The sequence below is a fragment of the Streptomyces sp. CA-142005 genome (genome assembly GCF_050942335.1).
In the GTDB taxonomy this organism is placed as follows: domain Bacteria; phylum Actinomycetota; class Actinomycetes; order Streptomycetales; family Streptomycetaceae; genus Streptomyces.
In genome coordinates, this window is the sequence record NZ_CP192078.1 from 8,891,299 (window position 1) to 9,116,030 (window position 224,732).

Consider the following 224,732-nt stretch of genomic DNA (forward strand, 5'->3'; position numbering starts at 1 on the left):
CCTGGAGCACGCCGCGGCCGACGGCAGCCGCCTGCTGCGCTGGGCGAGCGCCGGGCATCTGCCGCCCCTCCTGATCACTCCCGATCACCAGGCCCGCTACCTGCACATGGAGTCGGCCGGCCACCCTCTGGGCGTCGACCCCACGCTCCCTCGCCCCGACCACGAGCGGATGCTCCCGGCCGGGGCCACCCTGCTCCTGCCCACCGACGGACTCGCCGAGCACCGCGACCAACCGCTCGACGAGGGCATGGCAGGCCATCGCCCTCGCGGCGAGCCGCGCCGCAGGGCCTCTTCCGGAACTGTGCGACGCCCTCCTGGCCCAGAACGAAGGCGCCTTCCTGGACGACGTCGCCATCCGGACGGCCGGCGTCACCCCGTGAGCCGGGCGGCCGCGTCGTCGTGGCCCCCGTTCAGAGCCGTGCGACGACCAGGGCGACGTCGTCGCGGCCGCCGCTGGCGACGCCGAGGCGCGCCAGGACGGTGTCGGCGAGCTGTTCGGTGTCGAGGGGCACGCACTCGTTGAGCACGTCGGTCAGCCGGCCCAGACCGGCGTCGATGTCCTCACCGCGGCGTTCGATGAGCCCGTCGGTGTACAGCACCAGGGTGTCCCCGGACTTGTAGGTCGCGCTCGCCTGTGGGCGGGGGACGTGCTGGGGGCGGGTGCCGAGCGGCGGGTCGGTGGCCTGGTCCAGCAGTTCGCAGCGGCCGTCGCGGTGGAGGAGCACTGGCGGTGGATGTCCCGCACTGCTGTAGGTGATCAGGCGGCTGCGGGTGTCGACGATCGCTTTGACGGCGGTGGTGCCCAGCGCCCCGTCGATGGACCGGGCGTACAGACCGAGCACTTCCAGCGCCTGGGCCGGCCGTTCCAGGGCGCGGATGGCGGCGGACAGGGCGCTGCGGAGCATGCCCATCACGGCTGCGGCTTCGAGGCCGTGGCCGATGACGTCGCCGACGGCGAGGGCGAGCCGGTCGGGCGGGATGTCGACGACGTCGTACCAGTCGCCGCACACGTTGAGGGAGCCGGTGGCGGGCAGGTAGCGCACGGCCACATCGCGGTGGCGGGCCAGGTCGGGGGCATGCAGCATGGCCTGCTGCAGGGCGACGGCGACCTCGCGTTCGCGGGTGTGGGCCTGCCGTAGTTCCTCGTTCAGCCGTTGCAGCTCCCGCGCACGTGCGTACAGCTCGGCCTCCAGAGCCTGGGTTTCGTCCAGGCGCTCGCCCACCCGGATGCCGGCGGCGGGGTGGGCGGCCCGGTGCGCCTTGACGAACGAGGTGACGTCCTCCACCCGGTGGATGATGTAGGCCACCTGCCCGTCCGGTCCCACGACCGGGGTGTTCACCGGGGACCACCAGCGCTCCTCGAACACCCCTGGCCGGCCCATGACGGGGATGTCGTACTTCTGCAGGGCCATCGTGTCGGGCCGGCGAGTGGCCAGCACCCGGTGCAGGGAAGCACCGAGATTGCGGACCCCGTCGGCCTCCGGGTCGGCGGGGTTGTCGGGGAACGCGGCGAAGATGTGCCGGCCGAGCAGGTCCTCCCGGGTGCGCCCGGTGGCCGCCAGGTAGGCCCGGTTCACGTCCACGATGACGAGGTCCGGACCGAGCACGAGGTAAGGGCTCGGCGTGGCGGCGAACAGCGCCGTGTGGTCGACCCGCGATGCCACCGGCAGCACTCCCTTCCCGCCTCCATGACTTCTCCTTCAATCTAGGCGCCGTTTTCCGGCCACGCCCGCCGTCCGGCCCACGTCGGCGGCATGCGCCCGGCCGGGAGTCCGCGGCCGGTGCGCCCCCGGTGCGCAGCGTGTCCCTCGAGGAGCCGTTCCCCGTCGACCACCCTCGTCAGCGGTCCGCCCGGCCCCCCGCAGGCGCTTTCGGCCCAGGTGATCGACGGCTCGTCCGCCCGCCGGGGAGCCGTCATCCCTGCCTTGGCGGAGCCGAGGCGCCGCCCGCTGCCGGGCGCGATCCGGTGGGCCACGCGACGCGTTGTCCGGCTGGCTCTCGCCCCAACCGGCCCGCCGGACAGGGACGTTCAGCCCATCCGGTGGAGACCTTCGGCATCCGGCGCCACGCCGTGCACCGGACGAGAGTGGGGGATGAGGGGCCCGGCGGCCCCTGCCCGCGTAACCCCTGAGCACGACGTCGGAATCGGGTTCCCCGATTCAGGAGGTGGAGATCATGCCCCGCACCATCACCGTGGGTCTCGACGGCTCGCCCGAGAGCCGCGCCGCCGCGGAATGGGCCGCCCGCGAGGCGAAGCTGCGCGGAGTGGCCGTCAGGCTCGTACAGGTCTGGGAGCCCGCACCGGCTCCGACGGCCCACGCCCCGTTCCTCGGCGCCGAGACCTACCAGCACTGGACCGAGCGGATCCCCCGGGAGGCCGCCGAAGGCCTGCGGCTGCGCCACCCCGGTGTCGAGGTGAGCACGGAGCAGCTCAGCGGTTCGCCCGCCGAGGCGCTGGCGGGCGCGGCGAAGGACGCCGAGCTGCTGGTCGTCGGCTCGCGCGGGCTGGGCGGGATCGCCGGCTTCCTGGTCGGCTCCGTCGGACTCGGGGTCGTGGCGCACGCCGAGCGGCCCGTCGTCCTGGTCCGGGCGGGTGAGCAGGCTGCGGAAGAGCACGAGACGGACGCGGCCGGTGCCCCGTCCGCCGCCACCTCCTTCAGGCCGGTCGTCCTCGGACTCGACCTCGGCAGCCCCGACGAAACGGTGATCCGGTTCGCCCTCGACGCCGCCGCCCGCCGCGAGGCGCCGCTGCGCGTCGTGCACGGCTGGAACCCGACGCCGTACTACGCCTACGGCATGGCCCCCGACCCCGGAATCCAGCAGTTGCTCGCGGACACCGACGCCGGCGCCGTGGCCGAGGTGCTGGCCCCCTGGCGGCGGAAGTTCCCGGACGTCCAGGTCGTCGCGGAGTCCAGCTTCGGCAGCCCGTCCAACCTCCTGATCGACGCCTCCCGCGACGCCTCCCTGGTGGTGGTCGGCCGGCGCGTCCGCCAGTCCGCCGCCGGCGCCCACATCGGTCCCGTCACCCATGCCGTCCTGCACCACGCCACTGCGCCCGTCGCCGTCGTCCCGCACGACTGACCGACCCTGAGGAGCCGACACATGAAGGCAGCAGTCGTACGAGCCTTCGGCGAACCCCTCGTCATCGAGGAACGCCCCGATCCCGAGCCCGGCCCCGGCCAGGTCCGCATCCGCGTCGAGGCCTGCGGGCTGTGCCACACCGACATCCACGCCGCGCACGGCGACTGGCCGGTCAAGCCGAACCCGCCGTTCGTGCCCGGTCACGAGGGCGTCGGCGTGGTCGAGGCGCTCGGTGACGGCGTCACCCACCTGACCGTCGGCCGGCGGGTCGCCGTGCCGTGGCTGGGCAAGGCCTGCGGGCGCTGCGAGCACTGCCTGTCCGGCTGGGAGACCCTGTGCGAGCAGCAGATCAACACCGGCTACGGCTGCGACGGCGGCTACGCGGAGAAGATGCTCGCCTGGGCCGACTTCGCCCAGCCGGTTCCCGAGGGCATCACGCCGTTCGAGGCCGCCCCGCTGACGTGCGCCGGCGTGACGACGTACAAGGCGTTGAAGGTCGCCGAGGTCCGGCCCACCCAGCTGGTGGCGATCTCCGGCGTCGGAGGCCTCGGTCACCTCGCCGTGCAGTACGCGAAGATCGCCGGTGCCACCGTCGCCGCGATCGACGTCACCGACGACAAGCTCGAACTCGCCGAGGAACTCGGCGCCGATCTCGTCATCGACGCCCGCACACAGGACGTCGGCCAGGTGCTCAGGGAGCACGGTGGGGCCCACGCCGCGATCGCGCTCGCGGTGAACGACGCCGCGTTCGAGGCGGTCAACTCCGGGCTGCGACGCGGCGGGAAGCTGGTCATGGTGGCCCTGCCCGCGCACGGCACCGTCCGCGTCCCGATCTTCGACACCGTGCTGAACGGCACCTCGGTGATCGGCTCCATCGTGGGCACCCGGCAGGATCTCGCCGAGGTCTTCCGGCTCCACGCGGCCGGCCGCACCGAGGTCATCCATGAGACCCGGCCCCTCACCTCCGTCAACGAATCCATCGGCGAGGTCCTGGGCGGCCAGGTCAAGGCCCGCGTCGTCTTCGACCTCGCAGCGGAGGGCTGATGGCGATGGACCTCCCGATCGTCGTGGGCGTGGACGGCTCCGAGCCGAGCCTGCGGGCCGTCGACTGGGCGGCCGACGAGGCCGCCGTGCGCGGGGTGCCGCTCCGCTTGGTGTACGCCTCGCTGTGGGAACGGTACGAGGGCGTCTGTCTCGCCGAAGAGCTCGGCAAGCCCTCCGAGCAGGTGATGGCCGAGGACGTGGTGGCGACGGCCGAGCGGCGGGCCCGGCGCCGGCAGGCCGACATGAAGATCTCCACCGACGTCCTGCCCGAGGAACCGGAGTACGCCCTCGTACGGGAGAGCCGCACCGCCTCGGCGGTCGTCCTGGGCTCCCGCGGCCGAAGCGGAGTGGCCGAGGCGCTCCTCGGCTCCGTCAGCGTGACGGTGGCCGGTCACGCGCACTGCCCGGTCGTCGTGCTGCGCGGCAGCCACGACAACCAGGCGCGGTCCGGGATGCGCGGCCGCATCGCCGTCGGCGTCGGCGACAACGCGGAGAGCGCGGCGGCGGTGCGCTTCGCCGTGGACGAGGCGCGGCTGCGCGGAGTGCCTCTTGACGCCGTACGAGCCTGGCGCTGCCCCGCGCACGAGAGCATCGAGCACGGCCAGTTGACGGGCGAGGCGGCCCGACGGCATGCGGAACGGGCCGCGGAGGTGCTGGAAGCGGCCCTGCGGGACGTCCCGGCCGATGTCGAGGTGCGCCGGCGTACCGTCGAGGGCCCCGCCCGCCCGGTGCTGACGGCCGTCTCGGCCGAGGCGGACCTGCTGGTCGTCGGAGCCCGGCGGCGCGAGGGCCACCACGGCCTCCAACTCGGCCGTGTCGCCCACGCGGTGCTGCACCACGCCGCCTGCCCGGTCGCCGTCGTACCGCAGCGGGCGTGACGCGCTGGCCGGGATCGCCGTCCGGGTGCCGGTGGAGGACGGCTTGCCCGACGCGGCGGTGGCCGGTACGACGGTCTCGGCGGCCTCCTCGGCAGCGGGCGCCTCGACGACCGCCGCCGCCTCCTGAGCCTTCTCGGCCTCGTCGGCGGCGGACGCGGCACCGGCCGGGACCACGGTCTCGGCGGTCTCGGCGCCCACCGGCCTCACGGTGACGCTGAACCGCGAGGCCGGTGAGCTCGACGAGGCCTTCGACGCGGCTGCCGCCGGCACGTCGAACCGCATCCTCAGCGCCCGCCGGGTGGGCCGCCCGCGAGGCGGTGCGTCGTCACCGGCCGCTCCGACCGGTGCGCGCCCCGAACCGGCCTGCCCGCCGGACGGACGGCGAGCCCGTGAACACCGCGCAGGGAGACTTGTAGCGCCGCGCCCTGCGCCGGGCATCAGGCAGTTCCCCAGTCGCCGGCGGCTGGGCAGCCCTCTCCTCTCGGCGCCAAGGAGACGGTGACTTGGTGCGCTCCTGCGCGCGAGCGGACGGGCGAAATCTGCTGTCGCCCAGGTCCTGTGTCATCGGTGGCACGGTCTACGATCAACGCTGCCGGATGAAAACCGCTTACCGCCGGGGGACTTCGGGCTGTGGACGACCGGGATCTGATACTCGCTGACCGCTACCGCCTGGTGCGCCCGCTGGGGCGCGGCGGGATGGGGGAGGTGTGGGAGGCGCAGGACACCAGTCTGCGGCGGCCGGTCGCGGTCAAGGTGATCTCGGTCCTCGCGGGTGGCGGCAGCCGGGCCGACGAGGCGCGCGCCCGGTTTCTGCGGGAGGCGCGGATCACCGCAGCGCTGCAGCATCCCCACATCGTGACCGTCCACGACCTCGGTGAGGCAACCACCGACCAGGGCACGACGCCGTTCCTCGTGATGGAACTGCTCCGGGGCGAGGGCCTGGACGCCGTCGTCCGGCGCGGGCCTGTCGGCGAGGAGGAGGTGGCGCGGTGGGGGGCGCAGGTGTGCGACGCGCTGGGTGAGGCGCACGCCGCCGGCATCCTCCACCGTGACATCAAGCCCGCGAACCTGTTCGTCACGGCCTCGGGCGGCCTGAAGGTGCTCGACTTCGGGATCGCCCGCGCCGCCGACGCCTCGGCCACCGGTGACCGGCTGACCCACACCGGGTTCATGGTGGGCACGGCCGCGTACATGGCACCCGAGCAGGCACGCGGGCGCCCCGAGCAGCGCAGCGACCTGTACTCCCTCGGGTGTGTGCTGTTCGAACTGCTCACCGGGCGGCTGCCGTTCGACGCCCCGGACACCCTCGGGTACGTCACGGCGCACCTTCACGATCCGCCCCCCGCGCCGAGCAGCCTCGTGCCCGGTGTACCCGCTCCGTGGGACCGCCTGGTCGGTCGGCTGCTGGCCAAGGACCCGCGCGAGCGGTACGAATCGGCCGCCGTGCTCGCCGACGAGCTGCGGCGCCTGGGTGGTGTGCGGCAGGCCGTGCCCGCGGTTCGCTACACCCCCACCGTCGCCGACCGGCAGGAGCACGCGAGCCCACCGCCTTCCGCTGCCCCCGTGTCCGACGATCTCGCGGCGGCGTCCACGGTTCAGGCGCCTGCCGGGCCGTTCGGTGGAACGGGCATGAGCCGGCGCAGCCTGCTCCTGGGGGGCGCGGGCGTCGCCGCGGTCGTGGTCGCCGGAGGGGCGGCGGCGATGTACCTGACCGGAGACCCCAAGCGGGACCCGGTCGCCTGGTCGCAGAAGATCGCGGACGTCGACGTGATCAATTCCGACGGTCCGGACGTCGTCCTGGCCGACGGCCGGTGTCATGTGGCCGCCGGTCACTACTTCAAGGAGACCGCCGCGCTCCACACCTTCGACCTCGCCACCGGTAAGCGTCTGTGGAAGGCGTCCCTCGACGCGGCCTGGGCCCGCGAAGCACGCTTCACGGTCGTCGGCGGCACGATCCTCGCCCTGACCCAGGACTCCGATCACAAAGGCGGACAGGTGCACGCCTTCGACGCTGCCACCGGCGAGCGCCGGTGGCAGCAGTCCCTCTCCAACAGCGCCATGGGGCTGGATGTGCACCGGCCCAGCGGCCTGCTGATCAGCGGAGAGGACGGTCGGGTGATCGGAATCGATCCGCGCACCGGGCAGCAGCGATGGGTGACCGACGTATCCTCCCCCTACGACGCCACATGGATCCTGGCCGGCGACCTGATCCTCTGCAGCGGCGGAATCGCAGTACTCGGCAAGACGGGCAAGACGCTGTGGACACGCTCCGGCTTCCAGCCGCAGGGCGACCTGGCGCAGCCCCTGGGTGAGGGCCTGCTCTGCTACGAGGCCGGCAAGACGGTCCCCGTCGACCTCGTCTGCCGCAAGGCGGACACAGGCGAGGTGATGTGGCGGAGCCCGTTCCAGCAGACCAAACCGGACACCCTCGTCACCGGGGCGTTCCAGCCGCTCGACCAGCTGGTGTCGGGCACCACGGTGTTCCTTCCGCTGGCCGCGGGGTCCCGCCGGAAGCCGACCGCACTGAACGGACTCACCGGCGAGCGGACCTGGACCTACGGCCGTACGTACCAAGAGGTTGACCTGAAGGAACGGGCGACGACCAGCGTGGCGGGCGGGTTCGTCCTGTCCACGGGATCGGGAGCGGTGTGCCTGGCCGCCGGCGACGGCACGAAGCGGTGGCACGCCGACACTCGGAGAGTGCAGACCGCCGGCAAGTACGCCCTGCTCTCCGAGACCGGTGAGGCACGGGTGTTCCAGCACTGGACCACCGTGCGGATCGTCGGAGTGGAGCACGGCCGCACGCTCTGGACGGGCCAGTTCGACAGCACGGCCATGAGCGAGCCTGCCGCGAGCGGCGACACGGTCGCGGTCCTCGACGGCGGCGGCACCTTGTGGGCGGTGCGTGTGTGACCTTCCGGGCCTGCCGGGAGAGCGGCACTGCCGCCGGCTGACCTGCCGTGCCTGCCCGGCGTCCCAGGACCAAGGGGCCCGCTTCCCGAGCTCATCGGCCCTCTCCACGTCGGCGACCACGGCCTACGGTGGAGAAGTGATCGTTTGATCCCGGTGCGAGGAGCAGCAGGTGGAGGTCGTTGCGTACGGCGTTCTCGCGGACGAGGAGCCGTTGCTGAGGGAAGCGTTCGACACCGCGTTCGCCGGCCGGCACGAGCTGCGGTGCCTCGGCATGTTCCTGGACCGGAACACCGCCCCGACCGCCGCCGGCGACGAGGTCGTCCTCAGCAGCGTCAACGACACCCTGGACGCGGAGGTCCTGCGCTCGCTGGCCAAGGGCGGCACCAGAATGATCGCCCAGGGTTCCACCGGTTACAACAACGTCGACCTGGACACCGCCGGGGAACTCGGGCTCACGGTGGCCCGGGTCTCTCGTACTACTCGCCGTACTCGGTCGCCGAGTTCGCCTGGGCGCTGGCGCTGGCGGTCAACCGCCGGATCGTCCGGGCCGCGCACCGTACCCGGGAGTTCGACTTCCGGCTCGACGGGCTGATGGGCCGCGATCTGCGGGGCCGTACGGCGGGCGTGGTGGGCACCGGCAAGATCGGTACGGCGTTCGCCCGGATCGCCCACGGGTTCGGGATGCGGCTGCTGGGCTGGGACATCGCGCAGGATCCCGGACATCGCGCAGGATCCCGACTGCCTCGCCCTCGGGATGGCGTACGTCCCGCGCGAGCGGCTGTTCGCCGAGGCGGACCTGGTCAGCCTGCACGTGCCGCTGCTGCCGGCGACCCATCACCTCGTCGACACCGAGGCACTGGCGCTGATGAAGGACGACGCGATCCTGATCAACTCCAGCCGCGGCGGGCTGTGGACACCGACGCCCTGCTGGAGACGCTGCGCGCGGCACGGCTGACCGGTGTCGGCCTCGACGTGTACGAGGAGGAGGCCGGTGTGTTCTTCCTGGACAAGTCGCTGGAGGTGATGACCGACGAACGCCTCGCGAGGCTGACGACCTTCAACAACGTCCGCGTCACCTCGCACCAGGCCTACTTCACCAGGGACGCCGTCGGCCAGATCGCCCGGACCACCGTGGCCAACGTCGAGGACTACCTCGCCGGCCGCTCCGGCGACAACGTGCTGGTCACCCCCGGCACAGCCTGATTTCTCGGCCGCAAACGGGTCTGAACCAGACTCCTGGTGGTGGGTCTGTGGCGCGTGGGCTTCACGGGGCCGCCGACGCCGTTCGGCGGATACTGGGAAGTGGCCGGCCGATGGCGGGACCGTGTGCTGTGAGGGAGGCGCGATGGACACGCGGCAGCTGGACGCGAAGATCGTGACCGCGCTGGTCGGCGAGGCCGTCGCCGCCCCGTCCATGCACAACGCCCAGCCATGGCGCTTCCGGTTCGTGGCCGGTGAGCGGGCCCTCCAGCTGCTCGCCGATCCCGATCGGGCCATGCCTCGCTCCGACCCCGAGAACAGGGCGCTGCACATCGGCTGCGGTGCGGCTCTGTTCAATCTGCGCGTCGCCGCCGTGCACGCCGGGTTCGCCCCCGTGGCCGAGCTGCTGCCGGATCCCGCCGAGCCGCTGCTGCTCGCCACGGTCCGGCTGGGGGAGGCGCCGCCCTCGGCGGACGAGGACGGCCTTGCGCGCCTGCACCCCGCGATCCGCGAGCGGCACACCAGCCGGCACCCCTTCGACGAGAAGGACATCCCGGAGGACGCACGAGCCGCCTTGCGGAACGCTGCCCACCGGGAGGGAGCCGAGCTGCTGTTCCCCGGACCCTGGCACGTGGAAACCGTGCTCGGACTGGTGCACGACGCGGAGAGCCGGGACGCCTCGAATCCCGAGGGCATGGAGGACCTGCACCGCTGGACCCGGCTCGGTCCGGAGGCGGACATCGCCACCGACGGCGTCCCCGAGTACGCCTTCGGGCCCCGGATGAGGGACGGCAAGGCCCCGTTGCGTGATTTCGCCGGCCGCCGTCCCGTGGCCGATCGCGGCACCACCTCCTTCGAGAGGAACCCTCACCTGGCGCTGCTGAGCACACCGGGCGACGCGCCTTCGGACTGGCTCCGCGCGGGTCAGGCCCTGGAACGCGTCCTGCTGGAGGCGACCCTCGCGGGGCTGGCGACCTCCCTGACCTCACACGCCCTGGAGAGCCCGGACCTGCGCCTGCTCGCCCGTGACCCGGTGGCCGGCAGCGGCCACGTCCAGATGGTGCTGCGCGTGGGCTACGGGCCCCACGGTCCCGCCACGCCCCGCCGTCCCGTCCGGGATGTTCTCGACTTCGTCTAGGCCTTCTGCCTCGTCTTTCCGGGATGCGTTTCCGGACGCGTACCGGTGTGCCCGGGCGCGAGGCGCCTGAGCGGTTCAGAAGCGGCGGCCGGACCGACGGGCCCTGTCCTCAGGACGGTTCGGCCCTATGGCGGGCGACGGCCGGGCCGGAATGATCGACGTGCCGGTCGACCCGCACCCGGGATCCCGGCTGTGACGGTGAACGCCGTCCCCCAACCTGCCCGCGTCTCCGGAGGAGTCCCATGCTTTCGCCCGAGTCGGCCGCCGTGGTCCGTGCCACCCTGCCCGCCGTCGGCGGCGCCCTGGACGAGATCACCACACGCTTCTACGGCACCATGTTCGCCGAGCAACCCGAGCTGCTGGACGGCCTGTTCAACCGCGGCAACCAGGCCAGCGGGGAGCAGCGCCGGGCGCTGGCCGGGTCCATCGCGGGCTTCGCCAAGGCGCTGCTGGCCGACCCCGGCACCCGCCCGGACGCCCTGCTGGCCCGGATCGCGCACAAGCACGCCGCGCTCGGCGTCACCGAGGACCAGTACACCATCGTCCACAAGTACCTCTTCCGTGCCATCGGCGACGTCCTGGGCGAGGCCGTCACCGCGGACGTGGCCGCCGCCTGGGACGAGGTGTACTGGCTGATGGCCGGGGCCCTCATCGCCCAGGAGGCCCGCCTCTACCAGGAAGCACAGGTCGACCCGCGCAAGCCCTGGCGGCAGTGGACCGTGGTGGAGCGGCGGGAGGAGACCCCCGACGTGGCGTCCTTCCTGCTGCGCCCGGCCGACGACGGCCCGCTGCCCCGGGCCCGTGCCGGCCAGTACGTCAGCGTCCGCGTGCTCCTGGCCGACGGCATCCACCAGACCCGCCAGTACAGCCTGTCCAATGCTCCCGGCGACCGGCTGCGGCGCATCACGGTCAAGCGGGTGGCGAGCGTCGCCGACGCCCCCGAGGGCGAGGTCTCCACCCAGCTGCACCGCACCGTCCAGGTTGGCGACGAGCTCACCCTGTCGGCGCCGTTCGGAGACGTCGTCCTCGACGACGCCGACACCCCGCTGCTGCTGGTCTCCGCCGGCATCGGCTGCACCCCGATGGTCGGCATGCTCGAACACCTCGCCGCCACCGGCTCGACCCGGCCGGTGTGGGTCCTGCACGCCGACCGCACCCCGGCCGAGCACGCCCTGCGCGCCGACACCCGCCGACTGGTCGAGCAACTGCCCGGCGCACGGGCGGAGTTCTGGTACGAGCAGGACGCGGGCGACGAACCCGGCGCCCACGCCGGCCTGATGGACCTCGACGGCCTGGACCTGCCCGCCGACGCCGACGTGTACCTGTGCGGCTCGCTGCCCTTCATGCGCGCCGTCCGCACCCAGCTCCTCCAGGCCGGCGTCCCCGCGCGCCGCATCCGCTACGAGGTCTTCGGCCCCGACCTGTGGCTGGCCCACGACGAAGGCTGACACGCCCGATCGCCAGGGGCGTCGCCGCGCGGGGCCGGCCGCGTCACAAGGCGCTGCGGCTTCGCGCGGCCGTCTCCGGACGCGGACCGTCGTCCGGTCAGTCGCCGGCGCCCCTGTCCGCACCGGACGGTTCACGGGCGGGCAGCATGGTCAGCAGCATGATCGTGGGTTCCATCACCCGTACGGTGTGCGGCAGCCGGGCGGGCAGGGGGTGGATCCAGCTCCCGGGCGTCGCCTCGGCCTTCTCCCCGCCGAGCACGAGCTCGAGGCGGCCCTTGACTGGCCGGCGGCGAAGGCGAAGCCGACCACGCGCATCCGGCCGTCGCGGTACAGCACGCGGCTGAGGGTGCCGTCCTCGGCCGGTGGCAGATCGGCAGCCAGGTCGCCGATCACGGTCGCTGTCACGGGATGCCTCCTCCGTGAGCGGGCGGGGTGGGTACGGCGATCAGGCTGATGGCGCCCAGGTGCTCCTGGTGGCGGCGGAAGACGCTGCGCATGTGCAGGAGGCGGCGACGGGCCGACGGCTCCCACAGGGCGTGCCCGGCGATCCGCAGGGCGCGGGCCATGCCCTCGTCGGCGACCATCCGACGGGGTTCGAGCAGAGCCATGGGGGTCGTCCTTCGCGCGGTGACGGCGAAGCCCTCGGACGCCAGCAGGTCGCACCAGCCGGCCGCAGTGAGCGGGCGGACCCCGACGCGGAGGGAGTCGCGCAGGTCGGCGGCGATCCGGTCGGCGAGCGCCTGGTCGATGTCGTCGGGCAGCAGGCACAGTTCGTGGATGCCGTACCGGCTTGAGGCGTCGGTGAGCAGTCGGCGCGCTTCCCCGACGATGCGACGCCTGGCCGGTTCCGGCTGCATCGTCAGTATCGCCTCGCCGTACACGACGGTGGCGCAGCCGCGTGGCAGGCCGGTGTCGGCGGCGTCCGCCCGGACCGCTCGCATCGTGGTCCGCCGGTCGGACGCGAGCCTGCCCAGCCGCGTCACCGCGGCCGGATCGCGGTCGACGGCGGTATAGGCGGCCGGGCGGCGGGCGAGGGTCAGCCGTGCGGTCGCCCCCAGCCCGGCGGCCAGCTCCACCACCCGGTCGTCGGGGCCGACGTCCAGCGCGTCCAGCATCCACCGGGTCAGCTCGAGACCTCCCGGGCGCAGGACGCGCTTGCCCATGCGGGCCAGGAGCCAGTGCCCCGGCATCCGCGAGGCGTCGACTCCGTCGCCGGGCATGGGCGTGTCCTCGTGGAGTGGCTGGTCATGGTCCATGGTCACCATGCTCGTGCCTCGCTCTCCGCCCGCACATCCCGCGCCTGCTCAGGCAACCCTAAATTCGCCGGCCGGCCACGGATGGGGCCGAACGTCCCGACCTGAGGACCCACCGGCCACCGGCCCGGCACGGAAAACGGCTTCAGCGAGTGGGCTGTCCGGCCCCCGAGGGAATCCAGGTGTCAGCCCAGGCTGCTCCAGTACGGCCAGAACCGGGTCAGGACGAGCAGGGCGATCACTCCGTACCAGGCGGCCAGCAGCATCCCGTGCGTGTCCCGGACGACTTCCCGCACGGTTCGCGGCACGGGGACGAGTCCCCGCTCCAGGCAGTGCACGGTGACGTACCAGAACAGCGCGATGGTGGCGGCCCAGACCACGGCGCAGTACGGGCAGATCTTGTTCAGCTCGTAGAGCGACTGTCCGATCAGCCAGTGGACGAACACCACCCCCACCAGCGCCCCGGCGTCCAGCGCGAGCCACAGCCGGCGGTGCAGGCGCGCCCCGGACAGCACGGCGACGCCCAGGGCGGTCACGGCGGCGAAGGCACCCAGGCCGAGCAGCATGTTGGGGAAGCCGAACACACGGCCCTGCGCGCTCGACATGACGCTGCCGCAGCTGACGACGGGGCTGATGTTGCACGGCGGCTGGTAGGCGGGATCGCGGAGCAGCCGCCAGTCGTCCACGGTGAGCTGGAAGGAGGCGAGCCAGCCGACGAGCCCGGTCAGCAGCATGACCAGGCCCGTTCGGCGGCTCGCGGCGACGGCCCGTGCGGGCCGGGTGGCGGTGGCGTCGGGCGCGAGCGCGGGCTGGTGGCTCATGCGGCGCGCCGGGAGCCGGAGGCGGGCCGGGGCCGGCGCACGGCCGTCGGGGCCGCGGCCGGTGTGGCCCGCCGCCGGTAGACCAGGTGCGGCCGGGCCAGGTAGCCGATCGGGGCGCTCCACACGTGGACGAGGCGGGTAAACGGCCAGGCCACGAAGAGCAGGCAGGCGCTCAGGGCGTGCAGTTTGCCGAGGACAGCGCGTCCGTCGGCCGAGACCTCACGGCGGGTCAGCAGCCTGCGGGCCACCAGCGGCCAGCCCTCACCTGCGCGCCGCTGCGCGGGACGCGCGATCTTGTCGTTCTCCATGGACAGGAACGCTAGGCGCCGGGTTCCGGCCGGGCCCGAGGCCGAACGGCCCTGCTTGGCGACCGTACGGCCCGCTCCCGACCCTTCTTCCGGGCGCGGGAAGTGGTGGTGGAGGACTATCGGCCGGTGCGGGAGGGCCGTTCGGCCCTAGCCTCGGCAACAGCGGTATGGGGACGCTGACTTCCGATCGGCCGGGAACGGCCGGAAGGCCCTCGCGCCCGGCTGCCCGGCCACGTGTTCTCGTGTCCACGGCCGCGGCAGGCGCGGCGGGCTCCCGGTCCGGTCACCGTCCGGCTCGCCGCCACGGCCCGTGGTCACCCGCCACGGCTCGGTGCCGTCACCGGCCCCGCCAGGCCGCGTCGTGCGTGGGTCACGCAGGGACGTGGCGGACGAGCCGGCACCTCAACCCGCATCTGGCCGGGCCGCCCGGCCGTGAACCACTGGAGGCACCTTCGTGAGTGCTCTCACCCTCGCCTCGGCCCCCGAGGACGCCACAGCCCTCGAAGCGGCGGAGGCGCACCATGCCCGCATGGCCGGGGAGTTGGCGGGCCGTGTGGCGATGCTGCTCACCGCGGCGGGCCGCGACCGGGACGCCGCCGAGCGCATCCGCGCGGGCCTCGTCGCCTTCTGCGACCGTGAAATCCTGCCGCACGCGGCCGCCGAGGAAGCCGTGCTCTACCCGGCCGCGCGCCGTCTGCCGGACAGCCGCCTGCTCGTCGAGAGCCTGATCGCCGAACACAGCTGCCTGACCGCGCTGGTCGACTCCCTGCGCACCCCGTCCGACGCGACCGGCGCGGCGGCGGACGCCCGGTCACTGCCGCTGGCCGACCCCGACGGCCGCGCCCGGCATCTGTCCGTGGGCGCGGCCGTGTTCAACATCAGACTCGCCGCCGTACACCTGGGCCGGCACCCGGCCGTGCGACTGCTGCCCGACCCGGGGGAACCGGAACTGCTGGCCGCCGTAGAGCTCACCCGTCCTCCGCGCCCGGAGGACGGCCGGCTGTCGGAGCCGGACCTGTACGCCGCCATCGCCCGACGCCACACCAGCCGGATGCCGTTCACCGGCCGCCCCGTCCCCGATCCGATCGTGGCCGAACTGACGGTGGCCGCGCACGCCGAGGGCGCACGGCTGCACACGCCCGACGTCGTCGGAATCCGGCGACTGCTGCGCCTGACCGCCCTCGCGGAGGCGCGCAACCACGCCGGCCCGGCACGCACCGCCGAGACCCGCAGCTGGATCACCCCGCCGGGAACGGACACCCCCTACGGCATTCCCCTCACCGCTCTCGGCCCGGCGGATGCGGCCGGGCGGCTGCCGATGCGGGACTTCACGGGGCCGCCGCGCGCACCGCACCCGCCTGCGCCGCGCTTCGAACGGCACGTCCAGGCGGCCCTGTTGTGCACCTCCCACGACCGGCCGGAGGACTGGCTGCGCGCGGGCCAGGCACTTCAGCACGTGCTGCCCACGGCGACCATGCACGGAGTGCGCACCTCTTTGCTGCACCAGGCCATGGAGTGGCCGGACCTGCGAGCGGCCTGCGGCCTCGGTCGCCGGCGGTGTCATCCGCAGGTGCTGATCCGCTACGGCTACGGCCCCGACGGCGGCCGGACCCCGCGCGCCTCCGCGCAGACCCTGGCTCCATTCGCGGAACTGCCCGATCCCACACGCTCGTTGGGTGACAGCGGGCCGGCGGCCTGAGTGTGCTGGGGGCGCCAAGGCCCTGTCCGGCCACGGTGAACTGTTACCGGGGCCGCGCCGCCCCGGTCGGCCCCTGCCGTGCACCGGTGAGTTCCCGGCCGGTGACCATCTCGGACTCGATGCGTACGAAGACCCCGTCGACCGTGACGACCCACGAGCGCGGCCCGGTCCGGGACAGCCGCTCGTGTTCGGCGGGATCCCGCACCACCGTGGCGCGGCCGGTGACGACGACGCTCCAGCCGGACCGGGAGGCGGCGTCGAACTCGTCGGCCTCGAAGGCGACCACGACTCCGTCGATCGCGCGGACGAGGTCCGAGCCCACCGAGGTCCGCAACAGCACGGAGGAGTCCGTGTCCAGGGAGAAGTTGACCGGGAGTACGGCGGGCAAGGCCTGTCGGGTGTACACGACACGGCCGACCGGCACCTTGGCCAGCAGGCGCAGGCACTCCTGCCGGTCCAGTGCGCGGAAGCCGTCGTTGTGGGACATCGGTCCATGCTGCCTCGACCGACCGGTGCGCCGTCAGGGCCGGACGGCCCTCGTTCGCCTCCTGTCCCGTTCCAGCCCAGGTCGTGGCCGACGTCGTACGCGTGGCCGTCGCCCGGCCCGGCCGGGCAGGCAACCGGGGACGGCCGGGCCGGGTGCCGGGGCCGGATGGCCCACCGTCCGGGGGAGCCCGCACGTGGATATTGGCAGCGGGCCACCAGCCCGCGTCGCGCGGCCGGCCCGCGGTCCCGGGCCGATCACCGGGCCGCACTTCCGCGAAGACGAAGGGACGGGCGGCATGCTTCAGCCGTCGAGGAAGCAGGAAGAGGGACCGGCGACGCCGGCGGCCGTTCCCGGTCGGGCGTGGCTGATGCTGGCGTTGGCCACGGTGGGCTTCGCCGTCAACTTCTGGGCCTGGGCGCTGCTCAGCCCGCTCGGGCTCCGGTTCAAGGACAGCCTGGGGCTGACCTCGTTCCAGCAGTCGCTGCTGGTGGCGGTGCCCGTGGTGGTCGGCTCGCTGGGCCGGATCCCGGTGGGCGCGCTGACCGACCGGTTCGGCGGGCGCGTGATGTTCCCGCTGGTGTCGGCGGCCACCATCGTGCCGGTGCTCTACCTGGGCCTCGCCGGGCACTCCTCGCTCGCCGAGCTGCTGGTCGGCGGGTTCTTCCTCGGTGTCGGCGGTACCGCGTTCGCGGTCGGTGTGCCCTTCGTGGGCGCCTGGTTCCCGCCGGAGCGGCGCGGACTGGCCATCGGGATCTTCGGGGCCGGCATGGGCGGCACCGCGATCAGCGCGCTCACCACGGTGAAGCTGGTGAAGGCGCACGGCATGGCCGACCCCTTCCTGATCACCGCCGTCGTGCTCGCGGTCTACGCGGTGCTGGCCGCCCTGCTGCTGCGGGACGCGCCCGGCCGCGCGGTGCCCACCGAACCGGCGGCCCGCCGTCTGGCCGCCACCCTGAGGCTCGGGGTCACCTGGCAGGCGTCGGCCCTGTACGCGGTGGCCTTCGGCGGCTACGTCGCCTTCTCGGTGTACCTGCCGACCTACCTGAAGACCGGCTACGGCCTGGGCCAGGCGGACGCGGCGAACCGCATGGCCGGCTTCGTGCTGCTGGCGGTCGCGATGCGGCCGGTCGGCGGCTGGCTGTCGGACCGCGTGGGCCCGGTGCGGGTGCTGACCGCGGTGCTGACCACGGTCCTCGCCGGAGCCTTCGTACAGGCCTTCACACCGGACCTGGCGCCGGTGGGCACGATCGCTTTCCTGACGCTGGCCGCCGCGCTCGGCGCGGGCAGCGGCGCGGTGTTCGCCCTGGTGGCGCTGCTGGCCCCGGCGAACATGGTCGGCTCGGTCACCGGTGTCGTCGGCGCCGCGGGCGGCCTCGGCGGCTTCGTCCCGCCGCTGGTGATGGGCTCGCTGTACGGCGCCTACGGCTCGTACGCCCTCGGACTGGCCCTCCTCGCGGCGGTGGCCGCCACGGCCCTGGTCTTCACCGGCACGGGAGTGCGCCACGCCCTCACCCGGCGCGTCCCCACCGCCCAGACCCACTGATCAGGAGAGGAGCACGCGATGTGTGAGTACTGCGGCTGCCAGGCACTGGAATCCATCGACCAGTTGACGCTGGAGCACGAGACCGTGGTGCGGCTCATCAGCCGGGTGCGCGACGCCCACCGCGACGGCAAGATCGCCTACATGGCGGAGCTGGCCCGGGAGATCGCCGCCGTGCTGGTCCCGCACACCCAGGTGGAGGAGCACGGGCTGTTCCCGGCGATGGCCGGCGACTTCCCCGAGAAGTTCGCCGCGCTGGAGGACGAGCACCGGCGCATCGAGGCCGTCCTGGCCGAGGCCAGCGGACCCTACCTGGCCGACCCGACCTGGCCGGAACGGCTGATCGAGACCCTCGACCTGCTGCGCGAGCACATCCTCAAGGAGCAGGACGGCGTCTTCCCCGCCGCACTGGCGCTGCTGAGCACCGAGCAGTGGGAGACCGTCGAGGCGGTACGCGCCCGGGTCGGCACCCGCATGCCGGAGCCGTCCGCCTGACCCGACGCCCCCTGCTCGGCCCCCGTCCGCCCGGCGCAGCCTCGGCCGCCGGGCGGAGTGCCGCACGCCCGGGCACGGCGACTCCCCGCAGGGAACAACTCCCTGTCCACCGGCCGCTGTTCGAACGGTCACTCCGCGGGCGAGAGCGGTACGACCCATTCGACGACGACGCCGTTCGGCCGGTTCGGCGACAGGTTGAATGTGCCGCCCAGGTCCTCCGCGCGCTTGCGCAGGTTGGCCAGACCGCTGCGGCGGGCGACGGCCGGGTCCATCCCGCGCCCGTTGTCGGCCACGCGCAGCCGGAGAGCGGCGTCGGTCGCCTCGACGCTGATGTCGACCGTGCGGGCCTGTGCGTGCCGGGCGGTGTTGGACAGGGCCTCGCCGAGGACGGCCAGCAGGTGCTCGGCCTGCTCGGGGGACACGGTCGTGTCGAGCAGTCCGGTCATGCGCAGCGCCGGGGCGAAGCCGAGGGACTCGGCGGCCCGGTCGGTGGCAGCCACCAGCTGAGCACGCAGTCCACTGCCGTGACGGGGCTGGTCGTGCTCACGCAGGCCGTAGATGGTGGAGCGGATGATCTTGATGGTGTCGTCCAGGTCGTTCACGACCCGCTGGATCCGTTCGCCCACCTGCGGCCGGTCGGTGACCCGGCCGAGCGTGGACTGCAACGACAGCGCCCCGGCGAACAGGCGTTGGATGACCAGGTCGTGCAGGTCCCGGGCGATCCTGTCGCGGTCGTCGAGCACGAGCATGCGTTCGGTGTCCCGGCGGTGCTCGGCGACGTCCAGGGCCAGCGCGGCCTGGTTGCCGAACCCCGTGACCATGTCGATGACGGCGTCGGTGAAGGCGGAACCGCCCGGCGCGTTGGCCACCTGCAGCACGCCGCGCACGTGTTCCCGGGTGCCGAGTGGGACGAGGAACGCCGGCCCCAGCTCCACCACCGAGGCGCTGCCGCCCTCGGCGCGCGGGTCGGCGCTGACGGCGTCGCTGGTGATCGTCTCGCCGGATGTGAAGACCTTCGCGGCCAGGGTCGAGGAGGTCAGCACGAGCCCGTGGACCTGCTCGGCGGGTTCTCCCGAAGCGGCCTCGATGACGAGTTCGCCGCTGCCGCCGACCGGCACGGCCAAGGTGACCAGGTCCGCCCCGGCCATCTCGCGCACCGTCTCGGTGAAGGACTCCAGCACCGCGGCGGGTTCCGCGCCCGACAGCAGGCTGCGGGTCAGCTCGTTGCTGGCCGCCAGCCACCGCTGCCGGCGGTGCGCGTCGTCGTACAGCCGGGCGTTGTCGATCGCCACGCCGGCCGCCGCGGCCAGCGTGCGCAGCACCGCTTCGTCGTCGGAGTCGAACTCCGGGGCGCTCTGCTTGTTGGTGAGGTAGAGGTTGCCGAACACCTGGTCGCGCACCCGGACCGGGGCGCCGAGGAAGCTGGTCATCGGCGGGTGTCCGGCCGGGAAGCCGACAGACGCCGGATGCCCGGCCAGGTCGGCCAGGCGGAGTGGCTCCGGGTGCCGGATGAGCAGGCCGAGGATGCCCTCGCCGCGGGGGTAGGGTCCGATGCGGGCGATGGTCTCCTCGTCGATCCCGACCGTGACGAACTGCTTGATCGTGCCTTCGTCCCCCAGCACGCCGAGCGCCCCGTACTGGGCGTCCACCAGGGTGACCGCCGATTCCACGATGCGGCGCAGGACGATTTCGAGATCCAGGTCGGAGCCGACCGCCAGCACCGCGTCCAGCAAGGTGTGCACCCGATCCCGGGCGGCCCGCACCTGCGTCACCTGCTGCTGCAGGTCGTCCAGCAGAGCATCCAGCCGCAACTGCGGAGACGCCCCGGCAGCCTCGGCCCCCCGCGAGCCCTGAGCGCCCTCGTTCACCACAGTTCCTCCCACCTTCCGACCAGACCCTTGTACAGGATGCCCGACGAATCGAACGCTCCTGGACGGAGTCCCGGAATGACGGGCATGGCGTCATGAGTCGGCGAGGGACCGGGACGGGCGGGCACAGCGTCACCGGTGAGCCCCGTTCCGCCTCGTCGCGGTCCGGGTCTGCCGAGCCACTTGGACCCGGATCCACCGGGGTCCACCGGAGAAGACATGGATCGGGCCAGCCGAGCCTGGTGGATCCGGACCCCCGGTTCATGCCCCTGGCTCCCGAGCCGGTGACCCCGGTCGTTCCCGCGCTCGCCTGCCCATCGGCTGAGAGGGGACCCGCCGATGCCCACCGTTCGCGACACCGCGTTCACCGCCATCGCCACCGACCTTGTCGGTCTGGCCGGCGTCCACCGCCGGGCTCCACCCGGGCGGCCTCGCCGGCCTGGACGAGGCCGAGGTCCGCGACCGCTGTCGTACGCGCGCTACACCTCGACGTGCGAGCCCATGATGACCGTGCGATCGCGGGGGAGACCGAAGTACTCGGCGGCGTCGGCCGTGATGTAGGAGGTGGCGATGAACAGCCGCTTGCGCCAGGGTGCCATCGTCGGGGACTTGCCGCGCCGAAGGTCGATCTTCGACAGGAAGTACGACGCCTGGTCGAGCTGCAGCGGCCCTTCGGTCTGGGACGGATCGAGCATCGCGAGCGTGCCGGGCACGTCCGGTGTCTCCATGTAGCCGAACCGGGCGGTCACGTGGATGATCCCGTCGTCGGCGTAACCGAGGTCGTCGACGACGATCCGCTGCTCGGCCGGCACGCGCGGCACGGGCTCGGTCTCGAGCGAGAGGATCACGACCTGGTCGTGCCGGACGTGGTTGTGCTCGACATTGGCCCGCATGGCCAAGGGCGCGGTCTGCTTGCCCCGGTTGAGGAAGACGGCCGTGCCGGGGATCCGCAGCGTCGGGACCCTTTCCGAGCGGAGGTCGTCGACGAACTCGGGCAGCGGACCCTCCAGCCGCGCCCGTTCGGCGGTGACGAGCTCGCGGCCGCGCTGCCAGGTCGTCATGACGGTGAACGCGGTCACGCCGATCAGCAGCGGCAGCCATGCGCCGTGCACGAGCTTGGTCAGGTTGGCCGCCACGAACAGCAGGTCCACGAAGAGCAGCACGCCGGCGCCGATGCCGATCAGCCACTTGGGCGTACCCCACTTCGCGCGGGCGACGTAGAAGAACAGCAGGGTGGTGATGGTGATGGTGCCGGTGACCGCCATGCCGAACGCGAAGGCCAGCGCCGCGGAGCTGCGGAAGGCGAAGACCAGGGTGAGGACCGAGACCATCAGCAGCCAGTTGATCCAGGGGACGTAGATCTGGCCGATGGTGGACTCCGAGGTGTGCGCGATCCGCAGCCGCGGCAGGTAGCCGAGCTGGGCGGCCTGGGAGGTGACCGAGTACGCGCCGGTGATCACCGCCTGGGAGGCGATGACGGTGGCCGCCGTGGCCAGCACGACCATCGGCCACTGCCCCCAGTCGGGCGCGAGCAGGAAGAAGGGGCTGCTGATGTTGCGCGGATCGGCGAGGATGAGCGCGCCCTGGCCGAAGTAGCTGAGGATGCAGGCGGGGAAGACGCAGAACAGCCAGGCGCGGGTGATCGACCGGCGGCCGAAGTGCCCCATGTCGGCGTACAGTGCCTCGGCGCCGGTGACCGCGAGCACGACCGCGGCCAGGGCGAAGAAGGCGGTGCCGAAATGGCCGAACAGAAAGCCCAGGGCGTACGTCGGCGACAGCGCCCTGAGGATCTGCGGGTGGTCGGCGATCCCCGTGACCCCACAGGCGCCGATGGCCACGAACCAGACGATCATGACCGGCCCGAACACCCGGCCCACCGCCGCGGTTCCCCGGCGCTGCACCAGGAACAACACCACGATGATCACCGCGGTGATGGGGACGACCGCGCTGTCCAGCGACGGCTGAACGACCTTGAGTCCCTCGACCGCGGACAGCACCGAGATCGCCGGGGTGATCATGCTGTCGCCGAAGAACAGCGACGCGCCGAAGATGCCCAGCGCGGCCAGGACGGCCGCCGCTCGCCGGCTGCGCTGTGAGCCCCACCGCCGTACCAGGGTGATCAGCGCCATGATGCCGCCCTCACCGTCGTTGTCGGCGCGCATCGCCAGCAGCACATAGGTGACCAGGACGATGACCACCACCGACCAGAACACCAGCGACACCACTCCGTACACGTTCTGCGTGGTGACGGGGACTGGGTGTGGGTCGCTCGGGTTGAACACGGTCTGGAGGGTGTAGATCGGGCTGGTGCCGATGTCACCGAAGACCACACCGAGTGCACCGATCACCAGCGCGAGGCGCACCGTGTCGTGCGCGGACGGATGATGAGGATCCGGCACCTGTGTCGCACCTCCGTCGCCGGGCGCGGTTCCCGGTGTGCGATCGGCCATCGTGATCCTCCTCGTGGGCCGTCGTGCGGCAGACCCGGTGAGGCGGACGATACCGATCGACGGCGCGAATACGGGGAGCCGAGTGCGGCTTGGCCTCGAACGGCGCTGTCGTGCCCCCAATGAGCGTGAGTTGCCCACAAGTGGGGAGGGCGGTGCGGGGCATGAAGCGGCCCTGGTACGCCGCCGAACGGGGCATACCAGGGCCGGTGAAGTCGCCGCCGCTCCTACCGGCGGCCGACGGTGTCACGGTGGTGGCACTCCAGGTGGGCCGGTCGCCAGACGCGGTTCCAGCGGTCGGCGGACGCGCGGTGGTGCCGGTCCCGGTCCCAGTCCCGGTACACCGGGCGCCAGTCCCGCACCCAGTGGCCCGGCACCACCACGCAATGGCGCCACCCCGTAGGAGACGGGTGGTGGTTCTGCGGCGCGGCCGACGCGGTGCCGACCGTCCCGACGACCGCGCCCGCGGTCAGGGCCACCGTCGCCGCCCCCAGGGCCGCAGCCCGCTTCCATGCGTTGATCATGATCATGCCTTTCTGTCGAGAGTCGGGACTGACGCCCCGCCACTCCCCGACCGGCCGGCCGGGGATGCGTCGATATTGCGCCCGTTGGTGCCGCGACATCACGGAAAGACATTGCTTATTAGGAATTGCACATCTATTTCTCATTTACCGAAAATAGTCGTACAAGTCACTCAAATGGTGTGAGCGCCATGCGGCATTGCACGCCCGAAATCCCGCCCAGCGCAGGCGAGTTGCTCGAACTGATAGGAGCGGCACGCACCGACGGCCCGCAAGGGCGTCGAGCCTCGGCCATGCTCCACCGCATGGGGAAGTCCGGTGGCCTTGTCGTCCGCCGGCCTTTCGCCTTCCCAGGCGGCCACGTCGTAGCTCATGCCTGGAGGCCTCTCACGCCGGACACTCCCGCCCAGGCCCGCCTGGTGGCTGGCAGGAGGGGTCCGGTGGGGGCTGGCTGCAATGACTACGCCCTGGGTGTGTTCCTAGCGTGGACGTGTTCGCGGATCCGGTCCGACTGAACCGGGCGAAGCCGTGATCGCCGGTCCGAGCGCATCGAAGCTCACGACCCTGTAGACATCAGCCTCTTCCAGAACGGGAAACACAAGTGAAAGCTGTCTGCACCGTATTCGTCGGAACTCGGCCCATGGTGGTGAATGTGGCCGGTGAATTGGACATCGCCACGGCCGCACATACAGGCGCCATCTTCACCGCCGCGAGCAGCGGCACCCATCCTGAGGTCGTCATAGACCTGAGGCAGGTCACGTTCCTGGACTGTGCGGGAGTGCGTCCCCTGGCAGCCGCCGCGCGCCGAATCCACGAGGCCGGGGGCTCGCTGACCCTGCTGGCCGATCACCCCATGGTTCTCAAAGTGCTGCGGTTCAACAATCTGATTCCCGGCAGAGAGACGTCGGCCGACGGCGCCATCCCGGCCCAGCATCTCCCCGCGTACCCGCTTGCGGTGCACCGCTGCGACCACCGCTGTCGTGCGCTGGCGGAGGAAAGGTGACGCAGCCGAACCTGACACGACTCGAAGCGGTATGCATGTACGTGATCTGCCGCTTACCCGGTTCAAGGGCCGTGGTGACGACCGGTCAGACCCACAGGAGGGCCGTCACCAACGGCCCTCCCACCAAAGCCAGCGCCTGGCGCATGCCGACGCCAAGGGCCGCCATTCGGGGACGAAGACGAGTCCGAGGGCTATGGCTGCGTCAGGGGAAGGCGCGCGTGCAGGGTGGTTCCCTGGCCGTTGGGGCTGTGGACGGTGAGCGTCCCGCCCAGGGCTCCGATGCGGTCGGCGAGGCCGACCAGACCCGAGCCCTGCCCCAATACCGCCCCTCCGACACCGTCGTCGTGAACGGCCAGACACAGCACGTCGCCACAGGCCCGCGCGGAGATGTGGGCGTAGGACGCGAGGGCGTGCTTGGCGGTGTTGGCCAGTGCCTCCGAGACGACGTAGTACGCCGCCACCTCGACCGGCTCGGGCAGCCGCTGGGGGACATCGACGTCGAGTTCGACCGGAACCAGGGATCGACGTGCCAGAGCCCTGAGCGCGGGGGGCAGGCCGCCCTGGGAGAGGACGGCGGGATGAATGCCGCGGGAGAGTTCACGCAGATCGTCGAGTGCCGCCAGCAGCGAATCGGTCACCCGGACAAATATGGTCTTCAACTCCGGTTGATCCGCGGGTACCGCGCTCTGGGCGGCCCGCAGTTCCAGCACCAGAGCCACCAGCCGCTGCTGGGTGCCGTCGTGCAGGTCACGTTCGATACGTCGCCGGGCCTGGTCCGCGGCGGCAAGAATCCTGGACCGTGAGGTGGACAGCTCGGCATGGCTGTCCTGCAGCGAGTCGGCCATCCGGTTGAAGCTGCCCTCCAGTGCGCCGATCTCGCCGACCCCTGTCTCCGGCGTGCGTGCGGTCAGGTCGCCACTGGCGAGCCGGCCCGCCATGGCGGCTGCTCGTCGCACGGGATGCACGACCGCGCGGGTGACGTAGCCGGCGAACCCGATGACGAGCACGACTGATCCGGTCAGACCTCCGACGGTTGCGACAACGGCCTGGTTGGCGATCTCGGCGGCGCGTTCCTCGCGAGCCGCCGCAAGCTTCCGTTCGGTGACCACGATGCGGTGGAAATCGTCTCGGATCGCCTCCATGCGCCGGTTGCTCTCCTCGCCTATGGTCGCGTTCCGTTTTGCCGCGGGGTCGTGCTTCACGACGTTCACCAAGGGCATGGAGTATTCCTTGATGAGGACCGAGATACCCGCTCGTTGGATCCGCTCCGCGCTGATCCGCTGCTCAGGGCTGCTTTTGGCCAGGCACCTCAGCGCGCGGGCTTCTTTGGGGAAGGCCGCCTGAGCAACCTGCCAGCGCCTGACGAACTGCTGTTGCCCGGTCAGTTCATAGTCGCGCAAGTCTCTTTCGAGGTTGAGGACTTGGTGCTCCACCTGGTTGGCCGCTATGAGCAGTTCTTCGGATCGTTGCGCAAGCCGTTGGGTGGCGCGCAGGTCGACGTCCGAGCGGAACAGGACGGCGAAGGCCGAGCTGATGAGGAGCACGAGGAGGCCACAGGCGACGACCACGCGGCGTACGAGGCCGCCGTTCGCGCCGGTTCCCCGGGCATGGGAGGCGAGCGGACGCACGGATTCCTCCCTGTCGGTGAAACAGGGTTTGCGCGGGCCTCCGGCAGGTGCTGACCGGACGAGGCCCGAGGACAATGTAGGCATGACGCCAGGAGGCTCGGCGTCCCGAGCCGGGGACGAGCCGAGCGACAACGGACCGGCCACGACGGACCTGCGGGTCGTCCTCGCCGAGGACGATGTCCTGTTTCGCGAAGGGCTGGCCAGCCTGCTCCAGGGTGCGGGCTGCACGGTGGTGGGGCAAACCGCCGACGCCGTCCAGTTGCTCGACGTGGTCAGGTGGGCGCGGCCGGATCTGGTCGTAACCGATATCCGGATGCCGCCCGGACAGGCCACCGAAGGGCTGGACGCGGCCCGCACCATCCGGCAGGAGTTCCCCGACACGGGAATCCTCGTCTTGTCGGCGTATGCCGAGGTGGAGCGCGCATTGGAACTCCTGGAGAGTGGCCACGGCGTCGGTTACCTGCTCAAGAGCCGCGTAAGCGATGTGCAGGACTTCATGGAGGCGATGCAGCGGATCGCCAGGGGTGGGTCAGTGGTGGATCCCGCACTGGTGCAGGAACTGGTGTCCGCCCGTCGCAGGGAGGACCCGCTGGCAGTACTCAGTGCGCGGGAGCGCGAGGTACTGGAGCTGATGGCCGAGGGCCGCTCCAATGCCGGTATTGCCCGGCGATTGTGGGTCACCGAGGGAACGGTGGAGAAACATGTGCGCAGTATCCTGGCGAAGCTGAACCTGCCGGAGACAGATGACTATCATCGTCGTGTCCGGGCCGTCATCACCTTTCTCGAGGCTCGATGACCGAGCCGCCCTGGTGATCGTCGTCATCCTTGGCGAGCAGAGCTCGAACGGCGTCGCCTGACAGATCCACTTTTCCCAGAAAGCCGACTGCGGGGCTCTCCTCGATCAATTCAGCATAGTCGTCCTCACTGTGGTTGGAAACCAAAATGACCCGGGGCGGAGAGGGACCCGTCTCGCTCAGCAGCCGGCGAGTCAACTCCAGGCCGCTTTCGGCACCCAGATCGATGTCCACCAGCACCACCTCCGGCCTGAGTTGCTCGGCCTGCAGCAACGCCTGCGCGCTGTCGGATGCTACGCCCACGACTGCGACACCCTGCCCCTCGAGCAGACGGCGAGCGGCTTGGAGGAAGTAGGGGCAGTCGTCGATGATCAGGCAGCGCAGCATGTGTCCAGCATCCCGGGCGGACATCCGGCCGGCATTACCGCTAGCTGTATTTCTCGCCATGCACAGCAGCTTGCTCGCGACATACAAGAGCCGCTACCAGCACAACGAGGCCTCGGAAGCAGAGAGGGGAAAGTCGGCAGCATCGTGCAAGTGAGTGACAGGATCGTTCTCCTCGCCGAATGAGACCGCGTGCTGGAATTGTGCCGCGTGGGTGAGCAGATCTCCCTCGCTGCGACAGGATAAAAGCGCTCGCTTACCTGTAAGTCTTCGCGGCGATCATCTTGTGGCAGCTGAGGAACGGCAGTGAACTTGATCATCGATGAACCCATGGCTGATGTACGAGGCATGTACATGACGCTTTGCGCCGCGAGTTCCGGCTGCTTCCGCAACTGATCCGGGACGTCGCCCCGGGCGACGCCGAGCGCGCGGAGATCATAGGCGCGCACGCGGAGCTCGTGTGCCGAATCCTCCACGCGCATCTTGGAAGCGAGGATGCGCTGCTGTGGCCCAAACTCCTCGCACGCGGCGGAGATGAGGCCGTGGCCGTCGTGTCCACGATGGAGGAGCGGCACCAGGCCATCGACCGGGCCTACTTGCGCCCAGCCAGGCTCCTCCCCAGCTGGCGGTCCGCCGGGCAGGGTGGCGAGGAACTCGCCGATGCCTTCGAGTTGCTGCTGGCCGTGGTCATTGCGCACATGGCGACGGAGGAGAAGCTGGTACTGCCTCTGGCGGAGAAACATGTCACCGCCGTGGAGTGGAGAGCGCTGGGCGAGCATGGCATGGCCGGGATCCCCAGGAAGGAACTGGCGCTGACTATCGGTATGGCCATGTACGAGGGTGATCCGGCCGTCGTCAAGGCGGTGCTCGCCCGCACGCCATTGCCCATCCGGCTGCTTGTGCCGGTCATCGGGCGCCGCCGCTACGCCTCGTATGCCAGGCGTGTCCATGGGACGGCCAGGCCGGCGCGCTTGGGCACCCTGACCTGACCTGACGTTCGAATTCTGTAATGAATAAATCGGACTTATGGCCTTGACCTGGACGCCCCCGGCGCCGCACATTTGAGTCCGCACAGCGGAAAAGCTTTCTCGCAATGCGATAAGAAAATGGCAAGGGTGCGGTAAGAGCGATGGGTGCGCCTGAGCGCGCGCAATCTCCCCACAGAGCAGCCGTGAGCATCTGAGCGCCTCAGCTGCGCCGTAGCCGAATCGGACTCTCACGAGATCCCCTCACAGGACCACCCATGAAATTCCTTGCTCGCGGTGTCCCAGTGCCCGGTCTCGACGGTCGCGAAGTCCCTCTCGCGCACAGCCGTGGACGCCACCGGGAAGATCGCTTCCGACACCGCCTCACAGGTCGCGGTCGATCACCGAACGAAAGTACCCGAGCACAGGTGGCACTACCGCTCCTGCTGATCGCGGCGATCACCCTTGCGGCGTCCTTCGCCCCGGTGGCCGTTCACCTCTCACCGCTCCTCGTGGCAGCCCCCACCTGCACCGCGGCGTTCGCGCGAACCCCATTGACGGCCGCCATGGCTCTGGCCGCCAGCGCCGCCGTAGTCCTCGTCGACTGGCACGACGGCCTGCTGCATTCGCCGCTGTTGCCCATCCACATCGGCGCACTGCTGGCGGTCTCCGGCTTCGCCATCCTCGCTCGCGCTCTGCACGATCGCGACCTGAGGGAACTCACGCAGGTGCGGGCGGTGTCCGAGGCGACCCAGCGGGTTGTGCTGCGGCCCATCCCACGCACACTGGGCTCTCTGCGCACCGCATCGCTGTACCGGGCTGCCACCGCGCACGCGCTGGTCGGCGGCGACTTGTACGCCGCCGCCCGCACCGGCCGCATGACCCGCATCCTCATAGGCGACGTCCGCGGCAAGGGCCTACCAGCCGTCGAGGACGCCTCCGCCCTCCTCGGCGCCTTCCGCGAGGCGGCCCATGAACACGAGACGCTGCCGGAGCTGGCGGCTGCCCTGGAACGCAGCGTCCGCAGGCACCTGGCCGAGATGTCGGAGCGGGATCCCGACAGCGCCGAGCGTTTCATCACCGCTCTGTTGGCCGAACTCCCCGACGAAGAGGAGATCGTCCGGATCGTCAGCTGTGGGCATCCCCCGCCGCTGCTGAAGCAACGCGGGCGAGTGAGCCTCTTGCGCGTAAGCCGGCCGGCTCCGCCACTGGGACTGGCCGGAAGCGCGACGGATGCCTTCCCCCTGCACGCCTTCTCGTTCGTTCCCGGCGACACGTTGTTGCTCTACACCGACGGACTCGTCGAAGCCCGTGACAGCAGCGGGAACTTCTATCCCGTCCTTGAACGCGCCGCCACTTGGTCCTGGAGGTGTCCACAACGCCTCCTGCAGCACATCAGCCAAGACCTCAACGGCCATGTGGGTCCGCACTTGGACGACGACCTCGCCATGGTGGCCGTCCACTGCCCCACCCGCTGATGCCGATACCGCAGCCCTCCGACGAATGACCCGACGGCGCCCCGGGACGGACGGACGTGCCGACGTGAACGACACGCACACCGTGCGGCACAACGCGCCAGTCATGAAAGGACAGTGACCGGGATGACCACTGTACGACGCCTGTCCTGGTGGCCGTGCTCGCTGCTGGTCGCCTACCTCGGTGCAACCTCCGCCGTACAACTGGCGGCATCCGCCGGTGGTTTGGTCCGCTGGTCCGATTACTCGGTACTGGCGCCCGTCGTGGCCGCCGGCCTGCTTCCCCTTCGGCGCACCCTCGCGATCGGGGTGGTGACGCTGGTGGCCAGTGTGACCGTCTACGGCTTTGCGATCCGTGGAGTGTCGGAAGGGGGCCGTGCGGTTGTGATCGGCGCGGCCACGCTCTCCCTCGCTCTGAGCCTCGTCATGTGCCGGACGCGCCTGCGCCTGCAACATCGTGCCGGCACCGCCGCAGAGCGGCCCATGCGGAGCGTCGACAGCACACGGATCAGCTCGGATGTGCAGCAGGCCGTCGACGATGTCTCCGGCGACACCTCTGCGTCCTCGACGACCAGCATGCACTCCGGTCTGCTGCCGCAGCCTGCGGCGGTGGAGCTTGCCGGTTGCTGCGCGGTTGCCGACGGCACCGTGCAGGCCGAGGCCCACTGGCTCGACGCGATACCGCTGCCAGGCGCCCGGGTTGCGCTCGTTGCCGGCTCCGTCGCGGAAGACGGGAGTCCCGCGCCCGCTCTCGCCCCTGAACTTCGCGCCGCAGTGCGCACGCTGGCCGACATGGACCTGCAACCGGAGGAGCTCCTCGTCCACCTGGCGCATGTTCTGACCCGACTGCGGCACGACGGCGAGCCGAGTCGGCACAGCGAGGACGCATCCGGTGTCACCGTGGGGTGCCTGTACGCGGTCTACGACCCCGTCTCCGCCCGCTGCACCCTCGCCGGCGCAGGCTACCCAGCACTGACCGTACTCCAGCCCGACGGCGTGGTCACGACTGTCGACGTTCCTGCCGGCCCTCCCCTCGGACAGGCGCCCTCGCCTGTAGAGGCCACTGAGGTCGATCTCCCCGACCACAGTGTGCTCCTGCTGCACGCACACACCCCTTGGACGCCCGACCCGGCAGCCGGGGCCGGCCCGGCCGTGCTGCCCGAGGCGGGCCTCGGATCGCCATCCCGCCTGACGGCTCTCTGTCAGTCCGCTCTCAACGCTCTGCAGTCCGACAGGCGTTACGCCCACGCCAGCGTGCTCGCCGCGCGCACCCGCACGTTCGACAGCAACAATGTCGCCTTCTGGGAACTCTCGGACGACCTTGCCGCCGTCTCCCAGGCCCGTAAGTACGTCTGGGGGAAGCTGACCGCGTGGGGCCTCGAGGACACCGCACCCACCACGGAGCTCATCGTCAGCGAGCTGGTCACCAACGCCATCCGCCATGGCCGCCCTCCGGTCCGGCTGCGCCTGATCCTCCAAGGTGCGGGACTGACCTGCGAAGTCTCCGACGGCAGCAGCACCTCTCCGTACCTGCGGCGCGCCAACACCTTCGACGAGAGCGGACGGGGACTGTTCATCGTCTCCCAGCTCGCCCAGCGTTGGGGCACACGCCATGATTCCCGAGGCAAGACCATCTGGGCGGAAGAGCGACTTCACACATCAGAAGAAGCCCCGACCGACGGCCACCACACGTCGGCGACATTGGCATGAGGTGGCCATCATGTTTCGTCCGACGAGGGCGCCGGCCGGTGGAGCCTGACGATGGAACCTCTGCAGGAGTTGCGTCAGCTCATTCTCGAACACGTTGGGGACGTCGGCCGAAAGGCCACGGTCGGGCTCGGCGTGTCCGTTGCGGTCGTCGACGAGCCGACGGCCCCGGTCGTCGCCGCGATGCCGGGTCCCACCTTGGCGATCGTGGCTCAGGGCACCATGCGCACGCTGGTCAACGGCGAGCCGTACGAGTACGGAGCCGGCAAGTACCTGATTGCCTCGCTCGACCAGCCGTCAACCAGCCAGGTCGTCCAGGCGGCCCCTGACGAACCCCTTGCGGTCTTCATCATGGACCTCCGGCCGCAGGCCATCGCATCGCTCCTGCCCGAGGCGAGCACCGCGGCCAGGCCACCCGCCGACGACGGATTCTTCGTCAGGGACGCCACCCCCAAGCTGCTCGACCCTGTCGTACGCCTGCTCCGGGCTGCCCGCTGTCCGGACGACCTGCGGGTTCTCGGTCCGTCGTACCAGCGGGAGATCCTGTGGCGGCTGATCACCGGGGACCAAGGCGCGCTCGTACGGAGGATCGTCCTGGCCAACAACAGTCTCGCGCACATCGCCCGGGCCATCGGCTGGATCCGCGAGCACTATCACGAGCCGCTCAACGTCACCGATCTCGCCCGGCTGTCCGGCATGAGCTCTTCGTCCTTCCACCGGCACTTTCGAGCAGCGACGGCCGCGACACCGATCCAGTATCAGAAGACCATACGCCTGCAGACCGCCCGGACACTTCTGTGGGCCCGGGCGGGCAGCGTCACAGACATCGCCCACCGCGTGGGCTATGAAAGCCCGTCACAGTTCAATCGGGACTACCGAAGGATGTTCGGGACGTCCCCGGGACGCGACGCCCCCTGACCCCGACACGTCCGTCGGCAACAGCCGAGTGGGCAGCGGCTTTCGCCGGTGAAAGGAGCGTCGCGTCCCCGCCGTGGCCTGCCAAAGCCGCAGCCATGGCGAGCAGTGCCGGCCGTGCAAGGTAGGCCGCCTCGGCCTCAGTCGGCGCAGAGCGTCTCGACGCTGACAAGAACACGTGCGGTCTGGCACCAGCGCGAGGGCAGGAATCGGTCCCGGTAGCGGCCCAGTGCCTCGAGCGTGTTGCCCGGCTGGATATGGTGAGCGAAGGCCAGCGGCAAACCGAGTTCGGCGGCCAGTTCGGCGCCTGCCACGCTGGAGGACAGCAGCCACGGCTGAGGAGCGGTGTCGGCCCCGGTGAGCACACGTGCTTCACTCGCGTGAGCCAGGTACTCCAGCAGTTCCACCAGGCTGGTGCGGTACTCGGCATGGATCGCCTGATCAGCGCCCGCGGCGCAGTGCCCGTACGGTGTTGATGTCGGACGTGCCGGGTCCGCGCCCGACTCCCAGGTCGATGCGGCCGGGATGCACTGCCGCCAGTGTGCTGAACTGCTCGGCGATGACGAGCGGAGCGTGGTTGGTCAGGAGGACTCCGCCGGAACCGATCCGGATGCCGGACGTCTTCGCCGCGAGGTGGGCGGACATCACGGCCGGCGCGACGCCGGCGACTGACCGGTACCTGTGGTGCTCGGCCACCCACACCCGACGGAAACCGAGTCTCCTGGCCTGCTGTGCGCTCGAGACCACAGCCGCCAGGGCTTCGTGGGCGCTGCGGCCCCTTTCGGCCAGGGCCGGCTCGAGGACGGACATGGGTGGCAGAGCACTGGTGGCTGCCGCAGGCCCCGTCATCTGCGACCCCGGCGCGTGTTCACCTCGTCGATGCCGACTGTCTGGCACGAGGCTCCTCTTCGGTGAAAGTACGGCCGTGACCGCTACGTGGCGGCCGCCGCGCTTTTTGCGGCAAGGGCGGGCGCAAGGTGGCTGTTACAGCCGCCGACGGGGCTGATCGTGTGCTCAGGCGGTGGCTGGGGTCGGATTCATGAAATGGTGCCCAGGCGGGCGGGGGTGGGCGTGCCGTGGACGCGTTTGGCGTGGGCGGCATAGCGGCGACGGCCGATGATGGGCACGAACAGGCGGACGGGCAGCGGTGCGTGGGCGAGCACCGCCTTGATGACTGCGGGGTCGCCCTCGTACATGGCCATGCCGAATACCAACGGAAGTTCCCTCTTGGGGGTTTCCGCCATGCCGTGCTCGCCGATCTGTTGCCACTCCGCCGCGGTGACATGCATGTGCGCCAGGGGCAGCACTTGTTCCTCTTCCGTTGCCATGTGCTCCAGGAGGAGGTCCAGCAGCAACTCGAAGGCGTCGGCCAGCTCCTGGCCGCGGTGCCCGGTGGAGCGCCAAGCGGGCAGGAGGCCGGCTGCTTCGGCGTGGGCCTGGTCGATGGCCTGGTGCTGCCTTTCCATGGTGGACACGACGGCCGCCGCTTCCTCGCCGCCGCGCTGGAGGAGCGTGGGCCACAGCAGCAGGTCCTCGCCTTCATGGTGTGTGTGCAGAACGCGGCACACAAGCTCCGCGTGTGCGCCGACGACCTCGGCGCGCGCGGTGTCGCCCCAGGCGACGGCCCGGATCAGTTGCGGCAGCAGACGAAACTCACGACGAAAGGCTGCATGAGCCATATACATGTCGCGCACATCGGCCATGGGTGCGTTCAGGGTCGGATTCACTGCCCTACCTCAGATTGCCGTCATGATTCGGCTCGGGCGCTCAGAACCGCTTCCCGGCCTTTCATTGACCGATTCCATCACGCGGCTTCTGCAGGAGGACAGAACGATACTGCTGCGCGATGGCACGATACTGGCAACTTCGTGGCCATGGCTGTGGCCGGCAGCCCAAGCGCAAAGTCGACGGTAACGGGCAAGTGGGTGGCGGGATCGTTCTCCCCGCCCCTACGACCGTGTGGTGGAATCGGTCAACGACTGCGAACTCAGGCATCAGCGTCAGGCTGGGAACGCCGCGCCGGGCACTCGCGTGTGATCTGCCGGCTCCTGCGGCGCCTTTGTGCCAGGGGAAGAGGTGGTGATGACGCCTGGCATGCCGACCGTCCGGGACTTCGAGGCTCTCGTGGAGCCTCTTCGGTTGCGTCGCGACGTCGAGTTCCTCGCTGCGAAGCCGCGCAGCCGGCGCCGGACTCCGGACGCGATGGAACGTGCGGAGTCGTACGTCGGTGAGGAACTGACCTCCGCCGGGTGGCAGGTCGAGCGGCAACCGTTCGACCTGGGATGGAAGTGGGGCTCGACCGACCGGCACGGCCACCGGGCTCTGGCATTGAAACCACGGCTGCATCGCCGGCTTCGGGGGACGAACCTCATTGCCTCGCCGGCTGGTGCCCACACCTGTTCCACGGTGCTGATCGGGGCTCATCTGGACACTGTCAGCGGCAGTCCGGGGGCCGACGACAACGCCTCCGGAGTCGCGGTGGTCCTGGAGACGGCACGCCTTCTGAGTCGGCTGGAGGTCGTGCCGCCGGTCACCCTCGCCATTTTCGACATGGAGGAACTGGGTTTGATCGGGGCTCGCCATGCCGCGCGTGAACTGAGCCGCAGCAGACGGGTGGCCGGCATGATCTGCCTGGAGTCGGTCGGCTATTACACGGACGCCCGCGGCAGCCAGAAGTTGCCGGCCGGTTTCACGGCTGCCTTCCCCCGCATTTCCGCGGCGGTCAAGACGGATGGCCTGCGGGGCAACTTCGCCCTCGTCGTCCATCGGCGGTCCTCGGCCGCGGCCGCCCGTTCCTGGCAGCGCGCTGCCGCGGCGACGTCGGTGTCCCTACCGAGTCTCCTGCTGCGCGACCCGAGGCCCGACGGGCTGCTGGGCATGCTGATCGGCTTGGCGGTTCCCCCGGCACAGCACTTGGGACGCAGCGATCACGCACCCTTCTGGAACCGGCGGGTACCCGCGCTGATGGTCACCGACACGGCGAACTTCCGTAACCCGCACTATCACCAGCCCACCGACCTACCGGACACACTCGACTTCCAGCGTCTGGCTGCCGTGGCCGCGGCCACGGCAGCCACCGCGATCTCGTGGCCGACCGAGTGCTACCGCCAGTGACTCGTTCGTCTCCGTCGTGACAGGCGGGACGGTCATGGTCGCCGGTGACGGCGAGGAGGGTGTCCGGGTGGGTCGCCTGGTAGGCGCGGGCGACGGCGACGGCCTTCTCCGGCTGCTGCATCGACTGCAGGACACGCGTGCCGTTGTTGCTGTGTGCGAACTCGTCGACGCCCTTCCTCGACCATGAGGAAGAAGCCCTTCTTGTTCTTGTCCAGCGTGTTCAGCGCCTTGGTGCGGTACGACCGCCTTCGGCGACGTGCGTTTCAACTGCACGACAGGTCACCTGGGCAGGTGCCCGCGGACCATCGCCGTGACTCTGCGCAATGTAAGCCGTACCCCGGTGAAGGTGACCTTGGTGAGCGGGAGTCGCGAGGGTGATCGGCGGTTGTCACCGGCTGCTGAACTCATGCCCGGACGCCCCGTGACACTGCGCCGGTGCCATGACGAGAAATATTTCTTCGGCATTCTTGTGCGCTCGATGAAGCCAGGGGTGGGCGTGGTGAAGGTCGTGGCTGTCGATTGACACAGTGGTCCGACTCGCAAAGTTGGCAGCATCGTGCATACGGACAGCAGGATCGTTCTCACCGCCACATGTGACCGTTTGGTGGAATTGGCTATCGGGAGTCGGTTCTGGGCTCTGGAGACCGACGAGGTTTTGTCAATCCGAGGAATGGTAGTGACTCCGACCGTCAACGAGCCCATGGCCGATGTACGAGACATGCGCATGGCGCATGCAGCCTTTCGCCGCGAGTTCCGGCTGCTTCCGCAGCTGATCCGGGATGCCGTCCCGGGCGACGTCCAGCGCGCCGCCGTCGTAGCCGCGCATGCGGAATTCATCTGCCGAGTTCTGGAAACGCATCATGAGGGTGAGGACCTCCTGCTGTGGCCCAAGCTCCTCCGGCGGTGCGGCGAGGACGCCGCCTTCATCGTGCCCATCATGGAGGAGCAGCACCAGGCCATCGACCAGGCCCATGCGGAGGCCAGCAGACTCCTCTCCGGCTGGCGCCGCACCGGGCGGGGCGGCGAGGAGCTCGCCCGCGCTTTCGAGGTGCTGCTGTCTGCGCTCCTGGAGCACATGGCAACCGAGGAGAAGCACGTACTGCCGCTGGCCGAGAAGCATGTCACCGCCGCGGAGTGGAGAGAACTGGGCGAGCATGGCTTGGCGAAGACCCCCAAATGGGACGTGCCTCTGACTTTCGGCATGGCCATGTACGAGGGTGACCCCGCGGTCATCAAGGCGGTACTGGCCCATGCACCGCTGCCCGTCCGCCTGCTGGTACCGGTCATCGGGCGCCGCCGCTACGCCGCCCACGCACGACAGGTCCACGGCACGAGCAGGCCGGCACGTCTCGGCACGCTTGGCTGAACCAGACCTGCGTGCGCCGGTTCGACCACAAGGAGCGTCCGTGGACTCCCAAGTCGCATGGGGCCAGTGCGCGGGCAGTCGTGACGAGCCGGGTGTGAGTGTGAACCCCGCTTCCGGCACCGGGACCCTCGCCGCCCGTGGTGTCGAGACCCGGCCCCGGCATGTTGTCGGGCCACGGGCCGGGGCGGGACGTAACGTGGAGCATGGGGGCTCCCGGCACGGCTGGGAGCCCCGATCATGATGGGCATGCCGGACCGGAAGCGGCGCTGACCGTCTTCCCGGCTACGCTTGCAGCGTCTCCTGCCGGATACCTGTGGTGCGCCGGCTTCAGCGTCGGCGTCCCCCAACCGCCCTACCCCGCAGCTGATCGCTGCCCTTCCCACCACCCCTACCGGCCGCTGTTGGCCGTAGTGTCAGCCCGTCTGCCGTGGGACACCGGGTAACTGACCCGGGTCGCACACCGATGCACTCGCCGCCCAAGGGCCCGAAGGAGTCCACCCCGACGACGTCGTCGAAGGAGACCGCGGCGGCTCGTCAACTCGATGCGGCTGCGTTCCGTCCAGGCGCAACACGAGGGCCCGGACGGAGTGCACGGTCTGCCGTCGGCCCGGACGCCAGAGCCGGGAGGCGGCGGCGTGGCGGCGCGCGAGCAGGTCGCGGTGTCACCGCAGCACCGTGACGGACGCATCAGCGGCCGCAGCCTGCGCAGCACGTCCTTCGGGAGCTGGTGCAGCAGCGCGGCCAGAAGCAACCGGCGATGGTCAGGACACGGCGGAGTGCTGGGGCACGGAGCCCGCGTCGGTCGGCGTGGAGCGGGTGGTGTACTGCGGTACGGGGGCGTCGTCGTGGCCGGTGTCGCGCACGAGTCCGTACCGTTCGCGGTCGGCGGAGTGCGGGGTCGGGGGAGTGGCGATGTCGTCGGCTGTCTCCTGCCAGGAGGAGGGCAGGACGTCGAGGTTGTAGTCGGCCTGGGTTTCGTTGAGGTGGAGTGTGACGCTGCCGTCGAGGTAGTAGTACTCGTTCTGCCACATCTGCTGGGCTCCCGGCGGCAGGGTGATCAGTCCTTGCCGCCTGTTGCCCATCCAGGTGCCGCCGGCGGTCGAGCCCGGTCGGCGGTCGTCCATGCGGTGACCGCCGCCCGAGGCCACGTGGAACAGCCTTCCCCGCAGCCCGGTCCACGAGGGCATGGTCAGCAGCCCGGGGCGCAGGCCGTACATCACGTCCCAGTGGACGGTGAAGTAGCCCTTCCCACGCAGTACCACCGTGTCCCCGCGGTGGACGAGCTGGTAGCCGTCCAGGTGCCTCTTGAGCCCCGTCATCGTCACCGTGGTCTGCGGGCGGTGGGGCAATGCGGCGGGCGGGCGGTCCGGCGGTGGCGCGCTGTCCACGGTGTCGACCACCGACCCGTACCGCGGCCCTGGCAGGGACCGGGGCGAGGGACGTGAGACGGCCGAGCCCGGTGCCGGTGCCGGCCGCGACGGTGATGCGGATGCGGTGGGCGAGGGCGCGGGTGCCGGGCTGGAAGCCGTCGGGGCGGTGGCCGGACGCGCCGACGGGCTGGACCATGGGGCCGCGTACACGAGCGCGCCGCCCACGGCGAGCAGCGCACTCGCCGCCACCACGGCCTTCGCGGTGAGGCCCGTCCCTGCGGTCCCCGCCTTCGCGGAACCCCCGCCGCCTGAAGTGGCCGCGGTACCGGCATGGTCGGCCGCCGCGGCGTGCGTTCCCGCGGACAGCCACGGGCGCCAGGCCAGCAGTGCCGCCGGCACGGGCAGGAGGGCCAGGGGCGCCAGCAGTCCTTCCGGGGCCAGCATGCCTTCCTCGTGGCGCGCGCACCGCGGGCACTGCCGCACATGGCGGCCGAGGCGTTTGCGCCACAGGCCGCTGGGGACCCCGTTCCAGTCCAGGGTCAGCCGGGTCAGTTCCCCGCATGCGGGCCGGGCCGCGAGGGCTCGGACGATGACGCGGGAGATGTGCAGGCGCTCCTTCATGCGTTGCACCCGTACAGCCGCTTGATGGCCGGTCATGTCCAGAGCGGAAGCGAGCTCGGCCCGGGCGAGTCGGCCGGCCGTCTCCAGCCACCACAGTGACAGCAGCTCCCGGTCGTCCTCGTCGAGCCAACGGGTCGCGCGCAAGGTCTCCTCGCGCTGCCCGGACAGCCGCAGGTCGAGGATGACCCCCTCGGCGAAGTCGGCGGCCGGGTCGGGCCGGTGCTCAGCCGCGTCGAACGCCGCTCCCGTCGTCTCCCTCCTGCCGCGCCTGCGGATGTGGTCGCGGACCTCGTTCACGGTGATGGTGATCACCCAGGACCGGAACGCCTCCGGGCGCTCCAGCCCCCCGATGCCGCGCAGGATGCGCATCATCGTCTCCTGGACGATGTCGTCGACGTCGTCGCGGTACGGGTGCGCACGCGCCGCGACGCTGTAGACCAGCGGAAGCGTCCGGGAGCTGAGCTCTTCCAGGGCGCCGCGTTCGCCGGCCCGAGCGGCGGCGATCACGTCGGCCGCGGGCTCGGCATGCCTTGGCATCGGCTCTCCCTTCGACCTGCCGCGGGTACGAGGCCCCGCTCACGCCGACCGAGCCGGGCTGCGGGGTCCTCGGGTGACCGCCGTCGGTATCACCGGCACCGTGGCAGCGAAGCCATCGTAAGAGGTGAGCGCCGGCAGCCATGCGCGGGCCGGTGGAATCCGTGCCGTCCGGGGATCAGCGGGAGTGACGCGGGGCCGTACGCTGACGCGAGCGGCTGCGTACGAAGACGAAGACCGCGGCGACGCCGGCGAGAACGACGCCCGCCAGCCCTGTGACGGTCCACCGAGCACCGAAGTTGCCGCCGGTGTCCGCCATGGTGCCGGTGGAGGAGCCCAGGGGCGTGGCCGCTCGGCCGGTCCGGGCGGGGGAGGGGGCCGGTCCTGCCGCGGCGGAGGACGGGTGTGCGGCCGTGGTGGACGTGAGAGCGGTGAGCACGGTGTGGGTGTCGCCCCGGCTCACGGAGAAGCGTGCCCCGCCGATGGCGAGACGGGTACCGGAGACTGTTGCGGTCGTCGAACCGACGGTCAGCTCGGGGGAGTTCCGGGAAAGAAGGATCTTCGCGCCTTTGACGACCCGTAGCCTGCGCAGGGTCGTGTCGCGTGCCCTGCTGAGGTCCAGGACGGCCGAAGGACCGGTCAGAGCGACCGCGTCGGATGTCCGCAGAGAGGTCCCGGAGACGATCAGGCCGCCTTTGGCCACGGTGGTGGCGCCGGTGTAGGCGGCGCTGGTGACGGTGGTGGCCGCGGCTCCGCTCTGCGTCACCGATCCGGCACCGGTCACCGCCGGGAGGAGGGTGGGTGTCCTGCTGTTGCGGAGCACGAGTGAACCGTTGTCGATCACTTTGTCGAAGGCTCCGCCGGTGTGGAGGCTTCCGTCGCCGCCCGCGGTCCCGGAGCCGAGATGGAGGGTCGCATTCCTTTCGATGGTGGTGGATCCGTCGTAGTACTGCGCTGCTGCGAAGGTCACGTCGTTGCCGCTGGTGCCGGCGATGACGACGTCCCCGGCCCCGGGAGCGCCGAGGGTGTCGTGGTACATGCCGCCGCCGATGGGCGCGCCCAGGGTCACCGGTCCGTTGTAGTCGAAGGTGAGCCGGGAGCGCTGCCGTCTGGCGTGCAGGTTGATGTAGACCGTCTGTGCCGTGCCGGGCATGAAGATCCGGTGTGTGGTCCCGTCGCCCCACTGGACGTCGGCGCCCTCGATGTTGGTGCCGCGCTTGTTGAGTTTGTGGGCCACGGGTCGCCAGTTCAATCCGGGGTCGCTCAGCGAGGGCGCCGCACCGTCGCCGCTGTCACTCCAGCTGTAGACGCCGGTGAGGATCACCTTGCTGCCCGGGCGGGAGTGCACGTTGACGTCGTTGCCGTACTCGTGGCTGTAGAAGTTCTGCCGCTGTACGACAGTGTGGTCGAGCGGGGTGTCGATGATCCATGAACCGCGGTTGACGACGGAGCGGGCGTTGGGCAGCTCGGCGGCACAGGTGGTGCTCGCGAAGTTGACGCCCGTGCCGTTGTCGAAGACGCCGGAGAACGGGTTGGTGCCGCAGATCTGGAGCGTTCCCCACATGTTCCGGGGCTGGGTGACCAGGCCGGAGCCGCTGATGACGCCCAGGTTGAACAGGCGGGTCAGCGACAGGCGCAGTGTGCCGTCCACCCGGATGTTGTCCTGGTTCTGCTGGTAACCCGGCGTGTTGTACGGGAAGGACCCGATCAGGCCGGCCGTACCGCCGGTGCCGTACTGGAGGGTTGCCCCCGCGTCCACGGTGACCGCGGGCTCGTCGGGACGGTCGACCACGACGTACGGATGGTTGTCGCCCGGGATCCGGACCCTCTGGTGCTGCCGGGAGTGCGGCAGGGTGAAGGTGTTGTCCTTGGCGAGGACCAGCGTGCCGGTGCCGGACACGCGAAGGGTTCCTTCACCGCTGATCACGCCTGTGTACGTGTGGGTTCCCTGCGGGACGCGCACGACCGCGTCGCCGGTCAGGACGACATCACGGTTCGCCAGGACGGCCGAGGTGATGTCGCCGTCCGCGGCGCTTGCGCCGCCCACCGCAACCACCGGTGTGACGGCTCCCGCGACGAGAGCCGACGCCAGGACAAGGTGCCAAGATCGCTTCATCGAGTCAGGGTGCTTCCTGAAGTGCTGGTGATCCTTACGGACGTGAAGACCGGTGGCCGGACACCGGGATCTCAAAAACCCGGAGAAGTTCTGCGGTTCCGCCCACGCCGCCCATCCGGACCTGGCCGGCTCGAAGGAGGCACCTGACACACCGAAGGCATCGGGTCCTGGGAAACGCGGGCGAGGGAGCCGGCGAACAGGCGCGGTCGAAACCGGCTCGTTCTGCCGGCGAGTTCCGTCAGGGGGTGGTGGTGTAGCCGGCTCGTGGGCGACCTCGTCGACCACAGCCGGTAATGGATGCGTACGCGTTGGGGTAGGGCACATACGGCTACGAAGGCGTCGCCCGCGTCGTCGCCTCCGGCAGCAGCACTCCGGTGACCGCCGCCGGGCATACCCGCGTGGTCGCCGGGGCCACCAAAGTGCTGCAGCTGACCGAGCTCGGCCGGTACGAGACGTCCGGCGACCGGAAGTCCCCGGTCCCCGGAGCGCGCCCGCCGCAGCCGCTTGTCATGCGGGTGCGAGGGTCACAGCGCCGTGAAGGTCCACAGCAGGTTGGTGCTGCTTCCGTAGGTCCACTGCTTGGTGATCGAGCCCGATGCGACGTTGCCGCCGCCGTCGAGAACCAGGCCGGTGGTGCGGTTGGCGATCGAGTAGCTGTTGCCGCCCCGGGGGGTGATCTTCCACTGCTGGTTCGGGCCGCCGTTCCACGGCGCCTGCCTGGCCGCTGAACCGTCGGCGGTGGCGCCCCAGCCGTCGGCGACCATGCCGTTGGTGCGGTTGACCAGCTTGTAGAAGCCGCCGCCCACCTCGACCGCCTGCCACTGGAGGTTGGGGCTGCTGTCCCAGGTCCACTGCTTGAGGTTGGACCCGGAGGCGACGTTACCGCCGCTGTCCAGGGCGAGGCCGTCGGTGACATTGGTGAGCCGGAAGTACGTCGACGGGTTGAACTGGACCTTCAGCGACGTGATCTGGTCGTTGTTGCCGGTGCCCCTGAGGTCGGGGTTGTCGGCGGTGAAGGTCCATGAGGAGCCGGTGAAGTTGTCTCCAGAGTAACCGATCACCTGGTAGCCGGGGTTCGGACGGAGGGAGGAGATGGTGCGCGCGCCCAGTCCGGCCGCGGTCAGGTCGGCCGCGGTGTAGTCGCCGAGGGTGAACGCGGCTGAGCTGCCGGTGTAGTTGACGTCCGCGAAGGCGACTGCGCCGGCGAGCGGCAGCATGCCCGGGATGGTGCCGGAGAAAGAGAGCTTCAGGACGTAGGCGTTGGCACTGTATGGCGCGGAGGCGGGCAGGGTGACCGTGAGGCCGGAGGAGTTCTGGACCGGTGTGGGCAGGTCGATGTAGGTGCCGGCGGTGGAGCCGAGCAGCTTTACCGAGGTCAGCGAGGAGAGGTTGATCCGGTCCGAGCTGAGGGTCTTGATCGTCAGTGAGCTGCCCGGCCAGCCCAGGACGGTGGCGTACAGGACGTTGTCGGCCTTGTTCCGGGTGAAGCGTATGTCCTGCGCGGTGCCGGCCGTCGGATTGGTGAAGGCGCCGCCGCCCATCTTCGTCGGGCCTTCGCCGTACACCGTCCACGCGCGGGTCGAGTAGATCGACTCGCCGAAGCGCTTCAGGTGGTCGCCGATGCCGAGCAGGATGTCCTTCTGTGCCTGGGGGATGGTGCCGTCGGCCATCGGCGCGATGTTCAGGAGCATGTTGCCGTTCTTGCTGACCCGGTCGATGAACGCGTGCAGCATCTGCTTGATGCTGTAGTAGCCGATGCCCTGCGTGTAGCACCAGCTGGAGCTGGAGATGCTGTCGTCGGTGAGCCAGTACGGCGTGGTCAGGTCGGCCGGGCCGCCGCGCTCGTAGTCGAAGATTTCGCCCTTGTTGTCGAACCCGTCCTTGTAGGTGGCGACGACCTCGCGGCCCCAGGCGTTGGCCTGGTTGTAGTAGTAGGACAGGAAGTTCAGGCGCTGCGTCTCGTCGACCGCGTCCAGTTTGAAGTCCTGCCAGAGGATGTCCGGCTGGGCGAGGTCGATGACCTCCTTGAGCTTGTCGTACCAGAGCTGGTTCTCCTGCGTCCTGCTCAGCTGCCCGTACAGCTTCTGCAGGCTCGGGTCCGACTGCGCGGGGACGTGGTCGTAGAAGCCGTTGTAGTGGTACGCGTGGTGCATGGCGACCAGCAGCTTGAGCCCCTTGGCCCGGATCGCCGTGGTGAACAGCTGCAGCAGGTTGAGCTTCGGGCCCTTGGCGACCGAGTTCCACTCGTTGACCTGGCTGTTCCACATGGAGAAGCCGTCGTGGTGTTCGGCGACCGGTCCGGCGAACCTCGCTCCCGCGTCGACGAACAGCTGCGCCCACTCGTCGGGGTCGAAGTTGCCGCCCGCCGACTTCAGCTTCGGTGCGAACTGCACGGTGTTCCCGGCAAGGTCCTTCGCCCCGTTGATGAAGTTGTGGTACGGCCACACGGACGGGTCGCCGTAGGTCGCGACGTGGTGCTGGTTGGCCGCGCTGCCGGCTATGTACATGTTGCGCGGGTACCACTCGTTGTCGTAGGCGGGAACGCTGAAGACGCCCCAGTGGAAGTAGATCCCGAACTTCGCGTCCTGGAACCACTCCGGGGCCGGCGGGTGCTGGTCGACCGAGGTCCAGTCGGGCGTGTAGGTGCTCGGTGCCGCCTGTGCGACGCCGGCCCCGAGGCCGCCGCCGGCGATGGCTGCCGCCGCTACACATGTGGCGGCCGACAGGAACTGGCGTCTGTTGAGAGAACTCGGCATAAGGACATCCGGGAAGTCGGGGACGAGGGGGACACCCGACGCCCACGGTTCCGGGGCGCCGGAGGTTACGCACGAAGTTCGACCATGTGACGCACTCATGTCAACGGGCGTGCAGGGATGAAAGCATCCCCTTGGCTCGCATTTTTGTCGTATATGGGCGCTATCGCCCTATTATCAGGCGCCAGACATGGAATGTTTGCGGGTCGCTCGAAGGACGCGCCAACACAACGGAAGTCCACTGACAAGCCGTCAGCGCATCACGAGTGCGCATCATTGATGGGATTGATTCAGCCCCGGGTCATCACCTCGAGATCCACACCTACCCCGTTTCCAGCATTTTCTCCCGACACCTGGACAGCACCCTCGGCCGCCGCCTATATATACATCCCATCTCTTCGATGTGGCGGCACACAGCTGTCGCCCTGGAAACCATCTCCCGCTCCGGGACCAGCGCGAGGAAGTATCCGTGAGACTCAGAACTGCTCTCTGCTCCACCGCCTCAGCCCTGTCCGCCCTGGCGCTGCTCAGCGCGTGCAGCAGCGGCTCGGGCACCGCGTCCACGTCGAGCGACGCGCCGCTGGTCGGTGTCGACTACCCGCGTTCCGACACCGACTTCTGGAACTCGTACATCAAGTACACGCCCGAGTTCGCCAAGAAGCTCGGCCTGTCCCTCAAGACCACCAACTCGCAGAACGACGTCGCCAAGCTGACCGCCAACGTGCAGACGTTCATCAGCCAGGGTGTCAAGGGCATAGCGATGGCTCCGCAGGACACCGCCGCCATCGCACCGACGCTGGGGCAGCTGGAGGCGAAGAAGATCCCGGTCGTCACCGTGGACACTCGCCCCGACACCGGCAAGGTGTTCATGGTGGTGCGGGCCGACAACCGCGCCTACGGCGAGAACGCCTGCCAGTTCCTGGGCACCAAGCTGAACGGCAAGGGCAAGGTCGTGATGCTGGAGGGCGGGCTGGACTCCATCAACGGCCGCGACCGCACCGAGGCGTTCAACGACTGCATGAAGAAGAACTACCCCGGCATCAAGGTGTTCGGCGAGGCCACCAACTGGGACGGCGCGGTCGCCGCGCAGAAGCTCCAGACCGACCTGACCGCCAACCCGGACATCAAGGGCGTCTACATGGAGTCCAGCTTCGCACTGTCCGGCACGCTCCAGGTGCTCAAGCAGAAGGGCCTGTTGGTCGACCCGAAGGACAAGAAGCACGTCTTCATCGTGTCCAACGACGGTATCCCCGAGGAACTGAAGGACATAGCCGCCGGGAAGATCGACGCCACGGTCTCGCAGCCGGCCGACCTCTACGCCAAGTACGCCCTGTACTACGTGAAGGCGGCGATCGACGGCAAGACGTTCAAGCCCGGCAAGACCGACCACAACAGCACCATCATCCAGGTCCGTGACGGTCTGCTCGAGGACCAGCTCTCCGCTCCCCTGGTCACCGGCGACGGCGGCACCTACGGCGGCGTGTCCAGCGTCAAGAGCAACGACACCTCCCTGTGGGGCAACAACCTCGGCTGATCTGCCCTGTCGGCAACCCAACGGCTAACGAATACAAGGCGGTTGTGATGAGCGACGGGGAGCGAGCAGTCAGCCCCGCGCCCGCCCCGGCGGACGACGGACGGTCCCAGGCGGGCCCGCCCGTCGTCGAGGCGACGGGCATAGTCAAACGATTCGGTCCGACGGTCGCCCTCGACGGCGCCCGGATCACCATCAGGCCCGGCGAGACCCACGCGCTCGTCGGCCGCAACGGCGCCGGCAAGTCCACCCTCGTGTCCGTCCTCACCGGACTCCAGGCCCCCGACGAGGGAACGGTCACCTTCGGCGGCAGCCCCTCACCACGACTCGCGGACCGCGACGCCTGGCGAGAGCGCGTGGCCTGCGTCTACCAGAAGTCGACGATCATCCCCACCCTGACCGTCGCCGAGAACCTCTTCCTGAACCGGCACCACCACGGCCGCGGCCGGCTCATCAGCTGGCAGAGCGTGCGCCGCCGGGCGCAGGAGCTTCTGTCGACGTGGTCCGTGGACGTCGACCCGCAGACCTCGGCCGGCGATCTGAGCGTGGAGCAGCGGCAGTTCGTGGAGATCGCCCGGGCGCTGTCCTTCGGCGCCCGGTTCATCATCCTCGACGAGCCGACCGCCCAGCTCGACGGGGCGGCCATCAACCGGCTCTTCGACCGGATCCGGCACCTGCAGCGCCAGGGCGTGACCTTTCTGTTCATCAGCCACCATCTCCAGGAGGTCTACGAGATCTGCGACATGGTGACGGTGTTCCGCGACGCCCGGCACATCGTGACCGCGCCGGTCGCGGAGCTCCCCCGCACCGAGCTGGTCGCCGCGATGACCGGCGAGGCGGCGGTCGACCGGCTGCAGGTGCGGTCGAGCACCCTCGACCGCACCGCCACGCCCGCGCTGTCCGTGCAGGCGCTGGGCAGCGACGGTGCTTACGGTGATGTCACCTTCCAGGTGGGCGCCGGGGAGATCGTCGGACTCGCGGGTGCCGCCGGCAGCGGTCGTACCGAGGTCGCCGAGACCGTCGTAGGGCTCCGAGCGGCCCAGGCGGGCGAGGTGGAGATCGCCGGGCGGCGGCCCCGGCCGGGCAGCGTGCCCGCCGCGCTCGCCGCCGGCGCCGGGTTCGTCCCGCAGGACCGGCACCATCAGGGATTCGTGCCCGACATGTCGATCGCGGACAACGCCACGCTGTCCGTTTCTCACCGGCTCGGCAAGAACGGCTTTCTCAGCCGTGCCCGACGGGACCGGCTCGCCGACAACATGATCGAGAAGCTGGCGATCAAGACCCCGGGACCCGAGCTGCCCGTCTCCGCGCTCTCGGGCGGCAACCAGCAGAAGGTCGTCATGGCCCGCGCCCTGGCCGACGATCCCCGGCTGCTGGTCCTGATCAACCCGACCGCGGGCGTGGACGTGCGCTCCAAGGAGTTCCTCCTCGGCAAGGTCGAGGAGACCGCGGAAACCGGCACCGGAGTGCTCATCGCCTCCGACGAACTCGACGACCTGCGCATGTGCGACCGGGTCCTGGTGATGTTCCAGGGCCGGGTGACCTCAGAGATCGCCCGCGGCTGGCACGACCACGAACTCGTGGCCGCGATGGAAGGAGTGGACCTCAATGCCTGAAACCGCCCTCGCGGACGCAGCCGCCAAGGCCATGGAACCCAAGCCAAGGCGCACCGCGCTGCTCGGCGGCCGGATACCCCTGGCCCGCCTGCGCGACCTCGCCCTCGTCCCCGCGATCGTCGTCATCGCCATCGTCGGCCAGATCGTCAACCCGGTGTTCCTGCAGGCCGACAATCTCATCAACGTCCTGCAGACCATGTCCGAGATGGCCCTGCTGGTCCTCGCCCAGACGATGATCCTGATCGTCAAGAAGATGGACCTGTCCCTGGAGTCCACCATGGGCCTCGCGCCCGGAGTCGCGGCCTGGCTGGTCGTCCCGGCCGGCGCCGGACACGGACTCGGCCTGCTCCCCGGCGCCTGGGCCATCCCCGTCACCCTCGCCGTGGGCGCACTCGTCGGCGTGGTCAACGCCCTCCTGATCATCCGCTTCGGCCTCAACGGCTTCATCGTCACCCTCGGCATGCTCATCGTCCTGCGCGGCATCCTCACCGGCATCTCCGGCGGCCAGACCTTCTTCCAGCTGCCGCACTCGATGCTCTACACCGGCACCGCCGAATGGTTCGGGATGCCCGCCTCCATCTGGATCTGCCTGGCCCTGTTCGCGATCGCGATCGTGGTGCTCGGCTGGACCAGCTTCGGCCGCTCCCTGTACGCCATCGGCGGCAACGTCGACGCGGCGAAGGCGGCCGGCATCCGCACCGACCGGGTGCTGTGGATCGTCATCGTCACCGGCAGCGTGCTCGCCGCCCTCGCCGGCCTGATGCTGTCCGGACGCCTGGCCTCGGTCGCCTCCGCACAGGGCAACGGCTACATCTTCACCGTCTTCGCCGCCGCCGTCATCGGCGGGATCAGCCTGAACGGCGGCAAGGGCACCATGTTCGGCGCGTTCTGCGGCATCCTGCTGCTCTTCATGATCCAGAACGTGCTCACGCTGGCGGGCGTCCCCGCCCAGTGGATCGGCGCTCTCAACGGCCTGATCATCCTGGTCGCCCTCGCCATCTCCCGCATCACCGGCGGCAAGGTCCAGGAGTGATCCGGGCGGCCCCACCGGCCGCCCGACCTCCGCCGCGTTCACGTCTCGTCGCAAGGGGAGCGAATCCCCTTGCCCCTCACAGGAGTTGCCGCCATGTCCGCCACCGTGCCCTCATCCGCCCGCATCACCGCCCTGGACGTCCTGGACGTGCGGTTCCCTACCTCCGAACACCTCGACGGCTCGGACGCCATGAACCCCGAGCCCGACTACTCCGCCGCGTACGTGGTCCTGCGCACCGACGCCGGCGACGGACTGGAAGGCCACGCGCTCGCCTTCACCACCGGACGCGGCAACGACGTACAGGCCGCCGCCATCGCGGCCCTCGCCCCGCACGTGGTGGGCCTTTCGGTGGAAGAAGTCTGCGGCGACCTCGGGGCCTTCTCCCGCTCGCTCGTGCACGATCCCCAACTGCGCTGGCTGGGTCCCGAGAAGGGCGCCATCCACATGGCCACCGGAGCCGTCGTCAACGCCGCCTGGGACCTCGCCGCCAAGCGCGCCGGCCGGCCCGTCTGGCGCTTCCTGGCCGAGATGTCGCCCGAGGAGCTGGTCGCGCAGGTCGACTTCCGGTGGCTCAGCGACGCGCTCACGCCCGAGGAGGCGCTGGACATCCTGCGCCGTGCCGAACCGGGCCGCGAGGAGAGGATCGCGCGTCTGCTGGAGCGTGGCTACCCGGCCTACACCACCACGCCCGGCTGGCTCGGCTACTCCGACGAGAAGCTGGCCCGCCTGGCCCGCGAGGCCGTCACCGACGGCTTCACCCAGATCAAACTGAAGGTCGGCGCGTCCCTGGAGGACGACGTACGGCGCATGCGCGTCGCCCGCGAGGCGGTCGGCCCGGACATCCGCATCGCCGTCGACGCCAACCAGAGATGGGATGTCGCCCCCGCGATCGAGTGGATGCGCGCCCTTTCCCCCTACGACCCGTACTGGATCGAGGAGCCCACCTCCCCCGACGACATCCTCGGCCACGCGGCCGTCCGTATGGCCGTCGCGCCCATCAAGGTCGCCACCGGCGAGCACATCGCCAACCGGGTCGTCTTCAAGCAGCTTCTGCAGGCCGGCGCGGTGGACATCGTGCAGATCGACTCCGCGCGGGTCGGCGGCGTCAACGAGAACATCGCGATCCTCCTGCTCGCCGCCAAGTTCGGCGTGCCGGTCTGCCCGCACGCCGGCGGTGTCGGCCTGTGCGAGATGGTCCAGCACCTGTCGATGTTCGACTACGTCGCCGTCTCCGGCACCGTCGAGGACCGGGTCATCGAGTACGTCGACCACCTGCACGAGCACTTCGCCGACCCGGTGCGCATCGTGGACGGTCACTACCTCGCGCCGGCTCTGCCCGGCCTGAGCGCCCAGATGCACCCGGACTCCCTCAAGGACTACGCGTATCCCGACGGCCCGGTCTGGTCCGCCCGTGTCTGACACCCCCGAACTCGTGGATTGCCACCACCACGTCTGGAATCTCGGCCACCGCCCCCAGCCCTGGCTGGACGAGCCCGGTCACGAGCCCATCCGCCGCAGCTTCGGCACCGCCGACCTGCGCACGGCCGCGACCGCGACCGTGGCAGGTCGGCGACTGGAGTGCACGGTGCTCGTCCAGTGCGTGACGTCGGTCGACGAGACGCGCGAGTTCCTCGCCCTCGCCGACAGTGACCCGGTCATCGGCGCGGTCGTCGGCTGGGCGGATCTCACGTCCCCGGCGATCGGCGACGTACTCGACGCACTGCGCGCCGGACCCGGCGGTACCTACCTGCGAGCCGTACGTCACCTCGTCCAGGGGGAGTCCGACGCCGCCTGGCTGCAACAGCCTTCGGTGGAGCGGGGACTGCGGGCGGTGGGCGAACGGGGCCTCGGGTACGACCTGCTCATACGCAGCCACCAGTTCCCCCAGGCGATCCGCCTGGCGGAACGCCTCCCCGGCCTTCCCCTGGTCCTCGACCACGCCGGAAAACCACCCATCGCCCGGCAGGACCTGGACGACTGGGAGCGGGGCGTGCGGCGGCTGGCCGCACATCCCCAGGTGCGGTGCAAGGTGTCGGGCCTGGTCACCGAGGCCGACCACGAGAAGTGGACCGTCGACGACATCCGGCCGGTGTGGGAGGTCCTGCTGGCGGCCTTCGGCCCCGACCGGCTGATGTTCGGCTCGGACTGGCCGGTCTGCGTCCTCGCCGGCGGCTGGAACCGGTGGGCCGCCACCGTCGAGGAACTCCTGGCCGGCTGCTCCCACAGCGAGACCGATGCGGTCCTCGCCAGGACCGCGACCGACTTCTACAGACTCCAGCGCACCGATCCGAAGGAGGGAACATCCCGGTGCTCCTGACCGAACTGCTGCATCCCGGCATCCTCGAATCCCTCGCCGGAGCCGGCCACGGCGCCCGCGTGCTGCTCGCCGACGGCCACTACCCCGCGAGCACCGCCACCGGCGAGCGCGCCAGAACCGTCCATCTCAACCTGGCGCCGGGGCTGCTGGATGTCACCACCGTGCTCGACGTCCTGCTGCGGGCTCTGCCCGTCGAGTCGGCGCACGTGATGGTGCCGCCCGAGGGCGAGCCGGAGCCGCCGGCCATCGCCGAGTACCGCTCGATGCTGGCGCCCGTCCCCGTCGAGACGCTCGGCCGCTTCGAGTTCTACGACGCCGCCCGCTCACCCGACCTGGCCCTCGCCATCGTCACCGCCGACACCCGGACCTACGCCAACCTACTGCTGACCATCGGCGTCCGCGCTGAAGGGACCCTGAGAACACGATGACACTCGCAGTCCGCTACCTCGCCGCCCGCACCCTGGACACCGCGCCCGCCGAGAGCCCGCCCCCCGGCCCCGGCCAGGTGGAGATCGCCCCCGCCTACGTCGGTATCTGCGGCACCGACCTGCACATCTTCCACGGCGACATGGACGCCCGGGTCGCCGTGCCCGCCGTCCTCGGGCACGAGATGTCCGGCCGGATCGTACGGGTCGGTGCAGGAGTGGAGGGCTGGTCGTCCGGGGACGCGGTCACCGTGATGCCGCTGCGCTGGGACGACACCTGCCCCGCCTGCCGCGCCGGACACCAACACATCTGCCAGCACCTCGACTTCATCGGCATCGACTCCCCCGGCGCGATGCAGCAGCGCTGGACCGTGCCCGCTTCGACGCTCATCCGGCTGCCCGGCTCCCTCCCCCTGGACCACGCCGCCCTCGTGGAGCCCACCGCGGTCGCGGTGCACGACGTCGGCCGGGCCCAGGTCCGCGACGGGGAGAAGGCCGTCGTGGTCGGCGGCGGCCCCGTCGGCATCCTGATCGCCCTGGTCGCCCGGACAGCCGGAGCCGACGTCCGGGTGGTCGAGCTGAGCCCTCACCGGCGGCGGCTCGCCGAGGAATTGGGGCTGGTCACCTGGGATCCGGGCGCCGACGACATGCCCGAGCTGGTCCGGCAGTGGACCGGTGACGCCGGTGCGGACGTCGCCTTCGAAGTCTCCGGCGCGCAAGGCGGGGTGGACACCGCCGTCGAGGTTCTCGGCGTGCGCGGTCGGTTGTGCCTGGTCGCCATCCACCCCCGGCCCCGCGAGGTGAACCTCCACCGTTTCTTCTGGCGTGAACTCACCCTCGTCGGCGCCCGGTTGTACGACCGCTCCGACTTCGAGAAGGCGGTCGCCCTGGTCGCCGACGGCACGATCCCGGCTGAGCGGCTGATCAGCAAGGTGGTGCCGCTCACCGAGGCGCCCGCCGCATTCGAGGCCCTGGAGAGCGGCGGTGACGTGATGAAGATCCTCGTGGACTGCACCGACGACGCCCAGGGAGCCATCCGGTGAACGCCTTCGACCTCACCGGGAAGCTCGCGGTCGTCACCGGCGCCCGGCGCGGCATCGGCCGGGCCATGGCCCGCGCCCTCGCCGGGGCCGGCGCGGACGTCATCGGCGTCAGCGCCTCACTGGAGGAGTCCGGCAGCGACGTGGAGAAGGACGTTCTCGCCGCGGGCCGTACCTTCGAGGCGATCCGCACCGACTTCGCCGACCCCGCCGCCGTACGGGCCCTGGGCGCGGACCTCGCCGGGCGCGAGCGGCCGGTGGACGTCCTGGTCAACAACGCGGGTACGATCCGCCGCGCCCCGGCCGCCGAACACACCGACGCGGACTGGGAGTTGGTGCTGCAGGTCAACCTCAACGCGCAGTTCGCCCTGACCCGAGCGGTCGGCGCGGCGATGGTGGCGCGCGGCCACGGGAAGATCATCTTCACGGCGTCGCTGCTCAGCTTCCAGGGCGGCATCACCGTCCCCGGCTACACCGCCGCCAAGCACGGCATCGCCGGTCTGACCAAGGCCCTGGCCAACGAGTGGGCCCCGCACGGCGTCAACGTCAACGCCATCGCGCCCGGCTACATCGCCACCGACAACACCCAGGCTCTGCAGGACGACCCCGTCCGCAGCAAGGCCATCCTGGACCGCATCCCGGCCGCGCGCTGGGGCAGCGCCGACGACCTCGCGGGCGCCACGGTGTTCCTCGCCTCGGACGCCGCCGCCTACGTGCACGGCACCGTCCTGCCCGTCGACGGCGGATGGCTCGGCCGATGAGTGACACCGACCTGGCCTCCGTACTGGCCGGCGCCCGCGTCATGCCGGTGCTGACCGTGCCCTCCGCCGCGACCGCCGGCCCGCTGGCCGACGCGCTCGCGGCGGGCGGCGCCCGGTGCGCCGAGGTCACCTTCCGCACCCCCGACGCCGAGCGGGTACTCAGGACGATGGCCGCCCACGGCGGGCTGACGGTCGGCGCCGGTACGGTCCTCACGCCCGAGCAGGTGGACCTGGCCGTGGCGGCCGGGGCCCGTTTCGTCGTCTCTCCCGGCTTCGACGGGGCAGTGGTCGCCAGGTGCGGCGAGCTGGGGGTACCCGTGGTGCCCGGCATCGCCTCCGCCACCGAGCTGATGCGCGCGCTGCGGGCCGGCCTCGACACCGTCAAGCTCTTCCCCGCCGAGCCGCTCGGCGGCATCCCGATGCTGCGAGCCCTGGCGGCGCCCTTCCCGCAGGCGCGGTTCGTGCCGACGGGCGGCATCGACGCCTACCGCATGCCCGCCTACCTCGCCGACCCGGCGGTCCTCGCCGTCGGCGGCAGCTGGATGGCCACCGCCGCCCATCTGGAACGGGGCGAGTACGAGGAGATCCGCCGGCTGACCGCCGAGGCCGTACACAGGAGCGCGACGTGACCGACGTGGTGGCCCTCGGCGAGGTGATGCTCCGCTTCGATCCGGGCGAGGGCAGGATCCGCACCGCCCGCACCTTCCAGGTCTGGGAAGGCGGCGGCGAGTACAACGTCGTGCGGGGACTGCGCCGCTGCTTCGGCCTGCGCACGGCCGTCGTGACCGCCCTGGTCGACAACGCGGTGGGGAGGCTTGTCGAGGACCTGATGCTCCAGGGCGGAGTCGAGACCTCCCTGATCCGCTGGGTGTCCGACGACGGTATCGGCCGCACCGCCCGCAACGGGCTGAACTTCGTGGAGCGGGGCTTCGGCATCCGGGGCGCACTGGGCGTCAGCGACCGCGCGGGCACAGCCGTCTCGCAGCTACGCAAAGGGGATGTCGACTGGGACGCGGTCTTCTCCTCGGGACCCCGCTGGTTCCACACCGGCGGCATCTTCGCCGGTCTGTCGGACACCACTGTGGACGTCGCGGACGAGGCCATGGCGGCCGCGCGGCGGCACGGCGTGACGGTCTCCTACGACCCCAACTACCGCCCGAGTCTGTGGGCCGGCCGGGGCGGCGCCGACGCCGCCCGCGAGGTCGACCTGCGGCTGGCCCGGCACGCCGATGTCGTCGTGGGTGCCCTGGGCCTGGCCGGACCGTACCCAGGGGCGCTGCGGGTCGAGGAGGACGAGGTGCAGGACGCACTCGCAGAGGTCGCGGGACGCCTGCCCCGGGCTGAGGTGCTGGCGACGACCGTGCGCACGGTGCCCTCGGCCGGGGTGAACGACTGGTCCTCGGCCGCCTGGTCGGCCCGGACCGGCTGCGTGCGTGGCCCCGACATGCCCGGCCTGCAGGTCCTGGACCGCATCGGCTCCGGCGACGCGTTCGCGGCCGGACTGATCTACGGACTGCTGACGGGCGACGGCGAGGAGGGCGGCTCGGCGGCTCGCGCCAGGCCCGCGGCGAACCTCGATGCCGTCGGCCTGCAACGCGCTCTGGCCTACGGCACCGTCCACGGCGCACTGGCCATGACCACGCCCGGCGACGTCTCCATGGCCTCACTCACCGAGGTCGAGGCGCTCATGGCAGGTGGCTCGGCCGCCGTCAGACGATGACCGGCCCTCGGCCGCCGTACCGAACCGCACCAGCAGAGGAGCACAGGTGACACATCGGACCATGCGATACCGGAAGATCACGAACACCCCCGTCGAGCTCACCGAACTCGGCTTCGGGGCCTCCGTGATCGGCAACCTCTACCGCGTCACCCCTCCTCACGACGCGCAGGCCGCGATCGAGGCGGCCTGGGAGGCCGGCATCCGGTACTTCGACACGGCACCGCACTACGGGCTCGGTCTCTCCGAGCGACGCCTGGGAGCCGCCCTGCGGGACCGTCCACGCGATACGTACGCCGTCTCCTCCAAGGTCGGCCGCCTGCTCGTTCCCAACGAGCAGCCGCGCGGCATCGACACCGAGGGCTTCGTCGTGCCGGACGACCTGCGCAGGCAGTGGGACTTCAGCCGTGACGGAGTGCTCCGCTCCATCGAGGCGACCTTGGAACGCACCGGCCTGGACCGCCTGGACGTCGTCTACCTGCACGACCCCGACGACCACTGGAGGCAAGCCGCCGAGGAGGCCATGCCGGCCCTCGCGGACCTCCGCGACCAGGGGGTGATCGGCGCGATCGGCGCCGGCATGAACCAGTCGGCCATGCCGGCCCGCTTCCTGCGCGAGACCGCAGCCGACCTGGTCATGCTTGCCGGGCGCTACACGCTCCTCGACCAGTCGGCCCTGGACGACGTCCTGCCCGCCGCGCAGGCACTCGGCAAGAGCGTCGTGGCCGTGGGCGTGTTCAACTCGGGGCTGCTCTCCAGCGACCGCCCCGCCGAGGGCATGAAGTACGACTACCAGGACGCCCCGCCTGCCCTGGTTGCCCGCGCTCGGGCGATCGCCGACGTCTGCGCGGCGCACGGCACGACCCTGCCCGCCGCCGCGATCGCCTTCCCGCGCACCCATCCCAGTATCATCAACATCACCCTCGGCATGCGGAATGCGGAGCAGGTTGCACGAAACGTGGAACTCCACGATCAGCGGATCCCCGAAGATCTCTGGGATGATCTCCGTGCCCGAGAACTGATCAGGGCGGACGTGCCCACGGCGAACGATCCCGGAAGGAGTTCGCAGTGTCTCTGACGGACAAGGCCATAGCGCAGATCCGCGAGCTGATCCGCACGGGTGCGCTGCCTCCGGGCTCCAAGCTGCCGCCGGAGCCGGACCTGGCAGCCCAGCTGGGTCTGTCCCGCAACCTGGCCCGTGAGGCGGTCAAGGCGCTGGCCGTCGCGAGGGTTCTGGAGGTGCGGCGGGGCGACGGCACGTACGTGACCAGCCTGCAGCCGAGCCTGCTCCTGGAAGGGCTCGGCGGAGCGGTGGAACTGCTGCAGGGCGACTCCGCCGCGCTGCAGGACCTCATGGAGGTGCGGCGTCTCCTCGAACCGGTCGCCACCGCCCTGGCCGCCACCCGGATCTCCGACGAGCAGCTTGCCGAGGTCGAGCGGCACCTGGACGCCATGCGCGAGGCCCGTGACGACGTCGAGCAGCTCAACATCCACGACGCGGCCTTCCACCGCGCCGTCATCACGGCCACGGGCAACGAGACCCTGCTCACCCTCCTTGAGGGCATCTCCGGCCGCACTCTGCGGGCCCGCATCTGGCGCGGCCTGGTCGACACCCAGGCCGCGGGCCGCACCCTGGCCGAGCACGAGGCGATCTTCCATGCCCTGTCCACCCGAGACGCCTACCTCAGTCAGGCCGCAGCACTGCTGCACGTGAACAACACCGAACAGTGGCTCAGAGAACACCTGCGCTCCGGCCAGGCTCCTCCTCTTCGGTAGACCTCTACGGCTTCACCTGCCCAGATGCGGTGCCCTTGCCCAGTTGGACGCAGATATCCGGTGCACGAGGGCGTGTCGTCGGCCGGTCCAGGGCATTGCCGCTCTGCGTCCAGGTCGCCGGGGGACGGCGGCGGTGGTGCTTGGCGGGGCTGAGGGCCGGACCCCCTGGGGCGTCCGCCGAGGCGTGCCCTGCTGAGCGGCGCTCGTCTCCGGGCCGGCCTTGACGCGGTCGATGGCCAGTCGCCGAACCTGCCCACCTCGCCGTAGCACGGGACGGCCGACAAAGCCGCCCGGAGTTGTCCACGAGCCGACGGGTGCGGCGGCAGCAGATGCGGTCGCCGGGCAGATGCTCGACCTTCAGCCGGATCAACGTGCCGTGGATCAGGTGGAGTTCGCCGCAGTGGTCGAGCCAGGGGCCGCGGTTCTGCAGGCAGGATGCATCCGGTCCCAGGCGAGGACGTCGGCCTGGCCGTAGCGGGCGGTGTTGCAGGTGGTGGCCTGGTCGGGGGTGTGCCTGGACTCCGGCTCGAAGGCGTTCCCCGGACCTGATCAGCGGTTGGACGACTGGCGTACCAGAGGGCCAGACGTTCCTGATCAGCCAGGACGGCGAGCACCACGTCCGGTTGAGACGTGGGTGGGCCGGCCCGGAGCATCTGCTCCGGGCCGGCCCACCCACGCGATATCAGCTTGCGGCGGGGACCGGGTCGCGGGTTGGTTCGGGCATCGCCTCGGGTGCGGGCGTCTGGTTCGGATCGGCCTCGGCCGGCACCGCAGCAGGAGCGGGGGCAGGGGCGTAGGGGATCTCTCCGCGCAGGACGGCCTTGGCGCGGTCCGCGTCGAGCTCGCCTTCCCAGCGGGCGACGGCCAGGGTGGCGACGCCGTTGCCGACCAGGCTGGTCAGGGCGCGGGCTTCGGACATGAACCGGTCGACGCCGAAGATCAGTGCCAGGGCGGCGGGCGGGACGTGCGGGACGGCGCTGAGGGTGGCGGCCAGGGCGATGAAGCCGGAGCCGGTGACGCCTGCGGCGCCCTTGGAGGTGAGCAGCATGACGGCGAGCATGGCCAGCTGCTGGGTGAGGCTGAGGTCGATGCCGAGGGCCTGGGCGAGGAAGACCGAGCCCATGGTCAGGTAGATGGCGGTGCCGTCGAGGTTGAAGGAGTACCCGGCGGGCAGCGTGATGCCGACGACCGGTTTCGAGGCGCCCGCGTGCTGGAGCTTGGCCATCATGCGCGGCAGGACGGGCTCGGTGGAGGAGGTGCCCAGGACGATCAGCAGCTCTTCCTTGATGTAGCGCAGGAAGGGCAGCAGCCGCAGTCCGTTCAGGCGCATCACGGTCCCGAGGACGACCAGGACGAAGAAGAGGGCGGTCAGCCAGAACGAGCCGACCAGCAGGCCCAGGTGGCGCAGGGTGCCAAGCCCGTAGTTGCCGATGGTGAAGGCCATCGAGCCGAACGCGCCGATCGGGGCCAGCCGCATGATCCACCGGATGAGCGTGAACAGGACCGTGGAGAACTTCTCGATGCCCCGGGCGATGCCCAGGCCGGCCTCCCCGCTGGCGTGCAGGCCGAAGCCGAACAGCACCGACACCAGCAGCACCGGCAGGATCTCGTTGCCGGTCAGGGCGCTGACCAAGGTGGCCGGGATGATGGCGAGGACGAACTCGGCGAAGCCCTCGTGGGCCGTGGTCGCCTCCGGCGGCAGGCCCTGGGTGGACAGGGCCGAGACATCAACGTGCAGACCGCTGCCCGGCTTGACGACGTTGACGACGACCAGGCCGATCACCATGGCAACGGTGGTCAGCACCTCGAAGTAGACCAGAGCCTTCAGGCTCACGCGGCCCACCGCGCGGGCGTTGCCCATGGAGGCGATGCCGTGGACGACCGTGCAGAAGATGATCGGCGCGATGAACATCTTCACCAGCGCGATGAAGCCGTCGCCGAGCGGCTTGAGGTCAGCGCCGACGGACGGCCACAGCCCGCCCACCGCGGCGCCGAGGAGGACGGCGATCAGGCACTGGATGTACAGGTGGGACAGCATCCGGCGGATGCGGCCCGGTGGTGCGGTGACGGTACCCGGGGCGGCGTCGTTGCGGCTCATGCGGGGCGTCCTTCCAGGACGGGAACGAGGAGTTCGGCTCGGGCGATACGCCGGGCGGCGCGGTGCAGCAGCACCGTGGGGGACGCGCCGTCCGGTGCGGGGACGGCTTGGGTGGCGATAACGCCGGCGGGGGTGCCCAGGCGCAGCGTGCCGTCGGCGGTCTGCCGGGCGACGCGGTGGGCGAGGGTGCCAGGGGTGGCGGCGGCCGCGGCCAGGGCCACGGCGGAGGTCAGGCCGATCGCCGGGTGCGGGGCGTGCATGGAGACCATGCGCACGGCCAGGTCGTACTCGTCCTGGTGGACGAGTATGCCCTGTGTGGTGCGATAGGGGGCGGGCCGGGCGACGATGCCCACCTTCGGCACCGCGTGGCTGACCGGATCGCCCTCGCGGGCCAGGCCCATGGCCAGCGCTGCCTGGTGGCGCAGCAGTGTCAGCGCGGGTACTGCGGTGGCGAACGCGGTGAGGGATTCCGTGCCGTCGAGGCCGAACGCCTTGGCCTCGAACAAAGCGGCCGGCGCGCCGGCGTCCACCAAGGATGCCTCGACGGGGCCGTCCGGGCCGGTCAGCTCGTCCAGTGCCCGGCCGGTCGGCAGAGCGCGGCCGGTCGTCGAGCCCGCCGGGTCCTGAAACCCGAGCAGGACCGGAACGCCCGGCGCCGAGGTACCCGGCACCACGGCCGTGCCCTCCTCCGGGGCCGCGCCCGCGGGGGTGGGGATCGTGCCGGTGAGGCGGGCCCCGGTGTTGACGTTGAGCATGCGGACGGTGGTGGTGTCCGACGCGATCGGCACGAGATCGTGGTGGACGGCGTACAGGGCCACGGCGGTGGCGCAGTTGCCGCAGTTGCTGGCCCACTCCACGCGCTCGTCGCCGATCCCCACCTGCGCGAAGGCGTACTCGACATCCACGCCGGGTTGGGGCGACGCCTGTACGACGGCGGCCTTGGAGGTGGTGGAGGAGGCGCCGCCCACGCCGTCGATCTGGCGGGGGTCGGCGGCGTTGAAGGCGGCGAGCAGGAGGGCATCGACGTCCACGCCCGTGGCGGCCACGTCGCGGTGGTCGAAGATCCAGCACTTGCTGGTTCCTCCGCGGATCATCTCGCCCTGCAGACGCAGCACAACCGACTCCTCACAGCCATGGAAGGGGAAGTCCACCGACGGTCTCGCCGTGCGTGGTGTCCTCCACGGTGGGTTACGGCAGCGTGAAGTACAATCTCGGAAATCTGCATGGCTATTAAGCTCAAGTGAACGCTGAAGGTGGTGGCATGCTCGACGTCCGGCGCATCCTGCTGTTCACGGAGGTCGCCCGGCGCGGCTCGGTGACCGCGACAGCCCGCGCCCTCAACTACACACCGTCAGCGGTATCGCAGCAGATCAGCCGCCTGGAAGCGGAGGCCGGCCAGCCCCTGCTGGAACGCCATGCCCGGGGCGTCAGCCTCACCGACGCCGGACGGGCGCTGGCCGAACGAGGGCAACGGATCGAACGCGAACTGCGGGCTGCGGAGAACGAACTCGCCGACTTCGCCGGCCTGCGCGCGGGCACCCTGCGCATCGGCACCTTCCCCACGGTCGGCGCCTCGCTCCTCCCGCAGGCCGTGATCGCCTTCCGTGACGCCCACCCCGACGTACGGCTGACCGTCCGCAGCGCCCGCATCGCCGGGCTCTGGACGATGCTGGAGAACCGGGAGATCGAGATGTCGCTGATGTGGGACTACGACTGGAGCCGAATCGACCGGGAGGACATCGTCGTCACCCCACTCCTCGATGACCCGCCGGCCCTTCTCGTCAGCGACCACCATCCGCTCGCCGGCCGTGACGCCGCCTCGCTCGCCGACTTCGCACACGACCCCTGGATCACGCGTGCCGACCATCACCCGGTGGCCGAAGCCCTCGTCCGCGGCTGCCGCGCCGTCGGCTTCGAGCCCCACATCGCCTACGAGGCCCACGACTACCAGGAAGCCCAGGCCATGGTCGCCGCAGGCATCGGCGTCGCCCTCGCCCCCACCCTGGCCCTGGAGGGCATCCGACCCGGCGTCAACGTCCTGCCCCTCCAGCCGCCGGCCCCCATCCGCCGCATCCTCCTGGTTCGCATGACCGACCACTCGCTCACCCCCGCCGCCCGGACCTTCGCCGGACTCCTCCGCGACACCGCCGCGACCCGAACAACCCGGCACTGACACCGAACCACGCCGGTCCGCCGCCGGTGCAGAGACGGCTCGCGAGCCTCCAAACCGCGTGCGTCATCGCCGCGCGCAGTTTCCTGGTGTCGTCCACACCGGCGCGGAGGCCGACGGCCCGGGGCGCACGCCGCGGACGGGTGGCGGTGCTGCCGGGCCGTCGGCCGCCGGCGCGGCGGGGATCACCTGCCGTGCGAAGCCCTGCTGCGGCGTTGGCGGAGCACCAGCACGCAGCCGGCAGCGATGGCCAGCAGGCCACCGACGGCGCTGTAGATCACAGCGTTGCTCACCCCGGTGGAAGCCAGGCCGCCGGCCGTGTTGCTCCGGTCCGGCCGGCCGACGGGCGCGCCGGCCGCCGTCGCCTGCGCTCGTGTGCTGATCGCGCCCGAGGCGGAGGCAACCGGCGAAGCGGCCGTCGGAGTGGGGGCAGGTGACGGCATGTCAGTGCGGGTGGTCGCCGAGGAGGGCTTCAGCTGGAGAGTCGGCGCCCAGCTGATCGCGCCGTATCCGGGGCACGAGTACGACGTGTCCATTTTGAAACACGAGTTCTTCTTCGAGGAGTTCGCGGACCTTCGCGACGGCTGACGACCCCCGCGCCGGACGGTGTGCGGCCGGACCTGCGGGGTGCCGGGAGCGCCTCGCCGACTGGTTGCCGTGCCCCTGTGGCGGGCAACCAGTCGAGTTGCTCGGCTACGTGACGACGGTGCGATCAGTGGCGCGAGAACTGGACCCCGGTCGGTTGCACGACGTTCGGGCGCAGCGCGATCCCGGTGATGGTCAGCCGTTCACCGTAGATGTCCGTGATTCTGATCGCGCCGCCGCAACCGCTGCCGTCGGCGGAGAGGAAGTAGTCGTAGTCGGTACGCGGCAGTTGCCGCCAGCCATCCGAAGTGCGGATCTCGAGCGCGGCCACCGGATTGCGGTGGCCGATCGCCTGGATGCCGCACCAGTAGGGGCTGGAGCCGGTCTTGTACCGGATGGAGATGGTGCCGACCTCACCGGGGCTCAGCAGGCTCCAGGTGATCGGGATCCGGCCGACGGCTAGGTCGGCGAGTTTGGCGAACGCCTGATGACTGAGATCGAGTTGACCGGGTGCGCAGGGCGCTGGGCATTCGTTGGTGATCCGGACCGTGACGGAGGCGCCGTTCGCCGCGTGTACGAGGACGTACGCCCCGCACGCCCTGGACGACTCGTAGTCGGTCGTGTTCATCGCCGCGACCATGAGGTCGGGGCTCGGACCGAACAGACAGGCGCCGTTTCCGTCGCCGGCCTCGTAGGCGGTGGCGACACCCCGGTAGGTGGTGCCGGGCCGGATCCGTCCGGCCGCCGATGCCGTGGCGGGCGTCGGGCGCGAGGGTCGCGGGGCGTCTGCGGCCGATGGCTTCGCCGCCGCGGACGCCGCAGCGTGCGCCGCCGGCCTCGCCGTGTCCGTCGCTGTCGGGGTCCCCGTCCCGGCCGGGGCGCCCGGCGCGGTCGGGCTGCTCGCCGTGGGCGAGGCCGTCGTGATCGCCTGGGCGGTGGCCGCGGTCCCGGCGTCGGCCCTGCGGTCGGGAAGCAGCGCCAGAACCAGAGCGGCCAGAACCCCCGCGGCGGTCAGTGCGACGGCGGTGCCCAGCACCAGCCTGCGTCTGCGCCGGCGCTGTCGCGCGGCCTGCCGCGCCGTCATGGTGTCTGTCTTCATGTCAGTCCGTTCGGGGGATCGAGCCGATGGTGCACTACTCAGTGGCCGCAGGAAGCGGAAACGTTGCCGACGAGTTTTCTAAGTCCTGTTGCCAATTCGCGCCGTCGCTCGGCTCGCACCACCTCGCCGCCGAGTCCCCACGTCGGCAGCTCGGCCGCAGCCCGCCCCGTCCCTCCGTTCACCCGCCGCGATCCCGTATGCGGCCGGCACGACCGGTTCAGCGGTTGAACGTCAGGCGCGGTACCGCGTTGCGGGCCAGTGCGTGGGCCTGGTCGGTCCACCAGGCGCCGGCGGGCGGGTCGACGATGCCGTATTCGGGGTCGATCGTGCCGCCGGTGTCGGCGGTGGGGCGTGGGCCGAGACCGCGGCCGGGTGCGTTGCACCAGGTCTCCGGGTCGCCGTTGTACTTGCCCTGCGGTGGGGTCCAGGCGCCCCGGCCGTTGCGGCTGGTGTCGATCACGAAGTGGTGCAGTTCGTCGGCCGGCGGGGTGCCCACGTGCGGGTTGAACCAGGCGTCGGTCCGCCGCCAGGTGGGCAGTGGCTTGCCGACGGACGGCGAGCCGTCGGCCTCACACAGGAGGACTTGGCCGAGAAACTCGGCGTTGACCGCTCTACGGTCGTCCGCTGGGAGACGGGTATAGCTTCCCCGCAGCCATGGATGCGCCCCCGCGACTCGCTGGGGCACTTCTCGTCACAGTCGATGCAATCGTCGATCTCCTGAGCAATGAGAGCGAACGAGAAACCGGCAGTCGGGCGGTTCGTGAGGCTGCGCTGCCCCACCCCACCAACGCGGATCCGGCCAAGGGCGGTCAGCAGCTCAGTCTGATCTCCTACCTGGCTCGCAGCGCTCCGCAGGGGAGAGCCGGCCGAGAACTCCTGACACTCCGGGCAGACGCCCTCATGTTCATGGGCCAACTCGTCTGGGACGCCTCACAGCGCCGGGACCACGCGACCACACGCGACTACTACGACGAGAGCGTTCGGGTTGCTCGCCACCTGCGCGATCACACACTCGAAGGCCGCGCTCTCCGGAGAACCTGCTACGTCGCTGTCCACGGCGCCCATGACCCGCGCACCGGCCTGGACTTGGCCCGTCAGGCTGCGGATACGGCCTGGACGAGCAGCCCGGCTGTCACTGGTCTGGCACTGCTTCACGCTGGTGAGGCACACGCCATGCTCGGCGAGGCGAAGGCCTGTGAGCGAGCTCTGGCCGATGCCCAGCGGCAACTGGAGCAGACGAATCGAATCGACGATGCCGCGGACTTGGTGTCATCGACCCAGTTCGGTCGGCTGGCCGGGTCCTGCCACCTGTCCCTTGGCCAGCACCGATGCGCCCAGGATCTGCTGGAGACCACCGCCGCCGAACTGCAAGATCACCGAAAGTCGCGCGCGATCGTACTCGGGAACCTTACGCTCGCATACATCCGGCAGGGCGAAGTCGACGCGGCTGTGGGTGCGCTGTCCGAGGCCATCGCGGGAACTGCAGGAGACTCGTCGGCGTACTCCTCGAAGTCGGCCACCGGAGCATTTCCGTACGAGTGCTCCTTCGGCCACCCCTTCAGGATCGCGAAGAACGCGGGGTCCCCGACGCTCGCGCGCTATCTCGTACCGGTCCTGGTGACCGCTGACCGAGGGTTGCGCGGCCCTCTACGCGGCGATCACCGGCTCAATCAGCGCCCACTGTCCGTCGGACCGGTCGGGGGGTGGGCACGGTACCGCTCGCGGCGCCGGCATCTCCGGGAGCCAGTCGCCTGTGTTGTGATCGGCGAGGCTCCCTGGGTGTAACGCGCCGGTTCAGCGGACTCTTCCTCGCGGCTTCAACGGCACCGGCGGCAGTTCCGGCGCGGCCAGCGGGGCCCCGTCGTAGCCCTTCACCTCGCCGAAGCGGGTCCCCTTCATCCAGTCCTCGCGGGCCTGTTCGATCTCCGCCTGAGACCGGCCGACGAAGTTCCACCACATGAGCAGCTCCTCCGCGAACGGCTCGCCGCCCAGCAGCATGATTCCGGCGTTCGACTCGGCGCGCAGCGGGAGTTCGGAGCGGCCGCAGCCGAGGTAGAGGAGGGAGCCGGGGAGCACAGGGACGCCGTCCACGTGGACCTCGCCGGACATGGCCAGGACGCCGTACTCGAAGTCAGGCTCCAGGGGCAGCCGTACGTCGGCGCCGCGGGTGAGGGCGAGATCGGCGCCGATGATCGGGGTGTACGTCGTACCCGGCGAGGCGGAGCCGTCCAGGTCGCCGAGGAGCACCGTGGCGGTCAGGCCGGGCGCGGTGACCGTGGGCAGGTCCGGGTGGTACTCGAACTCCGGGTCGGTGTCGCGGTGTTGGTCGGGCAGGGCGACCCAGAGCTGTGCGCCGTGCAGGAAGCGGGCGTGCGGGCGGGGGCTCTCCTCGGAGTGGCTGATCCCGCGGCCCGAGGTCATCAGGCCCAGCTGCCTGGGCCGGATCGTCTGCAGGCTGCCCGTCGAGTCGCGGTGCAGCACCTCGCCCTCGTGCAGCCAGCTGACCGTCTGCAGACCGATGTGCGGATGCGGCGGCACCTGCATGCCGGGCTCGTCGGCGATGTCGTCCGGCCCGTAGTGGTCGACGAAGGCCCACGCGCCGATCATGCGACGGCCGAGGTTCGGCAGCAGCCGGCGCACCTCGGTCGACTCGCCCAGCTTCACCTGACGGGGGCTCAGCAGCTCGCGGACGGGCTCGGCCACGACGAATCCGCGGCCGCCGCAGACGCTGGGCACCGGCGAGCGGTCAAGGTTGCTCATGGCGCCCAACTTAGCGGTGTGGGCGGCGTACCGGTGAGTGCGGAAACCCGCATTTTCCTAGGTTAAGTCAATCGACTGACTTACCTTCGAGGGAGTACGCAGACCGCGTCGTCCCGATGGAGGCCCGACCATGTCCCATGCGCATCCCCGGCCCGACCGGGCGGGGGAGTCCGCCGTACCGCGGACGAACGTCTTCGTCGCGGTGCTGGCCCTCGGCGGGATCGTGGTCTCGCTGCTGCAGTTCATCCCGCGCCGGGCGGCGGCGGGGGTCCGTGCGGCCGCGCTGCGCACGGGCACGGACGCGGACACGCAGCCGGAGGCGGGAGTCGCGGTGGACACGGGGGAGACGGTGGAGGTGGCGACCGGAGTTGGCGGGGAACCGGCCGGCGGTGCGGCGCCGGTCGGGACGACCGTCGGCACCGGCTTCGGCGGGACCCGGGTGCACGGGCAGGTGCGCGGGGCCGACAGTGCCGGAGTCGGCCGGGCCGCCGTCACCCTGGTCTCACTCGGCGGACGGCAACTCGGCCGGGCCGTCGCCCGGGACGACGGCGGCTACGCCGTCGACGCGCCGGGGGAGGGGACGTACGTCCTCGTCGCCTCCGCCCACGGTCGCCGCCCACAGGCCGCCACCGTCGTCGTCGGCGCGCATCCGGTCTCGTACGACCTGCTGCTCGGCGGCACCGCAGGGCTGGCCGGCGTGGTGCGGGCCGCGGACGGCGGAGCACCGGTCGCCGGGGCCGTGGTGGTCGTCACCGATGCGCGCGGGGAGGTGCTGGCGACGGCACGGACCGACGGGCTGGGCGAGTTCACCCTCACCGGTCTCGTACCTGGCACGGTCACCCTCGCCGTCAGCTCTCCCAAGCACCGGCCGCTCGCCCTGCCCGTGGAGATCGACGGCACCGGAGTCACCCGTGTCGAGGCCGAACTGCGGCCGGGCGCCCAGGTGCGCGGCACCGTACGCACGGCGGGCGGGCCGCTCGGCGACGCCCGGGTGACCCTGCTGGACGCCGCGGGCAATGTCGTCGCGACGGTCACCACCGGCGACGACGGGGCGTACGCCTTCTCCGGCCTGGACGGCGGCCCGTACACCGTCATCGCGGCCGGCTACGCGCCCCGGGCCGCCGGGGTGACCGTCGCCGGCGCGGACGTCGACAACCACGACATCGAACTCGCGCACCCCGGGGCGTAGTCGGGGCCTGTCGGTTCACGGGTGCGGCGCGCTCGGCGACGGCTCGGCCGTGGACGGGGTCACCGCACTCGGAACGGGGGACGGCGTGCCGGTCGTCGGATGCGGAGAACGGGCCGGCTCGGTCGGACCGGACTGACCGCCGCGCACCGTGAAGAACACCAGCGCGACCGCGGCGGCCAGTGCCAGCGCGCCCACCACCACCCGGCGCAGCAGCACCCGGCCGGGCCGCACCGCCGCCGTCGGCGGGCGCAGCGGCCGCAGGTCGGAAGGGCCGACGGACTGCGCCCGCGCGGCGAGCGCGGCCCGCAGCCGCTCCTCGACCGGCGGCTGCGCGGTCTTGGTGCCGGAGTCGTTCACCGCAGCACCTCCAGACGTCGGCCGAGGGCGTCCAGGGCCCGGCTGGCCGTGGACTTGACCGCACCGCGCGACAGGCCGAGCGTCGCCGCGATCTCGGCCTCGCTCAGATGCGACCAATAGCGCAGCACCAGCACCTCCCGCTGCCGCCGGGTCAGCGTGCGCAGCGCCGCCAGCACCTCCCGGTGGTCCTCGTGCAGCAGCACGTCCTCCTCCGGGGCGGGCACGTGCTGCTCGGGAGCGGGGGAGTGCGCCCGTACGGTCCTGCGGCGGCGCAGCACCGAGCGGGCCGCGTTGACGACGCTGGTCCTCAGGTACGCCTCCGGGTCGTCGAGCGAGGCGAGCCGGTGACCGTGCCGGCGGAAGAGCGCGGTGAAGGCGTCCTGCACGACGTCCTCGGCGGTGGGCACATCGTCCACCAGCAGCACCGCGAGCCGGACGAGGGCGAGGCGGCGATGGTGATACAACTCCTCGATTCCCGGCGGCTGTTCGGCGCCGGGGAGGGCGATCGCTCGGACGGCGCCGGTGTGAGTGGCGTCCGCGCCGGGAGCCGCGTCGCTGGGCATGTCCGTACGGGCACGGGTGAGGACGCGCGTGCGCCATGCCTGCGTGAACCGCCGCCAGGGCGTGGGGCGTCGAGTGCTGCCGGGCGCCCGGTCCCAGGGCAGGGCCGCCGCCGGTGGTGTGGCTGTCGTCATGGGTCTCCCGGAGCCGGAAGCGGGCGCCGCCGAGCGACGGCCACTTCCGGACCCTGTTCAGGTGGTGTTGCTCAGCGGTGCGGCGGAACCGGCGCCGGTGCGGCGAGTCCGTGGTGCGGACCGTGCCCGGGCCGCGCCGGTGCCGGGACGGGGCTCGGGGTGGCATGGGTGGGGGCCGACGGTACGGGGCTGGGGGTGGCCCGCGTCGGTGCCGGTACCGGAGTCGGAGTGGCCGGTGCGGGCGACGGGGTCGCGGTGCGGACCGGCGACGGCACCGGGGAGGGGGTCGCTGTGCGGACTGGCGAGGGCACCGGGGACGGGGTCGCGTGGTTGCCGTCCTGGGCCGCCTGGGCGGTCATGGTGCCGGCGACGGCCAGGGCCGCGCCTACGGCGGAGACCCCCAGGGCGGCGCGCAGCCTACGGGCAGGGCCGGGTCGGAATGCACGGTGTGCGGACATGGGTTCCTTCGGTGGTTCGGGGTCGGACAGCTGGTCGAAGTGGAGGCCTCCACCCCGACAGACGTCCGACCCCGGCCGAGGTTGCAGGCGACGACCGACCAATTTTCCGCGCGCCGCTGCGGGCACACCGCCAAGGAGGACCGGCCCGCCCGGAGGGGTTCCACTGTCGGGCGTGCGGCCACCACGTGCACGCGGACACGGTGGGCGCCCTGAACGTTCCACGGGGGCCGGGCCGGCCCGTCGCGAAGCCGCACGGGAATGGCGAGAAGCCCCCTCATTTGTGAGGGGGAGGAGTCACCCAATCCGACGCCAGCACCGACCAGATCTCCTCGTCGTGCCGCTCGCCCCGGTACAGGTGACTCTCCCGGAGGACGGCCTCCTTGCTCATGCCGAGCCGCCGGGCGACCGCGATGCTGGGTGCGTTCCCCGCCGACACCCACCACTCCACCCGGTGGATGTCCCGCTCCCGGATCGCCCAGTCGATGAGCAGACGCGCCGCCCGGGTCACCAACCCCCGACCCACCGCCGCCGGTTCCAGCCAGCAGCCCGCCTCCGCCGTTCCCCGCGTGACGTCCATCCGGCGCAGGATCACCGCTCCGACCAGCGTGCCGTCGAGCCGGATCCCCCGGATGAGGCCCGCGTCGGCCGCCTCCTTCCCGGCGTACGCCGTCAGGAACTCCCGGGCGGACGCCGCGTCCGTGACCACGTCCGGCAGACCGTTGAACCGTCCGATGAACTCCCGGCCGCGGTCCACATGGGCGAGGAACTCCTCGGCCTGCCACGGCTGGAGGGGGCACAGCTGGGCGCCGTCGGCACCGAGGGAGGTCGCGTACATGGTCACCTTCGGGTGATCGGCTGGGACGTGTGGTCCGTCAGCCTACGGTCGGCTGCCTCCCCGAGCGAGATGAGTTGCCGATCGCGGAGTGGTGGTACCTGCGCCTTCGCTGGGGCGGCAGCGGCTTCAGGCGCTGCCGGGCCGGACACGGCGCTCGGACGTGCTGGTCGCGGTGACGAGCCCTGATTCGTAGGCGCTGATCACCAGTTGCGCCCGATCGCGTGCCCCCAGCTTGCTCAGAAGCCGGCCGATGTAGGTCTTGACGGTGCCGTGGCTGATGTGGAGGTACTCGGCGATGTCGGTGTTGGACAGGCCGCGGGCCACGAGAAGCAGAACCTCTCGCTCGCGGTCCGTGAGGTCGTCCAGCGAGGAGCGGGGCACCGGGTGCGCGGCGGGAAGACGAGCGAACTCGGCGATCAGGCGCCGGGTCACCGAGGGGGCGAGGAGGGACTCTCCGGCGGCGACGGTGCGGATGCCGGTCAGCAGGGCCTCGGGCGAGGTGTCCTTGAGGAGGAACCCCGCCGCTCCTGCCCGCAGCGCGCCGTACACGTACTCGTCGAGGTCGAAGGTCGTGAGGATGAGGACGCGTGTGTGTTCCGTCTCGGGACATCGGGCTATGTGCCGTGTCGCCTCGATCCCGTCCATGCCGGGCATCCGGATGTCCATGAGCACCACGTCCGGACGCAGGCGCCGCGCGCTCTCGACGGCTTCGGCGCCGGTGGCGGCCTCGCCCACCGTGCCGAGCCCGGGTGCTGTGTCGATGAGCACCCGGAAGCTGCCTCGGAGCAGGGACTGGTCGTCGGCGACGAGTACCCGGATCGGTTCGCTCACGCGGTCGTCTCCCTTCGGCCCGGTGCGGTGCCGTGCGCGGGTTCGGCGGGGAGACGGGCCGACACGGTGAACCCGCCGCCGGGCCGCGGGCCGGCCTCCAGCGTCCCCCCGTACATCATCACGCGTTCCCGCATTCCCACGAGTCCGTGGCCGCCCCCGAGTTCCGCCCGGTCGGGTACGACGGTGGTGCCTGCTCCGTCGTCCACCACCTCGATGTGCACGTCTCCTCGCGGGTCCGCGGTGATGGTGACCTTGCACCGTGTTCCGTCGCCGGCGTGCTTGACCACGTTGGTCAGCGCCTCCTGCACGATCCGGTAGACGGTCAGTGCCGTCCCCTGGGGGAGGCCGGTCGTCAGCCGCGTGTGCAGCCTGGTACGGATGCCCGCCTGCTCGGCGCGCCGGACGAGAGAGGGCAGGTCGTCCAGTCCGGGCGGGGGTGCCATCTCCGCGGAGCCGGCATTTTGGGTGTGCTGTCCGGCCGTGTCGCCGCGCAGCACCCCCAGCGCGCGCCGCATCTCGGTGAGTGCCTCCCGGCCGGTGCGCTCGATCGCCTGGATGGCGTCGCGCGTCTCCTCGGGGCGCTCCTCGGCCACGTGATTGGCGACCGCGGCCTTGACGACGATCACGCTGAGACTGTGCGAGACGATGTCGTGCAACTCCCGGGCGATGCGCAGGCGTTCCTCGACCAGCGCCTCCTCGGCCAGACGCCGGTCCCGCCGTGCCACTCGGGCCCGCCGTTCACGTACGGCACGACCCGCGGCCCACGCGGCGCCGGTCACCAGCCAGACGAACGCCGCGGTTCCGACGGCTTCCGGCCACGGGCCGGACGGGGTCACGACCGCTTCCCCGGTGACGACCGAGGCCGCCGAGACGGCCAGGGTCAGGACCAGAGCCGCCGCGGCCCGGCCGGCCGGTACGAGGAGCGCGACCGTATAGAGGACCAGGGCGGTGGAGACGTAGGGGTCGCGGGTGATGTCGAGCAGCGTCGCCGCTGCCGTGGCGCCCAGGACCACGGTGAGAGCGGGCAGGGGCCACAGGCGGCGGACGGCCGGCGGCACTCCCACACACACGGCCACCAGCCAGCCCACCCACACCGGGCCGGAGAACCGGGGCAGGCCGTCGGACGCGCCCGGCCCGGCCAGCGCCGCGTACGCGGCCGTCACGACGCCCGCCACGCAGGCGTCGAGTACCAGCAGATGCGTCCCCGTCCGCGGGCGCCACCGCACTGAGTGCATCGCACGACGATACCGACGAGTGCTCATCCGGCCTGCCCGAAGAGGAACATCGCGGTGCCCACCACGCCGACCAGCACGAGCCTCACGACGACCGAGGCCGGCCGCGGGGCCGGCCCGCTGCGCCATGCGGCCACGCCCAGCGGGACGAGTGCCACGCACAGCCCCGCGGCAGCCGCGACCGACCATGCGGTCGTCCCCTTCAGCACGCCCAGCGGCATCGCCGACACCAGGGCCAGGGCCGCCGCACGCAGCGGTCCGAGCACCCGCGACCGGTAGGCGCCGACGGCCAGCAGGACCCAGCCGCCCATGATGGCGGCGTTCAGCGTGCTGAAGACATGGAACGCACCATAGGTTTCGCTCACCGTTCGTGTCGCCGACGCCGCGCCCTGGGCGGTCACCAGCTGGAAGCCCGCATGGTCCACGCCCGCATGAAACGCCCGGGCGAACAAGCCCAGAACCGTGAGAACGCCGCCCCACACAGCCAGTTCGCGGAAGCGCGCCCCGATCCGGGCGGCGAGAAACGCGACGCCCGGGCAGAGCAGCACCCACCCCGCGGAAACCAGGCTGTAGGACGCCGTCATGAGGTCCGGATGGTGCTCGTACGCACTCAGTTGCTCGGGAAAGAAGAAGCCCAAGCGCGCACGCAGCAGCACACCGGCGAGGACCAGCGAGGGCCCCACGACGAGGGACGCGCCGCCCACCCAGCGTCCCGGAAAGTCGGACTGCGGTGCGGTGGGTGAGGAAGAGGTGTTGGTCATGGTGCGACGATGCCTCCGCCGCCCATGTCGCGTCGTCGGAGCACGGGCCACACTTCCGCGTCGGACCGTGGTCGTACCGCCTGACTTACCGTCTGCCCTGTGGGGAACCGGGCCGCACGGCGTGCGACCCGGTCGCGTGTCCGGCGCGGTACGGTCCTCTGCCGTCACCCCTCGAAGACCGTCACCCCCTCCTCCGCGAAGGCGACCGCGTCCGCGTGCCCGAACAGGCCGGGCAGGCCGCCGGTGTGGACGAACACCGTCTTCTCGCCCGGCCGGACGTCACCGTCGCGGACGGCCGCCCGCAGCCCGGCGAGGGCCCGGCCGGTGTAGATGGGGTCGAGGACCAGGCCCTCGGTGCGGGCGGCGAGCCGGAGCGCCTCGGTCACCGGCTCGGTCAGCGTCGCGTACCCGGCACCCACCTGGTCCCGGCGCACCCGCAGCCCATCGGACGTGACCTCGTCCGGGGTGAGCGGCGCCGCGAACCGCGCCACCGCCGCGGCCGGGTCGGCCAGCGCGCCCACGTCGACGCCGAGCACCGAGCCGGCGCCCAGGGCCGCGACCAGGCCGGCCATGGTGCCGCCCGAGCCGAGCGCGACCACCACCGTGCGCAGCCGGGGCACCTGCTCGTCCAGCTCCTCGCCGCAGCGCACATAGCCCCGGGCGCCCGGCACCCCGGATCCGCCGAACGGGATGAGCGCGGGCCGTGCACCGCCCGCCCGCAGCCGCGCGCACACCTCGGCCGCCGCCGCGTCGAGTCCGGCTTGGTCCACCTCGCCCGCCCAGGCGATCCGCGCCCCGAACAGGCCGTCCAGCGCGAGGTTTCCGGACCGGGAGGCGCCCGGTGCGCCGCGCAGGACGAGGACGGCGGACAGGCCCAGCCGGGCGGCCGCGGCGGCGGTCAGGCGGGCGTGGTTGCTCTGCGGGGCGCCCGTGGTCACGAGCGTGTCCGCGCCCTCGGCGAGGGCCGCGCCGACCGTCCACTCCAGTTTGCGGATCTTGTTTCCGCCGCCGCCCAGACCGGTCAGGTCGTCCCGCTTGATCCACAGGTCCTCGGGACCGAGCCCGAGCGCCGCGCCGAGCCGGGGCGCCGGTTCGACGGGGGTGGGGAAGGTGCCGAGCGAAACGCGGGAGGGGCCCATGGCGTACGTCCTTCGATGCCGGTCGTGGTCGTTCGGCACCAGTCGATCACACCGGCAGCAGCCGGGCGATCAGCGCGCTGAGCTGTCGGGCCGTACGGCACTCGTGCATCTCGACCAGTTCGGCGTACGCGGGCGCGGCCGAGTCGCCGGTGCCCCACCGGTCCCGCGGCTCGGGGTTCAGCCAGTACACGCGGCGGGTCCGCCCGGCGACCTCGCGTACGGCGGCCAGGTTCGGGTCGCTCATGTTCGTCCGGGCGTCCCCGAGGACGAACATGGTCGTGCGCGGGCCGACCGCGTCGCCGTACCGCGCGGTGAACTCGCCGAGTGCCACGCCGTAGTCGCTGCTGCCGTGCCAGCCGGTGAGCGTGGCCTCGGCGTGGATGCGGGCGCCGAGCCCGTCGGGGTCGGCGCGGCCGTGGTCGAGCAGGCCGGTCACCTCGTCGAGCCGGTTGACGAAGGCGAACACACGGACCTTGCTGAACTGGTCGTGCAGCGCCTGCACCAGCAGCATCGTGAAGTCCGAGAATCCGGACACCGAGCCGGACACATCGCACAGCAGCACCAGTTCGGGGCGCACAGGGCGGCGCCGGCGCAGCACCGGCCGCATCGGCACCCCGCCTGTGGACAGCGAGGAGCGCAGGGTGCGGCGCAGGTCGACGGTGCCGCGCGCGGCCCGGCGCCGGCGCGCGGCGAGCCGGGTGGCCAGCTTGCGCGCGAGCGGCTGAACAGCCCTGCGCAACTCGGCCAGTTGGTTCCGGTTCGCGTACAGGAAGTCCACCCGGTCCGCGGTCGGTACGACGCCGCGCCGGGCGATCTCGTCCCGCCCGCGCCGCTCGGCGACCCTGCGCCGCGCCTCGGCTCCGACCATCCGCCGGAACTGCTCGATGCGGTGCCGGATCTCGTCGTCCAGCAGTCGGTCGGCGAAGCCGGCCCCGCTGCCGTCCCGGCCCCGGACGTCCGCCCGCACCCGCGCCAGCAGGGTCTGCGGACGCAGCCGGTCCAGCGTCTGGTAGGCGGACCAGCCGTCCGAGCCGGGTGAACTGCCGTAGCCGCCGAGGGCGTCGACCGCGTCCACCGCCAACCGGGCCATCAGGGCGCGGTCGTCCGCCGCCAGAGCCTCTGCCAGACGGTCGCGCAGCGCCTCGCGGTCCCTGGATTCTCCGTCCGGGCCGCCGACCCCGCGCGGGAAATACAGGTCGAAGACCGGGTCGAACACGGCGCGTTGACCGGGGCCGTGCAGCAGTGTCGCGGCCAGCCCCTCGCGCAGTCGTTCGCGGTCGGCGAGCCCCAGCGCCTCCGCGGCCCGGGCCGCGTCCACGGTCTCGCCGGTGCCGATCCGCACACCGTGTGCGCGCAGCGCCCCGACCAGCCCGGTGATCCGCTCGGCGACCGCGGTCATCAGGGCACCTTCTTTCCTGCGACACCTGGGAGGGTGATCGTGCAAGTCCGGTGAGAGCTGGGGTGACGGCCTGGCGCGGTCGCTCCGACAGGGCCCCTGTGACCCTGCCGCCCCCGGCTCTCCTGGAGCTGTCGACCGGCAACAAGGGGACGCGCCGCAGAGCGCCAGTTAATGACCACCCGGGGGCCGGCTCCGTCACCGGGTGAACGTTGTTGGACACGAAGGGGAGACACGTGTCGCTGCCGGAGAGCGCCTACTACGTCGGGGTCTACTGGGGATCGGCCGAGCACGCGGTGTGCGGTTGACACGAGGGGTGTCACAGCGCGTCCAGGTCGAGCTTCGCCGCCGCCTTCTGGATGTCGTCCTGATGCTTGAGGATCACTCCGAGGCTGTCCCGTACGACCGTCTCGTCCAGGGTGTCGGCGCCCAGCGCCAGCAGGGTGCGCGCCCAGTCGATGGTCTCCGCGACGGACGGCGCCTTGCGCAGGTCCATCGCGCGCAGCGCCCCGACCACCCGGACCACGGACTCGGCCAGCGCCGCGTCGAGGCCTCGCACCTTCAGGCGTACGATCCGCCGCTCCAGCTCCTCCTCGGGGAAGCCGATGTGCAGGAACAGACAGCGGCGGCGCAGCGCCTCGGACAGCTCCCGGCCGGCGTTGGAGGTGAGGACGACGAACGGGCGCCGGGTCGCGGTGACCGTGCCCAGCTCCGGGACCGTGATCTGGAAGTCGCTGAGCACCTCCAGCAGCAGCCCCTCCATCTCGACGTCGGCCTTGTCGGTCTCGTCGATCAGCAGCACCGTCGGCTCGTCCCCGCGGATGGCGGTCAGCAGCGGGCGGGGGAGCAGGAACTCCTCGCTGAAGATGTCGGTGCGGGTCTCGTCCCAGCTCTCGTCGCGGCCCGCGCTGATCCGCAGCAGCTGCTTGGCGTGGTTCCACTCGTACAGCGCCCGGGACTCGTCCACGCCCTCGTAGCACTGGAGCCGGACCAGCCGGGCTCCGGCGACCTGGGCGACGGCCTTGGCCAGCTCGGTCTTGCCGACCCCGGCGGGGCCCTCCACCAGCAGCGGCTTGCCCAGCCGGTCGGCGAGGAAGACGGTCGTGGCAACGGCGGGCGAGGCGAGGTAGCCGGTCTCGGCGAGGCGGGCGGAGACGTCGTCGACGGACGTGAACAACGGGGCCTCCGGCGGGTCGGGAGTGGTGTCCGGACTCCTATCTAAGCGCTTGTTCAGTGCCTGTGTCACGTGGATTCGGCGGAGACGGCGGCCACGCCGAGCGATATACACCGATCGGTTTCCCTTCGTCCGCGCCTCAGGTTAACCTCGCCGCATGGCCTCCACAGACAAGGTGTCCCCGCCGGACAAGGCGTCCCCGCGTGACCGGCTGCTCGACGCGGCCGCCCGGCTCTCCTACCGCGAGGGCGTCTCCGTCGGCATCGAGGCGCTGTGCCGGGAGGCGGGCGTCTCCAAGCGGTCGATGTACCAGTTCTTCGACAGCAAGGACGCGATGCTGGCGGCGAGCCTGGAACGGCGCATCCCGTGGTACGACGCCCAGCTCGTACACCCCGACGCGGAGACCGCCACCCCGCGCGAGCGGATCCTGTACGTCTTCGAACGGCTGGAGCGGGCCTCCGCGGCCGCCGACTACCACGGCTGCCCCTATCTGGCCGTCCTGGTGGAGCTGAAGAACCCCGAGCACCGGGCGGCCGAGGTCGCCCGGGGCGTCAAGCAGCGGCTGGCCGAGGCCTTCCGCGCCGAGGCGGAGCGCGGCGGCGCCCGCGACCCCGAGTTGCTCGCCCGCCAACTGCTGCTGGTCTTCGACGGCGCGAGCGCCCGCGCGGGCGCGAAGGTCGAGCACCTGGACGACGGTCTCGCCACGGCGACGGTGACGGCGCTGCTGGACGCGGCGGGCATGGACTAGCGCCCCAAAGGGGCGCGGGGAACCGCGCGACCAACCACGACGCTGCAGCAGATGACCGACAACGCTCGCGGCACTTTCAGCGAAACACCCGTACGGGCCAGCCCAACGCGCCGGCCGGCATGCCCACACGCTCGAATAGACTCGTGGCGTCCCCCGACGACTGCCTCGCGCGCAACGAATGGATCTGCGGCGCCTATCTGAGCACCCGCCGCCGGATCCTCCTCGACGCGGTCGCGCAGCACCTCCAGCTGACCGTCCTGTCGGTCCTCATCGGGCTGGCCATCGCGCTGCCGCTCGCGGTGCTGGCCCGCCGCTGGGGCTGGGCGGCCGGGCCGGTGCTCGCCGTGACGACGATCCTCTACACCATCCCGTCGCTCGCCATGTTCTCCCTGCTTCTGCCCCTGTACGGCCTCTCCGCCACCCTCGTCGTCGCCGGACTCGTGCTGTACTCGCTGACCCTGCTCGTCCGGAACATCCTCGCGGGCCTGCGCGCCGTCCCCGAGGAGACCCGGCAGGCCGCGCGCGGTCTCGGCTACGGCCCGGTCCGCCTGCTGCTCACCGTGGAGCTGCCCCTCGCCCTGCCCGCCGCGATGGCCGGCCTGCGCATCGCCACCGTCTCGGCGGTCTCCCTGGCCACGGTCGGCGCGATCATCGGCTTCGGCGGGCTCGGCAACCTCATCTACGCGGGCATGAACACCTACTTCAAGGCCCAGGTGCTCACCGCGTCCGTGCTCTGCGTGCTGATCGCCGTCGCCGCCGACCTGTTCCTGCTGGGCGTGCAGTGGCTGATCACGCCGTGGACCAGGGCGGGCCGGGCACGCGCGCCCGCCGCACGAGGGAGACGGCGCCCAAGGGTCCTCGGGGTGAAGGAGGACCGTGCGTGAGCACGCTCGACGCGGCCTGGCACTGGCTCGCCGATCCCGCGCACTGGTCGGGTGACGACGGCGTCCGGCACCGGCTGCTCCAGCACCTGATGCTCACCGCCGTCTGCCTGCTCCTCAGCTGTCTGATCGCGCTGCCCATCGCCCTGGTCCTCGGCCACCTCGGCAAGGGCGGCGCGCTCGCCGTGAACATCTCCAACATCGGCCGGGCCGTGCCCACGTTCGCCGTCCTGGTCCTGCTGCTCCTCACCCCGGTCGGCAGGTGGGCAGAGGGGCCCACCGTGGTCGCCCTGGTGCTGTTCGCCGTCCCGCCCCTGCTCACCAACGCCTACGTCGGCATGCGCGAGGTCGACCGTGACGTCGTCCAGGCGGCCCGGGGCATGGGGATGACCGGACGGCAGCTGCTGCTGCGGGTGGAGCTGCCCCTCGCGCTGCCGATGGTCGTGAACGGGGTGCGGATCGCCGCCGTCCAGCTCGTCGCCACCGCCACCATCGCCGCGCTCGCGGGCGGCGGCGGGCTCGGCCGGATCATCACCGCCGGATTCAACCTCGCCAGTACGCCCCAGGTGGTCGCGGGCGCCCTGCTCGTCGCGGTGTTCGCGCTCGTCGTCGAGGGCGTCTTCGAGATCGCCGAGCGGCTGGCACCACGGTGGGCGCGGGGTGGCCGATGAGAACAGCCCGCACAGCCGTCACACTGCTCACGATCACCGCCTGCACCACCGGGCCTTCCCTGGAGGACCGCGGCCAGGTCACCGCGTCACCCGGCGACAGCCACCACCTGACCATCGGCTCGGCCGGCTTCACCGAGAGCGATCTGCTCGCCCAGCTGTACGCCCGGCTGCTGAACCAGGCCGGCTACAAGACGTCCCTGCTCACCGTCAACAACCGGGAGCTGTACGAACCGGCCCTGGAATCCGGCCAGATCGACATCGTCCCCGAGTACGCGGCCACCTTCGCCGACTGGCTCAACGCCAAGACCCACGGCGCCGGAGCCGCGCCCGTCGGCTCACCCGACCTCGGCAGGACGATGACCGCCCTGCGCCGACTCGCCACGCCCCGCGGCCTCACCGTCCTCCCGCCAGGACGCGCGGTCGACCAGAACGCCTTCGCGGTGCGCGCGGACCACGCCCGCCAACATGGTCTCAAGACCCTCAGCGACCTAGGCGCGTCGAAGCTGCGGGTGCGCCTCGCGGCCGGCGACGAGTGCGTCCAACGTCCCTACTGCGCACCGGGGTTGAAGAAGGTGTACGGCATCGACATCACCGGCGTCGACCCCAAGGGCGTCGGCACCACCCAGGCCAAGCGGGCCGTGCAGGAGGGCCGGGACCAGATGGTGCTGACCACCACCACGGACGCCACCCTCGACTCCTTCGGCCTGGTCCCGCTCGCCGACGACAGACACCTGCAGAACGCCGACTACGTGGTCCCTGTGGTCAACCGGTCCCGGGCCGGCGGACCGGGCGTGGCCAAGGCGCTGGGCAAGCTCGACGACGTCCTCACCACACGCGACCTGGCCGCCATGAACGAACAGGTCGACAACTGGCGCCGGCTGCCCGCCGACGTGGCCCGCGCCTATCTGAAGGACAAGGGCCTGCTGAAGTGACGCGCGGCCGGTGTCTTACGCGTCCGCCACCGAGTCGAACGGCACCTGTCCCCGCGCCACACCCCGCGCGTCCGCGTCCACCGAGCGGCGCAGCGCCTCGTGCAGCTTCGCCGGGGTGAGCACGCCCAGGAAGCGCGCGCCGTCCAGCACCGCGACCCACCCGGCGTCGTACTGCAGCATCATCCCGAACGCCTGCTTGAGCGGCGCGCCGACCGGCACCCACGCGGTCATCCGGTGGGTGACGTCCGCGACCGTGCCGCCCCGCGCCAGTTCGTCGATGCCGGCCCAGCCGCGCAGATCGCCCTGCGCGTCGAGGACGACGGCCCACCGGGCGCCCTGCGCCCGCAGCCGCTCGACGGCCTGTTCGGCCGGTTCGTCCGGGCGGGCCACGGGCGGCTGCTGAAGGTCGTCCGGCTCGATCGCGGTGACCGACAGCCGCTTCAGCCCCCGGTCGGCGCCCACGAAGGAGGCGACGTACGGGGTCGCGGGCGCCCCGAGCACCGCGCCGGGCGTGTCGAACTGCTCGATCCGGCCCTGCCCGTACACGGCGATCCGGTCCCCGAGCCGTACCGCCTCCTCGATGTCGTGCGTGACCAGCAGCACGGTCTTGCGCACCGCGGCCTGCATCCGCAGGAACTCGTCCTGCAACTGCTCGCGCACCACCGGGTCGACCGCGCCGAACGGCTCGTCCATCAGCAGCACCGGTGGATCCGCCGCGAGCGCCCGCGCCACCCCGACCCGCTGCCGCTGTCCGCCGGACAGCTGCTCCGGATAGCGCGGCCCGTACGTCGTCGGGTCGAGTCCCACGAGGTCCAGCAGCTCGGCGGCCCGCGCCCGCGCCTTCGCCCGCTTCCAGCCGAGCAGCGCGGGCACGGTCGCGGTGTTGTCCAGGACGGTGCGGTGCGGGAAGAGGCCCACCTGCTGGATGACGTACCCGATGCGGCGGCGCAGCCGCACCGGGTCGACCGAGGCGATGTCCTCGCCGTCGACGACGATCCGGCCGGAGGTGGGCTCGATGAGCCGGTTGACCATCATCATGGTCGTCGTCTTGCCGCACCCGGACGGCCCGACGAGCGTGACGAGTTCGCCCTCGGCCACCTCGAAGGAGAGGTCGTCCACCGCCGTCGTACCGTCCGGGTACCGCTTGGTGACCTGCTCGAACCGGATCATGTCCGCACGCTATCGGGGCCGTGCGCGCGGCGCGCGGCGGTGGCCCCCGCCCGGCGGCGCGGACCGCACCCGTTCGGACCACACCGGCGCGCCGCCGGCCGGAGCCGTTGGGTTCCTCGCCGGGTCAGCTCAGCAGGATCACTTCCAGTGTGCGCGGGCCGTGCACGCCCTCCACCCGGTCCAGTTCGATGTCGCTGGTGGCCGACGGGCCGGAGATCCAGGTCAAGGGACGGGCGGGATCGAGGCGTTCGAGGGCCTGCGGGACCGAGGAGACCACCTGGTCCGGGACCCGGACGACACAGATGTGGTGGTCCGGGATGAGCGAGATGCGGCGCCGGCCCTGGTCGGGGGAGCCGTCCAGGACGATCGTGCCGGTCTCGGCGATCGCCACGGCACAGCCCGTCACCACGCTGTCCACCTGGTCCAACCGCTGCGGCGTGCTCACCGCCCGGTCGTGGATGCGCACGGGGTCCGCGGCGGACATCCACTCCGGCGGCAGGCCGGGCGGCACCAGCACCTCCTGGGAGCCGTGCTCGTTCAGCAGCCGCATGACGAGATACGGCAGCTCCTCGGCGTCGCTGCGGTGCACGATCGCCCGGTAGTCCGCCAGGTTCGCGGCCAGCAGCTCCACCGTCTCCTCGGTCGTGCGGGCCCCGTGCTCGCGCAGATAGTCGCGGGGCACGGCCTCCTCGTACGGCCGCTCGTCCGGGGTCACATCGGCGAGGGCGCGCCGTACCCGGCCCAGGATCCGTTCCCTGCTGCTCACTTGGTGCCGTCCTTTCCACCGCGGGTGCGCTGCCACCAGTCCCGGAAGGGTTCCGCCGGTACGGCGGGCAGGTCCCGGGTGCCGCTCCACGCCTTGCCCGGGCCCGGCAGGGTGCGGGGGTGCAGCCGGCGGGTGCGGGAGGCGAGGCGCTGGCCGGTGCGCAGGGCGCCGGGGTGGGTGAACGCCCAGCGTGCCGCGCGCATGGCCGCCCGCTCGGCGGCGTGTCCTCTGGCCGGCTTCAGTACCACCTTGTTGCCCTGCCGCACGGCCGGACCGCCCTCCACGACCCGCTCGCGCAGATGCACCAGCACCTCGGGGATGTCGATGGCGACCGGACACACCTGGTAGCAGGCCCCGCACAGACTCGACGCGTACGGAAGTGAGGCGTCGATCTCGCTTTCCGTGCCCCGGAGTTGAGGGCTGAGGATCGCGCCGATCGGGCCCGGATACACCGAGCCGTAGGCGTGGCCGCCCGCCCGCTCGTACACCGGGCACACGTTCAGGCAGGCCGAGCAGCGGATGCAGCGCAGGGCCTGGCGGCCGACCTGGTCGGCGAGGGTGTCGGTGCGGCCGTTGTCGAGCAGGACGAGGTGGAAGGTCCGGGGGCCGTCGCCGTCCGTGGTGCCGGTCCACATCGACGTGTACGGGTTCATGCGCTCGGCGGTGGAGGAGCGGGGGAGGGTCTGCAGGAAGACCTCCAGGTCCCGCCAGGTCGGCACGATCTTCTCGATGCCGACGACGGAGATCAGCGTCTCCGGCAGGGTCAGGCACATCCGGCCGTTGCCCTCGGACTCCACGACGACGAGGGTGCCGGTCTCGGCGACCATGAAGTTGGCGCCGGAGATGCCGACCTTGGCACGCAGGAACTTCTCCCGCAGGTGCAGCCGGGCGGCCTCGGCGAGTTCGGCGGGGGTGTCGGTCAGGCCCTCGGGAGCGGGACGGCCCCACTCGCCCATCTCCGAGCGGAAGATGTCCCGGATCTCGCCCCGGTTGCGGTGGATGGCGGGCACGAGGATGTGCGAGGGCCGGTCCTTGCCCAACTGCACGATGAGCTCGGCGAGATCGGTCTCGTAGGCGTGGATGCCTTCTTCGAGCAGGGCCTCGTTGAGCCCGATCTCCTGCGTGGCCATCGACTTGACCTTGACGACCTCCGACTCGCCGGTCTCCCTGACGAGTCCGGCGACGATCCGGTTGGCCTCGTCGGCGTCGGCGGCCCAGTGGACCGTACCGCCCGCCGCCGTGACCGACTCCTCCAGCTGCACCAGATAGCGGTCGAGGTGGCGCAGGGTGTGGTCCTTGATCCGGCGGCCCGCCTCGCGCAGCGCCGCCCAGTCGTCCAACTCGGCCACCGCGCGCGCCCGTTTGGCGCGGATGGTGTGCGTGGCGTGCCGCAGGTTGCCCCGCAGGATGGTGTTGCCCAGGGCGTCGTGCGCCGCCTTCGGAAAGGCCGGCATGCCGATGAACGTTCCGCTCATGCCGCCGGTTCCTCCTCCGTGCTCGCCAGGATCTCCGCGATGTGGACCGGCCGCATGTCCGTCCGCAGCCGGCTCATCGTGCCGCCGATGTGCATCAGGCACGAGTTGTCGGCCGCGCACAGCACCTCCGCGCCCGTCGACTCGGCGTTGCGGACCTTGTCCGTGCCCATGGCCGCCGAGACCTCGGCGTTCTTGAGCGCGAACGTGCCCCCGAACCCGCAGCACTCCTCGGCGCCCGGCAGCTCGACCAGTTCCAGGCCCTTGACCGCCTGGAGCAGGCGGCGCGGCCGGTCGCCGAGCCCGAGGCCGCGCAGGCCGTGGCAGGTGGGGTGATAGGTGACCTTGTGCGCGTAATAGGCTCCGACGTCCGTCACGCCCAGCACGTCCACCAGGAACTCGGTCAGCTCGTACGTCTTCGGCACCACCGGCGCCAGCGTCCGGGCGAGCGAGTCCCCCCGCCCCTCGGCACGTGCCCGCTCGCCCATCCGCGGATACAGCTCCCGCACCATCGCCCCGCAGGATCCGGACGGGGTGACGATCGCGTCGTACTCGCGGAAGACATCGGAGAAGTGCCGGGCCAGTGGTTCGGCCTCATGCCGGTAACCGGTGTTGTAGTGGGCCTGCCCGCAGCAACTTTGACCCATCGGGAAGTCGACGTCGACACCCAGTCTGGTCAGCAGCTTCACCACGGCGCGGCCGGTGTCCGGATAGAGCGTGTCGTTGACACAGGTCAGGAACAGGGCGACACGCATCGCGGCTCCTCGGGGTCGGTCATCGGACGAGTGCAGGGTAGTAGGCGAATACCGTCGAGGGGAGAGTGCCGTTCACCGCGTGGCGAGCCGTGCTTCGGCCTCCCGCCAGCGCGCGGCGTCGCCACGGGGCGTGTACCGGGTCAGCGGCTGGGTGCGGGTGAGCAGCCGGCGCATGGCGGCCAGATCGCCGACGAGGCCGTCGGCACGGGCCTGGACCAGGACGTTGCCGAGGGCCGCCGCCTCCGTCGCACCGGCGACCACGGGCAGCCCGCAGGCGTCGGCGGTCAGCTGGCACAGCAGCGCGTTGCGGGTGCCGCCGCCGACGAGGTACACCACCTCCACCGGGTGGTCGGCCAGCCGCTGTGCGTCCTCGACGGCCCGTCGGTGGGCGAGGGCCAGCGAGTCCAGGATGCACCGGGTGACCTCGGCCCGCGTCTCCGGCACCGGCTGCCCGGACGCCCGGCACGCCTCGGCGATCCGCTCCGGCATCCGCCCGGGCGCCAGGAACGTCTTGTCCCCGGCGTCCACCACCGAGCGCAGCGCCGGCACGGCGCCGGCCTCGCGCAGCAGCCGGCCCAGGTCCTGTTCTCCCCAGGTCCGTTGGCACTCCTGGAGCAGCCACAGCCCCATGATGTTGCGCAGATACCGGACCGTGCCGTCGAGCCCCAGCTCGTTGGTGAAGTTCGCGGCGCGGCTCTCCTCGGTGAGCACCGGAGCGGTCAGCTCCAGGCCGGCCAGGGACCAGGTGCCGGTGCAGATGTAGGCGAAGGGCTCGCCGGTGGCCGGGACGGCGGCCACCGCGGAGGCGGTGTCGTGCGAGCCGACGGCCGTCACCGGGACGGGACCGGTCAGGCCGGTCTCCTCCAGCACCTCCGGCCGCAGCAGCCCGGCCGGATCGCCGGGCTGCCGCAGCGGCGCGAACAGGCCGAGGTCGATACCGAGCCGCTCGGCGATGTCGTAGGACCACGTCCGCGTCCGGGGGTCGACGAGCTGGGTGGTGGAGGCGTTGGTCAGCTCGGTGCCCTGCTCGCCGGTCAGCCAGTACGACACCAGGTCCGGGATGAGCAACAGCCGCTCGGCGTAGGAGAGTTGGCGCTTCTCGCGGGCAGCCGTCAGCTGGTACAGGGTGTTGAAGGGCGCGTACTGCAGGCCCGTCGCCCCGTACAGCTCCTCGGCCGGCACGGTCGCCCACACCTTCTCCGCGACGCCCTCGGTGCGGGCGTCGCGGTAGTGCACCGGGTTGCCCAGCAGGGCCCCGTCGGCGTCGAGCAGGCCGTAGTCCACGGCCCAGCTGTCGATGCCCACCGAGTCCACCTGGCCCGCCGCCCGGAGTCCGTCCAGGACACCGCCGTACAGGGCGAGGATGTCCCAGCGCAGGCCCTCGGGTGTGCGCACCGGCCGGTTGGGAAAGCGGTGTGCCTCGCTCAGCTCCAGCGAGTCCGGGCTCACCCGGCCGGCCATCACCCGCCCGCTGGAGGCGCCCAGGTCGACCGCGGCGTACACCTTCAAGAGCCCGCTCACCGCAGGAACGCGGCCGCCACGCCCGCGTCGACCGGGACGTGCAGCCCGGTGGTGTGGGTCAGCTCGCCGCCGGTCAGCGCGAAGACGGCGTTCGCGACGTGCTCGGGCAGCACCTCCCGCTTGAGGATGGTCCGCTGGGCGTAGAACTCGCCCAGCTTCTCCTCCGGCACCCCGTACACCGCGGCCCGCTGCGCACCCCAGCCGCCCGCGAAGATCCCGGAACCGCGCACCACACCGTCCGGGTTGACCCCGTTGACGCGGATGCCGTGCTCGCCCAGCTCGGCGGCCAGGAGCCGCACCTGGTGGGCCTGGTCGGCCTTGGTGGCGGAGTAGGCGATGTTGTTGGGCCCGGCGAAGACCGCGTTCTTGGAGGCGATGTAGACGATGTCACCGCCCAGCGCCTGCGCGATCATCACCCGCGCCGCCTCCCGTGAGACGAGGAAGGAACCGCGGGCCATGATGTTGTGCTGGAGGTCCCAGTCGCGTGCCGAGGTGTCCAGCAGCGGCTTGGAGATGGAGATCCCGGCGTTGTTGACGACCAGGTCGACTCCGCCGAAGGCGAGCGCCGCCGTCTTGAAGGCCTCGGTGATCTGCTCCTCGGAGGTGACGTCGACGGTGACGGCGACCGCCTTGTCCGGGCCGCCCAGCTCCTCGGCCACGGCCTGGGCGCTGTCGTCGTTGAGGTCGGCGACGACGACACAGGCGCCCTCGGCCACCAGCCGGTGCGCGATGGCCCTCCCGATCCCGCTGCCCGCACCGGTCACCAGCGCCACCCGGGTCGCCAGCGGCTTGGGCTCGGGCATCCGCTGGAGCTTGGCCTCCTCCAGCGCCCAGTACTCGATGCGGAACTTCTCCGACTCCTCGATCGGCGCGTACGCCGACACCGCCTCCGCCCCGCGCATCACGTTGATGGCGTTGACGTAGAACTCCCCGGCCACGCGGGCGGTCTGCTTGTCCTTGCCGAAGCTGAACATGCCCACGCCCGGCACGAGCACGATCGCCGGGTCGGCGCCGCGCATCGCGGGCGAGTCGGGCAGGGCGTGCCGCTCGTAGTAGGCGGCGTACTCCTCCCGGTACCGGGCGTGCAGCTCCTTCAGCCGGGCCACGGCCTCCTCCAGCGGCGCGGCCGGCGGCACGTCCAGCACCAGCGGGCGCACCTTGGTCCGCAGGAAGTGGTCCGGGCACGACGTGCCCAGGGCCGCGAGCCGCGGATGCTCGGCGCGGGCGAGGAACTCCAGCACGGCGTCGGAGTCGTCGAAGTGCCCGACCTGCGGCTTGTCCTGCGAGGCGACGGCCCGGACGTACGGCGCCAGCGCCGCCGCCCGCTCCCGCCGCTCGGCCGCCGAAAGGGCCTCGTAGCCCTCGATCACCGGCCCGAACGGCTCCGGCTTCCCGCGCTCGGCGAGGAACGCCTCCGCGGTACGGATGATGTGCAGCGAGTTGCGCTCGCACTCCTCGGACGTCTCACCCCACGCGGTGATCCCGTGCCCGCCCAGAACGCAGCCGATCGCCTGCGGGTTGGCCTCCTTGACCGCCGCGATGTCCAGCCCGAGCTGAAAGCCGGGCCGCCGCCACGGCACCCACACCACCGAGTCCCCGAAGCACTCGGCGGTCAGCTTCTCCCCGTCGGCGGCGCAGGCCAGCGCGATCCCGGAGTCCGGGTGCAGATGATCGACGTGCGCGGCCTCGACGAGCCCGTGCATGGCGGTGTCGATGGAGGGGGCCGCCCCGCCCTTGCCGTGCAGACAGTAGTCGAAGGCGCCGACCATCTCGTCCTCGCGCTCGACCCCGGGGTACACCCCCTTCAGCGCCCGCAGCCGGTCGATCCGCAGGACGGCGAGCCCGGCCTCGGTGAGCGTGCCGAGATCACCTCCGGACCCCTTGACCCACATCAGCTCGACGTCACCGCCGGTCACGGGGTCGGTGGCGGAGCCCTTGGCGGACGCGTTGCCGCCGGCGTAGTTGGTGTTGCGGGGGTCGGAGCCGAGCCGATGGGAGCGCTCGATCAGGGCGGCGGCTTCAGGATGGGTGGTCACGAGACCGGTTTCCTTTCCAGAGGGCGATGCGTACACAAGGGGCGGGGCTGTGTCGAAGTCCGGCTCTGCTGCGCGGGCGCGAGCGGCCACGACGGACCCGCACCCCGCGACGAGGCAGATCAGGGCAGAGGCGCTACGCCCCCCACCCTGCCTGCTCCCCACCGACACGCTCGGCCACGATCTTCTCGGCCCACCCGGAGCGGGCATACGCGGCGATCGGGTCGCGGTCGAGCCCCATCTCCTCACGCACCTCGGCCAGCAGCGGCCGTACATCGGTGTTGTACGCGTCCATGAGCACGGCGTTCGCCCCGAGCACGTCACCCTCGCGCTGAGCGACGGCGAGCGCTTCCCGGTCGACCAGCAGGGCCTTGGCGGTGGCTTCCTGCACGTTCATGACCGACCGGATGATCGCCGGGATCTTCGCCTCGATGTTGTGGCACTGGTCGAGCATGAAGGCGACGCCCGGCCCGAGCCCGCCCCCGCGCACCACCTCGTACATGATCCGGAACAACTGGAACGGATCGGCCGCGCCCACCATCAGGTCGTCGTCGGCGTAGAAGCGGGAGTTGAAGTCGAACCCGCCGAGCTTCCCCTCCCGCAGCAGCGTGGCCACGATGAACTCGATGTTGGTGCCGGGCGCGTGGTGCCCGGTGTCGACGACCACCTGCGCCTGCGGGCCCAGCTTCAGACAGTGGGCGTAGGCGGTGCCCCAGTCCGGCACGTCCGTCGCGTAGAAGGCGGGCTCGAAGAACTTGTACTCCAGCAGCATCCGCTGCCCGTCCCCGAGCCGCCCGTACACCTCGGCCAGCCCCTCCGCGAGGCGGTCCTGCCGGGCCCGGATGTCGTCCTGGCCGGGATAGTTCGTGCCGTCGGCGAACCAGAGCTTCAGGTCCCCGGACCCCGTGGCGTCCATGATGTCGACGCACTCCAGCAGATGATCGAGCGCCTTGCGCCGCACCGCAGGATCCGCGTGGCAGATGCTGCCGAGCTTGTAGTCGTCGTCCTGGAAGGTGTTGGAGTTGATCGCCCCCAGTTTCAGCCCGTGGTCCTCGGCGTGCCTGGCCAGCGCCGCGTAGTCGTCCACCTTGTCCCACGGGATGTGCAGGGCGACGGTGGGGGCCACGCCGGTGAACTCGTGCACCTTCGCCGCGTCCTGCAGCTTCTCCCAGGGATCGCGCGGCACGCCCGGCTGGGCGAACACCTTGAAACGGGTTCCCGAGTTCCCGTACGCCCACGACGGCGTCTCGACGGCCTGGGTCTTGAGCGCGGCCTTCACCGCGGCGAGGTCGGTCACTGCGCGACTCCTGGTGATGTCGGTCGTAACAACGAAGCGATGTGAAACGATTCAGACCCGCAAGCTAAGGGCCCTCCGGAGGGGTGTCAAGCGCTCCGACCAACCCCGTTGTCCGTGATCCTGTCGCGACCTTTGACTATCGAAACTTTTTCGAACCGAACCCATTGACGCGCCCCGGCTGTCATGCCTACGGTCCCGGCAATCCAGTTGAAACCTTTCACGGCGCGGTGGAGGCCTCGGGTCCTCCGGCCGGTGTCGTCGAGGAGCCTCACATGACCCACCCGCCTGACACGGGGCCGGCGCCGGTGCTGGCGCTGAAGGGCGTCTCCAAGTCCTTCGGTGCCGTACGCGCCCTCAGGGACGTCTCCCTGGAGCTGTTGCCCGGCGAGGTGCACGCCCTTGCCGGAGAGAACGGCGCGGGCAAGTCGACGCTGATCAAGACCCTCGCCGGGGTGCACCGGCCGGATGCCGGCCAGGTGCTGCTCGACGGTGAGCCCGTCGTCTTCCACGGCCCCGGCGAAGCCCGCGACGCCGGCATCGCCGTGATCTACCAGGAACCCACACTCTTCCCCGACCTGTCGATCGCCGAGAACATCTTCATGGGCCGCCGGCCCAGGCGGGCCCTCGGCCGGATCGACCACAAGGCCACACATGCCGCGACCCTGGCCCTGATGAAGCGCCTCGGCGTCGAACTCGACCCCGACCGGCCGGCCCGTGGCCTGTCCATCGCCGACCAGCAGATCGTCGAGATCGCCAAGGCCCTCTCCTTCGAGGCCCGGGTCCTGATCATGGACGAGCCGACGGCAGCCCTGACCGGCAGCGAGGTGGCGCGGCTCTTCGGGGTCGTCCGCACCCTGCGCGAGCAGGGCGCGGCGGTGCTGTTCATCTCGCACCGGCTGGAGGAGATCTTCGAGATCTGCCAGACGGTGACCACCCTGCGGGACGGCGCCTGGATCGCCGGCGAATCGCTGGCCGGCATGACCGAGGACGACCTGGTCCGCCGGATGGTCGGCCGCGACCTGGACGAGCTCTACCCCAAGCAGGAGGTCGAGCCCGGCGAGGTGGCCCTGAGCGTCCGCCGCCTGACCCGCGAGGGCGTCTTCACGGACGTGTCCTTCGAGGTGCGGTGCGGCGAGATCGTCGGTCTCGCGGGACTCGTGGGCGCCGGCCGCACCGAGGTGGCCCGCGCGGTCTTCGGCGTCGACCGGTGGGACGCCGGCGAGGTCGAGGTCGCCGGGCGCAGACTCACCAACGGCGCCCCGTCCACGGCGATGGCGGCCGGACTGGCCCTCGTCCCGGAGGACCGGCGCGCCCAGGGCCTGGTGATGGACATGTCCATCGAGCGCAACATCGGCCTCACCGGCCTGCGTACGACCGTCAAGGCCGGGCTGATGGACCGCGGGGCGGAACGCAGCCGCTCCCTCGACTGGGCCGTCAAGCTCCAGGTGAAGTACGCCCGCATCGCCGACGCCGTCTCCACCCTCTCCGGCGGCAACCAGCAGAAGGTCGTCCTCGCCAAGTGGCTCGCCACCGGCCCGAAGGTGCTGATCGTGGACGAGCCGACCCGCGGCATCGACGTCGGTACCAAGGCGGAGGTGCACCGGCTGCTGTCGCAGCTCGCCGCCGACGGGGTGGCGGTGCTGATGATCTCCTCCGACCTGCCCGAGATCCTCGGCATGGCCGACCGCGTGCTCGTCATGCACGAGGGCCGGCTCACCGCCGAGATCCCCCGCGCCGAAGCCTCCGAGGAAACCGTGATGGCCGCAGCCACCGGGAGGGCCGCCGCATGACGGTGACCACCCCGAACCAGACTCCAGCCGTCGAGGTGCCCCGCTCCGGCGGCACCCGACTGGTCGACCGCGTCTTCAAGATGCGCGAACTCGCCATCCTGGTCGTCTTCCTGGTGATGATCGGCATCACCCAGGCGGGCAACAGCGAGTTCCTCTCCGAGCAGGGCATCAAGGACCTGCTGCTCAACGCCACCATCCTGGTGCTGGTGGCCACCGGACAGTCCCTGGTGGTGATCACCAGGAACGTCGATCTGTCGGTCGGCTCGACCCTCGGCATCAGCGCCTTCGCCACCGGCACCTATCTGCACGGCGGCGGCAACGCCGTCGTCGCGATCCTCCTCGCCGTCCTGCTGGGAGTCGGCTTCGGCATGCTCAACGGCCTGCTGGTCAGCCTCGGCCAGGTGCCCGCCCTCGTCGTCACCCTGGGCACGCTCTACATCATCCGCGGCGTCGACTCCATCTGGGTCGGCTCCCGCCAGATCACCGCGGCCGACCTCCCCGGCGGGTTCGTGGACTTCGGCTCCGGGGGCGTCTCGGCGGTGCCGTGGCTGGCACTGATCGCGCTGGCGGTCCTGGTGGCGACGGCGTACTACCTCAAACACTTCGGCAGCGGACGGGAGCTGTACGCCCTCGGTTCCAACCCGGAGGCCGCGCGGCTGGCCGGCATCCCGGTCCGCAAGCGGATCCTGGCCGCCTACACCTTCTGCGGCGGCCTCGCCGGACTCGCGGGAGCGATGTATCTCGCCCGCTTCGGAAACGTCGACTCGGGCACCGGAAACGGCTACGAACTCACCGTCGTCAGCGCCGTCGTGGTCGGCGGCGTCGTCTTCACCGGCGGCTCGGGAAGCGTCTACGGAGCCGCTCTGGGCGCCCTGCTGCTCACCTCGATCAACAGCGTCCTGCCCGCTCTCGGCGTCAGCTCGGTGTGGGTGCTCGCCATCAACGGCGTCCTGCTGCTGCTCGCCATCGCCGTCGACCGGATCGTCGCACTGCGCGTGGCCGCCGCCCTGAAGAAGAAGTCCGACCGGAGGAACACCCCCATGGCGAAGGAGAACGCCGGTGCCTGAATCGCTGACCCGCGCCGTTCGCTGGGACACGGTCGTCGGCGCGCTCCTCATCGTCCTGCTGCTGCTGTCGTTCGGTTTCGTGGACGGTTTCGGCAACGCCCTCAACCTGTCCTTCCTCCTCGGCAACACGCTCCCGATCGCGCTGATCGCCCTGCCGATGACCCTGCTGGTGGTCGCGGGCGAGATCGATCTGTCGGTGGCGTCCACGGCCGGGCTGTCCGGGGCGGTGATGGGCAAGCTCTGGAACGACGGCATGGCCATCGAGACGATCATCCCTCTGTGCCTGCTGCTGGGCGTCGTCTGCGGACTGGTCAACGGCCTGCTCGTCACGCGGCTCGGGCTGCCGTCCCTCGCCGTCACCATCGGCACCCTCGCCGCCTACCGGGGCATCGCCCAGATCGTGCTCGGCTCCGACGCGGTCACCGACTTCCCCTCCCAGTACCTGGACTTCGCGGCCGGCCGGGTCGGGAACTCCTTCCTGCCCCAGGCGTTCCTTCCCTTCCTGGTGCTGCTCGCCATCGCCGCCGTCGTCCTGCACGCCACCCCCTTCGGCCGGTCGCTGTTCGCGGTCGGCGCGAGCGAGGAGGCGGCGCGGTTCGCCGGGATCCGGGTCAGGCGGACCAAGCTCCTGCTCTTCGTGGCCACCGGGTTCATGTCCGCGCTGACCGGTGTGTTCTGGGCCCTGCACTACGCCAGCGCCCGCTACGACAACGCCACGGGCCTCGAACTCTCCGTCGTCGCGGCCGTGCTGCTCGGCGGCATCGACTTCGACGGGGGCAAGGGGACGCTGGGCGGCGCCATCGCCGGCGTGTTCCTGCTCGGCGCGCTGCAGAACGTCATGAGCCTGCTGAACGTCTCCGCGCAGTCGCAGATCGTCGTCACCGGTGTCCTGCTGGTGATCTCCGTGCTCGGGCCGCGGGTCGCGCGTCAGATCGCCGTGGGCAGGGCCGCCGGTTCCTCCGGTTAGGCCCTTCGCCGGCTGCGGTCCGGTCATGGCCGGTCGCTCCCCCGGGTTCCCGGCTTCGCCCGACCCCGGGGGGACCCCCATCGCGGCGGCAGCCGCACAGGAAACACAGCTCCGCGCCCCCTCTGGGGCGCGTCCACTCACCCTCTCTTCTCCCAAGGACCCCGCCATGCCCAAGTCACCCCTGCGCCGCACCTGCGCCGCGCTCGCCGTCGGTACGTCCCTCGCCCTGGCGCTCACCGCCTGCGGCGGCACCACCAAGAACGACGTCAAGGACGACAACGCCTCCGCCGCCTCCGGCGGCAAGGCCGATCCGAACGCCGCCACCAAGAAGGGCCTGACCGTCGGCTTCCTGCCCAAGCAGGTCAACAACCCCTACTTCACCACCGCCGACAAGGGCGGCGAGAAGGCGCTCGCCGAACTCGGCTCGAAGTACAAGGAGGTGGGCCCCTCCAGCGCCACGGACACCTCCGGGCAGGTCAGTTACGTCAACACGCTCACCCAGCAGCAGGTGAACGCGATGGCGGTCTCCGCGCAGGACCCGGGCGCCCTGTGCACCGCCCTCAAGCAGGCCATGAGCAACGGCATCAAGGTCGTCACCTACGACTCCGACACCACGCCCGGCTGCCGCAACGCCTTCGTCTCGCAGGCGTCCGCCGAGGACCTCGGCCGTACCGAGGTGCAGCTGCTCGCGCAGCAGATCGGGTACAAGGGCGAGATCGCCGTCCTGTCCGCCGCCCAGACCGCCACGAACCAGAACACCTGGATCGGGTACATGAAGGACGAGCTGAAAGACCCGAAGTACAAGAACATCAAGCTGGTCAAGATCGCGTACGGCAACGACGACGCCCAGCAGTCCTTCCAGCAGACCCAGGGCCTGCTCCAGCAGTACCCGAACCTGAAGGGGATCATCTCCCCGACCACCGTCGGCATCAAGGCCGCCGCCCAGTACCTGTCGGGCTCCAAGTACAAGGGCAAGGTCAAGCTGACCGGCCTCGGCACCCCCAACGACATGCGCAAGTACGTCAAGAACGGCACCGTGGACGCCTTCGAGCTGTGGGACCCGGCCAAGCTCGGCGACCTGGCCGCCCGCACCGCCGTCGCGCTGGCCTCGGGCCAGATCACCGGCAAGGAGGGCGAGAGCTTCAAGGCCGGCGGTACGACGTACACCATCGGCAAGGACGGCGTGATCAGCCTGGGCAAGCCGACCGTGTTCGACGCCAAGAACATCGACCAGTTCAACTTCTAGGCAGACGGGAGCAGTCGATGCAGCGCGTGTGCTTCCTGCTGAAGGTCAGGGCGGACCGGCTCGACGAGTACCGTGAGCGGCACGCGGCCGTCTGGCCGGAGATGCTCGACGCCCTGAAGGCGACCGGCTGGCACAACTACTCGCTGTTCCTGCGCGAGGACGGCTTGCTCGTCGGCTATCTGGAGACCGAGGACTTCGCCGCCGCTCAGGCCGGCATGGAGGCGACCGAGGTCAACGCGCGCTGGCAGGCGGAGATGGCGCCGTTCTTCGAGTCGCTGGACGGCGCCAGACCCGACGAGGCCATGAGGCCGCTCACGGAGGTGTTCCACCTGTCATGACCGCCGACGTGAGCGGGGTCGCGGCCCCCGGGGTCACCCGGCTGGGCCGTACCCTCCTCGATGCCCGGGCCCTGTACTTCGTGTCGTACGACGGCCTCGTCAACAACAACTCCTTCCAGAAGAACGGCCTGTTCACGCACCGGGGCCGGCAGTACGCGGCCTGGTACTCCGCCGACCGCAGCGCGACCCTCGCCCGCCGCGGCCCGGGTGCGGGGGTCTGGGCGACGGTGACCCTGGACCACCGGCTCAAGAGCGACGACTCCCACAACGTGATCTCGATGGGTGTGTCGCGGACCGACGGCCGGCTGCACCTGGTCTCGGACGCGCACAGCGACGGCTTCTCCTACGTGAAGTCCTGCGCCGGGCTGCTCGACGGCGAACCGCCGTGGACCCGGGCCGCCTTCGGGCCCGTGCGCACCACGCTCGGCGGACTCGCGCTCACCGCGCGGTTCACCTATCCGCAGTTCGTCTCCACCCCCGAGGGCAGGCTCCAGCTCGGCTACCGTGCCGGGATCTCCGGCGACGGCCGCAACGCCCTCGCGGAGTACGACGGTTCGACGTGGACGGCGCTGGGGGAGTGGAGCAGCGCGACCGGCACCTACTCCAGTGCGCACGGCTCCAGCACCGCCCGCAGCATGTACCTGCACGGCATCGACTACGACGTCCGCGGCCGGCTGCACTCCTTCTTCACCTGGCGCGAGCAGAACGCCTCCGTGACGTGCGGCGGCGGTCTGACCAACCACGACACCGGCTACGTCCTCTCCGCCGACCGCGGGCGGACCTGGCGCAACGACGCCGGTGAGGTCGTGGGCACCACCGGCGGCCCGGACAAGGTCGCCGTCGACAGCCCCGGGTTGGTGGTGGACCCCCTGGCCCCCGACCATGCCCTGATGAACCAGGAGAGCCAGGCCGTCGACTCGGCCGGCCGGCCGCACGCGATCATCAGTTACGTACCGGGCCGTTTCGGGCGGTGCACCACGGACTACGCCGCCGACCGCATCGCCCACGGGCGCGCCTTCCACCTCCGCAAGAACGCTTCCGGCGCCTGGCAGAAGACCGAGATCCCGATCCCGCTGAACTCCAGCCAGCGCACCAAGCTCGTCCTGGACCGGCACGACAACGCTTACGCGGTGCTTCCGTTCGGCCGCATCGCCGCCGCGTCCAAGGCCTCCGGGTACACCGACTGGACACTGCTGCACGACGGTGGTGACCTGAACGCCTTCGGCGAGGTGGTCGTCGACGAGACGCGGATCCGGTCGGAGAACGTCCTGTCCTTCATGTACCAGGAGAAGTCCACCGGTACGACGCCCTCGCCCCTGTACGTGGCCGACTTCGCGCTGCCGGCATGACGGTAATGTGAAGGTCGTCCCGCCGCCCCTTGTCTCCCTGGAGGTCTTCGCCCGATGGCCCAGTCGGTGGGTATCAAGGACGTCGCCCGTGTCGCCGGAGTGTCGGTGGGCACGGTGTCGAACGTCATCAACCGCCCGGACACCGTCGCGAGTGAGACCCGGGCGCGGGTGCTGTCCGCGATCGACCGGCTCGGCTACGTCCGCAGCGAGTCGGCGCGACAGTTGCGCGCGGGCCGCAGCCGGATCATGGGTCTGCTCGTGCTCGACATGGGCAACCCGTTCTTCGTGGACGTGGCGCGCGGCGCCGAGCGGGCGGCCCGCCAGGCGGGGCTCGGCGTGATGGTGTGCAACAGCGCCCAGAACGCCGCCGAGGAGGCCGACTACCTGTCGCTCTTCGCCGAGCAGCGGGTGCGGGGCGTGCTGCTGACCCCGGCCGACGCCACCGGCCGCAACATCGACGCCTTCCGCCGGCACGGCATCCCCTTCGTCCTGGTCGACCGGGTCGCCGAGGGCACCACCGAGTGCTCGGTGTCCGTGGACGACGTGGCCGGCGGCGCGCTCGCCGTCCGGCACCTGGTGGATGCGGGCCACCGCTCCATCGCCTACGTCAGCGGACCCCCCGGACTCAACCAGGTCCGCGACCGCCGTACCGGCGCCCTGAACGCCCTGGCCGAAGCCGGGCTCGGCCCCAAGGCGCTGCGCGAGCTGCCCACCGAACGCCTCGACGTGGCCGCCGGCCGCGACGCCGGCGCCCGCCTGCTGGGTCTCGCCGACCGCCCCACCGCCGTGTTCTGCGCCAACGACCTGCTCGCCCTCGGCGTCCTGCAGGCCCTGTACGCCGCCGGCGTCACCGTCCCCGACGACCTCGCCATCGTCGGCTACGACGACATCGAGTTCGCGGCGGCCGCCGCCGTACCGCTGACCTCCGTACGGCAGCCCGCCGTCACCATGGGCGCCCTCGCCGCCGAGCTGCTGCTGGAGGAGACCGAACAGGGCGAGGGCACGCGCACCCACGAGCACCGCCGGGTGGTGCTCCAGCCGGAGCTGGTGGTGCGCCGTTCCAGCCTCGTGGCACGCTGACCCGGGGCTGACCGGAAGTTCAGTAAGAATCCATGATCCCCGGGCTCCGCGCGGGCGGAGGCATGTGCTGAACTGGGACCGTCCCTACCGTCCGTCCCGGGAGCCCCGTTGAGCCTCAGCTACCGCCAGCCCGGCGTCATCCTCACCGACCGCCGCTTCACCGTGCCCCTCGACCACGCCGCCCCGGGCGGCGAGACGATCGAGCTGTACGCCCGTGAGGTGGTCGCGAGCGACAAGGCCGGGAAGGAGCTGCCGTGGCTGCTGTTTCTCCAGGGCGGTCCGGGCTTCGGGGCGAATCGTTTCGTCGGACGTCAGGCCTGGCTCGACCGGGCCCTGAAGGACTACCGCGTCCTGCTGCTCGACCAGCGCGGCACCGGCAGTTCCACCCCGGCCACCCGGCAGACGCTCCCGCTGCGCGGCGGCCCCGCCGAACAGGCCGACTACCTCACTCTTTTCCGCGCCGACGCCATCGTCCGGGACTGCGAGGTCATCCGCCCCCAGGTCACCGGCGGCGCCCCCTGGACCGTGCTCGGCCAGAGCTTCGGCGGCTTCTGCACGGTGTCCTACCTCTCCCTGGCCCCCGAGGGCCTGGACACCGCCGTCATCACCGGCGGCCTGCCCTCCCTGCACGCCCACGCCGACGACGTCTACCGCGCGGCCTACCCGCGCATCGAACGCAAGGTCACCGCGCACTACGCCCGCTACCCGCAGGACGTCGAGCGGGCCCGCCGTATCGCCGACCACCTCCTCACCCACGACGTGGTCCTGCCGAACGGCTACCGGTTCACCGTCGAGGCCTTCCAGTCCCTCGGCCTGATGCTCGGCACGAGCGACGGCAGCCACCGCTTGCACCACCTCCTGGAGGACGCCTTCGTGCGCACACCGGGCGGCCCGGAGCTCTCCGACGCCTTCCAGGAACAGGCCCAGGCCCTGCTGTCGTATGCCGGCCACCCCCTCTACGCGCTCGTCCACGAGTCGATCTACGGCCGCGACGCCCGCCCCACCGCCTGGTCCGCCGAACGGGTCCGCGCCGAGTTCCCGCAGTTCGACGCGGCCAAGGCGCTCGCCGACGACACCCCGGTGCTGTTCACCGGCGAGACGGTCCACCCCTGGATGTTCGAGGCCGACCCGGCCCTGCGCCCGCTGCGCGAGACGGCCGACCTCCTCGCCGCCCGCACCGACTGGCAGCCCCTGTACGACCCCGCCCGCCTCGCCGCCAACGAGGTCCCCGTCGTGGCGGCCGTCTACCACGACGACATGTACGTCGACACCGCACACTCCCTTCAGACCGCCCGCGCGATCCGCGGCCTGCGCACCTGGGTCACCGACGAGTTCGAGCACGACGGGCTGCGCACGGGGGCGCCGAGGGTCCTGGACCGGCTGCTGGCGATGGCAAGAGACGCGGTGTGAAGCGCGGTGGCACCTCCGGCCGAGCGCATAGCGTGCGGCCCATGACAGAGCCCGAGACGAGCCGGCTCCAGCCCATGCCCGAGGACTGGCAGCGCGCCCTGGCCGTGGTGGCGCACCCCGACGACCTGGAATACACGTGCTCCGCGACGGTCGCCGCCTGGACCGACGCCGGCCGCGAGGTCTCCTACGTCCTCGCGACCCGCGGCGAGGCGGGCATCGACACCCTCGACCCCGCCGCCTGCGGGCCGCTGCGCGAACGTGAGCAGCGGGCGAGCGCGGCCGTCGTCGGTGTCACCTCGGTCGAGTTCCTCGGCCACCGGGACGGGGTGATCGAGTACGGGCTCCCGCTGCGCCGCGACATCGCCGCCGCGATCCGCCGCCACCGCCCCGAACTGGTCATCACCCTCAACCACCGGGACACCTGGGGCGGTGCCGCCTGGAACACCCCCGACCACGTGGCCGTGGGCCGAGCCACCCTGGACGCGGCCGCCGACGCCGGGAACCGCTGGATCTTCCCGGAACTCACCCAACAGGGACTCGAACCCTGGAACGGCGTGCGCTGGGTCGCCGTCGCGGGCTCCAGCCGGCCCACCCACGCCGTCGACGCGGGTCCCGGGCTGGAGCGCGCGGTGCGCTCCCTGCTCGAACACCGCACCTACATCGAGGCAATGACCGACGAGGACCCGGAGACACACGTCCGCACCTTCCTGACCACCAACGCCAGGACCACCGGCGAACGCTTCGGCGGCAGACCCGCGGTGGCCTTCGAGGTGTTCGGCCGCTGAAGGCTGCCTGCCCTGGCGCCGGGGCGCCGATCTGCGCGGGGCAAGGCTGCGCGGCGCCTACCTCATCGCCGCGGGCCTCACCGGCGCCGCGCGCTGCGGACATGATCGGCGCCGATCTGCGCGACGCCGACCTGACCGACGCGGACCTCGACGTGGCTCCGGGCCGGTGACCTTGGCGGTGCACCAGGCTCGGGTCAGCGTGCCGACTGGTGTACCGGGCAACCGTCGGTCGGGCTGGCGACCGGAGCGTCCTCGCCGGGCGTGTTCGTCGCATGCGTGGCGTTCGGCTCCGCGGTGCTCCCCGGCGCGCTCACCTCGTGCGCCGGGCAGGCCTCCGGCCCTGCCTCCGCGGCTGATTCCGGTGCACGTACCGGCGTCGGCCGGCGCTCCAGGCCCAGCCGCAGCCCCTCGGGCATCATCGTCAGCCGTTCGGTCACGGACAGCTGGTAGGCCGGGTCGGGCAGCAGGTCGTAGCGGCGCAGCAGGAGGCCGAGGACCAGCGTCGCCTCGTGCAGGGCGAACTGGCGGCCGATACAGGCGCGGGCGCCGGTGCCGAAGGGCTTGAAGGTGTGCGGGGGACGGGACCGTACGGCCGCCGCCTCGAAGCGGTCCGGGTCGAAGCGCTCGGCGTCCTCGCCCCAGACCTCGGGGTCGCGGTGCAGCATCGGTGTCAGCACCAGTGCCCACGCGCCCCGGAGCATCGGGTGGTCGTCGGCGAGCACGGTGTCCCGCAGGGCCTCGCGGGCGAAGGCCGGGGCGGTCGGCCAGAGCCGCAGGGACTCGTCCAGCACCCGGCGGACGTAGCGCAGCTTGGCGACCTGGTCGTAGCCGGGCCGCTCGGTGCCGCCCCAGACGCGCTCCACCTCGGTGCGGGCCCGGGCGGCGATCTCGGGGTGCCGGGCGAGGTAGTACAGGGCGAAGGAGAGCGCGCCCGAGGTGGTCTCGTGGCCCGCGACCAGGAACGTGATCACCTGTTTGCGGACGTTCTCCGCCGACAGTTTCCCGCCGGTCTCCGGATGGGCCGTCTCCAGCATCCGGTCCAGCAGGTCACCGTCCCCGCGCCCCGACCGGCGCCGCTCGGCGACCAGGTCGTCGACCGTCCTGTTCAGGTACGCCATGTCGGCCGCGTTGCGCCGCGCGGCGGTGCGCAGCAGCAGCGGGGCCAGCGGCCCGGGCACGCTGTTCAGGCGCTGGGCGTAGGTGAGCGTGCCGACCATCGCGGTGACGAAGGGGTGCGGCCGGTCCCGCTCGAAGGAGCCGAAGTCGTGCCCGAAGCCGGTCCGCGCGATCGTCTCCAGGGTCAGCTTGGTCATGTCCCCGGGCACGTCCACGGTACGTCCGGCCGCCGCCTCACGGTCCCAGTGGGCGGTGAGGCGGCCGGCGACCGCGAGCATCATCCCGTGGTACGCCTCCATCGCCTCCCGGCTGAAGCCGGGCGCCAGGACGTCGTGCGCCAGCTGCCAGTTGGGCTCGTGGTTGTAGGCGGTGAACAGGCCGTCCCCGGCGAGCGGCCGCAGATTGGCCACGCCCAGACCGACGTGCTTGGCGAACCGGGACTCGTCGGCCAGGTCCGCGGCCGGCCGCGCACCCCACACGAACACGAACTCCTTGCCGAAGGCCCGCCGCCGGAAGATCGGCCCCAGCTCGCGCGCGAAGCGCATGGAGTCCTGCACCGGCGTGCGCCGGTCGACCCCGAGCACATCGCCGAGCAGCGGCACCCGGCGCGGCGGATGCGGGATGCGGTGCAGCTCGGGCCAGCCCGGTTCGGCGCTCCGGAAACCCCTCGGCAGCCCCGTCTCCGTCGTCCCCGTCGTCTCCGCCATGACGCCGATCTCCCTTGATCCAGCGGACCGTTGAATCCGTGACGCGATCTGTGACGCGACCCGCGACATGCATCTGCTCGCGCGTGTTGTACGTGGGTTCAATAACCGGTTTCAGTCTGGTCCGCTTGTTGAACCCGCGTCAAGTAGAGTGACGCCATGGCCGCGAACCAGGGGGAGCGCGCCCGGCGCAGACTCAGCACCGGGGAACGCCGTGAGCAGCTGCTGTCGGTCGGCGCGAGGCTGTTCTCGGAGAGCCCCTACGACGACGTGTGGATCGAGCAGGTGGCCGAGATCGCGGGGGTCTCCCGCGGGCTGCTCTACCACTACTTCCCGACCAAGCGGGACTTCTTCGCGGCGGTCGTCGAGCGCGAGAGCGAGCGGATGCTGCGCATGACGGCGGCCGTGCCCGGTGTGCCGGTGCGCGAGCAGCTCACCGCCGGGCTCGACACCTACCTCGGTTACGTCCAGGCCCACGCCCACGGCTTCCGCGCCTTCCACCGCGCCGACGCGGCCGGCGACCAGGCCGTACGCCGGGTCTACCGGCGGGCCCTGGCCGCCCAGGAGCAGCAGATCCTCGCCGCGCTCGCCGTCGACCCCGAGTTCGGGCCCGTCTTCGAGAGCGCCCCGCACGTCCGCCTGGCCGTGCGGGGCTGGCTCGCCTTCACCACCGCCGTGTGCCTGGAGTGGCTGCGCGACGGCGAGCTGACGCGCGGGCAGGTGCGCGACCTGTGTGCGCGGGCGCTGTTGGGTGTCATCGCCTGACCGCCGCCTGCCGCTGCCCGCCCCCCGCTTGATTCTTTCCGCCGGTGCGGTGTGGTTGGCGTGCACTCCGATCTTCGATAGGTTAGGCAAGGCTTACCTAAGGAGGTCTCGGATGGGTGACACGCAGGACTGGACGGCCGCACCCGGCGCGGCGGAACGGGCGCGGTCGGTGCCGGCCGCCGCCTGGTCGTGCGCGGTGACCGCGGACGGCGCCCGCGAGGAGTACGTCGGCGCGCACACCATGACCGACGACGGCGCCGTACGCCTGGCGGTGCCCGACGACAGCGCCCTGTCGGCCGCGGCCATCTGCGCCCCACGCCAGGAACCCTCCGCGGTGCTGGAGTTCGCCGACGTGGCCCCCGTACCGATGCGCGACCGGATCCGGGCCCGGCTCTACCTCGCCGGCTGGTTCACCCCGGACCGCGGAGCCCTGCTGTTCCGGCCCACCCGGGTGGTGCTGCGCAGGTCCTCCGGGGCCGTGGTGGTCGACCTCGGCGAGTACGCCGCCGCCCGGCCCGACCCGCTTGCCGAGGCCGAGGCCCGGCTCCTGACCCACCTCGCCGACGCGCACCCGGACGCCGTCGAGCGGCTGACCCGCCTGGTACGGCCGGAGAGCCTGCACGCCGCGACCCGTGTGCTGCCCCTCGCCGTCGACCGGCACGGACTGACCCTGCGTATCGAACGCACCCGCGCCCACGGCGACGTACGCCTGCCCTTCCACACGCCCGCCGACGACGTCGCCCAGCTCACCGAGCGCATGCACGCCCTGCTGGCCCAGGCCGCTTCCGCCGGCTGCCCGCGCGCGCTACAGCGGCAGCGCGCAGACGGCGACGGGTGACGCGAACGGCTCGCCGGCCGACCGGAGTGCACCGTTGCCCGCGTCGACGTGGAAGACGGTGACCGTCCCCGAGCGCTGGTTCGCCGCGAACAGCAGCCCGCCGTCCGGCGAGAGAGCGATCTGCCGCGGGAAGTCCCCGCCCACCGGCACCGTGCCCAGCAGCCGCAGCCGGGCGCCGTCGGCCTCGATCGCGTACCGCGCGAGGCTGTTGTGGCCCCGGTTGGCCAGGAACGCGTACCCGCCGTGCGCCGTCACGACGAACTGCGCCGGGTAGTTGGTGCCGCCGTCCGAACCCGTGGACTGCGGCTCCCCGATCGTCAGCCGGCCGGAGGCCGGGTCATAGCCGCAGACGGTGACCGTGTCGTCCACCTCGTTGGCCAGATAGGCGTACCGGCCGCCCGGATGGAAGGTCAGATGACGCGGTCCCGCCCCCGGCCGGGTGTGCGCCCGCGCCACCTCCGTCAGCGTGCCCTTCACCTGGTCCAGGCGGTAGCTGTAGACGGTGTCGGTGCCGAGGTCGACCGCGAGGACATGGCCGCCGTCCGGGCTGGTGAGGGACTGGTGGGCGTGCGGCCCCTGTTGACCGGGACCGGGAGGCGGGGAGGTGTGCGTGACGACGTCGGTGCGCTCGCCGGGGGCGCCCGAGGCGTCGAGGGGATGCACGGCGACACTGCCCGAACCGTAGTTGGCGCTCAGCAGCCAGCGACCGGAGGGATGCACCGACAGGTGACACGGGCCCGCGCCGCCCGTGCCACGGGTGCCGAGGACCCGCCGGTCGGCGAGGCGTACGGCCGTCACGGCGCCGTACTGGCGCTCGTCCACCGCGTACAGCGTGCGGCCGTCCGGGTGCACGGCGAGGTACGACGGGTCGGGGACGCCGGTGAGCGCGCCGGAGCCGGTGATCCGGCCGGTCGCCGGGTCGTAGGAGGCCAGTCCGATGCCGGTGCCGCCGCCGTCGACCGAGGTGTAGGTGCCCACGTACAGCGGTCGCGGACCGGAGGGCCCGCGGGGTGGTGCGGCGGACCTGGGCTGGTCCGCCGCGGCCGTGGTACGGGCCGGCGGAGCCGCCGGTGACGGTACCGCCACCACGGCCGCAGTACCCGCCACGGCTCCGACGAACCGGCGCCGGCTCCAGCGTCCGTTCACCGGCCCGTCGTCCGTGTCCATGCAGCACCTCAGGTCGTCGCTCGCCCCGCTCGTGACAGCCACCTTGTCCTCTGCCGGCCGCAAGGGGCAAGTACGGCAATGGGTGTTGCACTCAATGCAACGCCGCCTACCACTCGCCGTCCTCGACCGGCTTGCCCGGCGCGTCCTTCAGCGGGGTCACCTGGCCGGCGGACGGCGCCTGCCACGGGTCCAGGTCGTCCCCGAGCCACTCGCCGACCGGCTTGACCGCGCCCAGGGTGTCCGTCGGGGCAAGGTCGTCGGCATCGGCGTCGTAGTAGTCGTACCAGGGCAGCCCCGCCCGGGTGTACGCCGCGCGGTCCACCGGCGACGGCGGGGGCGCCTCGCCGGTGATGCGCCGCCACTCCGGCGGCGTGACCAGATGCACGAACACCCGCCCGGCGGGCTCCTCGGACCAGTCCGTCAGCGGACGGTCGTCCCGGTACACCTCCTGGCGCATCGAGCCGCCGACGCCGAGACCCATGGCGGCGCCCCGCGGCGCCCCACCCGGGGCCGCGGGAGGCGGCATCGCACCGGGCGCGGACGCCATCATCGGCATCGCCGCGCCGTACCCGCCCGTCGGCCCGGCCGCCAGGGCCCTGCGCCGCGCCTCCTCCCGCTCCCGCTCACGGCGCCGCCACTCGGTCAGGAGCGGCTCCCGCAGCGGGAACGACTGCAGCTGGACCCCGCCCCACACCTCCTCGCCGGTGACCTGCCCCTCCACCGTCGCACCCAGACCCAGCGGCACGGCGACGAACTGGCGGACCGTCCCCTTGCCGGAGTTGATGCCGTCCAGCCAGGGCTGGCGGGGGAGCGCCAGGTAGTTCTGCGGATCCCGGGCGAGCCGGTCGCTCCAGGGCCGGCCGGACACCGCGCACACCTTGCCGACCCCGACCTGGAGCGCCGCCGGCTCCGTGGTGCCGGAAAAGCTCAGCCACATCGCCTCGCGCAGATACACCGGCAGCATCACGCCACCGCGCGCCCGCCAGTCGGCCGGCACCGTGTCCGGATAGTCCGAGACCCGCCGGATCGGGAACTCGCCCAGACCGGGCGGCAGCGGATGCGTGCCCGTCTCCGGCAGCCGCAGCGTGCGGATGAACCGCACCGCCACCCCGCCCGGCAGCCGCAGTGTGTTCCCGTCGATCCGCACCACGGAACCGGCCATCCGCTCGCCCCCTCGCATCGGTGTCGGCCGCCCGGCACCCCTCGCATCCGTGCCGGTCGCCCGGCACCCTTCACACTCCGTGCCGGCCGCCCCGGCCCCTGCGCGCCGAGCTCGCCCGGCGCCCTCCTCACCAAAAACGCTCACCGAACCCCGCACGGTTCCGCCACAGCTCCTCCTGCACCCCGAGCCGTTCGCGCACCCGGGTCATCCGGGGCAGCTTCGCCCGCTGCCGCTGGGAGACCCGGTCCAGCTCCTCGAACAGGCGCCGGGTGCGGTGCTCGGTGTTCAGCTCGTCGATGATCCGGGTCGTCTCGGTCAGCACGGCCCCGAACAGCTGCCAGTTCGCCCAGTCCTTGCCGATCTCCTCCTGGAGCAGCTCGGCCAGCCGGTCCCGGGTGCCGGCCGCCGTGTGCAGCTCGGCGGACAGTCGGGCCTCCGCCGACTCGGCGTTCTCGCTCAGATGCGTGGTGACCAGGACCGAGAAACTGACCACCGCGTCGGCGATCTCCGACAGCAGCTGTTCCACGGTCGCCCCGACCCGGGGCGGGAACAGCTCCTCGGCCCCGCGGGCCTTCGCCAGGTCCGTGAAGGTACGGGCCAGCACCCGCAGCACCACCGTGCAGATCTCCAGCGTGTCCAGACCGGTGCGCAGCACCACCCGGTGCAGCAGCCCCTCCCTGACCCGCGGGTTGAGCCGCAGGCTGTCCTCGGCCTGCCGCAGGGACGCGTCCACGCGGCTGATGTGCTGGTCCAGCCGCCGCGCCTCGTGCAGCCGCTCGGCCGCACGCTCCCAGGGGATCCGGCCGGCGGCCTCCTCACCCATCCGCAGCATCAACTGCCGCACCCGGCGTGCCTGGTCCTCGATCGAACGGCCCGCCTCGTCCACCCACACCGGGGGCGGGAGCAGCAGGTTGCAGGCCGTGCCGACGACCGCGCCGATCAGCGTCTCCACGATGCGCGCCCAGGCGGTGAACCCGACGGTGGTCACCCCGAGGACCAGCATGGCGCTGATCGCCACCTCGGCCACGTACTCGTCGACCCGCACCAGGTGCCCGACGGCCAGTGAGGCCACGATCAGCAGGGCGAGGCTCCACCAGGTCAGTCCCACCAGCACACTGAAGGCGATCGCGACCAGCACCCCGGCGACCACCGAGTTCACCCGGCGGATGCCGTTGGTGAGGGTGGCGTAGAAGGTCACCTGGACGACCAGCAGCGCGGTCAGCGGCGCGGTCAGCGGGGCCGGCTCGGGGCTGAGGCGGAGGGCGATGACGTAGGCGATCGTCGCAGCCGTCGCCGACCGCAGCGTCTGGACGACCACCGGCTGCCGGCGCCGCTCCAGCAGACGCCGCAGTCCCGTGGGCCCCTTCCGTACGTCGTGCATCCCTTGGCCTGTTCCCGTTCCTGGGGCGGGTCGAACGTCCCGCCCTCGCGGACGGAAACTGTCCGCAAGGGTTCATGCGGTGATCCTCCGAGGGCGGTGGTCGCCGTGGTGCGGGAGGAAGACTGGGCCTCGCGCTCCGTGCCGGACGGCCGGGCGAGGACCCGTTCCGGCCGGCCGACGCCCTGCACGGCGATCCGGTGGCCGAACCGGACAAGGTCCTGGACGCCGTGGCCGACGCCTACGCGGGGGCCGCCCGCCGACGCCGGTTCCGTACCGACGCCGCTGGGCCCGCTGCCCCTGCCGCCGGCCGCCGGTGCGGGCGCGCCGGACGCCGCCATGCACGCCTGGGACATCGCCGTCGCCACCGTTCAGATCCGGCCACTCGCACCGGCGCCGGCGGCGGACCTGCGGCCGGTCACCGACCAGCTGGCGCCACGGCTGCGCGAGTACGCGTGTTCGCTCCCGCCCTCGCCTGCGACGGCCCCCAGGACGAGGCGGCGTCCCTCCTCGCCTTCCTCGGCCGCGACCCGGAGTGGGCACTGCCGACGGCCTGACCGCGGGGCTCGGTGGAGCTTATGGGGCCCGCACCTACGAGATCTGCGCGCTCTCCGCTCACCCGCGCGCGACCGGCGGAGCGGGCTCGGCCGACCCGCAGCGTCGGCACCGCCTGTCCGCGCCGGGCCGTACGACATTCGCGCTCGTCCGCGGCCACGACGTGCTCATCCACCTTCACCCGGTGGCGGCCGCCCGGTTGCGCGACCGGTAGCCGGCGACCTTGGCGAGATTGCCGCAGCGCTCCATGGAGCACCAGCGGCGCCGCCGGGCCTGGGAGTCGTCGAGGAACAGCAGGGAGCAGTCCGGGTTGCCGCACTCCTTGACGCGCTCCAGCAGCGGACCGCCGACCAGCAGCACCGCGTCCCGGGCCACGGTCGACAGGGCGGCACGGGCCGGATGGCGGGCCGTCCAGTGCCGGGGGCCGAGCTGGGGCGCGAGGTCGGGACGGGCGGCGACCTCGTTGACCAGCGCCACGTCGCCCTCGTCCGGATCCCGCCCGGCCATCGCCGCCCGCAGCACGCGGTACACCGCCTCGCGCAGGGCGCGGGCCTCGGTCAGATCGCGTACGGCGACCGGGACCGGGCCGTCCTCGACCGCCAGGCCCGCCTCGCCGATCCAGCGGGCCAGGGCGGCGGGGTCGGGGAGGCGCTCCACGGGGGTGGCGTGCCGCTTGCCGAGCGTGGCGACGAAGTCCAGGCAGGGACGGCCACCGAGGAAGGGGAAGGCGAGCGCGGGGTCCGTCGGCGTGGTCATGGGGACAGCCTACCGCGTGACACCGCTTCATGCAGTGTCTTGACACCGGTTGAACCAGTGTCGCAGAGTGACACCACTTCAACCGGTGTCAGTAGGGGGCACCGGGGCTGCGAACAGGGTGGGTGTGTCATGCGTGCGGTGCGGATCGAGGAGTTCGGCGGGCCCGAGGTACTGGTGCCGGTGGAGGTGCCGGATCCGGTGCCCGGCCCCGGGCAGGTCCTGGTGCGGATCGCGGCGGCGGGCGTGAACAGGGCGGACGCGCTGCTGCGTGCCGGCGTCTACCACCGGGCGGGAAGGCCCCCGCTGATCCCCGGCGCGGAGGCGGCCGGCACCGTCGCGGCGGTGGGAGAGGGGGCCAGCGGACTGCGGGTCGGGCAGCGGGTCATGGCGCTCGGCGGCGGCGAGTCGCCCGGCTTCTACGCCGAGTTCGCCGCGCTGGACGCCCGGCACGTGATCGGGCTGCCCGACGGGGTCGGCCTGACCGAGGCGGCGACCCTGCCCGTCGCCTGGCTCTCGGCCTGGTACTGCCTGCGCAGCCTGGCCCGGGTCGCCGAGGGGGAGACGGTCGTCGTCAAGGCCGCGGCCAGCGGAGTCGGCACCGCCGCCGTCCAGATCGCCGCCCGGGCCGGCGCCCGGGTCATCGCCCTCGCCGGGTCGGCGGAGAAGGCCGCCTGGGCCGGGGAGTTCGGGGCCTCCGACCTCGTCGACACCTCGCGCCACACCGACGAGGGGGAGGTCGAGGAGGTGCTGCGGCTGACCGGCGGGCGCGGCGCCGACATCGTCCTCGACACCGTGGGCGGCCGAGCCCTCGGACGGAGCCTGCGCGAGACCGCGCACGACGGCAGGGTGGTCTCCCTCGCGAACGTGGCCCTGGAGCCGAGCACCCTCGACACCCGCGACTTCTATCCGAAGAACATCGCGATCCTCGGCTTCCAGCTCACCAACTTGCAGATCCACGGCTACGACCCCCGGCCCGACCTGCGCGAACTCGCCGAGCGCGTGGCCGCGGGCGACTACCGGGTGCCGGTGGAGACGGTCTTGCCGCTCGAGCAGGCGCGGGCCGCGCACGAGCGGCTGGAGAGCCGGGGCAACCGGGGCAAGATCGTGCTGAGCGTGGGGTGAACCGGTCCGTCAGGCGTACAGCTTGTCGAGGAAGGCGAACAGATTGCCCGTCGTGCGGGCGATCTGTTCCTCCATCGTCAGGCTCTCCTCGAACCGGGCGCCGGACTCCGGCACCTTCTTGCCCCGCACATACAGCGAGCACGCCAGGTCGGTGCACATGTACAGGCCGACCGAGTTGCCCTCGCGGCCCGCCGCCCCCGCCTTGCGCGCGGCCATCAGCGTCACCCCGCCGCCGGGATGGGTGGTCAGGCACACCGAGCACATGCTGCGGTGCAGAAACCCGCGCCGCGAGGCCTGGAAGCGCAGGGCGACGCCGACGAGCCGGTCGTCCCGCTCGGTGACCAGATAGCTGCGGTCGGGCGCTCCCGGATCCCCCCAGCCGAGGAAGTCCAGGTCTTCCCACGGACGTTCGCCGAGATCCCGTGGCACGGTCAGCCGCCTGGCCTCCCCCTTGGAGCAGTTGACAAAGGAGTTGCGGATCTCCTGCTCGGTGAGCGATCTCATGGGGAGAGTCCTTCCGGATTCGTCGCCGTGTACCTGGTGGGGCAGGAACCTAATAGGTCTAGGTCCACGCCTAGCCTAGGTAGCCAGGAGGAGGGTGGGCCAATGGATTTCCGGCTCAACTTCCATCCTGGCCGTGTCTCCGCCGGAATGCCGATCCTCGAGGCACTGGCCCGGGACGGCGCGTACCACGCGCAGTTCGTCACCGGCACCAGCAACGGCGGCGTCACCGCGCACCCGGGAGGCGACCGGACACGCTGGGAGAGCCGGATCTTCGGCGGCGCGTACGACGACGCGGCGCCGGTCGAGCGTCCGCTGTATGGTGCCCTGAACTTCCGCCACCAGATCGTCGGCGCCGCCCGCGCTTCGGCTCTTCGCACCTCAGGCTCCGCGGAGCGGAGCTGCGCCGGGCCACCTTCTGCTACCCGGACAGCGCGGCCGAGCCCACCGACTTCGGCGTGGCCACGGCGATGCCGCTGATCGCGCTCGCGGACGCGGGCGAGCGGGATCCCCTCAACGACTACATCGAGAGCCACGTGCACGCCGGGGTGCGGCTCGCCCGCGACGTGGAGGCGATCGTGCTCGACGCGAGCTACTGCGGCACCCCGGTCGAGACGGCGGCCCGGCGCCTGCCCTTCCCCCTGGAGCGGCACCCCGGCTACCGGCTCACCGTCACCGCACTGCGCCGCCACGCCGACTACCGGGGTCCGGAGTACGCCGACCTCGGCACCCTGCTCGCCGAGCGCGGCCTGCTGACCCCGCGCATCCTCGGGGACGCGGCCCGCACCGGCCGCTACGACCTGCAGGACCTGAAGATGGTCTGGCACACCCTGGCCCGCTTCGGCGCCCCCGTGGGCGCCGGCACGGCGTACCGGCCTGCGGCCACGCCCTGCGGCACCGACCGGGACACGGCGACCTCTTCCGGCTCGGGGTCATCGGCTGAGGCCTCTTCCGGTGTGGCGTAGAAGGCCTCACGGCACGACGTGGTGGCGACCGACTCCGGCCGCGGCACCAGTCGTGATCGTCGCCGCCAGCCCCGCACCCGCCCCGTTCCAGGGTCTGGCGCCGACCGCGTCGCAGCCCGTGCCGCAGGCGCCGAACTCCCGCCCGCGCTCTTGTACTTCGCCTGCGGCGCCCCCCGGCGGTCCAGCACCGCATCGCCGCAATGGCCGACGAGGTCTGGGAACCGCTGGACTCCGGTGCGAGGGTGAGGGGTGGGCGGACACGCTGGTGGCTGAAGGGCGTTACGTGGAGGACGTGTGTGCGGCGGGCTGAACCCGGGCGCGGGGCGGGACCGCGTTCCGACGGGACGAACTGCGCGAGCCACTTAGCTCAGATAATGAACTAAGGGTTGGGAGAATCTCGCGTTCCGCCCGGTCGAAGGGGTATGTTGCAGGTCGGGCAGGGTTCGTGAAGGGAGCGGCATGGCGGGGCGTAACGGGCGCACGGTGCGCGACCTCAGGCGGGGCAACCGTACGGCGGTGCTGCAGAAGCTGTACTTCGACGGCCCCCTCAGCCGCTTCGAACTGGGCCCGGCCACCGGCCTGAGCTCCGGCTCGGTCAGCAACGTGGTCGCCGACCTGATCGCGGACGGTCTGGTCGAGGAGGCCGGCAGCGTCGACTCCGACGGCGGCCGGCCCCGCACCCTCTTGCGCGTCGCCCCGGACAGCGGACAGATGATCGGCGTCGACGTCGGCGAAACCCGCGTCCGCGTCGAGCTGTTCGACCTGGCTCTCACCGAACTGGCCCGCACCGAACGCCGGCTGGCCCCGCAGGGCTACGACGCCGAGGTGATCGCCGGCCACATCCGCGACGGCATCGCCGAGGTCCTGGGCGCCGAACAGGCCGTGCGCGAGCGCCTGCTCGGCGTCGGAGTCGGCGTCCCCGGCATCGTCGAGCACACCCCGGAGCAGGGCGCCGTCGTCCACGGGCAGACCATCGGCTGGGACGCGGTCCCGCTGGAGCGGCTGCTCCGCTCGGCCTCCCGGCTCCCGGACGAGATCCCGTACTTCATAGACAACGGCGCCAAGACGCTGGGCCAGGCCGAGATGTGGTTCGGCGCGGGACGCGGCGCCCGCAACGCCGTGGTCGTGCTCTTCGGCTCCGGCGTCGGCGCCTGCGTGGTCACACCCGAGGTGGAGCACGGGCGGGCGGTGGAGTGGGGGCACCTGACCGTGCGGGTGCGCGGACGCCGCTGCCGCTGTGGTGCGCCCGGCTGCCTGGAGGCGTACGCGGGCGCCGAGTCGCTGCTGGCCCGCTGGCGGGAGGAGGGCGGACGGCCGCCCGAGGGCACCGACGAGGAGACCGCGCTCACCGCCATGCTCGCCGCCGCGTATCCGGCCGACGGCGCCGAGCCCGACGCGGTCGCGCTGGCCGTCCTGGAGGAGACCGCCGAGTACCTCGGGGCCGGCCTGTCCGACCTGATCAACCTCTTCCAGCCCGAGCGGATCCTCATCGGCGGCTGGGCCGGACTCCAGCTGGGCGCCCGGTTCCTGCCGGCCGTACGGCGGCATGCGACGACGTACGCGCTGCGCCATCCGGCCGACAAGGCCACCATCGACCTCGGCCGGCTGGGCCCGGACGCGGTCACCGTCGGCGCGGCGATCCTGCCGCTGGCCGACTTCTTCACCAGCGGCGGCCGCCGCCCGGAACCGGTCACCGAGGACCGCCTGCCGGCGTGGCGTACCGCGCTGCGGCAGCGGGCCCCGCGCTGAACCACCCCTTCCGGGAACTCCGCTGAACCACCCCTTCCGGGAACTCGGGGAGCGGCCGGCCACAACGGCGCCGCAGACGACTGGCCGCCTTTCTCCGGCGCGGCGCTGCCCGCCGCTCAGGCCGGTGGCTCGTCCGCGTCGGGTGCGTCCTCCGCCGGGGTCGTCTCGGCCTCGCGCGGCTGTTCCGGTGGAACCTCCCACGGGTCCTCGCCGGCGCCCGCCTGCTGGTCGGGCATGTCCCTCGGGACCGGTCCGTCGTCGCGGTCCGGCTCCGGCTCTCGTTGTGCGGCCATGGCGTTCTCCCCTCGGCCCGGGCGCTGCGGCAGGTCAGCCCACCTTGCGCCCGCGCATCGGCTCGGTGTCCATCCCCGCGCCCTTGTGCAGGCCGTCGAGGAACTCCCGCAGCACCTCGGTCGCCGTGCGCCGCGGCTGCCAGCCCAGCTCGGTGCGCGCCCGGCCGCAGTCCATCAGCGGCAGCCGCAGCACGGCGTCGAACAGGTGGGGTGAGGCCGGCAGTAGATGCAGCCCCCAGGCCGCGGCGATCGCCGACCGGGCCGCCGTACGCGGCAGCCGTACCGGGCGGCTGCCCAGCAGTTCGCCGAGCACGGCGGCGTCGAGCGGCGGGTCCGCGGCGAGATTGAAGGGGCCCCGGGCGCCGTCCGGGTGCACGGCGAGCCGGTAGGCCTCGGCGGCGTCGTCCGTGTGCAGCGCCTGCACCCTGAGGCCGGGGATGTCCGGCAGGAACGGCAGCAGCTCCGGCCGGGCCAGCGGACCGGGCAGGAAGCGCCCGCCGAAGATCCGCCGCTGTTCGCTCGCCGACTCCCGCTTGAACAGGAACGCCGGGCGCATGCGCACCACCCGCACCTCGGGATGGTCCCGTTCGAACACGTCCAGCGTGCGCTCCAGATAGGCCTTCTCGCGGCAGTAGGCGGCGTCCGGCCAGCCGTGTGTCGGCCAGGACTCGTCCACCGCGCGGTCCTTCGGGCCGGGCGAGTACGCGCCTACGGACGAGGCGTGCACCAGCACCGGCACCCGCGCCGCGGCGACCGCCTCGAACACCCGGATGCCGCCGAGCACGTTGGTCCGCCAGGTGACCGCCGGGTCGTGCGTCGGCTGGAACGCCCAGGCCAGATGGACAACCGCGTCCGCGCCCTCGAAGCGCTCGGCGAGGTTCGCCTGTTCGGAGCCGATGTCGACCGCGGACCACTCGGTCTTCGGCGGCGACCACTGCGGCGTGCGCCGGGCCAGTCCGCGCACCGACTTGATCTCCGGGTCCTCCGAGAGCAACCGCACCACACTCGTGCCGACATTGCCGGTGGCGCCGGTGACGACGACCCTGATGCCCGCTGCGCTGCTCACCTTCGGCTCCTCTCGGCCCAGGCTCCGGGGGACCGGCCGGGTACCCGGGCCCGGGCGCGCGCACACCCGGCCATGACCTGGCAGGTAATCGACCGCCGCCCGGGGCCGGCGGGAGCATCGGGGACGTCGGCGCGACCGAGCAGCGTCGCACCTGGTCCGCACCGCCCGAGGAGGCACCCCATGCCGTACTACGAGAGCCCGGTCGACGGCACCCGGCTGCACTACGTCGACCACGGCCCGGCCGCCGGCCCCGTGGCCGTGTTCGTCGCGAGCGCCTACATCGGTCACGAGATGTGGGAGTACCAGATGCTGCCGCTCGCCGAGGCCGGGTTCCGCTGCGTGGCGCTGGACCGGCGGGGCCACGGACGCTCCGACGACGCCTGGAACGGCTACGACCTCGACACCCTCGCCGACGACGTGCAGGGCCTGCTCGACCACCTGGATCTGCGCGAGGTCACCCTGATCGGGCACTCCGTCGGTGCCGGGGAGGCGGTGCGCTGTCTGACCCGGTACGGCAGCTCCCGCGTTGTGCGGCTCGCTCTCGTCGCCGCGATCTGCCCGGGTGTCGTTCGCTCACCCGGCACCCCGGACGGCGTCGACCCGGCGGTGGTGCGGGCCGACCTCGAGGTGTTCCGCCGCGACCGGGCTGCCTGGTTCGCCGCCGACGTCGACAGCTTCTTCGCCGTGCACCTGCCCGGAAACGAGGTGTCTCCGCAGTACGTCCGCTATGTGACCGACCGCTGCATGACCACCGGCTGGCGCGCGGCGACGGGCATCCGGGCCGTCGTCTCCGCTCTCGACCTCGCCGCCGAGCTTGCGTCGCTGGACGTGCCGGTGCTGGTCGTGCACGGCACCGACGACACCTCGGCGCCCCTGGCCCGCACCGGTGAGCGCACGGCCAAGCTCGTGCCGGACGCCGCGCTGAAGGTGTACGAGCGCGGCGGCCACGGCCTGTTCGTGACCTACGCCCGGCAGCTCACGGCGGACCTGCGGGAGTTCGTCGAGGCGGGCCGGGCCGTGGCGGCCGGGTGAGGACACGCCGGCATGCAGGAGCCCCGGCCGTGACGGGGGATTCACGACCGGGGCGGTCTGGTGGTGGGCACGGATGGCGGTCGCCTCTCGGCGAAAGGCTCCACAGGGCTTCAGCCGAACGATCGTCCCTGTGGGCAGAAGGTGAGGCCCGGGGACACTGTCCCATCCGTGCCCACGGCTGGTTCAACGGACAACCACCCTGTGGTGTTCCGGCCACTCATGTGACCTGCACCACTCCCATGGTGCTCACGTCAGCGGGCTCCCGTCCAGCCGTTCGAGCAGGTCGGCGGGGTCCGCGTAGACCGCCTCCGCCCCGGCCTCCTCCAGATCGGCCCGGGGGATCCCGCCGCACAGCAGTCCCACACAGCGCACCCCTGCCTTGCCGCCCGCCCGCATGTCCCACACGGTGTCCCCGACGAACACCGCCCGCGCGGCCGGAACCCCGGCCAGCTCCAGGGCGTGCTCCACGGGCTCCGGGGCGGGCTTGCCCTGCTGTACGTCCTCCGCGCTCGCCGTGTCCGTGATCGCGTCGTCGGCGTCGATGGCCCGGCGCAGCGCGCCCAGTTCGGCGCCGCTCGCCGAGGTGGCGAGGACGACCGTCCAGCCGTCCCGGTGCAGCCGGCGCAGCAGCTCCCCGGCCTTCGGCAGAGCCGGCAGCCGGTCGAAGTACTGGCCGTACAGCGTCTTGTGTGCGGTGCTCAGCTCCCCGTCCCGGTCCTTGTCGCGGCCGTCGCCCAGCAGGTGGGCGATCAGATCCGCGGAGCCGAGGCCGACGGCCCGGTGCACCGCGTGCATGGGCACGTCGTGTCCGGCCTGCCGGAACGCCTCCCACCAGGTGACGACGTGCAGGTGGTTGGTGTCGACGAGGGTCCCGTCGACATCGAAGACGGCGGCGCGCTCCATCCGGGTCCTCTCCTGGCTCTCGGTGCTGCTGTGCGCCGGGTACCACACGGGCCAGGTCAGGAACCCGTCGCGTGGGCCGGAACGCGGCCTTCCCGGGTCCAGGTCAGCAGTTCGTCGGCGGACCAGGTGGTCACCACCCGTCCGGCGGGCACCCCGCATTCCTCGGCGCGGGCGCAGCCGAGGGTCTGCGAGTCGGGCCGGCCGGGGGCGTGCGCAGCTCTCGCTGCTCCTGCTGTGCGCCGGGTACCACACGGGCCAGGTCAGGAACCCGTCGCGTGGGCCGGAACGCGGCCTTCCCGGGTCCAGGTCAGCAGTTCGTCGGCGGACCAGGTGGTCACCACCCGTCCGGCGGGCACCCCGCATTCCTCGGCGCGGGCGCAGCCGAGGATCTGCCAGTCGAGCTGGCCGGGCGCGTGCGCATCGGTGTCGACGGAGAACAGCACCCCCGCGTCCACGGCCCGGCGCAGCAGCCGGCGGGGCGGGTCGAGCCGCTCGGGCCGGCTGTTGATCTCCACGGCCGTACCGGACTCGGCGCAGGCGGCGAACACCGCGTCCGCGTCGAACTCCGACTCCGGCCGCCCCCGTCCCGTCACCAGCCGCCCCGTGCAGTGCCCGAGCACATCGGCGTGCGGATTTCGTACGGCGGCCACCATCCGGCGGGTCATCGAGCGGGCGTCCATCCGCAGCTTGGAGTGCACGGACACCACGACCACGTCCAGCCGCTCCAGCAGTTCGGGTTCCTGGTCCAGCGAGCCGTCCTCGAGGATGTCGCACTCGATGCCGGTGAGCAGCCGGAACGGCGCCCATCGCGTGTTCAGCTCCGCCACCACGTCCAGCTGCTCGCGCAACCGGTCCGGCGACAGGCCGCGGGCCACGGTCAGTCGGGGGGAGTGGTCGGTGAGAGCGGTCCACTCGTGCCCGAGCTCGGCCGCCGCCCGGCCCATCTCCTCGATCGGACTGCCCCCGTCGGACCAGTCGGAATGGGTGTGACAGTCCCCGCGAACGAGCGCCCGCAGCTCGGCCCCGGCGCCCTTCGCCCCGACCGACACCCCGGCCTCCTCCTCCAGTTTCCGCAGGTAACCGGGCACCTCCCCGCCCAATGCCTCCCGCACCACCTGCGCGGTCTTCGGCCCGACCCCCTTCAGCGCCTCCAGGGTGCCGTTCGCGGCCCGCACGGCGACCTCGTCCGCGGGCAGGGCGGCCAGCGTCCGCGAGGCGGTACGAAAGGCCTTGACGCGGTAGGTGGGGGCCAAGGCCCGCTCCAGCAGAAACGCGATCCGGTCGAGAGCGGCCACGGGATCCATGCAACCAAGGTTCCCTCAGGCGTCCTGAAGGGGCGCGCGGAACCGCCGGGCGAGCCACGACCGACCCCGCGGGCGAAACCGTTTGCCCACCCCACCCCCGGGTACTGCGGTGACCGCGTCCGGTGACACCCCGCGAAGGAGGCTTGCCATGCCCGCACCAGCGGTGCAGCGAACGGCGCTGATCACAGGAGCGGACTCCGGAATCGGCCGAGCCACCGCCGTACGCCTGGCCGAGGCGGGCCTGGACATCGGCATCACCTGGCACACCGACGACAAGGGCGCCGCCGAGACCGCGGAGGAGGTCCGCGGAAAAGGCCGCCGCGCCGCCGTCGCCCGGCTGGACCTCACCCGGCTGCCCGAGGCCGCCGACACCGTCGACGAGCTGTGCGCCGCGCTGGGCCGCCTCGACGTCCTGGTCAACAACGCCGGTACGGGCGTCATGACGCCCTTCCTGGACCTGACCCTCGCGGACGTACGCCGGGTCCTGGACGTCGACCTCGTCGGCCCGTTCCTGTGCGGGCAGCACGCGGCCCGGCACATGATCCGGCAGGGCGACGGGGGCCGGATCGTCAACGTCACCTCCGTCCACGAACACCAGCCCCGGGTCGGCGCGGCGCCCTACTGCGCGGCGAAGGGCGGCCTCGGTCTGCTCACACAGGTCATGGCGCTGGAGCTGGCCGAGTACGGCATCACCGTGAACGCGGTCGCGCCGGGCGAGATCGCCACGCCGATGACCGGCCAGGAGGACACCGACGTGCACACCGAGCGGCGGCCCGGCGTGCCGCTCGGGCGGCCCGGCGACGCCCGTGAGGTCGCCGCCGTCATCGCCTTCCTGGCGAGCCCTGACGCCTCGTACGTCACCGGCGCCTCCTGGAGCGTCGACGGCGGCATGCTCCGGATGGGCCCGCAGGCCGGCTCCCACCTGACCGGCGACGACTGGCGCCGGCCCTGAGACCATGCGCCTGCGGACCAGTTCCTGCGACGGGCCCGGCTACCGGCGCATCCGCTGCGGCCGGGGCTTCCGCTACGCCGACACCGCAGGCCGGCCCCTCACCGATCCCGCGGAGCTCGCCCGGATCAGGGCCCTGACCATCCCGCCCGCCTGGCGTGACGTGTGGATCTGTCCCTGGCCCGGCGGCCATCTGCAGGCCGTCGGCACCGACGACGCCGGGCGGCGCCAGTACCTGTACCACGAGCAGTTCCGGGCCGAACAGGAGAAGGCCGAGCACGAGCACGTACGGCAGGTCGCGCGGACCCTGCCCGAGCTGCGGGGCAAGGTCGCCGCCGACCTCACGGGGCGCGGGCTGACCCCGTCCCGGGTCACCGCCTGCGCGGTGCGCCTGCTGGACCTCGGCTTCTTCCGTATCGGCAGCGACCGGCACACCCGCTTCAGCGAGACCTACGGCCTGACGACCATGCTCCGTGAGCACGTCAGCTGCGGCCGGGGCGAGATCACCTTCAGCCATCCGGCCAAGGGCGGCGTGGAGACGGTCCGCGCCCTCGTCGACGACCAGGTCCGCATCGTCGCGCGGGCGCTGCTGCGGCGACCTGACGGCGGCGACCGGTTCCTCGCCTCCTACGCGCGCGGTCTCTGGCACGACCTGCACAGCGACGACCTCAACGAGGCGCTGCGCCGGCTGTCTGTGTGCCGGTCCTCCTCCATCGACCCGGCCGTCTTCGAACTGTTCGAGGACGGTGTGACCATCGCCCCCGTGTTCACCCGGCTGGGTGAACACGGGGACTTCGGGCGCCCGGCCACGCAGGGCGCGGTGGAGGCGGCCGTTCTCGATCTTCTGGACGGCTTCGGCGGATGACTCGTCGGCGCGCGAAGCGTTCTACGCTCTATTGCATGACCGAACAAGGAGCTCCCTACATCTCCCATCCACGGGTCCTGGTGCACGGAGTGTGCCCGGGCAAGCCCGGCGAGCGGCCCTTCCGGATCATGGAGATCGACGGTCAGGTCATCGGTGAGGCCAGGACCGTCACCGACGTACTGGAGGCCGCCGCCTCGTACGGCATCACCATCCACGACCTGGACGACCCCGACGTGGTCCGCTGGGTCGGTGGTGGCAAGTACACCTGGACGCTGCACTGAGCGGCGCGCGGCTCAGCCGACCGTCCACTTCTGATTGGCGCCGCCCGTGCACGTCCAGATCTGCAGGCGGGTGCCGTTGGCCGAGTTGTTCCCGGTCACGTCGAGGCACTTGTTCGCCTGCGGGTTGACGATGTCGTGCGCCCCGGTGACGGTCCACTTCTGGTTCGGGCCGCCGGTGCAGTCCCACAGCTGGACGGTCGAGCCGTCCGCGGTGCCGTTGTCGGTGACGTCCAGGCACTTGCCGAGCGCCCGGATCGTGCCGTCCGAGCCGACCGTCCACTGCTGCGCGGCCGTGCCGTTGCAGTCGTAGAGCTGGACGGGTGTGCCGTTCGCGGAGTTCGCGCCGGCCACGTCCACGCACTTGCCGGCCAGGCCGCGGATCGGCGCCCCGCTCGCGCTGTCGCTCGTCGTCACCGACACCGAGTCCACGACCAGCTGTTGCGGGAACTGGGTGCTGGAGTCCGGGTCGCCGGGCCAGTAGCCGCCGACGGCCAGGTTCAGGATCAGGAAAAACGGCTTGTTGTCGAACACCCAGGTCTTCCCGCCCAGGTCGGCGGGGGTGCGGCGCTCGTAGACGTTACCGTCCACGGACCAGGTGATCGAGCCGGGCGCCCAGTCGACGGCGAAGGTGTGGAAGGCGTCCGCGAAGGCCTGTCCGTTCGGCAGGGTGTAGGCCGCGCCGATGCCGCCGGAGCCGGAGTAGCCAGGGCCGTGGATGGTGCCGTGCACGGTCGAGGGTTCGAAGCCGACGTTCTCCATCACGTCGATCTCGCCCGAGTCGGGCCAGTTCACGGGCGTGCCGAGCATCCAGAACGCCGGCCACATGCCCTGCCCGCGCGGGATCTTCATCCGCGCCTCGACGTGCCCGTACTGGGCGTTGAACTTCCCGGCCGTGTTCAGCCGGGCCGAGGTGTACTGGCAGCTGCCGTACCAGCACTGGTAGCCGGCCGGGTTCTCCTTGCGGGCCGTGATCACCAGGTGGCCCTGGCCGTCGAGGGCCGCGTTGTGCGTGCCGGACGTGTAGTACTGCCGCTCGTGGTTGTTGACGTTGTCGCCGGTCTCCAGCGTCCACTTCGAGGAGTCGACCGCGGATCCCGCCGGCCCGTCGAAATTGTCGGAGAAGGTGCTGACGGTCGCCGCCGCCGGCGCGGTGTTCTGGGCCCGCGCCGGACCGACGGCGGCGGAACCGACGAGCGCCGCGGACAGGGCGGCGAGAAGACATCTGCGGAGCATGCGTGCGGAGCCCATGGCTCTCCGTTCTGCGTGGGGGGTGAGACGCCTCTTGATTTAAGGAGTGAGAAAAGAGGTCGTCAATACCTAGGTACAGACCTGTCCTTGACGACACGTCAGGCGATCACTCGGTCCGCGGCTCGCGCACGCGCCGGTGCACCGCCCGCCCGAGCCGCCGGCCCAGCAGCAGCCGGCCGAGCAGCGCCCCGGCGGTGTTGAGCAGGACGTCGTCGATGTCGAAGGCCCGCCCGGTGACCAGCGCGCCCTGCACCAGCTCCACCGTCAGCATCACCAGCGCCGTGAAGGCCAGCACCCGCAGCGTCCCCCGGGCGCGCGGGGCGAGGACCGGCACCAGCACCCCGAACGGGGCGCCGAGGAGCAGGTTCCCGCCGATCTGCCGCACCGCGTCCACCGTCCGCGCCTGCTCCAGGTAGGCCCGAAGAGAGCGGCCGGGATGCAGGTTGCTGTGCGTCAGATGCGCCGAGGCGGGCGACGGTTCCAGTGTGATCCGGGCCAGGACGACGGCGAACACCACCATGAACGCGAAGGCGACCAGCATCGCGGAGAGCCGCAGGACGAGGGGCAGCGCGTGCCGCGCGGCGGGCGGGCGGGCCTTGGCGGCCCGCGCCCGTTTCCCGGGTGCGCTCAGCAGCGCGGTCAGTCGCGGGACGGTACGGGCCATGGGACCTCCCCTGGTGAACTCCCCTGAGTCCTAGGCCGGTTACCCGGCAACCGGCCCGGGATGCCGTCGCCCGGGCGGCTTCGGGCGCACGACGGGGTTTCCGTTCACGCTCCCGGGGCACTCCGGCTGCGGACCCGCGTGCCGCCGCCCCTCCACGGGCCCGGCGGTGCTTGGATGCCCCGAGCGGCACACCGGACACTTCGCCGCGCATGTGCACAGAGCGGACCGAGGAGGTGGTCGATGACCCGGCGCACGGCCCCCCGCACGGTCCTCCTCGCCCTCGGTGAACTCCTCGCCTGGTGGGGGGCGTTGATACTGCTGTGGCTGGTGCTCATCACACCGGTCTACCTCCTGGAGTGGGTCGTCGGCGGGAGCGCGGCGGCCGTCGGGGCGCTGCTGGCACGGGCCGGCCGGCGGGCGGTGACCTGGCGGTGAACGGCTGGATCCTCGCGGCGACCGTCGAACTGGGCGGGGGAGGGGCGGCCGCCCTGTGGGGCGTCACCACTGGCCCGCCGGCCCGCCGGGTCGTCGCCCAGAACATGACGACCTCGGCCCTGTGCCCGGCCCTGCTGCTGCTCTCCCAGGGCTACGGCCGCCCGGCCTATGTCGACCTCGCCCTGCTGCTCGCCCTGCTCGGCCCGATCGGCACCCTCGTCTTCGCCCGCCTGCTCTCCGACGACCTGGAAGGGGAACGGCCGAGCGCCTGGGGACTGACCTGGAGTGCCGCCGCACTGAGCGCGGCGGTCGTGGCCGCCGTCTGCGCCGCCACCGGCCCCGGCCGCGCCATGGCGAAGCTCCTGGTCATCGGCGCCCTTCTGATCGCCGGCAACGTCATCGCCTCACGCGCCCTGTCGGGCGGCTTCCGGGGGGTACGGGGTGGCTGACATGCACCGGGGTGAAGCCCGGGAGCGGACGACCGCGGGTGCGTTCGCACGGCGTCGCGTGGTGGCCGTGCGCGTGGAGGGGCGGCACGACGGCGGGGCGGCCGGTCGGCTGTCGTGGGGTGGGATGGCCGACGTTCCCGCGGGGCGCCGGCGGGAGCGCGCCGCCTTCCCGGAACTCGCGGGTTGGCCGCCGGGATGCCCGTGGCCCGGGGCACGCGCGGTGGCGGAGGCGCGGGAGGAACGGCCGCCCGGGTGCGTGCCGGCTCGTCCGCTCGCCGGGCGGGCGCCGGAGCGGGGGACGGGCCCGGTACCCGCGCTGCGGCCGAAGGCCTACGCCATGGCTGACGAACCGTCGGCAGGCGCGAGCGGAGGTGTGGCATGGACGATGCCGTGATCGTCGTGGCCCTGCTGCTGATGGCCGGCTCCGCCACCGCCGCCGTCGTCCAGCGCGACCCCGCACGGCAGGCCTTGGTGCTGTCCGTGCTCGGCTCCGTCCTCGCCGTGCTGTTCACCGTGCTCCAGGCCCCGGACGTCGGCCTGTCGCAGCTGGCCGTCGGCTCCGCGCTCACCCCGCTGCTGATCATGCTGAGCGTGCGCAAGGTCAGGCGTCGGGGCCGCTCCGAGGACGGTGGTGCCAAGTGAGGCGGCTGCGGCTCGTCCTGCTGGCCGTCGGCGGCGCCGGCCTGGCCGCCCTGCTCGTCGCCGCCTGCCTCGACCTGCCCGGCTTCGGCGGCCCAAGCCATCCGTACGGCACCCGGGCCGTACACGCCTCCCTCACCCGGCACACCGCCAACACCATCGCCTCCGTCAACTTCGACCAGCGCGCGTACGACACCCTCGGCGAGATGAGCATCATGTTCGCGGCCGTGCTCGGCTGCGTGGTGCTGCTGCGCCAGGCCCGTGACGAACACCGGGCCCAGCCGCAACCCGCCGAGGTGGCCCGCCCGGTGCGCCGCTACGCGCTGCTCGTGCTGCCCGTCGCCCTGGTCACCGGCCTCTACGTCATCGCCCACGGCCAGCTCAGCCCCGGCGGCGGCTTCCAGGGCGGAGTCGTCGCAGCGACCGCACTGCACCTGCTGTACCTCGGCGCCGACTACCGCGCGCTGGAACGCGTCCGGCCGCTCGCCGTCTACGAGACCTCCGACGCGCTCTCGGTCTCCTCCTACCTCGTGCTGGGCGTCGCCGGTGTCCTGGCCGGCACCGCGTTCCTGGCCAACACGCTGCTGCCGTACGGAACCTTCAACACCCTGTCCTCCGGCGGCACCGTCCCCCTGCTGAACGCGGCCATCGGCATGGAGGTGGCGAGCGCGGTCGTCGTACTGCTCGCGAACTTCCTCGACCAGGCCGTCGAGATCGAGGAGGAGAACGGGAGTTGACCACCGTGATGCACGTCCTTCCCTACCTGGTCGCCGCCTACGTCTTCCTGACCGGCTGCTACGGCCTCGCCACCAGCCGCAACCTCATCCACGCCGTCGGCTGCCTCGCGGTCTGCCAGTCCTCCACCTACGTGCTGCTGCTGGCGGTCGGCTACCGGGACGGCGCCACCGCACCCGTCTTCTCCGACATCAAGCCCGGCTCCCGGCCGGTGGTCGACCCGGTCGTACAGGCGCTCACCCTCACCGACATCGTCGTCGGTGCCACCGCCACCGCGCTGCTGCTCGCCCTCGTCCTGCAGATCGCCAAACGGCACGGCACGGTCGACCCCGACGAACTCCGGGAGCTGCGCGGCTGATGCACCATCTGCTCCCGCTGGTCGTCGCGATCCCCCTGCTCGGCGCCGCCCTGCTGGTGGCCACCGGCCGCCATCTGCCCCGCAGCGCCGCCGAGGTCATCGGCTTCGTGGTCTCCGGCGGCACGGCCGCTCTGGCGCTGGTGCTGCTGCTGAACTCCTCGCCACCGATGGTCGAGTGGGTCGGCGCATGGCTGCCCGTCGACGGCGAGAGCGTCGGCATCGTCGTGGTCGGCGACGGCCCCTCGCTCGGCATGGCCGCGCTGGTCTCCCTGCTGACGCTGGCCGCACTCGCCTACTCCTGGCGCTACTTCGACGAACCGCCGCGCGGCCACCCCGGCGCCTTCACCGCACTGATGCTGGTCTTCCAGGGCGCCATGTGCGGCTTCGCCATCGCCGGCGACCTGTTCAACGCGTTCGTCTTCTTCGAGCTGATGAGCGTCACCGCGTACGCCCTCACCGGCTACCGCATCGACGACCCGAAGGCGGTACAGGGCGCGCTGACCTTCGGCATCGTCAACTCCCTCGGCGCCTACGCCATGTTGATGGGCATCGCCCTGCTGTACGCCCGCACCGGCGAGCTGGCCATGGCGAAGATCGGGCGCGGTCTCGACACGGCGGCCGGGCACGGCGGAGCGGACGCCCTGGTCCTCGCCTCCTTCGTGCTCGTGCTGACCGGGCTGCTGGTGAAGGCGGCCGCCGTGCCCTTCCACTTCTGGCTCCCCGACGCCCACGCCGTCGCGCCCACCCCGGTCTGCATGCTGCTGTCCGGGGTGATGGTCGAACTCGGCGCCTACGGCGTCTGGCGGGTGTACGGCACCGTCTTCGCCGGACCCGGCGGCATCCCCGCCGCCGATCTGACCCGGGCCCTGGTGACGCTCGGCGCGCTCACCGCCGCGACCGGTGCCGTCATGTGCTGGTACCAGCGGCACATCAAGCGCCTCCTGGCCTACTCCACCATCGCCCACACGGGCCTGTTCCTCGTGGGTATCGGCGTCCTCATCCCGCAGGGCGACGACGGGGTGGCCCTCTACATCCTCGGGCACGCCGGGGTGAAGGCCGCGCTGTTCGCCTGCGCGGGCGTCCTCCTCGACCGGTACGGCTGCCTCGACGAGCACACGCTGCACGGCCGGGCCCGTGAACTGCGCGCGGCCGCGGTGATGTTCGCCGTGGGCGGCCTCGGCCTCGCGGGCCTGCCCCCGTTCGGCACGGGGCTCGGCAAGGCGGTCACCGAGGAGGCGGTCGGCGGCCCGCTCACCGTGGTGTACGTGGCCGCCTCCGCGATCACCGCCGGCGCCGTGCTGCGGGTCACCGCACGGGTGTTCCTCGGTCTCGGGCCGCGCTCGGAGGAGGCCGACGCCGACCTGGAGACCAGCGGATCCGAGGAGGAGCCGGAGACGGCCGGACCGCTGCGCCGGATCCCGGACACCATGACGACGGTGCCCGCCGTGCTCCTCGCCGCCGCGTGCGCCGTCGGAGCGGTGCCCGGGTTCGGCGACGTGGTGGCCCGTGCCGTCAACGAGGCCGGATCGGGCGGCGCCCAGGCCTCGGCGCAGTGGACGGTGCACGGCGTCCTGCTGGACCTGCTCTCCGCCGGGCTGGCCGTGGGCCTCGCCGGCCTCGCGGTGACCCGGCCGCACTGGACCGCCGCCCCCGACTGGTCCCGGCCCCTGCGCCGGCTGCAGTCCGGGCATGTCGGCGACTACGTGGCCTGGTTGCTGGTGGGCGCCACGGTGCTGGGCGCACTGGCTCTCCCGGCGGTGCTCGGCGGCTGACCGGCACCTGTGCGAGAGCTGTCGGATGGCTGTGTACGGCGGAATCCGGCCGCGGGTAAGGAACGCGCTTTTCCGCTGCAAATTCCATCTTGTGTGATTAAAGAGATGCTCCGGGTGTGGTGAGATTTTCCTTGAAGGGCGCCGTTGCGGCGTGGTGGAGGCGCGCGGTTGACGAAGACTGCTGCGCATGGCCACGAACGTCCTCGACGCAACCGCGTCCCCCGGTGCCGCCCGTCGCGCACCCTGGCGATCACCGGCGGACGAGCCCGCGTACGCGCGCCCGGCGCTGCTGCTCCTCGCCCTGCTCGCCGCCGTTCTCTACTGCTGGGGCATCGACCACAGCCAATACCACACGTTCTATGCGAGCGCCGCCCGCAGCATGACCGAGAGCTGGAAGGCGTTCTTCTACGGCTCTTTCGACCCCGGGAATTCCATCACGCTCGACAAATTGCCGGGATTCCTGTGGCCGCAGGCGCTCTCCGCGAGGCTTTTCGGATTCCATCCGTGGGCGCTGGTCCTGCCTCAGGTCCTGGAGGGAGTGGCCAGTCTGCTCGTCCTGCACCGCCTGGTGCGCCGCTGGGCGGGGGTGAACGCGGCGCTGATCGCCTGCACGGCCTTCCTGGTGACCCCCGTGGCGGTCGGGTTGTTCCGCACCGCGGTCGAGGACCCCGCGTTCACGCTGTGCCTGCTGCTGGCGGCCGAGGCCACCGGGCGCGCCGCCCGGGACGGCCGGCTGCGCCCGCTGCTGGCGGCCGGTGTCTGGGTCGGCCTCGGCTTCCAGGCCAAGATGCTGGAGGCGTGGGCCGTACTGCCGGCGCTCGCCCTGGTCTACCTGCTGTCGGCGCCCCTCACGCTGCGGCGGCGCCTGCTGCACCTCGGTGTGTCAGCCCTGGTGACGACCGCGGTGTCGGTGTCGTGGATGCTCGCCGTCACCCTCACCCCGGCCAAGGACCGGCCGTACGTGGATGGCACCACCAACAACTCCGCGTTCAGCATGGTGGTCGGCTACAACTTCCTGAACCGCTTCTCCTCGCTCGGCATCAGCGCGGCCTCCACGGGCAGCGTGAGCGCGACCCAGGGCGGTGCAGGCGGCCGCACCGGTGCCCGGCCGGCACTCGGCGGCGCGGGCGGCCCGGCCGCCGGGCCGGTCCGGGACGCGCGTGGACGGGCGGTCACCCCGGGCACGGCCGCGGCTGGGGCCGGCCGAGGGGGCGCCGGCGGGTTCGGCGGCGGCCAGAACGGCTGGTCGAAGATGTTCGGTACGGCGCTGGCCTCCCAGACCGGCTGGTTCTACCCGTTCGCCGCCGTGGCCGCGGTCTGCGGACTGCTGTGGTGCCGGGGACGCCCGCGCACCGACCGGCTGCGCGCCGGATACGTCCTGTGGACCACCTGGCTCGCTCTGTACTTCCTGGTCTTCAGCGCCGGCAGCGTCGGCGGCCACACGTACTACATGGGCGTGATCGCGGTACCGCTCGCCGCGCTCACCGGCGCCGGCGGCGTGCTGATGTGGCGCGCCCACCGGGCCGGCGGCCGTCGTGCCCGGGCCCTGCCGGTCGCGGTCGCGGCGACGGCGGCCTGGAGCGCGTACATCGCGGGCCGATTCCCGTCGTTCCTGCCCTGGCTGGCCCCCACGGTGGCCGTGCTCGGCGTCGCCGCCGGCGTGCTGCTCGTCCTGGTGCGGCCCGCCCGGCCGCGTGCCGCAGGCCGGCTCGCGCTCGCCGGGCCGGCCGCCGCCCTGGCCGCCGTGCTCCTCGCGCCGAGCGCATGGGCCGTCCAGGTCTTCAACCCGAGCTACCGCATGTCCCGCATGGGCGCGGTCGGCCCGTCGGCCATGAGCCGCGGCCTCCAGGCGGGGCGCTCGGGGCCCGGGCGGTTCGGCCAGGCGGCCTGGTCCGGCGGCCGGACGTTCGGGCAGCGGGCCGGCGACGGCCTGCGGGGCTCCGGCCGGACGGGTACCGGCGGCCGGGGCGGTTTCGGCGGCGCCCAAAGCAGTGGCGCACTGACCGCGGGCCAGCGCCGGCTGCTCGACTACGCCCGCGCCCACCAGGGCTCTGCCGCCTACGTGTTCGCCGCCGGCAGCTGGAGCACCGCCTCGCCGTACATCCTGGCGGCCGGCGCCCACGTCCTGCCGCTCGGCGGCTTCAGCGGCCGTGTGCCGTCCCCCACGCAGACGGGGTTCCGGCGGCTGGTCGACGCCGGCGAGGTGCGGTACGTGCTGCTGGGCGGCGGCCGCGGCAGGGGCTCCGGCTCCGCCCGCACCGGCACGACGGCCGCCGCGCGGATCACCACCTGGGTGCGGTCCGCCTGCACCGAGGTGCCGCCCTCGGCCTACGGCGGGACGACGCCCTCCGGCGACGCGCGGACGGCCGGCGCCCAGAGGCTCTACCGGTGCGGCCCCAGTCGGTAGCATGATCCCGGTCCTGCAGTGATCAGGCGAGGAGCGGATCGTGCGAGACATCGCCGTCTTCAGCGGCAACGCCCATCCCGACCTGGCCCGCGAGGTCTGCGCCCACCTCGGCGTGCCGCTCAGCCCCACCCGGATAAGCCGGTTCGCCAACGACTGTCTGGGGGTGCAGCTCCAGGCCAACTGCCGGGAGCGGGACGTCTTCCTGATCCAGCCGCTGGTCCGGCCGGTGCAGGAGCACCTGGTGGAGCTGCTGCTGATGTGCGACGCCGCCCGGGGCGCCTCCGCGGCCCGGATCACCGTCGTCATGCCGCACTACTCCTACGCCCGCTCCGACAAGAAGGACGCGCCGCGCATCTCGATCGGCGGCCGGCTGGTCGCCGATCTGCTCGTGGCGGCCGGCGCCGGCCGGGTGCTCGCCATGACCCTGCACTCCCCACAGGTGCACGGCTTCTTCTCGGTGCCGGTCGACCACCTGAACGCGCTGCGCGAACTCGCCGTGCATTTCCGGCAGTACGACCTGAGCCGCACCACGGTCGTCTCGCCGGACCTCGGCAACGCCAAGGAGGCCGCCGCCTTCGCCCGGCTGATCGGGGCTCCGGTGGCGGCCGGTGCCAAACAGCGGTTCGCGGAGGACCGGGTGAGCATCAGCTCCGTCATCGGCGATGTCACCGGCCGGGACGTCATCGTCCTGGACGACGAGATCGCCAAGGGCAGTACCGTGCTGGAACTCCTGGACCGGCTGCGGGAGTTGGGTGCGCGGACGATCCGGGTGGCGTGCACCCACGGGCTGTTCGCGGCGGGTGCGCTGAAGCGGCTGAGCGAACAGCCGGACGTGCTGGAGATCGTCTGCACCAACACCGTGCCGCTCCCCATGGAGGAGGAGCACACCGACAAACTGCGGGTGCTCTCCATCGCCCCGGCCCTCGCCGAGGCCGTACGGCGCATCCACAACGGCGAGTCGGTCAGCGCCCTGTTCGAGCAGTCCTGACGCGCCCGGTCGGGTCAGTCCCGGTCCTGCGGGGACCCGGCTCAGAGCGAGCCGGACGCGGCCTCGGACCGGGCCACGGCCGCGTCCAGGGTCGGGTGCGGGGGCAGCAGGCGGGACAGGCCGGTGACCCGGAAGACCCGCAGGGTCAGCGGTTGCGTGCACACCAGGTGCACCTGCCCGCCGCCGTCCAGCACCCGGGCGCGGGCCCGGTACAGCAGCCGCAGCCCCGAGCAGTCGAAGAACTCGACCGACCGCAGGTCGATGACGACCCGTGCCCCGGGCCGGCCGGTGACCCGGTCCAGGAACGGGCCGAGCTCCGTCGCCGAGAGCAGGTCGATCTCGCCCCGCAGCTCCAGCACCGTGTGCGCTCGGTGTTCGTACACACGGAGGTGACGGGTGAGTGGTGCAGGCTCGTCTCGCACGACGGCATCACCTCCCACCCGCTCCCGGACGATGGTCTCCCGATCGTCAAGTTACCCTCGATGGAAGGAATTTGAGCATGTTCGATTGACATATGTCTTCGAGTTTGGGGCGTGTCGCCCGGTAACCCGGCTCCGCCGGCCGGGAGATGACGGCTCAGTCGACCAGAAGGACCAGCTTCCCCGCCGTCCGTCCGGTGTCGCCCACTTCATGTGCCTTCGCCGCCTCGGCCAGCGGGAACGTCCCGGCGATGGTCGCCTTCAGCTTCCTGGACTCCACCAGTTCCGCGATCTTCTCCATCCCGGCCCGGTCGGCGTCCACCAGCATGCGCACCGCCCGTACGCCGCGCCGCTCGGCCTCGTCGTGGAACTCCCGCGAACCCACGGGCAGGATCGACACCACCACACCGCCCGGCCGCAGCACCTTCAGCGACTGGACGGAGGTGTCCCCGCCGAGCGTGTCCAGGACCACGTCGACGTCCCGCACCGCCTCGGTGACGTCGGTCGTCCGGTAGTCGACCGGCTCGTCCACGCCGATCTCCCGCAGGAAGTCGTGCTTGCCCGCGCTGGCCGTGCCGATCACATACGCGCCGCGCGCCTTGGCGATCTGTACGGCCACATGGCCGACGCCGCCGGCCGCCGCGTGGATCAGCACCCGCTGTCCGGGCCGGACGTCCGCGTGCTCGGTCAGCGCCTGCCAGGCGGTCAGGGACACCAGCGGCAGCGCGCCCGCCTGGGTGTGGTCGATTCCGGCCGGCTTGTGCGTCAGGGCGCGGACCGGGGCGATCACGTACTCGGCGTGCGAGCCGTGGCCGTAGGGGTAGGGCAGCAGGCCGAAGACCTCGTCGCCGGGGGCGAAGGCGGCCACGCCGATCCCGGTCTCGGTGACCTCGCCGGAGACGTCCCAGCCGAGGACGAACGGCGGCTCGCCCAGGAAGCCGCCGGTGGCCCGGTGCTTCCAGTCGGTGGGGTTGACCCCGGCCGCCCGGACCCGGACCAGGACCTGGTTGGGGCCCGGCTTCGGCCGCTCCACCCGTACTTCCTTCAGGACCTCGGGGCCGCCGAGGACGTCCTGGCTGATGGCTCGCATCGTGTTCACCTTGCTCATGGTCACCCAGCCTGCCGGGCGCCGCCCGCCCGGGAAATGGCATGATTGCCAAACTTCGATAGGATCGTGCCATGCCCGACATGCAGCTGCGCACCCGGCGCCCGGAGCGGGTGGTCGTCCTCGCCCTCGACGGCGTCTACCCCTTCGAGCTGGGCATCCCCAGCCGCATCCTCGGTGCCGCCGACGGCCACTACGAGGTGCTGACCTGCACGGTCGACGGCCGTCCGGTGCGTACCAACGCCGACTTCACCATCGGTGTGGCCCACGGCCCGGAGATCCTCCGGACGGCGGACACCGTGGTGGTCACCTCGATGCCACCGGCCTACATCCCCGCCGAGCTGCCGGACGAGGTCGCCGCGGCCCTCGCCCGCATCCGCCCGGACGCCCGGATCGTCTCGATCTGCACGGCCGCGTTCGTGCTCGCCGAGGCCGGCCTGCTCGACGGCCGGCGGGCGACCACGCACTGGCAGGCGGCCGACCTGTTCCGCCGCCGCTTCCCGAAGGTCGACCTCGACCCGGACGTCCTCTTCGTCGACGACGGCCACATCCTCACCTCCGCCGGGGCCGCCTCCGGCGTGGACATCTGCCTGCACATCGTCCGCACCGACCACGGCAGCGAGCTGGCCAACTCCGTCGCCCGCCGCTGTGTCGTCCCGCCGTTCAGGGACGGCGGGCAGGCCCAGTACATCGAGCAGCCGGTCCCCGTCAGCGGCTCGGCGAGCACGGCCGCGACCCGCGCCTGGGCCCTGGAGCGCCTGGACGAGCCGCTCACCCTGTCCGACCTCGCCGGCCACGCCCGGATGAGCCTGCGCACCTTCGCCCGCCGCTTCAACGACGAGGTCGGCCTCAGCCCGGGCCGCTGGCTGATCCAGCAGCGTGTCGCCCGCGCCCGGCACCTGCTGGAGTCCAGCGACCTGCCGGTGGACCGGATCGCCGCCGAGGTCGGCTTCGCCACCGGCGCCTCGCTGCGCCAGCACCTGGACGCGGCGATCGGGGTGTCCCCGCAGGCGTACCGGCGGACGTTCCAGCGGGCCCGCTGAACGTTCCGGCCCGCGCCGGCGTCGAAGCACCGGATGATGGCACCGAGGCAGGGGGCGGGCATGCGCAGAGGACTGGTGGCGGTGACGGTACTGGCGGCCGCGGCGGCGGCGGGGTGCGACGACGGCACCGGCCCGGACAGGGTGGTGAAGGGGACCCCGCCGGCCTCTGCGTACCGCGGTCCGCTGGACGTGCCCACCAAGGAGCTCGACGCCGGCGGCCCGCGCGCCCTGCGGCTGGCCTCCGGTGCCGCCGGCCGGGCGCTGGAGTGCGACGGCGAGATCTACGAGGGCTCGGGACCCGACGGATGGACCGCGTCCGAGGGGGGTGACTCGCCCGAGGCGGGGCTCGACCTGTACTTCGACATGTTCCAGCCGGACCTGCCCGACCGCGGTTACCGGGTGGAGCGCAGGGAGAAGGACCGGGTCCTGTACTCCTTCGACGTGGACGGCCGGACCAAGGTGGCGGTCGTGGTGGCCAAGGACCAGAAGAACCGGCCGGGTTGGGGCCCCGAGACGAGTGCCTCCTGCGACCCGGCCGAACTCCCGGCGAACTTCACGCAGGGCCGGGAGATCTGGACGGACCGCGCGGGCAGGAGGGTGCCGGTGAGCCGGCTCACCAGCTCGCCCGGCCCCGAACACTGCGGCTGGCGGTCCGCCCACTTCCTCGACCTGCACGGGGTGACCTACGCCCGCGACCCCGAGGGCGTGCTCGGCGCCGGCCTGCTCACCGCGCCGTACCGCGCCCGCGTCCGTGTCCCCGCCGGCGCCCACGACACCGGATACCGCTACCGCGACTGGCGGCTGTGGCTCACGGACGACAAGGCGACCGCCTACGTCCGCACCCCCGACGGGGTCGAGGCCTGGCCCCGGCTGAAGCAGGGCGTCGGCTGCAAGTGAGCCGTCACCCGGCCGCGTACACCCGCTGCCCGCCCACATAGGTGAGCGCCACGGCCGTCTCCGCGATCGCCTGAGGCGGCCCGGCGAACGGATCGCGGTCCAGCACCACCAGATCGGCGAGCGCGCCCACGGCCACCCGGCCGGTGTCGTCCAGATGGTTCACGTACGCGGACCCGGCCGTGTACGCCGTCAGCGCGTCCGCGAGGCCGAGCCGCTCCTCGGGCAGGAACACCGGGCCGCTGCCGCCCGGCTCGACCCGGTTGACCGCGACATGGATGCCCTGGAGCGGATCGGGGCTGCTCACCGGCCAGTCGCTGCCGGCCGCGAGCCGCGCCCCCGAGCGCAGCAGCGCGCCGAACGGGTACTGCCAGGCGGCCCGTTCGGGCCCGAGGAAGGGGATCGTCAGCTCGTCCATCTGCGGCTCGTGCGCGGCCCACAGCGGCTGGATGTTCGCGGTGGCGCCGAGCCGGGCGAAGCGGGGCACGTCGTCCGGGTGCACGACCTGGAGGTGGGCCAGATGCGGCCGGGTGTCCCTCGGCCCGTTGGCGGCGCGGGCCGCCTCGATCGCGTCCAGCGCGTCCCGTACGGCCCGGTCGCCCAGCGCGTGGAAGTGGCACTGGAAGCCCAGGGCGTCCAGCTCGGTGACGTACTTGGGCAGTTGTCCCGGGTCGATGAAGCTCTTGCCGTGGTTGGCGGTCGCGCACCCGCACCGGTCGAGATAGGGGTCGAGCAACGCGGCCGTACCGTTCTCGGCGACCCCGTCCAGCATCAGCTTCACCGTGCCCGCCCGGAACCGGCCGTGGCTCAGAGCGGCGCGCTTCTCGACGAGCTCGGGGATCTGCTCGGCCCCGCGTTCCCGGTCCCACCACAGCGCACCCCGCACCCGCGCGGTGAGCGAGCCGTCCCGCGCCGCCGTGAGATAGGCCGCGGCCGGGTCGTCCATGCCGAGGAAGTCGCCGACCAGCGCGTCCTGCCAGGCGGTGATGCCGAGCGCGTGCAGATGCCGCTGGGCGTGCAGCAGCGCGGCCAGCCGGTCGGCCGGTGTGGCGGGCGGGGCGAGCCGGCCGACCAGCTGCATCGCGCCTTCCTGGAGCGTGCCGCTCGGTTCCCCGGAGGCGTCCCGCTCGATCCGCCCGTCGGCCGGGTCGGGCGTGTCCCGGCCGATGCCGGCCAGTTGGAGCGCCCGGCTGTTGACCCAGGCGCCGTGGTGGTCCCGGTTGGGCAGATACACCGGCCGGTCCGGCACGACCGCGTCCAGCAGCTCCTTCGTCGGCGTGCCGCCCGCGAACGCCTCCATCGACCAGCCGCCGCCCAGGATCCACTCCCGCTCCGGATGGGCCTCGGCGTATGCGCGTACGGCGGCCACGGTCTCCTCGGCCGTCGCCCGGCCCGACAGATCGCACTGGGCCAGTTCCACGCCCGCCGGCACCGGATGGACGTGCGCGTCCTGGAAGCCGGGCAGCAGCAGCCGTCCGGCGAGGTCGACCACGTCCGTGGCCGGCCCGGCGAGGTCGCGCAGCTCGTCGTGTCCGACGGCGGTGATCCGGTCCCCGGTGACGGCCACGGCGGTCGCCGTTCGGCCGCCGGGGGTGAGGACGGGGCCGCCGGTGAAGAGGAGATCAGCGTGCATGATGCCTTTCCTGACGGGTCAGTTGGAGGTGGTGAGCAGTTCGGGCGCGTCGGCGTCGGTGCCGGCCCCGGTGCGGAAGTACGGCGACCTGCGCACCCACTTGGCCCACGCGGCCACCGCGAACCCGGACCCGATCATGGCGAGGGGCATCAGCAGCAGGAACCAGCCGTTGTCCGCACGGAGTTCGAGATGGTCGGTGGAGGTGAAGAAGGACCAGCCGAGATAGCCGCCGAGGCCCAGCAGGGCCAGCGCGCTGAGCGTGGGCAGCAGCACCGCCCGGACGCCCTGGCGCCAGTCGTCCCGCAGCAGGGAGCGGAAGCGTACGGCGGCCGCGAGCGCGGTGAGCGCGTAGGACAGGGCGACGACGATGCCGACGGCGTTCACGATCGCGGCGATCATGTCGGCCAGCCGCGGGATCACCAGCGCGCCCGCGGCCACGACGACGGCCAGCGCTCCGATCAGCAGCGTCCCGGCCGCCGGAGTGCCGTACCGGCTGCTGACCTTGGACCACACCGGCCCGAGGGTACGGTCCCGGCTCATCGCGAACATCCCGCGCGCCGTGGGGATGACCCCGGCCTGGAGCGAGGCCACCGCCGAGAACATCAGGGCGACGAGCGGCAGCGCGGCCAGCGGCCGCTCGGCCAGCCGGTCGCCGTAGTACGCGGGCCCCTGCGCGCCATGACCGGCCAACTCTCCCTGGGACAACACCCGTTGGAAGGCGACCGAGCCGAGCAGGAACAGCCCGAGCATCGTCACCAGGGTGATGGTCCCGGCCCGTGAGGCGTCACGGGGGTCGCGCACCTCCTCGTTGACGGTGAAAGCCGCCTCGAACCCCCAGTAGCAGAACACCGACAGCAGCAGGCCCTGCGCCAGCGCGGTCGCCGAGGGGATCGCGAACGGGTCGAACCAGGAGAGGCTGAAGGAGTGCGGCCCGGTGACGATGCCGTAGCCGCAGAACCCCAGCAGCACCACGTACTCGAAGACCAGCAGCCCGGTCTGCAGCCGGGCCGCCGTGCGCACACCGGTCACGGCGGTCAGGGTCACGGCGACCAGGACGAGGACCCCCAGCGCCGTCGTCTGCGCGGTCGAGCCCGGATCGAGGACGAGGGATCCGATCCGGTGCAGCCCGGCCTCACCGGCGAGCTGCAGCAGCGCCGAACCGGTCACCGCAGTCGTGTAGGCGAGGAACGCCACGCTCGCCACGAAGTTCACCCAGCCGACCATGAAACCGAGCCAGGGACTGAGCGAACGGCCCACCCACACATAGCCGTTGCCGGCGTTCGGCTCCACCCGGTTCAGCCGCGAGTAGGCCCCGGCGATTCCGAGGACCGGCAGGAACGCCAGCAGCATGATGGCCGGCAGATGCGGGCCGACCACGGCGGCGGTGACCCCGAGGCCGATGCCGATGCTGGTCGTGGCGGCCGTGCTGGAGGCGGCGACGGCCACGCCGTCCACCACGGTCAGGGACTTGCGCAGCTCGGGCCGCGCGGGGGGATCCACTCCGAAGGGTCTTTCGCTCATGGCCGGTTCTCCGCTCGCACCGCGGGGCCCCGGACGGCCCCGGTGAGCGGACATGAAACTGCCGGAGGACTTAACAGGTCAACGGTGTTGTCGTAAGGTCCCGGGCACACCCCAGGGAGGCCCTCATGACCGACCGTGTCGTCCCGGCCGCCGCCCGGCAGCGCCGCCGCCCCACCAAGCAGGGCGTGGTGCTGTCCGAGGAGCTGATCGTGGAGACCGCGCTGCGGCTGATCGAGGAGCACGGCGCCGACGCGCTCTCCGTGCGCCGCCTCGGCCGGGCCCTCGGCGCCGATCCCAGCTCGCTCTACCGGTACTTCCGGCACACCGACGACCTGATGCTGGCCATCGCCGACGAGCTGATCGGCCGTACCCTGCGCACCTGGCGGCCGACCGGCGACTGGGTGGCCGACCTGCGCGATCTGGGCCTGCGCATGCACGCCGGCGCCCTCGCGCAGCCCCGGGCGGCGATGCTCAGCGCCCACCGCGTCACCGGGCGCGCCCATGAGATCCAGGCCGTGGAGAGCATCCTCGGCGTACTGCGCCGGGCGGGGTTCCCGGACCGGGAGGCGGTCCGGATCTACCACGCGTTCGTCGACCAGGCCCTCGCCTTCGGCGCCCTGGACTCCGCGGGCACCGCCATGCCCCGGACCGCGCGCGAGGCGGAGGCGGAGGTCTGGCGCAGCACCTACGGCCGGCTGCCCGCCGGCACCCACCCGCACATCGCGGCCACCGCCCCCCATCTCGTCGCCACCATGCGCTCCAGTTCCTACCCGGCCGCCCTCGAACTGCTCCTGACGGCCGCCCGGACACGCCTCGATCACCTTCGTGCGGGGAGCGGGGGCTGACGGCCACACTGGACGGGATCCGCATCCCGAGGAGGCCGTACGCCATGACCCCACCGCCCGCCCGCACCGCCGCAGAGCGCATGAAGGACACCCTCCACCGGCTGGAGAACGACGTCGACGTGTGGGTCGCCACCGCCGGTCCCGACGGCGCCGCCCCCTATCTCGTGCCGCTGTCCTTCGTGTGGGACGGCGCGACGGTGCTGATCGCCACGCCGGCCGAGAGCCCCACCGGCCGCAACCTCGTCGCCACCGGCCGGGCCCGCCTCGGTCTCGGCCCGACACGGGACGTCGTCATGATCGAGGGCACCGTCCAGTCGGTGACGCCGGAGGACCTCCCCGAGGAGGACGCGGAGGTCTTCGCCGGCAAGACGGGCTTCGACCCCCGCCAACTCGCCACCCGCTACCTGTACTTCAGGGTCCTACCGCAACGCGTCCAGGCGTGGCGCGAGGCGAACGAGCTGAGCGGACGGGAGTTGATGAGCGAAGGGGAGTGGCTGCTCGGCGACTGACCTGCAACACGGAACCCGCGGCCGCGCACGGCCCGCCCCCGCGGCGGGTGGCGCGGCTCAGTCCCGGGCCCCCTCCTTGGAGGCCACCGGCCAAACCCCCGTCGACCGGGCAATGGCCTTCGCGCCCGTACGGTTCACCGCACTGCGCACCACAGCGAAGATCGCCCCCTGCACCGCCGCCGCCAACAGGATCTCCCCCCACCCCCGGTCCTGGTCCAGCGCGTCCGGCGCGTCCTCCTCGTGCCGGAGCGCCGTCCACGCCTTCCGGAAGGCGACACCGGCCAGCGCGCCGCTCGCCCAGCTGAGCACGAAACCGATCGGCTGGTAGACGAAGGGAAGCTTGTTCTTCTTCTTTGTCCTGGCCATGTGTGACTTGTTCCTCGCCTGGCGGCCCTCATGCGGGCCGTCCCTCGGGGGCCACCCGTTCGCCGGGCGGCACCGGCCCCGGCGGCGTACCGTCCCCGAACGGCCGGCCGCCGAGCTCCTCGCGGTGGTGCGGAGTCAGCCAGCCGGCGAGATCGGGGCCGAGCGGCACGATGCCGGTGGGGTTGATGCCGGTGTGCACCTGGTAGTAGTGCCGCTTGATGTGGTCGAAGTCGACGGTGTCACCGAACCCGGGCGTCTGGAACAGATCCCGGGCGTACGCCCACAGCACCGGGTTCTCCGTCAGCTTCCAGCGGTTGCACTTGAAGTGGCCGTGGTAGACGGCGTCGAACCGGACCAGCGTCGTGAACAGCCGGATGTCCGCTTCCGTGAGGGTGTCGCCGACCAGATACCGCTGTCCGGCCAGCCGGCCGGCGAGCAGTTCCAGCCGCCGGAAGACGCCCGCGCACGCCTCCTCGTACTCCTTCTGGTGCGTGGCGAACCCGGCGCGGTACACGCCGTTGTTCACGTCCTCGTACACCTCGGCCATCACCTGGTCGATCTCCTCGCGCCGGCCGGCCGGGTACAGGTCGGGCGCGCCGGGGCGGTGCAGGGCCGTCCACTCCGTGGCCAGGTCCAGGGTGAGCCGCTGGTAGTCGTTGGTGACCAGTCGTCCGCTGGGGACGTCCACGACCGCGGGCACGCTGACCCCGCCCGGGTAACCGGTCTCGCGCCGGTCGTAGGCCTCGCTCAGGAACCGGATGCCCAGCACCGGGTCCCGGCCGTCCGGGTCCAGGGTGAACCGCCAGCTGCGGTCGTCCTGGACCGGATCCGCGACCGCCATCGACAGCGCGTCCTCCAAGCCCAGCAGCCGGCGCGAGATCACCGCCCGGCTCGCCCACGGACAGGCGCGCGAGACCACCAGCCGGTAGCGGCCCTCCCGCACCGGCCAGCCGTCCCGGCCGTCGGCGGTGATCCGGTCCGCGAAGTGGCTCCTGGACCGGGTGAACGTCTTGTGGCCGTAGGCGCGGTTGCCGTCGTCGCCGTCCATGTCTCCTCCTCGGCGCCCGGTGCTCCTCGGCAACGCGTTCCCCGTTTTCCGCCGTCCGCACGGTGTGATCCGCCCGCTCGCGGGCAGTCGGCGTTGAGTGAACGGGACATCATCCGAGGGAGAGCGGAGCGGTGAGCAGGGCCGTGGGGCGCCCGGGCCGGGCTCCGGCGCCGACCGGCACACCAAGGTCACCGTCCTGGTGGCGCTCGCCGCCAACCTGGTGATCGCCGTCGCGAAGGCCGTCGGCGGTGTCCTCGCCGGCTCGCCCGCGCTGCTGTCCGAGGCCGCGCACTCCGTCGCCGACAGCTTCAACGAGGTGTTCCTGCTGACCGCGCTGCGCCGCAGCCGCCGCCCCGCGGACCGGCGGCACCCCTTCGGCTACGGCAAGGAACGCTTCTTCTGGTCCCTCCTCGCCGCCGTCGGCATCTTCGTGATGGGCGGCTGCTTCTCCTTCTTCCAGGGCTACGAGGCACTGCGCCAGGGCACCGAGGAGAAGTTCAGCGGCTATGTGGCGGGCCTGATCGTGCTGGGCGTGGCCCTCGTCGCCGAGGGCGCCTCGCTGCTGCGGGCCCTGCACCAGGTGCGCCGGCAGGGCGGCGGCCTGGCCTCAATGAGCGATCCGGCGCTGCGCACGGTGGTCGCCGAGGACGGCACGGCGGTGCTCGGCGTGGCGCTCGCCCTCGCCGGGATGGGCCTGCACATGGTGACCGGCCAGGTCGCCTGGGAGGCGTCCGCCTCGCTGGCGATCGGCGTCCTGCTGGTCTACGTCGCCTACCGGCTCGGCCGTGACGCCCGCGACCAGCTCATCGGGGAGGCCGCCGACCCGGAACTGAGCGGCAGGATCCGCTCGCTGCTGCGGGCACAGCCCGAGATCGACAGCGTGGAGGCGCTGTTCACGATGAAGACGGGCCTGGACTCCACCCTGGTGGTCGCGCGCATCGACCTGGTGCCGGGTCTGGAGAGCGAGCAGGTGGAGGAGGTCGCCGTACGCATCAAGCGTTCGCTGGCCCGGACGTTCCCCGAGGCCGACCAGATCTTCCTGGACGTGACCGACCGGCCGGCGGGCGAGGCACGAGAGAGCCCCGCCGCGACGGGGGAACGCGGCGGGGCCTGACGCACGAGTGCCCGCTCTGGGACGGGCCCACACCTCCCCGGCGCGGATTCTTCCGAATCCCGCCGGTACGCGGCGCGAATCGGCTCTCGTCAGCCCTCGTCGACGGGCTCCAGCACGAAGACCGGGATCTCCCGCGAGGTCTTCTCCTGGTAGTCGGCGTACGGCGGGTAGGCGGCCACGGCCCGCTCCCACCACCGGGCCTTCTCCTCGCCGGTGACCTCACGGGCCCTCATGTCCTGCTTGACCGGCCCGTCCTGCAGCTCGACATGCGGATCCGAGGTGATGTTGAAGTACCACACCGGGTGCTTGGGCGCGCCGCCCAGCGAGGCGACCAGCGCGTACGCCCCCTCGTGCTCCACCCGCATCAACGGCGTCTTGCGGATCTTTCCGCTCTTCGCGCCCCGGCTGGTCAGCACCACGACCGGCAGCCCCGTGTCCAGGAGCGTGGTGCCCTTCGTCCCGCCGGAACTCTCGTACAGCTCGACCTGCTCGCGCACCCACTGCGTCGGGCTGGGTTCGTACTCACCCTCAAGAGGCATGGGATCCGTCCCCTTCGTCGGTCCAACGGCTGTCTGCCACCGGCATTCAACACCCGCGGCCCCGCGAATCATCCTCACCGCGGTCCGGTGGGGCCGACGGGGTGACGGCCTCCGGCTGCCGCGCGGGTCGGCCAGGGCGCCCGACCGTGCGGGGTGACCGGGTCGTACGGCACCATGGGGAGGAGGACGGTCTCGCCGTCGCGCATGCCTTCGCCCCCTCCGGCGAGGGCGGCCGGCTTCCGGGACCGGCGCACCGCGTGCCGCTCTCCCGGCCGGAATCCATCCCTCCGACCACTCCTCTTCGGCCAGATCACCCGGATCGCCGAACTGGCCGAACTTGCAGTCGACCCATAGGTGCCCGGGGCATCTAATGAAGATCGGCACGACGCACTACTTCGTCTGCGAGGTCTTCCATGACGGAACTGACGGACCCCACCGGCCCGGCGAACCCGGCCGCCGTCGCCTTCCCGCAGGACCGCACCTGCCCCTACCACCCACCCACCGGATACGAGCCGCTGCGCGACGGGCCGGCCCTGTCCCGCGTCACCCTCTTCGACGGCCGCGAGGTCTGGGCGGTCACCGCCCACACCACCGCCCGCGCCCTGCTCGCCGACCCCCGCCTGTCCAGCGACCGCCGCCATCCGGGCTTCCCGATCCCCGCGAAGCGGTTCGCGGGGATCCGCGACCGCCGGGTGGCCCTGCTCGGCCTGGACGATCCCGAACACCAGCGGCAGCGGCGGATGATGATCCCGTCGTTCACCGTCAAACGCGCGGCCGAGCTGCGGCCGTGGATCCAGCGGACCGTGGACGGGCTGCTGGACGCGATGATCGACCAGGGGCCGCCCGCCGATCTGGTCTCCGCCTTCGCACTGCCCGTGCCGTCGATGGTGATCTGCGGCCTGCTCGGAGTGCCGTACTCCGACCACGAGTTCTTCGAGGAGCAGTCGCGCAGGCTGCTGCGCGGCCCGCGGGCGGACGACTCCATGGACGCCCGCGCACGCCTGGAGGACTACCTCGGCGCCCTGATCGACGACAGGGCGAAGCAGGCGGAGCCCGGCGACGGAATCCTCGACGACCTCGTCCACCACCAGCTGCGCGACGGCGCGCTGGACCGCGCCGAACTCGTGTCGCTGGCCCTGATCCTGCTGGTCGCGGGCCATGAGACGACCGCCAACATGATCTCGCTCGGCACCTTCACCCTGCTCCAGCACCCCGACCGGCTGGCCGAGTTGCGCGCCGACCCGGCGCTGCTGCCCGCCGCCGTGGAGGAGCTGATGCGGATGCTGTCCATCGCGGACGGAATGGCGCGGGTGGCGCTGGAGGACATCGAGATCGACGGCACCACCATCCGGGCCGGCGAGGGCGTGCTCTTCTCGACCTCGGTGATCAACCGCGATCCGGCCCTCTACGACGACCCCGACACCCTGGACTTCCACCGCCCCACCCGCCACCACGTGGCGTTCGGCTTCGGGATCCACCAGTGCCTGGGCCAGAACCTGGCCCGCACGGAGCTGGAGATCGCCCTGGGCAGCCTGCTGAGCCGGCTGCCGGGGCTGCGGCTGGCCGCCCCGGCCGAGGAGATCCCCTTCAAACGCGGCGACACGATCCAGGGGATGCTGGAACTCCCCGTGACCTGGTAAGAGGCTCTGCTCATGCACATCGACATCGACAAGGACGTCTGTATCGGCGCGGGTCAGTGCGCGCTGACGGCACCCGGCGTCTTCACCCAGGACGACGACGGCTACAGCACCGTGCTGCCCGGCCGTGAGGACGGCGCGGGCGACCCGATGGTCCGGGAGGCGGCCCGCGCCTGCCCGGTGAGCGCGATCACGCTGTCCTCCTAGCACGGCCGGGCCCGCCCGGGCCGGCGGCCGCCACCAGGGCCCGCGCCGCCTCGCGGGCCTCGGCCGCCGGCCGGGTGGACCCCGTGATGCCGGCCGTCACCATCGCGCCCTCCGCGAGCAGGAAGAGCGGTCCGGTGAGCGCGGCGGGCAGTCCGGCGTCCGCCACGAGCGAGGCGAGATAGTCCCGGAACGCCTCCTTGTGGGCGCGCACCCGCTCGGCGACCAGGGCGGAGGTGGCGCCCAGCTCGCCGTAGGCGTTGATCCAGGCGCAGCCGCGGAAGCCGTCCTCGCCGAACCATCCGGCGAGCCAGTCGAACACGGCCGGGATCCGCTCGAGCGGGTCCCGCTGCCGCGCCACGTGCGCGGCGAGGCGTCCGCGCCAGCGCTCGTCCCGCCGGGCCAGATACGCCGCGACGAGCTGCTCCTTGGCGGGGAAGAGCTGGTAGAGCCGCTTGAGCGAGACACCCGACGCGCCGCGCAGTTCGTCCATGCCCACGGACTGCACTCCCCGGGCGTAGAACAGCTCCTCGGCGGCGTCGAGCACCCTGTCCCGGGCGGCCGCGCTGTCCATCGGCGACACCATTGACTCCTCGGGCTCCTCGGCGAGGTCGTTGACGTGTTCCCCGGCGCGCTCCTTGACGGAGAACGTGCGTTCTCCTACGGTAGCAGCCGCCCGGAGAACGCTCGTTCTCCAGTGCTGCCGAGCCCAGGAGGAGACCATGGCCGACCGTCCACCGCTGCCGCCGTTCACCCGCGAGAGCGCCGCACAGAAGGTCCAGGCCGCCGAGGACGCCTGGAACACCCGCGACCCGCACAAGGTGGCGCTCGCCTACTCCGAGGACTCCGTCTGGCGCAACCGCGACACCTTCGTCTCCGGCCGCGCCGGGATCGTCGCGTTCCTGACCGCCAAATGGGAGCGCGAGCTGGACTACGCGCTGCGCAAGGACCTGTGGGCCTTCGACGGCAACCGCATCGCCGTCCGCTTCCAGTACGAGTGCCGGGACGCCGACGGCCAGTGGTGGCGCTCCTACGGCAACGAACTGTGGGAGTTCGACGAGCACGGCCTGATGACCCGGCGCGAGGCCAGCATCAACGACGTACGCATCCAGGAGAAGGAGCGCCGCATCCACGGCCCGCGCCCCGAGGCCGAGCGGGGGCAGTCCTTCCCGCTTCAGTAGGGTTCCCGGATGACCGAACAGGCCGAGAAACCCTTCCTCTACGTCGTCGTCTGCGCGGCCGGGATCGCCGCGGGCGTCAGCAAGCTGATCGGCGCCGCCCAGGAAAGGGACTGGGAGGTCGGCGTCATCGCCACACCGGTCGCCATGGGCGGGTTCTTCGACAGCGCGGCCGTGGAGGCGCAGACCGGCCGACCCGTCAGATCGGCCTGGCGCACGCCGGCCGACCCCCGTCCCTTCCCGCCGCCGGACGCCGTCGTGGTGGCACCCGCCACCTTCAACACCGTCAACAAGTGGGCGGCCGGCATCGCCGACACCCTCGCCCTCGGCACCCTGTGCGAGGCCGCGGGCCTGGGCATACCGATCGCCGTCCTGCCCTGCGTGGCCGACGCGCTGGCCGCCCACCCCGCCTACCGGGACAGCCTGGAACGGCTGCGCGGGATGGGCGTCCGCTTCGGCGACCCGTACACCGGTGAAGTCCGGCCGGACGGCGGCCGGCCGGACTTCGCCTGGGAACGGGCGCTTGAACTGCTCCAGGGACAGGACCGCTAGCGGCAGGTCAGGGTCGGACCCGCCAGCATGTTCCCGGTGAACATGTCCTGGCCCTTCGGCACCCAGTAGCCGAGCTTCGAGACCACCGTGGAGCACTTCGACCCGAGCGTGAAGCGCACCGTGAGCTTCTCCGGGTGGCCGGGCTGCAGCTCGGTCACCGTGCAGTCCAGGGAGTGCGCCAGCCGGGTCTTGTCCGGGTACCGCCCCACCAGCGGGTTGACGCAGCGCTTGTCGGCTGTGCCGATCCGCAGGCCGGTGCCCTCCTGGCCGATCATCCCCAGCCGCGCGTTGCCGTCGCCCTCGTCACGGTCCCGGCGGATCGTGTACGTCACGGTGGTCGTGGCGTTGCGGCGCAGCTCGGTCCGGTCGACGGTGACGGAGTGCGTCGGCCTGGCCTTGGGCGCGGTCAGCGACACGGTGCCCTGCACGGTGCCCTTCAGGTCGACCCCCGCGGGCGTCGACCGCACGCGCACGGTGGCGCTGATGTCGTAGGTGCCCGGACCCGGGTACAGGCCCGAGCCGGGCAGCGCTCCGGTGCCGAGGGTCTTGCCGGACCGGGTGGCCTTCCAGGTGCCCTCGGTGCGGCAGGCGTAGCGGACCCGGGCGCCGGCGATCTGGCAGGTGGCCGGGGCCGTGATGTTGAACCTCGGGGCGCCGGTGTCCGCGCACAGGCTGACGTCGGCCCGCTCACCGTGCGGGCCGCGCAGCGTGCCCGCGGCCGAGCACAGGGTCGCCGGGGTCTCGGGCGCCGGCGCGGCGGCGCGCGACACCCCGACGGGCGCCCGCCCGGCGGCGGACTGCGCGCAGGCCGGGGTGACGAGGGACAGCGGCAGCAGCATCGCTCCGGTCAGGGTTCTCATGGTGGTGGGACGCATCGGCACCGCGTTTCCTCCGGGCGGCCGAGACCGGCCGGACGCCGGTCGTCTGCGCCGAGGATGAGCCGACAGTATGACGATGCGCCGACTCCCACGCCGGGTGGTCACCTGGGGGCAGCAACAGGTTGGCCCGGCCGGAGTTTCACCGGACCTCGCGGACGTACTCCTTGCTCCCCGGAGTGGACACGTCACGGTCCCGCCGGACGATGCTCAGCCGGTCGCCCCAGTGGGCGAGCGCCGAGCGCAACCCGGCATCGGTGTATTCGACGTCCACCACCCGGTCGTCGAACGCCTTGGCGAACACCCCGCACTCGTCGTACTGCCCGCACTCCTCCGTCACCGCGAAGTCCAGCCCGGCCCGCGCCCGGACACCGGCCAGGTCGGCGGTGTTCTTCTGCGCGACGGCCAGGTGCCGGGCGTGCGCGTGCCGGGACAGCAGGGCCATGAAGGCGGTCGCGTCGGCCGCGGTGAGCAGGCGGTGGGAGCGGGTGTAGCTGTCGTAGTTGTCCGGCTCGACGGCGTCGAAGCCCTTCTTCGCGCAGCCGTCGGTCCACTCGTTCACCCGCTCGGCCACCCGCTCCCGCTTGGCCGGGGTGCGGAGGTCGAGCAGGGCCTCGTTCCAGTCCTCGTCGACGACGACCCTGCCCCGCGCGTCGCGCAGCAGCAGGTCGGCAGGCCAGGAGGAGCGCTCCTCGGGCTGGGCCTGGAAGGCGTTGACGTAGCAGATGTTGTACAGGCCGGGCGCGGGGGAGTCGGAGCGGTCGCGGCTGACGATCCGTACGCCCTTCGGCGAGGGGTAGGCGCCGCCGATCTGGTAGTCGAACCCGGCGTGGCGCGGGGGCAGCCGTATCGCGGCGGGCTTCGGCGCGCCGCGCCGCTCCTCGCCGCCGGATCCGCCCGAGGAGCCGGAGGGACCGCCGGCGGCACAGCCGGCCGACGCCGAGAGGGTGAGGATCAGGGCCGCTGCCAAGGCGCCCGCGGTCCTTCGGGAGCCCGCGGCGCGGGAAACACCCTTGGGGGGCACGTCCGCTCCATCCTGCCCACGCCGGGCGGCGTGGTGCGTGGCAGGATCACATCGCCCGCGCGCTTGGGTCGTCAAGCCGGTGCCGGGCCACGCCGTAGGCTCGTGGGTGACCATCGTCCCGAAGGCAGGAGCAGCAACGATGCAGTACGTGAAGCTCGGTTCGACGGGCCTGGACGTCTCGCGGATCTGTCTGGGCTGCATGACCTACGGCCTGCCCGACCGCGGCGTCCACGAGTGGACCCTCGACGAGGAGGCGTCCCGCCCGCTCATCCGGCAGGCGCTGGAGGCGGGCGTCAACTTCTTCGACACCGCGAACGTCTACTCCGACGGCACCAGCGAGGAGATCGTCGGCAAGGCACTGCGCGACTTCGCGAACCGCGACGAGATCGTGCTGGCCACGAAGGTGCACGGCCGGATGCGGCCGGGCCCCAACGGCGCCGGTCTGTCCCGCAAGAACATCATGACGGAGATCGACCACAGCCTGCGCCGCCTCGGCACCGACCACGTCGACCTCTACCAGATCCACCGCTACGACCACGCGACCCCCGCCGAGGAGACGATGGAGGCGCTGCACGACCTGGTCAAGGCGGGCAAGGTCCGCTACATCGGGGCGAGTTCGATGTACGCCTGGGAGTTCTCCAAGCTGCAGTACACGGCGGAGCGGCACGGCTGGACGAAGTTCGTGTCCATGCAGAACCACTACAACCTGCTCTACCGCGAGGAGGAGCGGGAGATGCTGCCGCTCTGCGCCGACCAGGGCGTCGGCGTGCTGCCCTGGAGCCCGCTCGCCCGGGGCCGGCTCACCCGCGACTGGGGCACGGTCACCGAGCGCAGCGCCAACGACAACTTCGGCAGCCGCCTGTACCTGGAGAGCGACCGGTCGATCGTCGAGGCCGTCACCCGCATCGCCGGCGACCGCGGCGTGCCCCGCGCCCGGGTGGCCCTCGCCTGGCTCCTGCACCAGGACACGGTGGCGGCACCGATCGTCGGCGCCGCCAAGCCCCAGCACATCGAGGACGCGGTGGCCGCCGTCGAACTGGAGCTGACCGAGAAGGAGATCGAGGAGCTGGAGCAGCCCTACACGCCGCGCGCGATCAGCGGCCACTGAGGTGCCGGCGGCTCAGTGGGGTCCGTGTGGTGTGAACTCCGTGCCACACGGACCCGCACCCCCGCTTTCCGGCAACGGCACCCGCTCGCCGGACATCGTGAGCGTCCGGTAGTACGCCCCGATCCGTTCCGCAGAGCGGCCCACGTAGTGCCCGATGAACGAGCGCCGGAACCGGTCGGCCGTGCGATTGGGCCCGGAGCCGTGCACCAGGCTGCCGTTGAAGAACAGCACGTCACCCGGAGCCAGATCCACCGGTGCCGGTACGAGACCGGGTGGCGGCGGGACGTACTCGCGGGCGAACGACACCTGCTCGTCGGCGAGTTCGGGGCAGAACAGGTCCATCCGGTGGGTGCCCGGGACGACCTCGAGACCGCCGTTGTCCCGGTCGATCGGCTCACAGGCCACCCAGGCCGCCACACATGTCCCCGGCTCGACCCGCAGATAGAAGTTGTCCTGGTGCAGCGCCTGCCCGCGCGCGCCCGGCGGCTTGAAGTAGAACATGCTCTGCGCGGCCAGCACCTCCTCGCCGAACAGCACCTCCAGTACGTCCCGCAGCCGGGCGTCCAGCAGGAACTCCCGTGCCACCGGCTCGAATTCGTGCGGCTGCATCACCCGGGGGTACCGGCGCAGCGGGTCCGGGTCCGCCGGGCGCGGCTCGAAGCGGCCCGGTACCGGACCGGCCGCGTGCAGCGCGGTGAACGCGGCGCACAGCCGCTCGGTCTCATCCGGACCGAACAGGCCCCGTACGACGGTGAACCCGTCCTCCTCGAACCGCTGCCGCTGCGCCTCAGGCAGGATGGCGCCGTTGTCCGTGACTGTCATGTGCCCGCTCCCTGGAGTCCGGTGGTCAGGTGGTCACCCACTCGCCACGCTAGGCCGAGGCGCCCGACGGGAGGATGCCTGTGCATGCTGAGGACCTGCCCGTGACGGCTGCCGCCGCCGACCTGTCCCCGCCGCCCGGACTCGTGGTGACCGGCCGCTACGACCAGCGGCCGGGCTATGGCGTCAACCGGCCCGGGGGATCGGCGAGTTGGCTGTTCACCTTCACCCTCGGCGGCTGCGGACTGCTCCGCCAGGGCGCCGCCCGGGTCCGGGCCGGCGCCGGGGATCTCGTGGCGCTCGCTCCCGGCACCGGCCACCGCTACACCGTCGCGCCCGGCGCCGAGAGCTGGCGGTTCTGGTGGACGCACTGCCAGGCCCGCCCGTCCTGGACGACCTGGCTCGCCCCGTACGCGGTGTCCGACGGCCTGTACGCCGTGACATCCGTACCCGGCGCCGCGCACGGCCGGATCGAGGCGGCGTTCGGCCGGATGCTCGCCGACTCCACCGGACCGGCCGAGGGCACCGCGCGCGAGCCGGACCCGGTGGCCGTGGCCCATGGCAGCCTGGCCCGGGAACTGGCCCTGTGCGCGCTGGAGGAGGTCGTCCTGCTCGCGGCCGGCGCTGGCCGGACGCCGCCTCCGGCAGCCGATGCCGACGCCCGGGTGCGCCGGGCCGAGGAGCTGATCGCCGCCGACCCGGGCGCCCCGCACACCGTCCGCTCGCTCGCCGAGAGCGTGGCGCTGTCCCCGTCCCGTTTCGCCCACCTGTTCACCCTGCGCACCGGGCGCTCCCCGATGCGGGCGCTGCGCGAGACCCGGCTGCGGCACGCGGCCCGGCTGCTGGAGGCCACCGACCTCACGGTGGAACGGGTGGCGGCGGCCTCCGGATTCGGCAATCCCTTCCACTTCAGCCGGGTTTTCCGGGCGCGCTACGGAGTGCCGCCCGGTGCCTACCGGGCGGGCGAGGGGCGGTAATGGGAAGAAAAGGATTACCTTGAATCTGCGTCAATAAGGAAGCCTGCCACCGTTAATGTCGATAATCGAGAGATCTCTTGTTCGCACGTGCGCGGCTGTGCAAAGGTGTGCGCTGACGGCGCGCAGGCTCATCGCATTTCCCGCTGTATGCGCCAGGCCGCTCCCCGTACACCCCCACGCTTCAAAAGAGCCGCCTCAGGTGGACGTTCGAGCAGCCCCACCACCTTTCCATACTGCTTGGTATGGACCAATTCATGTATCACGTCTGGAGGAATGCAGTCGTGAATGAGGCAGGCCGGTCGGACGAACAACTGAGTGCCGAGCTGAAGAAGTGGACGGGAGGGACACCCGCGCTCCATCCCGTCGGTGAACTCCTCGACCGGCACTGGGAAGCGGCCTTCGCCTACGCGCGGTTGTGCACCGACGGGACGCGTGCCGCCGGCATGCTCACCACCGCCGCCTTCACCCGGCTGTTCGGGGAGTCGCTGCGGCAGGCCGGCCCGACCGCCGCCTGGCGGCCCCATGTGCTGGTCGCCGTCCGGCGGATCGCGGCCGAGTGGGACACCGACGGCCGCCAGGAACTGCTCCACCCGGCGCTGCGGTCCGCCGCCACCGGTGAGCGTGCCGCCGCCCGGCTGCTGCCGCCGCCCGGCCGGCGGCTGCTGTCCCGCGCGTTCCAGCGGGTGCCCCAGATCTCCCGTGCCGTGCTCTGGCACACGGAGGTCGAGGCCGAACCGCTCGCCGTACCGGCGGCCCTGCTCGGCCTGGACCAGGAGGACGCCCGCGCCGAACTCCGCAGGGGCCGGGAACGGCTGCGCGAGGAGTGTCTTCAGGCGCACCGCGAACTCGCCCCCGAGAACGAGTGCCGGCGCTATCTGCGCATGCTCGACGTGACGTTCCGGCGCGGCGGCGTCGACATCGACCCGGATCTGCGTGAACACCTGGACCGGTGCGGCCACTGCAGCCGTACGGCCGACCAACTGGCCGTGTTCAACGCGGGACTCGGCCTCGCCCTCGCCGAAGCGGTCCTGGGCTGGGGCGCCCACGCCTATGTGAACTCCCGGGCGAGCCGGGCCGAGGAGCCGCCCGAACCGGCCCCGCGGCCCGAGACCTTCACGCCCGCGTCCGGCGAGCCCTTCCTGCCGGCCGAGCCGCCGCACGGGGGCGGTTCCGCCGAGTCCGGGGGCTGGGGCGGTTCCGGCGGCGGCAGGCGTCGGCGTGGTTCGTCCGGGGGCAGGCGTCGAACCGGTTTCGCAGGGGCGACGGACGGGAGCGGCACCGGCAGGGCCGCGCGCCGCCGTGCCCCCGCTTCCGATGTCGACGCCACCGCGTCCGCCGACTTCGCCGGCTTCGTCTCCGCGCGCGTTTCCACCGATGCCGCCGACTTCGCCTCCGGCGCCGGCCCGGCCTCCGCCGACGCCTCCGCCGGCACCCCCCGGCACTCGGCCGTCCCCGGAACCCCGGGCGGCCCCGGGGACACCGCCCCCTCCCGCCGGTCGGCCCATCGTGCCGCCCGCGCCCGGCGCGTCCGGCGCCGGAATCTCGCCCTGGCCGTCGCCACCGTCAGCGGGCTGGTCGTGCTGCCCCTGGTGCTGTGGTCGGTGCTCGGGTCGGGTGGCGGAGCGGCCCCGGCGGGCGCGGACACGTCCTCTCCGGCGCCCGGCAAGGACGCTGCGAGTCCCGGCGCGTCCTGGGCCGGTGGGAACGGGGCCGGCGAACACGCCCTGCACGGCCGGCTGCACAACCTCGCCTCGGGACTGTGTGTCGGGGTCGTCGGCGAGAAGCCCGTCAAGGGCGCCGAGACCGAACTCGCCTCCTGCTCCGCGACCCCGAGCCAGCAGTGGACGTACGAGACCGACGGACTGCTGCGCAACTCCGCCGCGCCCGGCCTTTGCCTGGACTCCCACCTCGGCTACTCGATCCGCCTCGCCCCCTGCTCGGCCACTGGCAAGGCCGCGAAGAACATCCGCTACGACTTCACCCTCCAGGGTGCCCTGATACCCCGCTGGAACCAGGACCTGGCCCTCACCCCGGCCGCCACCGACGGCTCCGGCGCCCTCGTCCTCAAGACCCGCGCCCCCGGCGCCGTCCAGCGGTGGTCCGTCGACACTGCCAAGCCCGAACTGCAGATGCAGAACGTCAACTGGGACAGCGACAGCACCTCGTCGCCGACCGCCACCACGCACCCGGCGTCCCCAAGGACGACACCCACCACCCGGGCTTCCGGCCCCACCGCGTCGCCGACCCGGACGCCCACCGCGACCGTCGCCGCTCCCGCGCCGTCGGCCACGGTCGGCCCCTGCTCCGCGTACCCGTACTCCTGCGGCTGGGGCAGCGGCGGATACGGGGACGGCGGCGGCTACGGTGGGCGTCACCGCCGGTGACTCAGGGCGCGTGTGGCGGTGGCGGCGGGATCGTGCCCAGCGCCGGGGGCGGTTCCGGCCATACCAGCAGCACCGGGCAGGGCGCGTGGTCGACGGCGAACCGGGCCGTAGGGCCGAGGCTCTTCGGCCCGAGCCGGGACCGGTCGCCGTCCCGGGCCAGCACCAGCAGATCGGCGCCCTCGGCGGCGGCCACCACCTCCCGCTCGACCCGGCCCGAGCGTTCCTCGCGCACACAGGGACGGCCCAGCCGCTCGGCGGCAGCGTCCAGCAGTTCGGCCGCCGAACTTCCGCCGAGCGCCGCCATCCGGTCGCCCGGGTCCCTTTCCGGATGCCCCCGGCCGAGCAGCCCCGCGAACGCGCCGTGCGCCAGACCCGGCACCTCGGGCCCGCTGACGTGCAGCAGCACCACCTCTGCGGGGTCCGGCGCATGGCTGCGCACCGCGTCCACGCAGGCGGGCCAGGTGCCCTCGACGAGCCAGGCGATCACACGCATCCGGTCGGCCTCCTTCGGCGCACGTACCCCCGTCAGAAGAGCTGGAGCGACCCCCACAGTGCCACCACCGCGACGGCGAGCGAGGACGGCACGGCGATCAGGCCCAGCCGGGTGAACTCCCCGAGATCCACCTCGTGCTCGTGCTGATGCACGATCCGCCGCCACAGCAGTGTGGCCAGCGAGCCGGCGTAGGTCAGGTTCGGGCCGATGTTCACCCCGAGCAGCACCGCCAGCACCGCCCCCGGTCCGGCCGGCGCGGCCAGTGGCAGCAGGACCAGCACGGCGGGCAGGTTGTTGATCAGGTTGGCCAGGACGGCGGCCAGCGCGGCGATCGCGAGCAGCGCCGGCAGTCCGGTGCCGCCCGGCATGACCTGTCCCAGCACGTCGGCGAGCCCGTTGTCGACGATTGCCCGCACCACGATGCCCAGGGCGAGGACGAACGCGAGAAAGGCCGGGGCGGCCGCGCGCACGACGGTCAGCGGGGTCGCCCTCCGCCGGGCCACCGCACGCCCGGCCAGCACCAGCGCACCCGCCGCCGCCACCCAGGCCGGTTCCACGCCGAACGCCGACGCCACCACGAACCCCGCCAGCGTGCAGGCGACCGTCACCAGGGCGAACACAGGCGGCTCCGGCACCGCAGCGGTGTCCCCGCCCGTCGGTGCCGCCGCCGCGAGGTCCCGGGCGAAGAACCGCCGGAACACCACGAACTCGGCACCGATCGCCACCAGCCAGGGCAGCGCCATCAGCGCCGCGAACCGGGTGAAGCTCAGCCCGCTGGTCGCGAACGCCAGCAGGTTCGTCAGATTGGACACCGGCAGCAGCAGCGACGCGGTGTTCGACAGATGCGTGCAGGCGTACACATGCGGTTTCGGCCGTACGCCGGTCCGCGCGGCCGTGGCGAAGACCACCGGCGTGAGCAGCACGATCGTGGCGTCCAGGCTGAGGACGGCGGTGATGGCGGACGCCAGCGCGAAGACCGCCGTCAGCAGCCGCACCGGACGGCCCGCCGCCCACCGGGCCATCCACGCCCCGCACGCCCGGAACAGCCCCTCCACATCGCAGAAGTGGGCGAGCACCAGCACCGCGGCCAGGAACCCGACCACCGGACCGAGCCGCTCCGCCTCCGCCCTGGCGTGCTCCAGCGAGATCGCCCCGGTGGCGACCGCGACACCGGCGGCCGGCACGGCCATGACCGCCTCCGGCCACCCGAAGGGCCGGACGACGGCCCAGGCCAGCACGGCGACGAGCAGCACGACGGACAGGGCCTCGGCCAGGGGGGTGTTCAGGGCGGGTCCTTCCGGAGGCGATCACATGGTGCCCGCCCATGAAAGCAGACACTGCCGTTCGCGCTACGACGCCTTGCTCCCCGCCGCGCCCAGGAACTCCTCCCAGCCGCCCGCCGGGGCCTGTCCCGGCACCAGCGTGCGCAGTTTGCGCAGCACCGCCTGGTCCTGCGCCTCCAGCCAGGCCACGAGCTGCTTGAACGACACGAAGCGCACGTCGTCGCCGTACGCGGCCATCTTGCCGATGGCCTCCTCGACGGCGTCCATGTAGATGCCGCCGTTCCAGCGTTCGAAGTGGTTGCCGATGAAGAAGGGGGCGCGGTTGGTCGTGTACGCCCGCTGGAATCCGGCGACATAGGCGTCGCGGGCCTGGGTGCGCCAGGCGTCGTACTGGGCTCGGTCGCCGTTCGGATTGCCGCCGGACTGGTTGAACATCATGTTGTAGTCCATCGAGAGCACTTGGAAGGAGTGCCCGGGGAACGGTATGGACTGCAGCGGGAAGTCCCAGATCTTCCCGCCCTGCACCTTGCCCGGCCAGATCTGCAGCCCGCCGGGGGAGCTGGCGTCGTACTTCCAGCCGAGCGCGGCCGCCGTGGGCAGCAGGTTGGACTGGCCCTCCAGGCACGGCGTACGGCCGCCGATCAGCTCCTTGCGGTAGTCGAAGGGGAGCGGTTCGAGGTCGGTGAAGCCGGTGTTGGTCTTCCACTTGGTCACGAAGTCGACCGCCTGGTCTATCTCGCTGCGCCACTCGGCCGGGGACCAGTTGCGCACGCCGGTCGCGCCGCAGAAGTGGCCGTTGAAGTGCGTGCCGATCTCGTGGCCCTCCAGCCAGGCCGCGCGGACCTGCTGGAGGGTGGCGTGGATGTGCCGGTCGGCGAGGTAGCCGATGGCGGAGGCGCCGACCGGCTGCTGCGGCGGACGGTACAGGTTCTTCTTGGACTCGGGCAGCGTGTAGATGCCGCTGAGGAAGAACGTCATCTTGGCGCCGTGGTCGGCGGCGACCTTGCGGAACCGGGAGAAGAGCTGGTTGCTCAGCTCGCCCGCGCCGTCCCAGGAGAACACCACGAACTGCGGGGGCTTCTGGCCCGGCTTCAGGCGGGCCGGCACCGGCTGGTGCGGCTGGGCCCCGGTGTCGGCCGTGGAGCCGTCGCCGATCGGCTTCACCGGCCGGGCCTGGGCGGTGCCCTTGCCGCCGTCCGCCGGGCCGCCGACCCGGAGGCCGGTGCCGGAGGAGCATGCGGCCAGCGTGCCCAGGGCGCCGGCCGCCGCGCCCGCCGTCAGCACCCGCCTGCGTGAGATCCCGCTCATCTTGTCCCCGATTTCCTTGTCACGGCCCCTGCGGGGCCTGCTCGCCGGTGTGGGTCGACCGGTTCGATGACGGGAGTCGGGGGAAAGATCGCGGCCGCCGGTGCCTGTTGCCGTCCTGTGACAGTTGGGGCGCGAGCATGACGAACCCCGCTGCCCAGGCAGTGGGGCAGCGGGGTTCTCGGGGGTGTCCGGGCTGGTCAGGGGGCCGTGCCGGGGCTGAACACCGACAGGAAGACGGACGAGGAGTTCCCGGAGACGGGCACCGCTCCGCCCGTCCACGTCACCTTCAGCGAGTCGCGCTCGTCCGGCGGTGTCACCAGCAGCGCGGCCGGGGTGGCCGTCTTGGCGCCGCTGATGCCGGGGTTGGAGAAGGTCAGCCCCGCCCAGGCGCTCTGCCCGGGCTTCAGGGTGATCGTCGCCGGGGAGCCCGGCTCACGCCTGGGGTCGGCGCCGAGCTGGCTGCCGGAGGCGCTCACGAACGCCGCGCCCGGATAGCCGCGCAGGGTGCAGGTCCGGCCGGACTTGTTGGTGAGCACGACCGGGAAGTTCTCCTGTCCGGCGCCCGGGTCGTTGCGGCCCACCGAGGCGCGCAGCTCGGAGGTGTGGCAGCGGGTGCTCGCCGCGGGCGTGGCCGTATCGCCGCCGCTCGGAGACGGAGCCGCCTTCGAGGGGGAGGACGAGGCGGCGCCGGTGGACGTGCCGGACGGCGCCGATGTGGCGGACGCCGGGCTCTTCGTGGTGCCCGTCGCCGGCGCGGCCGTACCGGAGGCCGTGATCGGTGGGTTGCTGTGGACGTCCTTGCCGTTGCCGCAGGCGGTCAGGAGGCCCAGCACGGCGACCGTGCCCACGAGCAGGGCTCCGTGCCGCGCGGACCGGGGGGTGTACACCATGGCTCAACACTCCTGGAGGGTCGTGGCACGCGCCCGAACGCGTGCCTCAGGGCGCGGGTGCGCCGTCCTCACACTCCGATGCGCTCAGGCCCGGAAAAGTTCGGCACACGCAGGATTCTTTTCCCCGCTGTGACCTCCCGCAGGCGCCCCTCAGGTCACGCTCAGCGAACGGAGTATCCCTTCGGTCGCGTCCCCGTCGCCCCGCTGGCGCACCTGCACATACACCTGGGGCTGCGTGGCGGCGCCCGCCGGGTCCAGGGCGGACTCGGTGACCGAGCCGCCGTCCGGACAGCCGCTCCAGGCCCGCACCAGACCGTGCCAGTCGGCGTCGGTGAAGGTCCGGCTGCCGGAGAAGCGGCAGCCGGAGTGGGCGAGGGCCTTGACCCTCGCGGTGACGTCGCCGTGCTCGCTCACCCCGACGAACACGCCGTCCACCGCCGCCCGCAGATCGGGCCACCGGCTCAGGTCGTCGGCCACCACCAGCCCGGGTTCGTGGCCCTTGGCGAGCCCCAGCGCGCTCGGGTCCCAGCCGGAGTCGCGCAGCTCGCGGCCGAAGCCCGGCGGCACCTTGACGGTCACCCGCCCCGTCGAGTCCGTGACCCGCACCTGCTCCGAGGTGTCGCCGTGGTGGATCACCAGGGTCACGGTGGCCGCGGCCGCCACCGCGGACAGGACCGCGGCCACGGCCAGCGTCACCGTGTTCAGCCGGCCGCGCACCCCGTCCAGCCGCCGGGCGGACCGGAGCGCGGGCGGCCCGGCGGCCAGCCGGTCCAGCTCGTCGGCGAAGGCCTGCGCGCCGGGCCAGCGGCGAACCCGGTCGGGCTCCAGTGCGCGCAGCAGCGCCCGCTCCACGTCCTCGGCGAGGTCCGGCCGCAGCCGCCGGGGCGGTACGACCCGGCCCGGCGGGCCCGGCACGCTCCCGGTGACCAGCTCGTAGCCGACGGCGCCCAGGCTGTAGACGTCGGCCCGCTCGTCGATGCCCTCGCCGGGCTCGGCCTGCTCGGGCGGCTGGTAGCCCGCCGAGCCCGCGGCCAGCGTGAGCACCGAGGCCTGGGCGAGGCTCTTGGCCAGCCCCAGATCGGCCAGCAGCACCCGCCGGGTGCCGTCCGGGGCGGTGTGCAGCAGCACGTTGGTCGGCTTGATGTCCCGGTGCACTATGCCCGCCTCGTGCAGCGCGGCGGCGGCCCGGGCGGCCTCGGCCGTCAGCGCGAGCGCGTGCCCCACCGGCAGCGGCCCGTGCGCCAGCAGGTCGGCGAGGGTGCCGCCGGCGGCGTACTCCATCACGAAGTACGGCCTGCCGTCCGGCAGTTCACCGATGTCGTAGACCTGCACCACGCGGCTGGAGCCGGCCCGGCGCAGCAGCCGGGCCTCGGACAGGAAGCGGTCCCTGATGTCGAGCCGGTGCGCCCAGTTCTCGGCGAGGACCTTCACCGCGACCGGGGCCTGGAGCTCGTCGTCGTGGGCGAGCCACACCGTGGCGAAGGCGCCGGTGCCCAGCGGCCGTTCGAGACGGTAGCGGCCGATCCGATCCAGGGAGTGCATACGACTATCATGCCTGGCCTGAGATCGACTCAAAGGGGGACCCGTCCGTGCAGGACCAGGCGCCGTTGGAAGACCTCGCCCGGCGGGCCGCCGCCGGCGACAGCGCGGCCCTGGACCGGCTGCTCACCGAGATCCGGCCGGAGGTCCTGCGCCGCTGCGGGCGCTTCCTGCCGTGCCGGGAGGACGCCGAGGAGGCGGCCCAGGACGCACTGCTCCAGGTGGCGCGGCACATATCCCGCTTCGAGGGCCGCAGCCGCTTCAGCACCTGGCTGTACACGGTGGTCGCCAACTGCTCCCGGCAGAAGTACCGCGAGCTGAAGCGGCGGGCCGCCGAGCAGCCGGCCGCCATCGAGCCCGCGCACGCCGTCGACCCCCGCACGACCAGCGTCATCGCAGGTTCCCGGGTGGACCTGCTGGAGGCGCTGGAGCGGCTGGAGCGGACGCATCCGCACCTGGTGGCGCCGCTGGTCTACCGGGACATCTGCCAGCTGGACTACGCGGAGGTCGCCGAGCGCGTCGGCATCCCCCTCGGCACCCTGAAGTCCCGGCTGCACGAGGCCCGCAAGCTGGTGCGGCCCTGGCTGGCGGGCGGCTGAGCCGTTCCGCGCCGGACCGGGCGCCGGACATGGCCGGGATGCGGCCCGCCACGCGGTACGTCCACACAGGGCGGGGAGATCTACCGGGCGGGGAGAGCGGGGGAGCGCCATGAGGGCCCGGCACACCACCGCTGCCACCGCTGCCACCGCTGTCGGCGTCCCGGGCGAACCGGTGCAGGCGACCATCACCACACGTCCGGCCGCCGCGCCACCGGGGCGCCCTACCGGTCCCCCTCGTACAGCGGCAGCTCCGCCCAGATCGTCTTGCCCTCCGGGGTGTGCCGGCTGCCCCAGCGCTGGGTGAGCTGGGCGACCAGCAGCAGGCCGCGGCCGCCCTCGTCGAAGACCTTGGCCCGGCGCAGGTGCGGGGCGGTGTGGCTGGTGTCCGACACCTCGCAGATCAGGGTGCTGGTGTCGTGGATCAGCCGCAGCCGGATGGGGTGCGAGCCGTACCGGATGGCATTGGTGACCAGTTCGCTGACCACCAGCTCCGCCGTGAACGTGGCCTCGCTCAGCGCCCAGGTGTCCAGCTGTTCCACGACCTGCTTGCGGATCGGTGCGACCAGTGCCGGGTCGGCCGGGATGTCCCAGGTCGCCACCTGTGCGGACGGCAGGCCCTGGGTGCGGGCGAGCAGCAGGGCCACGTCGTCCACCGAGCCGCCCGGCGGCAGCACGGTGTGCAGGATGTGGTCGCAGGTCCCGTCCAGGGAGTCGGAGTACGTGCCGAGCGCCTCGTACAGCCGCTGCCGGCTCGTCTCCGGATCCCGTTCCCGGGACCACACCAGACCGTCCGTGTACAGCGCGAGGACGGTGCCCTCGGGCAGTTCCACCTCCGTGGCCTCGAACGGCAGCCCGCCCAGACCCAGCGGGGGACCGGCGGGCACGTCCAGGGCCTGGGGCACGCCGCCCGGCCGCAGGACCACGGGCGGCGGATGCCCGGCGCGGGCCACCGTGCATCGCCTGGACACCGGGTCGTAGACGGCGTACATACAGGTCGCGCCGGCCTCGCCGGGGCTGCCTGCCTCGCCGGGGCTGGTGACGACGCCGGACTCCTCCGACAGCCGGACCACCAGGTCGTCCAGGTGGGTGAGCAGCTCGTCGGGGGCGAGGTCGATGTCGGCGAGGGTGCGCACGGCGGTCCGCAGCCGGCCCATGGTGGCCGAGGCCTCGACGCCGTGCCCGACGACGTCCCCGACGACCATCGCGACCCGCATCCCGGAGAGCGGGATCACGTCGAACCAGTCGCCGCCCACCCCGGCCCGTGCGGCCGGCAGATAGCGCGAGGAGGCCTCCAGCGCGGCCGTGCGCGGCAGCGTGCGGGGCAGCAGGCTGCGCTGGAGCGCGAGCGCGGTCTCCCGCTCACGGGAGTAGCGGCGGGCGTTGTCGATGCAGACGGCGGCCCGGGTGGTGATCTCCTCGGCGAGCAGCCGGTCGTCCGGGGTGTACGGGTCCGGGCGCCGGTGGCGGGTGAACACCGCGACACCGAGGGTGAGCCCGCGGGCCTGGATCGGCACCGACATCGAGGAGTGGATGCCGAATCTGCGCACCTGCTCGCCCCGGGCGGTGTTCCAGGTCAGCCACGACGGCATCTCGCCCGCCGCCACCGAGGCGATGATCGTGTGGCCCGCGGTCAGCGCGTCCGCCTGCGGCGAGCCGGCCGGGTACTCCTCGGCCTGCCCGGGCTTGATCACCGCCTCCGGTGCTCCGGGCAGGACGGAGCAATGGGCGGCCCGGCGCAGGGTGAGCGGCGCGATGACCCGGGCCGGGGGTTCGCCGCCGTAGTCCTGCGGGTTCAGCAGGTCGATGGTGACGAAGTCGGCGAGCGCGGGCACGCACACGTCCGCCAGTTCCTGGGCCGTACGGAGGACGTCCAGCGTGCTGCCGACGCGCACGCTCGCCTCGTTCAGAAGCTGCAGCCGCTGGCGGGCCCGGTAGTTCTCGGTGACGTCGTGCTTGGCCAGACACACCCCGCGCACCCGGCCCTGAGCGTCCCTGACCGGGGCGATCCGGGCGAGCCAGGCGTGGGCGCGGTCCTCGCCGCCGGTGCGCATATAGGTCTGCACGTCCAGCGGGCTGCCGGTGGTCAGCACCTGCAGCATGCCCTGCTCCAGGTCCTCGCTCTGCGGCTTGCCGCCGATCTCCGTGAGCCGCAGCCCGCGCACGCGGTCCTCCGGCAGGCCGACGACGTCGGCCATCGCGTCGTTCATCCGGCGCAGCCGCAGTTCGGCGTCGTACACGGCGACGGCGCACGGAGACTGGATCAGGCCCGCCGCGGCGAGCGGGTCGTCCTCGGCAGGCGGTTTGGTGCCGGGCAGCGGGGTGACCACGAGCCAGCTGCCGCCGTGTCCGTCGTGCCCCGGCCGGTGGTGGGCGAGCAGCCAGACCGGGACGGTACGGCCGTCGCGGTGGCGCAATCCGACCGTTCCCTGCCAGCGGGGGCCGGTCGGCAGGGCCCGGCCGTCCTGCTCGGCCAGCAGCCGTGCCGCGGGGCGGCCCAGGACGGCGTCCGGGGGGTGGCCGAGCAGGCGCCTCGCGCCCTCGTTCCACTCCACCAGTGTTCCGTGGTCGTCTATGACAGCCCGGGCCGTCGCCGCTTCGTCGAACGGATAGACCCGGCTCATCGTCACCGCTCCCAAGCGCACACTCACAGTGAACAGGTGGCACGTCTCGTGTTCCAGCGTAGTGCTTCCGGGGCTGCCGCGGCCCGCGAGCGCCGTACACCTGGCCGGTCGGTCGAACACGGTCAGGGGGGAATTCCGGCCGAAGTGCCGACGGCGGCGGTCGCCCGGCTCCGGACCCTTGACGATCGCATGTGGCATCCCGTCAGAATCTGTTTGTTCACGATCAGTTGTGAGTCACGACCCCCGAGGTCTCCATGGGCAGCGCCCTGGTCCGAGTGGCGACGGCGGTGGTGAACGAGTCCGGCACCGCAACGGACGTCCGGATCGTCTCCCGGATCACCGGCCCCGACGGCCGCACCGTCTTCGCCAAGTCGGCCACCGCGCTGCTGCCCGCGTTCAACGGGGCGCGTGCCGAGGACTGGGTGTCGGCCGACTTCGGGCGCAGCCGGACCTTCGACCGGGTGGCGGTCTCCTGCACCGTGGACGCCACGCACACCCTGCCCGCGAAGGCCGACGTGGCGGTGTGGGACGGGCATGCCTTCGTCCCGGTCACGGGCGCGAAGGTGGAGTGGCCACCGCGTCGGACAGCCCGACGGTGATCACCTTCGACGCGGCGCGGGGCTAGGCGAAGGGGGCGGTGCGGATCAGCCGGCTGGACGTGTGAGGGGACCGCCGGGCGGGCCTGCGGCTTCGTCGCCGCGGCCAACCCCGCCTTGCGCGACCTGCTGCACCCCCTCGGCTCCCGGAGGGCGAGTCCGCCGCGTGGCGTCCTTCCAGAGCCCCATCTCCGAGGGCGACGAGGGCGACGAGGGCGCCCTGCGCACGGCCCGGCGCGCCGAGGGGCGGGGCTCCGCGTTCGGGCTGCGGACGAGCCCGTGACCGGCGGCCACCGCCGGGCCGGGACGGGCTGCTGCGGGACCCGCGGGGGCGGGCTGCCGACCAGTGTCGCCGGTCGGGGGCGGGTTGCCGGATCGGTGGTGGCGGGCGGGGGCGGGTTGCCGGATCGGTGGTGGCGGGCGGGGGCGGGTTGCCGGGCCGGTGGTGGCGGGCGGGGGCGGGTTGCCGGGCCGGTGGTGGCGGGCGGGGGCGGGCCGCCGGACCAGCGGTGCCGGGCAGGGGAAGGGCCGCCGCGTGAGCAGCGGTGCCGGGCGGCGGCGGGCTGCCGGTTCCGAGGTGCTGGGCGGGGGCCGTCGTCGGTTCTGCGGTGTTGGGCGGGCCGGTCGTCGGGTCAGCCGTGTTGGGCGGGACCGGTCGTCGGGTCAGCGGTGCTGGGCGGGGCCGGTCGTCGGATTCGTCCGGTTTCCTTACGTCGCGTCGTGGAACACCAGCCCCAGTGTCCGCCGTCGGCCCGACCGTACGGTGCTCACCCCGTGCCGCATCGCCCCGGCCGACCAGCCTCGGCGGGTGCGCACGGGGTGGTCCCGGGTGGTGAACACCAGGCCGTGGCCCTGGCGCAGGATGCTCGCCGTGCCCCGGGACTGGGCGCGTGGGCGCTGTTCGACCATGAGGAACTCACCGCCGCTGTAGTCGGTGCCGTACGCGTCCAGCGCGATCACCACCTGGAGCGGGAAGACCAGGTCGCCGAACACGTCCCGGTGCAGGGCGTTCCAGTCGCCAGGACCGTAGCTGAGCAGGATCTGCGCCGAGCGGTCCTGGCCGGCGGCGTGACAGCGCTCCAGCCACTCGTCGAGGGAGTCGGGCCAGGGGGCCGGGCGGTCCAGGCGGGCCGCCCAGTCCCGGGCGACCGGCAGCAGACGGGGGTACAGCGCGGCGCGCAGCGCGGCCACCGGGGCGGGCAGGTCGTGGGTGAAGTAGCGGTACTCGCCGGAGCCGAACCGGTGCCGGGCCAGATCGACCGTCGTCCGGAACAGTTCCGGCTTGTCGTAGAGCGCGGCCAGGTCGGCGCACTCGGCGGGGAGAGCAACGGGCCCGTGGACGCGCTGCCGTGCTCGTCCAGCTCGGCCGCGAGCGCTGCCCAGTCCGTGCGGGCCACCCGGCGGCGGGCCTCGGCCGCAGTGAACGTCATGACGGCCTCCTTCACATCAGGGCCGGCTGCAGGGCGCCCTCGTGCGTGAGCAGCCACAGCTTGCGCTCGACTCCGCCCGCGTACCCGCGCATCGAGCCGTCCGCGCCGATCACCCGGTGGCAGGGGCGGACGAGCAGGAGCGGGTTGGCGCCGAGCGTCCGGCCCACCGCGCGCAGATCGGCGCGCGGCACACCGAGCCGGGCGGCCAGCTCGCCGTACGTGGTCGTCGTGCCGTAGGGGATGTCCTCGAGGGCCTGCCACACCGCCCGCTGGAACGCGGTGCCGGTGCCGGCGAGCGGCAGCTCGAAACGGGTCCGGCGCCCGGCGAAGTAGGCGTCCAGCTGCCGGTGCGCCTCGGCGAACGGCCCGTCGTCGCGGTCGTCGGCGCGGACCGCCGGCGCGCCGCGCTGCCCCGACATGCCGAGCGAGCCGAGTGTCAGGCCGGCCGGGGAGACCGTGCCGGTCAGCAGCAGGTCGCCCAGCGGGCTGGGGTGGACGGTGTGGACGGTGCGTGTGCTCATCGGGTGCTCCTGGCATCTCGTTGCCGGTTTTCTCCGTGCTGCCGAGTCTGCTGCGTGGCGCGCCGCGTGACCGGCGGGAATCGGACATGGCTGTCGGGTCCCGCAGGTACCGGAAACAAGGGCATCTGACCTGCTGATATTTACGGTTGAGTACCCGCGCGGTACCGTGAGGGCATGCCAGCTCTCAATGTGGAGTTCAGCGAACGGGAACTAGAGGACCTGCGGCAGATCGCCAAGGAGCGCGGTACGTCGATGAAGGCCCTCGTGCGCGAGGCCGCCGCCGCCGACATCGCCCGGCACCGGGCCCTGCAGGAGGGCGCCGAGGCCTTCCGCCGGTTCTTCGCCGCGCACGCCGAGGAGTTCGCCGCGGCCTTCCCCGACGACGAGTCCCCCGCGAAGGACGAGGCCGCCTGACGCATGCCCTCCGTCATCCATATCGACGTCCCCTGGCTGCTGCAACGCCACGAGGAGGTCCTGCCCGACCAGCCCGCGGTCGACGACTTCTCCGCGCTGGTCGCCGCCGTCGCCCGGCACCGCGTGGATCCGCCCCGGCTCGGCGTGGACTCCGACCCCGCCTGGCGGGCCGCCGCCCTGCTGCACACCCTCGCCGTGCTCAAGCCGCTGCCCGCGGCCAACGCCCGCTTCGCCTGCGCGACCGCCGTGGCCTACATGTTCGTCAGCGGCGTCGGCATCGATCCGCCCTACGGCGCCCTCGTAGACCTCACCCGCGATCTGATCTCCGGCAAGACCGACGTGTACGGCGCGGCCGACCGGCTGCGGTCCTGGCAGATCTGAGCGGGCCTCGAAGGAGCCGTCCCGCCCCGGCCGGCGGGGGAAGCCGCCGGGGCCGCCGGCCGGGGCAGGGTGGGCGGGGCCGCCGGCCGAGGGCGGGAGGAACGGGGCCGGCGGCCGGTTTCGCGCGGGAGAACCTCCCCCGGCTCTCGGCTTCGCTCGAGCCGGGGAGACCCCCACTCCGCGCGGGGCCTTTTCCGAGGAGGCCGGCCCCAGTCCACTACCCGGCCCCGCACCCCGGAAGCGTGCGCGGGACCACCGGCGTGTGCGTGTGCTTCACACGGGGCGCATGAAATACCGAAAGCCGCTGCAGGGGAGCCCCGGCAGGGGGGAAGTTTCTGACTTTCCTTCAAAACTGCCGATGTTGTGCGGGTGCCTTGTTGCTCATGTGGAAGTTGTGCAAGGGTTGACACGACCGTGCGGGGGGTAATATCCGGGGTTCTTCCGGCAGTTGCGGAACTTCACCGGCCGAGCGCCGGCCAATTCCTTCCCCGCGGGTCGCCGAGGTTCGCATCAACGCACGTCGCACCAAAGGAATCCGCTCAGTGCCCACCCCCCACCCCCCTCGTCCTCCCTATCCGCCGCCGGGCGGCGACCCCGGGGAGTCCGACGAGTCCCTCGCCGGTCCGCTGCGGGCCGGCTCCGACGCGGAGGCCTCCCGGTCCGCCGCCCTGCTGATGGCCCGGCACTGGCAGCCGGCGCAGGACTACGCGGTCGTCTGCCTGGCCCTGGCCGGGCCGCTCGCCCACATGGTCACCGCCACCGCCTTCCACCAGGTCCTCGGCCGGCTCGCGCTCGGCGAACCCGCGGAGGCGCTGCGGCCCCGGCTGCTCGTGGCGGTCCGGGACACGGTCGTCAACTGGTCCGGCACCGACCGGATCACCGCCGTACTGCCCGGACTCGGGAAACCCGCCGGGGGCCGCGGTATGCGCGCCGCGAAGACCCTGATACCGGAAAACCGCGCCCTCTCCGACCGCTCATTTCACGCCCTTCCCCGGCTGGAGCAGGCACTGCTCTGGCACATCGAGGTCGAGGCCGAGCCGATAACCGTTCCCGCCGGACTGCTCGGCGTGGACATCGAGAGCGCGGCGGTCGCGCTGGAACAGGCGCGCGAGAAATTCCGGGAAGGCCTGGTACGCGCCCACCGGGAACTCGCGCCGGGCAAGGAATGCCGCTACTACAACCGCCTTCTGGACGTTCCGATCCGACGCGGCGGCGCCCTGCTGCCCGACGTCCAGGAGCATCTGTCCGGCTGCTCCTACTGCCGGCACGCCGCCGAGCAACTGGGCCACGCCGAAGCCGCGTTGGGAGTGCTGCTCGCCGAGGCCGTGCTCGGCTGGGGAGCCCGCCGCTACCTCGACTCGCGCCCCGGCCGCCGCCCCGGTGGCGCCCGCGCCCGCGGTGGCTCCCGGCGTTCCGGCGGACGCCGGCGCGGCGGTGACAAGCCCGGCCTGCTCAGCACCGCCCTGTCCGGCACCCGGCGGCGCGCGGACGGCGAACCCCGGCCCCGGATCCCGGTGTCCCGCGGCCGGCGGCACGGCGGCGAGCCCGGACCGCTCGCGCGGATCCCCGGCACCGCCTGGTCGTCCAGGACCCTGCTCACCGGGGTCGGCGTGGCCTCGGCCGGCCTGCTCGCCACCGTCCTCGCGGTCAGCGTGTGGCCGGACGGCGGCGACGGCACCGACCCGGTCGCCTCCACCAGCGCGGTTCCCGGCAGCGCCGCCGGCCAGTCCCCGCGCGCCTCGGCCACCGTGCCCGGCACCGCGGCACTGCCTGCGGCCGGCCGCCCCGCGCGGCTGCGCAACGCCGCCGCCGGCCTGTGCCTGGACGTCAAGGGCGCGCCGAAGGCCGGTGTGGCCGCGGTCCTCGCCGTCTGCTCCCCGGCATCGAGCCAGCAGTGGACGTACGAGGCCGACGGCCTGCTGCGCAGCGCGGCCGCCCCGGGACTGTGTCTGGACTCGCACGCCGACGCCGGAGTGGTGATCCTCGGCGCCTGCGCGGAGGCCGGGGCGAAGCGCGGCGACGACGTGCGCTACGACCTCACCGCGCAGGGCGAGTTGCTGCCCCGCTGGGACCGGACGCTGGCCCTCGCCACCACCGCGTCGAACGCCGGCGCCGACCTGGTCGTCAAGGTCCGCGACGGGTCGGCCGGGCAGCGCTGGGCGACCGACGGAGCCACCGCGAGCCCGGGCTCGCTCTCCATCGCCGGTACGGGCGGTCCGCCGGCGCGGCCCGCGACGCTGTCGGAGCGGCACGCCTAGGGGCTGTCGGGTGCGGTGCGGAAACCCGCCGTAGGGGCGCGGGGCGGCTGCCGGCCGCGGGTCCGCCGTGGTCGGCAGCGCCCGCGCGGCGGTCGCCGCGCATGGGCACAGCCCCGCGCCCCTCGGGGAGTTGCCGCTCCGTCGGCCGGCACGGTCAGGACGACTCCTCGACCAGGTCCGCCGCCGAGACCGTCCCCGGACCCGCGTGCCCGGACAGGGCCAGCGTCAGGTCCAGCTCCGCCAGCACGCACCGGACGACATGCTCCACGCCGGCCTGTCCGTCCAGCCCGAGGCCGTAGACGTACGGCCGGCCGAGGAGCACGCAACGCGCGCCGAGGGCCAGTGCCTTGAACACGTCGTCGCCGGTGCGCACCCCGCTGTCGAACAGCACCGTCAGCCGGTCGCCGACCGCGTCCGCGACCCGGGGCAGCGCATCGGCCGCGGCGACCGAGCCGGCCACCTGCCGGCCGCCGTGGTTGGAGACCACCACCCCGTCCACCCCGGCGTCCGCGGCGAGCCGGGCGTCGTCCGGGTGCAGGACGCCCTTGAGCACGATCGGGCCGTCCCAGTGCTCGCGCAGGAACGCCAGGTCCGGCCAGGTGTGGCCGGCGTCCCCGAACAGGCCGAGGAAGTGCAGCACCGCCGCGTTCGGGTCCTCGTGCACGGGCTTGGCGAGTCCCGCCTGGAACGCCGGGTCGGTGAAGTAGTTCGCGGTGCCCACCCCGTGCAGGAACGGCAGATACGCCTGGTCCAGGTCGCGCGGCCGCCATGCCAGCAGCGGGGTGTCGAGGGCGACCACGAGCACCGAGAACCCGGCGGCCTTCGCCCGGCTCAGGAAACTCCGGGTCACCTCGGGGTCCTTGCCCCAGTACAGCTGGAACCACCGCTCGGCGTCCCCCATCGCCTCCGCCACCTGCTCCATCGGCGTGCTCGACGCCGAGGACAGGATGTACGGCACGCCCTGCGCGGCGGCGGCCCGGGCGGCGGCGAGCTCGGCGTCCGGATGCATGATCGACAGCACGCCGACGGGCGCCAGGGCCAGCGGCGCCGGCAGTGCCCGGCCGAGCACCTCGACCGACAGATCGCGCTCGGCCACGTCGCGCAGCATACGCGCCACGATACGGCGCCGGGCGAGCGCGGCACGGTTGGCGCGGGCGGTGCTGCCGTCGCCCGCGCTTCCCGCCACATAGCCCACGGGGCCCGGACCGAGCCGGTGTTCGGCCAGCTCCTCCAGCCGGGTCAGGTCGGTGGGGAGCCGGGGCACGGCACCCGTCATCCCGTTCAGATAGATCTCGTACTGGAAATCAGCCCAGTGCTTCGCCATCCGGCCGTCCCGCCTCTCGTCGTCGAGGTTGCGCCGCGCCGACGATACTCGCGGGTAAGTGTGGCTCCGTCCAGCGGGGATGCCGTCACTCCACCCGCGCCACCGCACGCACCGGAGCGCCGTCCGCGCCGGGGAGCCGCAGCGGGAAGAGGTACACCTCCACCGCCCGGGCGCCCACCAGGCGGTCGAGGCCGGTGAGGTTCTCGGCGATCACCCCGGCCGCGCCGCACAGCACCCGATGCGCCGGCAGGCCGAACTCCGCCTGTGGGTCGCCCGGTCGGGGCGTCGGGTCGACGCTGAGCGCGTCCACCGCCACGGTGCGGGCACCGGCCTGTACGACGGCCCCGGCGGCCTCGGGGGTCAGCCAGGGGTGGTCGAGATAGGCGTCGGTGCCCCAGTGCGCCGACCAGCCCGTGGCGAGCAGCAGGAGCGCGCCGGGCGCCGCGGCCAGCGCGTCGAGCGCGGGGGCCAGCAGGCGGGGCGTGATGGGGGAGCGGGGCGCCAGTCCCCGGACGTCGGCCACGACCGCGGGTCCGGCGAACCGGTCCAGGGGCAGTTCGTCCAGGCGGGGCCAGGCGTCGTCGACGTGGTACGGCGCGTCGACATGGGTGCCGGACTGCGAACCCAGGTGCAGGTCAAGAACGTTGACGCCGTCGACCGGGGCCCGCAGCGCGGCCGAGACCGTGACCTCCGGGTCACCGGGATACACGGGCATCCCGGTGACCACGGGCACCGACAGATCGAGCCAGCCGCTCATCGGCCGCCCTCGGCCGCGAGCGCGGTCGGCAGGTCGTCCGCCGGGGCACCGGGGCCGGTGATCGGCGGCACCGGCGCCTCGACGGTACGCGCCAGTCGCGCGCCCTCGGGTCCGTACACCGCCCGGGGCTCGGGGAACAGCCGCAGCAGCGTCAGGAACAGCACGGCGGCCACCGCGAGCGACAGCGGCAGGCTGATGTCGACGCCGTTCGCCAGGTCGCCCAGGGGGCCGACGAACTGACCCGGGATGTTCGTGAACAGCACGCCGATCACTGCGGCCACCCACCAGGCCGTCATGCCGCGCCAGTTCCAGCCGTGCGCGAACCAGTAACGGCCGCCGCGCTGACGGCGGTTGAAGACCTGCAGGGCGTCCGGGTCGTACCAGCCGCGGCGGGTGTAGAAGCCGAGCATCATGACGACCATCCACGGGGTGGTGCAGGTGATGATCATCGTGGCGAACGTCGAGATGGACTGCACGAGGTCCAGGCCGAACCGGCCGATGAAGATGAACGCGATGGACAACACGCCGACCAGCAGCGTCGCCTGCACGCGGGACAGCTTCGGGAACACCGAGGAGAAGTCCAGGCCGGTGCCGTACAGCGAGGTGGTGCCCGTCGACATGCCGCCGATCAGGGCGAGCAGACACACCGGCAGGAAGAACCAGCTCGGCGAGATCGCCAGCAGCCCGCCCACGAAGTCGGGCGCGGCCGGGTCGACGTACTTCGGCGCCTTCGCCGCGATGATGCTCGCGGTCGCCAGACCGAAGACGAACGGCAGCAGGGTCGCGATCTGGGAGAGGAACGCTGCGCCGACCACCTTGCGGCGCGGGGTGCCGGCCGGGATGTAGCGCGACCAGTCGCCGAGGAACGCGCCGAACGAGACCGGGTTGGACAGCACGATCAGGGCCGCCCCGATGAACGACGGCCAGAACATCGACCGGGTCGCCGCGTCCGCCGAGGCCGTGAACACACCGGCGTACGACGGGTCGAAGTCACCGGCGAAGGCGATCGCGCCGAGCAGGAACAGCACGGTCGCCGAGGTCACCGCGATCTTGTTGACGAACAGCATGAACCGGAAGCCGTAGACGCACACCGCGAGGACCAGCCCGGCGAACAGGGCGTACGCCACGACGTACGACTGCGTGCTGCGCTCCAGGCCGAACAGCCGGTGCGCGCCGCCGACCAGGGCGTCGCCGGAGCTCCACACCGAGATCGAGAAGAAGGCGATGGCCGTCAGCAGCGAGAGGAACGAGCCGACCACGCGGCCGTGCACACCCAGGTGAGCGGAGGACGAGACCGCGTTGTTGGTGCCGTTGACCGGGCCGAACACGGCCATCGGGCACAGGATCAGCGCCCCCGCGACGACCCCGAGGAGGGTGGCGGCGAGCCCCTGCCAGAAGGACAGCCCGAACAGGATCGGGAACGCGCCCAGCACGCAGGTGGAGAAGGTGTTGGCGCCGCCGAAGGCGACCCGGAACAGGTCCAGCGGGGTCGCGGTGCGGTCGGCGTCGGGGATGCGCTCGACGCCGTAGGGCTCGACCTCGGTGAGGGACGGCGGGGGCGCGGTGGGCGAGTCGGGGGACGGAGGGGTCACGGGGGCTCCAGCGAGGTGGCGGCGGTGGAGCGCTGGGTCGCGCGGTGGTGGTGGACGGCCGTCGGTGCCGCGGGGGTGTCGCGGCACGCGCGGCGGCCGTCCGGAGCGGTTCGCCGACGGTACGGGCGCGGCCCTGACCCCTGCCAGAGGACGATTCATCCATCTTCGTCGTCGCCAGTGGAGGAATCGGCCACCTCCTCCGCGTCGGGTCCCTGCGCCCGTACCCGCTGGACGTGTTCCAGCGACTCGCGCAGCTCGGTCAGCCAGTCCTCGGTGTGGCGCTGGACCAGGCGCACGCACCAGGCGAGGGCGTCACTGCGGCTGCGGGCGACGCCCGCGGCGATGAGGGTGTCCAGCACCTGACGCTCCGGCTGGCGCAGCCGGGTCATGACCGGTGCGGCGAGATGGGTGAACAGGGCACGCTCCGGCCCGCACACCACACCCCACGAGACCTTCCTGCGGAACAGGTGCTCGGCCTCCCGGGCCACCTCCATCCGGTCCTCGCGGGTCCGCTCGCGGAACTCCTGGATCCGGGCGCGCCGGGCGCTCTCCCGCTCGGCGTCCGGCGCGCCCTCGGCGAGCCGGGGCTCGGGGACGCGGCCGATCACGGTGATCTCCTCGCGGTCGGCGGTGACCTCGACCAGTTCCTCGAAGAGGTCGTCCGGCAGCCGGCCGGCGAACCAGCCGCGCAGCTTCTCTTTTTGCTCGGGTGTAATCATGTAATCAGCGTTACGCCGCCGACTTCATGAACGCAAGGAGTCGTGAAGGCATCGTGAAAGCTTTCACTCACGGCGAACCCGGAATGTTTCAGGCCGATTAACGAGCCGGTGATTTTCGGCCATGGGAACGCTTTCCGCGATCAAGAACCGCTCAGTTGCGCGGTCGGGCCCGTCTATTTCCGTAACTTCACGCCACTGTTTCAACACGCAAGGTTACTGAAAGCGGTGGGTTCGATGTGTGTTTCGGCTGCGGACTCGGCAGAGTGGCGCTCGCCGCTCCGGCGCCGACCGGGCCCGGAGCCGGCACCCGTCTATCCGAGCGGAAGGATGCACACAATGCGGAACACCGCGCGCTGGGCAGCGGCCCTCGGCCTCACGGCCGCCGCCGTTTGCGGACCCCTGACCGGGGCCGCCGTCGCTGCACCGGGCGCCGCCCCGTCGTCGCTCTACGCCCCCTCGGCGCTGGTCCTCACCACCGGCCACGGCAACGACGCGGCCACGGCCACTCCGGAGCGCGCCGTCACCCTGACCTGCGCCCCCACGGCCTCCGGCACCCACCCGGCAGCGGCCGCGGCCTGCGCGGAACTGCGCGGCACCGGCGGCGACTTCGACGCCCTCAAGCCCGCCGGCGACGTGTGGTGCAACAAGCTGTACGACCCGGTCGTCGTCACCGTCGAGGGCGTCTGGCAGGGCAAGCGCGTCTCCTACGAGCGCACCTTCGGCAACACCTGCGTGCGGGACTCCGTGGGCGGCGGCGTCTTCGCCTTCTAGGGCCGCTCCAAGGACCGGGATCGCAGCGGACCCCGCACACGCCGGAACAGGCCCGCAACCGGGGAGTGCGGCCCCTGCGGCGGGGAACCTGCGATCTCGCACCGGAACCGACGGGCGGAGTGGGGCCGCCCGCCGGCTTCCGGGCACACAGCCGCTCCCCGGGCGGGCCCGTGGGGGGCCTGTCCCGGGGGGCGGCGAAAAACAGCCGGTTTCAACCGCTGTCCCTGGTCTTGCGCCGGTGACTCGTGTCGCACCAGGGATAGCGGCGACTGCGCCGGCAGGTACACAGAGCGACCAGGAACCGGTCCGAGGACACCGTGGTGCCGTCCTCCAACTCGACCTCCACCGGCCCCTCCACGAGGAGCGGCCCCGGTTGCCGGACGGTGATGCGGCGGGCCCGGTCAGCGCGTTCGTTCGGCACGGACGACCACCAACTCCTCCTCCTGTGCCTCCGGTGCGAGCAACCCGCGCCGGCGCAGCCAGTCCTCCCGCGAGCGCAGCACCGGACCGAAGGGGACCCAGCGGCGCCGGACCACCGAGGCCTTCAGGCGTGCGGCACGCAGCAGTTGCAGGGTGCGGTCGGGATCGCTGAGCGCGGAGTGCACGATCAGCAGTACACCTCCGGGGCGCAGCAGCACCGGCGCGTCCCGGCAGATCCGGTCCAACAGCAGCCGGCCGTCCCGGCCCGCGTCCCAGGCCCGGGACCGCCCGCGCGGCCCGCGTCCGGCATCGGGCGCGGGGACGTACGGCGGGTTCGCGAGGATGAGGTCGTAGGTGCGGCCCCGGACCGGTCCGAAGAGGTTGCCGCGCCGGATCCGCACCGGCAGCCGGGTCAGCCAGGCGTTCATCCGCGCCGTCCACACCGCCAGCCGGGACACGTCCACCGCGGTCACCTCGGCGCCGCGCCGGGCCGCCTCCAGGGCCAGCGCCCCGCTGCCGGTGCCGACGTCGAGCACCCGGGCGCCAGGCGGCGGGGCCTCCTCGCGGAGGGACTCGGCCAGCAACTCCGTGTCGTCCTGCGGGGCGTACACGCCCGGAAGCAGTACAGCGATCACACGGCGCGAGTACCCCGGCATTCAGGATGTATGGGATATCTCCGGCGTCAGGGGTGTGCGCAGGGAGGATCGCCCGGCGCGCCAGTCGGCGAGCAGCCGCCGCGCCAGCCGGTCCTCCAGATACTCGGTCGTGTCGATCCCGAACGTCACGTCCGCCGCGAGTTCCGGCTCCTCGGCGAGCAGCCCGCCGATCACCTCATGGCGTACGACCTGTTCGTGCACCGCGTCCGCCTCGACATGCTCGTCGTAGAAGAACTCCGCCGCGGGTCCGGCGCCGGTGCGGCGCATGGCCTCGGCGAGCCGGCGCGAACCCGGCGAGGAGGTGATCTCCACGTCGGCGAAGTGGCCCACCAGCGCGCCGCGCAGCCCGCGGTGCAGGCCGAACAGGGACATCAGGTTGACGACGGCCAGCATCTCCGCGCGAGCCGCGTCCAGGTAGCCGCCGTAGGCGGCGTCCAGGCCCAGGTCCGTCATCAGCGCGGCGAACAGGCGCGCGTGGATCCGGTCGGCCCGGCCGCCGCCGAACTCGTCGAACTCCACGGCCGCCATCCCCGCCTTCGCCCGGCCCCACAGCCGCGGCAGCACCCAGGCGTGCGGGTCGGCCTCCTTCAGGTGGTACAGGGAGCGCTGGGCGGCGTACTCGCGCAGCTGCCACAACTCGCCCTCGGCGCAAAGGAAATGGGTGACTCCGCTGCCCTCGGCCGGTTCGACCAGCAGCGCGGCGAGCGCGTCGTCGAGGCTGTCGTGCTCCGGCGTGTCGGCGCGCAGCGCGGACAGGAAACGCCCCTCCAGCGCGGCGCGGACGCGCAGCAGGTCGGGATCCCACTCCGGCTCCGGGCCGACGCCGCCGAAGCCCCGGTAGTGCAGCTCGTAGCAGAGGTACAGGGCGAGTTGCAGGTCGTCGCCGTAGGGATCCGCCTCCCCGGCCTCGGCGGGGCGGGGGAGGGGTCCGGTGCCGCGCAGACGGGCGGCGACCGCGGCGGAGAGGGGCCCTCGAGGCGATGGCAGCCGGGGCCCGCGCGCGTGGGTGCTCATGGGAACCGGGTACCCCGGCCGCGGAAGGGCACGGCTGGTCGTGCCGCCCCTGGCATGGCGGTCGGCGGTCGCAGGGCCGCCCGGGCCGGAGGAGACCACCGGCGCGACTGCGCCCTGGACGTACGAGCGAGCGCCGCGCCTGGAGCGCACCCCGGCCGGGAACCGGTGGGGGCACACGGCGGGTCCGGCCGGACCGGCGAGGCGGCCCGGACGGGGTGGCGGTCGCCGAACCGGGCCCCTCCGTGCCGACGGACGCCCCGCGCCCCCGCCCCGCCCGCTGCCCCGGTCCCGGCCGACGTCCTTCCGCATCCCCTCGCTGGGGATCAACGCCCCGGTCGCGGGCGTCCGGCTGAACGAAGAACGGCAGTTGGAGACGCCGCCGGTCGACAATCCGAAGCTGGCCGGCTGGTACGAGGGCGGGCCCACACCGGGCGAGACCGGCACCGCGGTCGCCGTCGGCCACCGCGACACCAGGACCGGCGGTCGCTCCACGCCTGGGACGCACGGATGGCCGCCACGCCCGGAGCGGACGTGAGGTCCACACGCCGAAGCGCACATCGATCACCGCCCCCGGGGCGCACGACTTCCCCCGTCCGGTCTGCTCAGTCCCCGTCCGCCTGCTCCTGTGCGTCCGTGTTCGGCGTGATGGCGTCCCCGGCGTTGCCGCCGGTGGCCTTGTCCTCGTCGCGCTTCTCGGCCTCCTCGACCTCCCGGAGGACTTCCTCCAGGGCGGTGTCGAACTGTTCCTTGCGGTCCTTCTCGTCGTCCTGCTCGCCGGACATGACCTCTCCTTCCGCCGCCGTACCCCTGATCAGCTGAGTTACCCTCCGACGGCGTCTCAAGCGCCCTGCCAGGGAGTGCGCCGGGGCCGCCAGGCCGGTACCGCCCGACGGTAGCGCTCGTACTCGGCGCCGAACCGGCGCACCAGTCCCGGTTCCTCGTACCAGCGGACGAACGCCCAGGTCAGCACCCAGGCGCAGGCGGCATAACCGAAGAGCACCGGCCGGGCGAGCAGCAGGCCCTGCCCGAGGAGTACGGCGACCACCGCGACGTAGATCGGATTGCGCACGTACCGGTAGGGGCCGCTCACCACCAGCCGCGCGGGGGGCGCGACCGGCGCCGGCGTGCCGAGCCCCTCCAGGGCGAACCGGCTGAAGGCCTCCAGGATGACGACGGCACCGGCCGCCAGGGGCAGCAGCCCGAGCAGCCGCAGCGGCGGCCACCAGTGGCCGGCCCGCCAGCCACCGGTCAGCCACCACGGCACCAGCACGGCCGCGCTGCCCGAGACGAAGACGAGGAACAGGGCGCTGCCAAGCGCCGCCGAGCCCTTGCGCATGATCCCACCATGACAGGGCGAGGGGCCGCCGTCTCCCTGCTGACGGCGGCCCCTCGGGCCGGATGGCGCGTGGCTGTCACACCGTGGCGGTCACATGTGGACGACCGGTGCCGCTTCCGCGTCCTGCTGCGGCACTCCGCGCCGGTAGAGCACGAAGGCGAGCACCGCGCCAGCCACGAAGAAGCCCGCGGACCACCAGAAGGCGGTCGTGTAGCTCTCGATCGTCGCCTGTGCCCGCACCAGCTTGCTGGTGGCGTCCCGGCCGGAGAGGTAGTCGGTGGCGGCGCTCGCGGCGAGGGTGTTCAGCAGCGCCGTGCCGACCGAACCGCCCACCTGCTGCATGGCGTTGACGGTCGCGGAGGCCACGCCCGCGTCCTCGGCCGCGACCCCGCCGGTGGCCAGCTGCATGGCCGGCGGCATGACCAGGCCGAGGCCCACGCCGATCACGATCAGCTGGGGCAGCACGGCGCTCAGGTAGTGCGAGCCGAGGCCGATGCCGGTCAGCCAGGCCATGCCGGCCGTGGCGACCGCGAAGCCCAGCGGGATGACGGCCTTCGGGCCGAGCCGGGGCACCAGGACCGTGGTGCCGACCTGCGCGGTCACCATCAGCGCGCCGACCATCGGCAGGAACGCCACACCGGTCTTCGTCGGGCTGAAGCCGAGGTTGAGCTGGAGGTAGTAGGTCAGGAAGAGGAACACGCCGAACATGCCCGCGCCGGTGATCAGCACAGCGAGGAAGGAGGCCGCGCGGTCGCGGTCGAGCAGGATGCGCAGCGGCAGCAGCGGATGCGCGGCCCGGGTCTGCCACCAGGCGAAGGCCGCCAGCAGCAGACCGCCCGCGATCAGGAAGCCCCAGGTCAGCGGCGAACCCCAGGAGTGGGTCTCGGCGTTGGAGAAGCCGTAGACCAGGGAGAACAGACCGGCGGCCACGAGGACCGTGCCGGGCACGTCCAGCTTGGCGTTCGCAGCGTCGCGGTGGTTGCCCAGCAGGATCCAGCCGCCCGCGAAGGCGACGACCGCGATGGCCACGTTCACGTACAGGGTCCAGCGCCAGTCGAGGGCGTCCGTCAGCACACCGCCGAGCAGCAGGCCCACGGCACCGCCGGCGCCGGCGATCGCGCCGTACACGCTGAAGGCGCGGGCCCGTTCCCGGGCGTCGGTGAACGTGGTGTTGAGCAAGGACAGCGCGGCGGGCGCGAGCAGCGCGCCGAAGGCACCCTGCAGGGCGCGGGCGACGACCAGCATGGTGAAGCCGTTCGCGGCGCCGCCGAGCGCGGAGGCGGCGGCGAAGCCGACGACGCCCACGAGGAAGGCGGGCTTGCGGCCGAACAGGTCGGCGATCCGGCCGCCGAGCAGCAGCAGGGAGGCGAAGGCGAGGGCGTACGCCGTCACGATCCACTGCCGGTTGCCGTCGGAGAAGCCGAGGTCGGTCTGGGCGGACGGCAGGGCGATGTTCACGATCGTGGCGTCGAGGACGACCATCAGCTGGGCGACGGCGACGACCGCGAGGATCCACCACCGCCTCGGCGAGGCCACGCCCCCGTGCTCGATCGCGGCGGCTCCTGCGCGGGAGCCTTCGGCCAGGGTCTTCTGGGGCATCGGCAACCACTCCAGGGCAAGTCGTTCGGGTGCGGAGGTACGAGAAGGCGAACAGCTCGTAAACGAAACTGTTTCGTACACATCGAGCCTAAGGCACGTTTATCGAAACGGCAACGTTTCTCTTCTTTCATTCCTTGACAGACATATAACTGCCGAGGCATATTCGCGGCCATGTCCGACGCAGCGCTCTGGTCCGCCCTCGCCGACCCGCACCGACGGGCCATCGTCGCGCTCCTGCTGGAGCGCCCCCGGTCCGTCGGGGAGATCGTCGAGGCCTGCGGACTGAGCCAGCCGAGCACCTCCAAGCATCTGAAGGTGCTCCGGGAGGCGGGCCTGGTCCGGGTCCGGCAGGACGCGCAGCGCCGCGTCTACGCCCTGGACGCGGCACCGATCGCCGCCCTCGACGCCTGGCTCGGGCCCTACCGCCGGCTGTGGAACCGCAGCCTGGACGTCCTGGGCCGGCGCCTCGACGAGGCGTCGGACGACACCCGACACCCCCCGCGGAAGGACTGAAGCACCATGCCCGTCGACCTCTCCGGCACCTATCTGACCCTGGACGACGGCCGCCCCGCCGTCCGGTTCAGCCGCACCTACGACCACCCGGTGGACCGCGTCTGGCGGTTCGTCACCGACCCCGACGAACTGGCCCAGTGGTTCCCCTCCCGCGCCGAGATCGAACTGCGCCCCGGCGGCACCATCCGCTTCAGCGGCGACCCGAACATGCCCGAGTCCACCGGTCGCGTGCTCGCCGTCGACCCGCCCCGGCACCTGTCCTTCGCGTGGGGCGGGGACGAACTCCACTTCGACCTGGAAGCCGTCGGAGACAAGAGCACCCGGTTCACCCTCACCAACGTCCTCGACGAGGCGAACACCGCCGCCCGCAACGGCGCCGGCTGGGAGGTCTGTCTCGCCGCCCTCGACGCCAAGGCGCGCGGCGAGCACTTCGAGGGCGCGCACGCGGGGGTGAGCGCGCCCTGGAAGGAGTTCTACGACGCCTACATCGGCGCCGGTGTGCCCTCCGGCGCGCCCGTGCCGGGCCTGGACTGACCCGCCGCGCCCATCAGCTCGCGAACACCCGGCCCAGGGCCGCGGACAGCGCGCCGGGCCCGGCAGGGAACACCCGTGCGCCCAGATGACCGTCCGGGCGCACCAGGAACGCGGTGCTCCCCGCGCACCCGTACCGGGCGCGAACCTCTCTCCTCGGGCAGTGCGCCGCCGCCGAAGGACGGCCCCAGGGTCTTGCGGACCACGCTGTGCGCGCCGTCGCAGCCGACCAGGAAGCGGGAGGGGACCTCCTGCTCGTCCCCGGAGGCGGTACGCAGCCGGCTGGTGGCACCGTCGGCGTCCTGGGCGTACCGCGGAAGGCACGCGAAGCAGTACGGCACCTCCGCCGGAAGCTTCAGCTCGATCCGCGCCTGCTCCGCGCCGTTCACGTAGATCAGCTGGCCGCGCGGGGGCAGCGCCGCGCGGGCCACGCCCGTCCGCTCCCAGAACTCGAAGGTCCGCGGCTGGATGCCGACCGCCCTGGCGTACGGCAGCCGCTAGGGCAGCCGGTCGATCAGCAGGCAGTCCACACCCAGTCCGCGCAGTTCGAGAGCGGCCGTCAGACCGACCGGGCCCGTCCCCGCGACCAGTACCTCGGTGTGCCTCCTGCCCTTCTCCCGCCAGGCGCGTCGGCGTACGGTCGAGACGTCGGCCCCGCGCCCCCGGTCCGCTCTCTCGTCCCGCACCCCATGGTCGTCCCGGACGTACCACCCGGCGACCCGGGCTCCGTCCATCCCACCGGCGGCGGGCGTTCGGCGGGCCTCCGCCGTGCGCGGTGTTTCAGTCTGTGGCGCCCTGGATACACCGCGAAGGTTCGGCCCCGGAGTTCGCGAGCCCGTGCCCCCACGTCGCAGTGAGGTCGTCACCATGTCCCACGCACCGCCCCCCGCAGGACCGTCGAAACGCGCCGGGCCGGTCGCGACCACCGTCCCGCACGCGGGATCCGTCCTCGGATCCGCCGGAAACCGGGCGGGCCCCGGTGGCACCGCCCTGGTGACGGGTGCCTCCTCCGGCATCGGCGCCGTCGTCGCCCGCCGGCTCGCCGCCGAGGGAGGCTGGCGGCTGGTGCTGAACGGACGGGACGCCACCCGCCTGGAGCAGGTGGCCGCCCCGCTCGACGCCCTGGCCGTGCCGGCGGATCTGACCCGGCCGGGCGCCGACCGCCTGCTCACCGACCTGGTCCTGGACCACACGGACCGCCTCGACCTGCTGGTGGCGTGCGCCGGCCTGGGCTGGGCCGGCGACTTCACCGGCATGCCGCACGCGCGCATCGACGAGATCGTCGGCGTCGACCTGCTGGCCACCCTGCACCTCGTGCGCGCCCTGCTGCCCCACATGGTCGCGGCCGGCTCGGGACGCATCGTGCTCATCGGGTCCGTCGCGGGCAGCGTCGGCGTCCGCGGCGAGGCCGTGTACTCCGCCGCGAAGGCCGCCCTCGCCGCCTTCGCCGACGCCCTGCGCTACGAGTTGCGCCGCACCGGGGTGGGCGTGACGCTGGTGATCCCCGGCGCGGTCGACACGCCGTTCTTCGAACGCCGGGGCGCCCCCTACACGCGGGCATGGCCGCGACCGGTGCCGGCCGAGCGGGTGGCGGACGCCGTCTGGGACGCGCTTCGGCACGGCAAGGACGAGGTGTACGTCCCCGGCTGGCTCCGGTATCCCGCCCAGGTGCGCGGTGTCGCGCCCGGGCTCTACCGATGGCTCGCGGCCCGCTTCGGGTGAACGGCCATGATCACGGTCACGGTGCTGCTCGCGCTCCTCGCGGCCCTGAGCAACGCGTCCGCGTCCGTGCTGCAGCGCCGGGCCGCCGTACAGGAGCGGTCCAAGGACGGCGGGGCCGACGGGACGGGGCCGGCCCTGCGCCGGTTCGCCCGGCTGCTGCGGCGCCCGTACTGGCTCGCGGGCGCCGCGCTGCTGGCGGTCTCGGGGCTGCTGCAGGCCGGGGCGCTGGCCATGGGCAGCCTCTCCCTCGTCCAGCCGCTGCTCGCCACCGAGCTGCTGTTCACTCTGCTGGTCGGCGGTGTCGTCTTCCGGCGCCGCCCCGGACTGTGGACCTGGCTCGCCTTCGTCGCCCTCGCCGCCGGGCTGGCCCTGTTCCTGCTGGCGGCCGCCCCGGGCGCGGGCCGCGCGACCGCCCCGCCCCGGGCCTGGCTGCTGGGCGGCGGCGGGGCGCTCGGCCTGGTCGTGCTCCTCCTGGCCGCCGCCCGTCCGACGAAGGGCGCGCCCCGCGCCGCGCTGTTCGGCCTCGCCTCCGCCGTGTGCTTCGCCGCCACCGCCGCGCTGCTCAAGGAAGCCGTGGGGCGCCTCGGACACGGGCCTGCGGAGATGTTCACCCACTGGTCGCCGTACGCCACGGCCGGCGCCGGACTCGTCGCCTTCCTGCTGCTGCAGAGCGCGCTGGACGCCGGATCGCTCACCGCCTCCCAGCCCGCGCTCACCCTCGGCGACGCGCTCACCAGCGTCGTCCTCGGCTGGGTGCTGTTCGCGGAGGCGGTCCACCTCGGATGGCGGATGCTGCCGGAGGCGCTCGGTGTCGCACTGATCGGGGCGGGCAGTATCGGACTGGCCCGGGCCCCGGCCGTCGGACGGGAGTGGGACACGCGGTCGCGGGACGGGAAGGACACCGGGAGGCGTCTGCATCGGACACACCGGTGAGCACACGTACGGGAAGGCGGGTGGTGATGTCCCTCATGTCCGGCCGTCCATGGCTAACAGCGGCCGTCCTGCTGCCGGCGGCCGTCGCCGCCGCGCACATCGGACCGGCGGCCACCTGGCTCCCGGCGGTGCGGCTGATGCTGTTCCCGCGGCTCTCCGGCACCGGCCGCCGCCGGCACGTCGCGCTGACCTTCGACGACGGCCCGGACCCCGCGTCGACGCCGCGCTTCCTCGACGTGCTGGACGACCTCGGCGTGCGGGCGACGTTCTTCGTGCTGGGCGAGAACGTGGTGCGCCATCCCGCGCTGGTCCGGGAGACCGCCCGGCGCGGACACGAACTGGCGGTGCACGGCTGGACGCACGACCGTCCCTGGCGCCCCGCGCCCGCCCGGGACGCGGAGCAGGTCGCCCGGACGGTCCGCGCCCTGCACGACATCTCCGGTCACCGGCCGCAGTTCTACCGGCCGCCGTACGGGATCCTCACCTCCGGACGCTGGCTGGCCGCACGGCGGGCCGGGCTGCAGCCGGTGCTGTGGTCGGCGTGGGGCAAGGACTGGACGGCCGAGGCCACCCCAGCGTCCGTGCGGGCTCTGGTCGCGGCGGACCTGCGCGGCGGCGGCACCGTCCTGCTGCACGACTCCGACCGGCTCTCGGCCCCCGGCTGCTGGCGCTCGGCCCTCGGCGCACTGCCCGCCCTGGTGCGGGACTGCCGCGAGGTCGGCCTCACGGTCGGCCCCCTGCGCGACCACGGCTGCGCTGCCGAGCAGGCCGACCGGCAGCCCAGCGCACGGCCGGCCCGGCCGACCGGCCACCCGACGCTCCGGGGCCAGCGCTGACAGGCTCTACGTCGCCGAGTCCAGGGCGGCGAACCTGACGTACCAGGCCGGTCCCCGGCGGTCGCCGGTGCCCCGGGTCCCCGCGTCACAACCCCGCCACGTGCGCCATCGGATCGCCCCGGAACAGCGCCCGGCCCCGCGCCACCCGTTCCGGCCGCACCGGGCCGTCCTCGGTGAGGCTGCCGAGAGCCGCCAGCAACGCGGACCCGTCCGGGACGAGTTCCGACACGCCGAGGTCGGCCATCCGGCGGACCCCGTCCACCCCGTGGCCGGGCAGCGGCCGGTAGCCGATCACGGGCAGCCCGGCGGCCAGGGCCTGTACGGCGGTCTGACCGGCCGCGTTGTCCACCAGGGCGTAGGCGGCGGCCAGCAGCCCGGGCATGTCGTCCACCCAGTCCAGGGCGAGCACCCCGGGCACCCGGGCCACCCGCTCCCGCAGCCGCGCGTTGCGCCCGCACAGCACGACCGGCAGATAGCCGGCCCGCGTCAGCAGCCGGGCGGTGGCGTCCGGGCGGTACGCCGCACCCCAGGCGCCCGCCGACAGCAGGACCGGCGGCCGGCCGGGCGCGTGCCCGGCGAAGCGCTCCCGCCACCGCGCGGCCCCGGGCGCCGGTGCGCGGAAGCAGGGCGCGACCGCCGGCCCGGTCGTCACGGCGGGCGTGTCCAGGGCCCGGCGCACCTCGGCCGCCGCCCCGTCCGTGAGGCACAGGTACCGGTCGTTGCCGGGATGCAGCCACTGCCGGTGCACGGCGAAGTCGACGAGGTACACGGCGCTCGGCACCCGCAGCCGCCCCCGGGCCCGGAGATGACCGGTGAGCTGAGCGGCCAGATGGAAGACGGACACCACCACATCGGCGTCCAGCCGCTCCACCAGTTCCGTCAGCCCGGCGGCGGCGAGCCGGGCCAGCGGCACCCCGCTGGGACGCGGCCCCCTGCCCTCGCGCAGGAACGCGCCGTAGACGCCGGCGTACGCCCACGGGAAGTGCCGTACCGCGGCCTGGTAGGAGCGGCGCAGCCCGCCGCCCAGGCCGTACGGCAGCAGGCGCAGGACGTCGGCTACGTGCGGCTCGTGCCCGCGCGCCGCGGCTCGGCGCGCCAGTTCGGCGGCCACGGTGTCGTGGCCCGCGCCCATGCTCGCGCTCAGGATCAGCGGCCGCCGCCGGCCGCTCGGCGTGGACGCGTCCGTGGAGGGCACCTCGGCAGGAGTACGCACGGGGTCCGATTCTCCGGTGGGCGCCGCCCGCAAACCGGTCACTCCGCCGCCGTGTCGCCGGACCGCGGACGCGCGACACGACGGCGACGCGAGTTGCCCGGAGCGCCGCGGGGTGGATGAATCGGCTCAGGACAGCGTGTGGGCGGCGAGCACGGGAGGAGCCGTGAGGCGGTGGCGGCGCGGCCTGCACCGCGCTTGGGAGTGGCTCAGGGTCGGGGTCCTGCTCGATCGCGGCCGCGAACTGGAACTGATGCACCGGGCCATGGGGTTCGCCACCCTGGCCCTGGTGACGCTGGCGCCCCTGCTGATCGTGGTCGCCGCCGCCGATCCCCTGGTGAGGGGCGGTTTCGCCTCGTGGCTCACCGACGGCATGGGCCTGTCCGGCCGGTCCGCCCGTGTGGTCACCGACGTCATCAGCCCGCCGCGCAACGTCATCGGCACGACCAGCGTGTGGGGTGGTGTCCTGCTGGCCGTCTTCGGGGTGTCCTTCGGCGGCAGCGTGCAGAACGCCTACGAACGGATCTGGGGCGTGCCTCCCGGCCCCTGGCACCGGGTGTGGCGGCAGGCGACCTGGCTGGTGGTGCTCACCGCCTACCTGTACCAGGAGGTGGCGACCAAGGACGCCCTGCACGGGGGCCAGCGGATCGCGCTGTCCGCGGTGAGCGCCATCGCCTTCTTCTGGTGGGGGCAGCGCTTCCTGCTGGGCGGCCAGGTCAACTGGCGCTCCCTGCTGCCCGGCGCGCTCGCCACCGTCGTCGGCCTGTCGGGCCTGCGCGCCTTCTCCTACCTCGTCTTCACCCCGCTCATCGTCACCAACGCGCTCAGCTACGGCGCGGTCGGCACCGTCCTCGTGGTCGAGTCCTGGCTGATCGGCGTCGGGTTCGTCATCTACGGCGGTGCCCTGTTCGGCCGCTGGTTCACCGAACACCACTGGACGCCGCACCACGACGACCAGGGGGAGGACGGGAGCAGTCCGCGCCGGGGGAAGTACTGAACGGTCCCCGGCCGGTCGCGGCGGACGTCACGTCAGCTGCCGGCGCACCAGCTCGTGCAGCCGGCCCGTGGTGTCGGCCAGCAGGTCCCCCGGTGCGCCCTGCTGGACGACCTTCCCGTCCTCCATCACGATCACCCGGTCGGCGTCCAGGACCGTCGACAGCCGGTGCGCGATGACGACGCGGGTGGCGTTCAGCTTGCGGGTGCTGTCGATGACGATCCGCTGGGTGTCGTTGTCCAGGGCGCTGGTGGCCTCGTCGAAGAACAGGATGCGCGGGCGCCGGATCAGCGCCTGCGCGATCATCAGCCGCTGGCGCTGACCGCCGGAGATCGCGCCGTTGCCGCCCACGATCGTGTGCAGCCCCATCGGCATCCGCTTGATGTCCTCCGCGAGCCCCGCCATCTCGGCTGCCGCCATCGCCTCCTCCGGCGTGTACGGCTCGGTGCCGCAGATGACGTCCAGGATGGAGCCGGTGAACGGCTGCGCGTGCTGGAGCACGACCCCGCACTGGCGGCGCACGGCCGACTGGTCGAGCGCCGCGAGGTCCTGGCCGTCGTACAGGACGCTGCCGGAGACCGGCTTGTCGAAGCCGATGAGGAGCCGGAGCAGGGTGGACTTGCCGCAGCCGCTCGGGCCGACGACCGCCACGAACTCGCCCGGCCGGACGGCGAAGGAGACGTCGTCCAGGACGAGCGGACCGTCGTCGGCGTACCGGAAGGACAGCCGGCGGGCCTCGATGGCGCCCGACAGCGGACCCGGCCGGGTGCTCGACGTGCGCACCTCGGGGGTCGCCTCGAAGACCGGCTCGATCTCCTCGAACAGCGGCAGCGCGGCCACCGCCGAGACGAAGGAGCCGGTCAGCTGGGTGACCGAGGTCAGCACCATCGTCACGGAGGTGTTGAAGGTCAGGAAGTCCGCCGCCGACATCGCGCCCCTCGCCGGGCCCGCCAGCAGCATGAACATCAGCAGCGTGCACACCGGCAGATAGATCCCGCCGAGCACCGTGGTGAGGTTCTTGATCCGGCCGACCTTCTGCTGCAGCTCCCGGCTGCGCGCGAACTCCCGCGCCCAGGCCGCGTACGCGTAGTTCTCCGCCGCCGCCACCCGCAGCTTGGGCAGGCCGCGCAGGGTCTGGAAGGCCTGGTTGTTCAGCTTGTTGCCGAGCACCGTCAGCTTCCGCTGCCAGCGCACCTGCCACAGCCCGAGCCCCAGGAACACGGCGGCGATGACGACGAGCATGCCGAGCGCGGCCAGGGCCATCGACGGGCTGTACCAGAACAGCAGGCCCAGGTTCATCGCGCCGACGGTCACCGACTGCGCGACCACCGGGCCGACGCCCGCCAGCAGCCGGCGGATCGCGCTGATGCCCATGGCCGCGCTGGCGAGTTCACCGGTGGAGCGCTGGGTGAAGAAGCGGGTGGGCAGGCGCAGCAGCCGGTCCCAGACGGCCGGCTGGAGCGCCGCCTCGATCCGGCCCTCCAGGCGCAGGATGGACAGGTTCTCCAGCAGCGTGAACGCCGCCGCGACCACTCCGCTCACCATCACGGCCAGGCACACCTGGACGATCAGGCCCGTCTGCGCCCTCGGCACGTACTCGCCGAGCACCTTGCCCGTCGCGACCGGTACCAGCGCGCCGATCGCGACCGTCACCAGCCCGGCGAGCAGCAGACCGAGCAGATCGCCGCGGGTGCCCTGCAGGCTGAACCGCAGCAGAACGAACGGCGTCAGCGCCTTGTCGGGCAGCGGCCGGTAGAACATCACCGCGCGCGGCTCGAACTCCTCCGCGTTCGCCTTCTCGATCGGCGTCTCGCGTCCGGTGCCGGGGTGCACGGCCACATAGCCGCCGCGCCGCCACAGCAGTGCGACCGGCGCGCCCGACAGCGCCCGGTGCCCGACCAGCGGGCCCACGTTCTCCCGCCACCAGCGCCCCTGCAGCCGTACGGCCCGGGCGCGCACCCGGGAGGCGAGCGCCACCCGTTCGACGGGGTCGAGGCGTTCGCTCTCCGTGCCGCTCTGCGCCGGCTCGGCGAGCTTGATCCCGGCCGCCTCGGCGACCAGCTTGCACGCGGCGTAGCCGGCGTCGGCGTCGGCCGCCGTCGTCCGGCGGGCCGAGCGCTTGCCGATGGAGGCCAGCAGGGTCTGGTCGGCCTGGGCGCGCACCGCCTCACCGGCCTTGATCCCGGCGGCGGTGCGGGTCTCGTGAGTGCGCTCCAGCTGCTCGATCCACCGGTCCAGCGCGGTCAGCAGCCGGTACTGCTGGTCGACCATGGACTGCCACAGCGCCGGGTCCATCAGCAGGTCGGCGGCGGCCTCCGCGCCGTACAGCGAGCCGTACTGGACGCTGCCCGGCGGCACCTGCATCCAGAACACGTCGTCGTCGGACGGCGTGGCGGCCCGGTCCTCCGCCATTGGCGCCTGGAACAGCACGGACAGGCCGCGGCCGACGCCGAGCGCGACCGCGTACTCCAGCGGGCTGGTGGCGGGCGGCACGTACTGGGGGTTGCCGTACTCGTCGTACGACCAGGTCTGGGTGTTCGCCGGCTGGTACAGCTCGCGCAGGTTGACGCGGTGCACGACGCAGTCCCGGACCGGGCGGGCCACCAGGGTGTGCTGGGGTCCGGCGACCGGGCCGAGCAGCAGCGTGCCCGGCTCCAGCCGGCCCAGGTGGTGCCAGTGGCCCTGCTGGACGGCGTCCACCGCGAACAGGTCCAGGGCACCGGCCGCGACCAGCCACAGCACCTGCGGGCCCTCCAGGTCCAGGCGGTTGAAGCCGGCGCAGTCGATGCGGGTGCCCATGGACCCCAGCGCACCGAGCACGAGGTCGCCTTCGCCGACGGTCGTCATCTCATCGCTCCCTGACCAGCGCGGCGTACGTGCCACCGTGCGCCACCAGCTCCTCGTGCCGCCCGCGCTCCACGACCGTGCCGTGCTGGAGCACGACGATCTCGTCGCTGTCGCGGACCGTGCTCAGCCGGTGCGCGATCACCACGCAGGCACAGCCGCGCCGGCGCAGGTTGTCCATCACGACCAGCTCGGTCTCCGCGTCCAGCGCGCTGGTCACCTCGTCCAGCACGAGGATGCTCGGCCTGCGGACCAGGGCCCGGGCGATTTCGAGCCGCTGCCGCTGGCCGCCGGAGAAGTTGTGCCCGTCCTGCTCGACCCTGCTGTGGATGCCGCCGGGCCGGCGCACCACCACGTCGTACAGGGCCGCGTCCTTCAGCGCCTCCACCACGGCCTCGTCGGGGATCGACGGGTCCCACAGCGCCACGTTGTCGCGGACCGAGCCCTCGAAGAGGAACACGTCTTGGTCGACGAAGGAGACGGAGGCGGCGAGCGCGCCGCGCGGGATGTCCTCCAGACGGCGGCCGTCGATGCGGATCACCCCGTCCCACGGGGCGTACAGGCCCGAGATCAGCCGGGACACCGTCGACTTGCCGCTGCCGGAGCCGCCGACCAGGGCCACCTGCTGCCCCGGTCCCACGGTCAGGTCGAAGCCGCTGAGCAGCGGTTTGTCCAGCGGGCTGTAGCCGAAGGTGATGTTCTCCAGCTCGACGTGTCCGTGCAGCCGGCGGGTGGAGTCGGCGCCGCCGGGGCGGGCGTAGAGCGGGTCGGCCTGGAAGTTCTCCACGTCCTTCAGCCGGGCCACGTCGGCCGCGAAGTCCTGGATGCGGCCCGCGACGCCGTTCAGCCGGGTGAGGGGAGCGGTGAAGCGGGTGACCAGCGCCTGGAAGGCGACCAGCAGACCCACCGAGATGTGCCCCTCGACCGCGCGCAGTCCGCCGATCCACAGGATCAGCGCGCTGTTGAAGGTGGCGAGTGTCGGCGCGACCACCCCGAGCCAGGCGCTCGGCACCCCGAGCCGCTGCTGCTCCTCCAGCGTGGTGGCGTGCTGCCCGGCCCACTTGCGGAAGAAGCCGTCCTCACCGCCGGTCGCCTTCATCGTCTCGATCAGCTGAAGACCGGTGTACGACGTGTTGGTGAGCCGTGCCGTGTCCGCGCGCAGCTTCGCCGTACGGGTCGCGCGCAGCCGGACGACCAGCCGCATGGCGACCACGTTGAGCAGCGCCACGCCGATGCCGACGAACGTCAGCTGCGGGTCGTAGGTGTAGAGCAGGACGGCGTACAGGACGACGACGATCGCGTCCACGCCGGCCGCCGCCAGGTCGCGGGCCAGGGTCTCGGCGACCTGGTCGTTGGACTGCAGGCGCTGCACCAGGTCGGCGGGGGAGCGCTGGGCGAAGAACGTCACCGGCAGCCGCAGCAGATGGCGCAGGAAGCGGGCGCTGGAGAGGGTGGAGGAGATGATCCGGCCGTGCAGCAGGTTGGCCTGCTGGAGCCAGGTCAGCACCAGGGTGAGCAGGACGCAGGTGCCCATCGAGGCGAACAGCACGCCCAGCAGCGAGGTCTGGCCGCCGATGAGGAACGTGTCGATGTAGGTGCGGCTGAGCGCGGGCACGGCGGCGCCGACCGCGACGAGCAGGAGGCTCGCCAGGACGGCGGCGGGGAGGGTGCCGGCGGTGCCGCGCAGCCGGGCCGGCATCGCACCGAGCACCCCGGGCCGTCGCCCGCCCTTGGTGAAGCCGTCGCCGGGCTCCATCACCAGCACCACACCCGTGAAGCTGCCGTCGAACTCCTCCATGGGCACGAAACGGCGGCCCTTGGCGGGGTCGTTGATGTACACGCCGCGCCGGCCGAAACGGCGGCCCATGCCGTCGTAGACGACGTAGTGGTTGAACTCCCAGAACAGGACGGCCGGTGCCTGCACCTCGGCGAGGGCGGCCAGGTCCATCTGCATGCCCTTGGCCGTCAGTCCGTAACTGCGGGCCGCCTTCAGCAGGTTGGAGGCGCGCGAGCCGTCGCGGGAGACGCCGCAGGCGATGCGCAGCTCCTCCAGCGGGACGTGCCGGCCGTAGTGGCCGAGGACCATGGCGAGGGAGGCGGCGCCGCACTCGACGGCCTCCATCTGGAGCACGGTGGGCGTACGGACCGTGCCGCCGCGGGGTTTGGGGACCGGCCGCTTGGCCGGGGCGGCGCGTCTGCGGCCGCGGGATTCCTGCGTGGCGGTCACGGAAGGAGCCAATCGACGGGGCGCTGGTCGGCCAGCTTGATCGAACCGGAGGCGAGCGTCATGGAGTCGAGCCGGAACGGCGGCCCGCCGGTGGTGGACCAGTGGTAACCGCTCTTGGTGCCGGCCGACTTGTCGAGGGAGACCAGTACGGCCACCGGGCGGCCCTTTCCGGTGAACTGCTGCCCGAGCTGGCTGTCGCCGAGGAACGCGGAGATCGACTGGGCGGACTGCGCGGTGCGGTCCACCGACTTCACATGGCCGCGCAGCACGCCGTAGGTCTGCGTCGGCACCGAGGAGACGGTGAGGTCGACGGCGGCGTGCGCCGGGATGGCGGCGGCGTTCTCGGCGGGCACGTACACGGTGGCGTACAGCGGGTCGGAGGCGTGCGCGATCTTCTCCACGGCGGCGACATTGGTGCCGGTCTGGATGATCTGGCCGATGGTGGCGGCGAGCGTGGTGACACGGCCCGCGGCGACCGTACGGACCACGGAGTCGCCCTGGCTCGTACGGACCTTGAGGACCGGGGCGTTCGCGGGCAGCCGCTCGCCCTGCCGGGCGAGGACGGCCGTGACCTGGCCGGACACCGGGCTCTGCAGCAGATAACTGCCCTGCCCGTGCGTGAGGATGGCCGGTGCGCTCACCGTGGAGGCGACCGAACCGGTCACCGCCCACACGGAGGCGGCCGCCATGACGACGACGGTGACGCCGAGGGCGAGCCAGCCCTGGGGGCGCGCCAGGCGCACCGGGAGGTCCAGCTCTTCCGGCGACTGGAGCTTGGCGAGGGCCTGTTGGCGGAACTGCACGGAACTTCCCTCACCTGTGGGAGAGACGCGGGTGTTTCAGGCAACCGAGAGCCCCGGAGTCGGGAAACGACTCCGGGACTTCGATGCGACGAGGTGCGATCAGAGACCGGCGACCAGGTCGGTGACCGGCTGCACGTTCAGGCCGGTGACACCCTCGACGGTGCCGATGGCCGTGTCGGCCACACCGGAGACCGGCGCGATGCCGTTCAGGGCGCCCGTGGCGGAGTTGAGTGCGTTCACGGACAGACCGCCGGAGACGTTGTCGAGCTCGGCGTCCGAGATCTCGACGGTCTCGACCTGGGGGGTGGAGTTCATGGTGGAACTTCCCTTCCTAATGGATATTTCACAAGGGGGGAGCGGCCCCCCTCTGGGAACAGACGGACGGCCGCGACCGCGGGCGCCGGGCCCCCGTCGCCGGGAGCCCGCCGCGACCCCCGCGGTGCGATGGATCAAAGCACGCAGGCGGGGCGCGCTTCCAATCAACCAGGGCTCTCACCAGGGCACTTGATGCACGAAGGGGTACATCCGTGCAGGCGTGCGCACGCCGCGTCGGCGACTCCTTCACATGCGGCACGGCATCGGCGCGTCCGGTCTCTTGCCCATCGGACGGCGAATCCGGCACTCCTCGCCAAAGGAGTGCGCGGGGGCGCGCGAATGTGCAGATCCCCCGTCGTCCGTGACTTGGTTGAGTATTCAATGTGCAGATTCCCTGAAGCAGGGATTCCGCAATGCGCCCGGAACGGACCGTTACCGATCGGTAGCAGTCCGTGTCAGCCCAGAATCGCGTACACCGTGCTCGCCCGGGCCGCGAGCGCGCCCGAATCCGCGTCGCTGAGCGTGATGTCCGCGAACGCCATCCGGCGGCCCAGCTTCGTCAGCACCGCTTCGATCCGGACATCCGTACCGGTCACCGCCCGCTGGAACGACGTCGACTGCTGAACCGTCGTCATCGGCACGAAACCGCCCCGCGCGGCGGACACCGCGATCACCGTCGCCGTGTCGGCGGCCGCCATCAGCGCCTGCCCCGACAGCCCCCCGCCCTCCCGGGCCAGCCGCTCGGACCAGGGCAGTCGCAGCACGGCCCGGTCCTCGCCCACCGCCTCGACGGCGAGCCCGAGATCGAGCACCCAGGGCGCGAAGTTGGCGGAGAGGATCTTGTCGGCTTCGGCGGGGGTCATCGTCATATGGGGGATTGTTCCCGGCCGCCCGTCCGCGACACGCGGACCCTGGCCGATTCGCCCGCCCGGCACGGCCGTTGGGAAACGGAATTGAACACACCGCACGGCCGGTGCGTACGTACGGCCATCCAGGCGCCCCGATACGAACTGCCCGTCAGCGGCAGACCCCCGTCCCAGGAGGTCGAGAAGTTTGAGTCACAAGCGAATGCCCAAGCGCAAGGCAGCGATAGCGGTGGGCGGCGTCGCGGCGCTCGGAGCGGCGGCCCTACTGCTGCCCAACGCCAACGCCTCGCAGGACAGGAGCGGCGACAACGCGGCGTCGGGCACCAACGGCACCGCGAAGACCCTGAAGGCCACGCAGGCCTCCGGCCTCGCCGCCCAGCTCCAGAAGATCCTCGGTGACGCCTTCGCCGGGTCGTACTACGACGGCGGCAAGCAGCGACTCGTCGTCAACGTGGTCAACGGCGACAGCAACACCATCGTCCAGGCGAAGAAGGCGGGCGCGGTCGTCCGCCAGGTGAAGAACAGCACGCGCGAGCTCAAGGCCGCCGCCGGCACGCTGAGGACCAAGGCGACGATCCCCGGCACCTCCTGGGCCGTGGACCCGCGCACCAACAAGGTCCTGGTCACCGCCGACTCCACCGTCACCGGCGCCCAGTGGGACAGACTGCAGTCGACCGTGCGGAGCCTCGGCTCCGGCATGGCGACGCTGAAGAAGTCCGCCGGCACCTTCAAGACCTTCGTCTCGGGCGGCGACGCCATCTTCTCCCAGGTGCAGGGCGGCGGCGTCCGCTGCTCCCTCGGCTTCAACGTCACCGCCTCCGACGGCAGCCCCGCCTTCCTGACGGCCGGTCACTGCGGCGTCGCCGCCAAGGACTGGTCCGACTCGCAGAACGGCCAGCCCATCGCCACCGTGGACCAGGCCACGTTCCCCGGCAACGACTTCTCGCTCGTCAAGTACAACGACCCGGCCACGCAGGCGCCCAGCGAGGTCAACACCGGCAACGGCCAGACCGTCCAGATCACCCAGGCCGCCGACGCCACCGTCGGCGAGACCGTGTTCCGCATGGGCTCCACCACCGGTCTGCACGACGGCCAGGTCACCGGGCTCGACGCCACCGTCAACTTCCAGAGCGAGACCGACCCGAACGGCGTCGACACCGTCAACGGCCTCATCCAGACCGACGTCTGCGCCGAGCCCGGCGACAGCGGAGGCTCCCTGTTCACCCAGGACGGCGGCGCGGTCGGCCTCACCTCCGGCGGCAGCGGCGACTGCACCAGCGGCGGCGAGACCTTCTTCCAGCCGGTCACCGCCGCCCTGCAGGCCACCGGCGCGACGCTGGGCAACGGTGGCGGCGCCGGCAACGGAGCGGGCGACCAGTCGGGCGCCGGTGACCAGTCCGGCGGCTCCGCCGACCCGTCGGCCTCGGCGGGCGACCAGTCCGGCGCCGGCGACCAGTCCGGTGCGGGCGGCGACCAGTCCGGCGGCTCCGCCGACCCGTCGGCCTCGGCCGGCGACCAGTCCGGTACCGGTTCCGGCTCCGCGGACGACGGGTCGTCCCTGACCAGCACGCGCTGACCGCTCCGCGGGGGAGTGCCGCGAGTCGCCCCCGTCCCCATCTCCCCGCCGGCCTCACCCGCGGTTCCGGCCGGCGGGGAACGGTCCGGCCCTCCGGTGGAGGGCCGGACCGCCGCATGCCGTCAGGGGCCTTCACACGCCCGAAGCAGCAGTACCGCCACGTCGTCCGACCGCTCGCGCGCCGCCGCGCTGTGCCGGATCACCTCGTCCGCGAGCCGCTCCAGCGGGTGGTCGCCGATCTCCGACAGCAGCGCGGCGAGCCCGATCAGCGCCTCCTCGATGTCCGTACCGGGTGTCTCCACCAGGCCGTCGGTGTACAGGACGAGCACCGAGCCGGGAGCCAGGGACACCTCGGTCGTCGGATACACCGCGTCCGGGTCGATCCCGAGCAACGGACCACCGGCCAGGTCCAGCACCCGCACCTGCCCGTCCGGCCGTCTCAGCAGCGGCGGCGGATGCCCCGCCCGCGCCATGACGGCCTGTCCGCGCGCCGGATCCAGCCGCAGATACAGGCAGCTGGCGAACAGCTCGGTACCGAGGTCGATCAGCAGCCGGTTGGTGCTGCTCATGACCTCGTGCGGGGCCTGCCCGACCGTGGTGTACGCCCGCACCCCGGTGCGGATCTGCCCCATCAGGCCCGCCGCGGTCACGTTGTGTCCCTGGACGTCCCCGATCACCGCGGCCGTGAGCGGCAGCGTCGGCACCAGGTCGTAGAAGTCGCCGCCGATCTCCATGCCCTGGGTGGCCGGCAGGTAGCGGGCGGCCGCCTCGATTCCGGGCGGCGGCGTCAGCGAGTTCGGCAGCAGGGCCTGCTGGAGCCCGTGCGCGAGCCGGTGCTTGGCGTCGTAGAGCAGGGCCCGCTCCAGCGCCTGCGCGATCAGTCCGCCCAGGGACGTCAGTACGGCCCGCTCGTCGGCCGGGAAGAGATGCGGCTCGGCGTACGCCAGCACACACGTGCCCACCGGCCGCCCGGACGCGATCAGCGGCAGATACGCCCAGGCCGCGAAGCCGTCCGGGGTCGCGTGCCGGCCCGGATACAGCCGTTCCAGCTGCTCCCGGGAGTCGAAGAACGCGGGCACCCCGCTGTTCAGCGCGTGGGTGCCCGGGGTCCGTTCGGTGAGCGGCAGCCCGTGGAACCGCTCCGCGGTGTGCGGATCCGGGTAACCGCGGTGTCCCAGCACGTGCAGCCGCCCGCCCCGCGAGCCGAGGATCACCATCGCCTGGCTGCCGACCGCCGGCGCCACCTCGTCCCAGACCAGCTGCACCACGTCCTGCACCCCGACCGCCTCGGTCAGCGCGCCCGCGAAGCTCAGCACCTGGGAGATCGTCACCAGCCGGGGCGGCGGCGCGTCCTTCCGCGCCGGCCCGCGCGCCATCTCCGCCACCGCCCTGGCCCGGCTGATCCGCACGCTCAGTCCCGTGGTGCTCGGATACATCCGGAACGACAGCCACTCGCCCGGCGGGCGCAGCGCCGTGAACGACGTCACCTGCTGGCTGAGCAGCGCCCCCCGGTAACGGTCCTCGTACATCGGATCGTTCAGCCAGGGCACCGACCCCCACAGCGGCGTGCCCAGCAGCTCCCCGGCCGGTCTGCCGAGCAGCTCGGCGGCGGCCGTGTTGAGGAACCCGATCCGGCCGTGCAGATCCAGCGACACCAGCCCGTACGGCAGCCGGGACACCATCCGCGTCGCCTCCACCGAGCCCAGCGTGTCCGCCACGGCCGACGCCGGCTCCGACGGCACATCGGCCCCCTGGTCGAGCGGCCGGTCCTCCCGCGCGGCCCGCTCCAGCCGCACCGCCAGCCGCTCGCAGGCCGTCCACAGATGGTCCCGCTCCCAGTCGGACAGCTCCGGCGGATGCGCCCCGGGCCAGGTCACGAACACCGCGCCGTACACCTGGTGCTCGGTCGCCACGGGCAGCGCGGCCAGCGCGAACGGGTACGGCAGCACCACCGCGATGCGCGGATAGCAGCGGGCCATCTGCTCCTCGCCGCCCACCCACACCAGCCGCCGGTCGTGCACCGCGTCGGCGACCGGGATCGGCGCGGACAGCCCGACCCGCTCCCACGGCGCCGCGAAGGCCCGGGGCATGCCCGCGTGCACCGCCAACTCCAGGACCGGCTCGTCGGGCCTGAGCAGGTAGACCCCGCCGGAGTGCGCGTGCACCTCCTGCATCATCGCGACCAGCGCAAGCGACAGCACCGGATGGGCGGCCGGTACCCCGCCGGCCGCCGGTGCCGGTCCCGGCACGTCGGACACGCCGACCACCTCCTTGCCCGGCCGCCTCGCGCGTCCTGGGCACCACACTCCCTCGCGGGCGGGCACCGCGCACGGCGAAACCCCCGCCGCGCGCCGGGGGCCCTCCGGTGGGGGGCGCCTTTCGGCGGGGCGGCATTCAAGTGAACGGGCTCGTCATGACCCCGAGCCTTCACAGGGGCTGCGCAGGAGCCCCACACGCGCTGTAATGGCGAACGTGGTGAGGAGCGAGGGCGCTGCGATCAGCAGAACGAGAACGGAGCGTGCCGAAGCCGCCCTGGACACGCTCGCCGCGGCACCCGCCACGCCGGACCGGCTCCGGAGGGTCCTCGAACAGGCGCTGGTGTTCGCCGGGGCGGCTTTCGCCGGGGTCTACACGCCCGGAGGCGACCCGGCCGAGCTGCTCCTCGCCGAGTCGGCGGGCCTGCCGCGCACCCTGTACGGGCTGCGCGACGGCTATGCGGCCGCCGGCGGTTCCCCGGTCGCCGAGGCCCACCGCACCGGACACCCGCTCTGGCTCGGCCCCGAACAGCTCGCCGGCTGCGCCGACGCACGGCGCACCCCGTCCGCGGACTTCTCCGTGGCCGCCCTGCCCCTCGGCGCGGCGGGCGGCGGCTGTCTGCTGGCCGTCAGCGAGCACCCCGGCGGCTTCGGGCCCGACGACCGCGCCTGCCTGGAGCTGGTCGTCCGCGCCATCGCCGTACCCCACCCGCCCGCGCCCGCCGAAGAGGGCGGCGAGCTGCCGCCGGACACCTTCAGCCTCGCCATGGACACGGGCCGGATCGATGTCGGCGACGAGATCCTTCGGCTGTTCGGGCTCGCCCGGGACGCCTTCGACGGCCGCGTCGAGACCCTGCTGGGACTCACCGTCCCCGAGGACCTGCCCGCGCTGATGTCCGTGGTCGAGGCCGACCACATGTCCATCGGCGACCGCGAGCTGGAGTTCCGCATCCTGCAGCCCTCCGGCCCGCCCAAGTGGCTGCGGCTGCGTGGCCGGCTGGTCCCCGCGGGCGAGGGCCGCTCCGCCCGGCTCGTCGGCACCGTCGCCGACGCCTCCACCCTGCGCTCCGACGTCACCGACGTGGCCCGGGTCCAGCGCCTGGCCGCCGCCCTCGCCACCGCCACCACCGTCAAGGACGTCGGCAAGGCGGTCGTCGCCGCCCTGCGCGGGCCGCTGCGGGCCGACCGGCTGGCGCTCGCCGAACTGGAGAACGACCGGCTCGTCGTCACCGTCCTCGACCCGCCCGAACCCGAGTCCTGGCCCGAGGTCTGGCGCACCGAATGGCGCACCGAGTGGCCCGACGCGCCGGTGCGCGCCATGCCCACCCTGGCCGCCGCGCTGCGCGAGGGCCGCTCCCGCATCTGGCCCGCCGGCAGTCCGCTGGAACCCGCCCTCGCCGAGGTCGGCCCCGGGGGCCTGGCGGTGCTGCCGCTGCCCGCCGGCGGCCGCATGGCCGGCGCCTGCCTGATCGGCTGGGACCGCCCGCACCACTTCAGCCCCGACGAACGGGCCCTGCTCACCGCCTGCGCGGGCCTCGCCGGGCAGGCGCTCCTGCGCGCCCACGCCTTCGACGCCGAGCACGAACTCGTCGGCATGCTCCAGCGCACCCTGCTGCCGCGCCGGCTGCCCCGGCTGCCCGGGGCGGTCGCCGTCGCCCGGTACCTGCCCACCACCGCCGGACTGGAGGTCGGCGGCGACTGGTACGACGTGATCCCGCTGGCGGACAACCATGTGGCGCTCGTCATCGGTGACGTCCAGGGCCACAACGCGGGCGCCGCCACGCTGATGGGCCAGATGCGCACCGCACTGCGCGCCTACGCCGCCGAGGGGCACGCGCCCGACGTGGTCGTCGCGCACGCCAACCGCCTCCTGCTGGACATGGAGACCGACCTGTTCGCCACCTGCGCCTACGTCGACGTCGACATGGAGCAGGGCACCGCCTGGTGCGTGCGCGCCGGTCATCTCCAGCCCGTGCTGCGGCACCCGGACGGCACCGCCGAGATCATGCGGGCCGAGGGCGGGCCGCCGCTGGGTGTGCTGGGGCAGGCCGATTTCCCGATGACCCCGCTGCGGCTGCAGCCCGGCACGGTGATCGCGCTGACCACCGACGGCCTCGTGGAGTCGCCCGGCGCCGACATCGACGTCGGCATGGACCGGCTCGCCGCCCAGCTGGCCGCCGCCGACCCCGAGCACCTCGGGCTGGTCGCCGACGCGCTGCTCACCGGCGCCCACCGCGGCGACGACGTCGCCCTGCTGCTGATGCGCTACGACGGCATGGCCGTACGCCCGCTGCGGGAGAGCTGGACGGTGTGGCGGGTACCGGAGGCGGTCCGGCACGCCCGCCGTTTCACCCGGCGCACCCTGCGCGGCTGGGGCGTCTCGCCGGACACGCTGGACACGGCCCTGCTGGTGGTCTCCGAACTCGTCACCAACGCCCTCGTGCACACCAACGGCCAGGTCCGCCTCGACATGAGCCTGATCAACCACCGGCTGCGGCTGGCCGTCGCCGACGCCTCCCCGCGCAGCCCCGTCAAGCCCACCAGCATCGGCTGGGAGGCCACCGGCGGCCGGGGCATCCTCCTGGTCGAGGCGGTCTCGGTGGCCTGGGGAACACTCCCGGTCAGCGGCGGCAAACAGGTCTGGGCGGACCTCGTACCCAGGGACTGACGGCCCCAGCGGGCCTGCGCCCGGTGGGTGATCGGCACCGTCCACCCTGTCGGTTGACGATCGATTGTCGGCCCGCGCTCGTCTGCCCGTCGCCCCCGCCCCGTCGGGCGACCGCCGCCGGCGTCCTGCCCGTCGGCTGGCCCCCGCCCCCGGCCGCTGACCGCCACACGGGTGCGTTTCGGTAGGTTGGGGAGGATTGGGGAGGCGCTTCGGGGAAGGGGTGCCTAGGGTCGATTGGTGTGGCTCATACCTTCGACGAACTCGTGCAGAAGCAGCGCGCGGCCGACGCGGCCCACGCCACGGTCGAGGAACTGCGGGACGCCTACGGCCCGCCGGCCGAGCGGCGGATGACCGGCGCCCAGTCGGGCACGTACGAGACCGCGCTGCGGGCCTGGCGTGACCTGGACCGGGACGTGCAGACCGCGCTGAGCGAGTTCGCCAGGGAGACGGGCCGGCCGCGCCCCGAGGTGGAGGCCGAGGTGGCTCGCGCGGCGGCGGAGCCCGAGGACGCATGAGCCGTGCCGGCCGCCGCGCCGAGCGGCTCGTCGACGCAGCGGACGCCCGGCTGCCCGTCATCGAGGGCGGCCCGCTGCTGCGCAAGGCGTTCCCCGACCACTGGTCCTTCCTGCTCGGCGAACTCGCCCTGTACAGCCTCCTGGTGCTGATCGTCACCGGGATCTGGCTCACCCTGTTCTTCCAGCCGGAGATGCGCGAGGTCGTCTACACGGGCCCCTATGCGCCGCTGCAGGGAGTGCGGATGTCGGCCGCCTTCGACTCCACCCTGTACATCAGCTTCGACGTGCGCGGCGGACTGCTGATGCGGCAGACCCACCACTGGGCCGCGCTGGTCTTCGTCGCCGCGATCGGCGCGCACCTGCTGCGGATCTTCTTCACCGGCGCCTTCCGCCGGCCGCGGGAGCTGAACTGGGTGATCGGCGTGACCCTGTTCGCGGTCTCGCTCGCCGAGGGCTTCGCCGGCTACTCGCTCCCCGACGACCTGCTCTCCGGCACCGGCCTGCGCATCGCGCAGGGCATCATGCTGTCGATCCCGGTCGTCGGCACGTACGTGGCGTTCTTCGTCTTCGGCGGCCAGTACCCGTCCCACGACATCATCACCCGGCTGTATCCGGTGCACATCCTGCTGCTCCCGGGTGCCCTCCTCGCGCTGGTCGCCGTGCACCTGATGCTGGTGGTGTATCTCAAGCACACCCAGTGGCGCGGACCGGGCCACACCCAGCGCAACGCCGTCGGCAAGCCGTTCTTCCCGCAGTTCACCGGCTCCTCCGGCGGCCTGGCCGTCATCGTCGCGGGCGTGCTGGTGCTCCTGGCCGGCGTCGCCCAGATCAACCCGGTGTGGAACTACGGCCCCTACCGCCCCGACCAGGTCTCCACCGCCTCCCAGCCCGACTGGTACGTCGGCTTCCTGGAGGGCGCCCTGCGGCTGGTCCCGCCGTGGGAGACGAACATCGCGGGACACACCCTCATGTGGAACGTCCTGCTTCCCGCGGTCGTCCTGCCCGGCCTGCTGTTCGCCGTCCTGTACGCCTACCCGTTCGTGGAACAGCGGCTGACGGGAGAGTGGTGGGCCGAGCGCCACCTGTGCGACCGGCCCCGCGAGCGGCCGGTGCGCACCGGCCTGGGCGTGGCGGGCACGGTCTGGTATGGCGTGCTGCTGCTGGCCGGCGGCAACGACGTCATCGCCCAGACCTTCCACGTCTCCGTCAACGCCATCACCTGGGTGCTGCGCGTCGCCTTCGTCGTGGCGCCGGTCCTCGCCTTCCTGGTCACCCGGTGGCTGTGCCGGGCCCTGACGGCGGCCGAGAACGAGCGGCTGGCCGAGGGCGTGCCCACCGGCGAGATCCGGCAGAGCGTCACCGGCGGCTACGAGACCGATCACGAGCCCGCGCAGACGTTCCGGCCCGGTGCCCCGCACAGACCCCTCACCGGTGCGCGTACTGGTACACCATCCCGAACACCCCACGCGCCAGAACGCCCAGACCGATGAGGAACAGCCACAGGCCGAAGACCACGCCGGTCGCCGTCAGCGCGAAGCCCAGCGCGGTGACGATCGGAAACAGGCTCTCGTCGGGGAAGAACGCCACCGGCCCGGCCCCGTCGGCCACTTCCGCCTCGGTGCGGTCCTGCGCCCGGGTGCCCCGGCGCCGGTACTGGATGAGGCAGAAGAACGCCACCAGCGCGGCCATCGCGCAGGCCACGACCAGCACCACCGTGCCCGTCTCGTCCTTCGACCACACCCCGTACAGCGCCGCCGATCCGCCGAAGAACGCCGCGACCCCGCCGAACAGCATCGCCTCGGCCTTCATCGCGCCGGCTCCTCTCCGGCCGGGCTCTCGATCTCCGGATGGTGCAGGTCGAACGCCGGGGACTCGGAGCGGATCCGGGGCAGGGCCACGAAGTTGTGCCGGGGCGGCGGACAGGAGGTCGCCCATTCCAGGCCGCGCCCCCAGCCCCACGGGTCGTCCAGGGTGACCTTCTCGCCCTTGGCGGCGGTGCGCCACACGTTGTAGAGGAACGGCAGTGTGGAGACGCCCAGCAGGAACGCGCCCGCCGACGACAGGGAGTTGAGCAGCGTGAAGCCGTCCTCGGGCAGATAGTCCGCGTACCGGCGGGGCATGCCGGCCTCGCCGAGCCAGTGCTGTACCAGGAAGGTCAGCTGGAACGCCGGGAACAGCAGCCAGAAGTGCACCTTGCCGAGCCGCTCGTCCAGCATCTTGCCGGTGAACTTGGGCCACCAGAAGTAGAAGCCGGCGAACATCGCGAACACCACCGTGCCGAACAGCACATAGTGCAGATGGGCCACGATGAAGTAGCTGTCGGTCAGATGGAAGTCCAGCGGCGGCGAGGCGATCAGCACCCCGCTCAGCCCGCCGAGCAGGAACGACACCAGAAAGCCCATCGACCACAGCATCGGCGTCTCGAACGACACCGAGCCGTTCGTCATCGTGCCGATCCACGCGAAGAACTTGATGCCCGTGGGCACCGCGATCAGGAACGACATGATGGAGAAGAACGGCAGCAACACCGCGCCGGTGGCGAACATGTGGTGCGCCCACACCACCGCCGACAGCATGGTGATCGCGATCGTGGCCCCGATCATCGGCAGATAGCCGAACAGCGGCTTGCGGGAGAACACCGGGATGATCTCCGAGATGATCCCGAAGAACGGCAGCGCCACGATGTAGACCTCGGGATGCCCGAAGAACCAGAAGAGGTGCTGCCACAGCAGCGCGCCCCCGTCCGCCGCGTCGAAGACGTGCGCCCCGAACTTGCGGTCCGCCTCCAGCGCCAGCAGCGCCGCCGTGAGCACCGGGAACGCGGGCAGGATCAGGATCGAGGTGAAGAGCACGTTCCAGGTGAACATCGGCATCCGGAACATCGTCATGCCCGGTGCGCGCAGGCACAGGATCGTGGCGATGAAGTTCACCGCGGTGAGCGTCGTCGACACACCCGAGACCACCAGCCCCATCGCCCACAGGTCGCCGCCCGCGCCGGGGGAGAAGTAGGCGCTGTTCAGCGGCGCGTAGGCGAACCAGCCGAACGGCGCCGCCCCGCCCGGCACCAGGAAGCCGGAGACCACCATCAGGCCGCCGAACAGGTACATCCAGTACGACAGCGCGTTCAGCCGCGGGAAGGCCAGGTCGGGCGCGCCGATCTGCAGCGGCATCACGGCGTTGGCGAACCCGGCGAACATCGGGGTCGCGAACAGCAGCATCATGATCGTGCCGTGCACCGTGAAGAACTGGTTGTAGCCGTGCTGGCTCAGGAACTGCAGACCCGGCCGGGCGAGTTCCGCGCGCATCCCGAGGGCGAGCAGTCCGGCGAGCAGGAAGAAACAGAACGCCGTGACCATGTAGAGCCGGCCGATCACCTTGTGGTCGGCGGTGGAGGCCCAGCGCAGCAGGGTCCGGCCGGGCCGCGGGGCGGGCGCGGTGTAGCGCGCGACGACCTCGTGGGTGTCCGGCATTTCCGGTAGTTCCGTCATCCTGGTTGACGCTACTCCCCGTGACCTGGGCCCTCCCGTGCGCCACGCCCTCACCGCCGGTGTCGTATCCGCCGCTCGGCCGGGTACCCGACGGCCATGAACTCCGCCATGTACACAGCCGCTCCGGGCGCCCAGGTGTTCGGGTACGTCCTCATCCTGCTCGCCGGGGTCGCCTGCGTCGCCGGACTGCTGTGGGCCTTCCGGCTCGGTTACCAGGTGCGCCGGCGCGAACCGGCCCCGCCGCGACCCGACGAGCAGCCCCGGATGCCGCCGACCGGACCCGTCCACGAGATCCGTGAGATGCGCGAACCCGACGAGGTGCCCCGCGCCGCGGACGACAGCGAGCGGCTCACGCCGTACCAGGTCGGCAACGTCCGCTCCCGGCGCGCCGACGACCAGCGCCGTCCGCGCTGGTCGCCCGGTTCCAGCGGATCCTTCGGCGGCGGGGGCGGCGGCCGGACCTGAGCCGGCGGGCGCGTTTGCGGGCGCACCGGCGCGGGGACCCGGAAATCTCTCGCACACAGGCCGGCCGGGACCGGCGGACCGGTCCCGGCCGGCGCAGGAACGCAGAAGGAAGATGGTCGCCGTGACCCCGCATGCCAGTGACAAGTCCGCCCCCCTGCCCCATGCCGAGACCGGCTGGGCGAAGGCTCTCCGGCGGCGTGACCGGGGGGTGCGCACCTGTCTCCCCGCTGTTCTGGAGCGCGGATCCGAGCAGCGGCAGGCCACAGCGCAGGACGACAACATCGTGCGGGGCGAGGACTGAGCGAGCCCGGCAACCCCGCCTCGGAGACCGGGCGAACACCACTGCGGTAACGTTCCGTCGACATCAGGGCCACACCGTCGCAAGAATCCGGTCATACAAACAAAGGTCTGATCCGGACGATCACCGTTAGGGTGTGGCGAATGAAGGCTCTGGTGCTCTCCGGCGGCTCCGGCACCCGGCTGCGACCGATCACGCACACCTCGGCGAAACAGCTGGTACCGGTGGCCAACAAGCCCGTGCTGTTCTACGGCCTGGAATCGATCGCCGAAGCCGGCATCACCGAGGTGGGCATCGTCGTCGGGGACACCGCGGCCGAGATCGAGGAAGCTGTCGGCGACGGCTCGAAGTTCGGCCTGGACGTCACCTACATCCCCCAGGAGCGCCCCCTCGGCCTCGCGCACGCCGTCCTCGTCGCACGGGACTTCCTCGGCGACGACGACTTCGTGATGTACCTCGGCGACAACTTCGTCGTCGGCGGGATCCGCTCGCTGGTCGAGGAGTTCCGCGCGAACCGTCCCGACGCGCAGATCCTGCTCACGCGCGTTCCCGACCCGCGCGCCTTCGGAGTCGCCGAACTGGACGCGTCCGGTCAGGTGATCGGCCTGGAGGAGAAGCCCGAGCACCCCAAGAGCGACCTGGCCCTGGTCGGCGTCTACCTCTTCACCCCGGCCGTCCACGAGGCCGTACGCGCCGTGCAGCCGTCCTGGCGGGGCGAGCTGGAGATCACCCACGCCATCCAGCACCTCATCGACGCGCGCGCCGACGTGCGGTCGACCGTCATCGGCGGCTACTGGAAGGACACCGGGAACGTCGGCGACATGCTGGAGGTCAACCGGACCGTCCTGGAGCGCCTGGAGCGGCGCATCGACGGCGAGGTGGACGACGCCTCCGAGACCGTCGGCCGGGTGGTCGTCGAGGAAGGCGCGAAGATCACCAATTCCCGGATCGTCGGCCCGGCCGTCGTCGGCGCCGGTACCGTGGTCGGCGATTCCTACATAGGCCCCTACACCTCCATCGCGGAGAACTGCCGGATCGTCGACAGCGAGCTGGAGTTCTCCATCGTTCTGCGGGACTCCTCCATCACCGGCGTGGGCAGGATCGAGTCCTCGCTGATCGGCCGGCACGTCGAGGTCACCCCGGCGGCCGGAGTACCCAGTGCCCACCGACTCGTCCTCGGAGACCACAGCAAGGTGCAGATCCGTTCATGAACCTCCTCGTCACCGGCGCCGCCGGGTTCATCGGCTCCGCTTACGTCCGCATGCTCCTCGCCGACGAATCACCCGACGCGCCCCGCCTCACCGTGCTGGACATGCTCACCTACGCCGGCACGCTCGCCAACCTCCCCTCCGGCCATCCCCGGCTGGACTTCGTGCAGGGCGACATCTGCGACGCCGCCCTCGTCGACAAGCTGATGGCCGAAGCCGACCAGGTCGTGCACTTCGCCGCCGAGTCGCACGTCGACCGGTCCATCGAGGGCGCGGGCGAGTTCGTCCGCACCAACGTCCTCGGCACCCAGACCCTGCTGGACGCCGCCCTCAGACACGGCACCGGCCCGTTCGTGCACATCTCCACCGACGAGGTCTACGGCTCCATCGACACCGGCTCCTGGCCGGAGGAGCACCCGCTCGCGCCCAACTCGCCGTACTCCGCCTCCAAGGCCTCCTCCGACCTGCTGGCGCTGGCGTACCACCGCACCCACGGCCTGGACGTCCGGGTCACCCGCTGCTCCAACAACTACGGCCCCCACCAGTTCCCCGAGAAGGTCATCCCGCTCTTCGTCACCAACCTCCTCGACGGCCTGAAGGTCCCGCTCTACGGCGACGGCCGCAACGTCCGCGACTGGCTGCACGTCGACGACCACTGTCACGGCATCGACCTCGTGCGCACCCAGGGCCGCCCCGGCGAGGTCTACAACATCGGCGGCGGCACCGAGCTGAGCAACAAGGAGCTGACCGGACTGCTCCTCGACGCGTGCGGCGCCGGCTGGGACCGGGTCGAGTACGTCACCGACCGCAAGGGTCACGACCTGCGCTACTCGGTGGACTGGAGCAAGGCCCGCGACGAACTCGGCTACCGCCCGCGCCGCGACTTCACCGCCGGGCTCGCCGAGACCGTCGCCTGGTACCGCGACCACCGGGACTGGTGGGAGCCCCTGAAGCGGCGGAGCGCGCGATGAGGTGGCTGGTCACCGGTGCGGGCGGCATGCTCGGCCACGACACCGTGCGCGAACTGCGCGGGCGCGGCGAGGAGGTCACGGGCCTCGGCCGCGCCGCCCTCGACATCACCGAACCGGCCGCCGTGCACAAGGCGTTGGCCGAGCACCGGCCGGACATCGTGGTCAACTGCGCCGCCTACACGGCCGTGGACGCCGCGGAGACCGACGAGGAACGCGCGCTGCTCGTCAACGGCGAGGGGCCCCGGCTGCTCGCCCGCGCCTGCGCCGAGCGCGGCGCACGCCTGATCCACGTCTCCACCGACTACGTCTTCTCCGGCGAGACCCGGACCTCTCCCTACCCCGAGGACCATCCGCCGGCCCCGCGCACCGCCTACGGCCGCACCAAGCTCGCCGGGGAGCAGGCGGTACTCGCCGAAGTCCCCGGCGGATCCGCCGTGGTGCGCACCGCCTGGCTGTACGGCGTGCACGGCCGGAACTTCGTCCGCACCATGCTGGAGCTGGAGGCGACCCGCGACACCGTCGACGTCGTCGACGACCAGCGCGGGCAGCCCACCTGGAGCGCGGACGTGGCCGCCCGGATCGCCGACCTCGGTCCCAGGATCTCCCCCGACGCGGGCGCGCACGGTGTCTTCCACGCCACCGCCTCCGGCGAGGCCAGCTGGTACGAGTTGGCGCGCGAGGTGTTCCGGCTGGCCGGCGCCGACCCGGACCGGGTGCGCCCCACCGACAGCCGGGCCTTCGTCCGGCCCGCGCCCCGGCCCGCCTACAGCGCCCTCGGCCACGAACAGTGGCGGGCGGCCGGTCTGGCACCGCTCAGAGACTGGCGTTCCGCCCTGCACGAAGCACTGCCCCACATCCGCAAGGAGATGTCCCAGTGAAACGGCATGAGTTCCTGCGGGAACTCCACAAGGTCAGCGCGAACCGCAACTACCTGGAGATCGGCGTCAACGACGGCCGCAGTCTGACGCTGTCCCGGGTACCGAGCATCGCGATCGACCCCGCGTTCAAGGTGGTCACGGAGATACGTTGCGACGTGCACCTGGCGAAGGCGACGAGCGACGACTTCTTCGCCCGCGAGAACCCCCTCGCGCATCTGCGCGGCGGCCGTCACCCGGTGCGCAACCTCGCCCGCAACCGCAGCCCGTTCGGCTACTGGCGGCGCACCACCCTGGACCTGTCGTTCATCGACGGCATGCACCTGTTCGAGTACGCGCTGCGTGACTTCATCAACGTCGAGAAGCACTCCGACTGGGCCAGTGTGATCGTCTTCGACGACATGCTGCCGCGCAACGTCGACGAGGCGGCCCGCGACCGGCACACCAACGCCTGGACCGGCGACGTCTACAAGCTGATCGAGATCCTCAACCGCCACCGCCCCGACCTCGTCACGGTCCTGGCCGACACCGCGCCCACCGGCCAGCTGGTGGTCTTCGGAGCCGACCCGGAGAACACCGTCCTGCAGGACAAGTACGACGAGATCATCGCGGAGTTCGAGGTGCCCGACCCGCAGAAGGTCCCCGAGTCCGTGCTGGGGCGCACCACGGCCGTCAAGCCCGAGGAGTTCCTCGCCGCCGGCTTCTGGAAGGCGCTGGTCGCGGCCCGCAACCGGGGCACCAAGCGCGCCCGTGGCTGGGAGCCGCTGCGCCGCGCGCTGGCTCCGTACGCCGTCAGCCGCTGAACTGCCCTGAGCGCAGTCGCTGGTAGTGGGCGGAGCAGTCCGCGTACGTGGGCAGCAGCCCGGACCGCTCCGCCTCGGCCAGCGAGGGCGCCTCGGCGTCCTTCGGCGACAGCACCGGCTCGATGCCCTCCGGCCAGGCGATGCCCAGCGCCGGATCGAGCGGATGCACCCCGTGTTCGCGCTTCGGCGCGTACCCGGTCGAGCACAGGTACACCACCGTGGCGTCGTCGGTGAGCGCCATGAAGGCGTGCCCGAGCCCCTCGGCGAGGAACACCGCGCGCCGGGTGTCCTCGTCCAGCCGTACGGCCTCCCACTGCGCGTAGGTGGTGGAGCCGACGCGGATGTCCACGACCACGTCGAGGACGGCTCCGCGCACACACGTCACGTACTTGGCCTGGCCGGGCGGCACGTCCGCGAAGTGGATGCCGCGCAGCACGCCCCGCCGGGACACCGAGCAGTTGGCCTGGGCGAGGCCCAGGTCATGGCCGGTGGCCTCGCGGAACTCCGCGCCCCGGTACCACTCGTGGAAGCTTCCCCGGTCGTCCGGGAACACCTGGGGCTCCAGCACCCAGGCGTCGCCGATCCCCAGTTGCCGCACGCCTCATGTCCTCCGTGTCGTCGTGGTCGTCCGCGTTCCCAGCAGCTCGCCGAGCAGGCGCCGTGCCCTGCGCAGCAGCCGGCGCAGCATACCGGGCGGCGACGGGCGGACCACCTCGACGGCGCCGTGCGTGCGGCCCACCCGCAGCAACAGGGGCAGCTTCAGGGTCCGTCCGCCGGCCAGGCGCAGTTCGGTGCGCCACAGGGCGTTCCGCAGCTCGCCCAGCGGCAGATCGGCCGCCAGCAGCGCGTGGACGCCGTCGGCGGGCGTGAGCACGGCCGGCCGGTCCACCGTCCGGCCGGAGGCGCCGGCCAGGCGGAGCGTGGCCTGCGTGCGGTCGGGGACGTACAGCGGCAGCGCGACGGTCAGCGTCTCGGCGTCGGAGACCGCCGCGTCCGCCGGGGTGAGCCGGTGCAGTCCGAGGGACTTGGCGGCGCGGTCCACGTCCAGGGACAGGTTGCGGTACTGCTTCGTCCAGTACGGCAGGACGACCCGGTCCGCGACGATCCCGGCCTGCGGCAGCGCGGGCCCCCGCGCCGGGGAGGGTCCCAGCCGGCACTCCTTGGTCCAGCCGCCCAGCCCGACCCGCACGTACAGGTCCCACAGGCCGCCGTACAGCGGGTCGCCGCCGGCCGCTTCGGCGGGGTCGATGGTGGCCGTGGCGCGCAGCACCAGCCGGGTGCCGCCGTCCTCGGCCGGAACCCGTTCCCGGGTGACCTCCACCGGCTGGAAGAAGGAGGCCGCGCTCTCCCGGTCGCGCACGATCAGGTCGACGGTGGCGCTGTCGAAACCGTCCCCGGCGGCCGCGGCCAGCCAGGACGCGGCCTCGGCGAGATCGCGGGGCGCGCCGTCGGCCGGGGGCGCGGGGGCGTTCGCCGGGACGGTCAGCTCGCCCTGCGCGGTGGTGTACTCGGTGGTGAGGTCGATGCGCAGGGTGCCGTCGCGCCAGGCGACGCCGGCCGGGACGGCGCGGGGCCGCACCCCGGCCTCCCACTCGGCGTAGGCGACCAGGTCGTCGTAGCGGTCCTCGCGGATCAGCGCGGCGACGACGCGCTGGCCGGGGCGCAGCCCGGGGGCGACCCCGGGACCGAAGCGCTCGACGACGACCGCGTGCATCTCCTTGAACAGCTCGCGCCGGTAGTCGTCCGGCATCGCCAGCAGCCGGCGCCCGCTCATCCGCTCGACCATCTCCACCCGCAGCCAGCGGCGCAGCAGCCTGTCGCGCAGCGGGCCCGGTTCGGTGTACCGCTCGACCACGTCGAGGGCCTCGCGGAGGTTGTGGAAGTAGCCGGCCGGGTCGAAGCGCTGGAAGCCGGCGTTGGACGCGTCGTCGCGTTTGAGGTGGTAGTAGCAGACGTAGTCGCTGAGCACCGAGACGTTGTCCGCGCGCAGATAAGCCTCGGTGATGAAGACGTGGTCCTCCAGGCGCCGCCGGCCCTCCGGGAAGCGCAGGCCGGTGCGGTCCAGGAAGGAGCGCCGGAGCATCTTGTGCGGGGTGAGGCTGTCGATCAGGGGCGCGTTCGCGACCGTGGCGTGCGGATGGTTGCGGCGGAACAGCTCCACCGGCACCGGCCGGCCCTTTCCGGCCATCTTGCCGACGACGACATCCGCCTTGTTGGCGACCCCGTAGTCGTACATCCGCTCCAGGGCCTCGTCGCCGAGCCGGTCGTCGTTGTCGACGAACATCACGAACTCGCCGTGGGAGGCCTCGATGCCCACGTTGCGGGGCTTGCCGGACCAGCCGGAGTTCTCCTGGTGGATGACGCGTATGTGCGGGTGCTCGGCGGCGAGCGCGTCCAGCCGGGCCGGGGTGGCGTCGGTGGAGCCGTCGTCCACGAAGATCACTTCGTAGGCGTCGGGAGGCAGCGACTGGCGCAGCAGCGAGGCGATGCAGTCCTCGATGTACGGCCCCGGGTTGTACACGGGGACGATGACGCTGACCTTGACCGGCATCCGGCTCCAAGCCCCCTCTGTTCGCTTCCCGTTGCCTCGGTGGCACGGGTGGGCGTGGCCGAATGCTAACCCGGCCCCTCGCGCGGAGGTGCGGGCACCCCCACGACAAGGGGCCGGACCGGGCCGGGTCAGGCGTGGGTCTTGGCGAGCAGCTCCAGGATCTCGGCGGTCGTACCGCTCTCGCCGAGCCGCGGGAAGATCCGCTCGACGCTGTTCGCGTGCGCCTCGGCGTCGGCATCGGCCATCGCGTCGGTGGCGAGGGTGACGTGGTAGCCGTGGGCGTAGGCGTCGCGGGCGGTGGACTCCACGCCGATGCTGGTGGCGATGCCGGTCAGCACGATCTGGGTGATGCCGCGGCGGCGCAGCTGGACGTCGAGGTCGGTGCCGTGGAAGGCGCTCCAGTTGTGCTTGGTGACGGGGATGTCGCCGGGGTGGCCGGACAGCTCGTCGACGACGATGTCCCAGCCCTCGGGGAAGGACAGGCCGCGCGCCTGGCGCTCGGTGCGGCCGGGGACGGCGTCGGCCCAGTCGGGCGCGAAGGAGACCCGGACCAGGACCACGGGCAGGCTCCGGGACCTGAAGGCCTCGGCCAGTTCGGCCGTGCGGGAGACGACGTCCGAGGCCGCGTGCGGCTGGACGGGCATGCCCACGATGCCGTTCTGCAGGTCGATCGCGACGAGGGCGGTACGGGGGTCGAGCGTGGTGAGCGACATGAGTCGGTCAGGCCTTTCCGATGGTTAGGGGGTGGTGGTGCCCAGCCGGCCGAGGGACCGGTCCGGCAGGGTCGTCGCCAGCAGCAGGGCGGAGCCGGCGAGCATGAACAGGGCCAGGCTGTGCAGCCCGGCCGTGTCGGCGCGGTGCGGGTAGAACCCCGCGGTGGCGGCGGACGCGCCCAGCGCGCCGAGATAGCTGAAGGTCCGCAGCAGCCCGGCCGCAGAGGCGATCCGCTCCGGATCGGCCTGCCGGTACAGGGCGTTCTGCGTGGCCAGCCCGATCAGTCCCTGCGGGAGGCCGAGCAGCGTGCCGACCGCGAGCAGCAGCCACAGCGCGCTGTCGGCACGCACGAGAAGCAGCAGGGCGCAGCCCGCGACCTGGAGCGCGGAGCCGACGATCAGCTTGCCGCGCACCGCCTCCCGGCGTCCGGTGAGCGAGGACACGATCAGCGCGGACACCGACAGCGGCAGCAGCACGAGCCCCGCGGTGGAGGCGCCGAGCCCGCGCCCCTGCTCCAGCCACTGCGTGTAGCCGTACATGAAGGCGTAGGAGGTGGTGTAGGCGAGCAACTGCCGCAGGTAGGTGGCGAGCTGCGGTCCGTTGCCGCCGAGGACGCGCAGGTCGATGAACGGGTCCTGCACCCGCAGCTCGCGCACGGCGAAACCGGCGGCGGCGACGGCCGACAGCACCGGCAGCCACCAGCGGTCGGCGCACGGGTGCATCAGGAACAGCATCAGCGCGACCAGCAGCAGCGCGAACAGCGCCATGCCGGGCAGGTCCACGGCCCGCCGCCGGGTCTCGGACCGGGGCAGCCGCAGGGTGCCGAGCACCAGGCAGACCGCCGAGAGCGGCACGTTGACCGTGAACACGGCGCGCCAGCCGCCGAGGCCGATCAGCAGGCCGCCGAGCGCGGGCCCGACGACGGCCACCGTCTGGTTGGCGACGGCCAGCGCGGCCAGCACCCCGGCCGGGCTGTCCTGCCCGGTGCGCTCGGCCTCGCTGCGGGTCAGCCGCATGGCCGCGGGGTACGCCGCCGACGTCCCGAAGCCCAGCAGGACCCGCGCCGCGACGAGCGCGCCCAGCGAGGGTGCGAGCGCGCCGAGCAGACCGGCCACACCGACCAGGGCCGTACCGGCGAGATAGAGCCTGCGCGGGCCGTACATGTCCACCAGGCGGCCGATGACCGGCTGTCCGACGGCCGTGGCCAGATAGAGCGCCGAGACCAGCCAGGCGGTCTCGGCGGGCGGGGCCCCGAAGGCGACGCCGATCGGCACCAGGGCCACGGCGATCATCGAGGAGTTGATCGGGTTGAGGACCGAACCGAACAGCATCGGCGGGATCAGCCGGCGGTCGAATCCGGCGGGGGCGCGGCGGGTGGCCTTCCCGATGTCTCCGGTGAGCCTCGGTATCACGGCTGCGACAGCCGTTCCATCAGCTCCAGTGCCCTCAGTACGGTCTGCCGTTCCTCCTCCGTGTAGCGGTCCTGGAAGGCGCGGGCCAGCCACTCCTCGCGGACCTGGCGGTTGCCCTCGATCCGGGCCCGCCCGGCGTCGGTCAGGGTGACCAACTGGCGCCGGCCGTCCTCGGGGTCGGGGGCGCGCCGGATCAGGCCGTGCTGGTCCAGTGCGGCCAGGGTGGTCGCCATCGACTGCGGGCGTACGCCCTCGGCCGCGGCGAGTGCGCTGGCCGTGGCGGCTCCGTGCTTGCCGACCAGGGTGAGCGCAGACTCCTGGGACGGGCTGAGGTCGGTGTTCCGCGCGACCTCGCGGATGCGGCGCCGCAGCCGGCTGAACACCACGCGCAGATCACGCGCGGCGCGGGCGGCGGAGTCGGAGATGTCAGCCATGCCGCCACCCTACGACTGACAGTCCAAGCTGTCCAGTTCAACCTGTCCAGTTTCCGCTGCACAGCTTTCCTGTTCAGCGTGCCTGTTCAGTTTCCCTGTTCAGTTTTGCCTGGCGAATTGCCGGGTACTCGCCGGTCCTCGGACAGCGCAGTACGTCGGTGAACCCAGGGAGCGCAGATGACCCCTCCGGACACGTCCGGCCTGGAGGCCGCTCTGAGTGTCGAGGTCGACGGCGAGGTCCGCTTCGACGCCGGCAGCCGCGGCGCCTACGCCACGGACGGTTCCAACTACCGGCAGGTCCCCCTGGGCCTCGTCGTCCCCCGCACGGTGGAGGCGGGCGCGCGGGCCGTGTCGGTGTGCGCACGCTTCGACGCCCCCGTCCTCTCCCGGGGCGGCGGCACCAGTCTGGCCGGACAGTCGACCAACACCGCCGTGGTGATCGACTGGAGCAAGTACTGCACCCGGCTGATCTCCGTCGACCCCGATCGGCGCACCTGTGTGGTGGAGCCCGGGATCGTCCTGGACGAGTTGAACCGTCAACTGGCCACGCACAAGCTGCAGTTCGGGCCCAAGCCCTCCACCCACAGCCACTGCGCGCTCGGCGGGATGATCGGCAACAACTCCTGCGGCGCCTCCGCGCAGGCCTACGGCAAGACCGTCGACAACGTCCGGGGCCTGGAGATCCTCACCTACGACGGGCAGCGCGCCTGGGTCGGCCCCACGCCGCCCGACGAGCGCGCCCGCATCGTCGCCGCCGGCGGCCGGCTCGCCGAGCTCTACGGCGGCCTCGACCGCATCGCCGGCGAGTACCTCGCCGACATCCGCCGCGGCTACCCCAAGATCCCGCGCCGTGTCTCCGGCTACAACCTGGACTCGCTGCTGCCCGAGAACGGCTTCGACGTGGCCAAGGCGCTCGTCGGCAGCGAGGGCACCCTGGTCACCGTCCTGCGCGCCGAACTCGACCTCGTCCCGGTGCCGCCGTACCAGTCGCTGCTGGTCCTCGGCTACGACGACATCTGCGCCGCCGCCGACGACGTACCCCGCCTGCTGGAGCACTGCTCGCCCAGCCAGCTGGAGGCGCTGGACGGCCGCATGGCGCAGCTGATGCGCGAGGAGGGCGCCTACCTCGACTCGCTCGCCATGCTGCCCGAGGGCGGCAGCTGGCTGATGGTGCAGTACAGCGGAGACAGCCAGGACGACGTCGACGAGCAGGCGCACGCCCTGCTGCGGGTCATCGGCCGAGAGGAGAAGGAGAGCACCGTCGCCTTCTCCGACAACCCCGAGCGCGAGCAGAAGATGCTCAGGGCCCGCGAGGCCGGACTCGGCGTCACCGCGCGCCCGCCGGACGACCGGGAGACCTGGGAGGGCTGGGAGGACTCCGCCGTACCACCGGAGCGGCTCGGCGACTATCTGCGCGACCTGAAGGGCCTGTTCGACGAGTTCGGCTACGACCACCCGACCCTGTACGGCCACTTCGGGCAGGGCTGTGTGCACACCCGCATCCCCTTCGACCTCAGGACCGCCCACGGCGTGGCCGACTTCCGCCGCTTCGTCGAGCGCGCCGCCGACCTCGTCGCCTCCTACGGCGGCTCGCTGTCCGGGGAGCACGGCGACGGCCAGTCCCGCGGCGAACTGCTCACCCGCATGTTCGGCGAGCGGCTGGTGACCGCCTTCGGCGAGCTGAAGGCCCTCTTCGACCCCCGCGACCGGATGAACCCCGGCAAGGTCGTCCGCCCCAACCCCGTCGACGGACAGCTGCGGCTCGGCCCCGGCTGGCGCCCGGTCACCTCCCCGACCCACTTCGGCTACCCCGAGGACGAGCACTCCTTCAACCGCGCGGTGATGCGCTGTGTCGGCATCGGCAACTGCCGCAGCCACTCCGGCGGCGTGATGTGCCCCTCCTACCGGGCCACCATGGAGGAGGAGCACTCCACCCGCGGCCGGGCCCGGCTGCTGTTCGAGATGCTCGGCGGGCACGCCGACTCCGCGATCGAGGACGGCTGGCGCTCCACCGCCGTACGCGACGCGCTCGACCTGTGCCTGGCCTGCAAGGGCTGCAAGTCCGACTGCCCGACCGGCGTGGACATGGCCACCCTCAAGGCCGAGTTCCTCGCCCACCACTACGAGGGCCGGACGCGCCCCGCCGCGCACTACTCCATGGGCTACCTCCCGGTCTGGGCCCGGCTCTCCCGGATCGCCCCCTCCCTGGTCAACTCCGCGCTGCACGCGCCCGGCCTCGCCCGCGCGGGCAAGCGGCTGGCCGGCGTGGACGGCGCACGCCCGGCACCGGTGTTCGCCGAGGAGTCCTTCGTCCAGTGGTGGCGGTCCCAGGGCCGCGAGCAGCCCGACCCCGCCGACCCGCGCACCGTCGTCCTGTGGCCCGACACCTTCAGCAGCTACTTCCACCCGGCGATCGCGAAGTCGGCGGTGCGCGTGCTGGAGGACGCGGGCTTCCGGGTCGCCGTGCCCACCGAGCCGGTGTGCTGCGGTCTGACCTGGATCTCGACCGGCCAACTCACCGTCGCCAAGAAGGTGTTGACCCGCACCCTCGCGGTGCTCCGCCCCTATCTGGAGGCGGGCACCCCTGTCATCGGCCTCGAACCCTCCTGCACGGCCGTCTTCCGCGCCGACGCCCCCGAGCTGATGCCCGCCGACCAGGACGTGCAGCGGCTGGCCGGACAGGTCCGCACCCTCGCCGAACAGCTCGTCCACCACGCCCCCGACAGCTGGCGGCCACCGCAGCTCGCCCGGCAGGCGACCGTGCAGACCCACTGCCACCAGCACGCCATCATGAAGTTCGACGCCGACGCGGAACTGATGCGCCGCGCCCACCTGGACGCCGACGTCCTCGACGAAGGCTGCTGCGGGCTCGCGGGCAACTTCGGCTTCGAACGCGGCCACCACGAGGTGTCCATGGCCGTCGCCGAACTGGGCGTCCTGCCCTCCGTGCGCGCCGCCGCACCGGACAGCCTGATCCTCGCCGACGGCTTCAGCTGCCGCACGCAGATCGAGGAGGGCGGCACCGGCCGCCGCGCCCTGCACCTCGCCGAGGCCCTGGCGCTCGCCCTCGACGGCAACCTGCCCAGCGACCACCCGGAACGCCTGGCGGACCGCCCGTCCGAGCCCTCCCGCACGGCGCGCTGGGCGACGACGGCGACCGTCACCGCCCTCGCCGCCGGCGGTGCCGTGCTCGCGGCGCGGCGGCGGGCGTGAGGAGGCATCCGTGAGCGACCGGCCCACCGTCGACGGCGTCGACACCGCCGTCTACACCGTGCCCACCGACGCCCCCGAGGCCGACGGCACCCTGGCCTGGGACAAGACCACCCTCGTCCTGGCCACCGCGCGCTCCGGCAGCGCCACCGGCCTCGGCTACACCTACGCCCCGGCCGCCACCGCCCACCTCGTCCGCGAACTCCTGGCCGGCACCGTCACCGGCCTGCCGGCGCTCGACGTGCCGCGCGCGAACGAACGCATGTGCCGGGCGGTGCGCAACGCCGGACAGCCCGGCGTGGCCGCGCAGGCGATCGCCGCCGTCGACATCGCCCTGTGGGACCTCAAGGCCCGCCTGCTCGGCCTGCCCCTCGTCGACCTGCTCGGCGCCGCCCGCGACGACGTGCCCGTCTACGGCAGCGGCGGCTTCACCACCTACGACGCGGGGCACCAGGACCGCCAACTGCGCGGCTGGGCCGAGGACCAGGGCATCCCCCGCGTCAAGATCAAGATCGGCGAGTCGTGGGGCAGCCGGGAGGACCGCGACCTCGAACGGGTCGCCCGCGCACGGAAGAGCGTCGGCGACGCGGTCGAGCTATACGTCGACGCCAACGGCGGCTACACCGGCGGACAGGCCGCGCGCATCGGCGACGCGCTCGCCGACCGGGGCGTCACCTGGTTCGAGGAACCGGTCTCCTCCGACCACCTGACCCAGCTCGCGGACCTGCGCGGCCGCCTCCCGATGGACGTCACCGCCGGCGAGTACGGCTACACCCTGCCGTACTTCGAGCACATGCTGGCCGCCGGGGCCGTCGACTGCCTCCAGGCGGACGTCACCCGGTGCTGCGGCATCACCGTCTGGCTGCGGGTCGCCGCGCTCGCCCAGGCACGCGGGCTCGACGTCTCCGGCCACTGCGCACCGCACGCCCACGCGCACGCCGCCGCGGCCGTGCCCAACCTCCGCCATCTGGAGTGGTTCCACGACCACGTCCGCATCGAGCGGCTCTTCTTCGACGGCGTCCTCGACCCCGGCGGCGGCAGCATCGCGCCCGGCGCCGACGGGGCACCCGGACTGGGGCTGAGCCTCGTGGAGGAATGTGCCGCGCCGTACCGCGTGGAGTGAGGTCACCGTGTGAAACCCCCGTGCGAGAAAGGGAGATGACCATGCCTTCGACCGTCGTCATCACCGGCGCCAGCGCCGGGATCGGGCGCGCCACCGCCCGTCTGTACGGCCGGCGGGGCGCGAACGTCGTTCTGGTCGCGCGCGGCGAGGGCGGCCTGCGGGCGGCGGCGGACGAGGTCGCGGCCCTCGGCGGACGCCCCCTCGTCCAGCCGGCCGACATGGCGGACCCGGCCCGGGTCGAGGCCGTCGCCGAGGCCGCCGAGAAGGAGTTCGGCCCGGTCGACGTGTGGATCAACTGCGCCTTCGCCACCGTGTTCGCGCCGTTCGAGGAGATCACCCCCGAGGAGTTCCGGCGGATCACCGACGTCACCTACCTCGGCTTCGTCAACGGCACCCGCGCGGCCCTCAGGCGCATGCTGCCCCGCGACCGGGGCACGATCGTGCAGGTGGGCTCGGCGCTCGGGGAGCGGTCGATCCCGCTGCAGTCCGCGTACTGCGGTGCCAAGCACGCCATCAACGGCTTCACCTCCTCCCTGCGCACGGAACTGCTGCACCGCGGCAGCCACGTCCATGTCACCGTCGTCCAGCTGCCCGCGGTCAACACCCCCCAGTTCGAGTGGGTCCGCTCGCGGCTCTCCCGGCACCCCATGCCGGTGCCGCCGATCTACCAGCCCGAGGTCGCCGCCCGGGGCGTGGTGCACGCGGCCGACCACCCGCGCCGCAAGCAGTACTACGTCGGCGCCGCCACCGTGGCCACCATCTGGGCCAACCGGCTCGCCCCGGCCCCGCTCGACCGCTACCTCGCCCGCACCGGCTACGACTCCCAGCAGACCGACCGCGTCCCGCCCGCCGGACTGGACAACCTCTTCGCACCCGTGGACCAGGACCCCACCGAGGACCAGGGCGCCCACGGCTCCTTCGACGACAGCGCCCACGCCCGCTCCTGGCAGCAGACCCTGGCCCGGCACCCCGCCGTCACCGCCCTCGGCACGGGCGCCGCGCTGCTCGGCGCCGCACGCGGCCTGCGCCGGCTGACCTCCCGCGCCGCCTAGGCTGACGGCGTGCGCCTGCTGCTCATGTCCGACACCCACCTGCCCAAGCGCGCCAAACGGCTCCCCGAGCCGCTGCTGGCCGAACTCCCGCGCGTGGACGTCGTGTTCCACGCCGGGGACTGGGTCGACACCGCCACCCTGGACCTGCTGGAGAGCCGCAGCCGCCGGCTCATCGGGGTCTACGGCAACAACGACGGCCCCGAGCTGCGGGCCCGGCTCCCCGAGGTCGCGTACGCCGAACTGGACGGCCTGCGCTTCGGCGTGGTCCACGAGACCGGCCCCGCCCAGGGCCGCGAGGCCCGCTGCGCCGCCCGCTTCCCCGACCTCGACGTCCTGGTCTTCGGACACAGCCACATCCCCTGGGACACCACCGCCCCGACCGGCCTGCGCCTGCTCAACCCCGGCTCACCGACCGACCGCCGGCGCCAGCCCCACTGCACCTACCTGACCGCGAGCCTCACCAACGGCACGCTCGCGGACGTCACCCTGCACCGGCTGCCCCAGCGGTAGGGAGCTTCTGCCATCATCCCTGCATGATCGACAACTCCGGTATACCCGCCGTCGTACCGGCAGGCCGCATGGCCCGGCAGCCGCAGCCCGTGCTGCCCCTGACCACAGGCGGCCCGGAACTGCGGCCCTGGAGCCCCGACGACGCCGGCGCGCTGCTCGCCGCCGGGCAGGACCCCGCCATCCGGCAGTGGAACCTGTTCACCGTCGGCGGCCTCGACGAGGCCCGGCAGCGGATCGCTCGCATGCACGAGCGGTGGCGGGCGGAGACCGGCGCCGTGTGGGCCGTGGCCCGGCCGGACGGCCCGGCCCTCGGGCTCGTCGGGCTGAACGACGTCGACCTCGCGGGCGGGTCCGCCGAACTCGTCTACTGGCTGCTGCCCGAGGCCCGTGGGAGCGGGGTCGCCGTGGACGCGGTGCGGCGGCTGGGCCGGTGGGCCCTGGACGACCTGGGGCTGCACCGGCTGCGGCTGTGCCACTCCACGGCGAACCCGGCGTCGTGCCGGGTGGCGGAGAGGGCCGGGTACGGGCTGGAGGGCACCCAGCGCAGCGCTCTGCTGCATGCCGACGGCTGGCACGACCAGCATCTGCACGCGCGGGTTCAGGGCGACCGGTAGGTGACGTCCGACTCCCACCGGCGTCAAGAGGTGTGCCTTCCTCGCACGCGCCGCAGCAGCCTGGCCGCCACCCATGTCAGTAGGGCGAGCGCCGCCACAAGGCCCGCCGCCCGCTTGGCCACCGGGAGCCCAGCCGTGCGCAGGAGGTCCAGTGGTTCCGGCTGCGGCTCCTCCCACTGCTGCGGCTGCTCCTCGGCGGCCGGTGCCGGCGCCGGCTCGGCCAGCCGTTCCGCCAGACAGGACGCGAACTGGCCCACCAGACGGTCGCCCACCTCCGCCAGCACCCCGCGCCCGAACTGCGCGGGACGGCCGGTCACCGTGAGATCGGTCCGCACCGACACCGCCGTGCCGCCGTCGCGTTCGGTCAGGGTGCCGGTGACCGTCGCGCGGGCCGTGCCCTGTCCCCGGGTCTCCCGGCCGCTCGCCACGAGCACCATCCGGTGCGCCGCCTCGTCCTGTTCCTCGAAGACCGCCGTGCCCCGGTAGGCCACGGTGACCGGGCCGACCTTGACCTTCACCGAGCCGGTCACGGTCTTGCCGTCGTAGTCCTCCACCACCGCGCCCGGCAGACAGGGCGCGACCCGTTCGATGTCGAGGAGTGCGTGCCAGGCGTCGCCGACCGGGACGGGGACGGTGAACTCGTGGTGCAGTTCCATGACTGGCTCCTTCCGGAACGCTCAGGCGGCGGGCGGGTGGATGGCTCCGGCGGTGGTGGTCAGGGGGGCGCCGCTGCCGCCCCAGCGCAGCGCGACGATCTCGGCGGCGACGGACACGGCGACCTCCTCGGGCGTACGGGCCCCCAGGTCGAGGCCGAGCGGTGAGCGCAGCCTGGACAGTTCGGCCGGGGTGAGGCCCGCCTCCGTCAGCCGTGCGCGGCGCTCCTCGTGGGTCTTGCGGCTGCCCATCGCGCCGATGTAGGCGGCCGGGCGGCGCAGGGCCTCCTCCAGCAGCGGCACGTCGAACTTCGGGTCGTGGGTGAGGACGCAGATCACGGTGCGGTCGTCGGTGTCCGTGCCGGCGAGATAGCGGTGCGGCCAGTCGACCACGACATCGACGGCCGCCGGGAAGCGTTTGGGCGTGGCGAAGACCGGGCGGGCGTCGCACACGGTGACCCGGTAGCCGAGGAAGTCGCCGATGCGCGCCACCGCGGCCGCGTAGTCGATCGCGCCGAAGACCAGCATGCGCGGCGGCGGCGCGAAGGACTGCAGGAAGACGGTGACGGCGTCCTCGCGGCGCTCGCCGTGCGGCCCGTAGTGCCTGAGCACCGAGGCGCCGAGCGCGAGTTCGCCCCGTGCGTCGGCGGTGACGGCGACGTCGAGGCCGCTCGCGCCGAGCGTGCCCGCCGCCCGGTCCGGCCAGACCACGAGCGTGGCGCCGCGCGGCGCCGGTCCGTCCACCACCGTGGCCACGGTCACCGGCTCGCCCCCGGCGACCGACGCGGCGACCGCGCCCAGCGCCGGGTCCGACCCGGGCGTCACCGGCCGTACCAGCAGGGTGATCTCGCCGCCGCAGGTCAGCCCGACCGCGAACGCGTCCTCGTCGCTGTAGCCGAAGGTCGCCAGGCGTGCCTCGCCGCTCTCCACGACCTCCTGGGCGAGCTCGAACACCGCGCCCTCCACACAACCCCCGGACACGCTCCCCACGACCTCGTCGTCCGGGCCCACCGCCATGGCGGCACCGGGGCCGCGCGGCGCGCTGCGGCTGACCGCGACGACCGTGGCCAGCCCGAACGGCATCCCGGCCGCGTGCCAGTGGGCCAGCGCCGGCAGGATCTCACGCACCATCCGCTCCTCTCACCGGTGCCGCGGCGCTCCGCGTACCGCGCACCACCGCCGCCAGCCGCTCCAGCGCCGCCAGGCTGTGCCCCGCGACGAAGGCGTCCACGCTGGGCAGCGCCGCCGCCATCCCGGCCGCCAGCGGCGCGTAACCGGGGCGGGCCTTGCGGGGGTTCGCCCAGACCACCTGGTGGGCCAGGGCGTGCAGCCGGCGCATCTGCTGCCCGAGCAGTTCCGGATCGCCGCGCTCCCAGCCGTCCGAGAGCAGGACGACGATCGCGCCGCGCGCCATCCCGCGCTGCCCCCAGCGGTTCAGGAACTCGCGCACCAGCTCGCCGAGCCGGGTGCCGCCGCGCCAGTCGGGCACGGCCGCCGCGACGGCCGCCATCGCCCAGTCCGGGTCCCGGTGCGAGAGCTCACGAGTGACCCGGGTCAGCCGGGTGCCGACGGTGAACACCTCGGTGCGGCCCGCGCGCACCGCCGCGTGCGCGAACCGCAGCAGCGCGTCGGCGTACGGCGCCATCGAGCCGCTCACATCGACGAGCAGCACCACCCGGCGGGGCCGCTCCACGCGCGCGTGCCGCCGCAGCCGGGCCGGTTCCCCGCCCCGCCGCAACAACTCCCGTACGGTGCGCCGCGGATCGACCTCGCCGCGCCGGGCGGGCCTGCGCCGCGCCGAGCGGCGCGCCTGCCCCTGGAAAGCGAACGCGGCGAGCAGCCGGCGCAGTTGGTCGCGTTCGGCGGGGCCGAGCGCGGCGAAGTCGCGGTGCCGCAGCACCTCGGCCGAGCTGGCGAGCGCGGCGACCGGCGGCCCCGGCGGTTCGCCCTCGCCCGGCGTACGGGTTCGGGTGGGCGCCTCCCGGGCGACCACCCCGAGCCGGGGCGGGGGAGCGGCAGGCACCGGCCGGCGGGCCTGCTCGCCGGCGGCCCCGAAGTACGCGGCGAAGACCCGCTCGTACCGCTCCAGGTCGTCGTGCCCGCCGCACAGGGTGGCCCGCCCCGCCCAGTACACGTCCGCCCGCACCTGAGGCCGCAGGGCGGCCACGGCCCGCAGGAAGGCGTGCAGCCGTTCGGTGCTCGCCTCGACACCGGCCGCGCGCAGCGCCCGCACAAAGCCGAGCAGCACGGCGTCGGCCCCGAGGTGTTCGGCGTCCCCCTCGTGCCGTACGGCGTCCGACCCCGGCGCGCGGCCCGTTCCGTTCCCGGTCGTGCCCATGCCGTCACCCGCCCCGGGCCGCGAGGACCGCCGCGAGATCGAGCCCCCGCGCCCGGTCCGTGTCCTCCCGGTACTTCAGCACCGAGCCCAGCGTCGCCACCGCCAGCTCCGCGTCCACCTCGCTGGCCCCCAGCGCGTCCAGGGCCTCGGCCCAGTCCAGGGTCTCGGCCACACCGGGCGGTTTGAGGAGCTCGGCGCCCCGCAGCGCCTGTACCAGCGCCGTCACCTGCTCGGCCAGCCGCGCCGACACCCGGGGCAACCGACGGCGCACGATGGCCAGTTCGCGGGCGAAGGAGGGATGGTCGAACCAGTGGTAGAGGCAGCGGCGTTTCAGCGCGTCGTGCACCTCGCGGGTGCGGTTCGAGGTCAGCACGGCGACCGGCGGGTGCTCGGCGCGCAGCGTGCCCAGCTCCGGGATGGTCACGGAGTACTCGGACAGCAGCTCCAGCAGGAACGCCTCGAACTCGTCGTCGGCCCGGTCGATCTCGTCCACCAGCAGCACCGCCGGCTGGGTCTGGAGGGCCTGCAGCAGCGGCCGGGCGATGAGGAAGCGGCGGTCGTACAGCTCGCTCTCCAGCCGGTCCGCGTCCGTGACGCCGGCCGCCTCGGCGGCCCGCAGGTGCAGCAGCTGGCGCGGGAAGTCCCAGTCGTACAGGGCCTGCGAGGCGTCGATGCCCTCGTGGCACTGCAGCCGGATGAGCGGCGCGCCGAGCGCTTCGGCGAGGGCGGCGGCGAGCGCGGTCTTGCCCACGCCCGCGTCGCCCTCGCAGAACAGCGGCCGGTGGAGCCTCAGGGCCAGGAAGCAGGTGACGGCCAGCCCTTCGTCGACGAGGTACCCCGTCTCCTCCAGGCGGGCCCGCACCTGCTCCGGGTCGTCCATCGCGATGATCGGCGCTCACCCCATTCCGGTGGCGGTCAGCACCGCCCGCCTGGTCAGCACCCGCGCCAGGTGCTGCCGGTACTCGGGCGAGGCGGACAGGTCCTGCGCCGGCCGGGTCCGTTCCGCCGCCGCCTCGGCGGCCCGGGCCACGGCCTCCGGGCCGTCGGCACCCGCCAGCGCCTCCTCGGCCGCGGTCGCCCTGAGCGGGGTCGCTCCCATGTTGGTGAGCCCGACGCGCGCCTCGACGATCCGCCCGTCGTCGCGCCGTACCAGCGCGGCGACGCCGACGGTGGCCCACGACTGGGCGACCGGGTGGAACTTCTCGTAGTGGAAGCCCCAGCCGTCCGTCTTCGGGACCCTCACCTCCAGCAGCAGTTCGTCCTCGGCGAGCGCCGACTGCAGGTAGTCCACGAAGAAGTCCCGCGCTGCGATGGTGCGCCGCCCGGCGGGTCCGGCCACGACCAGTTCGGCGTCCAGCGCGAGGGCCACGGCGGGCAGGTCGCCGGCCGGGTCGGCGTGGGCGAGCGAGCCGCCGAGGGTGCCCCGGTGCCGGACGGCCGGGTCGGCCACCGTGGCCGTCGCCTGCGCGAGCAGCCCGGCGTGCCGGCGCACCAGCGGGTCGTGCACCACCTCGTGGTGCGTGGTCATGGCGCCGATGACGAGCGAGTCACCGTCCTCGCGGACCCCGCGCAGCTCGGGGATCCGGCCGACGTCCACGAGCAGCTCCGGGAAGGCCAGCCGCAGCCGCAGCAGCGGTACCAGGCTCTGCCCGCCGGCCAGCACCTTGGCCTCGTCCCCCGCGTCGGCGAGCGCGCGTACCGCGTCCTGGACGCTGTCCGGACGGGTGTACTCGAACGCGGGGGGAATCATGCCGAACCCTCCTCACCCGGCTGACCGTACTGGCCCAGCTCGCCCGACTGAGCCGCCTGCCCGGACTGCCCGGACCGGGCCGGACCCGTCCCGGCGGAACCGCCGGCCGTGCCGGAGCGCGCCTCCCGGATCGCCTGCCACACCCGGTGCGGCGAACACGGCATCCGCACGTCCCGCACCCCGAGCGGCCGGAGCGCGTCCACGACGGCGTTGACCACGGCGGGTGTCGAGGCGATCGTCCCCGCCTCGCCCACGCCCTTGACACCGAGGGCGTTCGAGGCGGCCGGTGTCTCCGTCCGGTCGGTGACGAAGTCCGGCAGGTCGGCCGCCGACGGCAGGAGGTAGTCGGCCATGGTCCCCGACAGCAGGTTGCCGTCGTCGTCGTACACGGCCTCCTCGTACAGCGCCTGCGCGATGCCCTGCGCGAGCCCGCCGTGCACCTGCCCCTCGACGATCATCGGGTTGACGACCCGGCCGACGTCGTCGACGCAGACGTACGACCGGATGCGCGTGCGCCCGGTCTCCGTGTCCACCTCGACCGCGCACAGGTGGGTGCCGTGCGGGTAGGAGAAGTTCTCCGGGTCCACGACGTGCTCGGCGTTGATCGTGGGCTCGACGCCGTCGGGCAGGTCGTGGTTGGTGAACGTCTCGAAGGCGATCTCCTGGATGGTCTTGCGGGCTTCCGGCGAGCCCTTGACCGAGAACACGCCGTCGCTGAACTCCAGGTCCTGCTCGCTCGCCTCCAGCAGATGGGCGGCGACCTTCCGCGCCTTCTCCACGACCGTCCTCGCGGCCCGGTGCACGGCCTCGCCGCCGACGGCCAGCGACCGCGAGCCGTAGGTGTCCATGCCCTGCGGCGCCGCCCTGGTGTCGCCGTGCAGCACCTCGACGTCCTCGAAGGGCACGCCGAGCACGTCGGCCGCGATCTGGCTCCAGCAGGTCTCGTGGCCCTGCCCGTGCGGGCTGGTGCCGGTGACCACCTCGACCTTGCCGGTGGGCAGCATGCGGATGCTCGCCGCCTCCCAGCCGCCGGCCCCGTACCTGAGGTCGCGCAGCACCCGGCTCGGCGCGAGCCCGCACATCTCGGTGTACGTCGACACGCCGATGCCGAGCCGTACCGGATCGCCGCGCTCGTTGCGCTTGTGCTGCTCGGCGCGCAGGTCGTCGTACCCGAACAGGGCGAGCGCCTTGTCGGTGGCCGCCTCGTAGTTGCCGCTGTCGTAGGTCAGTCCGGCGATGGAGGTGTACGGGAACTCCTCGTGCCGGATCCAGTTCCGGCGCCGCAACTCCACCGGGTCCAGGCCGAGTTCGGCGGCCAGCTCGTCCATGATCCGCTCGATGGCGAAGGTCGCCTCGGGGCGCCCGGCGCCGCGGTAGGCGTCGGTGGGCGTGCGGGTGGTGAACACCCCGGTGCAGGTGAAGTCGTAGGCGTCCATCTTGTAGATCGCCGGGTACATGAAGGCGCCGAGGATCGGGATGCCGGGGGTGACGAGCATCAGGTAGGCGCCCATGTCGGCGAGCAGGTCGACCTTCAGGCCGAGCAGCTTTCCCTCGCGGGTGGCGGCGATCTCGACGTCCTGGATCATGCCGCGGCCGTGGTGCGTGGCGAGCGCGCCCTCGGAGCGGGACTCGGTCCACTTCACCGGCCGGCCGAGCTTGCGGGCGACCGCGAGCGCGAGGGCCTCCTCGCCGTACACCTGGAGTTTGGAGCCGAAGCCGCCGCCGACGTCCGGGGCGACGACGCGGAGCTTGTGCTCGGGGATGCCGGTGACCGTGGACAGCATGATCCGCAGGATGTGCGGGATCTGGGTCGCCGAGTAGACCGTGTACTCGCCGGATGCGGCGAGCGGCGTGACGACGACCGCCCGCGGCTCCATCGCGCTGGGGATCAGCCGCTGCTGGTGGTAGCGGCGCTTGAGGACCACCTCGGCGCGGTCCCGCACCGCCTCGAAGCTCTCGCCGGTGGCCAGCGGCCAGGTGTAGCAGCGGTTGGTGCCCTTGTCCGCGTGGACCAGCGGGGCGCCCTCCGCGAGCGCGGCCTCCAGGTCGAGGACCGGGGGCAGCGGGTCGTAGTCGACCTCGATCGCCTCCAGGGCGTCGGCGGCCGCGTACCGGTCGCGGGCCGCCACGACCGCCACCGGGTCGCCCGCGTAGCGGACCTCGTCGACGGCGACCGACGGGTGGTCGGGCAGCACGATGTCCTCGGTCACCGGCCAGGCGCAGGGCAGCGAGCCCAGCCCCTCGGCGAGGTCGGCGCCGGTGAACGCGGCGACGACACCGGGGCGTTCGAGCGCGGGGGAGACGTCGACGCGGGTGAGGCGGGCGTGGGCCATCGGGCTGCGCAGGATCGCCAGGTGCAGCAGTCCGGCCACCTGGATGTTGTCGGTCCAGTTGGTCTGGCCGGTGATCAGCCGGGCGTCCTCCTTGCGCAGCCGGCGGCGTCCGACCTCGCGTGCGACGGCCTGGTCGGTCATGCCGTGACCTCCTCGGCGACCTCAGGGGCCTCTTGCCCGGCCGCGGCGAGCACCGCGCGGACGATGTTCTGGTAACCGGTGCAGCGGCAGAGGTTGCCCTCCAGGGCGTGGCGGACCTCGTCCGGGCCGGGGTGCGGGTTCTCGCTCAGCAGGTCGCGGGCGGCCATGATCATGCCCGGAGTGCAGTAGCCGCACTGCAGACCGTGCTGCTCGTGGAAGGCGCGCTGCAGCGCCGTCCACGCGCCGTCCTTGGCGAGCCCCTGGATCGTGGTCACCGAGCAGCCGTCCGTCTGGACGGCGAGCACCGAGCAGCTCTTCACGCTGGCTCCGTCGAGGTCGACCGTGCAGGCGCCGCAGTTGGAGGTGTCGCAGCCGATCGTGGTGCCGGTGAGGCCGAGACGGTCGCGCAGGTAGTGGGCCAGGAGGAGACGGGGTTCCACGTCGTCCTCGTACGTCGTGCCGTCCACGTTCACCGAGATGTGGGTCATGGGCCCTCCAGACCGTACGGGAGAGGGATTTTCAGCCAGCGGACGTGATGTAGGTCACCCTACGACCGCACCCTGGTCACGGCGAGTGCTGTGACGGGCTTTTGTTGAGCGTTAATCCATTGCCGTCGGGTGCCCGTGTCTGCTGCACTGCGCGGTGCCCGTCGTCACACAGAGAGGACCATCGATGCGCGCTGCGTGCATGTCCACCCAGGAAGGAATCCACCCCGTGCCGAAGGACATCACGCTCAGTGCATCTGCTCAATCTCGGAATTCTCGCGCATGTCGACGCCGGTAAGACCAGCCTGACCGAACGGCTGCTGCACACCGCCGGAGTGATCGACACGATCGGCAGCGTCGACGCCGGCAGCACCACCACCGACACCCTCGCGCTGGAGCGGCAGCGCGGCATCACCATCAAGTCCGCCGTCGTGTCGTTCCCGATCGACGGCGTCACCGTCAACCTCATCGACACCCCCGGTCACCCCGACTTCATCGCCGAGGTGGAGCGGGTGCTCGGCGTGCTCGACGGCGCCGTGCTGGTCGTCTCGGCCGTCGAGGGCGTCCAGGCGCAGACACGGGTGCTGATGCGTACCCTGCGCCGGCTGCGGATCCCCACGCTGATCTTCGTGAACAAGATCGACCGGCGGGGTGCGGACGGCTCCGCCGTGCTCGACCAGATGGCCCGCAGGCTGTCGGTACCGCTCGTCCCGATGGGCGGGGCCGCGCGGCTCGGCACGCGTGCCGCCCGCTTCGTGCCCGGCCTCCGCCCGGACGCGCTGGACGCGCTCGCCGACCACGACGACGACCTGCTCGCCGCCTACCTCGACGGCGGGGTGTCCGACGCCCGTCTGCGCACCGCCCTCGCCGCCCAGACCCGGCGCGCGCTGGTCCATCCGGTGTACTTCGGCTCCGCCATCACCGGAGCGGGCGTACCCGAACTGACCACCGGCATCGAGCAGCTGCTGCCCACCGCCGACGGCGACCCGGCCGGCCCGCTGTCGGCCACGGTCTTCAAGGTCGACCGCGGCCCGGCGGGCGAGAAGGTGGCCTACGCCCGGATCTTCTCGGGCACCCTGTACGTCCGCGACCGGATCCCCTTCGGGGACGGGGGAGACGGGGACCCGGCGGACGACCGTCGGGTGGAGGGGGCAGCGGCCGACGGCCAGGGGAACGGGCGGGGCGGCGACGGCCCGGTGCAGGGACAGGGGGGCGGCGCGGCGGGCCGGGCTGTCCGCCGTCGTGCGCGGGGGCCGGCGGCGGACGGCAGTGCGCAAGGTCCGGCCGTCGACGGCCCGGTCAGCGGTCCGGCCGCGGGAGACCGTGCGGAGGGGCGGGCCGCCGGCGTCCGAGTAGCGAGCCGTGTCACCCACGGCCGCGGGGGCGGTCCTGCCGGGGTTCGGGGCGCCGACGGCCCGTTGGAGGACCGTGCCCCCGACGGCCTCGCGGCGGCGTGGGGAGCCTGCGGCCCCACGAACGGCCGGGCGGTCGGCGGCGGCTCGGAGAGCTCCGGTGGCGGCCCGTCGGCAGGCCGGGGTGCCCGGCCGCGTGCCGAGGGCCGCGTCACCGGGCTCAGCGTGTTCGAGCACGGTACCGACGTCCGGCAGGACAGCGCCGGTGCCGGGCGGATCGTCAAGGTGTGGGGGCTCGGCGAGGTACGGATCGGTGACGCGCTCGGGCGTCCGGGGAGGGCGTACACGCACCACTTCGCGCCGCCGACCCTGGAGACGGTCGTCGTGCCCGGCCCCGGCACCGACCGGCGCTCGCTGCACCTCGCGCTCACCCAGCTCGCCGAACAGGACCCGCTCATCGGGGTCCGGCACGACGAACTGCGCGGCGAGACCTCCGTGTCCCTCTACGGCGAGGTGCAGAAGGAGGTGATCCAGGCGACCCTCGCCGAGGAGTACGGCCTGGAGGTCACCTTCCGCGAGACGACGACCCTGTGCATCGAACGGCCCGTGGGCACCGGGCACGCCGTGGAGTTCAACAAGAAGGACGCCAACCCGTTCCTCGCCACCGTCGGCCTGCGCGTCGAGCCCGCACCGCCCGGCTCGGGCGTGGCGTTCCGGCTGGAGGTGGAGCTGGGCTCGATGCCGTACGCCTTCTTCAAGGCCGTCGAGGACACCGTCCGCGAGACGCTCGGTCAGGGACTGCACGGCTGGCGCATCCCCGACTGCACGGTCACCATGACCCACTCCGGCTACTCGCCCCGCCAGAGCCACGCCCACCAGGGCTTCGACAAGAGCATGTCGAGCACCGGGTACGACTTCCGGGGCCTGACCCCGCTGGTCCTGACCGAGGCACTGCGCCGGGCGGGCACCCGGGTGCACGAGCCCATGCACCGCTTCCGGCTTCAGGCCCCAGCGGACGCGCTCGGCGCGCTGCTGCCGGTGCTCGCCCGGCTGGGCGCCGTACCGGAGACCACCGGGGCACTCGGCGCGGCCGTCGTGCTGGAGGGCACCGTGCCCGCCGCCCGGGTGCACGAACTGGAGCAGCGGCTGCCCGGGCTCACGCGGGGCGAGGGGGAGCTGGAGACGGCGTTCGACCACTACGCGCCGGTCACCCGCGGCACGGTCCCCGAGCGGCCGCGCACCGACCACAACCCGCTGAACCGGAAGGAGTACCTGCTCAACGTGACCCGCCGGATGGGGGATTGAGCCGACAAACTGACTGCTAGTCAACTTACTAGGGAGTCAGAAGGTGTTGACGCCGTCCGGACCTCGCCGGACTGTGGTGGACATGCCGAATATCCGGGTGCGTCTGCTGGCTGTTCTGGTCGTCCTCAGTGGATTCCTGGCGGTGGCGGGTCTCCCGCCCGCCACCGCCACCCCCGCCCTTCCCGCCGACTCCCTCTGGTTCGACGGCGCCCCGCTCACCGTGCAGGGCGGCCACTTCACCGACGGCCAGGGGCGCGAGATCGTCCTGCGCGGCTTCAACGTCTCGGGCGAGACCAAGCTGGAGGAGAACGGCGGGCTGCCCTTCGCCTCGGTCGCCGACGCGAGGAAGTCCGCGACCGCGCTGCGCGCCCTCGGCGGCGCGAACACCGTCCGCTTCCTGCTCTCCTGGGCCCACGCCGAACCGGTGCGCGGCCAGGCGGACACCGGCTATCTGGCCGCCGTCACCGAGCAGATGCGCGCCTTTCTGGACGCGGGCATCCGCGTCTTCCCCGACTTCCACCAGGACCTGTACTCCCGCCACCTGTTCAACAGCGGCAGCTGGTACACGGGTGACGGCGCGCCCAAGTGGGCGGCCGACGCCGGGAGTTACCCGGCAGAGTCCTGCGGCATCTGCCTGTTCTGGGGCCAGAACATCACCCAGAATGCGGCCGTGCGGAAAGCCCAGTACGACTTCTGGCACAACGCCTACGGCCTCCAGGACGCCTTCCTCGCCACCGCGCAGACGACCCTGACCTACCTCCAACAGCACCTGGGCAGCGCCGAGTTCGCGAACATCGCCGGATTCGACCCGTACAACGAGCCCTACGCGGGCGGTTACGACTCCGGGCAGACCTCCCGCACCTGGGAGAAGGACCTGCTGTGGCCGTTCTACGAGCGGTTCCGCGCCCGCATGGACGCCGCCGGCTGGCAGGACAAGCCCGCCTTCGTGGAGCCCAACCTCTTCTGGAACGCCAACATCTCCACCCAGAAACAGGAGGGCGGACTGCTGGACGCGGGCACGCTCGGCCCGCGTTACGTCTTCAACACCCACTTCTACGACCAGAAGGCCATCTCCGGCATCCTCATGTGGGGCAAGGCGGCCGACGGCCAGTACGCCTCCGACTTCGCCGCCGTCCGCGACCGCGCCGCGGCCACCGGCACCGCGGCCGTGGTCGGCGAGTTCGGACACCCGCTGTCCG

The 224,732-nt window shown here is 72.4% G+C and carries 206 protein-coding genes and 6 pseudogenes (2 of these 212 only partly in view); 109 read left to right on the forward strand and 103 right to left on the reverse strand.

Going from position 1 to position 224,732, the window contains the following annotated elements; genetic code table 11:
• Positions 1–523 carry the 3' portion of a PP2C family protein-serine/threonine phosphatase gene (locus tag ACQPXS_RS41000; protein ID WP_433456174.1) on the forward strand. The gene continues 374 nt to the left of window position 1, outside the view, so 523 of the gene's 897 nt are visible here — the last part of the coding sequence; its start codon lies off the left edge, out of view; the stop codon is at positions 521–523.
• On the opposite strand, the gene ACQPXS_RS41005 is transcribed toward ACQPXS_RS41000, so the two are convergent.
• Complete coding sequence (locus tag ACQPXS_RS41005) at positions 411–1,664, reverse strand: PP2C family protein-serine/threonine phosphatase (RefSeq protein ID WP_433454591.1); 1,254 nt, start codon at positions 1,662–1,664, stop codon at positions 411–413. The genes ACQPXS_RS41000 and ACQPXS_RS41005 overlap by 113 nt on opposite strands.
• Positions 1,665–2,175: 511 nt before the next feature.
• Between ACQPXS_RS41005 and ACQPXS_RS41010 the strand changes: the two genes are divergently transcribed.
• The 7 genes and pseudogenes from ACQPXS_RS41010 (at position 2,176) to ACQPXS_RS41040 (ending at position 11,702) form a co-directional block, all read left to right on the forward strand.
• Positions 2,176–3,081: a universal stress protein gene (locus ACQPXS_RS41010; protein ID WP_433454592.1), complete on the forward strand. Its 906-nt coding sequence runs from the start codon at positions 2,176–2,178 to the stop codon at positions 3,079–3,081.
• 21 nt (positions 3,082–3,102) lie between these two features.
• On the forward strand, positions 3,103–4,125 hold the full coding sequence (gene adhP, locus ACQPXS_RS41015) for an alcohol dehydrogenase AdhP (RefSeq protein WP_433454593.1): 1,023 nt from the start codon (positions 3,103–3,105) through the stop codon (positions 4,123–4,125).
• A 5-nt stretch (positions 4,126–4,130) separates the two neighbouring features.
• Positions 4,131–5,003, forward strand: a complete 873-nt coding sequence (locus ACQPXS_RS41020; protein WP_433456176.1) for a universal stress protein — start codon at positions 4,131–4,133, stop codon at positions 5,001–5,003.
• A gap of 630 nt (positions 5,004–5,633) precedes the next feature.
• Positions 5,634–7,916 carry a protein kinase domain-containing protein gene (locus ACQPXS_RS41025; RefSeq protein WP_433454594.1) on the forward strand — a complete coding sequence of 761 codons (2,283 nt, stop codon included), beginning with the start codon at positions 5,634–5,636 and terminating at the stop codon, positions 7,914–7,916.
• 169 nt (positions 7,917–8,085) lie between these two features.
• Positions 8,086–9,119 (forward strand): annotated as a pseudogene (locus tag ACQPXS_RS41030) (2-hydroxyacid dehydrogenase).
• A gap of 142 nt (positions 9,120–9,261) precedes the next feature.
• Positions 9,262–10,254, forward strand: coding sequence for an Acg family FMN-binding oxidoreductase (locus ACQPXS_RS41035; RefSeq protein WP_433454595.1), 993 nt, complete (start codon positions 9,262–9,264; stop codon positions 10,252–10,254).
• Positions 10,255–10,496: 242 nt separating this feature from the next.
• Entirely contained in the window at positions 10,497–11,702 is a 1,206-nt protein-coding gene (locus tag ACQPXS_RS41040) for a globin domain-containing protein (RefSeq protein WP_433454596.1), read from the forward strand.
• 97 nt (positions 11,703–11,799) lie between these two features.
• Here the strand turns inward: ACQPXS_RS41040 and ACQPXS_RS41045 are convergent, their stop codons facing one another.
• The 4 genes from ACQPXS_RS41045 to ACQPXS_RS41060 form a co-directional block, all read right to left on the reverse strand.
• On the reverse strand, positions 11,800–11,961 hold the full coding sequence (locus tag ACQPXS_RS41045; protein ID WP_433454597.1) for a hypothetical protein: 162 nt from the start codon (positions 11,959–11,961) through the stop codon (positions 11,800–11,802).
• A gap of 142 nt (positions 11,962–12,103) precedes the next feature.
• Positions 12,104–12,958, reverse strand: a complete 855-nt coding sequence (locus ACQPXS_RS41050) for a class I SAM-dependent methyltransferase (RefSeq protein WP_433454598.1) — start codon at positions 12,956–12,958, stop codon at positions 12,104–12,106.
• Positions 12,959–13,140: 182 nt separating this feature from the next.
• The gene (locus tag ACQPXS_RS41055; RefSeq protein WP_433454599.1) at positions 13,141–13,776 is read right to left on the reverse strand and encodes a vitamin K epoxide reductase family protein; all 636 of its coding nucleotides are present in this window, start codon (positions 13,774–13,776) and stop codon (positions 13,141–13,143) included.
• On the reverse strand, positions 13,773–14,084 hold the full coding sequence (locus tag ACQPXS_RS41060; protein WP_433454600.1) for a respiratory nitrate reductase subunit gamma: 312 nt from the start codon (positions 14,082–14,084) through the stop codon (positions 13,773–13,775). Before ACQPXS_RS41060 ends, ACQPXS_RS41055 begins: the two co-directional genes overlap by 4 nt.
• A 454-nt stretch (positions 14,085–14,538) precedes the next feature.
• On the opposite strand from ACQPXS_RS41060, the gene ACQPXS_RS41065 reads away from it, so the two are divergent.
• Positions 14,539–15,783 carry an Acg family FMN-binding oxidoreductase gene (locus ACQPXS_RS41065; RefSeq protein ID WP_433454601.1) on the forward strand — a complete coding sequence of 415 codons (1,245 nt, stop codon included), beginning with the start codon at positions 14,539–14,541 and terminating at the stop codon, positions 15,781–15,783.
• A 43-nt stretch (positions 15,784–15,826) separates the two neighbouring features.
• On the opposite strand, the gene ACQPXS_RS41070 is transcribed toward ACQPXS_RS41065, so the two are convergent.
• Positions 15,827–16,270, reverse strand: coding sequence for a pyridoxamine 5'-phosphate oxidase family protein (locus ACQPXS_RS41070; protein WP_433454602.1), 444 nt, complete (start codon positions 16,268–16,270; stop codon positions 15,827–15,829).
• Between the two features lie 295 nt (positions 16,271–16,565).
• On the opposite strand from ACQPXS_RS41070, the gene ACQPXS_RS41075 reads away from it, so the two are divergent.
• Together ACQPXS_RS41075 and ACQPXS_RS41080 are read left to right on the forward strand one after the other, a co-directional pair.
• Positions 16,566–17,813 carry an MFS transporter gene (locus tag ACQPXS_RS41075; protein WP_433454603.1) on the forward strand — a complete coding sequence of 416 codons (1,248 nt, stop codon included), beginning with the start codon at positions 16,566–16,568 and terminating at the stop codon, positions 17,811–17,813.
• A gap of 18 nt (positions 17,814–17,831) precedes the next feature.
• Positions 17,832–18,305 carry a hemerythrin domain-containing protein gene (locus ACQPXS_RS41080; protein WP_433454604.1) on the forward strand — a complete coding sequence of 158 codons (474 nt, stop codon included), beginning with the start codon at positions 17,832–17,834 and terminating at the stop codon, positions 18,303–18,305.
• A gap of 128 nt (positions 18,306–18,433) precedes the next feature.
• On the opposite strand, the gene ACQPXS_RS41085 is transcribed toward ACQPXS_RS41080, so the two are convergent.
• From ACQPXS_RS41085 to ACQPXS_RS41100, 4 genes are all read right to left on the reverse strand, one after another.
• Positions 18,434–20,173 (reverse strand): sensor histidine kinase, encoded by a 1,740-nt coding sequence (locus ACQPXS_RS41085; protein ID WP_433454605.1) that lies wholly within the window; start codon positions 20,171–20,173, stop codon positions 18,434–18,436.
• 479 nt (positions 20,174–20,652) lie between these two features.
• Positions 20,653–22,623, reverse strand: a complete 1,971-nt coding sequence (locus tag ACQPXS_RS41090) for a potassium transporter Kup (RefSeq protein WP_433454606.1) — start codon at positions 22,621–22,623, stop codon at positions 20,653–20,655.
• A gap of 224 nt (positions 22,624–22,847) precedes the next feature.
• On the reverse strand, positions 22,848–23,144 hold the full coding sequence (locus tag ACQPXS_RS41095) for a hypothetical protein (protein ID WP_433454607.1): 297 nt from the start codon (positions 23,142–23,144) through the stop codon (positions 22,848–22,850).
• A 170-nt stretch (positions 23,145–23,314) separates the two neighbouring features.
• Positions 23,315–23,515: a hypothetical protein gene (locus ACQPXS_RS41100; protein WP_433454608.1), complete on the reverse strand. Its 201-nt coding sequence runs from the start codon at positions 23,513–23,515 to the stop codon at positions 23,315–23,317.
• 266 nt (positions 23,516–23,781) lie between these two features.
• On the opposite strand from ACQPXS_RS41100, the gene ACQPXS_RS41105 reads away from it, so the two are divergent.
• On the forward strand, positions 23,782–24,144 hold the full coding sequence (locus ACQPXS_RS41105) for an STAS domain-containing protein (protein ID WP_365324776.1): 363 nt from the start codon (positions 23,782–23,784) through the stop codon (positions 24,142–24,144).
• A 191-nt stretch (positions 24,145–24,335) separates the two neighbouring features.
• Here the strand turns inward: ACQPXS_RS41105 and ACQPXS_RS41110 are convergent, their stop codons facing one another.
• Positions 24,336–25,772 carry a HAMP domain-containing protein gene (locus ACQPXS_RS41110; RefSeq protein ID WP_433454609.1) on the reverse strand — a complete coding sequence of 479 codons (1,437 nt, stop codon included), beginning with the start codon at positions 25,770–25,772 and terminating at the stop codon, positions 24,336–24,338.
• A gap of 82 nt (positions 25,773–25,854) precedes the next feature.
• On the opposite strand from ACQPXS_RS41110, the gene ACQPXS_RS41115 reads away from it, so the two are divergent.
• Positions 25,855–26,568: a response regulator gene (locus ACQPXS_RS41115; RefSeq protein ID WP_433454610.1), complete on the forward strand. Its 714-nt coding sequence runs from the start codon at positions 25,855–25,857 to the stop codon at positions 26,566–26,568.
• Here ACQPXS_RS41115 and ACQPXS_RS41120 read toward each other — a convergent pair.
• Positions 26,546–26,953, reverse strand: coding sequence for a response regulator (locus tag ACQPXS_RS41120; RefSeq protein WP_366487394.1), 408 nt, complete (start codon positions 26,951–26,953; stop codon positions 26,546–26,548). The two genes, ACQPXS_RS41115 and ACQPXS_RS41120, sit on opposite strands and share 23 nt — an antisense overlap.
• Positions 26,954–27,312: 359 nt before the next feature.
• Here ACQPXS_RS41120 and ACQPXS_RS41125 point away from each other — a divergent pair, with 359 nt between their 5' ends.
• The 4 genes from ACQPXS_RS41125 to ACQPXS_RS41140 all read left to right on the forward strand — a co-directional run bounded on the left by ACQPXS_RS41125 (position 27,313) and on the right by ACQPXS_RS41140 (position 32,015).
• Positions 27,313–27,939 (forward strand): hemerythrin domain-containing protein, encoded by a 627-nt coding sequence (locus ACQPXS_RS41125; protein ID WP_433454611.1) that lies wholly within the window; start codon positions 27,313–27,315, stop codon positions 27,937–27,939.
• A gap of 404 nt (positions 27,940–28,343) precedes the next feature.
• Positions 28,344–29,393 (forward strand): PP2C family protein-serine/threonine phosphatase, encoded by a 1,050-nt coding sequence (locus ACQPXS_RS41130; protein WP_433454612.1) that lies wholly within the window; start codon positions 28,344–28,346, stop codon positions 29,391–29,393.
• 123 nt (positions 29,394–29,516) lie between these two features.
• Complete coding sequence (locus ACQPXS_RS41135; protein WP_433454613.1) at positions 29,517–31,100, forward strand: SpoIIE family protein phosphatase; 1,584 nt, start codon at positions 29,517–29,519, stop codon at positions 31,098–31,100.
• Between the two features lie 51 nt (positions 31,101–31,151).
• The gene (locus ACQPXS_RS41140) at positions 31,152–32,015 is read left to right on the forward strand and encodes an AraC family transcriptional regulator N-terminal domain-containing protein (protein ID WP_433454614.1); all 864 of its coding nucleotides are present in this window, start codon (positions 31,152–31,154) and stop codon (positions 32,013–32,015) included.
• A 137-nt stretch (positions 32,016–32,152) separates the two neighbouring features.
• Here ACQPXS_RS41140 and ACQPXS_RS41145 read toward each other — a convergent pair whose 3' ends face one another.
• The 3 genes from ACQPXS_RS41145 to ACQPXS_RS41155 form a co-directional block, all read right to left on the reverse strand.
• Entirely contained in the window at positions 32,153–32,419 is a 267-nt protein-coding gene (locus ACQPXS_RS41145) for a hypothetical protein (RefSeq protein WP_433454615.1), read from the reverse strand.
• Positions 32,420–32,453: 34 nt separating this feature from the next.
• Positions 32,454–32,822 (reverse strand): MsnO8 family LLM class oxidoreductase, encoded by a 369-nt coding sequence (locus ACQPXS_RS41150; RefSeq protein ID WP_433454616.1) that lies wholly within the window; start codon positions 32,820–32,822, stop codon positions 32,454–32,456.
• A 227-nt stretch (positions 32,823–33,049) separates the two neighbouring features.
• Complete coding sequence (locus ACQPXS_RS41155; protein WP_433454617.1) at positions 33,050–33,739, reverse strand: hemerythrin domain-containing protein; 690 nt, start codon at positions 33,737–33,739, stop codon at positions 33,050–33,052.
• A gap of 367 nt (positions 33,740–34,106) precedes the next feature.
• On the opposite strand from ACQPXS_RS41155, the gene ACQPXS_RS41160 reads away from it, so the two are divergent.
• The 3 genes from ACQPXS_RS41160 (at position 34,107) to ACQPXS_RS41170 (ending at position 36,492) form a co-directional block, all read left to right on the forward strand.
• Positions 34,107–35,126 (forward strand): M28 family peptidase, encoded by a 1,020-nt coding sequence (locus ACQPXS_RS41160; RefSeq protein ID WP_433454618.1) that lies wholly within the window; start codon positions 34,107–34,109, stop codon positions 35,124–35,126.
• Positions 35,127–35,436: 310 nt separating this feature from the next.
• Positions 35,437–35,649, forward strand: a complete 213-nt coding sequence (locus ACQPXS_RS41165; protein ID WP_433454619.1) for a hypothetical protein — start codon at positions 35,437–35,439, stop codon at positions 35,647–35,649.
• Between the two features lie 153 nt (positions 35,650–35,802).
• Positions 35,803–36,492, forward strand: coding sequence for a hemerythrin domain-containing protein (locus tag ACQPXS_RS41170; RefSeq protein WP_433454620.1), 690 nt, complete (start codon positions 35,803–35,805; stop codon positions 36,490–36,492).
• 761 nt (positions 36,493–37,253) lie between these two features.
• Here the strand turns inward: ACQPXS_RS41170 and ACQPXS_RS41175 are convergent.
• The 3 genes from ACQPXS_RS41175 to ACQPXS_RS41185 form a co-directional block, all read right to left on the reverse strand.
• Positions 37,254–39,020 carry an RNA polymerase sigma factor gene (locus ACQPXS_RS41175; protein ID WP_433454621.1) on the reverse strand — a complete coding sequence of 589 codons (1,767 nt, stop codon included), beginning with the start codon at positions 39,018–39,020 and terminating at the stop codon, positions 37,254–37,256.
• Positions 39,021–39,195: 175 nt separating this feature from the next.
• Positions 39,196–41,133, reverse strand: a complete 1,938-nt coding sequence (locus ACQPXS_RS41180) for an autotransporter (RefSeq protein WP_433454622.1) — start codon at positions 41,131–41,133, stop codon at positions 39,196–39,198.
• Positions 41,134–41,657: 524 nt separating this feature from the next.
• On the reverse strand, positions 41,658–43,889 hold the full coding sequence (locus ACQPXS_RS41185; RefSeq protein ID WP_433454623.1) for an alpha-L-fucosidase: 2,232 nt from the start codon (positions 43,887–43,889) through the stop codon (positions 41,658–41,660).
• Positions 43,890–44,355: 466 nt separating this feature from the next.
• On the opposite strand from ACQPXS_RS41185, the gene ACQPXS_RS41190 reads away from it, so the two are divergent.
• The 12 genes from ACQPXS_RS41190 (at position 44,356) to ACQPXS_RS41245 (ending at position 56,102) form a co-directional block, all read left to right on the forward strand.
• Positions 44,356–45,420, forward strand: coding sequence for a sugar ABC transporter substrate-binding protein (locus ACQPXS_RS41190; RefSeq protein ID WP_433454624.1), 1,065 nt, complete (start codon positions 44,356–44,358; stop codon positions 45,418–45,420).
• A 47-nt stretch (positions 45,421–45,467) separates the two neighbouring features.
• The gene (locus ACQPXS_RS41195) at positions 45,468–47,033 is read left to right on the forward strand and encodes a sugar ABC transporter ATP-binding protein (RefSeq protein ID WP_433454625.1); all 1,566 of its coding nucleotides are present in this window, start codon (positions 45,468–45,470) and stop codon (positions 47,031–47,033) included.
• Positions 47,026–48,066 carry an ABC transporter permease gene (locus ACQPXS_RS41200; protein WP_433454626.1) on the forward strand — a complete coding sequence of 347 codons (1,041 nt, stop codon included), beginning with the start codon at positions 47,026–47,028 and terminating at the stop codon, positions 48,064–48,066. Before ACQPXS_RS41195 ends, ACQPXS_RS41200 begins: the two co-directional genes overlap by 8 nt.
• A gap of 93 nt (positions 48,067–48,159) precedes the next feature.
• The gene (locus tag ACQPXS_RS41205) at positions 48,160–49,485 is read left to right on the forward strand and encodes an L-fuconate dehydratase (protein WP_433454627.1); all 1,326 of its coding nucleotides are present in this window, start codon (positions 48,160–48,162) and stop codon (positions 49,483–49,485) included.
• Positions 49,478–50,383, forward strand: coding sequence for an amidohydrolase family protein (locus ACQPXS_RS41210; protein ID WP_433454628.1), 906 nt, complete (start codon positions 49,478–49,480; stop codon positions 50,381–50,383). The genes ACQPXS_RS41205 and ACQPXS_RS41210 overlap by 8 nt, the downstream gene beginning before the upstream one ends.
• Positions 50,374–50,811 (forward strand): RbsD/FucU domain-containing protein, encoded by a 438-nt coding sequence (locus ACQPXS_RS41215; RefSeq protein WP_361225805.1) that lies wholly within the window; start codon positions 50,374–50,376, stop codon positions 50,809–50,811. Before ACQPXS_RS41210 ends, ACQPXS_RS41215 begins: the two co-directional genes overlap by 10 nt.
• A complete protein-coding gene (locus ACQPXS_RS41220; RefSeq protein ID WP_433454629.1) occupies positions 50,808–51,851 on the forward strand; it encodes a zinc-dependent alcohol dehydrogenase in 1,044 nt (347 codons plus the stop codon). Before ACQPXS_RS41215 ends, ACQPXS_RS41220 begins: the two co-directional genes overlap by 4 nt.
• Entirely contained in the window at positions 51,848–52,609 is a 762-nt protein-coding gene (locus ACQPXS_RS41225) for an SDR family oxidoreductase (protein ID WP_433454630.1), read from the forward strand. Before ACQPXS_RS41220 ends, ACQPXS_RS41225 begins: the two co-directional genes overlap by 4 nt.
• Complete coding sequence (locus ACQPXS_RS41230; RefSeq protein WP_433454631.1) at positions 52,606–53,238, forward strand: bifunctional 4-hydroxy-2-oxoglutarate aldolase/2-dehydro-3-deoxy-phosphogluconate aldolase; 633 nt, start codon at positions 52,606–52,608, stop codon at positions 53,236–53,238. The genes ACQPXS_RS41225 and ACQPXS_RS41230 overlap by 4 nt, the downstream gene beginning before the upstream one ends.
• The gene (locus ACQPXS_RS41235) at positions 53,235–54,329 is read left to right on the forward strand and encodes a PfkB family carbohydrate kinase (protein ID WP_433454632.1); all 1,095 of its coding nucleotides are present in this window, start codon (positions 53,235–53,237) and stop codon (positions 54,327–54,329) included. The genes ACQPXS_RS41230 and ACQPXS_RS41235 overlap by 4 nt, the downstream gene beginning before the upstream one ends.
• Before the next feature lie 61 nt (positions 54,330–54,390).
• Positions 54,391–55,404: an aldo/keto reductase gene (locus tag ACQPXS_RS41240; protein ID WP_433456177.1), complete on the forward strand. Its 1,014-nt coding sequence runs from the start codon at positions 54,391–54,393 to the stop codon at positions 55,402–55,404.
• Positions 55,395–56,102, forward strand: a complete 708-nt coding sequence (locus ACQPXS_RS41245) for a FadR/GntR family transcriptional regulator (RefSeq protein ID WP_433454633.1) — start codon at positions 55,395–55,397, stop codon at positions 56,100–56,102. Before ACQPXS_RS41240 ends, ACQPXS_RS41245 begins: the two co-directional genes overlap by 10 nt.
• A 682-nt stretch (positions 56,103–56,784) precedes the next feature.
• Here ACQPXS_RS41245 and dctA read toward each other — a convergent pair.
• Positions 56,785–58,200 carry a C4-dicarboxylate transporter DctA gene (gene dctA / locus ACQPXS_RS41250; protein ID WP_433454634.1) on the reverse strand — a complete coding sequence of 472 codons (1,416 nt, stop codon included), beginning with the start codon at positions 58,198–58,200 and terminating at the stop codon, positions 56,785–56,787.
• On the reverse strand, positions 58,197–59,315 hold the full coding sequence (locus tag ACQPXS_RS41255; protein ID WP_433454635.1) for a PrpF domain-containing protein: 1,119 nt from the start codon (positions 59,313–59,315) through the stop codon (positions 58,197–58,199). Before ACQPXS_RS41255 ends, dctA begins: the two co-directional genes overlap by 4 nt.
• Before the next feature lie 146 nt (positions 59,316–59,461).
• Here ACQPXS_RS41255 and ACQPXS_RS41260 point away from each other — a divergent pair, with 146 nt between their 5' ends.
• Together ACQPXS_RS41260 and ACQPXS_RS41265 are read left to right on the forward strand one after the other, a co-directional pair.
• Positions 59,462–60,373 carry a LysR family transcriptional regulator gene (locus ACQPXS_RS41260; RefSeq protein ID WP_433454636.1) on the forward strand — a complete coding sequence of 304 codons (912 nt, stop codon included), beginning with the start codon at positions 59,462–59,464 and terminating at the stop codon, positions 60,371–60,373.
• Positions 60,374–60,811: 438 nt separating this feature from the next.
• A complete protein-coding gene (locus ACQPXS_RS41265; protein ID WP_433454637.1) occupies positions 60,812–60,958 on the forward strand; it encodes a hypothetical protein in 147 nt (48 codons plus the stop codon).
• A gap of 124 nt (positions 60,959–61,082) precedes the next feature.
• Here ACQPXS_RS41265 and ACQPXS_RS41270 read toward each other — a convergent pair whose 3' ends face one another.
• Positions 61,083–62,054 (reverse strand): expansin EXLX1 family cellulose-binding protein, encoded by a 972-nt coding sequence (locus ACQPXS_RS41270; RefSeq protein WP_433454638.1) that lies wholly within the window; start codon positions 62,052–62,054, stop codon positions 61,083–61,085.
• Positions 62,055–62,271: 217 nt separating this feature from the next.
• Positions 62,272–62,550 carry a glycoside hydrolase family 6 protein gene (locus tag ACQPXS_RS41275; protein ID WP_433454639.1) on the reverse strand — a complete coding sequence of 93 codons (279 nt, stop codon included), beginning with the start codon at positions 62,548–62,550 and terminating at the stop codon, positions 62,272–62,274.
• On the opposite strand from ACQPXS_RS41275, the gene ACQPXS_RS41280 reads away from it, so the two are divergent.
• Positions 62,551–62,775 carry a helix-turn-helix transcriptional regulator gene (locus ACQPXS_RS41280; protein WP_433454640.1) on the forward strand — a complete coding sequence of 75 codons (225 nt, stop codon included), beginning with the start codon at positions 62,551–62,553 and terminating at the stop codon, positions 62,773–62,775. It abuts the gene before it with no gap.
• Entirely contained in the window at positions 62,709–63,839 is a 1,131-nt protein-coding gene (locus ACQPXS_RS41285; RefSeq protein ID WP_433454641.1) for a hypothetical protein, read from the forward strand. The genes ACQPXS_RS41280 and ACQPXS_RS41285 overlap by 67 nt, the downstream gene beginning before the upstream one ends.
• A 9-nt stretch (positions 63,840–63,848) precedes the next feature.
• Here ACQPXS_RS41285 and ACQPXS_RS41290 read toward each other — a convergent pair whose 3' ends face one another.
• Positions 63,849–64,814 carry a pirin family protein gene (locus ACQPXS_RS41290; protein ID WP_433454642.1) on the reverse strand — a complete coding sequence of 322 codons (966 nt, stop codon included), beginning with the start codon at positions 64,812–64,814 and terminating at the stop codon, positions 63,849–63,851.
• Between the two features lie 130 nt (positions 64,815–64,944).
• Here ACQPXS_RS41290 and ACQPXS_RS41295 point away from each other — a divergent pair, with 130 nt between their 5' ends.
• A complete protein-coding gene (locus tag ACQPXS_RS41295) occupies positions 64,945–66,003 on the forward strand; it encodes an MSCRAMM family protein (RefSeq protein ID WP_433454643.1) in 1,059 nt (352 codons plus the stop codon).
• Positions 66,004–66,018: 15 nt separating this feature from the next.
• Here ACQPXS_RS41295 and ACQPXS_RS41300 read toward each other — a convergent pair whose 3' ends face one another.
• From ACQPXS_RS41300 to ACQPXS_RS41340, 9 genes are all read right to left on the reverse strand, one after another.
• The gene (locus ACQPXS_RS41300) at positions 66,019–66,360 is read right to left on the reverse strand and encodes a hypothetical protein (RefSeq protein ID WP_433454644.1); all 342 of its coding nucleotides are present in this window, start codon (positions 66,358–66,360) and stop codon (positions 66,019–66,021) included.
• A complete protein-coding gene (locus tag ACQPXS_RS41305) occupies positions 66,357–67,055 on the reverse strand; it encodes an RNA polymerase sigma factor (RefSeq protein WP_433454645.1) in 699 nt (232 codons plus the stop codon). Before ACQPXS_RS41305 ends, ACQPXS_RS41300 begins: the two co-directional genes overlap by 4 nt.
• A 732-nt stretch (positions 67,056–67,787) precedes the next feature.
• A complete protein-coding gene (locus ACQPXS_RS41310) occupies positions 67,788–68,348 on the reverse strand; it encodes a GNAT family N-acetyltransferase (protein WP_433454646.1) in 561 nt (186 codons plus the stop codon).
• A gap of 126 nt (positions 68,349–68,474) precedes the next feature.
• Positions 68,475–69,179: a response regulator gene (locus ACQPXS_RS41315; RefSeq protein WP_433454647.1), complete on the reverse strand. Its 705-nt coding sequence runs from the start codon at positions 69,177–69,179 to the stop codon at positions 68,475–68,477.
• The gene (locus ACQPXS_RS41320) at positions 69,176–70,414 is read right to left on the reverse strand and encodes a sensor histidine kinase (protein WP_433454648.1); all 1,239 of its coding nucleotides are present in this window, start codon (positions 70,412–70,414) and stop codon (positions 69,176–69,178) included. Before ACQPXS_RS41320 ends, ACQPXS_RS41315 begins: the two co-directional genes overlap by 4 nt.
• A 23-nt stretch (positions 70,415–70,437) precedes the next feature.
• Positions 70,438–71,172 (reverse strand): hypothetical protein, encoded by a 735-nt coding sequence (locus ACQPXS_RS41325; protein ID WP_433454649.1) that lies wholly within the window; start codon positions 71,170–71,172, stop codon positions 70,438–70,440.
• Positions 71,173–71,336: 164 nt separating this feature from the next.
• Positions 71,337–72,311, reverse strand: a complete 975-nt coding sequence (locus tag ACQPXS_RS41330; protein ID WP_433454650.1) for a pyridoxal-phosphate dependent enzyme — start codon at positions 72,309–72,311, stop codon at positions 71,337–71,339.
• Between the two features lie 46 nt (positions 72,312–72,357).
• A complete protein-coding gene (locus ACQPXS_RS41335) occupies positions 72,358–73,710 on the reverse strand; it encodes a VWA domain-containing protein (RefSeq protein WP_433454651.1) in 1,353 nt (450 codons plus the stop codon).
• 316 nt (positions 73,711–74,026) lie between these two features.
• On the reverse strand, positions 74,027–74,884 hold the full coding sequence (locus ACQPXS_RS41340) for an AAA family ATPase (protein WP_433454652.1): 858 nt from the start codon (positions 74,882–74,884) through the stop codon (positions 74,027–74,029).
• Positions 74,885–75,038: 154 nt separating this feature from the next.
• Between ACQPXS_RS41340 and ACQPXS_RS41345 the strand changes: the two genes are divergently transcribed.
• The 4 genes from ACQPXS_RS41345 to ACQPXS_RS41360 all read left to right on the forward strand — a co-directional run bounded on the left by ACQPXS_RS41345 (position 75,039) and on the right by ACQPXS_RS41360 (position 78,113).
• Entirely contained in the window at positions 75,039–75,629 is a 591-nt protein-coding gene (locus ACQPXS_RS41345; protein WP_433454653.1) for a TetR/AcrR family transcriptional regulator, read from the forward strand.
• A 119-nt stretch (positions 75,630–75,748) separates the two neighbouring features.
• Complete coding sequence (locus ACQPXS_RS41350; RefSeq protein WP_433454654.1) at positions 75,749–76,513, forward strand: ABC transporter permease; 765 nt, start codon at positions 75,749–75,751, stop codon at positions 76,511–76,513.
• Positions 76,510–77,181, forward strand: a complete 672-nt coding sequence (locus ACQPXS_RS41355) for an ABC transporter permease (RefSeq protein ID WP_433454655.1) — start codon at positions 76,510–76,512, stop codon at positions 77,179–77,181. The genes ACQPXS_RS41350 and ACQPXS_RS41355 overlap by 4 nt, the downstream gene beginning before the upstream one ends.
• Positions 77,178–78,113 carry an ABC transporter substrate-binding protein gene (locus ACQPXS_RS41360; protein WP_433454656.1) on the forward strand — a complete coding sequence of 312 codons (936 nt, stop codon included), beginning with the start codon at positions 77,178–77,180 and terminating at the stop codon, positions 78,111–78,113. The genes ACQPXS_RS41355 and ACQPXS_RS41360 overlap by 4 nt, the downstream gene beginning before the upstream one ends.
• A gap of 15 nt (positions 78,114–78,128) precedes the next feature.
• Here the strand turns inward: ACQPXS_RS41360 and ACQPXS_RS41365 are convergent, their stop codons facing one another.
• From ACQPXS_RS41365 to rhaI, 7 genes are all read right to left on the reverse strand, one after another.
• Entirely contained in the window at positions 78,129–79,283 is a 1,155-nt protein-coding gene (locus tag ACQPXS_RS41365; protein ID WP_433454657.1) for a betaine/proline/choline family ABC transporter ATP-binding protein, read from the reverse strand.
• Between the two features lie 124 nt (positions 79,284–79,407).
• Positions 79,408–80,049 (reverse strand): LutC/YkgG family protein, encoded by a 642-nt coding sequence (locus ACQPXS_RS41370; RefSeq protein ID WP_356314614.1) that lies wholly within the window; start codon positions 80,047–80,049, stop codon positions 79,408–79,410.
• Positions 80,046–81,524 (reverse strand): LutB/LldF family L-lactate oxidation iron-sulfur protein, encoded by a 1,479-nt coding sequence (locus ACQPXS_RS41375; RefSeq protein WP_433454658.1) that lies wholly within the window; start codon positions 81,522–81,524, stop codon positions 80,046–80,048. The genes ACQPXS_RS41370 and ACQPXS_RS41375 overlap by 4 nt, the downstream gene beginning before the upstream one ends.
• Positions 81,521–82,276, reverse strand: a complete 756-nt coding sequence (locus ACQPXS_RS41380) for a (Fe-S)-binding protein (RefSeq protein WP_433454659.1) — start codon at positions 82,274–82,276, stop codon at positions 81,521–81,523. The genes ACQPXS_RS41375 and ACQPXS_RS41380 overlap by 4 nt, the downstream gene beginning before the upstream one ends.
• A 72-nt stretch (positions 82,277–82,348) precedes the next feature.
• Complete coding sequence (locus tag ACQPXS_RS41385) at positions 82,349–83,785, reverse strand: rhamnulokinase (protein ID WP_433456178.1); 1,437 nt, start codon at positions 83,783–83,785, stop codon at positions 82,349–82,351.
• An 8-nt stretch (positions 83,786–83,793) separates the two neighbouring features.
• Positions 83,794–85,833, reverse strand: coding sequence for a bifunctional aldolase/short-chain dehydrogenase (locus ACQPXS_RS41390; protein ID WP_433454660.1), 2,040 nt, complete (start codon positions 85,831–85,833; stop codon positions 83,794–83,796).
• A 133-nt stretch (positions 85,834–85,966) separates the two neighbouring features.
• Positions 85,967–87,127, reverse strand: a complete 1,161-nt coding sequence (gene rhaI / locus ACQPXS_RS41395) for an L-rhamnose isomerase (RefSeq protein ID WP_433454661.1) — start codon at positions 87,125–87,127, stop codon at positions 85,967–85,969.
• Between the two features lie 272 nt (positions 87,128–87,399).
• Here rhaI and ACQPXS_RS41400 point away from each other — a divergent pair, with 272 nt between their 5' ends.
• The 9 genes from ACQPXS_RS41400 to ACQPXS_RS41440 all read left to right on the forward strand — a co-directional run bounded on the left by ACQPXS_RS41400 (position 87,400) and on the right by ACQPXS_RS41440 (position 97,159).
• Positions 87,400–88,917: a sugar ABC transporter ATP-binding protein gene (locus ACQPXS_RS41400; RefSeq protein ID WP_433454662.1), complete on the forward strand. Its 1,518-nt coding sequence runs from the start codon at positions 87,400–87,402 to the stop codon at positions 88,915–88,917.
• A complete protein-coding gene (locus ACQPXS_RS41405) occupies positions 88,914–89,984 on the forward strand; it encodes an ABC transporter permease (protein ID WP_433454663.1) in 1,071 nt (356 codons plus the stop codon). Before ACQPXS_RS41400 ends, ACQPXS_RS41405 begins: the two co-directional genes overlap by 4 nt.
• Complete coding sequence (locus ACQPXS_RS41410; RefSeq protein ID WP_433454664.1) at positions 89,977–90,951, forward strand: ABC transporter permease; 975 nt, start codon at positions 89,977–89,979, stop codon at positions 90,949–90,951. Before ACQPXS_RS41405 ends, ACQPXS_RS41410 begins: the two co-directional genes overlap by 8 nt.
• A 166-nt stretch (positions 90,952–91,117) precedes the next feature.
• On the forward strand, positions 91,118–92,197 hold the full coding sequence (gene rhaS / locus ACQPXS_RS41415; protein WP_433454665.1) for a rhamnose ABC transporter substrate-binding protein: 1,080 nt from the start codon (positions 91,118–91,120) through the stop codon (positions 92,195–92,197).
• 17 nt (positions 92,198–92,214) lie between these two features.
• Positions 92,215–92,535: an L-rhamnose mutarotase gene (locus tag ACQPXS_RS41420; RefSeq protein ID WP_356314587.1), complete on the forward strand. Its 321-nt coding sequence runs from the start codon at positions 92,215–92,217 to the stop codon at positions 92,533–92,535.
• Positions 92,532–93,884 carry a BNR repeat-containing protein gene (locus ACQPXS_RS41425; protein WP_433454666.1) on the forward strand — a complete coding sequence of 451 codons (1,353 nt, stop codon included), beginning with the start codon at positions 92,532–92,534 and terminating at the stop codon, positions 93,882–93,884. The genes ACQPXS_RS41420 and ACQPXS_RS41425 overlap by 4 nt, the downstream gene beginning before the upstream one ends.
• Positions 93,885–93,938: 54 nt before the next feature.
• Positions 93,939–94,964 (forward strand): LacI family DNA-binding transcriptional regulator, encoded by a 1,026-nt coding sequence (locus ACQPXS_RS41430; RefSeq protein WP_365324892.1) that lies wholly within the window; start codon positions 93,939–93,941, stop codon positions 94,962–94,964.
• 108 nt (positions 94,965–95,072) lie between these two features.
• A complete protein-coding gene (locus ACQPXS_RS41435) occupies positions 95,073–96,374 on the forward strand; it encodes an alpha/beta fold hydrolase (RefSeq protein ID WP_433454667.1) in 1,302 nt (433 codons plus the stop codon).
• Positions 96,375–96,415: 41 nt separating this feature from the next.
• On the forward strand, positions 96,416–97,159 hold the full coding sequence (locus ACQPXS_RS41440) for a PIG-L deacetylase family protein (RefSeq protein WP_433454668.1): 744 nt from the start codon (positions 96,416–96,418) through the stop codon (positions 97,157–97,159).
• Positions 97,160–97,353: 194 nt separating this feature from the next.
• Here the strand turns inward: ACQPXS_RS41440 and ACQPXS_RS41445 are convergent, their stop codons facing one another.
• Positions 97,354–98,982, reverse strand: a complete 1,629-nt coding sequence (locus ACQPXS_RS41445; RefSeq protein ID WP_433454669.1) for a cytochrome P450 — start codon at positions 98,980–98,982, stop codon at positions 97,354–97,356.
• A 156-nt stretch (positions 98,983–99,138) separates the two neighbouring features.
• Here ACQPXS_RS41445 and ACQPXS_RS41450 point away from each other — a divergent pair, with 156 nt between their 5' ends.
• Positions 99,139–99,744, forward strand: a complete 606-nt coding sequence (locus ACQPXS_RS41450) for a TetR/AcrR family transcriptional regulator (RefSeq protein ID WP_433454670.1) — start codon at positions 99,139–99,141, stop codon at positions 99,742–99,744.
• 112 nt (positions 99,745–99,856) lie between these two features.
• A complete protein-coding gene (locus tag ACQPXS_RS41455) occupies positions 99,857–100,582 on the forward strand; it encodes a DUF2470 domain-containing protein (RefSeq protein WP_433454671.1) in 726 nt (241 codons plus the stop codon).
• Here ACQPXS_RS41455 and ACQPXS_RS41460 read toward each other — a convergent pair.
• The 4 genes from ACQPXS_RS41460 to ACQPXS_RS41475 all read right to left on the reverse strand — a co-directional run bounded on the left by ACQPXS_RS41460 (position 100,550) and on the right by ACQPXS_RS41475 (position 105,600).
• A complete protein-coding gene (locus tag ACQPXS_RS41460) occupies positions 100,550–101,749 on the reverse strand; it encodes a lactonase family protein (RefSeq protein WP_433454672.1) in 1,200 nt (399 codons plus the stop codon). The genes ACQPXS_RS41455 and ACQPXS_RS41460 overlap by 33 nt on opposite strands.
• A gap of 106 nt (positions 101,750–101,855) precedes the next feature.
• Positions 101,856–102,911 (reverse strand): hypothetical protein, encoded by a 1,056-nt coding sequence (locus ACQPXS_RS41465; protein WP_433454673.1) that lies wholly within the window; start codon positions 102,909–102,911, stop codon positions 101,856–101,858.
• 127 nt (positions 102,912–103,038) lie between these two features.
• Positions 103,039–104,292 carry an FUSC family protein gene (locus ACQPXS_RS41470; RefSeq protein WP_433454674.1) on the reverse strand — a complete coding sequence of 418 codons (1,254 nt, stop codon included), beginning with the start codon at positions 104,290–104,292 and terminating at the stop codon, positions 103,039–103,041.
• A gap of 729 nt (positions 104,293–105,021) precedes the next feature.
• Entirely contained in the window at positions 105,022–105,600 is a 579-nt protein-coding gene (locus tag ACQPXS_RS41475) for a CGNR zinc finger domain-containing protein (RefSeq protein WP_433454675.1), read from the reverse strand.
• Between the two features lie 129 nt (positions 105,601–105,729).
• Between ACQPXS_RS41475 and ACQPXS_RS41480 the strand changes: the two genes are divergently transcribed.
• Positions 105,730–106,722 carry a quinone oxidoreductase family protein gene (locus ACQPXS_RS41480; protein WP_433454676.1) on the forward strand — a complete coding sequence of 331 codons (993 nt, stop codon included), beginning with the start codon at positions 105,730–105,732 and terminating at the stop codon, positions 106,720–106,722.
• A 9-nt stretch (positions 106,723–106,731) separates the two neighbouring features.
• On the opposite strand, the gene ACQPXS_RS41485 is transcribed toward ACQPXS_RS41480, so the two are convergent.
• Positions 106,732–107,226, reverse strand: a complete 495-nt coding sequence (locus ACQPXS_RS41485) for an FBP domain-containing protein (protein WP_433454677.1) — start codon at positions 107,224–107,226, stop codon at positions 106,732–106,734.
• Positions 107,227–107,328: 102 nt separating this feature from the next.
• On the opposite strand from ACQPXS_RS41485, the pseudogene ACQPXS_RS41490 reads away from it, so the two are divergent.
• Together ACQPXS_RS41490 and ACQPXS_RS41495 are read left to right on the forward strand one after the other, a co-directional pair.
• Positions 107,329–108,188: pseudogene (locus ACQPXS_RS41490) on the forward strand (DUF3626 domain-containing protein).
• Positions 108,189–108,647: 459 nt separating this feature from the next.
• On the forward strand, positions 108,648–109,937 hold the full coding sequence (locus ACQPXS_RS41495; protein ID WP_433454678.1) for an ROK family protein: 1,290 nt from the start codon (positions 108,648–108,650) through the stop codon (positions 109,935–109,937).
• A gap of 116 nt (positions 109,938–110,053) precedes the next feature.
• On the opposite strand, the gene ACQPXS_RS41500 is transcribed toward ACQPXS_RS41495, so the two are convergent.
• Together ACQPXS_RS41500 and ACQPXS_RS41505 are read right to left on the reverse strand one after the other, a co-directional pair.
• Positions 110,054–110,230, reverse strand: a complete 177-nt coding sequence (locus ACQPXS_RS41500) for a hypothetical protein (protein ID WP_433454679.1) — start codon at positions 110,228–110,230, stop codon at positions 110,054–110,056.
• A gap of 34 nt (positions 110,231–110,264) precedes the next feature.
• Positions 110,265–111,296 (reverse strand): SDR family oxidoreductase, encoded by a 1,032-nt coding sequence (locus ACQPXS_RS41505; protein WP_390680061.1) that lies wholly within the window; start codon positions 111,294–111,296, stop codon positions 110,265–110,267.
• A gap of 180 nt (positions 111,297–111,476) precedes the next feature.
• Between ACQPXS_RS41505 and ACQPXS_RS41510 the strand changes: the two genes are divergently transcribed.
• Positions 111,477–112,328: an alpha/beta fold hydrolase gene (locus tag ACQPXS_RS41510; RefSeq protein WP_433454680.1), complete on the forward strand. Its 852-nt coding sequence runs from the start codon at positions 111,477–111,479 to the stop codon at positions 112,326–112,328.
• Positions 112,329–112,574: 246 nt separating this feature from the next.
• Here ACQPXS_RS41510 and ACQPXS_RS41515 read toward each other — a convergent pair whose 3' ends face one another.
• The 3 genes and pseudogenes from ACQPXS_RS41515 to ACQPXS_RS41525 form a co-directional block, all read right to left on the reverse strand.
• The gene (locus tag ACQPXS_RS41515) at positions 112,575–113,231 is read right to left on the reverse strand and encodes an HAD family hydrolase (RefSeq protein WP_433454681.1); all 657 of its coding nucleotides are present in this window, start codon (positions 113,229–113,231) and stop codon (positions 112,575–112,577) included.
• A gap of 56 nt (positions 113,232–113,287) precedes the next feature.
• Positions 113,288–113,446 (reverse strand): annotated as a pseudogene (locus ACQPXS_RS41520) (PHP domain-containing protein); the annotation flags it as partial.
• A gap of 45 nt (positions 113,447–113,491) precedes the next feature.
• Positions 113,492–114,535: a PHP domain-containing protein gene (locus tag ACQPXS_RS41525; protein ID WP_433454682.1), complete on the reverse strand. Its 1,044-nt coding sequence runs from the start codon at positions 114,533–114,535 to the stop codon at positions 113,492–113,494.
• A gap of 148 nt (positions 114,536–114,683) precedes the next feature.
• Here ACQPXS_RS41525 and ACQPXS_RS41530 point away from each other — a divergent pair, with 148 nt between their 5' ends.
• The 3 genes from ACQPXS_RS41530 to ACQPXS_RS41540 are packed head-to-tail and all read left to right on the forward strand — an operon-like array spanning position 114,684 to position 116,630.
• The gene (locus tag ACQPXS_RS41530; protein WP_433454683.1) at positions 114,684–115,487 is read left to right on the forward strand and encodes an SDR family oxidoreductase; all 804 of its coding nucleotides are present in this window, start codon (positions 114,684–114,686) and stop codon (positions 115,485–115,487) included.
• A gap of 4 nt (positions 115,488–115,491) precedes the next feature.
• A complete protein-coding gene (locus tag ACQPXS_RS41535; protein WP_433454684.1) occupies positions 115,492–116,349 on the forward strand; it encodes a DNA topoisomerase IB in 858 nt (285 codons plus the stop codon).
• A 35-nt stretch (positions 116,350–116,384) separates the two neighbouring features.
• On the forward strand, positions 116,385–116,630 hold the full coding sequence (locus ACQPXS_RS41540) for a hypothetical protein (protein ID WP_356314525.1): 246 nt from the start codon (positions 116,385–116,387) through the stop codon (positions 116,628–116,630).
• Between the two features lie 12 nt (positions 116,631–116,642).
• Here the strand turns inward: ACQPXS_RS41540 and ACQPXS_RS41545 are convergent, their stop codons facing one another.
• Positions 116,643–117,878 (reverse strand): lectin, encoded by a 1,236-nt coding sequence (locus tag ACQPXS_RS41545; RefSeq protein WP_433454685.1) that lies wholly within the window; start codon positions 117,876–117,878, stop codon positions 116,643–116,645.
• Between the two features lie 106 nt (positions 117,879–117,984).
• Complete coding sequence (locus ACQPXS_RS41550) at positions 117,985–118,542, reverse strand: VanZ family protein (RefSeq protein WP_433454686.1); 558 nt, start codon at positions 118,540–118,542, stop codon at positions 117,985–117,987.
• Between the two features lie 240 nt (positions 118,543–118,782).
• Here ACQPXS_RS41550 and ACQPXS_RS41555 point away from each other — a divergent pair, with 240 nt between their 5' ends.
• The 8 genes from ACQPXS_RS41555 to ACQPXS_RS41590 all read left to right on the forward strand — a co-directional run bounded on the left by ACQPXS_RS41555 (position 118,783) and on the right by ACQPXS_RS41590 (position 126,325).
• Complete coding sequence (locus ACQPXS_RS41555) at positions 118,783–118,977, forward strand: hypothetical protein (RefSeq protein WP_433454687.1); 195 nt, start codon at positions 118,783–118,785, stop codon at positions 118,975–118,977.
• Positions 118,974–119,426 (forward strand): MrpF/PhaF family protein, encoded by a 453-nt coding sequence (locus tag ACQPXS_RS41560; protein ID WP_433454688.1) that lies wholly within the window; start codon positions 118,974–118,976, stop codon positions 119,424–119,426. The genes ACQPXS_RS41555 and ACQPXS_RS41560 overlap by 4 nt, the downstream gene beginning before the upstream one ends.
• A 378-nt stretch (positions 119,427–119,804) precedes the next feature.
• Entirely contained in the window at positions 119,805–120,068 is a 264-nt protein-coding gene (locus tag ACQPXS_RS41565; protein ID WP_365324943.1) for a Na(+)/H(+) antiporter subunit B, read from the forward strand.
• On the forward strand, positions 120,065–120,802 hold the full coding sequence (locus ACQPXS_RS41570; protein ID WP_433454689.1) for an MnhB domain-containing protein: 738 nt from the start codon (positions 120,065–120,067) through the stop codon (positions 120,800–120,802). The genes ACQPXS_RS41565 and ACQPXS_RS41570 overlap by 4 nt, the downstream gene beginning before the upstream one ends.
• Positions 120,803–120,810: 8 nt before the next feature.
• Complete coding sequence (locus ACQPXS_RS41575; RefSeq protein WP_365325138.1) at positions 120,811–121,158, forward strand: sodium:proton antiporter; 348 nt, start codon at positions 120,811–120,813, stop codon at positions 121,156–121,158.
• Positions 121,158–122,930: a complex I subunit 5 family protein gene (locus ACQPXS_RS41580; RefSeq protein WP_433454690.1), complete on the forward strand. Its 1,773-nt coding sequence runs from the start codon at positions 121,158–121,160 to the stop codon at positions 122,928–122,930. The genes ACQPXS_RS41575 and ACQPXS_RS41580 overlap by 1 nt, the downstream gene beginning before the upstream one ends.
• Before the next feature lie 187 nt (positions 122,931–123,117).
• Entirely contained in the window at positions 123,118–125,337 is a 2,220-nt protein-coding gene (locus ACQPXS_RS41585) for an ArnT family glycosyltransferase (protein ID WP_433454691.1), read from the forward strand.
• Positions 125,338–125,377: 40 nt separating this feature from the next.
• Positions 125,378–126,325: a ribose-phosphate diphosphokinase gene (locus ACQPXS_RS41590; RefSeq protein ID WP_356314496.1), complete on the forward strand. Its 948-nt coding sequence runs from the start codon at positions 125,378–125,380 to the stop codon at positions 126,323–126,325.
• Between the two features lie 41 nt (positions 126,326–126,366).
• Here ACQPXS_RS41590 and ACQPXS_RS41595 read toward each other — a convergent pair whose 3' ends face one another.
• Both ACQPXS_RS41595 and ACQPXS_RS41600 read right to left on the reverse strand, forming a co-directional pair.
• A complete protein-coding gene (locus ACQPXS_RS41595; RefSeq protein ID WP_433454692.1) occupies positions 126,367–126,747 on the reverse strand; it encodes an anti-sigma factor antagonist in 381 nt (126 codons plus the stop codon).
• Between the two features lie 154 nt (positions 126,748–126,901).
• The gene (locus ACQPXS_RS41600) at positions 126,902–127,852 is read right to left on the reverse strand and encodes an NADP-dependent oxidoreductase (protein WP_433454693.1); all 951 of its coding nucleotides are present in this window, start codon (positions 127,850–127,852) and stop codon (positions 126,902–126,904) included.
• A gap of 71 nt (positions 127,853–127,923) precedes the next feature.
• Between ACQPXS_RS41600 and ACQPXS_RS41605 the strand changes: the two genes are divergently transcribed.
• Positions 127,924–128,892, forward strand: a complete 969-nt coding sequence (locus ACQPXS_RS41605; protein ID WP_433454694.1) for a GlxA family transcriptional regulator — start codon at positions 127,924–127,926, stop codon at positions 128,890–128,892.
• Between the two features lie 60 nt (positions 128,893–128,952).
• Positions 128,953–129,789, forward strand: coding sequence for a hypothetical protein (locus ACQPXS_RS41610; RefSeq protein WP_433454695.1), 837 nt, complete (start codon positions 128,953–128,955; stop codon positions 129,787–129,789).
• Between the two features lie 4 nt (positions 129,790–129,793).
• Here ACQPXS_RS41610 and ACQPXS_RS41615 read toward each other — a convergent pair whose 3' ends face one another.
• Both ACQPXS_RS41615 and ACQPXS_RS41620 read right to left on the reverse strand, forming a co-directional pair.
• Positions 129,794–131,419: an amidohydrolase gene (locus ACQPXS_RS41615; RefSeq protein ID WP_433454696.1), complete on the reverse strand. Its 1,626-nt coding sequence runs from the start codon at positions 131,417–131,419 to the stop codon at positions 129,794–129,796.
• 18 nt (positions 131,420–131,437) lie between these two features.
• A complete protein-coding gene (locus ACQPXS_RS41620; RefSeq protein ID WP_433454697.1) occupies positions 131,438–132,940 on the reverse strand; it encodes an APC family permease in 1,503 nt (500 codons plus the stop codon).
• Between the two features lie 125 nt (positions 132,941–133,065).
• Here ACQPXS_RS41620 and ACQPXS_RS41625 point away from each other — a divergent pair, with 125 nt between their 5' ends.
• Positions 133,066–133,785: a helix-turn-helix domain-containing protein gene (locus ACQPXS_RS41625; protein ID WP_433454698.1), complete on the forward strand. Its 720-nt coding sequence runs from the start codon at positions 133,066–133,068 to the stop codon at positions 133,783–133,785.
• 44 nt (positions 133,786–133,829) lie between these two features.
• Positions 133,830–134,294 (forward strand): pyridoxamine 5'-phosphate oxidase family protein, encoded by a 465-nt coding sequence (locus ACQPXS_RS41630; RefSeq protein WP_433454699.1) that lies wholly within the window; start codon positions 133,830–133,832, stop codon positions 134,292–134,294.
• A gap of 57 nt (positions 134,295–134,351) precedes the next feature.
• Here ACQPXS_RS41630 and ACQPXS_RS41635 read toward each other — a convergent pair whose 3' ends face one another.
• Together ACQPXS_RS41635 and ACQPXS_RS41640 are read right to left on the reverse strand one after the other, a co-directional pair.
• On the reverse strand, positions 134,352–134,660 hold the full coding sequence (locus tag ACQPXS_RS41635; RefSeq protein ID WP_433454700.1) for a DUF4235 domain-containing protein: 309 nt from the start codon (positions 134,658–134,660) through the stop codon (positions 134,352–134,354).
• 28 nt (positions 134,661–134,688) lie between these two features.
• Positions 134,689–135,708 carry a glutathione S-transferase family protein gene (locus tag ACQPXS_RS41640; RefSeq protein WP_433454701.1) on the reverse strand — a complete coding sequence of 340 codons (1,020 nt, stop codon included), beginning with the start codon at positions 135,706–135,708 and terminating at the stop codon, positions 134,689–134,691.
• A gap of 97 nt (positions 135,709–135,805) precedes the next feature.
• Between ACQPXS_RS41640 and ACQPXS_RS41645 the strand changes: the two genes are divergently transcribed.
• Entirely contained in the window at positions 135,806–136,822 is a 1,017-nt protein-coding gene (locus ACQPXS_RS41645; RefSeq protein ID WP_433454702.1) for a cation diffusion facilitator family transporter, read from the forward strand.
• An 89-nt stretch (positions 136,823–136,911) separates the two neighbouring features.
• Here the strand turns inward: ACQPXS_RS41645 and ACQPXS_RS41650 are convergent, their stop codons facing one another.
• Entirely contained in the window at positions 136,912–137,361 is a 450-nt protein-coding gene (locus ACQPXS_RS41650; RefSeq protein WP_433454703.1) for a nitroreductase family deazaflavin-dependent oxidoreductase, read from the reverse strand.
• A gap of 413 nt (positions 137,362–137,774) precedes the next feature.
• Between ACQPXS_RS41650 and ACQPXS_RS41655 the strand changes: the two genes are divergently transcribed.
• Both ACQPXS_RS41655 and ACQPXS_RS41660 read left to right on the forward strand, forming a co-directional pair.
• A complete protein-coding gene (locus ACQPXS_RS41655; protein WP_433454704.1) occupies positions 137,775–139,001 on the forward strand; it encodes a cytochrome P450 in 1,227 nt (408 codons plus the stop codon).
• 12 nt (positions 139,002–139,013) lie between these two features.
• Positions 139,014–139,205 carry a ferredoxin gene (locus ACQPXS_RS41660; protein WP_433454705.1) on the forward strand — a complete coding sequence of 64 codons (192 nt, stop codon included), beginning with the start codon at positions 139,014–139,016 and terminating at the stop codon, positions 139,203–139,205.
• Here the strand turns inward: ACQPXS_RS41660 and ACQPXS_RS41665 are convergent.
• Entirely contained in the window at positions 139,189–139,776 is a 588-nt protein-coding gene (locus ACQPXS_RS41665; protein WP_433456179.1) for a TetR/AcrR family transcriptional regulator, read from the reverse strand. The genes ACQPXS_RS41660 and ACQPXS_RS41665 overlap by 17 nt on opposite strands.
• A gap of 148 nt (positions 139,777–139,924) precedes the next feature.
• On the opposite strand from ACQPXS_RS41665, the gene ACQPXS_RS41670 reads away from it, so the two are divergent.
• Together ACQPXS_RS41670 and ACQPXS_RS41675 are read left to right on the forward strand one after the other, a co-directional pair.
• Positions 139,925–140,383 (forward strand): nuclear transport factor 2 family protein, encoded by a 459-nt coding sequence (locus tag ACQPXS_RS41670; protein ID WP_433454706.1) that lies wholly within the window; start codon positions 139,925–139,927, stop codon positions 140,381–140,383.
• A gap of 9 nt (positions 140,384–140,392) precedes the next feature.
• Positions 140,393–140,932: a flavoprotein gene (locus ACQPXS_RS41675; RefSeq protein ID WP_433454707.1), complete on the forward strand. Its 540-nt coding sequence runs from the start codon at positions 140,393–140,395 to the stop codon at positions 140,930–140,932.
• Here ACQPXS_RS41675 and ACQPXS_RS41680 read toward each other — a convergent pair.
• Both ACQPXS_RS41680 and ACQPXS_RS41685 read right to left on the reverse strand, forming a co-directional pair.
• Positions 140,929–141,807 (reverse strand): hypothetical protein, encoded by an 879-nt coding sequence (locus ACQPXS_RS41680; protein WP_433454708.1) that lies wholly within the window; start codon positions 141,805–141,807, stop codon positions 140,929–140,931. The two genes, ACQPXS_RS41675 and ACQPXS_RS41680, sit on opposite strands and share 4 nt — an antisense overlap.
• Positions 141,808–141,949: 142 nt before the next feature.
• Entirely contained in the window at positions 141,950–142,831 is an 882-nt protein-coding gene (locus tag ACQPXS_RS41685) for an endo alpha-1,4 polygalactosaminidase (RefSeq protein ID WP_433454709.1), read from the reverse strand.
• Between the two features lie 139 nt (positions 142,832–142,970).
• Between ACQPXS_RS41685 and ACQPXS_RS41690 the strand changes: the two genes are divergently transcribed.
• Positions 142,971–143,939, forward strand: coding sequence for an aldo/keto reductase (locus ACQPXS_RS41690; RefSeq protein ID WP_433454710.1), 969 nt, complete (start codon positions 142,971–142,973; stop codon positions 143,937–143,939).
• Between the two features lie 12 nt (positions 143,940–143,951).
• Here ACQPXS_RS41690 and ACQPXS_RS41695 read toward each other — a convergent pair whose 3' ends face one another.
• On the reverse strand, positions 143,952–144,761 hold the full coding sequence (locus ACQPXS_RS41695; protein ID WP_433454711.1) for a phytanoyl-CoA dioxygenase family protein: 810 nt from the start codon (positions 144,759–144,761) through the stop codon (positions 143,952–143,954).
• 74 nt (positions 144,762–144,835) lie between these two features.
• On the opposite strand from ACQPXS_RS41695, the gene ACQPXS_RS41700 reads away from it, so the two are divergent.
• Positions 144,836–145,735: a helix-turn-helix domain-containing protein gene (locus ACQPXS_RS41700; protein WP_433454712.1), complete on the forward strand. Its 900-nt coding sequence runs from the start codon at positions 144,836–144,838 to the stop codon at positions 145,733–145,735.
• A 254-nt stretch (positions 145,736–145,989) separates the two neighbouring features.
• A complete protein-coding gene (locus ACQPXS_RS41705) occupies positions 145,990–148,119 on the forward strand; it encodes a ricin-type beta-trefoil lectin domain protein (protein ID WP_433456181.1) in 2,130 nt (709 codons plus the stop codon).
• Position 148,120: 1 nt separating this feature from the next.
• Here ACQPXS_RS41705 and ACQPXS_RS41710 read toward each other — a convergent pair whose 3' ends face one another.
• From ACQPXS_RS41710 to ACQPXS_RS41730, 5 genes are all read right to left on the reverse strand, one after another.
• Positions 148,121–148,612 (reverse strand): universal stress protein, encoded by a 492-nt coding sequence (locus ACQPXS_RS41710; protein WP_433454713.1) that lies wholly within the window; start codon positions 148,610–148,612, stop codon positions 148,121–148,123.
• Between the two features lie 32 nt (positions 148,613–148,644).
• Entirely contained in the window at positions 148,645–149,898 is a 1,254-nt protein-coding gene (locus ACQPXS_RS41715; protein WP_433456183.1) for an SLC13 family permease, read from the reverse strand.
• Positions 149,899–149,961: 63 nt separating this feature from the next.
• A complete protein-coding gene (locus ACQPXS_RS41720) occupies positions 149,962–151,203 on the reverse strand; it encodes a hypothetical protein (protein ID WP_433454714.1) in 1,242 nt (413 codons plus the stop codon).
• 197 nt (positions 151,204–151,400) lie between these two features.
• Entirely contained in the window at positions 151,401–152,093 is a 693-nt protein-coding gene (locus ACQPXS_RS41725) for a DUF4232 domain-containing protein (protein WP_433454715.1), read from the reverse strand.
• Between the two features lie 150 nt (positions 152,094–152,243).
• Positions 152,244–153,635 (reverse strand): serine/threonine-protein kinase, encoded by a 1,392-nt coding sequence (locus tag ACQPXS_RS41730; protein WP_433454716.1) that lies wholly within the window; start codon positions 153,633–153,635, stop codon positions 152,244–152,246.
• Between the two features lie 47 nt (positions 153,636–153,682).
• Here ACQPXS_RS41730 and ACQPXS_RS41735 point away from each other — a divergent pair, with 47 nt between their 5' ends.
• A complete protein-coding gene (locus ACQPXS_RS41735; protein WP_433454717.1) occupies positions 153,683–154,231 on the forward strand; it encodes an RNA polymerase sigma factor in 549 nt (182 codons plus the stop codon).
• Positions 154,232–154,452: 221 nt separating this feature from the next.
• Here the strand turns inward: ACQPXS_RS41735 and ACQPXS_RS41740 are convergent, their stop codons facing one another.
• Positions 154,453–156,852 carry a SpoIIE family protein phosphatase gene (locus tag ACQPXS_RS41740; protein WP_433454718.1) on the reverse strand — a complete coding sequence of 800 codons (2,400 nt, stop codon included), beginning with the start codon at positions 156,850–156,852 and terminating at the stop codon, positions 154,453–154,455.
• 362 nt (positions 156,853–157,214) lie between these two features.
• On the opposite strand from ACQPXS_RS41740, the pseudogene ACQPXS_RS41745 reads away from it, so the two are divergent.
• Positions 157,215–157,477, forward strand: a pseudogene (locus ACQPXS_RS41745) (hypothetical protein); the annotation flags it as partial.
• A gap of 679 nt (positions 157,478–158,156) precedes the next feature.
• Here the strand turns inward: ACQPXS_RS41745 and ACQPXS_RS41750 are convergent.
• Together ACQPXS_RS41750 and ACQPXS_RS41755 are read right to left on the reverse strand one after the other, a co-directional pair.
• Positions 158,157–158,878: pseudogene (locus tag ACQPXS_RS41750) on the reverse strand (2OG-Fe(II) oxygenase).
• An 11-nt stretch (positions 158,879–158,889) separates the two neighbouring features.
• On the reverse strand, positions 158,890–159,399 hold the full coding sequence (locus ACQPXS_RS41755; RefSeq protein ID WP_433454719.1) for a methylated-DNA--[protein]-cysteine S-methyltransferase: 510 nt from the start codon (positions 159,397–159,399) through the stop codon (positions 158,890–158,892).
• 174 nt (positions 159,400–159,573) lie between these two features.
• On the opposite strand from ACQPXS_RS41755, the gene ACQPXS_RS41760 reads away from it, so the two are divergent.
• The 3 genes from ACQPXS_RS41760 to ACQPXS_RS41770 all read left to right on the forward strand — a co-directional run bounded on the left by ACQPXS_RS41760 (position 159,574) and on the right by ACQPXS_RS41770 (position 162,452).
• Entirely contained in the window at positions 159,574–159,813 is a 240-nt protein-coding gene (locus ACQPXS_RS41760; RefSeq protein WP_356316855.1) for a hypothetical protein, read from the forward strand.
• Positions 159,814–159,816: 3 nt separating this feature from the next.
• Positions 159,817–160,194, forward strand: coding sequence for a toxin Doc (locus tag ACQPXS_RS41765; RefSeq protein ID WP_360148727.1), 378 nt, complete (start codon positions 159,817–159,819; stop codon positions 160,192–160,194).
• Between the two features lie 542 nt (positions 160,195–160,736).
• Entirely contained in the window at positions 160,737–162,452 is a 1,716-nt protein-coding gene (locus tag ACQPXS_RS41770) for an RICIN domain-containing protein (RefSeq protein WP_433454720.1), read from the forward strand.
• Positions 162,453–162,606: 154 nt separating this feature from the next.
• Here ACQPXS_RS41770 and ACQPXS_RS41775 read toward each other — a convergent pair whose 3' ends face one another.
• The 4 genes from ACQPXS_RS41775 to ACQPXS_RS41790 all read right to left on the reverse strand — a co-directional run bounded on the left by ACQPXS_RS41775 (position 162,607) and on the right by ACQPXS_RS41790 (position 166,844).
• The gene (locus ACQPXS_RS41775; RefSeq protein WP_433454721.1) at positions 162,607–163,776 is read right to left on the reverse strand and encodes an alpha-hydroxy-acid oxidizing protein; all 1,170 of its coding nucleotides are present in this window, start codon (positions 163,774–163,776) and stop codon (positions 162,607–162,609) included.
• 85 nt (positions 163,777–163,861) lie between these two features.
• Positions 163,862–164,533, reverse strand: coding sequence for a cyclase family protein (locus ACQPXS_RS41780; protein ID WP_433454722.1), 672 nt, complete (start codon positions 164,531–164,533; stop codon positions 163,862–163,864).
• Positions 164,530–166,125, reverse strand: coding sequence for a purine-cytosine permease family protein (locus ACQPXS_RS41785; RefSeq protein WP_433454723.1), 1,596 nt, complete (start codon positions 166,123–166,125; stop codon positions 164,530–164,532). The genes ACQPXS_RS41780 and ACQPXS_RS41785 overlap by 4 nt, the downstream gene beginning before the upstream one ends.
• 155 nt (positions 166,126–166,280) lie before the next feature.
• The gene (locus tag ACQPXS_RS41790) at positions 166,281–166,844 is read right to left on the reverse strand and encodes a hypothetical protein (protein ID WP_433454724.1); all 564 of its coding nucleotides are present in this window, start codon (positions 166,842–166,844) and stop codon (positions 166,281–166,283) included.
• Positions 166,845–167,180: 336 nt separating this feature from the next.
• On the opposite strand from ACQPXS_RS41790, the gene ACQPXS_RS41795 reads away from it, so the two are divergent.
• Positions 167,181–167,615, forward strand: coding sequence for a protease inhibitor (locus ACQPXS_RS41795; RefSeq protein WP_356316869.1), 435 nt, complete (start codon positions 167,181–167,183; stop codon positions 167,613–167,615).
• 211 nt (positions 167,616–167,826) lie between these two features.
• Here the strand turns inward: ACQPXS_RS41795 and ACQPXS_RS41800 are convergent, their stop codons facing one another.
• Genes ACQPXS_RS41800 through ACQPXS_RS41810 form a run of 3 tightly spaced genes read right to left on the reverse strand, consistent with a single transcriptional unit; the run spans position 167,827 to position 169,705 of the window.
• Positions 167,827–168,036 (reverse strand): CDGSH iron-sulfur domain-containing protein, encoded by a 210-nt coding sequence (locus ACQPXS_RS41800; RefSeq protein ID WP_433454725.1) that lies wholly within the window; start codon positions 168,034–168,036, stop codon positions 167,827–167,829.
• Positions 168,017–168,691, reverse strand: a complete 675-nt coding sequence (locus tag ACQPXS_RS41805; RefSeq protein WP_433454726.1) for a HemK2/MTQ2 family protein methyltransferase — start codon at positions 168,689–168,691, stop codon at positions 168,017–168,019. Before ACQPXS_RS41805 ends, ACQPXS_RS41800 begins: the two co-directional genes overlap by 20 nt.
• The gene (locus ACQPXS_RS41810) at positions 168,692–169,705 is read right to left on the reverse strand and encodes an iron-containing redox enzyme family protein (protein WP_433454727.1); all 1,014 of its coding nucleotides are present in this window, start codon (positions 169,703–169,705) and stop codon (positions 168,692–168,694) included. It abuts the gene before it with no gap.
• On the opposite strand from ACQPXS_RS41810, the gene ACQPXS_RS41815 reads away from it, so the two are divergent.
• Entirely contained in the window at positions 169,704–170,240 is a 537-nt protein-coding gene (locus ACQPXS_RS41815) for a hypothetical protein (protein WP_433454728.1), read from the forward strand. The genes ACQPXS_RS41810 and ACQPXS_RS41815 overlap by 2 nt on opposite strands.
• 67 nt (positions 170,241–170,307) lie before the next feature.
• Here ACQPXS_RS41815 and ACQPXS_RS41820 read toward each other — a convergent pair whose 3' ends face one another.
• The 3 genes from ACQPXS_RS41820 to ACQPXS_RS41830 form a co-directional block, all read right to left on the reverse strand.
• Complete coding sequence (locus ACQPXS_RS41820) at positions 170,308–170,487, reverse strand: hypothetical protein (RefSeq protein ID WP_365325028.1); 180 nt, start codon at positions 170,485–170,487, stop codon at positions 170,308–170,310.
• Between the two features lie 56 nt (positions 170,488–170,543).
• A complete protein-coding gene (locus tag ACQPXS_RS41825; protein ID WP_433454729.1) occupies positions 170,544–171,041 on the reverse strand; it encodes a methyltransferase family protein in 498 nt (165 codons plus the stop codon).
• A gap of 90 nt (positions 171,042–171,131) precedes the next feature.
• On the reverse strand, positions 171,132–172,640 hold the full coding sequence (locus ACQPXS_RS41830; RefSeq protein ID WP_433454730.1) for an MFS transporter: 1,509 nt from the start codon (positions 172,638–172,640) through the stop codon (positions 171,132–171,134).
• Positions 172,641–172,811: 171 nt separating this feature from the next.
• Here ACQPXS_RS41830 and ACQPXS_RS41835 point away from each other — a divergent pair, with 171 nt between their 5' ends.
• Together ACQPXS_RS41835 and ACQPXS_RS41840 are read left to right on the forward strand one after the other, a co-directional pair.
• Positions 172,812–173,153, forward strand: coding sequence for an ArsR/SmtB family transcription factor (locus ACQPXS_RS41835; protein ID WP_433454731.1), 342 nt, complete (start codon positions 172,812–172,814; stop codon positions 173,151–173,153).
• A gap of 6 nt (positions 173,154–173,159) precedes the next feature.
• Positions 173,160–173,687 (forward strand): SRPBCC family protein, encoded by a 528-nt coding sequence (locus tag ACQPXS_RS41840; protein WP_356316882.1) that lies wholly within the window; start codon positions 173,160–173,162, stop codon positions 173,685–173,687.
• 149 nt (positions 173,688–173,836) lie between these two features.
• Here the strand turns inward: ACQPXS_RS41840 and ACQPXS_RS41845 are convergent.
• Positions 173,837–174,274: pseudogene (locus tag ACQPXS_RS41845) on the reverse strand (FAD-dependent monooxygenase); the annotation flags it as partial.
• A gap of 277 nt (positions 174,275–174,551) precedes the next feature.
• Between ACQPXS_RS41845 and ACQPXS_RS41850 the strand changes: the two are divergent.
• Genes ACQPXS_RS41850 through ACQPXS_RS41860 form a run of 3 tightly spaced genes read left to right on the forward strand, consistent with a single transcriptional unit; the run spans position 174,552 to position 177,175 of the window.
• Entirely contained in the window at positions 174,552–175,406 is an 855-nt protein-coding gene (locus ACQPXS_RS41850; RefSeq protein ID WP_433454732.1) for an SDR family NAD(P)-dependent oxidoreductase, read from the forward strand.
• Positions 175,407–175,412: 6 nt separating this feature from the next.
• A complete protein-coding gene (locus ACQPXS_RS41855) occupies positions 175,413–176,339 on the forward strand; it encodes a DMT family transporter (protein WP_433454733.1) in 927 nt (308 codons plus the stop codon).
• A 26-nt stretch (positions 176,340–176,365) separates the two neighbouring features.
• Positions 176,366–177,175 carry a polysaccharide deacetylase family protein gene (locus tag ACQPXS_RS41860; protein ID WP_433454734.1) on the forward strand — a complete coding sequence of 270 codons (810 nt, stop codon included), beginning with the start codon at positions 176,366–176,368 and terminating at the stop codon, positions 177,173–177,175.
• A gap of 85 nt (positions 177,176–177,260) precedes the next feature.
• Here ACQPXS_RS41860 and ACQPXS_RS41865 read toward each other — a convergent pair whose 3' ends face one another.
• The gene (locus ACQPXS_RS41865; RefSeq protein WP_433454735.1) at positions 177,261–178,388 is read right to left on the reverse strand and encodes an MGDG synthase family glycosyltransferase; all 1,128 of its coding nucleotides are present in this window, start codon (positions 178,386–178,388) and stop codon (positions 177,261–177,263) included.
• Positions 178,389–178,551: 163 nt separating this feature from the next.
• Between ACQPXS_RS41865 and ACQPXS_RS41870 the strand changes: the two genes are divergently transcribed.
• Positions 178,552–179,382, forward strand: coding sequence for a ribonuclease BN (locus ACQPXS_RS41870; protein ID WP_433454736.1), 831 nt, complete (start codon positions 178,552–178,554; stop codon positions 179,380–179,382).
• A gap of 27 nt (positions 179,383–179,409) precedes the next feature.
• On the opposite strand, the gene ACQPXS_RS41875 is transcribed toward ACQPXS_RS41870, so the two are convergent.
• The 5 genes from ACQPXS_RS41875 to ACQPXS_RS41895 form a co-directional block, all read right to left on the reverse strand.
• On the reverse strand, positions 179,410–182,226 hold the full coding sequence (locus ACQPXS_RS41875; RefSeq protein WP_433454737.1) for an NHLP bacteriocin export ABC transporter permease/ATPase subunit: 2,817 nt from the start codon (positions 182,224–182,226) through the stop codon (positions 179,410–179,412).
• Position 182,227: 1 nt separating this feature from the next.
• A complete protein-coding gene (locus ACQPXS_RS41880; protein ID WP_433454738.1) occupies positions 182,228–184,450 on the reverse strand; it encodes an NHLP family bacteriocin export ABC transporter peptidase/permease/ATPase subunit in 2,223 nt (740 codons plus the stop codon).
• Positions 184,447–185,253 carry an HlyD family efflux transporter periplasmic adaptor subunit gene (locus ACQPXS_RS41885; protein ID WP_365325050.1) on the reverse strand — a complete coding sequence of 269 codons (807 nt, stop codon included), beginning with the start codon at positions 185,251–185,253 and terminating at the stop codon, positions 184,447–184,449. Before ACQPXS_RS41885 ends, ACQPXS_RS41880 begins: the two co-directional genes overlap by 4 nt.
• Before the next feature lie 99 nt (positions 185,254–185,352).
• The gene (locus tag ACQPXS_RS41890) at positions 185,353–185,568 is read right to left on the reverse strand and encodes a type A2 lantipeptide (RefSeq protein ID WP_153537100.1); all 216 of its coding nucleotides are present in this window, start codon (positions 185,566–185,568) and stop codon (positions 185,353–185,355) included.
• A gap of 455 nt (positions 185,569–186,023) precedes the next feature.
• Positions 186,024–186,437: a PaaI family thioesterase gene (locus ACQPXS_RS41895; RefSeq protein ID WP_433454739.1), complete on the reverse strand. Its 414-nt coding sequence runs from the start codon at positions 186,435–186,437 to the stop codon at positions 186,024–186,026.
• Positions 186,438–186,636: 199 nt separating this feature from the next.
• Between ACQPXS_RS41895 and ACQPXS_RS41900 the strand changes: the two genes are divergently transcribed.
• A complete protein-coding gene (locus tag ACQPXS_RS41900) occupies positions 186,637–188,010 on the forward strand; it encodes a S1 family peptidase (RefSeq protein ID WP_433456185.1) in 1,374 nt (457 codons plus the stop codon).
• Positions 188,011–188,132: 122 nt separating this feature from the next.
• On the opposite strand, the gene ACQPXS_RS41905 is transcribed toward ACQPXS_RS41900, so the two are convergent.
• Positions 188,133–190,277, reverse strand: coding sequence for a SpoIIE family protein phosphatase (locus ACQPXS_RS41905; protein ID WP_433454740.1), 2,145 nt, complete (start codon positions 190,275–190,277; stop codon positions 188,133–188,135).
• Positions 190,278–190,473: 196 nt separating this feature from the next.
• On the opposite strand from ACQPXS_RS41905, the gene ACQPXS_RS41910 reads away from it, so the two are divergent.
• From ACQPXS_RS41910 to qcrB, 3 genes are all read left to right on the forward strand, one after another.
• Positions 190,474–192,933, forward strand: a complete 2,460-nt coding sequence (locus ACQPXS_RS41910) for a SpoIIE family protein phosphatase (RefSeq protein WP_433454741.1) — start codon at positions 190,474–190,476, stop codon at positions 192,931–192,933.
• A 239-nt stretch (positions 192,934–193,172) separates the two neighbouring features.
• A complete protein-coding gene (locus ACQPXS_RS41915; protein ID WP_356315675.1) occupies positions 193,173–193,448 on the forward strand; it encodes a hypothetical protein in 276 nt (91 codons plus the stop codon).
• On the forward strand, positions 193,445–194,938 hold the full coding sequence (qcrB, locus tag ACQPXS_RS41920; RefSeq protein ID WP_433454742.1) for a cytochrome bc1 complex cytochrome b subunit: 1,494 nt from the start codon (positions 193,445–193,447) through the stop codon (positions 194,936–194,938). Before ACQPXS_RS41915 ends, qcrB begins: the two co-directional genes overlap by 4 nt.
• On the opposite strand, the gene ctaF is transcribed toward qcrB, so the two are convergent.
• Both ctaF and ctaD read right to left on the reverse strand, forming a co-directional pair.
• Positions 194,874–195,257, reverse strand: coding sequence for an aa3-type cytochrome oxidase subunit IV (gene ctaF / locus ACQPXS_RS41925; RefSeq protein WP_390679999.1), 384 nt, complete (start codon positions 195,255–195,257; stop codon positions 194,874–194,876). The genes qcrB and ctaF overlap by 65 nt on opposite strands.
• On the reverse strand, positions 195,254–196,936 hold the full coding sequence (gene ctaD / locus ACQPXS_RS41930; RefSeq protein WP_433454743.1) for an aa3-type cytochrome oxidase subunit I: 1,683 nt from the start codon (positions 196,934–196,936) through the stop codon (positions 195,254–195,256). Before ctaD ends, ctaF begins: the two co-directional genes overlap by 4 nt.
• Positions 196,937–197,032: 96 nt before the next feature.
• On the opposite strand from ctaD, the gene ACQPXS_RS41935 reads away from it, so the two are divergent.
• The 6 genes from ACQPXS_RS41935 (at position 197,033) to ACQPXS_RS41960 (ending at position 201,556) form a co-directional block, all read left to right on the forward strand.
• Positions 197,033–197,401 (forward strand): DUF6479 family protein, encoded by a 369-nt coding sequence (locus ACQPXS_RS41935; protein ID WP_356315684.1) that lies wholly within the window; start codon positions 197,033–197,035, stop codon positions 197,399–197,401.
• A gap of 112 nt (positions 197,402–197,513) precedes the next feature.
• Entirely contained in the window at positions 197,514–197,702 is a 189-nt protein-coding gene (locus ACQPXS_RS41940; protein WP_356315687.1) for a hypothetical protein, read from the forward strand.
• A gap of 140 nt (positions 197,703–197,842) precedes the next feature.
• Positions 197,843–198,910 carry a glucose-1-phosphate thymidylyltransferase gene (locus ACQPXS_RS41945; protein WP_433454744.1) on the forward strand — a complete coding sequence of 356 codons (1,068 nt, stop codon included), beginning with the start codon at positions 197,843–197,845 and terminating at the stop codon, positions 198,908–198,910.
• Complete coding sequence (gene rfbB / locus ACQPXS_RS41950) at positions 198,907–199,878, forward strand: dTDP-glucose 4,6-dehydratase (protein ID WP_433454745.1); 972 nt, start codon at positions 198,907–198,909, stop codon at positions 199,876–199,878. Before ACQPXS_RS41945 ends, rfbB begins: the two co-directional genes overlap by 4 nt.
• Positions 199,875–200,756: a dTDP-4-dehydrorhamnose reductase gene (gene rfbD / locus ACQPXS_RS41955; protein WP_433454746.1), complete on the forward strand. Its 882-nt coding sequence runs from the start codon at positions 199,875–199,877 to the stop codon at positions 200,754–200,756. Before rfbB ends, rfbD begins: the two co-directional genes overlap by 4 nt.
• Positions 200,753–201,556 (forward strand): class I SAM-dependent methyltransferase, encoded by an 804-nt coding sequence (locus tag ACQPXS_RS41960; RefSeq protein WP_433454747.1) that lies wholly within the window; start codon positions 200,753–200,755, stop codon positions 201,554–201,556. The genes rfbD and ACQPXS_RS41960 overlap by 4 nt, the downstream gene beginning before the upstream one ends.
• Here ACQPXS_RS41960 and rfbC read toward each other — a convergent pair.
• The 5 genes from rfbC to ACQPXS_RS41985 all read right to left on the reverse strand — a co-directional run bounded on the left by rfbC (position 201,546) and on the right by ACQPXS_RS41985 (position 206,667).
• Positions 201,546–202,154, reverse strand: coding sequence for a dTDP-4-dehydrorhamnose 3,5-epimerase (gene rfbC, locus ACQPXS_RS41965; RefSeq protein ID WP_433454748.1), 609 nt, complete (start codon positions 202,152–202,154; stop codon positions 201,546–201,548). The genes ACQPXS_RS41960 and rfbC overlap by 11 nt on opposite strands.
• Positions 202,155–202,157: 3 nt before the next feature.
• Positions 202,158–204,107 carry a glycosyltransferase family 2 protein gene (locus ACQPXS_RS41970; RefSeq protein ID WP_433454749.1) on the reverse strand — a complete coding sequence of 650 codons (1,950 nt, stop codon included), beginning with the start codon at positions 204,105–204,107 and terminating at the stop codon, positions 202,158–202,160.
• A gap of 128 nt (positions 204,108–204,235) precedes the next feature.
• The gene (locus ACQPXS_RS41975; protein WP_433454750.1) at positions 204,236–204,820 is read right to left on the reverse strand and encodes a hydrolase; all 585 of its coding nucleotides are present in this window, start codon (positions 204,818–204,820) and stop codon (positions 204,236–204,238) included.
• Between the two features lie 24 nt (positions 204,821–204,844).
• A complete protein-coding gene (locus ACQPXS_RS41980; protein ID WP_433454751.1) occupies positions 204,845–206,233 on the reverse strand; it encodes an MFS transporter in 1,389 nt (462 codons plus the stop codon).
• Positions 206,230–206,667 (reverse strand): MarR family winged helix-turn-helix transcriptional regulator, encoded by a 438-nt coding sequence (locus ACQPXS_RS41985; protein ID WP_433454752.1) that lies wholly within the window; start codon positions 206,665–206,667, stop codon positions 206,230–206,232. The genes ACQPXS_RS41980 and ACQPXS_RS41985 overlap by 4 nt, the downstream gene beginning before the upstream one ends.
• Before the next feature lie 177 nt (positions 206,668–206,844).
• On the opposite strand from ACQPXS_RS41985, the gene ACQPXS_RS41990 reads away from it, so the two are divergent.
• The 5 genes from ACQPXS_RS41990 to ACQPXS_RS42010 are packed head-to-tail and all read left to right on the forward strand — an operon-like array spanning position 206,845 to position 213,176.
• The gene (locus ACQPXS_RS41990; protein WP_433454753.1) at positions 206,845–209,880 is read left to right on the forward strand and encodes an FAD-binding and (Fe-S)-binding domain-containing protein; all 3,036 of its coding nucleotides are present in this window, start codon (positions 206,845–206,847) and stop codon (positions 209,878–209,880) included.
• 10 nt (positions 209,881–209,890) lie between these two features.
• The gene (locus ACQPXS_RS41995) at positions 209,891–211,000 is read left to right on the forward strand and encodes an enolase C-terminal domain-like protein (RefSeq protein WP_433454754.1); all 1,110 of its coding nucleotides are present in this window, start codon (positions 209,891–209,893) and stop codon (positions 210,998–211,000) included.
• Between the two features lie 41 nt (positions 211,001–211,041).
• Entirely contained in the window at positions 211,042–212,052 is a 1,011-nt protein-coding gene (locus tag ACQPXS_RS42000; protein ID WP_365325087.1) for an SDR family oxidoreductase, read from the forward strand.
• Between the two features lie 9 nt (positions 212,053–212,061).
• On the forward strand, positions 212,062–212,562 hold the full coding sequence (locus tag ACQPXS_RS42005) for a metallophosphoesterase family protein (protein ID WP_433454755.1): 501 nt from the start codon (positions 212,062–212,064) through the stop codon (positions 212,560–212,562).
• 23 nt (positions 212,563–212,585) lie between these two features.
• The gene (locus ACQPXS_RS42010) at positions 212,586–213,176 is read left to right on the forward strand and encodes a GNAT family N-acetyltransferase (protein WP_433454756.1); all 591 of its coding nucleotides are present in this window, start codon (positions 212,586–212,588) and stop codon (positions 213,174–213,176) included.
• Positions 213,177–213,199: 23 nt separating this feature from the next.
• On the opposite strand, the gene ACQPXS_RS42015 is transcribed toward ACQPXS_RS42010, so the two are convergent.
• Genes ACQPXS_RS42015 through ACQPXS_RS42045 form a run of 7 tightly spaced genes read right to left on the reverse strand, consistent with a single transcriptional unit; the run spans position 213,200 to position 220,879 of the window.
• Positions 213,200–213,832 carry an SRPBCC family protein gene (locus tag ACQPXS_RS42015; RefSeq protein WP_433454757.1) on the reverse strand — a complete coding sequence of 211 codons (633 nt, stop codon included), beginning with the start codon at positions 213,830–213,832 and terminating at the stop codon, positions 213,200–213,202.
• A 21-nt stretch (positions 213,833–213,853) separates the two neighbouring features.
• On the reverse strand, positions 213,854–214,957 hold the full coding sequence (locus ACQPXS_RS42020) for an XdhC family protein (protein WP_433456187.1): 1,104 nt from the start codon (positions 214,955–214,957) through the stop codon (positions 213,854–213,856).
• Positions 214,950–216,167 carry a vWA domain-containing protein gene (locus ACQPXS_RS42025; protein ID WP_433454758.1) on the reverse strand — a complete coding sequence of 406 codons (1,218 nt, stop codon included), beginning with the start codon at positions 216,165–216,167 and terminating at the stop codon, positions 214,950–214,952. Before ACQPXS_RS42025 ends, ACQPXS_RS42020 begins: the two co-directional genes overlap by 8 nt.
• A 4-nt stretch (positions 216,168–216,171) precedes the next feature.
• Positions 216,172–217,047: an AAA family ATPase gene (locus tag ACQPXS_RS42030; RefSeq protein WP_356315723.1), complete on the reverse strand. Its 876-nt coding sequence runs from the start codon at positions 217,045–217,047 to the stop codon at positions 216,172–216,174.
• A gap of 15 nt (positions 217,048–217,062) precedes the next feature.
• The gene (locus ACQPXS_RS42035; protein ID WP_433454759.1) at positions 217,063–217,917 is read right to left on the reverse strand and encodes an FAD binding domain-containing protein; all 855 of its coding nucleotides are present in this window, start codon (positions 217,915–217,917) and stop codon (positions 217,063–217,065) included.
• Complete coding sequence (locus ACQPXS_RS42040) at positions 217,914–220,391, reverse strand: xanthine dehydrogenase family protein molybdopterin-binding subunit (protein ID WP_433454760.1); 2,478 nt, start codon at positions 220,389–220,391, stop codon at positions 217,914–217,916. The genes ACQPXS_RS42035 and ACQPXS_RS42040 overlap by 4 nt, the downstream gene beginning before the upstream one ends.
• A complete protein-coding gene (locus ACQPXS_RS42045) occupies positions 220,388–220,879 on the reverse strand; it encodes a (2Fe-2S)-binding protein (protein WP_433454761.1) in 492 nt (163 codons plus the stop codon). The genes ACQPXS_RS42040 and ACQPXS_RS42045 overlap by 4 nt, the downstream gene beginning before the upstream one ends.
• Positions 220,880–221,127: 248 nt before the next feature.
• On the opposite strand from ACQPXS_RS42045, the gene ACQPXS_RS42050 reads away from it, so the two are divergent.
• Complete coding sequence (locus tag ACQPXS_RS42050) at positions 221,128–223,533, forward strand: GTP-binding protein (protein ID WP_433454762.1); 2,406 nt, start codon at positions 221,128–221,130, stop codon at positions 223,531–223,533.
• Positions 223,534–223,615: 82 nt separating this feature from the next.
• Positions 223,616–224,732, forward strand: partial view of a cellulase family glycosylhydrolase gene (locus ACQPXS_RS42055; protein ID WP_433454763.1) — the 5' portion only. 749 nt of this gene lie beyond the right edge of the window; 1,117 of the gene's 1,866 nt are visible here — the first part of the coding sequence; the start codon lies at positions 223,616–223,618; the stop codon falls past the right edge of the window.

Excerpts from the sequence above, each read along its gene's own strand:
- ACQPXS_RS41010 (WP_433454592.1), top strand. The coding sequence starts at position 2,176 with ATGCCCCGCACCATCACCGTGGGTCTCGACGGCTCGCCCGAGAGCCGC.
- adhP (WP_433454593.1), top strand. The coding sequence starts at position 3,103 with ATGAAGGCAGCAGTCGTACGAGCCTTCGGCGAACCCCTCGTCATCGAG.
- ACQPXS_RS41020 (WP_433456176.1), top strand. The coding sequence starts at position 4,131 with ATGGACCTCCCGATCGTCGTGGGCGTGGACGGCTCCGAGCCGAGCCTG.
- ACQPXS_RS41035 (WP_433454595.1), top strand. The coding sequence starts at position 9,262 with ATGGACACGCGGCAGCTGGACGCGAAGATCGTGACCGCGCTGGTCGGC.
- ACQPXS_RS41040 (WP_433454596.1), top strand. The coding sequence starts at position 10,497 with ATGCTTTCGCCCGAGTCGGCCGCCGTGGTCCGTGCCACCCTGCCCGCC.
- ACQPXS_RS41050 (WP_433454598.1), bottom strand. The coding sequence starts at position 12,958 with ATGGACCATGACCAGCCACTCCACGAGGACACGCCCATGCCCGGCGAC.
- ACQPXS_RS41055 (WP_433454599.1), bottom strand. The coding sequence starts at position 13,776 with ATGAGCCACCAGCCCGCGCTCGCGCCCGACGCCACCGCCACCCGGCCC.
- ACQPXS_RS41060 (WP_433454600.1), bottom strand. The coding sequence starts at position 14,084 with ATGGAGAACGACAAGATCGCGCGTCCCGCGCAGCGGCGCGCAGGTGAG.
- ACQPXS_RS41070 (WP_433454602.1), bottom strand. The coding sequence starts at position 16,270 with ATGTCCCACAACGACGGCTTCCGCGCACTGGACCGGCAGGAGTGCCTG.
- ACQPXS_RS41075 (WP_433454603.1), top strand. The coding sequence starts at position 16,566 with ATGCTTCAGCCGTCGAGGAAGCAGGAAGAGGGACCGGCGACGCCGGCG.
- ACQPXS_RS41080 (WP_433454604.1), top strand. The coding sequence starts at position 17,832 with ATGTGTGAGTACTGCGGCTGCCAGGCACTGGAATCCATCGACCAGTTG.
- ACQPXS_RS41090 (WP_433454606.1), bottom strand. The coding sequence starts at position 22,623 with ATGGCCGATCGCACACCGGGAACCGCGCCCGGCGACGGAGGTGCGACA.
- ACQPXS_RS41095 (WP_433454607.1), bottom strand. The coding sequence starts at position 23,144 with ATGATCAACGCATGGAAGCGGGCTGCGGCCCTGGGGGCGGCGACGGTG.
- ACQPXS_RS41100 (WP_433454608.1), bottom strand. The coding sequence starts at position 23,515 with ATGAGCTACGACGTGGCCGCCTGGGAAGGCGAAAGGCCGGCGGACGAC.
- ACQPXS_RS41105 (WP_365324776.1), top strand. The coding sequence starts at position 23,782 with ATGGTGGTGAATGTGGCCGGTGAATTGGACATCGCCACGGCCGCACAT.
- ACQPXS_RS41115 (WP_433454610.1), top strand. The coding sequence starts at position 25,855 with ATGACGCCAGGAGGCTCGGCGTCCCGAGCCGGGGACGAGCCGAGCGAC.
- ACQPXS_RS41120 (WP_366487394.1), bottom strand. The coding sequence starts at position 26,953 with ATGCTGCGCTGCCTGATCATCGACGACTGCCCCTACTTCCTCCAAGCC.
- ACQPXS_RS41135 (WP_433454613.1), top strand. The coding sequence starts at position 29,517 with ATGACCACTGTACGACGCCTGTCCTGGTGGCCGTGCTCGCTGCTGGTC.
- ACQPXS_RS41140 (WP_433454614.1), top strand. The coding sequence starts at position 31,152 with ATGGAACCTCTGCAGGAGTTGCGTCAGCTCATTCTCGAACACGTTGGG.
- ACQPXS_RS41150 (WP_433454616.1), bottom strand. The coding sequence starts at position 32,822 with ATGTCCGTCCTCGAGCCGGCCCTGGCCGAAAGGGGCCGCAGCGCCCAC.
- ACQPXS_RS41160 (WP_433454618.1), top strand. The coding sequence starts at position 34,107 with ATGCCGACCGTCCGGGACTTCGAGGCTCTCGTGGAGCCTCTTCGGTTG.
- ACQPXS_RS41175 (WP_433454621.1), bottom strand. The coding sequence starts at position 39,020 with ATGCCAAGGCATGCCGAGCCCGCGGCCGACGTGATCGCCGCCGCTCGG.
- ACQPXS_RS41180 (WP_433454622.1), bottom strand. The coding sequence starts at position 41,133 with ATGAAGCGATCTTGGCACCTTGTCCTGGCGTCGGCTCTCGTCGCGGGA.
- ACQPXS_RS41185 (WP_433454623.1), bottom strand. The coding sequence starts at position 43,889 with ATGCCGAGTTCTCTCAACAGACGCCAGTTCCTGTCGGCCGCCACATGT.
- ACQPXS_RS41195 (WP_433454625.1), top strand. The coding sequence starts at position 45,468 with ATGAGCGACGGGGAGCGAGCAGTCAGCCCCGCGCCCGCCCCGGCGGAC.
- ACQPXS_RS41200 (WP_433454626.1), top strand. The coding sequence starts at position 47,026 with ATGCCTGAAACCGCCCTCGCGGACGCAGCCGCCAAGGCCATGGAACCC.
- ACQPXS_RS41205 (WP_433454627.1), top strand. The coding sequence starts at position 48,160 with ATGTCCGCCACCGTGCCCTCATCCGCCCGCATCACCGCCCTGGACGTC.
- ACQPXS_RS41220 (WP_433454629.1), top strand. The coding sequence starts at position 50,808 with ATGACACTCGCAGTCCGCTACCTCGCCGCCCGCACCCTGGACACCGCG.
- ACQPXS_RS41230 (WP_433454631.1), top strand. The coding sequence starts at position 52,606 with ATGAGTGACACCGACCTGGCCTCCGTACTGGCCGGCGCCCGCGTCATG.
- ACQPXS_RS41240 (WP_433456177.1), top strand. The coding sequence starts at position 54,391 with ATGCGATACCGGAAGATCACGAACACCCCCGTCGAGCTCACCGAACTC.
- dctA (WP_433454634.1), bottom strand. The coding sequence starts at position 58,200 with ATGAGCCGCAACGACGCCGCCCCGGGTACCGTCACCGCACCACCGGGC.
- ACQPXS_RS41260 (WP_433454636.1), top strand. The coding sequence starts at position 59,462 with ATGCTCGACGTCCGGCGCATCCTGCTGTTCACGGAGGTCGCCCGGCGC.
- ACQPXS_RS41265 (WP_433454637.1), top strand. The coding sequence starts at position 60,812 with ATGTCAGTGCGGGTGGTCGCCGAGGAGGGCTTCAGCTGGAGAGTCGGC.
- ACQPXS_RS41270 (WP_433454638.1), bottom strand. The coding sequence starts at position 62,054 with ATGAAGACAGACACCATGACGGCGCGGCAGGCCGCGCGACAGCGCCGG.
- ACQPXS_RS41285 (WP_433454641.1), top strand. The coding sequence starts at position 62,709 with ATGGATGCGCCCCCGCGACTCGCTGGGGCACTTCTCGTCACAGTCGAT.
- ACQPXS_RS41290 (WP_433454642.1), bottom strand. The coding sequence starts at position 64,814 with ATGAGCAACCTTGACCGCTCGCCGGTGCCCAGCGTCTGCGGCGGCCGC.
- ACQPXS_RS41295 (WP_433454643.1), top strand. The coding sequence starts at position 64,945 with ATGTCCCATGCGCATCCCCGGCCCGACCGGGCGGGGGAGTCCGCCGTA.
- ACQPXS_RS41305 (WP_433454645.1), bottom strand. The coding sequence starts at position 67,055 with ATGACGACAGCCACACCACCGGCGGCGGCCCTGCCCTGGGACCGGGCG.
- ACQPXS_RS41310 (WP_433454646.1), bottom strand. The coding sequence starts at position 68,348 with ATGTACGCGACCTCCCTCGGTGCCGACGGCGCCCAGCTGTGCCCCCTC.
- ACQPXS_RS41320 (WP_433454648.1), bottom strand. The coding sequence starts at position 70,414 with ATGCACTCAGTGCGGTGGCGCCCGCGGACGGGGACGCATCTGCTGGTA.
- ACQPXS_RS41325 (WP_433454649.1), bottom strand. The coding sequence starts at position 71,172 with ATGACCAACACCTCTTCCTCACCCACCGCACCGCAGTCCGACTTTCCG.
- ACQPXS_RS41330 (WP_433454650.1), bottom strand. The coding sequence starts at position 72,311 with ATGGGCCCCTCCCGCGTTTCGCTCGGCACCTTCCCCACCCCCGTCGAA.
- ACQPXS_RS41335 (WP_433454651.1), bottom strand. The coding sequence starts at position 73,710 with ATGACCGCGGTCGCCGAGCGGATCACCGGGCTGGTCGGGGCGCTGCGC.
- ACQPXS_RS41345 (WP_433454653.1), top strand. The coding sequence starts at position 75,039 with ATGGCCTCCACAGACAAGGTGTCCCCGCCGGACAAGGCGTCCCCGCGT.
- ACQPXS_RS41350 (WP_433454654.1), top strand. The coding sequence starts at position 75,749 with ATGCCCACACGCTCGAATAGACTCGTGGCGTCCCCCGACGACTGCCTC.
- ACQPXS_RS41360 (WP_433454656.1), top strand. The coding sequence starts at position 77,178 with ATGAGAACAGCCCGCACAGCCGTCACACTGCTCACGATCACCGCCTGC.
- ACQPXS_RS41365 (WP_433454657.1), bottom strand. The coding sequence starts at position 79,283 with ATGATCCGGTTCGAGCAGGTCACCAAGCGGTACCCGGACGGTACGACG.
- ACQPXS_RS41375 (WP_433454658.1), bottom strand. The coding sequence starts at position 81,524 with ATGAGCGGAACGTTCATCGGCATGCCGGCCTTTCCGAAGGCGGCGCAC.
- ACQPXS_RS41380 (WP_433454659.1), bottom strand. The coding sequence starts at position 82,276 with ATGCGTGTCGCCCTGTTCCTGACCTGTGTCAACGACACGCTCTATCCG.
- ACQPXS_RS41400 (WP_433454662.1), top strand. The coding sequence starts at position 87,400 with ATGACCCACCCGCCTGACACGGGGCCGGCGCCGGTGCTGGCGCTGAAG.
- ACQPXS_RS41405 (WP_433454663.1), top strand. The coding sequence starts at position 88,914 with ATGACGGTGACCACCCCGAACCAGACTCCAGCCGTCGAGGTGCCCCGC.
- rhaS (WP_433454665.1), top strand. The coding sequence starts at position 91,118 with ATGCCCAAGTCACCCCTGCGCCGCACCTGCGCCGCGCTCGCCGTCGGT.
- ACQPXS_RS41420 (WP_356314587.1), top strand. The coding sequence starts at position 92,215 with ATGCAGCGCGTGTGCTTCCTGCTGAAGGTCAGGGCGGACCGGCTCGAC.
- ACQPXS_RS41425 (WP_433454666.1), top strand. The coding sequence starts at position 92,532 with ATGACCGCCGACGTGAGCGGGGTCGCGGCCCCCGGGGTCACCCGGCTG.
- ACQPXS_RS41430 (WP_365324892.1), top strand. The coding sequence starts at position 93,939 with ATGGCCCAGTCGGTGGGTATCAAGGACGTCGCCCGTGTCGCCGGAGTG.
- ACQPXS_RS41440 (WP_433454668.1), top strand. The coding sequence starts at position 96,416 with ATGACAGAGCCCGAGACGAGCCGGCTCCAGCCCATGCCCGAGGACTGG.
- ACQPXS_RS41445 (WP_433454669.1), bottom strand. The coding sequence starts at position 98,982 with ATGGCGGAGACGACGGGGACGACGGAGACGGGGCTGCCGAGGGGTTTC.
- ACQPXS_RS41450 (WP_433454670.1), top strand. The coding sequence starts at position 99,139 with ATGGCCGCGAACCAGGGGGAGCGCGCCCGGCGCAGACTCAGCACCGGG.
- ACQPXS_RS41455 (WP_433454671.1), top strand. The coding sequence starts at position 99,857 with ATGGGTGACACGCAGGACTGGACGGCCGCACCCGGCGCGGCGGAACGG.
- ACQPXS_RS41460 (WP_433454672.1), bottom strand. The coding sequence starts at position 101,749 with ATGGACACGGACGACGGGCCGGTGAACGGACGCTGGAGCCGGCGCCGG.
- ACQPXS_RS41465 (WP_433454673.1), bottom strand. The coding sequence starts at position 102,911 with ATGGCCGGTTCCGTGGTGCGGATCGACGGGAACACACTGCGGCTGCCG.
- ACQPXS_RS41470 (WP_433454674.1), bottom strand. The coding sequence starts at position 104,292 with ATGCACGACGTACGGAAGGGGCCCACGGGACTGCGGCGTCTGCTGGAG.
- ACQPXS_RS41475 (WP_433454675.1), bottom strand. The coding sequence starts at position 105,600 with ATGACCACGCCGACGGACCCCGCGCTCGCCTTCCCCTTCCTCGGTGGC.
- ACQPXS_RS41480 (WP_433454676.1), top strand. The coding sequence starts at position 105,730 with ATGCGTGCGGTGCGGATCGAGGAGTTCGGCGGGCCCGAGGTACTGGTG.
- ACQPXS_RS41485 (WP_433454677.1), bottom strand. The coding sequence starts at position 107,226 with ATGAGATCGCTCACCGAGCAGGAGATCCGCAACTCCTTTGTCAACTGC.
- ACQPXS_RS41495 (WP_433454678.1), top strand. The coding sequence starts at position 108,648 with ATGGCGGGGCGTAACGGGCGCACGGTGCGCGACCTCAGGCGGGGCAAC.
- ACQPXS_RS41500 (WP_433454679.1), bottom strand. The coding sequence starts at position 110,230 with ATGGCCGCACAACGAGAGCCGGAGCCGGACCGCGACGACGGACCGGTC.
- ACQPXS_RS41510 (WP_433454680.1), top strand. The coding sequence starts at position 111,477 with ATGCCGTACTACGAGAGCCCGGTCGACGGCACCCGGCTGCACTACGTC.
- ACQPXS_RS41515 (WP_433454681.1), bottom strand. The coding sequence starts at position 113,231 with ATGGAGCGCGCCGCCGTCTTCGATGTCGACGGGACCCTCGTCGACACC.
- ACQPXS_RS41525 (WP_433454682.1), bottom strand. The coding sequence starts at position 114,535 with ATGGATCCCGTGGCCGCTCTCGACCGGATCGCGTTTCTGCTGGAGCGG.
- ACQPXS_RS41530 (WP_433454683.1), top strand. The coding sequence starts at position 114,684 with ATGCCCGCACCAGCGGTGCAGCGAACGGCGCTGATCACAGGAGCGGAC.
- ACQPXS_RS41535 (WP_433454684.1), top strand. The coding sequence starts at position 115,492 with ATGCGCCTGCGGACCAGTTCCTGCGACGGGCCCGGCTACCGGCGCATC.
- ACQPXS_RS41540 (WP_356314525.1), top strand. The coding sequence starts at position 116,385 with ATGACCGAACAAGGAGCTCCCTACATCTCCCATCCACGGGTCCTGGTG.
- ACQPXS_RS41545 (WP_433454685.1), bottom strand. The coding sequence starts at position 117,878 with ATGGGCTCCGCACGCATGCTCCGCAGATGTCTTCTCGCCGCCCTGTCC.
- ACQPXS_RS41550 (WP_433454686.1), bottom strand. The coding sequence starts at position 118,542 with ATGGCCCGTACCGTCCCGCGACTGACCGCGCTGCTGAGCGCACCCGGG.
- ACQPXS_RS41555 (WP_433454687.1), top strand. The coding sequence starts at position 118,783 with ATGACCCGGCGCACGGCCCCCCGCACGGTCCTCCTCGCCCTCGGTGAA.
- ACQPXS_RS41565 (WP_365324943.1), top strand. The coding sequence starts at position 119,805 with ATGGACGATGCCGTGATCGTCGTGGCCCTGCTGCTGATGGCCGGCTCC.
- ACQPXS_RS41575 (WP_365325138.1), top strand. The coding sequence starts at position 120,811 with ATGCACGTCCTTCCCTACCTGGTCGCCGCCTACGTCTTCCTGACCGGC.
- ACQPXS_RS41580 (WP_433454690.1), top strand. The coding sequence starts at position 121,158 with ATGCACCATCTGCTCCCGCTGGTCGTCGCGATCCCCCTGCTCGGCGCC.
- ACQPXS_RS41585 (WP_433454691.1), top strand. The coding sequence starts at position 123,118 with ATGGCCACGAACGTCCTCGACGCAACCGCGTCCCCCGGTGCCGCCCGT.
- ACQPXS_RS41600 (WP_433454693.1), bottom strand. The coding sequence starts at position 127,852 with ATGAGCAAGGTGAACACGATGCGAGCCATCAGCCAGGACGTCCTCGGC.
- ACQPXS_RS41605 (WP_433454694.1), top strand. The coding sequence starts at position 127,924 with ATGCCCGACATGCAGCTGCGCACCCGGCGCCCGGAGCGGGTGGTCGTC.
- ACQPXS_RS41610 (WP_433454695.1), top strand. The coding sequence starts at position 128,953 with ATGCGCAGAGGACTGGTGGCGGTGACGGTACTGGCGGCCGCGGCGGCG.
- ACQPXS_RS41615 (WP_433454696.1), bottom strand. The coding sequence starts at position 131,419 with ATGCACGCTGATCTCCTCTTCACCGGCGGCCCCGTCCTCACCCCCGGC.
- ACQPXS_RS41620 (WP_433454697.1), bottom strand. The coding sequence starts at position 132,940 with ATGAGCGAAAGACCCTTCGGAGTGGATCCCCCCGCGCGGCCCGAGCTG.
- ACQPXS_RS41625 (WP_433454698.1), top strand. The coding sequence starts at position 133,066 with ATGACCGACCGTGTCGTCCCGGCCGCCGCCCGGCAGCGCCGCCGCCCC.
- ACQPXS_RS41630 (WP_433454699.1), top strand. The coding sequence starts at position 133,830 with ATGACCCCACCGCCCGCCCGCACCGCCGCAGAGCGCATGAAGGACACC.
- ACQPXS_RS41635 (WP_433454700.1), bottom strand. The coding sequence starts at position 134,660 with ATGGCCAGGACAAAGAAGAAGAACAAGCTTCCCTTCGTCTACCAGCCG.
- ACQPXS_RS41640 (WP_433454701.1), bottom strand. The coding sequence starts at position 135,708 with ATGGACGGCGACGACGGCAACCGCGCCTACGGCCACAAGACGTTCACC.
- ACQPXS_RS41650 (WP_433454703.1), bottom strand. The coding sequence starts at position 137,361 with ATGCCTCTTGAGGGTGAGTACGAACCCAGCCCGACGCAGTGGGTGCGC.
- ACQPXS_RS41655 (WP_433454704.1), top strand. The coding sequence starts at position 137,775 with ATGACGGAACTGACGGACCCCACCGGCCCGGCGAACCCGGCCGCCGTC.
- ACQPXS_RS41660 (WP_433454705.1), top strand. The coding sequence starts at position 139,014 with ATGCACATCGACATCGACAAGGACGTCTGTATCGGCGCGGGTCAGTGC.
- ACQPXS_RS41665 (WP_433456179.1), bottom strand. The coding sequence starts at position 139,776 with ATGGACAGCGCGGCCGCCCGGGACAGGGTGCTCGACGCCGCCGAGGAG.
- ACQPXS_RS41670 (WP_433454706.1), top strand. The coding sequence starts at position 139,925 with ATGGCCGACCGTCCACCGCTGCCGCCGTTCACCCGCGAGAGCGCCGCA.
- ACQPXS_RS41675 (WP_433454707.1), top strand. The coding sequence starts at position 140,393 with ATGACCGAACAGGCCGAGAAACCCTTCCTCTACGTCGTCGTCTGCGCG.
- ACQPXS_RS41680 (WP_433454708.1), bottom strand. The coding sequence starts at position 141,807 with ATGCGTCCCACCACCATGAGAACCCTGACCGGAGCGATGCTGCTGCCG.
- ACQPXS_RS41690 (WP_433454710.1), top strand. The coding sequence starts at position 142,971 with ATGCAGTACGTGAAGCTCGGTTCGACGGGCCTGGACGTCTCGCGGATC.
- ACQPXS_RS41695 (WP_433454711.1), bottom strand. The coding sequence starts at position 144,761 with ATGACAGTCACGGACAACGGCGCCATCCTGCCTGAGGCGCAGCGGCAG.
- ACQPXS_RS41700 (WP_433454712.1), top strand. The coding sequence starts at position 144,836 with ATGCCTGTGCATGCTGAGGACCTGCCCGTGACGGCTGCCGCCGCCGAC.
- ACQPXS_RS41705 (WP_433456181.1), top strand. The coding sequence starts at position 145,990 with ATGTATCACGTCTGGAGGAATGCAGTCGTGAATGAGGCAGGCCGGTCG.
- ACQPXS_RS41710 (WP_433454713.1), bottom strand. The coding sequence starts at position 148,612 with ATGCGTGTGATCGCCTGGCTCGTCGAGGGCACCTGGCCCGCCTGCGTG.
- ACQPXS_RS41720 (WP_433454714.1), bottom strand. The coding sequence starts at position 151,203 with ATGAGCGGGATCTCACGCAGGCGGGTGCTGACGGCGGGCGCGGCGGCC.
- ACQPXS_RS41725 (WP_433454715.1), bottom strand. The coding sequence starts at position 152,093 with ATGGTGTACACCCCCCGGTCCGCGCGGCACGGAGCCCTGCTCGTGGGC.
- ACQPXS_RS41730 (WP_433454716.1), bottom strand. The coding sequence starts at position 153,635 with ATGCACTCCCTGGATCGGATCGGCCGCTACCGTCTCGAACGGCCGCTG.
- ACQPXS_RS41740 (WP_433454718.1), bottom strand. The coding sequence starts at position 156,852 with ATGAGCCGGGTCTATCCGTTCGACGAAGCGGCGACGGCCCGGGCTGTC.
- ACQPXS_RS41755 (WP_433454719.1), bottom strand. The coding sequence starts at position 159,399 with ATGAGCACACGCACCGTCCACACCGTCCACCCCAGCCCGCTGGGCGAC.
- ACQPXS_RS41760 (WP_356316855.1), top strand. The coding sequence starts at position 159,574 with ATGCCAGCTCTCAATGTGGAGTTCAGCGAACGGGAACTAGAGGACCTG.
- ACQPXS_RS41765 (WP_360148727.1), top strand. The coding sequence starts at position 159,817 with ATGCCCTCCGTCATCCATATCGACGTCCCCTGGCTGCTGCAACGCCAC.
- ACQPXS_RS41775 (WP_433454721.1), bottom strand. The coding sequence starts at position 163,776 with ATGGCGAAGCACTGGGCTGATTTCCAGTACGAGATCTATCTGAACGGG.
- ACQPXS_RS41780 (WP_433454722.1), bottom strand. The coding sequence starts at position 164,533 with ATGAGCGGCTGGCTCGATCTGTCGGTGCCCGTGGTCACCGGGATGCCC.
- ACQPXS_RS41790 (WP_433454724.1), bottom strand. The coding sequence starts at position 166,844 with ATGATTACACCCGAGCAAAAAGAGAAGCTGCGCGGCTGGTTCGCCGGC.
- ACQPXS_RS41795 (WP_356316869.1), top strand. The coding sequence starts at position 167,181 with ATGCGGAACACCGCGCGCTGGGCAGCGGCCCTCGGCCTCACGGCCGCC.
- ACQPXS_RS41805 (WP_433454726.1), bottom strand. The coding sequence starts at position 168,691 with ATGCCGGGGTACTCGCGCCGTGTGATCGCTGTACTGCTTCCGGGCGTG.
- ACQPXS_RS41815 (WP_433454728.1), top strand. The coding sequence starts at position 169,704 with ATGGGAACCGGGTACCCCGGCCGCGGAAGGGCACGGCTGGTCGTGCCG.
- ACQPXS_RS41810 (WP_433454727.1), bottom strand. The coding sequence starts at position 169,705 with ATGAGCACCCACGCGCGCGGGCCCCGGCTGCCATCGCCTCGAGGGCCC.
- ACQPXS_RS41820 (WP_365325028.1), bottom strand. The coding sequence starts at position 170,487 with ATGTCCGGCGAGCAGGACGACGAGAAGGACCGCAAGGAACAGTTCGAC.
- ACQPXS_RS41825 (WP_433454729.1), bottom strand. The coding sequence starts at position 171,041 with ATGCGCAAGGGCTCGGCGGCGCTTGGCAGCGCCCTGTTCCTCGTCTTC.
- ACQPXS_RS41830 (WP_433454730.1), bottom strand. The coding sequence starts at position 172,640 with ATGCCCCAGAAGACCCTGGCCGAAGGCTCCCGCGCAGGAGCCGCCGCG.
- ACQPXS_RS41835 (WP_433454731.1), top strand. The coding sequence starts at position 172,812 with ATGTCCGACGCAGCGCTCTGGTCCGCCCTCGCCGACCCGCACCGACGG.
- ACQPXS_RS41840 (WP_356316882.1), top strand. The coding sequence starts at position 173,160 with ATGCCCGTCGACCTCTCCGGCACCTATCTGACCCTGGACGACGGCCGC.
- ACQPXS_RS41850 (WP_433454732.1), top strand. The coding sequence starts at position 174,552 with ATGTCCCACGCACCGCCCCCCGCAGGACCGTCGAAACGCGCCGGGCCG.
- ACQPXS_RS41855 (WP_433454733.1), top strand. The coding sequence starts at position 175,413 with ATGATCACGGTCACGGTGCTGCTCGCGCTCCTCGCGGCCCTGAGCAAC.
- ACQPXS_RS41860 (WP_433454734.1), top strand. The coding sequence starts at position 176,366 with ATGTCCCTCATGTCCGGCCGTCCATGGCTAACAGCGGCCGTCCTGCTG.
- ACQPXS_RS41875 (WP_433454737.1), bottom strand. The coding sequence starts at position 182,226 with ATGACGACCGTCGGCGAAGGCGACCTCGTGCTCGGTGCGCTGGGGTCC.
- ACQPXS_RS41890 (WP_153537100.1), bottom strand. The coding sequence starts at position 185,568 with ATGAACTCCACCCCCCAGGTCGAGACCGTCGAGATCTCGGACGCCGAG.
- ACQPXS_RS41895 (WP_433454739.1), bottom strand. The coding sequence starts at position 186,437 with ATGACGATGACCCCCGCCGAAGCCGACAAGATCCTCTCCGCCAACTTC.
- ACQPXS_RS41900 (WP_433456185.1), top strand. The coding sequence starts at position 186,637 with ATGCCCAAGCGCAAGGCAGCGATAGCGGTGGGCGGCGTCGCGGCGCTC.
- ACQPXS_RS41910 (WP_433454741.1), top strand. The coding sequence starts at position 190,474 with ATGGCGAACGTGGTGAGGAGCGAGGGCGCTGCGATCAGCAGAACGAGA.
- qcrB (WP_433454742.1), top strand. The coding sequence starts at position 193,445 with ATGAGCCGTGCCGGCCGCCGCGCCGAGCGGCTCGTCGACGCAGCGGAC.
- ctaF (WP_390679999.1), bottom strand. The coding sequence starts at position 195,257 with ATGAAGGCCGAGGCGATGCTGTTCGGCGGGGTCGCGGCGTTCTTCGGC.
- ctaD (WP_433454743.1), bottom strand. The coding sequence starts at position 196,936 with ATGACGGAACTACCGGAAATGCCGGACACCCACGAGGTCGTCGCGCGC.
- ACQPXS_RS41935 (WP_356315684.1), top strand. The coding sequence starts at position 197,033 with ATGAACTCCGCCATGTACACAGCCGCTCCGGGCGCCCAGGTGTTCGGG.
- ACQPXS_RS41940 (WP_356315687.1), top strand. The coding sequence starts at position 197,514 with ATGGTCGCCGTGACCCCGCATGCCAGTGACAAGTCCGCCCCCCTGCCC.
- ACQPXS_RS41945 (WP_433454744.1), top strand. The coding sequence starts at position 197,843 with ATGAAGGCTCTGGTGCTCTCCGGCGGCTCCGGCACCCGGCTGCGACCG.
- rfbB (WP_433454745.1), top strand. The coding sequence starts at position 198,907 with ATGAACCTCCTCGTCACCGGCGCCGCCGGGTTCATCGGCTCCGCTTAC.
- rfbD (WP_433454746.1), top strand. The coding sequence starts at position 199,875 with ATGAGGTGGCTGGTCACCGGTGCGGGCGGCATGCTCGGCCACGACACC.
- ACQPXS_RS41970 (WP_433454749.1), bottom strand. The coding sequence starts at position 204,107 with ATGCCGGTCAAGGTCAGCGTCATCGTCCCCGTGTACAACCCGGGGCCG.
- ACQPXS_RS41975 (WP_433454750.1), bottom strand. The coding sequence starts at position 204,820 with ATGTCGCTCACCACGCTCGACCCCCGTACCGCCCTCGTCGCGATCGAC.
- ACQPXS_RS41985 (WP_433454752.1), bottom strand. The coding sequence starts at position 206,667 with ATGGCTGACATCTCCGACTCCGCCGCCCGCGCCGCGCGTGATCTGCGC.
- ACQPXS_RS41990 (WP_433454753.1), top strand. The coding sequence starts at position 206,845 with ATGACCCCTCCGGACACGTCCGGCCTGGAGGCCGCTCTGAGTGTCGAG.
- ACQPXS_RS42000 (WP_365325087.1), top strand. The coding sequence starts at position 211,042 with ATGCCTTCGACCGTCGTCATCACCGGCGCCAGCGCCGGGATCGGGCGC.
- ACQPXS_RS42010 (WP_433454756.1), top strand. The coding sequence starts at position 212,586 with ATGATCGACAACTCCGGTATACCCGCCGTCGTACCGGCAGGCCGCATG.
- ACQPXS_RS42015 (WP_433454757.1), bottom strand. The coding sequence starts at position 213,832 with ATGGAACTGCACCACGAGTTCACCGTCCCCGTCCCGGTCGGCGACGCC.
- ACQPXS_RS42025 (WP_433454758.1), bottom strand. The coding sequence starts at position 216,167 with ATGGGCACGACCGGGAACGGAACGGGCCGCGCGCCGGGGTCGGACGCC.
- ACQPXS_RS42030 (WP_356315723.1), bottom strand. The coding sequence starts at position 217,047 with ATGGACGACCCGGAGCAGGTGCGGGCCCGCCTGGAGGAGACGGGGTAC.
- ACQPXS_RS42035 (WP_433454759.1), bottom strand. The coding sequence starts at position 217,917 with ATGATTCCCCCCGCGTTCGAGTACACCCGTCCGGACAGCGTCCAGGAC.
- ACQPXS_RS42040 (WP_433454760.1), bottom strand. The coding sequence starts at position 220,391 with ATGACCGACCAGGCCGTCGCACGCGAGGTCGGACGCCGCCGGCTGCGC.
- ACQPXS_RS42045 (WP_433454761.1), bottom strand. The coding sequence starts at position 220,879 with ATGACCCACATCTCGGTGAACGTGGACGGCACGACGTACGAGGACGAC.